The 161,941-nt window shown below is 68.4% G+C and carries 163 protein-coding genes, 1 tRNA gene and 3 pseudogenes; 64 read left to right on the top strand and 103 right to left on the bottom strand.

The window, feature by feature from the left end; translation table 11 throughout:
* The 10 genes from ACIBVN_RS34145 to ACIBVN_RS34100 form a co-directional block, all read right to left on the bottom strand.
* Positions 1-324 (bottom strand): NADH-quinone oxidoreductase subunit H (locus tag ACIBVN_RS34145; protein WP_397143520.1); only part of this gene is annotated, 324 nt, incomplete at its 3' end.
* The gene (locus ACIBVN_RS34140; protein ID WP_397143518.1) at positions 321-2,696 is read right to left on the bottom strand and encodes an NADH-quinone oxidoreductase subunit G; all 2,376 of its coding nucleotides are present in this window, start codon (positions 2,694-2,696) and stop codon (positions 321-323) included. The genes ACIBVN_RS34145 and ACIBVN_RS34140, both read right to left, overlap by 4 nt.
* Positions 2,693-3,982 carry an NADH-quinone oxidoreductase subunit NuoF gene (nuoF, locus tag ACIBVN_RS34135; protein ID WP_397143516.1) on the bottom strand — a complete coding sequence of 430 codons (1,290 nt, stop codon included), beginning with the start codon at positions 3,980-3,982 and terminating at the stop codon, positions 2,693-2,695. The genes ACIBVN_RS34140 and nuoF overlap by 4 nt, the downstream gene beginning before the upstream one ends.
* Positions 3,979-4,635, bottom strand: a complete 657-nt coding sequence (nuoE, locus tag ACIBVN_RS34130; RefSeq protein ID WP_397143514.1) for an NADH-quinone oxidoreductase subunit NuoE — start codon at positions 4,633-4,635, stop codon at positions 3,979-3,981. The genes nuoF and nuoE overlap by 4 nt, the downstream gene beginning before the upstream one ends.
* Positions 4,632-5,957, bottom strand: coding sequence for an NADH-quinone oxidoreductase subunit D (locus ACIBVN_RS34125; protein ID WP_397143512.1), 1,326 nt, complete (start codon positions 5,955-5,957; stop codon positions 4,632-4,634). The genes nuoE and ACIBVN_RS34125 overlap by 4 nt, the downstream gene beginning before the upstream one ends.
* Positions 5,954-6,658, bottom strand: coding sequence for an NADH-quinone oxidoreductase subunit C (locus tag ACIBVN_RS34120; RefSeq protein ID WP_397143510.1), 705 nt, complete (start codon positions 6,656-6,658; stop codon positions 5,954-5,956). Before ACIBVN_RS34120 ends, ACIBVN_RS34125 begins: the two co-directional genes overlap by 4 nt.
* Positions 6,655-7,206, bottom strand: coding sequence for an NADH-quinone oxidoreductase subunit B family protein (locus ACIBVN_RS34115; protein ID WP_349452562.1), 552 nt, complete (start codon positions 7,204-7,206; stop codon positions 6,655-6,657). The genes ACIBVN_RS34120 and ACIBVN_RS34115 overlap by 4 nt, the downstream gene beginning before the upstream one ends.
* A 2-nt stretch (positions 7,207-7,208) precedes the next feature.
* Complete coding sequence (locus ACIBVN_RS34110; RefSeq protein WP_397143508.1) at positions 7,209-7,604, bottom strand: NADH-quinone oxidoreductase subunit A; 396 nt, start codon at positions 7,602-7,604, stop codon at positions 7,209-7,211.
* 64 nt (positions 7,605-7,668) lie between these two features.
* Entirely contained in the window at positions 7,669-8,922 is a 1,254-nt protein-coding gene (locus tag ACIBVN_RS34105; protein WP_397143506.1) for a geranylgeranyl reductase family protein, read from the bottom strand.
* Between the two features lie 162 nt (positions 8,923-9,084).
* The gene (locus ACIBVN_RS34100) at positions 9,085-9,801 is read right to left on the bottom strand and encodes a demethylmenaquinone methyltransferase (RefSeq protein WP_397143504.1); all 717 of its coding nucleotides are present in this window, start codon (positions 9,799-9,801) and stop codon (positions 9,085-9,087) included.
* Positions 9,802-9,899: 98 nt separating this feature from the next.
* On the opposite strand from ACIBVN_RS34100, the gene ACIBVN_RS34095 reads away from it, so the two are divergent.
* Positions 9,900-11,105 carry a hypothetical protein gene (locus ACIBVN_RS34095; protein ID WP_397143502.1) on the top strand — a complete coding sequence of 402 codons (1,206 nt, stop codon included), beginning with the start codon at positions 9,900-9,902 and terminating at the stop codon, positions 11,103-11,105.
* Here ACIBVN_RS34095 and ACIBVN_RS34090 read toward each other — a convergent pair.
* Positions 11,102-11,320: a DUF4229 domain-containing protein gene (locus tag ACIBVN_RS34090; RefSeq protein WP_349452567.1), complete on the bottom strand. Its 219-nt coding sequence runs from the start codon at positions 11,318-11,320 to the stop codon at positions 11,102-11,104. The genes ACIBVN_RS34095 and ACIBVN_RS34090 overlap by 4 nt on opposite strands.
* 257 nt (positions 11,321-11,577) lie before the next feature.
* Here ACIBVN_RS34090 and ACIBVN_RS34085 point away from each other — a divergent pair, with 257 nt between their 5' ends.
* Positions 11,578-11,799, top strand: coding sequence for a BldC family transcriptional regulator (locus ACIBVN_RS34085; protein ID WP_026214226.1), 222 nt, complete (start codon positions 11,578-11,580; stop codon positions 11,797-11,799).
* A gap of 144 nt (positions 11,800-11,943) precedes the next feature.
* Here ACIBVN_RS34085 and ACIBVN_RS34080 read toward each other — a convergent pair whose 3' ends face one another.
* On the bottom strand, positions 11,944-12,186 hold the full coding sequence (locus ACIBVN_RS34080; RefSeq protein WP_397143500.1) for a hypothetical protein: 243 nt from the start codon (positions 12,184-12,186) through the stop codon (positions 11,944-11,946).
* A gap of 10 nt (positions 12,187-12,196) precedes the next feature.
* Positions 12,197-13,195: a hypothetical protein gene (locus ACIBVN_RS34075; protein ID WP_397143498.1), complete on the bottom strand. Its 999-nt coding sequence runs from the start codon at positions 13,193-13,195 to the stop codon at positions 12,197-12,199.
* 135 nt (positions 13,196-13,330) lie between these two features.
* Between ACIBVN_RS34075 and ACIBVN_RS34070 the strand changes: the two genes are divergently transcribed.
* Positions 13,331-13,621, top strand: a complete 291-nt coding sequence (locus ACIBVN_RS34070) for a PLD nuclease N-terminal domain-containing protein (protein WP_349452570.1) — start codon at positions 13,331-13,333, stop codon at positions 13,619-13,621.
* Positions 13,622-13,626: 5 nt separating this feature from the next.
* Here the strand turns inward: ACIBVN_RS34070 and ccsB are convergent, their stop codons facing one another.
* From ccsB to ACIBVN_RS34040, 6 genes are all read right to left on the bottom strand, one after another.
* Positions 13,627-14,625, bottom strand: a complete 999-nt coding sequence (gene ccsB, locus ACIBVN_RS34065; protein ID WP_397143496.1) for a c-type cytochrome biogenesis protein CcsB — start codon at positions 14,623-14,625, stop codon at positions 13,627-13,629.
* Entirely contained in the window at positions 14,615-16,174 is a 1,560-nt protein-coding gene (locus tag ACIBVN_RS34060) for a cytochrome c biogenesis protein ResB (RefSeq protein WP_397143494.1), read from the bottom strand. The genes ccsB and ACIBVN_RS34060 overlap by 11 nt, the downstream gene beginning before the upstream one ends.
* The gene (locus tag ACIBVN_RS34055; protein ID WP_397143492.1) at positions 16,174-16,896 is read right to left on the bottom strand and encodes a cytochrome c biogenesis CcdA family protein; all 723 of its coding nucleotides are present in this window, start codon (positions 16,894-16,896) and stop codon (positions 16,174-16,176) included. Before ACIBVN_RS34055 ends, ACIBVN_RS34060 begins: the two co-directional genes overlap by 1 nt.
* Positions 16,889-17,455, bottom strand: coding sequence for a TlpA family protein disulfide reductase (locus ACIBVN_RS34050; RefSeq protein ID WP_397143490.1), 567 nt, complete (start codon positions 17,453-17,455; stop codon positions 16,889-16,891). The genes ACIBVN_RS34055 and ACIBVN_RS34050 overlap by 8 nt, the downstream gene beginning before the upstream one ends.
* Positions 17,456-17,526: 71 nt before the next feature.
* Positions 17,527-18,165: a histidine phosphatase family protein gene (locus ACIBVN_RS34045; protein WP_397143488.1), complete on the bottom strand. Its 639-nt coding sequence runs from the start codon at positions 18,163-18,165 to the stop codon at positions 17,527-17,529.
* Between the two features lie 56 nt (positions 18,166-18,221).
* Complete coding sequence (locus ACIBVN_RS34040; RefSeq protein WP_397143486.1) at positions 18,222-19,142, bottom strand: LysR family transcriptional regulator; 921 nt, start codon at positions 19,140-19,142, stop codon at positions 18,222-18,224.
* A gap of 184 nt (positions 19,143-19,326) precedes the next feature.
* On the opposite strand from ACIBVN_RS34040, the gene ACIBVN_RS34035 reads away from it, so the two are divergent.
* Positions 19,327-20,187, top strand: a complete 861-nt coding sequence (locus tag ACIBVN_RS34035) for an EamA family transporter (protein ID WP_397143484.1) — start codon at positions 19,327-19,329, stop codon at positions 20,185-20,187.
* A 12-nt stretch (positions 20,188-20,199) separates the two neighbouring features.
* On the opposite strand, the gene hemL is transcribed toward ACIBVN_RS34035, so the two are convergent.
* Positions 20,200-21,489, bottom strand: a complete 1,290-nt coding sequence (gene hemL / locus ACIBVN_RS34030; protein ID WP_397143482.1) for a glutamate-1-semialdehyde 2,1-aminomutase — start codon at positions 21,487-21,489, stop codon at positions 20,200-20,202.
* 529 nt (positions 21,490-22,018) lie between these two features.
* On the opposite strand from hemL, the gene ACIBVN_RS34025 reads away from it, so the two are divergent.
* From ACIBVN_RS34025 to ACIBVN_RS34015, 3 genes are read left to right on the top strand one after another with little or no spacing between them, the layout of a single operon-like run.
* Complete coding sequence (locus ACIBVN_RS34025; protein WP_397143480.1) at positions 22,019-22,354, top strand: YbaB/EbfC family nucleoid-associated protein; 336 nt, start codon at positions 22,019-22,021, stop codon at positions 22,352-22,354.
* Positions 22,351-23,976, top strand: a complete 1,626-nt coding sequence (locus ACIBVN_RS34020; protein ID WP_397143478.1) for a WXG100 family type VII secretion target — start codon at positions 22,351-22,353, stop codon at positions 23,974-23,976. The genes ACIBVN_RS34025 and ACIBVN_RS34020 overlap by 4 nt, the downstream gene beginning before the upstream one ends.
* Positions 23,977-24,015: 39 nt before the next feature.
* Positions 24,016-24,240, top strand: coding sequence for a hypothetical protein (locus tag ACIBVN_RS34015; protein WP_397143476.1), 225 nt, complete (start codon positions 24,016-24,018; stop codon positions 24,238-24,240).
* Between the two features lie 77 nt (positions 24,241-24,317).
* Here the strand turns inward: ACIBVN_RS34015 and ACIBVN_RS34010 are convergent, their stop codons facing one another.
* From ACIBVN_RS34010 to ACIBVN_RS33975, 8 genes and pseudogenes are all read right to left on the bottom strand, one after another.
* Positions 24,318-24,776, bottom strand: coding sequence for a transposase (locus ACIBVN_RS34010; protein WP_397143474.1), 459 nt, complete (start codon positions 24,774-24,776; stop codon positions 24,318-24,320).
* A 59-nt stretch (positions 24,777-24,835) separates the two neighbouring features.
* Positions 24,836-25,126 (bottom strand): annotated as a pseudogene (locus ACIBVN_RS34005) (transposase); the annotation flags it as partial.
* Between the two features lie 457 nt (positions 25,127-25,583).
* The gene (locus ACIBVN_RS34000) at positions 25,584-26,213 is read right to left on the bottom strand and encodes a bifunctional DNA primase/polymerase (protein ID WP_397143472.1); all 630 of its coding nucleotides are present in this window, start codon (positions 26,211-26,213) and stop codon (positions 25,584-25,586) included.
* A 133-nt stretch (positions 26,214-26,346) separates the two neighbouring features.
* Entirely contained in the window at positions 26,347-27,330 is a 984-nt protein-coding gene (gene hemB / locus ACIBVN_RS33995; protein ID WP_397143470.1) for a porphobilinogen synthase, read from the bottom strand.
* Positions 27,327-28,871, bottom strand: coding sequence for a uroporphyrinogen-III synthase (locus ACIBVN_RS33990; RefSeq protein ID WP_397143468.1), 1,545 nt, complete (start codon positions 28,869-28,871; stop codon positions 27,327-27,329). Before ACIBVN_RS33990 ends, hemB begins: the two co-directional genes overlap by 4 nt.
* Positions 28,868-29,782: a hydroxymethylbilane synthase gene (gene hemC, locus ACIBVN_RS33985; RefSeq protein ID WP_397143466.1), complete on the bottom strand. Its 915-nt coding sequence runs from the start codon at positions 29,780-29,782 to the stop codon at positions 28,868-28,870. The genes ACIBVN_RS33990 and hemC overlap by 4 nt, the downstream gene beginning before the upstream one ends.
* The gene (locus tag ACIBVN_RS33980) at positions 29,779-31,035 is read right to left on the bottom strand and encodes a glutamyl-tRNA reductase (RefSeq protein ID WP_397143464.1); all 1,257 of its coding nucleotides are present in this window, start codon (positions 31,033-31,035) and stop codon (positions 29,779-29,781) included. The genes hemC and ACIBVN_RS33980 overlap by 4 nt, the downstream gene beginning before the upstream one ends.
* On the bottom strand, positions 31,032-31,709 hold the full coding sequence (locus tag ACIBVN_RS33975) for a redox-sensing transcriptional repressor Rex (protein ID WP_357597216.1): 678 nt from the start codon (positions 31,707-31,709) through the stop codon (positions 31,032-31,034). The genes ACIBVN_RS33980 and ACIBVN_RS33975 overlap by 4 nt, the downstream gene beginning before the upstream one ends.
* Positions 31,710-31,846: 137 nt before the next feature.
* Here ACIBVN_RS33975 and ACIBVN_RS33970 point away from each other — a divergent pair, with 137 nt between their 5' ends.
* Positions 31,847-32,083: a glutaredoxin family protein gene (locus ACIBVN_RS33970; RefSeq protein ID WP_349452587.1), complete on the top strand. Its 237-nt coding sequence runs from the start codon at positions 31,847-31,849 to the stop codon at positions 32,081-32,083.
* On the opposite strand, the gene ACIBVN_RS33965 is transcribed toward ACIBVN_RS33970, so the two are convergent.
* Positions 32,073-33,551, bottom strand: a complete 1,479-nt coding sequence (locus ACIBVN_RS33965) for an antibiotic biosynthesis monooxygenase (protein WP_397143462.1) — start codon at positions 33,549-33,551, stop codon at positions 32,073-32,075. The two genes, ACIBVN_RS33970 and ACIBVN_RS33965, sit on opposite strands and share 11 nt — an antisense overlap.
* Positions 33,552-33,729: 178 nt before the next feature.
* Between ACIBVN_RS33965 and ACIBVN_RS33960 the strand changes: the two genes are divergently transcribed.
* The 3 genes from ACIBVN_RS33960 to ACIBVN_RS33950 are packed head-to-tail and all read left to right on the top strand — an operon-like array spanning position 33,730 to position 35,942.
* A complete protein-coding gene (locus tag ACIBVN_RS33960) occupies positions 33,730-34,368 on the top strand; it encodes a sigma-70 family RNA polymerase sigma factor (RefSeq protein WP_397143460.1) in 639 nt (212 codons plus the stop codon).
* 59 nt (positions 34,369-34,427) lie between these two features.
* Positions 34,428-35,051, top strand: coding sequence for a DUF5667 domain-containing protein (locus ACIBVN_RS33955; protein ID WP_397143458.1), 624 nt, complete (start codon positions 34,428-34,430; stop codon positions 35,049-35,051).
* A gap of 18 nt (positions 35,052-35,069) precedes the next feature.
* On the top strand, positions 35,070-35,942 hold the full coding sequence (locus ACIBVN_RS33950; RefSeq protein WP_397143456.1) for an HAD family hydrolase: 873 nt from the start codon (positions 35,070-35,072) through the stop codon (positions 35,940-35,942).
* 10 nt (positions 35,943-35,952) lie between these two features.
* Here the strand turns inward: ACIBVN_RS33950 and ACIBVN_RS33945 are convergent, their stop codons facing one another.
* The 9 genes from ACIBVN_RS33945 to ACIBVN_RS33905 all read right to left on the bottom strand — a co-directional run bounded on the left by ACIBVN_RS33945 (position 35,953) and on the right by ACIBVN_RS33905 (position 43,124).
* A complete protein-coding gene (locus ACIBVN_RS33945) occupies positions 35,953-36,951 on the bottom strand; it encodes an LCP family protein (protein ID WP_397143454.1) in 999 nt (332 codons plus the stop codon).
* 2 nt (positions 36,952-36,953) lie between these two features.
* Positions 36,954-37,532 (bottom strand): RNA polymerase sigma factor, encoded by a 579-nt coding sequence (locus tag ACIBVN_RS33940; RefSeq protein ID WP_397143452.1) that lies wholly within the window; start codon positions 37,530-37,532, stop codon positions 36,954-36,956.
* Between the two features lie 72 nt (positions 37,533-37,604).
* A complete protein-coding gene (locus tag ACIBVN_RS33935; protein WP_397143450.1) occupies positions 37,605-38,399 on the bottom strand; it encodes an SDR family NAD(P)-dependent oxidoreductase in 795 nt (264 codons plus the stop codon).
* 65 nt (positions 38,400-38,464) lie between these two features.
* A complete protein-coding gene (locus ACIBVN_RS33930; RefSeq protein ID WP_397143448.1) occupies positions 38,465-39,361 on the bottom strand; it encodes a lysophospholipid acyltransferase family protein in 897 nt (298 codons plus the stop codon).
* On the bottom strand, positions 39,358-40,353 hold the full coding sequence (locus ACIBVN_RS33925) for an NAD-dependent epimerase/dehydratase family protein (RefSeq protein WP_397143446.1): 996 nt from the start codon (positions 40,351-40,353) through the stop codon (positions 39,358-39,360). Before ACIBVN_RS33925 ends, ACIBVN_RS33930 begins: the two co-directional genes overlap by 4 nt.
* Positions 40,354-40,375: 22 nt before the next feature.
* A complete protein-coding gene (locus tag ACIBVN_RS33920) occupies positions 40,376-40,474 on the bottom strand; it encodes a 30S ribosomal protein bS22 (protein ID WP_018654693.1) in 99 nt (32 codons plus the stop codon).
* Between the two features lie 174 nt (positions 40,475-40,648).
* A complete protein-coding gene (locus ACIBVN_RS33915) occupies positions 40,649-40,852 on the bottom strand; it encodes a helix-turn-helix domain-containing protein (protein WP_043629748.1) in 204 nt (67 codons plus the stop codon).
* Between the two features lie 312 nt (positions 40,853-41,164).
* Entirely contained in the window at positions 41,165-41,947 is a 783-nt protein-coding gene (locus ACIBVN_RS33910) for a phosphatase (protein WP_397143444.1), read from the bottom strand.
* A 13-nt stretch (positions 41,948-41,960) separates the two neighbouring features.
* Positions 41,961-43,124 (bottom strand): acetoin utilization protein AcuC, encoded by a 1,164-nt coding sequence (locus ACIBVN_RS33905; RefSeq protein WP_397143442.1) that lies wholly within the window; start codon positions 43,122-43,124, stop codon positions 41,961-41,963.
* Between the two features lie 104 nt (positions 43,125-43,228).
* Between ACIBVN_RS33905 and ACIBVN_RS33900 the strand changes: the two genes are divergently transcribed.
* From ACIBVN_RS33900 to ACIBVN_RS33885, 4 genes are all read left to right on the top strand, one after another.
* Positions 43,229-44,350, top strand: coding sequence for a sensor histidine kinase (locus ACIBVN_RS33900; protein WP_397143440.1), 1,122 nt, complete (start codon positions 43,229-43,231; stop codon positions 44,348-44,350).
* Positions 44,347-45,000 (top strand): response regulator, encoded by a 654-nt coding sequence (locus tag ACIBVN_RS33895; RefSeq protein WP_397143438.1) that lies wholly within the window; start codon positions 44,347-44,349, stop codon positions 44,998-45,000. The genes ACIBVN_RS33900 and ACIBVN_RS33895 overlap by 4 nt, the downstream gene beginning before the upstream one ends.
* A gap of 80 nt (positions 45,001-45,080) precedes the next feature.
* The gene (locus tag ACIBVN_RS33890; protein WP_397143436.1) at positions 45,081-45,971 is read left to right on the top strand and encodes an ABC transporter ATP-binding protein; all 891 of its coding nucleotides are present in this window, start codon (positions 45,081-45,083) and stop codon (positions 45,969-45,971) included.
* Entirely contained in the window at positions 45,968-46,708 is a 741-nt protein-coding gene (locus ACIBVN_RS33885) for an ABC transporter permease (protein ID WP_397143434.1), read from the top strand. Before ACIBVN_RS33890 ends, ACIBVN_RS33885 begins: the two co-directional genes overlap by 4 nt.
* A 2-nt stretch (positions 46,709-46,710) precedes the next feature.
* Here ACIBVN_RS33885 and ACIBVN_RS33880 read toward each other — a convergent pair whose 3' ends face one another.
* Genes ACIBVN_RS33880 through ACIBVN_RS33860 form a run of 5 tightly spaced genes read right to left on the bottom strand, consistent with a single transcriptional unit; the run spans position 46,711 to position 51,644 of the window.
* The gene (locus ACIBVN_RS33880; RefSeq protein ID WP_397143432.1) at positions 46,711-47,895 is read right to left on the bottom strand and encodes an ABC transporter permease; all 1,185 of its coding nucleotides are present in this window, start codon (positions 47,893-47,895) and stop codon (positions 46,711-46,713) included.
* On the bottom strand, positions 47,892-48,575 hold the full coding sequence (locus tag ACIBVN_RS33875; RefSeq protein WP_397143430.1) for an ABC transporter ATP-binding protein: 684 nt from the start codon (positions 48,573-48,575) through the stop codon (positions 47,892-47,894). Before ACIBVN_RS33875 ends, ACIBVN_RS33880 begins: the two co-directional genes overlap by 4 nt.
* The gene (locus ACIBVN_RS33870) at positions 48,572-49,924 is read right to left on the bottom strand and encodes an efflux RND transporter periplasmic adaptor subunit (RefSeq protein ID WP_397143428.1); all 1,353 of its coding nucleotides are present in this window, start codon (positions 49,922-49,924) and stop codon (positions 48,572-48,574) included. Before ACIBVN_RS33870 ends, ACIBVN_RS33875 begins: the two co-directional genes overlap by 4 nt.
* A gap of 34 nt (positions 49,925-49,958) precedes the next feature.
* On the bottom strand, positions 49,959-50,753 hold the full coding sequence (proC, locus tag ACIBVN_RS33865) for a pyrroline-5-carboxylate reductase (RefSeq protein WP_397143426.1): 795 nt from the start codon (positions 50,751-50,753) through the stop codon (positions 49,959-49,961).
* Positions 50,754-50,762: 9 nt separating this feature from the next.
* Positions 50,763-51,644: a proline dehydrogenase family protein gene (locus tag ACIBVN_RS33860; RefSeq protein WP_397143424.1), complete on the bottom strand. Its 882-nt coding sequence runs from the start codon at positions 51,642-51,644 to the stop codon at positions 50,763-50,765.
* Between the two features lie 68 nt (positions 51,645-51,712).
* Here ACIBVN_RS33860 and ACIBVN_RS33855 point away from each other — a divergent pair, with 68 nt between their 5' ends.
* The 8 genes and pseudogenes from ACIBVN_RS33855 (at position 51,713) to ACIBVN_RS33820 (ending at position 63,712) form a co-directional block, all read left to right on the top strand.
* Positions 51,713-52,156, top strand: a complete 444-nt coding sequence (locus ACIBVN_RS33855; RefSeq protein ID WP_397143422.1) for a hypothetical protein — start codon at positions 51,713-51,715, stop codon at positions 52,154-52,156.
* A 136-nt stretch (positions 52,157-52,292) separates the two neighbouring features.
* Positions 52,293-56,081 (top strand): LamG-like jellyroll fold domain-containing protein, encoded by a 3,789-nt coding sequence (locus tag ACIBVN_RS33850; protein ID WP_397143420.1) that lies wholly within the window; start codon positions 52,293-52,295, stop codon positions 56,079-56,081.
* A gap of 207 nt (positions 56,082-56,288) precedes the next feature.
* Positions 56,289-58,157, top strand: coding sequence for a molecular chaperone DnaK (gene dnaK, locus ACIBVN_RS33845; protein ID WP_397143418.1), 1,869 nt, complete (start codon positions 56,289-56,291; stop codon positions 58,155-58,157).
* Complete coding sequence (gene grpE, locus ACIBVN_RS33840; RefSeq protein WP_397143416.1) at positions 58,157-58,756, top strand: nucleotide exchange factor GrpE; 600 nt, start codon at positions 58,157-58,159, stop codon at positions 58,754-58,756. Before dnaK ends, grpE begins: the two co-directional genes overlap by 1 nt.
* Positions 58,757-58,777: 21 nt before the next feature.
* Complete coding sequence (gene dnaJ, locus ACIBVN_RS33835) at positions 58,778-59,950, top strand: molecular chaperone DnaJ (protein ID WP_397143414.1); 1,173 nt, start codon at positions 58,778-58,780, stop codon at positions 59,948-59,950.
* 3 nt (positions 59,951-59,953) lie between these two features.
* Positions 59,954-60,277, top strand: a pseudogene (locus tag ACIBVN_RS33830) (heat shock protein transcriptional repressor HspR); the annotation flags it as partial.
* A gap of 32 nt (positions 60,278-60,309) precedes the next feature.
* The gene (gene clpB, locus ACIBVN_RS33825) at positions 60,310-62,880 is read left to right on the top strand and encodes an ATP-dependent chaperone ClpB (RefSeq protein WP_397143412.1); all 2,571 of its coding nucleotides are present in this window, start codon (positions 60,310-60,312) and stop codon (positions 62,878-62,880) included.
* 181 nt (positions 62,881-63,061) lie between these two features.
* Positions 63,062-63,712: a hypothetical protein gene (locus tag ACIBVN_RS33820; RefSeq protein WP_397143410.1), complete on the top strand. Its 651-nt coding sequence runs from the start codon at positions 63,062-63,064 to the stop codon at positions 63,710-63,712.
* A 421-nt stretch (positions 63,713-64,133) separates the two neighbouring features.
* On the opposite strand, the gene ACIBVN_RS33815 is transcribed toward ACIBVN_RS33820, so the two are convergent.
* Positions 64,134-64,664: a hypothetical protein gene (locus tag ACIBVN_RS33815; RefSeq protein WP_397143408.1), complete on the bottom strand. Its 531-nt coding sequence runs from the start codon at positions 64,662-64,664 to the stop codon at positions 64,134-64,136.
* Positions 64,665-64,836: 172 nt separating this feature from the next.
* Here ACIBVN_RS33815 and ACIBVN_RS33810 point away from each other — a divergent pair, with 172 nt between their 5' ends.
* Complete coding sequence (locus ACIBVN_RS33810) at positions 64,837-65,154, top strand: hypothetical protein (protein ID WP_397143406.1); 318 nt, start codon at positions 64,837-64,839, stop codon at positions 65,152-65,154.
* On the opposite strand, the gene ACIBVN_RS33805 is transcribed toward ACIBVN_RS33810, so the two are convergent.
* The 4 genes from ACIBVN_RS33805 to ACIBVN_RS33790 all read right to left on the bottom strand — a co-directional run bounded on the left by ACIBVN_RS33805 (position 65,151) and on the right by ACIBVN_RS33790 (position 68,705).
* Positions 65,151-65,807 (bottom strand): TetR family transcriptional regulator, encoded by a 657-nt coding sequence (locus ACIBVN_RS33805; protein ID WP_397143404.1) that lies wholly within the window; start codon positions 65,805-65,807, stop codon positions 65,151-65,153. The two genes, ACIBVN_RS33810 and ACIBVN_RS33805, sit on opposite strands and share 4 nt — an antisense overlap.
* 29 nt (positions 65,808-65,836) lie before the next feature.
* On the bottom strand, positions 65,837-66,682 hold the full coding sequence (locus ACIBVN_RS33800) for an SDR family NAD(P)-dependent oxidoreductase (protein ID WP_397143402.1): 846 nt from the start codon (positions 66,680-66,682) through the stop codon (positions 65,837-65,839).
* 55 nt (positions 66,683-66,737) lie between these two features.
* Entirely contained in the window at positions 66,738-67,811 is a 1,074-nt protein-coding gene (locus tag ACIBVN_RS33795; protein ID WP_397143400.1) for a CapA family protein, read from the bottom strand.
* Positions 67,812-67,886: 75 nt separating this feature from the next.
* Entirely contained in the window at positions 67,887-68,705 is an 819-nt protein-coding gene (locus tag ACIBVN_RS33790) for a helix-turn-helix transcriptional regulator (protein WP_397143399.1), read from the bottom strand.
* A gap of 104 nt (positions 68,706-68,809) precedes the next feature.
* Here ACIBVN_RS33790 and ACIBVN_RS33785 point away from each other — a divergent pair, with 104 nt between their 5' ends.
* The gene (locus ACIBVN_RS33785; RefSeq protein WP_397143397.1) at positions 68,810-70,225 is read left to right on the top strand and encodes an MFS transporter; all 1,416 of its coding nucleotides are present in this window, start codon (positions 68,810-68,812) and stop codon (positions 70,223-70,225) included.
* 223 nt (positions 70,226-70,448) lie between these two features.
* Here the strand turns inward: ACIBVN_RS33785 and ACIBVN_RS33780 are convergent, their stop codons facing one another.
* Both ACIBVN_RS33780 and ACIBVN_RS33775 read right to left on the bottom strand, forming a co-directional pair.
* Positions 70,449-70,673 carry a DUF397 domain-containing protein gene (locus ACIBVN_RS33780; RefSeq protein ID WP_397143395.1) on the bottom strand — a complete coding sequence of 75 codons (225 nt, stop codon included), beginning with the start codon at positions 70,671-70,673 and terminating at the stop codon, positions 70,449-70,451.
* 52 nt (positions 70,674-70,725) lie between these two features.
* Entirely contained in the window at positions 70,726-71,589 is an 864-nt protein-coding gene (locus tag ACIBVN_RS33775) for a helix-turn-helix domain-containing protein (protein WP_397143393.1), read from the bottom strand.
* Between the two features lie 461 nt (positions 71,590-72,050).
* Here ACIBVN_RS33775 and ACIBVN_RS33770 point away from each other — a divergent pair, with 461 nt between their 5' ends.
* From ACIBVN_RS33770 to ACIBVN_RS33745, 6 genes are all read left to right on the top strand, one after another.
* The gene (locus ACIBVN_RS33770; protein WP_397143391.1) at positions 72,051-72,455 is read left to right on the top strand and encodes a hypothetical protein; all 405 of its coding nucleotides are present in this window, start codon (positions 72,051-72,053) and stop codon (positions 72,453-72,455) included.
* 1 nt (position 72,456) lies between these two features.
* Positions 72,457-73,104, top strand: coding sequence for a hypothetical protein (locus ACIBVN_RS33765; RefSeq protein ID WP_397143389.1), 648 nt, complete (start codon positions 72,457-72,459; stop codon positions 73,102-73,104).
* A 124-nt stretch (positions 73,105-73,228) separates the two neighbouring features.
* Positions 73,229-75,409 carry a molybdopterin-dependent oxidoreductase gene (locus ACIBVN_RS33760; protein ID WP_397143388.1) on the top strand — a complete coding sequence of 727 codons (2,181 nt, stop codon included), beginning with the start codon at positions 73,229-73,231 and terminating at the stop codon, positions 75,407-75,409.
* Between the two features lies 1 nt (position 75,410).
* Entirely contained in the window at positions 75,411-76,022 is a 612-nt protein-coding gene (locus tag ACIBVN_RS33755; RefSeq protein ID WP_397143386.1) for an HD family hydrolase, read from the top strand.
* Between the two features lie 42 nt (positions 76,023-76,064).
* Positions 76,065-76,964 carry a Rieske 2Fe-2S domain-containing protein gene (locus ACIBVN_RS33750; protein WP_397143384.1) on the top strand — a complete coding sequence of 300 codons (900 nt, stop codon included), beginning with the start codon at positions 76,065-76,067 and terminating at the stop codon, positions 76,962-76,964.
* 28 nt (positions 76,965-76,992) lie between these two features.
* Positions 76,993-77,817 (top strand): NAD(P)H-binding protein, encoded by an 825-nt coding sequence (locus ACIBVN_RS33745; RefSeq protein ID WP_397143382.1) that lies wholly within the window; start codon positions 76,993-76,995, stop codon positions 77,815-77,817.
* Here ACIBVN_RS33745 and ACIBVN_RS33740 read toward each other — a convergent pair.
* The 4 genes from ACIBVN_RS33740 to ACIBVN_RS33725 all read right to left on the bottom strand — a co-directional run bounded on the left by ACIBVN_RS33740 (position 77,810) and on the right by ACIBVN_RS33725 (position 80,622).
* Complete coding sequence (locus tag ACIBVN_RS33740; RefSeq protein WP_397143380.1) at positions 77,810-78,031, bottom strand: hypothetical protein; 222 nt, start codon at positions 78,029-78,031, stop codon at positions 77,810-77,812. The genes ACIBVN_RS33745 and ACIBVN_RS33740 overlap by 8 nt on opposite strands.
* Before the next feature lie 30 nt (positions 78,032-78,061).
* The gene (locus ACIBVN_RS33735; protein WP_397143378.1) at positions 78,062-78,817 is read right to left on the bottom strand and encodes a sulfite exporter TauE/SafE family protein; all 756 of its coding nucleotides are present in this window, start codon (positions 78,815-78,817) and stop codon (positions 78,062-78,064) included.
* A gap of 9 nt (positions 78,818-78,826) precedes the next feature.
* On the bottom strand, positions 78,827-79,747 hold the full coding sequence (locus ACIBVN_RS33730; protein ID WP_397143376.1) for an SPFH domain-containing protein: 921 nt from the start codon (positions 79,745-79,747) through the stop codon (positions 78,827-78,829).
* 86 nt (positions 79,748-79,833) lie between these two features.
* Positions 79,834-80,622, bottom strand: coding sequence for an ABC transporter ATP-binding protein (locus ACIBVN_RS33725; protein WP_349452629.1), 789 nt, complete (start codon positions 80,620-80,622; stop codon positions 79,834-79,836).
* Positions 80,623-80,690: 68 nt separating this feature from the next.
* Here ACIBVN_RS33725 and ACIBVN_RS33720 point away from each other — a divergent pair, with 68 nt between their 5' ends.
* Positions 80,691-81,407 (top strand): hypothetical protein, encoded by a 717-nt coding sequence (locus tag ACIBVN_RS33720; RefSeq protein WP_397143374.1) that lies wholly within the window; start codon positions 80,691-80,693, stop codon positions 81,405-81,407.
* Here the strand turns inward: ACIBVN_RS33720 and ACIBVN_RS33715 are convergent.
* Positions 81,397-83,967, bottom strand: a complete 2,571-nt coding sequence (locus tag ACIBVN_RS33715) for a protein kinase (RefSeq protein ID WP_397143372.1) — start codon at positions 83,965-83,967, stop codon at positions 81,397-81,399. The two genes, ACIBVN_RS33720 and ACIBVN_RS33715, sit on opposite strands and share 11 nt — an antisense overlap.
* A gap of 168 nt (positions 83,968-84,135) precedes the next feature.
* Here ACIBVN_RS33715 and ACIBVN_RS33710 point away from each other — a divergent pair, with 168 nt between their 5' ends.
* Positions 84,136-84,786 (top strand): hypothetical protein, encoded by a 651-nt coding sequence (locus ACIBVN_RS33710; protein WP_397143370.1) that lies wholly within the window; start codon positions 84,136-84,138, stop codon positions 84,784-84,786.
* A gap of 6 nt (positions 84,787-84,792) precedes the next feature.
* On the opposite strand, the gene ACIBVN_RS33705 is transcribed toward ACIBVN_RS33710, so the two are convergent.
* Together ACIBVN_RS33705 and ACIBVN_RS33700 are read right to left on the bottom strand one after the other, a co-directional pair.
* A complete protein-coding gene (locus ACIBVN_RS33705; RefSeq protein WP_397143368.1) occupies positions 84,793-85,407 on the bottom strand; it encodes a response regulator in 615 nt (204 codons plus the stop codon).
* A complete protein-coding gene (locus ACIBVN_RS33700) occupies positions 85,404-86,519 on the bottom strand; it encodes a GAF domain-containing protein (RefSeq protein WP_397143366.1) in 1,116 nt (371 codons plus the stop codon). Before ACIBVN_RS33700 ends, ACIBVN_RS33705 begins: the two co-directional genes overlap by 4 nt.
* Before the next feature lie 94 nt (positions 86,520-86,613).
* Here ACIBVN_RS33700 and ACIBVN_RS33695 point away from each other — a divergent pair, with 94 nt between their 5' ends.
* From ACIBVN_RS33695 to serB, 4 genes are all read left to right on the top strand, one after another.
* On the top strand, positions 86,614-87,270 hold the full coding sequence (locus tag ACIBVN_RS33695; RefSeq protein WP_397143364.1) for an SDR family oxidoreductase: 657 nt from the start codon (positions 86,614-86,616) through the stop codon (positions 87,268-87,270).
* A complete protein-coding gene (locus tag ACIBVN_RS33690; RefSeq protein ID WP_397143362.1) occupies positions 87,267-88,277 on the top strand; it encodes an S-adenosylmethionine:tRNA ribosyltransferase-isomerase in 1,011 nt (336 codons plus the stop codon). Before ACIBVN_RS33695 ends, ACIBVN_RS33690 begins: the two co-directional genes overlap by 4 nt.
* A 100-nt stretch (positions 88,278-88,377) precedes the next feature.
* Positions 88,378-88,908 carry a hypothetical protein gene (locus ACIBVN_RS33685; RefSeq protein ID WP_397143360.1) on the top strand — a complete coding sequence of 177 codons (531 nt, stop codon included), beginning with the start codon at positions 88,378-88,380 and terminating at the stop codon, positions 88,906-88,908.
* 171 nt (positions 88,909-89,079) lie between these two features.
* A complete protein-coding gene (serB, locus tag ACIBVN_RS33680; protein WP_397143358.1) occupies positions 89,080-90,297 on the top strand; it encodes a phosphoserine phosphatase SerB in 1,218 nt (405 codons plus the stop codon).
* Between the two features lie 7 nt (positions 90,298-90,304).
* On the opposite strand, the gene ACIBVN_RS33675 is transcribed toward serB, so the two are convergent.
* Complete coding sequence (locus tag ACIBVN_RS33675; protein ID WP_397143356.1) at positions 90,305-90,772, bottom strand: SixA phosphatase family protein; 468 nt, start codon at positions 90,770-90,772, stop codon at positions 90,305-90,307.
* A 369-nt stretch (positions 90,773-91,141) separates the two neighbouring features.
* Entirely contained in the window at positions 91,142-93,457 is a 2,316-nt protein-coding gene (locus ACIBVN_RS33670) for a sodium-translocating pyrophosphatase (RefSeq protein ID WP_397143352.1), read from the bottom strand.
* A gap of 958 nt (positions 93,458-94,415) precedes the next feature.
* On the opposite strand from ACIBVN_RS33670, the gene ACIBVN_RS33665 reads away from it, so the two are divergent.
* Positions 94,416-96,131 carry a LysM peptidoglycan-binding domain-containing protein gene (locus ACIBVN_RS33665; protein WP_397143350.1) on the top strand — a complete coding sequence of 572 codons (1,716 nt, stop codon included), beginning with the start codon at positions 94,416-94,418 and terminating at the stop codon, positions 96,129-96,131.
* A 174-nt stretch (positions 96,132-96,305) separates the two neighbouring features.
* On the opposite strand, the gene ACIBVN_RS33660 is transcribed toward ACIBVN_RS33665, so the two are convergent.
* The 3 genes from ACIBVN_RS33660 to ACIBVN_RS33650 all read right to left on the bottom strand — a co-directional run bounded on the left by ACIBVN_RS33660 (position 96,306) and on the right by ACIBVN_RS33650 (position 98,222).
* Positions 96,306-97,052 carry a YbaB/EbfC family nucleoid-associated protein gene (locus ACIBVN_RS33660; protein ID WP_397143348.1) on the bottom strand — a complete coding sequence of 249 codons (747 nt, stop codon included), beginning with the start codon at positions 97,050-97,052 and terminating at the stop codon, positions 96,306-96,308.
* Between the two features lie 395 nt (positions 97,053-97,447).
* Positions 97,448-97,870, bottom strand: a complete 423-nt coding sequence (locus ACIBVN_RS33655; protein ID WP_397143346.1) for an ATP-binding protein — start codon at positions 97,868-97,870, stop codon at positions 97,448-97,450.
* Between the two features lies 1 nt (position 97,871).
* Complete coding sequence (locus ACIBVN_RS33650) at positions 97,872-98,222, bottom strand: STAS domain-containing protein (RefSeq protein ID WP_043629845.1); 351 nt, start codon at positions 98,220-98,222, stop codon at positions 97,872-97,874.
* A 409-nt stretch (positions 98,223-98,631) separates the two neighbouring features.
* Here ACIBVN_RS33650 and ACIBVN_RS33645 point away from each other — a divergent pair, with 409 nt between their 5' ends.
* Complete coding sequence (locus ACIBVN_RS33645; RefSeq protein WP_397143528.1) at positions 98,632-101,244, top strand: DEAD/DEAH box helicase; 2,613 nt, start codon at positions 98,632-98,634, stop codon at positions 101,242-101,244.
* Between the two features lie 255 nt (positions 101,245-101,499).
* Here the strand turns inward: ACIBVN_RS33645 and ACIBVN_RS33640 are convergent, their stop codons facing one another.
* Positions 101,500-103,164, bottom strand: coding sequence for a hypothetical protein (locus tag ACIBVN_RS33640; RefSeq protein WP_397143345.1), 1,665 nt, complete (start codon positions 103,162-103,164; stop codon positions 101,500-101,502).
* 519 nt (positions 103,165-103,683) lie between these two features.
* On the opposite strand from ACIBVN_RS33640, the gene ACIBVN_RS33635 reads away from it, so the two are divergent.
* A complete protein-coding gene (locus tag ACIBVN_RS33635; protein WP_397143343.1) occupies positions 103,684-103,983 on the top strand; it encodes a class I SAM-dependent methyltransferase in 300 nt (99 codons plus the stop codon).
* A gap of 304 nt (positions 103,984-104,287) precedes the next feature.
* Here ACIBVN_RS33635 and ACIBVN_RS33630 read toward each other — a convergent pair whose 3' ends face one another.
* From ACIBVN_RS33630 to ACIBVN_RS33620, 3 genes are read right to left on the bottom strand one after another with little or no spacing between them, the layout of a single operon-like run.
* Positions 104,288-104,710, bottom strand: coding sequence for an Rv3654c family TadE-like protein (locus ACIBVN_RS33630; protein WP_397143526.1), 423 nt, complete (start codon positions 104,708-104,710; stop codon positions 104,288-104,290).
* 39 nt (positions 104,711-104,749) lie between these two features.
* Positions 104,750-105,115 (bottom strand): TadE family type IV pilus minor pilin, encoded by a 366-nt coding sequence (locus ACIBVN_RS33625; RefSeq protein ID WP_397143341.1) that lies wholly within the window; start codon positions 105,113-105,115, stop codon positions 104,750-104,752.
* Between the two features lie 23 nt (positions 105,116-105,138).
* Entirely contained in the window at positions 105,139-105,579 is a 441-nt protein-coding gene (locus ACIBVN_RS33620; protein ID WP_397143340.1) for a DUF4244 domain-containing protein, read from the bottom strand.
* Between the two features lie 662 nt (positions 105,580-106,241).
* On the opposite strand from ACIBVN_RS33620, the gene ACIBVN_RS33615 reads away from it, so the two are divergent.
* From ACIBVN_RS33615 to ACIBVN_RS33605, 3 genes are all read left to right on the top strand, one after another.
* The gene (locus ACIBVN_RS33615) at positions 106,242-106,649 is read left to right on the top strand and encodes a hypothetical protein (protein ID WP_397143338.1); all 408 of its coding nucleotides are present in this window, start codon (positions 106,242-106,244) and stop codon (positions 106,647-106,649) included.
* A 145-nt stretch (positions 106,650-106,794) separates the two neighbouring features.
* Positions 106,795-107,859, top strand: a complete 1,065-nt coding sequence (locus tag ACIBVN_RS33610) for an LLM class flavin-dependent oxidoreductase (RefSeq protein ID WP_397143336.1) — start codon at positions 106,795-106,797, stop codon at positions 107,857-107,859.
* A gap of 139 nt (positions 107,860-107,998) precedes the next feature.
* The gene (locus tag ACIBVN_RS33605) at positions 107,999-108,244 is read left to right on the top strand and encodes a hypothetical protein (protein ID WP_397143335.1); all 246 of its coding nucleotides are present in this window, start codon (positions 107,999-108,001) and stop codon (positions 108,242-108,244) included.
* 422 nt (positions 108,245-108,666) lie between these two features.
* Here the strand turns inward: ACIBVN_RS33605 and ACIBVN_RS33600 are convergent, their stop codons facing one another.
* The 6 genes from ACIBVN_RS33600 to ACIBVN_RS33575 all read right to left on the bottom strand — a co-directional run bounded on the left by ACIBVN_RS33600 (position 108,667) and on the right by ACIBVN_RS33575 (position 115,231).
* Positions 108,667-109,131, bottom strand: coding sequence for a macro domain-containing protein (locus ACIBVN_RS33600; protein ID WP_397143333.1), 465 nt, complete (start codon positions 109,129-109,131; stop codon positions 108,667-108,669).
* A 169-nt stretch (positions 109,132-109,300) separates the two neighbouring features.
* Positions 109,301-110,086, bottom strand: a complete 786-nt coding sequence (locus ACIBVN_RS33595) for a type II secretion system F family protein (RefSeq protein ID WP_397143331.1) — start codon at positions 110,084-110,086, stop codon at positions 109,301-109,303.
* Positions 110,087-110,129: 43 nt separating this feature from the next.
* A complete protein-coding gene (locus ACIBVN_RS33590; protein ID WP_397143330.1) occupies positions 110,130-110,837 on the bottom strand; it encodes a type II secretion system F family protein in 708 nt (235 codons plus the stop codon).
* Positions 110,838-111,207: 370 nt separating this feature from the next.
* Positions 111,208-112,386 carry a TadA family conjugal transfer-associated ATPase gene (locus ACIBVN_RS33585; RefSeq protein WP_397143328.1) on the bottom strand — a complete coding sequence of 393 codons (1,179 nt, stop codon included), beginning with the start codon at positions 112,384-112,386 and terminating at the stop codon, positions 111,208-111,210.
* Positions 112,383-113,423 (bottom strand): septum site-determining protein Ssd, encoded by a 1,041-nt coding sequence (gene ssd / locus ACIBVN_RS33580; protein ID WP_397143326.1) that lies wholly within the window; start codon positions 113,421-113,423, stop codon positions 112,383-112,385. Before ssd ends, ACIBVN_RS33585 begins: the two co-directional genes overlap by 4 nt.
* Positions 113,424-114,448: 1,025 nt before the next feature.
* Complete coding sequence (locus ACIBVN_RS33575) at positions 114,449-115,231, bottom strand: oxidoreductase (RefSeq protein WP_397143324.1); 783 nt, start codon at positions 115,229-115,231, stop codon at positions 114,449-114,451.
* 270 nt (positions 115,232-115,501) lie between these two features.
* Between ACIBVN_RS33575 and acs the strand changes: the two genes are divergently transcribed.
* From acs to ACIBVN_RS33550, 5 genes are all read left to right on the top strand, one after another.
* Positions 115,502-117,475 carry an acetate--CoA ligase gene (gene acs / locus ACIBVN_RS33570; protein ID WP_397143323.1) on the top strand — a complete coding sequence of 658 codons (1,974 nt, stop codon included), beginning with the start codon at positions 115,502-115,504 and terminating at the stop codon, positions 117,473-117,475.
* 121 nt (positions 117,476-117,596) lie between these two features.
* On the top strand, positions 117,597-118,748 hold the full coding sequence (nhaA, locus tag ACIBVN_RS33565; protein ID WP_397143321.1) for a Na+/H+ antiporter NhaA: 1,152 nt from the start codon (positions 117,597-117,599) through the stop codon (positions 118,746-118,748).
* A gap of 31 nt (positions 118,749-118,779) precedes the next feature.
* Complete coding sequence (locus ACIBVN_RS33560; protein WP_397143319.1) at positions 118,780-119,220, top strand: phage holin family protein; 441 nt, start codon at positions 118,780-118,782, stop codon at positions 119,218-119,220.
* Positions 119,210-120,130 (top strand): alpha/beta fold hydrolase, encoded by a 921-nt coding sequence (locus ACIBVN_RS33555; protein WP_397143317.1) that lies wholly within the window; start codon positions 119,210-119,212, stop codon positions 120,128-120,130. The genes ACIBVN_RS33560 and ACIBVN_RS33555 overlap by 11 nt, the downstream gene beginning before the upstream one ends.
* Complete coding sequence (locus ACIBVN_RS33550; protein ID WP_397143315.1) at positions 120,127-120,570, top strand: DUF309 domain-containing protein; 444 nt, start codon at positions 120,127-120,129, stop codon at positions 120,568-120,570. Before ACIBVN_RS33555 ends, ACIBVN_RS33550 begins: the two co-directional genes overlap by 4 nt.
* A 42-nt stretch (positions 120,571-120,612) precedes the next feature.
* Here ACIBVN_RS33550 and ACIBVN_RS33545 read toward each other — a convergent pair whose 3' ends face one another.
* Positions 120,613-121,803 (bottom strand): MarP family serine protease, encoded by a 1,191-nt coding sequence (locus ACIBVN_RS33545; RefSeq protein WP_397143313.1) that lies wholly within the window; start codon positions 121,801-121,803, stop codon positions 120,613-120,615.
* 81 nt (positions 121,804-121,884) lie between these two features.
* Here ACIBVN_RS33545 and ACIBVN_RS33540 point away from each other — a divergent pair, with 81 nt between their 5' ends.
* The gene (locus ACIBVN_RS33540; protein ID WP_397143311.1) at positions 121,885-122,397 is read left to right on the top strand and encodes a HEAT repeat domain-containing protein; all 513 of its coding nucleotides are present in this window, start codon (positions 121,885-121,887) and stop codon (positions 122,395-122,397) included.
* Positions 122,398-122,440: 43 nt separating this feature from the next.
* On the opposite strand, the gene ACIBVN_RS33535 is transcribed toward ACIBVN_RS33540, so the two are convergent.
* Together ACIBVN_RS33535 and nth are read right to left on the bottom strand one after the other, a co-directional pair.
* Positions 122,441-123,088 carry a CoA pyrophosphatase gene (locus ACIBVN_RS33535; protein WP_349452658.1) on the bottom strand — a complete coding sequence of 216 codons (648 nt, stop codon included), beginning with the start codon at positions 123,086-123,088 and terminating at the stop codon, positions 122,441-122,443.
* A gap of 52 nt (positions 123,089-123,140) precedes the next feature.
* A complete protein-coding gene (gene nth, locus ACIBVN_RS33530; protein ID WP_397143309.1) occupies positions 123,141-123,863 on the bottom strand; it encodes an endonuclease III in 723 nt (240 codons plus the stop codon).
* Between the two features lie 85 nt (positions 123,864-123,948).
* Here nth and ACIBVN_RS33525 point away from each other — a divergent pair, with 85 nt between their 5' ends.
* Together ACIBVN_RS33525 and ACIBVN_RS33520 are read left to right on the top strand one after the other, a co-directional pair.
* Entirely contained in the window at positions 123,949-124,389 is a 441-nt protein-coding gene (locus ACIBVN_RS33525) for a hypothetical protein (protein ID WP_397143307.1), read from the top strand.
* A gap of 171 nt (positions 124,390-124,560) precedes the next feature.
* Positions 124,561-125,241 carry a Crp/Fnr family transcriptional regulator gene (locus ACIBVN_RS33520; RefSeq protein ID WP_397143305.1) on the top strand — a complete coding sequence of 227 codons (681 nt, stop codon included), beginning with the start codon at positions 124,561-124,563 and terminating at the stop codon, positions 125,239-125,241.
* A 7-nt stretch (positions 125,242-125,248) separates the two neighbouring features.
* On the opposite strand, the gene ACIBVN_RS33515 is transcribed toward ACIBVN_RS33520, so the two are convergent.
* The 4 genes from ACIBVN_RS33515 to ACIBVN_RS33500 are packed head-to-tail and all read right to left on the bottom strand — an operon-like array spanning position 125,249 to position 127,577.
* A complete protein-coding gene (locus ACIBVN_RS33515) occupies positions 125,249-126,037 on the bottom strand; it encodes an MBL fold metallo-hydrolase (protein WP_397143303.1) in 789 nt (262 codons plus the stop codon).
* Positions 126,034-126,960 carry an NUDIX hydrolase gene (locus tag ACIBVN_RS33510; RefSeq protein WP_397143301.1) on the bottom strand — a complete coding sequence of 309 codons (927 nt, stop codon included), beginning with the start codon at positions 126,958-126,960 and terminating at the stop codon, positions 126,034-126,036. Before ACIBVN_RS33510 ends, ACIBVN_RS33515 begins: the two co-directional genes overlap by 4 nt.
* A 6-nt stretch (positions 126,961-126,966) precedes the next feature.
* Complete coding sequence (locus tag ACIBVN_RS33505) at positions 126,967-127,425, bottom strand: RidA family protein (RefSeq protein WP_397143299.1); 459 nt, start codon at positions 127,423-127,425, stop codon at positions 126,967-126,969.
* The gene (locus ACIBVN_RS33500; protein ID WP_211370275.1) at positions 127,422-127,577 is read right to left on the bottom strand and encodes a hypothetical protein; all 156 of its coding nucleotides are present in this window, start codon (positions 127,575-127,577) and stop codon (positions 127,422-127,424) included. The genes ACIBVN_RS33505 and ACIBVN_RS33500 overlap by 4 nt, the downstream gene beginning before the upstream one ends.
* A gap of 77 nt (positions 127,578-127,654) precedes the next feature.
* Here ACIBVN_RS33500 and ACIBVN_RS33495 point away from each other — a divergent pair, with 77 nt between their 5' ends.
* Together ACIBVN_RS33495 and ACIBVN_RS33490 are read left to right on the top strand one after the other, a co-directional pair.
* Positions 127,655-128,656 (top strand): ArsA-related P-loop ATPase, encoded by a 1,002-nt coding sequence (locus tag ACIBVN_RS33495; protein ID WP_397143297.1) that lies wholly within the window; start codon positions 127,655-127,657, stop codon positions 128,654-128,656.
* A gap of 81 nt (positions 128,657-128,737) precedes the next feature.
* The gene (locus tag ACIBVN_RS33490; protein ID WP_349452665.1) at positions 128,738-129,865 is read left to right on the top strand and encodes an ArsA family ATPase; all 1,128 of its coding nucleotides are present in this window, start codon (positions 128,738-128,740) and stop codon (positions 129,863-129,865) included.
* A gap of 51 nt (positions 129,866-129,916) precedes the next feature.
* Here ACIBVN_RS33490 and ACIBVN_RS33485 read toward each other — a convergent pair whose 3' ends face one another.
* A complete protein-coding gene (locus ACIBVN_RS33485) occupies positions 129,917-130,213 on the bottom strand; it encodes a WhiB family transcriptional regulator (protein ID WP_090771382.1) in 297 nt (98 codons plus the stop codon).
* A gap of 243 nt (positions 130,214-130,456) precedes the next feature.
* Here ACIBVN_RS33485 and ACIBVN_RS33480 point away from each other — a divergent pair, with 243 nt between their 5' ends.
* Entirely contained in the window at positions 130,457-132,715 is a 2,259-nt protein-coding gene (locus ACIBVN_RS33480) for a transglycosylase domain-containing protein (RefSeq protein WP_397143294.1), read from the top strand.
* A gap of 242 nt (positions 132,716-132,957) precedes the next feature.
* Here the strand turns inward: ACIBVN_RS33480 and ACIBVN_RS33475 are convergent, their stop codons facing one another.
* A complete protein-coding gene (locus ACIBVN_RS33475) occupies positions 132,958-133,416 on the bottom strand; it encodes a GatB/YqeY domain-containing protein (RefSeq protein ID WP_397143292.1) in 459 nt (152 codons plus the stop codon).
* A gap of 99 nt (positions 133,417-133,515) precedes the next feature.
* Between ACIBVN_RS33475 and ACIBVN_RS33470 the strand changes: the two genes are divergently transcribed.
* Together ACIBVN_RS33470 and ACIBVN_RS33465 are read left to right on the top strand one after the other, a co-directional pair.
* Positions 133,516-134,379 (top strand): metallophosphoesterase, encoded by an 864-nt coding sequence (locus ACIBVN_RS33470; RefSeq protein WP_397143524.1) that lies wholly within the window; start codon positions 133,516-133,518, stop codon positions 134,377-134,379.
* 64 nt (positions 134,380-134,443) lie between these two features.
* A tRNA-Pro gene (locus ACIBVN_RS33465) sits at positions 134,444-134,517 on the top strand.
* Between the two features lie 102 nt (positions 134,518-134,619).
* Here the strand turns inward: ACIBVN_RS33465 and xerC are convergent.
* The 10 genes from xerC to ACIBVN_RS33415 all read right to left on the bottom strand — a co-directional run bounded on the left by xerC (position 134,620) and on the right by ACIBVN_RS33415 (position 140,398).
* The gene (xerC, locus tag ACIBVN_RS33460; protein WP_397143290.1) at positions 134,620-135,801 is read right to left on the bottom strand and encodes a tyrosine recombinase XerC; all 1,182 of its coding nucleotides are present in this window, start codon (positions 135,799-135,801) and stop codon (positions 134,620-134,622) included.
* A gap of 4 nt (positions 135,802-135,805) precedes the next feature.
* The gene (locus ACIBVN_RS33455) at positions 135,806-135,958 is read right to left on the bottom strand and encodes a CopG family ribbon-helix-helix protein (protein WP_185068721.1); all 153 of its coding nucleotides are present in this window, start codon (positions 135,956-135,958) and stop codon (positions 135,806-135,808) included.
* Positions 135,959-136,058: 100 nt separating this feature from the next.
* Complete coding sequence (locus ACIBVN_RS33450; protein WP_397143288.1) at positions 136,059-136,235, bottom strand: helix-turn-helix domain-containing protein; 177 nt, start codon at positions 136,233-136,235, stop codon at positions 136,059-136,061.
* 106 nt (positions 136,236-136,341) lie between these two features.
* On the bottom strand, positions 136,342-138,204 hold the full coding sequence (locus ACIBVN_RS33445; protein ID WP_397143286.1) for a cell division protein FtsK: 1,863 nt from the start codon (positions 138,202-138,204) through the stop codon (positions 136,342-136,344).
* Entirely contained in the window at positions 138,201-138,551 is a 351-nt protein-coding gene (locus ACIBVN_RS33440; RefSeq protein ID WP_397143284.1) for a hypothetical protein, read from the bottom strand. The genes ACIBVN_RS33445 and ACIBVN_RS33440 overlap by 4 nt, the downstream gene beginning before the upstream one ends.
* 31 nt (positions 138,552-138,582) lie before the next feature.
* Complete coding sequence (locus ACIBVN_RS33435; protein ID WP_397143282.1) at positions 138,583-138,771, bottom strand: hypothetical protein; 189 nt, start codon at positions 138,769-138,771, stop codon at positions 138,583-138,585.
* Positions 138,772-138,956: 185 nt separating this feature from the next.
* Positions 138,957-139,148 carry a hypothetical protein gene (locus ACIBVN_RS33430; protein ID WP_397143280.1) on the bottom strand — a complete coding sequence of 64 codons (192 nt, stop codon included), beginning with the start codon at positions 139,146-139,148 and terminating at the stop codon, positions 138,957-138,959.
* Between the two features lie 3 nt (positions 139,149-139,151).
* On the bottom strand, positions 139,152-139,511 hold the full coding sequence (locus ACIBVN_RS33425; protein ID WP_397143278.1) for a hypothetical protein: 360 nt from the start codon (positions 139,509-139,511) through the stop codon (positions 139,152-139,154).
* A 303-nt stretch (positions 139,512-139,814) separates the two neighbouring features.
* Positions 139,815-140,096: a hypothetical protein gene (locus ACIBVN_RS33420; RefSeq protein WP_397143276.1), complete on the bottom strand. Its 282-nt coding sequence runs from the start codon at positions 140,094-140,096 to the stop codon at positions 139,815-139,817.
* Positions 140,093-140,398: a hypothetical protein gene (locus ACIBVN_RS33415; RefSeq protein WP_397143274.1), complete on the bottom strand. Its 306-nt coding sequence runs from the start codon at positions 140,396-140,398 to the stop codon at positions 140,093-140,095. The genes ACIBVN_RS33420 and ACIBVN_RS33415 overlap by 4 nt, the downstream gene beginning before the upstream one ends.
* A gap of 230 nt (positions 140,399-140,628) precedes the next feature.
* On the opposite strand from ACIBVN_RS33415, the gene ACIBVN_RS33410 reads away from it, so the two are divergent.
* Positions 140,629-142,056 (top strand): helix-turn-helix domain-containing protein, encoded by a 1,428-nt coding sequence (locus tag ACIBVN_RS33410; protein ID WP_397143272.1) that lies wholly within the window; start codon positions 140,629-140,631, stop codon positions 142,054-142,056.
* Here the strand turns inward: ACIBVN_RS33410 and cutA are convergent.
* The 6 genes from cutA to ACIBVN_RS33380 form a co-directional block, all read right to left on the bottom strand.
* Positions 142,022-142,354 carry a divalent-cation tolerance protein CutA gene (gene cutA, locus ACIBVN_RS33405; protein ID WP_397143270.1) on the bottom strand — a complete coding sequence of 111 codons (333 nt, stop codon included), beginning with the start codon at positions 142,352-142,354 and terminating at the stop codon, positions 142,022-142,024. The genes ACIBVN_RS33410 and cutA overlap by 35 nt on opposite strands.
* 158 nt (positions 142,355-142,512) lie before the next feature.
* The gene (locus tag ACIBVN_RS33400) at positions 142,513-145,998 is read right to left on the bottom strand and encodes an NB-ARC domain-containing protein (RefSeq protein WP_397143268.1); all 3,486 of its coding nucleotides are present in this window, start codon (positions 145,996-145,998) and stop codon (positions 142,513-142,515) included.
* A gap of 490 nt (positions 145,999-146,488) precedes the next feature.
* Positions 146,489-146,824 carry a hypothetical protein gene (locus tag ACIBVN_RS33395; RefSeq protein ID WP_397143266.1) on the bottom strand — a complete coding sequence of 112 codons (336 nt, stop codon included), beginning with the start codon at positions 146,822-146,824 and terminating at the stop codon, positions 146,489-146,491.
* Between the two features lie 279 nt (positions 146,825-147,103).
* Complete coding sequence (locus ACIBVN_RS33390; RefSeq protein ID WP_397143264.1) at positions 147,104-147,724, bottom strand: site-specific integrase; 621 nt, start codon at positions 147,722-147,724, stop codon at positions 147,104-147,106.
* A gap of 865 nt (positions 147,725-148,589) precedes the next feature.
* Positions 148,590-148,772 (bottom strand): hypothetical protein, encoded by a 183-nt coding sequence (locus ACIBVN_RS33385; RefSeq protein ID WP_397143523.1) that lies wholly within the window; start codon positions 148,770-148,772, stop codon positions 148,590-148,592.
* On the bottom strand, positions 148,745-149,179 hold the full coding sequence (locus ACIBVN_RS33380) for a tyrosine-type recombinase/integrase (protein WP_397143262.1): 435 nt from the start codon (positions 149,177-149,179) through the stop codon (positions 148,745-148,747). Before ACIBVN_RS33380 ends, ACIBVN_RS33385 begins: the two co-directional genes overlap by 28 nt.
* Positions 149,180-149,426: 247 nt before the next feature.
* Here ACIBVN_RS33380 and ACIBVN_RS33375 point away from each other — a divergent pair, with 247 nt between their 5' ends.
* Positions 149,427-149,870 (top strand): hypothetical protein, encoded by a 444-nt coding sequence (locus ACIBVN_RS33375; RefSeq protein WP_397143260.1) that lies wholly within the window; start codon positions 149,427-149,429, stop codon positions 149,868-149,870.
* 29 nt (positions 149,871-149,899) lie between these two features.
* Here ACIBVN_RS33375 and ACIBVN_RS33370 read toward each other — a convergent pair whose 3' ends face one another.
* A complete protein-coding gene (locus ACIBVN_RS33370) occupies positions 149,900-150,205 on the bottom strand; it encodes a tetratricopeptide repeat protein (RefSeq protein ID WP_397143258.1) in 306 nt (101 codons plus the stop codon).
* 113 nt (positions 150,206-150,318) lie between these two features.
* Positions 150,319-153,549, bottom strand: coding sequence for an AfsR/SARP family transcriptional regulator (locus ACIBVN_RS33365; RefSeq protein WP_397143256.1), 3,231 nt, complete (start codon positions 153,547-153,549; stop codon positions 150,319-150,321).
* 655 nt (positions 153,550-154,204) lie between these two features.
* Here ACIBVN_RS33365 and ACIBVN_RS33360 point away from each other — a divergent pair.
* The 5 genes and pseudogenes from ACIBVN_RS33360 to ACIBVN_RS33340 all read left to right on the top strand — a co-directional run bounded on the left by ACIBVN_RS33360 (position 154,205) and on the right by ACIBVN_RS33340 (position 157,334).
* Positions 154,205-154,576 (top strand): hypothetical protein, encoded by a 372-nt coding sequence (locus ACIBVN_RS33360; RefSeq protein ID WP_397143254.1) that lies wholly within the window; start codon positions 154,205-154,207, stop codon positions 154,574-154,576.
* A 329-nt stretch (positions 154,577-154,905) separates the two neighbouring features.
* Positions 154,906-155,283 carry a hypothetical protein gene (locus tag ACIBVN_RS33355; protein WP_397143252.1) on the top strand — a complete coding sequence of 126 codons (378 nt, stop codon included), beginning with the start codon at positions 154,906-154,908 and terminating at the stop codon, positions 155,281-155,283.
* Between the two features lie 114 nt (positions 155,284-155,397).
* Complete coding sequence (locus tag ACIBVN_RS33350; protein ID WP_397143250.1) at positions 155,398-155,838, top strand: hypothetical protein; 441 nt, start codon at positions 155,398-155,400, stop codon at positions 155,836-155,838.
* Between the two features lie 108 nt (positions 155,839-155,946).
* A pseudogene (locus ACIBVN_RS33345) lies at positions 155,947-156,156 on the top strand (IS5/IS1182 family transposase); the annotation flags it as partial.
* A 26-nt stretch (positions 156,157-156,182) separates the two neighbouring features.
* A complete protein-coding gene (locus ACIBVN_RS33340; RefSeq protein ID WP_397143248.1) occupies positions 156,183-157,334 on the top strand; it encodes an alginate lyase family protein in 1,152 nt (383 codons plus the stop codon).
* Between the two features lie 745 nt (positions 157,335-158,079).
* On the opposite strand, the gene ACIBVN_RS33335 is transcribed toward ACIBVN_RS33340, so the two are convergent.
* The gene (locus ACIBVN_RS33335; protein ID WP_397143522.1) at positions 158,080-158,976 is read right to left on the bottom strand and encodes a LysR family transcriptional regulator; all 897 of its coding nucleotides are present in this window, start codon (positions 158,974-158,976) and stop codon (positions 158,080-158,082) included.
* A gap of 52 nt (positions 158,977-159,028) precedes the next feature.
* On the opposite strand from ACIBVN_RS33335, the gene ACIBVN_RS33330 reads away from it, so the two are divergent.
* Positions 159,029-159,856 carry a flavodoxin family protein gene (locus ACIBVN_RS33330; RefSeq protein WP_397143246.1) on the top strand — a complete coding sequence of 276 codons (828 nt, stop codon included), beginning with the start codon at positions 159,029-159,031 and terminating at the stop codon, positions 159,854-159,856.
* Positions 159,857-160,400: 544 nt separating this feature from the next.
* Here the strand turns inward: ACIBVN_RS33330 and ACIBVN_RS33325 are convergent.
* The 3 genes from ACIBVN_RS33325 to ACIBVN_RS33315 are packed head-to-tail and all read right to left on the bottom strand — an operon-like array spanning position 160,401 to position 161,640.
* On the bottom strand, positions 160,401-160,772 hold the full coding sequence (locus tag ACIBVN_RS33325) for a cupin domain-containing protein (protein ID WP_397143244.1): 372 nt from the start codon (positions 160,770-160,772) through the stop codon (positions 160,401-160,403).
* A gap of 48 nt (positions 160,773-160,820) precedes the next feature.
* Entirely contained in the window at positions 160,821-161,348 is a 528-nt protein-coding gene (locus tag ACIBVN_RS33320; protein ID WP_397143243.1) for a YbaK/prolyl-tRNA synthetase associated domain-containing protein, read from the bottom strand.
* Positions 161,338-161,640 (bottom strand): helix-turn-helix transcriptional regulator, encoded by a 303-nt coding sequence (locus tag ACIBVN_RS33315; RefSeq protein WP_091088834.1) that lies wholly within the window; start codon positions 161,638-161,640, stop codon positions 161,338-161,340. Before ACIBVN_RS33315 ends, ACIBVN_RS33320 begins: the two co-directional genes overlap by 11 nt.
* Between the last annotated feature and the right edge of the window lie 301 nt (positions 161,641-161,941).

The following is a 161,941-nucleotide window of genomic DNA, read 5'->3' as shown; positions in this document are numbered from 1 at the left end:
GATCGAGAAGGCCAGGAACGCCGGCACCACCATGATGACCGGGGCCAGCAGGTAGAGCACCTTGTCCACGGTCCGCGGGAAGAGGTCCTCCTTCAGACCCATCTTCAGGCCGTCGGCCACCGACTGCAGCAGGCCGAACTTACCGGCCCGGTTGGGGCCGTACCGGTTCTGCATCCTGGAGATGAGTTTCCGCTCGAACCAGACGCCGAACAGGATGCCCAGCATCAGGAAGGCGAAGAGCAGCACGGCCTTGATGATCGTGATCCACAGCGGGTCCTTGCCGAAGTCGGCGAGGGTGGGATCGGCCGCGAGAACGTGGGTCATGAGGCGCTCCCGATGGTGACGATGTCGCCGGCCACCGCGTGCAGGTCACGGGTGACCGAGCAGCCGCCGGAGTTCGCAGGCACCCAGACGACCCGGTCCGGCAGGTCGGCGACGCGCACGGGCAGGGTGACGCTGTCGCCCACGACGAGCTTGTCGCCGTCCGCGACGCCGAGCTCGGCCGCCGTGCTCTCGGAGACCAGTGCCTCGGCGGCGCGGGCGGTGCCCGCGAGGTACGGCTCGCCGTCCTGCAGCCTGCCCTCGTCGAGCAGCAGGTGCCAGGTCGCCAGCAGCGCCTCGCCGGCCGACGGGGCGGCCTGGGCGCGGGTGGCGGTGTGCGGCGCGGTGACGCGGCTGCCGCGCCACGCGCCCAGGCTGGACAGCTCGCGCCTGGCGGCCTTGGCGTCCGGCAGGCCCAGGTGGACGTCCATCCGGTCGGCCAGGTTGCCGATCACGGCCAGGTCGCTCTGCAGGCCCGGCACCTTGAGCGGCGCCTCGAACGAGCGGCCCCTGCCCTCCCAGTTGACGAACGTGCCGCTCTTCTCCTGAACGGCGGCGACGGGCAGGACCACGTCGGCGCGGTCGGTGACGGCGCTGGCACGGATCTCCAGGCTGACGATGAACGGCGTGTGCTCGAGGGCCTCGAGCGCCGCCGCCGGGTGGGCCAGGTCGTACGGGTCGACACCGGCCACGACCAGGGCGTCCAGCTCGCCGGCGCGGGCGGCCGCCAGGATGCCGGAGGTGTCGCGGCCCGGCGTGGCGGGCAGCGAGGCCACGTCCCACGCCCTGGCGACCTCGGCCCTGGCGGTCTCGTCGTCGACCGGGCGGCCGATCGGCAGCAGGTTGGGCAGCGCGCCGGCCTCGATGGCGCCGCGCTCGCCCGCCCTGCGCGGGATCCAGGCAAGCCTGGCGTCGGAGGCGTTGGCGAGCCGTACGAGGGCGGACAGGGCGCCCGGCACGGTTGCGAGGCGCTCTCCCGCGAGCACGATCGTGCCCTCGGTCAGCGTGCCGACCAGGTCTCCGATGGCGTCCGCCTCGCCGCCCGGCGCGGTGCGGATGAGCGTGCCGCCCATCTTCTCCAGCCCGGGCGAGGCGAACGGGGCGATCGAGGTGACCTTGAGCCCCTTCTTCTTCCACGCCTTGCGCAGGCGCAGGAAGACGATCGGCGACTCCTCCTCGGGCTCGAACCCGACGAGCAGCACGTGGGGCGCCTGCTCGAGGTCGGTGTAGTTGATCTCGATGCCCTTGCCGGCCACCGCGTGGGCCAGGAACTGCGCCTCCTCCGTGGAGTGCGGCCTGGCGCGGAAGTCGATGTCGTTGCTGTGCAGGGCAATCCGGGCGAACTTCGCGTACGCGTACGCGTCCTCGACCGTGACCCGGCCGCCGACCAGCACGCCGGCCTTGCCGCGCGCCTTGGCCAGGCCCTCGGCCGCCACCGTCAGCGCCTCCGGCCACGAGGCCGGCACCAGCACGCCCTCCTCGTTGCGGACCAGCGGCGTCTTGAGCCGGTCGGGCTGCTGGGCGTAGGTGAAGGCCCAGCGGCCCTTGTCGCAGTTCCACTCCTCGTTCACCTGCGGGTCGTTGCCCGCCAGGCGGCGGGTGACCCGGCCGCGCCGGTGGTCGGTGCGCTGGGCGCAGCCGGCGGCGCAGTGCTCGCACGCGCTCGGCGTGGAGACGAGGTCGAACGGGCGGGCCCTGAACCGGTAGGCGGCGCCGGTCAGCGCGCCGACCGGGCAGATCTGCACCGTGTTGCCGGAGAAGTAGGAGTTGAACGGCTTGCCGTCGGCGACCCGCACCTGCTCCTTGGCCCCGCGCTCGAAGAACTCGATGAGCGGGTCACCGGCGATCTGGTCGGAGAAGCGGATGCACCGGGCGCACTGGACGCAGCGCTCGCGGTCGAGCAGCACCTGCGTGGACAGCGGCAGCGGCTTGGGGAAGGTCCGCTTCTGCTCCTGGAACCTGGACTCGCCCTGGCCGTTGGACATGGCCTGGTTCTGCAGGGGGCACTCGCCGCCCTTGTCGCAGACCGGGCAGTCGAGCGGGTGGTTCATCAGCAGCAGCTCCATGGCCCCGCGCTGCGCCTTCTCGGCGACCGGCGAGGTGAGCTGCGTCTGCACGACCATGCCCTCGGCCACCTCGATCGCGCACGACGGCTGCGGCTTGGGGAAGCCGCGGCCGTTGCCCGCGTCGGGGATGTCGACGAGGCACTGGCGGCAGTTGGCCGCCGGGTCGAGCAGCGGGTGGTCACAGAACCTGGGGATCTGGATGCCCAGCAGCTCGGCGGCCCTGATGATCAACGTGCCCTTGGGGACACTGACCTGGAACCCGTCGATGGTCAGGGTCACCAGGTTCGTCTCGGTCTCTACGACTGTCACTGCTCACCCCAGAGAGTGGACTTCTTCGGGTCGAACGGGCAGCCGCCGATCTCGAAGTGCTTGAGGTACTCGTCGCGGAAGTACTTCACGGAGGAGTGGATCGGGCTGGTCGCGCCGTCGCCCAGGGCGCAGAACGAACGCCCGAGGATGTTGTCCGCGATGTCGGTGATCGTGGTCAGGTCCTCCTCGGTGCCCTGGCCCTTCTCCAGGCGCTTGAGCACCTGCTTGAGCCAGTACGTGCCCTCGCGGCAGGGCGTGCACTTGCCGCAGGACTCGTGGGCGTAGAACTCGGTCCAGCGCAGCACCGTGCGGACCACGCAGGTGGTCTCGTCGAAGATCTGCAGGGCGCGGGTGCCGAGCATGGAGCCCTTGGCGCCGACCGCCTCGAAGTCGAGCGGCACGTCGAGGTGCTCATCAGTGAAGATCGGCGTGGAGGAGCCGCCCGGGGTCCAGAACTTGATCTGGTGGCCGGCCCTGATGCCGCCCGCCATGTCGAGGAGCTCGCGCAGCGTGATGCCGAGCGGCGCCTCGTACTGGCCGGGCCTGGTGACGTGGCCGCTCAGCGAGAAGATGCCGAAGCCCTTGGACTTCTCGGTGCCCATCCCGGCGAACCAGTCAGCGCCGTTGCCGATGATCGAGGGAACACTGGCGATCGACTCGACGTTGTTCACGACAGTAGGCGAGGCGTACAGGCCCGCCACGGCGGGGAACGGGGGCTTGAGTCGCGGTTGACCTCTGAAGCCCTCGAGCGAGTCGAGCAGCGCCGTCTCCTCGCCGCAGATGTAGGCGCCCGCGCCGCTGTGCACGACCAGCTCGAGGTCGAAGCCGGAGCCGAAGATGTCGGTGCCGAGGTAGCCCTTCTCGTACGCCTCCCGCACGGCCGCGTGCAGCCGCCGGATGACGTGGAGCACCTCGCCGCGCACGTAGATGAAGGCGTGGTTGGCCCGGATCGCGTACGAGGTGATGATGATGCCCTCGACCAGCGCGTGCGGGTTGGCCATCATCAGCGGGATGTCCTTGCAGGTGCCCGGCTCCGACTCGTCGGCGTTGACGACGAGATAGTGCGGCTTGCCGTCGCCCTGCGGGATGAAGCCCCACTTCATGCCGGTCGGGAAGCCCGCGCCGCCGCGGCCGCGCAGGCCGGAGTCCTTGACGGCCTGGATGACGGCGTCGGGGTCCATGCCCAGCGCCTTCTTCGCCGCCTCGTACTCGCCGTAGACGTCGACGGTGAAGGAGTTGGGCTGGTCCCAGTTCGCTGTCAGGACCGGAGTCAAAGTCGTGCTCATGCCTCGGGGGCCTTCCATCCGTTGGCCTTGGCGACCTTCAGGCCCTCGAGCGAGGCGCCGGCGGCCGACGGGCCGTCGCCCGCCAGTTCGTCGGGCAGGCCGGCGAGCACGCGCGAGGCCTCCTTGAAGGTGCACAGCTTCTTCGGGCCGCGGGTCGGCCGCACGTCCTTGCCGTCACGCAGGTCGTCGACGAGCTGCTTGGCCGTCTCGGGGGTCTGGTTGTCGAAGAACTCCCAGTTGACCATCATGACCGGGGCGAAGTCGCAGGCCGCGTTGCACTCGAGGCGCTCCAGCGAGACCTTGCCGTCCGAGGTCGTCTCCTCGTGACCGACGCCGACGTGCTCGGACAGCTCGTCCCAGATCTGGTCGCCGCCCATGACCGCGCACAGCGCGTTGATGCACACGCCGACGTGATAGTCGCCGGCGGGCTTGCGCTTGTACATGGTGTAGAAGGTCGCGACGCCCGTGACCTCGGCCTTGCTGATGCCGAGCATCTCGGCACAGAACTCCTGCCCGTCGTCGGAGACGTAGCCGTCCTCCGACTGCACGAGGTGGAGCAGCGGCAGCAGGGCGGACCGCGTCTTCGGGTAACGCCCGATGATCTCCTTGGCGTCCCGCTCCAGACGCTCACGGACATCCGGTGAGTAAGTCACCGGTCCACACCTCCCATGACGGGGTCGATAGAAGCCACCGCGGCGATCACGTCGGCGACCTGGCCGCCCTCCGCCATGGCGGGGAAGCCCTGCAGGTTGCAGAAGGACGGCTCGCGGAAGTGCACGCGGTAGGGGCGGGTGCCGCCGTCGCTGACCACGTGGGCGCCGAGCTCGCCCTTGGGCGACTCGATGCTGGCGTACGCCTGCCCGGCCGGCACCCGGAAGCCCTCGGTCACCAGCTTGAAGTGGTGGATGAGCGCCTCCATCGAGGTGCCCATGATGTGGGCGATGTGGTCGGGCGAGTTGCCGAACCCGTCGGGGCCGAGCGCGAGCTGCGCGGGCCAGCCGATCTTCTTGTCCTCGATCATCACCGGGTCGCCCTTGAGCGGACCCGCGATGCGGTCCAGGGCCTGCTCGACGATCTTGAGGGACTCTTCCATCTCCTTCATGCGCACGAGGTAGCGCGAGTAGACGTCGCAGCCGCGCTCGGTGGCGACGTCGAACTCGTACGTCTCGTAGCCGCAGTACGGCTGCGACTTGCGCAGGTCCCAGGGCAGACCGGCGGCGCGCAGGATCGGCCCGGTGATGCCCAGGGCCATGCAGCCGGTCAGGTCGAGGTAGCCCACGTCCCTGGTGCGGCGCACGTAGACGGGGTTCTCGTCGAGGAGCTTGCGGACGTCCTTGATCCGCTTGGGCATCTCCTTGAGGAACTCACCGATCTTGTCGACCGCGCCCGCGGGCAGGTCGACGCTCACGCCGCCCGGCCTGATGTAGGCGTGGTTCATGCGCAGACCGGTGATGTACTCGAAGAGGTCCATGATCAGCTCGCGGTCGCGGTAGCCGAACAGGAACGGCGTGGTCGCGCCCAGCTCCATGCCGAACGTGCCCATCGCGACCAGGTGCGAGGAGATGCGGTTGAGCTCCATCATCATCACGCGGATGGCCTGTGCCCGGTCCGGGATGCGGTCCTCGATGCCGAGCAGCTTCTCCACGCCCAGGCAGTACGCCGTCTCGTTGAAGATCGGCGAGAGGTAGTCCATGCGGGTCACGAACGTGGTGCCCTGCGTCCACGTCCGGAACTCCATGTTCTTCTCGATGCCGGTGTGCAGGTAGCCGATGACGCTGCGCGCCTCGGTCACCGTCTCACCGTCGAGCGTCAGGACCAGGCGGAGCACGCCGTGCGTGGACGGGTGCTGCGGGCCCATGTTGACGACCAGGCGCTCTTCTTCGGTGTCGCGCGCCCCGGTGACGACCTGGTCCCAGTCGCCGCCGTTGACCGAGTAGACCTTGCCCTCGGTCGCCTCGTCGTAAGCAGTGCTCACGAGTAGCTCCTCCTCTGGTCGGGCGCGGGGATGGTGGCGCCCCGGTACTCGACCGGGATGCCGCCGAGCGGGTAGTCCTTCCGCTGGGGGTGGCCGTCCCAGTCGTCCGGCATCATGATCCGGGTGAGCGCGGGATGACCGTCGAAGATGATCCCGAAGAAGTCGTACGCCTCGCGCTCATGCCAGTCGTGACCAGGGTAAACGCCGACAGTCGATGGAATGTGCGGGTCGGAGTCGGGCGCGCTGGCCTCGACGCGCACGCGCCGGTTGTGGGTGACCGAGCACAGGTGGATGACCGCGTGCAGCTCCTCGCCCGCCAGGTGCGGGTAGTGCACGCCGGACACGCCGAGCGAGAGCTCGAAACGCAGCGCGGGGTCGTCGCGCAGCTTCTGGCAGACCTCGACCAGCCGCTCGCGCTTGACGTGCAGGGTCAGCTCGCCGCGGTCGACCACCACGCGCTCGATGGCGTCGTCGAGCCCGAGGGCGTCGACGATCTCGTCGAAGTAGCCGCCGTACGGGCGGGGCGTGGACAGCTGCGGCGCCCGGCGCACGACGAGGCCGCCGTAGCCGGAGGTGTCACCGGAGTCCTGGGCGCCGAACATGCCGTGCCTGGCGATCGGCGCTTCCGGCACTGCGGGAACCGGGACCTCGGGGGTCTCGCCGCTGTCCGGGCTGCCGGGGAGGTTGTCGGGCGAAGTCACTTCGCGGCCCCCTGGTCGATCAGCGGCAGCGGGCGCAGCGCCTGGAGCTCGAGCTCCTCGATCTGCTTGGCCCGGTGCGCGCCGAACTTCATGTTCTGGATCTTGTCGTGCAGCTTCACGATCGCGTCGATCAGCATCTCGGGCCGCGGCGGGCAGCCGGGCAGGTAGATGTCGACGGGCACGACATGGTCGACGCCCTGGACGATCGCGTAGTTGTTGAACATGCCGCCGCTGGAGGCGCACACGCCCATGGAGATGACCCACTTCGGCTCGGCCATCTGGTCGTAGATCTGCCGCAGCACGGGGGCCATCTTCTGCGAGACGCGCCCGGCGACGATCATCAGGTCGGCCTGCCGGGGAGACGCCGAAGCGCGCTCCATGCCGAAGCGCGCGAGGTCGTAGTGGGGGCCACCGGTGGCCATCAGCTCGATGGCGCAACAGGCGAGACCGAACGTGGCCGGCCACACGGAGTTTTTGCGCGCCCATCCGGCGGCCGCCTCGACCGTGCTGAGGATGAACCCGCTGGGGAGTTTCTCTTCAAGTCCCATTTTCAGTCCCAGTCCAGACCCTTGCGGCGCCACACGTACGCGTAGGCCACGAGCACGGTGACGATGAACAGCAGCATCTCCACGAGCGCGAACAGCCCCAGGCCTGAGGAGAGCACCTGGCCCGCGTCGTTCGTCTGCGGCGCGAACGAGACCGCCCACGGGTAAAGGAAGATGATCTCGATGTCGAACACGATGAAGAGCATCGCGGTGATCATGTATTTGAGCGGGAACCGTCCACCACCGACAGGCTGGGGCGTCGGCTCGATACCGCATTCATAGGCGTCGAGCTTGGCGCGGTTCCAGCGCTTGGGACCGGTGAAGGGAGCGATGGCGACCGAGAAGATCGCGAAGCCCCCCGCGAGAACGGCGAGCACCAGGATGGGCATGTAAAGGTCCATCGCTACGCCTCCTCTGGAGTCGCCGCGCGCGCGGGCGCGCAGCCGGATCTGTTAGTTCTGAGATTCATGCTGGTGGGGCGACCTTTGAGAGTGCGTTAATGATCATGTCGGACGCATCGCCTCGCCGGTCGGTGAGATTACCAAGGAGTTTGATGGCGAAGCGCATCAGCCTCGGGTGAGGGAGCCCGTGCCTGGTGCCAAAGCTCATCACACCCGGCTTCCCAATTGCCTCGACGAACAACCTGCCGAGCGTGAAATATCCGCCGTACGCGTCCTTCAGCACCTGAGGATAGGTCCGCAGGGTGCGTTCGCGCTGCGCGGGGGTGGTGCCCTTGAGCGCCTTCACGATGATCTCGGCGGCGATCTCGCCGGTCTCCATGGCGTAGGCGATGCCCTCGCCGTTGAACGGGTTGATCGACCCGCCCGAGTCGCCCACGAGCATCAGGCCACGCGAGTAGTGCGGCTGCCGGTTGAAGGCCATCGGGAGCGCGGCGCCGCGGATGGGGGCCGTCATGTTCTCCTCGGTGAACTCCCACTCGGCGGGCATGGCCTTGCACCAGCGCCGCAGCAGGTCACGGTAGTCGATGTTCTTGAACTCGGCGCTCGTGTTGAGCAGCCCGAGCCCCACGTTGGCGGTGCCGTCGCCGACGCCGAAGATCCAGCCGTAGCCGGGCAGCAGCTTGTCCTCCGCCCGCAGCTCCAGCCAGATCTCGAGGTAGTCGTCGTCGTGGCGCGGGCTCTCGAAGTACGTCCGCACGGCCACGCCCATCGGCCGGTCTTCCCGCTTGTGCAGCCCCATGCCCACGGCAAGACGGGTGCTGTTGCCGTCGGCGGCCACCACCAGGCGGCTGCGGTATTCGCCCCCGTCCTTGGTCGTCACGCCGACGATGTGGCCGCTGCGGTCGTCGAGGATGGGCCCCGTCACGGTGACGCCCTCCACCATCCGCACGCCGTTCTTGACCGCGTTGGCGGCGAGGATCTCGTCGAAGTCCTGGCGGGTGCGTACGAGCCCGAAGTCGGGGAAGCGCTCGAGCTGGGGCCAGTCGAGGTCGAACCGCAGGCCACCGCCGACGACGCGCAGGCCCTTGTTCCTGACCCAGCCGGGGGCGTCGATGTCGACGCCCATGTTGAGCAGTTGCTTGACCGCGCGCGGGGTGAGGCCGTCGCCGCAGACCTTCTCACGGGGGAACCTGGTCTTCTCCAGGAGCAGCACGTCTAGCCCGGATCGAGCGAGGTAAAAGGCGGTCGCGGAACCTGCGGGACCGGCGCCGACGACGATGACGTCGGCGTCTACCTGCGTGGCTGATGGCACCGTCACTGGACTGTCCTGTCCTTCGAAGGCCTCGGGGGTGTGCCGCCTTCGTTCCTTTGTGAACCCCTTCACAAACTTGTCGGCCTGCAGTCTACTGCTTTTCCAGTACATAGTGGCAGTCGGGGGGCCGTTCCGTGATCCAAGAGGAACGGCGTGTCGCGTGTGGTCTCACTGCGGCTTGAACCCTCTGTGCATGGCCACGATCCCCATCGTGAGATTGCGCCACGCCACCCGCTCCCAGCCGGCCTCCTGAATCGTCCGGGCCAGCGTCGGCTGGTCGGGCCAATCCCTGATCGACTCCGCCAGATATTCATAGGAATCGTCATTGGACCCGAACACCTTGGCCACTTTCGGCAGCAGCCTCATCAGATATTCGCGATAGACCAGATCGAACGGCGCGAAGGTGACATGCGAGAACTCCAGCACCACCAGCCGCCCGCCGGGCCTCGTCACGCGCAGCATCTCGCGCAGCGCCAGCGCGGTGTCGTGCACGTTGCGCAGCGCCACCGAGATCGTCACCGCGTCGAAGGAGTCGTCGGCGAACGGCAGCCGCATCGCGTCGCCCGCGATGAACGGCACCCCGTCGCCCGACAGCGCGTTGCCGCCGTGGCGCCGGACGCCGGTGCGGAGCATCCCCAGCGAGAAGTCGGACGCGATGGCCCGCGCGCCCAGCGTGGTGAACGCGTCGGTGGACGTGCCGGTGCCGGCTCCCAGGTCGAGCACGAGCTCGCCAGGACCCGCGTCGATGGCCGCGGCCACCGCCTTGCGCCAGAGCCTGACCTGTCCGAGGGAGATCACGTCATTGACCAGGTCGTAGCGCCGGGCGGTGCGATCGAACATCGCGGCGACCTCGTCCGGCTGTTTGTCCAATTGAGCGCGCGTCATATGCAAAGCCTATTGGGAGGCCACATCCGCCAGCAGGTGGAGGCCGCAGACACAAAAAGTAGTCACCTGACTACCGAATGTCTGCTAACAATTGGCGAATGCTTGCCCGTGTCGCCCTTGCCGCGATTCTCGCCTCGGCCCCCACGCCGCATGTCCGCGTGGTCTCCGCCGACCCGGTCGACAGCACCCCGCACGTGCTCGACGGCATCGTCAACGCCATCACGGTGGTGGGCGGGACCGTCGTGGTCGGCGGTTCGTTCAGCGAGGTGAGCGACGCCGCCCGCACCACGACGTACCCGCGCGCCAACCTGTTCGCCTACGACCTGACCACAGGCCGCATCCTCCAGGACTTCGCGCCGATCGTCCCTGGCCCGGTGTACGGCCTGGCCGCCGGCGACAGCGGCACCGTCTACGTCGGCGGCGAGTTCACCGGCGTCAACAACACGCGGTCCAGGTCGCTGGCCAGGCTCAAGCTCTCCGACGGCTCGCTCGTGGCCGGGTTCGCGCCCCGCATCGGCGGCGGCATGGTGAGCGCGCTGGTCAGGCAGGGCTCGAAGCTTTACGTCGGCGGCGACTTCATCAGCCCGCGCACCGCGCTGGCCAGGCTCGACGCGACCACGGGCGCCGCCGACCCGGCGTTCGCCATCACGCCGGGCGGGCCGCTCACGGACAACGTCAAGGTCCACGCGATCGCCGCCACCCGTCATCGGCTCGCCGTGGACGGCTCGTTCACCACGCTCGGCGGCCACTCCAGGCCGCAGCTCGGGCTGATCGACATCAGCGGACCCACCGCCAGGGTCGCCCCCTGGCGGACCGAGGCGTACGCGGGCCGGTGCGCGGAGGCATTCCCGTCGTACGTGCGCGGCCTGGATTTCTCGCCCGACGGGCGTTATTTCGCGGTCGTCACCACAGGGGGCCCCAAGGGCGGGATGTGCGACACGACCGCGAGATTCGAGACGTACGCTAAGGGCACCCGGGTCAAGCCCACCTGGGTCAACAGCACGGGAGGCGACTCGCTCTACTCGGTTTGCGTGACGGGCGCGGCGGTCTACGTCGGCGGGCATCAGCGCTGGCTGGACAATCCGCGGGGCCGCGACTCGGCAGGCCCGGGGGCGGTGTCACGGCCCGGCATTGGGGCCATTCATCCGACCACGGGTAAGGCCCTGAGTTGGAATCCGACGCGGGAGCGCGGCATCGGCGTGAAGGCGTTTTACGCGCATCCCAGCGGACTACTTGTCGGTAGCGACACAACCCGACTCGGACGGGAGTACCATGCCCGGATTGGCATGTTCCCTCAGCCCTAGTCGTCCTCAGGCTTCGGCCGGTCGATCTTGTTGCTGATACGTTCGCTCATGGCGTCGCGCTGCTTGCTGAGCAGGACGTAGCTGGCTATGCCGCTGATCAAGAAAGACACGACGATCAGCACCAGCGGGTTTTGCAGGCCGAGCAGCAAGAGCACCACGAGGGTCACCGCAAACAGGCCGATCCGCGACAAGGTGTAAACGAGAACGGGACGCACAGGTTCGAGGTTACTCGGCCCTGTGGACCGGTCGCTCTTCGCATCGGACGCGAGCGCTGCTACTGTTCCCAGTCAGGGAGTTTCGTAAAGAAACACCCACGAGAGCCCCAAAGAGGCTCTATCATATAACAATCGGGCAGTCAGCTGATAACAACCCGTGATCTTTGTCGAAAACCACGGATAAATCAGGCTTCGCTCGACACACTGGTTACCTGTCCGCCCGCTGGCAGGAAGCGGGATGCGAGGGGGAGAGATTGGTGGAGAGTAGCAGCGAGCGTCTGCTGACCCCAGGAGAGGTTGCCGCCCTCTTCCGGGTAGACCCAAAGACGGTTACGCGCTGGGCTGCGGCAGGCCGCATCAGCAGTATCCGCACCCCCGGAGGGCACCGGCGCTTCCGCGAGTCGGAAGTCCACGCCCTTCTCCGAGGCGAGGACGTTTTGACGGCCGACAGGCCGGCAGGTGAGTCCCCGCGCGTCTGACCGTGCAGACGGTGATCCTGCGATGGCAGGATCACCGCCGGCGCAACGCACTGTTCGCGTGCTTCCCGGCCACATTTCCGTACGGCAAGCATGGGGCGGCGCCAACCGCCGATCGCGGCTGGCGCCCGTCCGGCCGCTACCTGTTCAGGCTTCCTCCTGCGCCGCCTTGAACGCCAGGAACTCCCGCTCGAGGTCGTCGTTCTCCGCTTCCCAGCGCTTGCGGCGCTCGGCCGCCTCCTCCTCCGTCAGCGCCTCGGGCAGCCACTGTTCGTAGTCGGCGTCACCAGGCCGCACCTCCACGTACGCGTTGCCGATCAGACGCCCGTCTTCGCTGGTCAGGCTCTGCGGCACGCGCAGGGTCCCGTCCGCGAGCCGGATGACGTACATGTCCGATCACCTAGATTCCGTAGCGCCGGTTGAAGAAGAGCATGATGTCGAGCGCCATCCGCGTGTCTCCCCCGAGCATGTCCACGAGGGCCGGACGCTGGCGGGAGGCGATGGCGGCGAAGGCGTCGGCGAAGAACTCCTTGCGGCCCAGCCCCCCTCCCTGGCGGTGGAAGGTGGAGGACAGCAGCGGCAGGGCCGTGTTGTAGAGGCGGACGAACTCCGGCGAATCGGAGACCCAGTCGCCGTAAGGCGAGTCGACGTCGTCGATGGCGTGGCCGACCTCGTGCATCATCACGTCCGGGGTGGGCGAGGGACGGTCGCCCACGACGATCTTGCGGTCGCCGTACGCGCCCGCGCAGATGTCCCACGTCGCGCGGCCCGACGGGAGCGGGGCGCCGCGTAAGTAACCCATGTCGTCGAGGTCGGGGACGCCGCCGCGGCCGACGTAGATGCCCTCCAGACCGGCCGCGAGCTTCTCCTTGAGCCGGTCGGGCAGCCTCGCGAGGCTCTCCACGGCGCGCACGACGTCGGCCGAGGGCGGGCCCAGCCTCGCGTCCCACTGGCGGTGCAGGATGCTCTCCAGCTTGCCGCAGTGGCGCAGGCCGTCGCCCATGGACGGCACGCCGGGCCGGTTGGGCTGGGCCCTTGGCTGTTCGTCGAGCTCGAAGTCGTACCAGGTGTAGCGGGGGCGTTCGACCACGGCGGCGGGCAGCCTCTCGCGGCGTTCGCGCACCGCGAACCCGTCCCAGGGGCGCCCTGCCTCTTCGCCCGGCCACGTCATCCGCTCAGGACGCCCGCTGGGGACGTCTGTGGTAGCCCGGCGGTCCTTGCGTGCCTTGGCGTCCCGTCGGGCCTCCTTGTGCTTCTCGGAGACGCTGGACCAGAACGAGCGGTCGGCGTCGGGGGGCGCCTCGCCGCGGCGCGAGAACAGATATGACCCGCGCCGCCACCAACGACCGCGCCGGTGTCTCCCCTTGTCGCCAGACACCTTGGAGTTAGAAAAGGCCATCGCACCTCTCAACGCCTGTGGAGTCCGGCGAGAGCGCCGCATCGGCTTCCACGGTACGACGCGGATCTTCCCCTAGTCACCCGAAATGGGACAACGGGAAGCACGATCACGTCGCGGATGGCTTACAGTTCGGGCATGGCAGGTGTACTGATCGGCCTGGCGCTGCTGGCCTTCTGGCTCTTCTCGCTGTTCGACGTGGTCACCACACCGGAGGACGAGGTTCGGAACGTACCAAAAGCCCTGTGGATCCTGATTGTCGTCCTGATCCCCCTGCTCGGCGGTCTCGTCTGGATGGCGCGCGGGCGACCGCGTGCTCCGCGCGCCGCCTGGCCCGTGCCCCCGGGTCCGGGCGCGCCGAAGGGGCCGGACGACGACCCCGACTTCCTGCGCGACCTCGACCGCCGCATGCGCGGCGACGACGCCTGAGCCGATCAGACGTCGGCGTAGCTGTGCAGCCCGCTGATGAAGATGTTGACGCCGACCAGGTTGAACAGCAGGCAGGCGAACGCCACGAGCTGCACGATCGTCGCGGCCCTGCCCCGCCATCCGGCCGTCACCTTGGCGTGCAGGTAGGCGGCGTAGGCCACCCAGGTGATGAACGACCAGACCTCCTTGGGGTCCCAGCCCCAGTAGCGGCCCCACGCCCGGTCCGCCCAGAGCGCCCCCGCGATCACCGCGAACGTCCACACCGGGAACGCGAACACGATCGCCCGGTGCGCCACCCGCTCCAGGTCGGCGCGGGACGGCAGGCGCGACACCCCGTCGCCGCGCACCAGGTAGAGGATGCCGGACACGCCCGCCATCGTGAACAGGCCGCTGGCGACGATCGCGGCGGTGACGTGGATGGCGATCCAGTACGAGTCCAGCGCGGGCACCACCGGCCCCGCGGCCGTGAAGAAGAACTTGACCGCCAGCCCGAGGCCGAGCGCGGCCGCGACCATCACGAAGGCGCCGAGGAACCGCACGTTGTAGCGGAGCTGGCTGCCGAGGAACGCGGTCACGGCGGCGAAGCAGATCGCCACCACGAACTCGTACATGTTGCCCCACGGCCACCGGTCCACCGCCAGGCCGCGGGTGACGATGGCGGTGAGGTTGGCGGCCCAGCCCACCCAGGCGAGCACCAGAGCCGCCTTGCCGACCCAGACCGCCCCGAGGCCCTTGGCAGCGGGCTCCCCGGCTTCCACGGCGCCTTCGCCGGGAGGCGTCCCGACCGCGCCGCCTTCGCCGGGAAACTTCCCGGCCACGTCGCCGGCGGCCGCTCCGACCGCCACAGGCTGCTTGGCCTCCGACCGCCCGGCGACGGCCGCCGTGCCGGGGACGCCCTTTCCGAAGGCGAGCTCGATCGCGAAGGCGACCATGGCGAAGACGTAAAGGAGGACGGCGGCGACGACGAAAAGGTCGCTCAGCCCGGCGAGTTGCTCAGCGGACATCCTTTTCTCCTGCTGATAGAACCTTGACGATGTCGGCGAACTCCTCGGCGAAGCCCGCCGCGGAGCCCTCTGTGCGGGTCAGGCCGCCCACCTCGACCACGCCCTTGTCGACCCGTACGAACACCCGGCGCCGGCGGATCTGCAACGACAGCGCGATACCCACGACCGCCGCGGCGGCGGCGATCAGCGCGGGCACGCGGCCGGGGTCGTAGGCGGTCTGGAGCGTGATCCACTCCTTGACCCCGGTGAACTCCAGCTTGCCCGCGCCCTTCGGCAGGTCGATCGACTGGCCGACCGCGAGCGGCTTGGGCACGTTCGTGCCCATGACGAGCGGGGTGAGCTTCTTCAGTACCTCGGGCGGCGCCAGCTCGTAGACCGACTGCGGCCGGCCGGAGCGCAGACCGAGGTCGCCGGTGAAGGCACCGATGAGCTGCACCTCGGGGTTGAGCGAGCCGGGGAAGGCGGAGGCGTACGTGCCGTCGGTCAGCGGCACGCTGGTGGGCAGGAACTGCAGCAGGAACCCGAGCTGCGACGGCTGCGCGTCGGGCACCTTGACCACGCATCCCGAGGTCATCGTGGCCTTGGACTCGATCAGGCACGGCACCGGGCCCTCGAAGGCCACCTGCCCCTTGCCGTCGGTGACCTTGAAGACGGGGGCGTAGCCGTTGCCGATCAGGTAGGTCTGCGTGCCGTCGCTCTCCAACGGGTCGTTGACCTTGAGGTCGTAGTCGCGGGTGGGCGAGCCGGGCGAGTCGTTGACCTTCAGGTGGGCGGTGTAGTCGAGCGCCTGGCCCTTCTTGTCGCCCGTGACCTGGTAAGCGACCTTGAAGTCGGCGAGCTGGAAGGAGAACGGCTCCAGCGACTCGGCCGAGACCTGGCTGCCGGGGATGAACCGGTCGTAGGCGGCCACCGTGTTGGCGAACCCGTCGCCCTCCACGACCAGGACGTTGCCGCGGTAGCCGAACAGGGAGCCGAAGCCCACCGAGAGCAGGATGCCCAGCAGGGCGACGTGGAAGAGCAGGTTGCCGGTCTCACGCAGGTAGCCCTTCTCCGCGGAGACCCAGCCGTCGCCGGTCACGACGCGGAAGCGCAGCTTGCGCAGCCGCCGCGCGGCCTCGCCGACGTCCAGGTCGCCCTCGAAGGAGGCGGATTGGGGCAGGCGCGTCAGGCGCTTGGGCGCGTCCGGCGGCTTGCGGCGCAGCTCGCGTGCGTACGTCGCGACGCGCGGGATGATGCAGCCGACCAGCGAGGTGAACAGCAGCAGGTAGATCGCCGCGAACCAGACGGAGGTGAACACCTCGAAGAGCTGGAACCTGTCGTACCACTCGGCCAGCGTGGGGCTCTGCTCGTAGAGCCGCGCCACCTTGTCGGGGTCGACACCGCGCTGAGGGACGAGCGAGCCTGGCACCGAGGCGAGCGCCAGCAGGAAGAGCAGGATCAGCGCCGTCTTCATCGAGGTGAGCGTGCGCCAGCCCCACCGCAGCCAGCCGACCAGCCCGAGCTTGACGTGCTTGGGCTCCTGCTCCTTCGCCAGCTCCTGAACACTCATCAGATCACCGGCTCGAAGGCGCCGATCAGACCCTGCATGGCAGCGATCATCTGTCCCCACAGCCCGGTCACGAGCAGCACTCCGACGGCCACCATCAGGCCGCCGCCGATCCTGGTGATCAGGCGCGAGTGCTTACGGATGGCCCGGAACGTGCGCAGGGCCTTGCTGTACGCGAGCGCCGCGCCCACGAACGGCAGTCCGAGGCCCAGGGCGTACGCGACGGCCAGGAGGGCGCCACGCGCGGCGCTGCCCTCGTTGAGCCCGAGCGCCAGCACGACGGCGAGCGTGGGCCCGATGCACGGCGTCCACCCCAGCCCGAACACCACCCCGAGCAGCGGCGCGCCCGCCAGTCCCGCGGCCGGCAACTTGTGGATGCGCACGTCACGCATCAGCCCGGGGATGGCGCCCAGGAACGCCAGCCCGAGCAGGATGGTCAGCACGCCGAGCACCCGCGTGATGATCTCGGCGTGGCCCAGCATGACCGAGCCGAGCCCGCCGAACAGCGCCCCGCTGAGCACGAACACCAGCCCGAACCCGCTCACGAACAGCGCCGTGCCCAGCACCAGCCGCCCCCGCCTGGGGTCGGCGCTCATGCCGGTCACGTAGGACAGGTAGCCGGGCACCAGCGGCAGCACGCACGGCGACAGGAACGACACGACCCCGGCCAGCACCGCGATCGGCACGGCGAGCAGCAGCGAGCCCGAGGCCACGACGTCACTCATCGCGCACCTTGGTCACGGTGTTCATCAGGTCGGTGTACTTGACCGCGCCGAGCGCCCTGGCGGCGACCCTGCCCTGCTTGTCGATGATCAGCGTGGACGGGATGGCCGCGGGCGGCACCGTGCCCTGGAAGGCCAGCGCCACCTTGCCCGGCTGGTCGAAGATGTGCGGGTAGCCGGTCTTCTCGTTGCGCTCGAACGCCAGCGCGTCGGCCTGGCGGTCCTTGAAGTCGACGCCGATGAACTCCACGCCGCTGGCCTTGGTCTGGGCCGCGACCTCCTTGAGCACCGGCGCCTCGGCGCGGCACGGGCCGCACCACGACGCCCAGAAGTTGAGCACCACGACCTTGCCCTTGTGCGCGGCGAGCGAGGCGGTGGTCCCGTCGAGGGTCGGCCCCTGGATCGCGGGCGCCGGCTTGCGCTCGCTCGCGCCGAACACCTGCATCTTCCCGTCGCCCGCGACGAAGCGGGTGTCGCCCGCCTGCGGCTGGCCGCCCTGGTTGCCGGCGCAGCCCGCGACCAGCAGGCCCAGGAGAACGAGGAGGATGGACTTGGCGCGCACGGAGGAAGATCTCCTTGTACTACAACCGGTAGAGCTTGCAACTCTACCGGTGAGGCCGCGCGCTCCGGACATCAGGCCCCGGGAATGGACGGACCCGCCTCAACCGATCCCGCGGGCTCGCTGTAGCCGACGCTGACCAGGCGGTCGCCGTTGAAGGTGAACGAGGTGAGGCTGGCCAGCGCGCACTGCCTGCGCCGCGGGTCGTGCCAGAGCCTGCGGCCCTCGGCGGCCATCCTGATCGACCAGATCGGGAGCTGATGGCTGACTAGCACCGTCTCGTGCCCGCGTGCCGCGGCCCTGGCGTCGTCGATCATCGACTTCATGCGCCGGACGATGGCCGGGTACGGCTCGCCCCAGGACGGGCGCAGCGGATTCCAGAAATAGCGGTAGTTACGCGGGTTTCGCAGGATTGTCAGGCCCTGGCCCACCGCGCGGCCTTCGAACAGGTTGCCCGCCTCGATCAGCCGCTCGTCCTGCACGATGCCGAGGCCGAGCTTGTCGGCGAGGGGCGCCGCGGTCTCCAGCGCGCGCTCCAGCGGCGAGCTGTAGAGCGCGACGATGTCACGGCCGCCCACGGTCTTGGCGACCGTCTCGGCCATGAGCTGACCCGTCTCGGACAGGTGGTAGCCGGGCAGCCGGCCGTACAGCACGCCGGCGGGATTGTGCACCTCACCGTGGCGCAGCAGGTGGACGACGGTGGTTTCAGCCATGGTGTGGCACAGCTTATCCGCTCCGCTTCACCACCTGGCTGGGACCCGGCGGGGCCTCAGTTGACGGCCCAGGCGTTCTCCTGCGTCCTGCTCGCTTCCGCCAGCGCCTCCACCGTGGCCCTGATCGCCGGGCGGCGGGCCGCGTCCGCTCGCCACACCGCGTAGATGCGCCGCGTCTGGCGTGGCCTGATCGGGACGAGCCGCACGCCGCCCGGCACGCAGTCCCGTCCGAGCCGCGGCACGATCGCGCAGCCCAGCCCGCCTCCCACCAGCGCGAGCTGGGTCGGGTACTCGTCGGCCATGCAGGCGATCACGGGCTCCACCGAGGCGTTGCGCAGCGTGAAGACAAGCCAGTCGTGGCAGACGGTGCCGGGACTCCCGCTGATCCACCGCTCGCCGCGCAACTGCGCCAGCTCCAGCTCCTTGCTGTCCGCCAGCGGGTGGTCGGCGGGCAACGCCACGTCGGCCACGTCGTCGAGCAGCGTCGCCCTGGACAGGCCGTCGGGCAGGGCCATGGGCCGGTTGAGCCAGTCCTGGATCACGCCGAGGTCCAGCTCGCCCCTGGCCACCTCGCGTACCACCCGCTCAGGCTCGCGCTCGTTGAGCGTGATCCACAGGTCGGGATGGCGGTCCCGGAGCGCGACGAGCGCGCCGGGCATGAGGCCGCGCACGGCGGTGGGGAAGGCGGCGATGTTCAGGCGGCCGACGACCTCGCCGCGCAGCGCCTCGAAGTCCGCCTCTGCGGTCTCGACCAGGGCGAGGATGCGCTCGGCGTGTTCGGCCAGCAGCCCGGCCGCGTCCGTCAGGCGCACGCCGCGCCCGTTGCGCTCCATGAGCCTGGCCCCGGTCTCCCGCTCCAGCTTGGCGATCTGCTGGGACACCGCCGACGGGGTGACCATGAGCGCGTCGGCCGCCGCCCCGACCGACCCGTAGACGTGAACTGCGTGAAGGGCCTTGAGCCGGTTCAAGTCCAACATGTAAGCCAGCCTAAACGGTTTAGCGTAGAAAGTCTCGCTTGTCCTTCAATCTGTAGCGATTGAAAATAGATGCATGAGAATCCTTAAGTCGAAGAAGCAGCAGTCCGGTTCGGTCTCGTACCTGAAGGTGCTCGCCGAGCAGGCTCGCGAGCAGCGCATCCGCTACCAGAAGCCCGCTCGCTGAGTGCGGCCCCGCCACCTCGCCCTCGCCGTCGGCCTCGCGGCCGTCTGGGGCTTCAACTTCGTGGTCATGCAGGTAGGGCTGCGGCACTTCCCGCCCCTCCTGTACGCGGGCATCAGGTTCACGATGGCCGCGTTCCCCGCCCTGCTGTTCGTGGGGCGTCCAGGAGTCCCGTGGCGCTGGGTCGCCGGGGTGGCGGCCACCATCGGGGTCGGCCAGTTCGGTTTCCTGCTCGTGGGCATGCGAGCGGGCATGCCGGCCGGGCTGACCTCTCTCGTCCTGCAGATGCAGGCGCTGTTCACCGTGTTGTTCGCGGTGACGCTGCTCAAGGAGCGGCTCACCGCCCGCCGCGTGCTCGGACTGGCCGTCGCCTTCGGCGGCCTGGCCCTGGTCGCGCTCGACTTCGGGGTGTCGGGCCCGCTCGGCGCCTTCGCCCTCTGCCTGGCCGCAGCGGCCGCCTGGGGCCTCGGCAACGTGGTCCAGCGCAGGGCCGCGCCGCCCGACTCCCTGCGTTTCATGGTCTGGGTCAGCGCCTTCTCCGCGCCCCCGCTGCTGCTCCTGTCGCTCTGGCTGGAGGGCGTGCCTGCCCTGAGCCCGTCAGTGGAGGGCTGGCTGTCACTGGTCTACGTGGCGTTCATCTCCACGCTGGGCGGCTTCGGCGTCTGGGGCTGGCTCCTGCGCCGGTACGACGCTTCGACGGTGGCGCCGTACACGCTGCTGGTGCCGGTGTTCGGCATGTCGTCGGCCGCGCTGATGACCGGCGAGCCGATCTCCTGGCTGAAGCTGGTGGCGGCGGCCCTGATCGTCTCGGGCGTCCTGTACGCGGGCACCAAGCCCCGCCGCGCGCTGGCTACCGCACTCTAGGACCAGGACGGCCTAGAGAACGGCCGCGGCCGCCTTCGCGGCAGCCCGAAGAGCGTCGGCGACGCGGTCGAGCGCCTCGTCGTCGTGGGCGGCCGACAGGAACCAGGCCTCGTACGCCGAGGGCGGCAGGTAGACGCCCTGGTCGAGCATGGCGTGGAAGAAGGCGGTGAACGCGGCCGTGTCCTGCGTCTTGGCCTCGGCGAAGTTCGTCACCTCTGCGTCCGTGAAGAAGATCGAGAACAGGCTGCCCGCCCGCTGCAGCCGGTGCGGCACTCCCGCCGCGGAGAGCGCCTCGGAGGCGGCGTCGCCGACGGCGAGCGCGGCGGCGTCCACCCGCGCGTACGCCTCGGCGTCCAGGGCACGCAGCGTGGCCAGCCCCGCCGCGCAGGCCAGCGGGTTACCGGACAGCGTCCCCGCCTGGTAGACCGGCCCCTCGGGCGCGAGCTGGGCCATGACGTCGGCCCGCCCGCCGAAGGCCGCGGCAGGCAGACCGCCGCCCATGACCTTCCCGAACGTCATCAGGTCGGCGTCCACCGGGTCCAGGCCGTACCAGCCCGCGGACGAGACGCGGAAGCCCGTCAGCACCTCGTCGAGGATGAGCAGCGCGCCGTTGGCCGTGCACAGCTCACGCAGCCGCGTGTTGAAGCCGTCCTTCGGCGGGACGATCCCCATGTTCGCGGGGCAGGCCTCGGTGATCACGCACGCGACCTCGACCTCCGCGAAGACCGCCTCGACGGCCTCGATGGAGTTGTACGGCAGCACGATCGTGTCCGCCGCCGACGCCCCCGTCACGCCCGGCGTGTCGGGCAGCCCGAACGTCGCCACCCCTGACCCCGCCGCGGCCAGCAGCGCGTCGACGTGCCCGTGGTAGCACCCCGCGAACTTGACCACCTTGGACCGCCCGGTGAACCCCCTGGCCAGGCGCACAGCGCTCATCGTCGCCTCGGTGCCCGAGCTGACCAGGCGCACCTTCTCGACCGGGGCGACCCTGGCCACGATCTCCTCTGCCAGCTCCACCTCGCCCGGCGTGGCGGTGCCGTAGGAGAACCCGTTGGCGACCGCCCCTGACACGGCCTCGACGACCGCGGGATGGCGGTGCCCGAGGATCATGGGCCCCCAGGAGCACACCAGGTCGACGTAGCGGTTGCCGTCCGCGTCGGTGATGTAGGGCCCCTGGCCGGAGACCATGAAACGCGGCGTCCCGCCGACCGCGCCGAACGCGCGCACCGGAGAGTTGACGCCCCCGGGCACGATCCGGCGGGCGCGGGCGAACAGGTCCTCGGAGTTCTGCGTACGGCTCACCCGACCCAGGTTAGTCCCGCCCTCACCCGCCCCTGCCACACGGGCACATCAACGCCGCCGAGGCGCATCCCCCACCGGGCACGGGGTGCAAGCGGCCCCCTCCACAGGCGTCCCTGCCCGCACTCCGCGTCGCGCTCGCGAGCACACGCCCTTCCAGCCGCCACCGCCACCCAGCCGCCGTCACCGCCGTAATGGGAACGCCGTCAGAGGCTCCATCACGAGAGGCGCGCCTAACCTATGGGGGTTCAGCCTGACACCAAGCGTCCTGCCGGTGCGCAAGGTCGTGCCGGCGGGGGCTCCGTCGCCGGTCCGGGAGGTCTGGCTGCCGTTTATCCCCGCAAGGCCATCACCCATTCGTGACGCAGCCCGGTCTGCGTGGCCGTCCAAGGTCCGTCTGCGGCACCGCGTCGCCGTAGCAGCCGCATGTCGCCGCTTCTTGATCACTGAGCTTTAGGTGGGTTTACGAGCAAGTCGGAGGGCTATTGTTGAGCCGTATACCTTGATCACTACTTTGCTGGACGGAGAGTGCGTGGAAGACCAGGCGTGGGACGCGGGAATCGACATCGATGCCGAGCTGGCCAAGGTCAACCGGGAGTTAGACGACGTTCAGGCCAAGCTGGCGGAGGTCGACGGCCGGGGCGAGGGCGCCAAGGGTCTGGTGACTGTGCGCGTGGGGGCCGATGGCCGGCTGCTCGATCTGCGTCTCGACCCGCGGGCGCTGCGGCTCGGCTCCCACGCGCTGGCAGCGGCGATCATGGAGGCAGCGAACTCCGCCGCCGATCAGACGGCTGGCCGGATGCGTGAGATCATGGCGCCGTTCGCGGATGCGCCGTTCGCGGACGTCAACCGGCGCCCCACCCGATGAGCCAGTGGCCGGGTGAGGCCGCGACCGGATTCGAGGTGCGGGCGGAGAGGGTCGCTCATGCCTCTCAAGGGGTGGGCTCGCTGACTGACCGGGTGGACGGGATCCGGAAACTCGCCGACCAGGCCAATGCCGAGCTGTTCCGCTTTCACCCGTGGGGCATGCTCGGCGAGATCGAGTTGCGCGGTGACTGCACGGCCCTGATGACAGAGTTCTCGGGGTTGTTGGACACCATGAGAAAGTCTCTCGATGACGTGGGCGAACGCCTGCGCAACACTTCGATCAACTATGCCGAGGACGATGAGGCCCTGCTGAGAGTCCTGGCCGCGGCCGCAGCCAGGAAGGAGATCGAGCCGGAGGCCATCCGCGAGCTCAACCCCGCCTCCCGCTTCTACCGGGACCACCGCCTGCTCAACGGCATCATCGAGGCCCTGCCCTATCCCTTGGGACAGCTCGGCATGACTGCCCTGCACGGCGTGCGTACCTACGGCGATGCCATCAGCGACGACCGGTTCAACCTCGGCTCCGACATCGCCCTGTTGACGCAGAGCGCCATCAGCACCTACTTCGGCCTGCGAACCGGGCCGTCGACGATCAGAGCCGATCCGCTCGGGTACCTCCTGAACAATGGCGCCAAGTTCCTGATCAACGCCATGTACTGGGTGAAGTGGGCAGTGGACTGGGTCACTGGAGACCCGATCGCCACCGGGCAGGCCGCATACAACTTCGACAGCATGGCCACGAGCCTTCGCGACCTTGCCCGAGGCTTCGAACAGGCGCTCGACGCCGCCTTCAAGGAAGGCGAGTGGCAAGGCGCCGCAAGCGAGGCGGCGCGGGCGCGACTCACGGCGTTCCACGAGGGGATCGCGGAGACCGGCGATCTGGCCAACAAGATCGCCGCGAAGCTCCAGCTAGCATCCGCGATCATCGGCACCGTCGAAGGCATCATCCGGGAGACGATCAACGGCCTCATCACCTGGGCGGTCAGGAACTGGTTTTACGCCTCGATGCTGGCAGGTCCGACCGGCGGCCAATCCATGGTGGTCGCCGCCAGGGAGATCAGCGCGGCCTCGGCCCACTCCGCCTCCCGAGTGGGAGCGATGATCGACAACGCGACGGCGCTCTTCAGGCGACTGGCCGTGCTGATGAGGCGGGCCATCGCCGCGCTCGTCGACAGCAAGCGGCGGGCGTTCACCAGGCTGCAGGGCTCGTCCTGGGGCCAGAAGAACATTCAGTACCCCTACGGCGCAAGGTACTCCCTGGGAATTGTCCGGCAGGACGCCGGGGTGGCGGACGGGGTGCAGCTCACCTGGCGTCACTACGCCGCCAGCTTCCGAAGGCAGGCAAGGGAGCTCGCGTTGACCAACACGCTCTTTTCGTTCGGCTTCGTGGGCTACCGGGCCGACAAGCGCGGCGAGCTGTATCCGGACGGGAAACTGAGGATCGGTATTCAGATGTACTCATATACGAACCGCGACGGCCAGACCAACGCGAAAAAGAACTACCTGTCTCCCCTCGCCTCCACCGCGGTCTACGCGCTACCGTTCGTGCGCTCCTGGCAGTACGACCACCGAGCCGGCGAGGTTCCCCCGACCGGGGACATCGCCGCCAAACTGAAGATGTGAAACTCCACCCCTTGGGGGTGATGCCGGAAGAGATCGCGTGTGGTGGCGAACCAGGCGGCCACTACGGTCCAGGTGGCTCCCAGGACGGTGTGGGAGGGCACCACCGCCGAGCGGGCGGCTACGGCCAGCAGGGTGATGGCGGCAGCCAGACAGGCGGCGGCGATCACGAGGGGCCAGGCGAACGGGCCGTTGCCCAGGCGCCGTGCCGGGCCGGCCGAGTTTCTCGCGGAGGTGGGCCTGGTCGGCTGCTGCTGGGTGGCGTAGAGGGTTTGACCCGTTCGTAGGCGATGTCACAAGAGACCCAGACACGAAGGCGCGTCTAAGAGCCTGCTGACAAAGGCTTAAGGGCCTCGACACGTCACGAGACCCCCGCCGATACTTTCTGACGCGAACTGGCAGGGGAACGGGCGAGGTCGCGAGCGAGATGAGAGCGGTGAAGGCGGCGGGTGCGCGCCAAGCGGGACAGATCGGCCCGGTTGTCGTGCATGAGCTGCAGGTGAAAGTAGTTCACGTGCTCCAGTAGCGCGAACACCCACAGCGCGAAACCCGGCCATACCTCCGTGCCAGAACCGCCGCGGACCAGGCCCGCGCTGATTACGACACCACCACCCGCCAGCGCCGTCACGGTCTTGGACCGACGCGGCGGTGACGATCACGCACAGCAGCAGCCCGAGCGTGTCGACCGCGATATACCGCTTCTGCCCCTTGATCTTCTTACCCCCGTCAAAACCGCAGACCGCGGCCCCGACGCTCTCGGCCGCCTTGACCGTCTGGGAGTCGATGCGCCCGGCTGTCGGCAACTCGCTGCGCCGGCCATGATGCGCAGGCGGCCGCGCAGCCGCCCGGCGAGCCGTTCGGGCAGACCATGCCGGGACCAGCGCAGAAAGAAGGCATACACCGCCTCATGCGGCGGTAAGTCCACCGGCAGGGCACGCCACTCGACCCCGTACCTGGTCACATAGTTGATCGCGTCCAGCACCGCGCGCAGGTCGTGCACCATCGGCCTGCCCGTGAGCACGACCAACTCGGCCATCACCGCCCGTGCCTCGCCTTCCAGCACCGCCCACTCGGCATCGCTCAGATCCGACGGATACGACGGCTTGCGACCATGACATCGGCACCCCGGTGAGGCGCAATCACTGGCGCTCACGGACGCGGGCGTGTAAACAGACAACCACGGGCTCCTGGCCGCCGAGATGCGTAGACAACACCTCAGCTACGAGGAGCCCGCTCCTGTCCGCAGGCGTATCGCTCAACGAGGGCCTCGACCCGGGCATCCCTAGTCCCGACCTCGACCAAATCCTTTGTCAGCAGGCTCTAACGCCCCCGCCCGCCCCGAACCCCAAAGCGCCGCAACGGCGAGACGCAGTACCGGAGCCCGGCGCTCATCAACGGCGCCCAGCCGGGCGCTGGCGCCGGTATAGGAACGATGGCGCCGGGCGGCAGGAGCCGGGGCAAGGCCACGCGGTCGGCGATGTCAGCGCACCGGACCCCGCAAGGGCAGGCGGTGTCAGCGCACCGGAGCCACAAAGGCAGGACGAGACCCGCGAGGGCGGGACGAGCGGCGGCGTCAGCGCCGGAGCCGCGAAAGGCGGGCCGAAGGGCCGTCAGTCGGCCAGCCACTCCAGGATGCGGAGCGGGTCGGGCAGCGGCCGGCCGTTCGGGGGGCGGAGCCAGGAGACGGGCTGGCCGGTGGGCAAGGTCGACGGCGGCGCGAGCACGTAGCTGTCGCGGCAGTGCCACCGCAGCCCCGGCGTGTCCTCGATCGTTCCCGGGTCGCAGTCGAGGTGACACGACCACCACTCGTCCTCGTCCTCGGGATTGCCGCGGGTGGCCACGTAAAACAAGACCCGGTCGCCGTTGGCGGCGACCGGGCCGGGGCCCGCTCCGGCGTTGTCGATCCTGGTGAGAGCCGACAGGCCGAGGGCGAGCGGTACGTCGAAGACGTCGAACACGCGTCCGGTGGGCAGAATCACATTGGCCTCGGGCTCGGCCCGCCACCAGCGCGCCAGCTGCGCGCTGTCCGTCGTGGCCTGCATGTGCCAGGCAGGCGACAGCGGATGGGCGCCCGGGTCGGGACAGCCGAGGCGGTCACAGGAACAGGCGCGCGCGCCGTGGCGCAGCGGGTAGGCGCCCGGCACGACGGGCCAGCCCATGGCGGCGTATTCGAGCACGGCGCCGATGCGTGTCGGCCGCGACCGTTTTCTGGTACGCCGAGCCAGTGGTACCCCCACCATGGTGTCTCCCGTCGAGTCCAGCGCCTGAGGAGATCCCGGCTCCGGGGCAGGAGTACGCACCACGCGGGACACACCAGCACTTGTTATCGCACTCTAACGCACACGCCTCACGAGTCGACGGGAAACCCCAAGGTTAGAGACCTCGTGCCACTTCCGTTGCCCAGTACGTGAGGATCAGATCGGCCCCGGCGCGCTTGATCGCGACCAGCGACTCCATGATCGTCCGATCCCGGTCGACCCAGCCGTTGGCCGCGGCCGCCTCGACCATGGCGTACTCGCCGCTCACCTGGTAGGCCGCCACCGGCACGTCCACTTCGTCGCGGACGCGGGTGATGACGTCGAGGTAGGCCAGCGCCGGCTTGACCATGACGGCGTCGGCGCCCTCGGCGAGGTCGAGCCGGACCTCGCGCAGCGCCTCGTTCAGCGGCCCCGCGGGGTCCTGCTGGTGGCTGCTGCGGTCGCCGAACTGCGGCGCGCACTCGGCGGCGTCGCGGAAGGGCCCGAAGAAGGCGGACGCGTATTTCACCGAATAGGCCAAGATCGGGACGTTGCCGTAGCCGGCCCCGTCCAGAGCCGACCGGATCGCCCCGACCTGGCCGTCCATCATCCCGCTCGGCGCCACCATGTGCGCCCCGGCGGCGGCCTGGGCCACCGCGATCGAGGCGTAGCGCTCCAGCGTGGCGTCGTTGTCGACGTCGCCGGACGGGGTGAGGATCCCGCAGTGCCCGTGGTCGGTGAACTCGTCGAGGCACGTGTCGGCCATGACCACGATCGCGTCGCCGACCTCGGCGTTCACGTCGCGCAGCGACACCTGCAGGATCCCGTCGGGATCGTCGGCGGCCGAGCCGCGCGCGTCCTTCACCGCGGGGATGCCGAACAGGATGAGCCCGCCCACGCCCGCCTCCGCCGCCTCACGCGCGGCCTTGCGCAGCGAGTCGCGGGTGTGCTGGACGACGCCCGGCATCGAGGCCACGGGCTGCGGCTCGGTGAGGCCTTCCTTGACGAACAGGGGCAGGATCAGATCGGCGGCGTGCAGCCTGGTGCCCGCCACCATCCGCCGCAGGGCGGGGCTGCGCCGCAGCCGCCGCGGCCGCGCGATGGGGTATTCAGCGCTCATTTGCCTCTCCTCCTGGCGCCCCGGCGGTTCTGCGAGGGCTTGCGCGGAGTGTCGCCCGCCGCCAGTGCCGCCTGGCGCTGCTTGGCTCCGTACTCGGCCACCGCCGCCGCCAGGGCGGACGCGGACGGCTTGTCGGCCATGACGTCCACGCGGAGCCCGAACTCCTCGGCCGTCTTCGCGGTCTGCGGCCCGATGACCGCGATCACTGTCACGTTGTGCGGTTTGCCGGCGATGCCCACCAGGTTGCGCACGGTGGACGAGGACGTGAAGAGCACGGCGTCGAAGCCGCCGCCCTTGATCGCCTCGCGGATGGGCGCGGGCGGCGGCGCGGCCCGCACGGTGCGGTACGCGGTGACGTCGTCGCACTCCCAGCCCAGCTCGGTGAGCCCGGCCACCAGCGTGTCCGTGGAGATGTCGGCCCGTGGCAGCAGCACGCGGTTGATCGGGTCGAGCATCGAGTCATAGGGCGGCCACTCGGCCACCAGCCCTTCGGAGGACTGCTCCCCCGACGGCAGCAGGTCGGGCTTGACCCCGAATTCGACCAGGGCGCGCGCGGTCGCGTCGCCCACGGCCGCCACCTTGAGCCCGGCGAAGGCCCGCGCGTCGAGCCCGTACTCCTCGAACTTCTCGCGCACCGCCTTGACCGCGTTGGCGCTGGTGAAGGCCACCCACTCGTAGCGGCCGGTGACGAGCCCCTTGATGGCGCGGTCCATCTGCTGCGGCGTGCGGGGCGGCTCGACCGAGATGGTCGGCACCTCCTCGGGCACCGCGCCGTACGCGATGAGCTGCTCGGACAGGCTGCGGGACTGCTCCTTGGTACGGGGCACCAGCACCCGCCACCCGAACAGCGGCTTGGTCTCGAACCACGACAACTTGTCACGCAGCCCCACGGCCTCGCCGACCACGATGAGCGCCGGCTCGGTGAACCCGGCGTGCTTGAGGTCGGCCTGGAGCCGGCTGAGCGAGGACACCACGGTGTACTGCTCGGTGGTGGTGCCGCCGCTGCTGACCGCGACGGGCGTGCTGTCGGGCTTGCCGCCCGCGATGAGCGCCTTGCCGATGGCCACGGCGTCGGAGATGCCGTTGTAGATCACCAGCGTGCCGCGGCAGGCGGCGTGGGCGGGCCAGTCCTGCTCCTGCGCGGCGTCCACGACGCGGAACTCGGGCACGGCGGTCGCCGCGGGGATGCCCGCGTACGTGAGCACGGCGGTCGCGGGCGGCACGCCGGGCACGATCTCGAAGTCCACCTCCGCCGCGGCGCAGGCCGCGACCTCCTCGGTGATCGAGGAGAACAGCATCGGGTCGCCCTCGCACAGGCGGACCACGAGCTGCCCGTGCTTGGCGCGCTTGACCAGGTCGTCCTCGACGACCTCGACGCCTTCGCGGCAGTGGCGCAGCAGCGGGCGGTGCGTTTCGTCGCCGAGCACCACGGCGTCGGCCTTGGAGAGCAGCTCGGCGGCACGGAGCGTGAGCAGGTTGGGATCGCCGGGTCCCGCGCCCACGAATGCGACGAAACCGGAGGTCGGACTATCGGAGCTCAACGGGAATGCTCCCCCATCAATCTGTCGGCTCCTTCGGCGATCATCTCGGCCGCCAGGCGGCGGCCTAGGTTTACAGCCTCCGAAGGAGAACCGGCGGCGGACTTGCGGACCGCCTCGCGGCCGTCGATGGAGACGACCACGGCGGTCAGGTTCAGAGTGTGCCCGTCATCGGCCGCGAAAGCACCCACCGGAGCTGCGCAACCAGCCTCGAGAGCCGACAGCACGGCTCGCTCGGCGGTCACCGCGGAGCGCGTGCGCGGGTCGTCAAGCACACTCAGGAACTCGATGAGGTCGGTCCTGTCGGACCTGCACTCCACGGCCAGCGCGCCCTGACCGGGAGCGGGCAGCAGCTCCTCCACCTCGAAGATCTGCGCGATGTCGGCCTCGCGACCGATCCTGGTCAGGCCGGCCGAGGCCAGCACGACCGCGTCGAGCTCACCTGAGGTTACCTTGCCGATACGGGTGTCGGCGTTGCCGCGGATCGGGACGTACTCCAGGTCGGGGCGGAGCGCGCTCAGCATGGCGATCCTGCGCGGCGAGCCGGTGCCCACCCTCGCCCCCGGCGCCAGGTCGGCGAACTTGTGCGGGCCGACCAGCGCGTCACGGTGGTCGTGGCGGGTGGGGATGGCGGCCAGCGTGAAGCGTGGGTCCTGCGTGGTCGGCAGGTCCTTCAGCGAGTGGACGGCGAAGTCGATCTCGTTCTCGATGAGCTTGTCGCGCAGCGCGGTGACGAACACGCCCGTCCCGCCGAGCTGCGCGAGGTGGGCCTTGGTGACGTCGCCGAACGTTGTCACGCCGACCAGTTCGACCGCGCGCCCGGTGCGCTGGATGTAGGCGTCGGCCACCATCTGCGACTGCGTGGTCGCCAGCAGACTGCGGCGGGTCCCCAGCCGCAGAGCCCCCGACGTCACAGCTCCACCTCCCTCACGGCCTCGGGCATCTTGGGATCGAGATTGAACAGCTCACGCAGCGCTTCCGCATAATGATCGCCTCCTGGGCAGGTGGCGAGCTGCTTGACACGCACAGTGGGCTCGTGAAGCAGTTTGTCGACGACTCGCTGCACAGTCATGGCGACCTCGTCCCGCGCCCGCTCGTCCAGGTCAGGCACGCGCATGAGGAGTCGCCCGAGCTCCGACTCGACCACGTTCGCCGCCTTGCTGCGCAGCGCCACCACGGTCGGGGTGACCTTGGCGGCCCGCTCGGCGTCGAGGTAGGCCCGCAGCTCGTCGGCGACGAGCCCGCGCACGGAGGCCACGGAGTCGCCCTCGCGGGCGCCGATGCCCGACTCCTTGATCGTTTCCAGGTCCACCAGCGTGACGCCGGGCACGGCGCGCACGGCCGGGTCGATGTCGTGGGGCAGCGCCAGGTCCAGGAGGAAGGTGGGCCCGTTCAGCATGCCGGGGGTGATGATGTGGCGGCCCGCGCCGGTGCAGGTGATGACGATGTCGGCGCCGGGGAGCTCGTCGGCCACGGCGGAGAAGGCCACGGCCCTGCCGCCGACCGACTCGGCGAGCCGGGCGCCGCGCTCGAACGTACGGTTGGCGACCACGATGTCGGTGACGCCGGCGCGCGCCAGCGTGGCGGCGGCCAGCGAGCTCATGGAGCCCGCGCCGACCACCAGCGCCCGCCGGCCGGCCAGGTCGCCCGCCAGGGCCAGCCCGGCGGAGACGAGGGAGGCGCCGGCCTGGTCGATGCCGGTCTCGTGGTGCGCCCGCTTGCCGACCCGCAGCGCCTGCTGGACCAGCTCGTTGAGGGTGGCGCCGACGGTGCCGTGGCGCTGCGCCAGCTTGAGCGCCTGGCGGACCTGGCCGAGGATCTGGCCCTCGCCCACGACCATGGAGTCGAGCCCGCACACCACCGAGAACAGGTGCTCGACGGCCTGCTCCTCGTAGTGCACGTAGAGGTGCGGCGTCAGCTCCTCGACCGGCACGCCCGAGTGGACGCCCAGCAGGCCTGTCACAGCGGTGACGGCGGCGTGGAAGCGGTCGACCGTGACGTAGACCTCGACCCTGTTGCAGGTCGAGACCACCATGGCCTCCGCGACGCAGGAATCCTGCTGCACGTCGTGCAGCAGCTTGGCGAGCGCGTCGCCCGACACCGAGACGCGCTCCAGCAGGGCCACCGGAGCTGTCCGGTGGCTGAGTCCGATAGCCAGAACACTCATTGACTGTCCATCGCCATGAGTGGCCCCCCAGCCTTGCGTTGCTCGTGGAACGCGAGAATCTGCAGTTCGATAGATAGGTCGACCTTACGGACATCGACGCTTTCCGGCACAGAAAGCACTACCGGGGCGAAGTTTAGGATGCTGGTCACGCCCACGGAAATCACGCGATCGCACACTTCCTGCGCCGCTGCCGCCGGTGTCGCCAGAACCACGATCGAGACTCCACGCCGCTTGATGACGGCTTCCAGTTCGTCGATGTGTTCAACATTCAACCCCGCGATGGTGTCGCCCACGACTTCGGGGTCGGCGTCCACGAGCGCCGCGACCCGGAAGCCTCGGGAGACGAAACCGCCGTAGTTGGCCAGCGCGCGGCCGAGGTTACCGACTCCGACGATCGCGACCGCCCAGTCTTGCGTCAGGCCGAGCTCACGGGAGATCTGGTAGACGAGGTACTCGACGTCATACCCTACGCCCCGGGTGCCGTATGAGCCCAGGTGTGACAGGTCTTTGCGCAATTTAGCGGAATTGACCCCCGCCGCCACGGCGAGGTCCTCGGAGCTGACGGTCGCGATGCCCCGCTCGGCCATCCCGTGCAGCGCCCGGAGGTACAACGGAAGCCTGGCGACCGTCGCCTCGGGGATGCCGCGGTCACGGGATTGGGACGGGCTCTTCACGTGCCGGAGCTCCAGGGGACGGGCGGCGTGGGGGCCGCGTGAACGGAATCGAACCGTCTTTCAGGTTAATCCCTTTGTGAACCGATGCACAAAGTCGTAGGGGTGCTATGGGCGTATGCAGGGGTACCTTGTGCGGTATGCATCGCATCACCTTGCTCGGCAAGCCCGGCTGTCACCTCTGTGAGGACGCGCGTGAGGTCATCGCCAGGGTGGCGGGCGAGCTCGGCGTGCCCTGGGAGGAGGTCAGCATCGAGTCCTCCGAGGAGCTCCAGGAGAAGTACTGGGAGATGATCCCGGTCACGCTGATCGACGGCGTGCAGCACGACTTCTGGCGGGTGGACGAGGCCCGGCTGAGGAAGGCCCTCAGTACATAGCCGTCGGCAGCGGCACCACCTTCGCGGCGTTGACGTTGAGCTCGATGACGTTGGTGGCCAGCACCATCGACTGCCGCTCGTTGATGAATCTCTCGACGTGCGGCTGGCGCTGGTGATCGCGGTAGGCGACCTCGTCGCGGTAGAGCTCGTAGACGATGCGCTGCAGTGGCGCCGACTTCACCGCGTGGCAGGCGTACACCAGGGTGTCGGGCTCGCCGCGGCGCACGGCCTCGACGGTCGCCTCGGCCAGCCGGTCGAACGCCTCCCCGGCGCCGTCCATGAGCGTGAAGACGGTGAGCAGGCCGTAGATGTTCGGTGACGGCTTGCCGGAGCCCGGCTGCTGCTGCTGCTGCGCGGGCGAGAACATCTCGGCGCCCGGATAGACCGCCCCCGTCGCCGGCATGGCGTAGTCGGGGCGCTGGGCCTGCGCCGGTCCTGCGGGCGACCCGCCGTTCATGATGTAGCCGGTCGCGGGTCCTGAGTCGGGCGGCGGCGCCATGCGCGCGGCGTAGTCGACCTCCTGGTCGCCCGCGCGGTATTCGGCCACCAGATCGCCGAGCCCCGACGACCTGCGCGGCGGCGAGGGCGGCAGGCCGGGACCGCCGGGACCGCCAGGACCGCCGGGCACGGGCTCCGGCATGCCCCTGGGGACCGGCTGAGGCTGCGCGGGTCCTTGCTCGCGGGGCATGGGCCGCTCCTCGCGATGCTGCGCACGCTCGTCGCGGCGCTGAGAGCGCTCGTCCCGGCGCGGGGAGCCCTGGTCGCGGTCAGGGCCGAAGTCGTCCTCGTCGTCGTCCTCGTACGGCGCCAGGGGCCGCAGCACGGTGTACCAGACGGCCGCCCCGGCGACGACGAGCAGCGCGGTGGTGAACAGCGGGGCCACCGTGAACCTCATCGCGCCCACGAGCGCCAGCCCCGAGGGGACGATGACCGCGGCCGCGTGCAGGTTGTCGGTGTCGTACTCGTCGCCCTGGCGCCACTTGAGCCCGGCGACCACGAGCATGGCCAGCATGACCAGCACGGCGACGGAGTGCACGCCGATCAGCAGGTAGCTCGGGAAGATCCCCCAGAAGTTGGACCCCGCGGGCAGCGTCTTGCCCGCCACCTCGGCCTTGAGCGGGTCGAAGATCATGATCGTGCCGGCGACGACGGTCAGCGCGATGCCGAACAACCACGACAGGAACCTCGGCGGCACCTGCTCCACCAGCAGCTGGATCAGGCCGACCGCCAGCCAGAGCGGCACCAGCAGCGATCCCGTCACCTGGTAGAGGCGGAACGTCACCTCGCCGAACCCGAAGATGTATCCGATGCCGATCACACCCAGTGAAAGGCACAGCGACGCGACTGAAACGGTCCAGGCGATCAACCACCCCTCGGACTCGTCGCGAAGCCGTTGGATCAGGGCGCCGGCGGCGACCGCGGCCATGAGCGCACCGGCGAAAGCTATGACAGCAACGAGGATCTCCATGGTGACTCCAATGCTGCCGGACTATGCCTCCAAGCCGGTAGCCGAAGAGGGAAGGGGTCGGATGACACCGTATCCGGCGATTACGCCTAGTCATGCCAGCAAGCTGTGGATTGTGGAATTTCCGGTTGATTTCTAGAGTGTTCGAGCACGCCGCACCCCTTACCCCTAGGGATACCGGATGCCTGACTCGTCGCCGTTCGCCGGGCTGCTTGCGCCAGCGATCGCTGCGCCTGCCCGGACGGGCGAGCCCGCCGTGCGCGAAGAAGTGCCAGACGACATCCGTACGCTGGTGCTGGAAGCCAAGAGCGGATGCACGGATTCTTTTGGCACGCTCTACGACCGCTACGTGGACCTCGTCTACCGCTACATCTATTTCCGGGTGGGATCGCACCAATTAGCCGAGGACCTCACCAGCGAGACCTTCCTGCGGGCGTTGCGCAGGATCGGCGACTTCACGTGGCAGGGGCGCGACTTCGGCGCGTGGCTCGTGACCATCGCGAGAAACCTGGTCACCGACCACTTCAAGTCGGGTCGCTACCGGCTGGAGATCCCGACGGGCGAGATCATCGACGTCCCGCTCGACGGCTCGCACATTCCCGAGAACGCCGTGGTCAACGCCATCATCAACGACCGCGTGCTGCGTGCCGTCCGAGATCTCAATCCCGAACAGCAGGAATGCGTGGTGCTGCGCTTCCTGCACGGTCTCTCGCTCGCGGAAACCGCGCTGATCATGGGGAAGAAGAGTGGAGCGATCAAAGCGCTGCAGTTCCGTGCCGTTCGGGCGCTGGCCAGGGCACTCAAGCACGACCTGGCGTAACCTCCCCCATCCGCACCTCGTTAAGCAGATGTCACTACCGGATCCGTCAGGGAGCTGTCATGGGTAGGGCGCGCATTCGGCGGGAGCGCGTGCTCGAGCACCTCACGGAGCTGCGCAGCCTGCCTCTCGGGGGCGCCCCCGAGCCCGCCTTCCGCGAGCGCCTGCGGGCGCAGCTCGTCTCGGGCGTGCTCCCCGCCGAGGAGCCGAAGACCGCCGAGCGCACGCGTCGCCGCCGCCCGCTGCTGTCGCAGCTGGCCGCGGTAGGGCTGGCGGCGGCCATGATGGTCTCCGCGTTCGCCACGTACGAGTCGGTGCCGGGAGACTCCCTCTACCCGCTCAAGCGCGCCGCGGAGAGCACGCTCGTACGTCTCAGCAGCGACGACGCCGAACGTGGCGAGCGCGAGCTCGACCTGGCCAAGACCCGGGCCAGGGAGGTCGCCAGCCTGCTCGGCTCGTCCGAGGACGGCCCGCTCGTCAGCAAGACGCTGAAGGACATGGAGGCGTCCACGCGCTCGGGCATCAGCCGCCTCGAACGGGCGGAGCCGCGCTCGTCGAAGATCAAGACTTTCGCGCAGGACCAGAAGAAGGTGGTCGGGCCCATGGTCAAGGAGCTCGACGACTCTCAGCTGGCCCAAGCGGAGGGATACCTTGACTACATCGAGGGTCTGGCCGCCCCTGAGTAGGTAAGTAAGCTGAGGCCCATGTGGCGGCTATTTCGACGACACCAGGTGGAGCCAGAGGCCGCCGGCGAGGCCGCGGCGCGGGCGGCGGTCACGGTCGCCCCTGTCGAGCCGGACCTCCAGGCGGCGGCCTTCTTCGACGTCGACAACACGATGATGCGCGGGGCCTCGATCTACCACTTCGCCAGGGGGCTGGCCACGCGTGGCATGTTCACGACGTCCGACCTGCTGAAGTTCGCCGTCGGGCAGGCGGTGTTCAGGCTGCGGGGCAACGAGAATCCTGAGCACATCGCGGTGGCCAGGGAGATGGCGCTGGCGTTCGTCGCGGGGGCCAAGGTCGACGACGTCGTACGCCTCGGCGAGGAGATCTACGACGAGGTCATGGCCGACCGCATCTGGGGCGGCACCAGAGCGCTCGCCCAGAGCCACCTGGACGCGGGCCAGCGCGTCTGGCTCGTGACCGCCACGCCCGTGGAGCTGGCCCGGGTCATCGCGCAGCGGCTCGGCCTGACGGGCGCGCTCGGGACGGTCGCGGAGACCCACGACGGGATCTACACGGGCCGGCTCGTGGGCGACCTGCTGCACGGGCCGGCCAAGGCCGAGGCGGTGCGCGCGCTGGCCCGCCGGGAGGGACTCGACCTGACCCGCTGCGCGGCCTACAGCGACTCGGCCAACGACCTGCCCATGCTCTCGCTGGTGGGGGAGGCGGTGGCCATCAACCCGGACAGCGAGCTGCGCGAGCACGCGAGGAAGCACGACTGGCCGATCAAGGACTTCCGCACCGGCCGCAAGGCCACCCTCACGGCCCTGCCCATCGCCGCCGGCGTGGGCGCGGTCGCGGGGGGCGTCGCGGCCGGCATCGCCCTGCGCCGCCACTATCGCGGCCAGGTGTGACCCCAGGTCGTCAGCGGAGGCGTTCGAACAGCTGGTCGGCCTGCGGTTGCTGCCACTGCAGCCGGATCTTGTCCTCCGGGTGCGGCAGGGTCGGCACCGTCAGCAAGGACAGCTTGGTCCGGGACAGCTCGGTGGCCAGCTCGTTCATGGACTCCAGGCTCAAGTCGGTCTTGACGGACTTGCGTACTGCACCCAGGAAGGACTTGAGCCGGTCGGGCGACGACAACCCCGACCGGGCCTTCTTCAGCATCGACAGCACGACGGCCTGCTGCCGCTTCATCCGCTCGATGTCCGACCCGTCGCCGTAACGCCGCAGCCGCACGTACCCGAGCGCGTTCTCCCCGTTGAGCAGGTGCTTGCCTGCGGACAGCTTGAGCTTCGACGCCTTGTCGTCCACCGCCGTGGGCAGCGTGACCTCCACGCCCCCGAGCGCGTCGACCATGCCCTTGAAGCCGGCGAAGTCCACCTCCACCGAGTGCTGGATCCGCAGCCCGGTCAGGGACTCCAGGGTCCGCTTGACGCAGTCGGCCCCGCCGGTGCTGTACGCCGAGTTGATCATGTCGGTCCTGGCCGGCGACGAGCCACAGCGCGGGATCGCGACCATGGAGTCGCGCGGAACGCTGACCACCGTCGCCCGGCTGCGATCGGCGGGAATGTGGACGATCATGATGGTGTCGGAGCGCCTGGCCACCACGGTGCCCGTACTGCGCCCTGCCGGCCCGGTCCCCTCCCGGAGGTCCGAGCCGAGCACCAGCACGTTCCGCGCGCCGCTCATGTCCACGGTCTGGGACCCGGCGGGCGGCGCGGCCGTGTGGCGGTCGGCGATCAGGACGGTGGGCACGGCGACCGCGGCGGCCGTGGCGACGGCCACGAGGCCGGCCGTCCACCAGCCCGTCCACCGGCGCCGCGGACGGGCACGCAGCAGGCGCTCGCGCTGGCGGACGAGCGTCGCGGGAGGCTCGTTCCCCAGCTCCCCTCCGAGGTCCCGGAGCAGCTTCAGGTCGTCCATCGTCACTCCTCCTCCATGGGGTTGGTGTCGCCGAGCGCGGCCCGTACCTTCCGCCTGCCCCTGTTGAGGCGGGAGCGCACGGTTCCGACGGGGATGCCGAGCGCCCGCCCGACCTCCTCATACGTGAGATCGCCCCAGGCGATCAGCAGCAGCACGTCGCGGTCCTTGGCGGGCAGCGCCGCGAGGGCGCCGGCCAGCTCCGCCCGCACCGCCTGGGCGGTGACTCCGGCGGCCACCCGGTCGGCGGGCGACTCGACGTCGGAGTCGACAGGGGCACGCAGGAGGGCACGGTAGCGGGCGGCCTCCTTGCGGTGGTGCCGGGAGATGAGCTTGGTGAGAATGCCGAAGAGCCACGGCCGGGCGTCCGGGTACGCCAGGTCGTAGCTCGTCCTGCGCGAGAACGCGATCAGGAACGTCTCTCCGACGAGGTCCTCGGCGGGCTCGGGGCCGAGCCGTTTGGAGACGTATCTGTAGAGCATGGCGGAGTAGCGGTCGAAGAGCTCCGCGAACGCCTCGGGTTCGGTCCACGAGGCGCTCACGAGCTCCGCGTCCGCACCCCTGGTGGCGGGTTGCGTGATCATCTCCGCCCTTCTGTGGGGGATCGGTCACGGATGTCTTGCCGTAACCCGCCGCCAGGGTTCACGCGGGAGGCGTCAGAGCTCCTTGAGCTGGCCTCCGTCGATCACGAACTCGGCGCCGGTCGTGCTGCCCGAGCGGGGCGACACGAGCAGGGCGACCGCGTCGGCGATCTCCTGCGGGTGGATGAGCCGCCCGGTGGCGAGCTTCATCATGGCAGGGGCGACCTCGGAGATCACGCTCTCCTTGTCGGCGCCCACCATGCCCGCCATGACCTCGGCCGCGCCGCCCTCCTTGGTCCACCAGTCGGTGAGCACCGCGCTGGGCGTCACCGTGTTGACCCTGACGCCCTGGGAGCCGTACTCCTCGGAGACGGCCTTGCCGACATGGCTCAGGGCCGCCTTCGCGGCCCCGTAGTCGACGTTCATGGCGCCGGGCTGCCTGCCCATGGTGGAGGAGACGTTGACGATCGAGCCGCCGCCCCGCTCGAGCATGAGGGGCACGGCGGCGCGGATCATGCGTACCGCGGAGAAGAGGTTGAACTCGAACATCGCGCGCCAGTCGTCGTCGCCGGGGGTCATGAAACCCACCCGCGGCAGCGTCACCCCGGGCGGCGGACCGCCGGCGTTGTTGACCAGGATGTCCACCCCGCCGAACTCCTCCACGGCCCGGGCCACGACCCGCGCGGGCGCCTCGGGGTCCATCAGGTCGGCGGCGGCGTGCACGACCTTGTCGGGCCATTCGTCCGTACGGGTCCGCGAGACGGCCACGACGTGCGCACCCTCCTCGGCCAGGGTGCGCGCGACGGCCAGTCCGATGCCCTTGGACGCGCCGGTGACGACGGCGACGCGGCCGGAGAGCTGAAGATCCATGGGGATTCCTTTCGGTGTTGGGGCAAGCGAATCGCCCGTTGAACACCGAAGGCCCCGCGCCGGTTTCACAGGAGGGGCGGGAAGGCGTGCCCTCTGCGCAGCCGCAGCTCGTTCAGCATCTGCTGGATGACCTCGCGTACGTGGTCGGTGAGGTTGAACACCAGCATGGGGTCGTCGGCCGCCGACGGTTCGTACTCGTCGGTGCGGATCGGCTCGCCGAACTCGATCATCCACTTGGACGGCAGCGGCACCAGCCCGAGCGGCCCCAGCAGCGGGAAGAACGGCGTGATCGGCAGGTAGGGCAGCCCGAGCAGCCTGGCCAGGGACCTCAGATCGCCGATCTTGGGATAGATCTCCTCTGCCCCCACGATCGCGATGGGCACGATCGGCACCCCGGCGCGGATCGCCGAGGCCACGAAGCCGCCGCGGCCGAACCGCTGCAGCTTGTAGCGGTCGGAGAACGGCTTGCCCACGCCCTTGAACCCCTCGGGGAACACCCCGACCAGCTCGCCCTTGCGCAGCAGCCGGTCGGCGTCCTCGCGGCAGGCCAGCGTGTGGCCGGTCTTCCTGGCCAGGTGGCTGAGCACCGGGAGCTGGTAGACCAGGTCGGCGCCGAGCAGCCGCAGCGGCCTGCCGGCCTCGTCGTGCATGGCCACCTGCAGCATCAGCGCGTCGAGCGGCAGCGTGCCCGAGTGGTTGGCGACGACCAGCGCCCCGCCCTCGTCGGAGATGTTCTTCAGCCCGACCGTCTCGACCCTGAACCAGTCGTTGTAGAGCGGCCTGATCAGCTCGAGGATCACCTTGTCGGTCAGCTCGGCGTCATAGCCGAACTCGTCGACCTCGTAGTCGCCCTCGACGCGCCGGCGAAGGAAGGCCAGCATCCTGGCCACCCGGTCGGGCTCCTCGTAGGACGGCGCCGCGCTGATCGGGATCACGCGGGCGTCCTCATGCGCAACGCTCAATTCCGCACACCTCCGAACGAGTGGAGGCCGCGCGATCGCAGGAAGTCGTCGAACGCCGCCCCTGTCGTGAACTTGGGCTTCCAGCCGAGCGCAGCCTCCAGCGCGGAGGTGTCGACCGCGCGGCCATGGCACAGCAGCCTGACCTGCTCGGGCGAGTATTCGACCAGCCCGATCCTGCGTGCGGTGTTGCCCAGCACTTTGAAGGCGGGTGAGAACAGCGGCAGCGAAAGCCGCCCCGCCCGCCTGGCGCACTGCGACAGCAGCAGCACGCCTGCCCCGGCCACGTTGAACGTGCCGGGGTGGTCTTCGGTCGCCATCCGGCGCAGCACCTCGACCGCGTCGTCCTCATGGACGAACTGCAGCCGGGGGTCGAAGCCGAACACGGTCGGCAGCACCGGTTGGGTGAAGTAACGCGTCAGCGGTGAGTCGACGCCGGGCCCCATGAAGTTGACGAAACGCAGCATCGACACCGTCACGTCGGGGCGGCGCCGCGCGAAGCCCCGCACGTAGCCCTCGACCTCGGCCGCGTCCTTGGCGTAGCCGTGGGTCGGGCCGTCCTGCGGCTCCAGGTCCTCGGTGAACACCGCGGGATCCCGGGGCGACGAGCCGTAGACGGCGGTGGTGGAGCGCACCACCACGCGCCGCACGGTCGCCGACCGCTGGCAGGCACCAAGCAACTGCATGGTGCCGATGACGTTGTGCTCTTTCATCGCTGCCCTGCCACTGCTCCGCGAAGGAGCACTGACCAGGCTCATGTGCACAACGGTGTCGATGTCCGCAGCCGCGATCACCTGAGCGATGTCAGGGCTGCGCAGATCCACCCGGACGAACTCAGTCCGGCCGAGAGAGATGCCGCCGTCCCGCGTCAGCGAGGGGGGCGGCACGGTGTCAACTCCAATGACGCGGCTGATGTCCGGGTCGGAAGACAGAACGCTCGCCACCCGGGCGCCTATGTGGCGCGAGACCCCGGTGACAAGCACGGTGTGGGTCATCAGCGCCTCGCAGCTGCGTACGTTACTTCTTGTTACGCCGCTGGATGCGCGTCTTCTTCAGCAGCTTGCGGTGCTTCTTCTTAGCCATCCGCTTGCGGCGCTTCTTGATCACAGAGCCCACGGGACCCCCAGGTGCTGGTAGCAGGTCTTGACGGAGTGCGAGCGCACACCGGCTCACAGACTACCGGCGATGGACGGTAGATCGCCCCACCGGGGGGTGAGAGCCCGGTCGCGTCGTTTCGACGGCCGGGCCCCCCTCGACAGCATTCACGACATGACTGGTCACGTCGCTACTTCAACCTGCCTCGATGTAGGCCTCCCGTAGATAGTCGTGTACCGCCTGCTCAGGCACCCTGAACGAGCGGCCGACACGGATGGCCGGCAACTCGCCGGAGTGGACGAGCCGGTACACCGTCATCTTGGACACCCTCATGACCGTCGCCACTTCCGCCACGGTCAGGAACTTCACCTCGCTGAGAGGTCTTTCGCCTGCAGCCATCGGACGCCTCTTCCGCACGTGTTTCCGGGTTATCCCCACTGGTGCCATTGCTCACGCACGTGTACTGCCGTCAGCGTAAGTCGGGACTCCGGGTGCGCAAACCCCCTAGTTTCTCAGTTGCCGGAGCCACCTGTCAGCCGAACCAGCGAAATCGCTGGCCAGCAGCCGGGCCGAGCACCTCACTTGGACGTTGGAACTGTCCAAGTTGCCACACATAAGAGTCGCCGGAGCGCCATCAAAAGTTGGCAAAGGGACAGCGAGCCCCTTGGAATGCAGGCGCGAAAAGACGGTATCGGGAGGGCCGAATTCGACTCAAAGGGCTCGTGAGACCTGAGTGACGAGCCGCTCCGTCAGCGGAGCGTAAAAGCGCGGTAGCACATTGTCATCAAGCGGCACGACCACGTCAATCTTGCCCTCGGCCTCGCCGAGGAACAGACCGGGGTCGTTGCAGTCGGCGAACGCCACGGTGTGCGCACCCGCCTCTCCCGCCGCTCCCGCCCAGCCGTGGTCGGCGATCACGAGGTCGGGAAGCTCTCCGCCGAGCTGCTCGATCATGTGGCGCATGGGGGCCGCGTCGTGGGTGTGCACGAATGCGCCCCGGTCGTCGAGCATTGCGACGTCCTGCAGATAACGGATCTTGCGCCGGCGTCCGAAATTCGATCCGGAATAGGTCCATCCCTCGCCCGGCGTGAGCAGTTCGGCACCCCGCTCGGCGCACAGGCGCGCCAGCGGCAGGTGCACGGCGAGCAGCCCCGTCGGGTGGCCGGTGGCGAACAGGACGCGCGGGTTCTCCCGCGACAGCACGGCGGCGATCGACTCGGCCATGTCGTCGAGCGCGTCGATCGTCAGATCGGGGTCGATGGTGTCCTGGCCCCAGCGGTGGTCGGGATCGGGGACCACGCCCGCCGACTTGACCATCAGCGCCAGGATGTCGCGGTACGACCACGGCTGGTCGAAGGTCAGGCCCAGCCTGTAGTACGGGTCGCCGTTGGCGAGCGAGCTGTAGTGGTCGAGATTGTTCTCTCGGGGAGTCGCGACGTCGCCGGCTATTCGGGTGTGGACAAGATGCTCTCGGAGTTCGTCGCGGCTCAGCACAGCTTCTTCCTCGTTAGGGCATTGGATCGAGGCCGTGCAGGGGGAAGACCGCATGTCGGGTCGCCATGATCGCACGGTCAATGGGGTCCGCTGGGTCATAACCACCGGATAGGTCGCGAAATTCCGGATTGCGACCATCTGTCATCGTCAGCGGCGGCGTCTCGCCCGTACGTTCCCTGACGAACTGCCGCCAGCTCTGGCTCGTGGGGGTGTCGGGATCGACCGGATGGCCCGCCAGCTCGGCGATGAGATGGGTCCATGCCCGCGGCACCACCTGCACCAGCTCGTAGCCCCCGCCGCCGGTGGCGATCCACCGGCCGCCGGCCGTCTCGTGGGCCAGGCGGTGCAGGGCGGCGTACGCGGCCCGCTGGCCGTCGACGCTGAGCATCAGGTTGGCCAGCGGGTCGAGCGCGTGGCTGTCACAACCGTGCTGGGTGACCAGGATCTCCGGCCTGAACTCGTGCAGCAGCGGCGGCACGACCGCGTGGAAGGCCCGCAGCCACCCGGCGTCGCCGGTCCCCGCCGGGAGCGCGACGTTGACGGCCGTGCCCGCCGCGCCGGTCTCCTCGGGGAACCCGGTGCCGGGGAACAGCGTGCGCGGGCTCTCGTGCAGGCTGATCGTCAGGACCCTGGGGTCGTCGAAGAAGGCCGCCTGCACGCCGTCGCCGTGGTGGACGTCCACGTCCACGTACGCGATGCGGCCCGCCCCCTGCCTCAGCAGCCAGGCGATGGCCAGCGCGGGATCGTTGTAGACGCAGAACCCGCTGGCCGTGGCGGACATCGCGTGGTGCAGGCCGCCTGCGACGTTGACCGCGTGCTCGGCCGTGCCCTCCCAGACCGAGCGGGCGGCGGCCAGCGACGCGCCGGCGATCAGCGCGGAGGCCTCGTGCACGCCCTTGAACGCGGGGTTGTCCGGCGTGCCCAGCCCGCAGGCGAGGTCGGGCGCCCCGGAGACGGAGACGAGTTTGACGGCCTCGATGTAGCCCGCGTCGTGGACCATGGACAGCTCGGCGTCGGTCGCGGGCACGCAGCCGGCCATCTCGACCTTGTCGAGCACGCCGAGCGCGCGGGCGAGCGCCATCGTCAGCTCCACCCGCACGGGGGCGAGCGGATGGCTCGGACCGAAGTTGTAGGAGGTGAGAGCGTCGTCCCAGATCACCCGTGCCGACCGACTCATCCCCAACCCCTCCACGTGCCCTCGCCTTGGCGCCGACGTTACCGCAGCGCACACGCGTCGTTGTAGGCGGTGATCCGCAAATTTCGTGGCTTAGTGTCTTGAGCGTGCGGCGAACCTTCCTCAAGATCGTGCGCTTCTTCAGACGTCCCAGGGTCTTCGACACGACGCTCGTGGTCGTGTTCTCCTTCCCCGCGCTGGTAGCGCTGCCCTTCATGATCGCCCGGGGCGAGGCGGCCATGGTCCTGGGGCCGGTGCACTACCTGGCGGGCATGGCGGCCCTGCTCATGCGCCGCCGCCGGCCGATCACGACTGCCGCTCTGGTGGCCGCGATCGAGGCCGTCGGCCTCGCGACGGGCATCGCGCAGTCCGTCAACGCGGCCGTGGCCATCGCTCTCTACAGCGTGGGCCGCTACACCGCGGGCCGTGCGACCGCGATCACGACGGCCGGGGTGTTCGCCGCGTACGCGACGACGCTGGAGGTGGTCAGGCCGTTCACGGGTGGCTGGGTGATGGCCCTGTTCGCTGTCGGCACGCCTGTTGGGGTCGGACTGATCGTCCGGCTCAGGGCCGAGCTGGCCGAGCGCGGCAGGCGCGAGGTCGCCGACGCCGCCGTGCGCGCCGAGCGGCGGCGCATCGCCAGGGAGCTGCACGACGTGGTCGCCCACCACATCACCGTCATCAACGCCCTGGTCGGCGGCGCGCGGGCCACTCTGCCGCCCGGGCAGGAGGTCACCAGGGACGCGCTGGAGAGCGCCGAGCAGACCGCCCGCCAGGCCATGTCCGAGATGCGCCGCCTGCTCGACGTGCTCAGGGCCGACGGCAGCGAGGGACCCGACGCCGCGACGGGGGTGGGCGCGGACCGGCTACCCTCGCTGATCAAGGAGGCGAAGTCGGCGGGGCTGCCGGCCAGCCTGACCGTGACGGGAGAGCCCGTCGAGCTGCCCGCAGCCGTGGACCACGCCGTCTACCGGATCGTGCAGGAGGCGCTCACGAACACCCGCAAGCACACGGTCAGTGCCAGGGCGAGCGTGCGGCTGACGTACGAGCCCTCGGCCGTGGAGGTCGAGGTGGTGGACGACGGGCTGGCGGCAGAGGGCGGCGCGCCGGGGTTCGGGCTGGGCGGCATGGCCGAGCGGGTGGCGTTATGCGGCGGCCAGCTCTCGACCGGCCCACGCCCTGAAGGCGGTTTCCGCGTGCACGCCCGCATCCCCTTGGAGGCGACGTGATCAAGGTGTTACTGGCGGACGATCATGAGCTGGTCCGCAAGGGATTCAAGCTGATGCTCGATGCGCAGCCGGACCTCCGGGTGGTCGGCGAGGCCGGGGACGGCGTGGAGGCGGTGGAGCTGAGCAGGCGGCTGCGGCCCGACGTGGTGCTGATGGACCTGCACATGCCGGGCCTCGACGGGGTGCGGGCGACCGAGCTGATCACCGCGGAGCTGCCGGAGGTGCGGGTGCTCGCGCTGAGCACATTCGACCTGGACGAGAACGTGGTCGCGGCGCTCAGGGCGGGCGCCGGCGGGTTCCTGCCCAAGGACGTCTCCCCGGAGGAGCTGATCGAGGGCGTGCGCGTGGTGCACCGGGGCGAGTCCGCCGTCGCGCCGCGCCTGCTGAGCCGGCTGATCGGCACATTTGTACGGGCCACCCGCACGAGCCCCGTGCCGACCAAGCTGGGCGGGCTGACCGAGCGCGAACGGGAGATCCTCGTGCTCATCGCCCGCGGCCGGTCGAACACCGAGATCGCCGCGGAGCTGTCCGTCTCCCCCTCGACCGTCAAGAATCACGTGACCAGCCTGTTCGCCAAGATCGGCGCCAGGGACCGGGCGCAGGCGGTGATCGTGGCCTACGAGGCGGGGCTGATCCGCCCAGGAGAGTAGGACCAGGCTCCTAGATCACCTCCCGGGAAACGGTCCCCGGGCAGGAAGAAACCGGGCGCGGCCGGCGGCACGCTGAGCTCATGACCGCGATTCGCGCAACGAACCTGAGCAAACGCTACGGCGCCACCGCCGCCGTGTCAGACCTGTCGTTCGACGTCGAGCCCGGTCAGGTGACCGGCTTCCTTGGCCCGAACGGAGCCGGCAAATCCACGACCATGCGCATGATCCTCGGCCTCGACCGGCCGTCCGGCGGCTCCGTTCTGGTGGACGGGCGGCCGTACGCGGAGTTGCGGCATCCCCTGCGCAAGGTCGGCGCGCTGCTGGACGCCAAAGCCGTGCACGGCGGGCGCAGCGCGTACAACCACCTGCTGGCCATCGCGCAGAGCAACGGCATCCCCGCGAGCCGCGTGGGTGAGGTGCTGGAGACCGTGGGCCTGCGCGAGGTGCGCAAGCGGCGGGTCGGCGGCTTCTCGCTGGGCATGTCGCAGCGGCTGGGCATCGCCGCCGCGCTGCTGGGGGACCCCGAGATCCTGATCTTCGACGAGCCCGTCAACGGGCTCGACCCCGACGGCATCCTGTGGATCCGCACGCTCATGCGCAAGCTGGCCGCGGAGGGCCGGACGGTGTTCGTCTCAAGCCACCTGATGAGCGAGATGGCGCAGACCGCCGACCACCTGATCGTGATCGGCAAGGGGCGGCTCATCGCCGACACGAGCGTGCAGGAGTTCATCGGGCGCAGCTCGCAGGGGTACGTACGGGTGCGCTCGCCCCGGCTGGCCGAGGTGGCGGAGCTGGTCAAGGTGGGCGAGCTGTACCCCGACCACCTGCGCGTCACCGCGATGAGCACGCTCGAGATCGGCACGCTCACCGCTCGCGCCGGGATCCCGCTGGAGGAGCTGACGTTCGTGCAGCCGTCGCTCGAAGCGGCCTACATGGAGCTGACCAAGGACAGCCTGGAGTTCTCGTCATGATCGACATCCTGAGGTCCGAATGGACCAAGATCCGCTCTGTCCGCTCCACCATGTGGACGCTGGGCGTCACCGCGCTGCTGATGCTGGGCATCGCCACGCTCATCAGCGCCTCCGCCAAGGGCTCGGCCGACGGGCCGGTCCAGGCCGAGTCCGCGATCGCGATGGGCCTGATCGGCACCATGTTCGCCTCGTTGTCCATGGCCACGCTGGGCGTCCTGGTGATCTCCAGCGAGTACCGCACCGGCGGCATCCGCACATCACTGATGGCCGTGCCCAAGCGCATGAGCCTGCTGACCGCCAAGATCACAGTGTTCACGGCGGTGTCCCTGGTCGTCTGCACGGTCGCGTCCGCCGCCTCGCTCCTCGTCAGCCTGGTGATCACGCAGCCGCCGTCGCTCGAGACGGGCGCGGTGGTGCAGGCGGTGGCCGGGGGCGGCCTGTACCTGACCGCGTGCGGCCTGTTCGGGCTCGGGCTCGGCACGCTCATCCGGCACACGCCGGGCGCGATCGTCTCAGCCATCGCGCTGATGCTGGTGCTGCCCCAGCTGACCACCGCGCTGCCCGGTCAGTGGGGCAAGACCCTGTCCGACTACTTCACCACCAACGCGGGCTCGCTGATCGTGATGGACAGAGGGGAGAACTCGCTCGATCCGTGGAGCGGGTTCGGCGTCTATCTCGTCTGGGTCGCCCTCGCCATGATCGCGGGCGCCGTGCTCATGCAGAAGCGGGACGCCTGAGGTCACTCGGCGCGGAGGGCGATGACGGGGTCCAGTCTGCCCGCCCTCCGCGCCGGGGCCACACCGAAGAACATCCCGACCGCCGCCGACACCCCGAACGCCAGCGCGATCGACCACCACGTGATCGACGCGGGCACCTCCGTGAACGCCTCGACGGCCACCGCACCGCCCACCCCGAGCGCGATCCCGACGAGCCCGCCGGTCGTGGTCAGCAGCACCGCCTCGATGAGGAACTGGGCCAGGATGTCGCGCTGCCTGGCCCCCAGCGCCTTGCGCAGCCCGATCTCCCGGGTGCGCTCGCGCACGCTGACCAGCATGATGTTCGACACGCCGACGCCGCCGACCAGCAGCGAGATGCCCGCGATGGCGGCCAGCACGCCGGTGAGCATGCCGAGCACGCTGCCGATCGTGCCGAGCAGCGCGGTCTGCGTGACCGCCGAGAACTGCTCGCCCGGATAGCGCGCCCGCAGCGCCGCCGTCACCCTCTCCGAGAGCGGGTCGATCTCGTCGGGCCCGGACGCGCCGACCGCGAGCCCGTTGATCCGCTCGATCCCGAGCAGCCGCTGAGCCGTCGTCACCGGGATGTGGATCTCCTGGTCGCGCGAGAGCCCGAACGTCTGCCCGACCTCGGCGTACACGCCCACCACCCGGAACCTGGCCCCGGCCACCGTCACCTGCCGCCCGATCGGGTCCAGGTCGCCGAAGAGCCGGTCGGCCACCTGCGATCCCAGCACCGCCACCCTGCGCCGGGTGTCCACGTCGGTCTCGCTCAGCGGGCGCCCCTTGCCCAGGGGGCGGTCGAAGATGTTGACGAGGTTCTGGTCGGTGCCGATCACCGTGACGAACGCCTCGACCCTGCCGACGCGTACGGTCTCGCCCGACTGCAGCGAGACGGTCACCTTCGACGGGTCGCCCACCACCCGCCGCACATAGGCGACGTCGGCCAGGCCGAGCTTGCTCTGCGTCGGGGCGGCGCCCAGGCTGATGCGGCCAGGGACGACGAGGATGATGTTCGTGCCGAGGCCGGAGATCTGCTTCTCGATCTCGTCCTTCGCACCCGTGCCGATGGCCACCAGGATCACCACGGCCAGCACGCCGATGATCACGCCCAGCATGGTCAGCGCGCTCCGCAGCCGGTTGACCCGGAGCGCTTCCAGCGCCATCACAAAGGACTCGCTGGATCTCACGCTGTGTCCTTCTCGATCAGCCCGTCCCGTACGTGGATCTGGCGCCGCGCATGAGCGGCGATCTCGGGCTCGTGCGTCACGAGCACCACGGCAACGCCGCCCTCGCCGTTGAGCCGGTCGAGTATGGCCATGACCTCGGTCCCGTTGGCGGTGTCGAGGTTGCCCGTGGGCTCGTCGGCCAGCAGCACCTTGGGCTCGCCGACCAGCGCCCTGGCGATGGCCACGCGCTGCTGCTCCCCGCCGGACATCTGGGACGGCCGGTGCTCCAGCCGGTGCCCGAGCCCGACCGCCTCCAGCGCCGCGCGGGCCCTGGATCGCCGCTCGGCCCGGCCGGCGCCCCGGTAGACCAGCGGCAGCGCCACGTTGTCCAGCGCCGAGGTCCTGGCCAGCAGGTGGAACGACTGGAAGACGAAGCCGATCGTCTTGTTGCGCAGCTCGGCCAGGTCGGTGTCGGACAGTCCGGATATCTCCACACCGTTGACCCTGAGCACGCCCGAGCTGGGACGGTCGAGGCAGCCGAGCAGGTGCATGAGCGTCGACTTGCCCGACCCCGACGGGCCGACGATGGCGGCGAACTCGCCCTGGTCGATCCGGAGCGACACGCCACGCAGCGCCTCCACGGCGACGCCGTCGAGCTGGTAGCGCCGGGTGAGGTCCACGGCCTCGATCGCGGGCGTCATGGGAGCTGCTGCCCTTGCCGTACGGAGTCCGCGCCCTTGACCACGATCCGGTCGCCCACGGACAGCCCGCTCAGCACCTCCACCACGGCGTCCCCCTGGGCTCCGAGCTTGACCACGCGCCGCTCGGCCACGCCGTTCCTGATCGCCCAGACCACGCTCTCGCGCCCGCTGGAGACGATGGCCGAGGCGGGCGCCGAGACGGCGGACGGCGACTCGCGCACGGTCAGCCGCGTGACGGCGCTCATGCCCGGCTTGGGCGTGGGCGCCTTGGAGCCGTCGTCGAAGGCGCCGGGGCCGAGCGTGAGCCGCACCGGGTAGCTGACCCCGCCGGTGGTGCCTTCCATGGGCGTGACGCCGATGCCGGTCACCACGGCCGTGTACGTGGCGCCGGGCACCGCGTCCAGCTCCACGGCGGCCCGCACGCCCTTCTTGACCAGCAGCACGTCCGTCTCGTCGACGTCGGCGGCCAGGGTGAGCCTGGAGACGTCGGTGACGGTGACGATCGAGTCGCCCGCCGAGACGGGGACGCCCACCGCGACCGGGCTGCCGGACGTCGAGCCCGTCGAGGGCACGGACGGCAGCTGCTGCCCGCCGCCGGGGAGCTGGCTGAGCAGCCCCTCCACGCCGCTCGGCATCCCGCCCCCGCCCGAGGCGCGGCCGAGCGTGACGACGCCGCCGAACGGCGCCCTGATCGTGAGTGACTTGACCGTGCTCTCCGCCGCCTTGAGCGCCGCCTTGGCCTGTGACTTCGACACCGCCTGCAGCGAGGCCATGGAGCCGGCCAGGCCGCTGGTCACGCCGGACAACATCCCGCTGATCGAGCGGTTGAGCTGGGCGGTGATCGAGGTCAGGGCCCTGGTCTGCGCCCTGTGCTGGGCCTGCGCCAGGTCGATGGCGTTCAGGAGCTGCTTGCGCGTCCCGGCGTCCTCGACCTTCCTGGCCTCCTTGCGGGCCTTGGCGAAGTGGGCGGCCACCTTGCGGTCGAACGCCCTGGTGTCGAGCGACGGCAGCCGCACGCTGGGGGTGGCGAAGCTCGCGGGCGTGGCCGCCTTGGCGGCCTGGCGGGCCTGCTGGAGCCGGCTCCGGGCCTCAGGCGAACTGATCTTGGCGAGGATCTCGCCCTTGCGCACGTGGTCGCCCTCGCGGACGTACAGCTTGGCGATCGTGCCCTGGGCGGGCGAGCGCAGGGTCGCGGAGGCACGCGCGCCGATCGTGGCGGGGGCCTCGACGACCTCGGTGACCGGGCCCCGCCCGACCTCGCCGACCTGGACGCTCGGCGGCGGGTCGGAGGTGCAGCCGGTCAGTGCGGAAAGGACGAGCAGCGGCGCGATGCCGCGACGTAACGTCACCCGACCCATCGTAGGAGCGGGGCGGGCCGGTCTCTCAGCCGGAGGCGAGCTGGCGCCCCCGGTCGCGGGCGGCCTCGATGGCGGCCAGGAACGCGGCACGCACGCTGTGCCGCTCCAGCTCGGCGATGGCGGCGATCGTCGTGCCGCCCGGCGAGGTGACGGCCTCGCGCAGGATCACCGGGTGCTCGCCGGAGTCGCGCAGCATCACGGCGGCTCCGACGATGGACTGGATGACCATGTCGAGCGCGGCGGCGCGCGGCATGCCGAGCAGGATGCCCGCGTCGACCATGGCCTCGACCAGGTAGAAGAAGTAGGCAGGGCCGCTGCCGGAGAGCGCGGTGGCGGCGTCCTGCTGGGACTCGGGGATGCGCAGCACCTTGCCGACCGGGCTGAGCAGGCCCTCGGCGAGCTCGAGGTGCTCCTCGCCCGCGTGCGCGCCCGCCGAGATCACGCTCATCGCCTCGTCGAACCTGATCGGCGTGTTGGACATCACCCGCACCACGGGCACGTCCACGCCGAGCCGCTGCTCCACGAACGCCGTCGTGATGCCGGCCGCGGCCGTGATCACCAGGCGGTCGGCGGGCACGTAGGGGGCGATCTCGGCCAGCAGCGTGGCCATGTCCTGCGGCTTGACGGCCAGGATGAGCGTGTCGGCGGCCTTGGCGGCCTCGGAGTTGGAGACGGTGCGCACGCCGTACGTCTCGCGCAGCGCCTGCGCCCGCTCGGGCCTGCGGGTGGTCACCATAATGTCGCCGGGCTTGAGCCCGGCGCGCAGCAGCCCGGACAGCAGGGCCTCGCCCATCTTTCCCGTGCCGAGAATCGCAATCACGCCAGCAGCCTATCGTCGCGACACCAGTGACCTGAGGAAGAAGGCGAGGTTACGGGGGCGCTCGGCCAGGCGGCGCATGAGGTACGCGTACCAGTCGGAGCCGTAGGGGACGTAGACGCGCATCCTCGCGCCCTGGCCCGCCAGGCGGAGCTGCTCGTCGGGGCGCACGCCGTACAGCATCTGGTGCTCGTATCCGGTCGCGTCGCGGCCCTCGAGCACGGCTAGCGTAGAGGCGATGCGCACCATCCTGGGGTCGTGGGTGGCGACCATGGGGTACGCGGTGCCCGCCATCAGGACCCTCAGGCACCGTACGAACGAGCGGTCGATGTCGGCCGGCCTGGTGTAGGCCCCAGGAGCGGTGTACGCGCCCTTGCACAGGCGCACACGGGCCCCGCCGAGGCGCTCACAGCGCTCCAGCGCGTCCGGCAGGTACGCCTGCACCACCACGCCCACGTCGGGATGCTCCCTGCGCAGGGCGGCGTGCACAGAGTGCAGCCCGGGGATCGTGTCGTGCTCCTCGGCGTCGAGCGTCACCGTGACGTCCCTGGCCGCGGCGGCCCGGCAGATCGCGGCGGCGTGGTCGAGCGCGAGCCCCTCCGACAGCCGCAGCCCGAGCGCGGTGAGCTTGACCGACACGTCGGCGCCCGCGGGCAGCAGCCCGAGCAGCCGCAGGTATTCGCTGACCGCCGCCTCGGCCTGCGCCTGCTCCGTCACCTCCTCGCCGAGATGGTCGACGGTGACGAGCAGCCCCTTGCGGGTCAGCTCCCCGATCACGGCGGCGACGTCGTCCGCGACATAGCGCCTGACCACGTCGGCGGTCAGCCGCGAGGTGGAGATGACGCGCTCGGCGCGTTCGCTCTTGGAGATCCCGAGCAGAGCCTGACGGAGCACGCGAACCACACTAACTTCCGACAGATGAACCGGGGACCCGCTCTATCCGTCGAATAGGTATGCGTGCAATGACAGCGACTGCCCTGGCTGGATGTCTCGTGCTCGCGACGAGCTGTGGTGCGGCACCGACCGCCGAGCGGGCCGGCTCCCCGGTCCCGCAACAGCCACCCGTCGTGGCGAACCCGGTCACCACCACTCCCACGAAGGGTCCCGAGCCGACCAAGCCGACCGGCAACGCCATCAACGTCCACAAGGTCCGCTGGACCAAGGCCAAGCCGGTGTCCAAGGGCAGGAAGATCCAGCTCACGTGGTGGTCGGGCGTCGCCCCGTGCACGGTCCTCGACCGGGTGAAGGTGAGGGAGACGGCCAAGCGCGTCACGATCACCCTGTACGAGGGCACCGCGCCCAAGGCCAGGAACGTGTCGTGCATCATGATCGCGATCGAGAAGACCACGACGGTCAAGCTCAAGAGCCCGATCGGCAAGCGGAAGATCGTGGACGGCGCAAAATAGCGTGTCCAACAACGGACATCCCCGGTGACAACTGATCGGTTTGGCGCGATACATCGATCAAGCACCGAGGGCGCGGGGGCGTCGAGGGTGACGCTGCGCATCACTGGGGGTTCCGTTGAGACGGCTGAGCCGTGCCTTGTCCTCGATCCTGCTCATCTGCGCCGGCCTGGTGGCCCTGGCCGGCCCGAGCGCCCAGGCCCTGCCTGCGGCGTTCCAGAAGCAGACCGTGTTCAGCGGGCTGAACCATCCGTCGAACATCGAGTTCGCCTCGGACGGGCGCGTGTTCGTGGCGGAGAAGAGCGGGCTGATCAAGGTCTTCGACTCGCTCACGGACACGACGCCGGCGACGTACGCGGACTTACGCACGCGGGTGCACAACTTCTGGGACCGCGGCCTGCTCGGGCTGGCCCTGCACCCGAACTTCCCCGCCGACCCGCGCGTTTACGTCCTGTACGCCCACGACGCCGTGCCCGGCGGGACGGCGCCGCGCTGGGGCACGGCGGGAGGCACCGACGACCCCTGCCCCACGCCGCCCGGCGCGACGGGCGACGGCTGCCTCATCACCGGGCGCCTGTCGGTGATCTCCTCGACCGGCGCCGAGACCCCGCTGATCACCGACTGGTGCCAGCAGCACCCCAGCCACTCCGTCGGCGACCTGCAGTTCGGCCCCGACGGCATGCTGTACGCCAGCGCCGGCGACGGCGCCAGCTTCAACTTCGCCGACTACGGCCAGGACAACCTGACCAGCTCCGACGTGACCCCCGACAACCCGTGCGGCGACCCGCCATCACAAGTCGGCACCGCGCTGACGCCGCCCGGCGCGGAAGGCGGCGCGCTGCGCTCGCAGGACGTGCGGACCAGCGCCGACCCGGCCGGTCTCGACGGAACCTTGATCCGGATAAATCCGGACACGGGGGCGGCCGCCGCCGGCAACCCGAACGCCGGCAGCTCCGACCCCAACGCCGCCAGGATCGTCGCGAACGGCCTGCGCAACCCGTTCCGCATCACCAACAGGCCTGGCACGCAGGAGATCTGGCTCGGCGAGGTCGGCTGGAACGCGTTCGAGGAGATCAACAGGGTCGCCACCCCGACCTCGGGCGTGTCGAACTTCGGCTGGCCCTGCTACGAGGGCGCCGCCAGGCAGGGCGGCTACGACAACCTCAACCTCACCCTGTGCGAGAACCTCTACGCGCAGGGCGCCTCGGCGCACGCCCAGCCGTACTACGCCTGGAACCACAACTCCCGCCCCGCCCCGAACGACCCGTGCCCGTCGGGCGGCTCGTCGTCCAGCGGTGTGGCGTTCTACAACGGCGGCGCGTACCCGGACGCGTACGACGGCGCGCTGTTCTTCTCCGACTACAGCCGCCAGTGCGTATGGGTGATGACCAAGGGCGCGAACGGCCTGCCCGACCCGGCGACCATCCAGAACTTCGACTCCGGCATGCCCGCGGTGGAGCTGGAGATCGGCCCGGGCGGCGACCTGTTCGCGGTGGACTACGAGCACGGCACGGTCGTCCGCTACATCTACGACAACACCCCGCCCACGGCCGTGATCAACGCGAGCGCCACGTCCGGCAACGCGCCGCTGGCCGTGACGTTCTCCGGCACCTCGTCCACGGACGCCGACGGCGACCCCCTCACGTACGCCTGGGACCTGGACGGCGACGGCGAGCTGGACGACTCCACCTCGGCCACCCCGTCGTCCACCTACACGCAGCCGGGCTCCTACGTCGTGCGGCTGCGGGTCGGCGACGGACGGGGCGGCCAGGGCGACGCCTCGGTCACGGTCAACGTGAACAACACCCCGCCCACCGCCACGATCAACTCCCCCACCGCCGCGACGACCTGGGCCGTGGGCCAGACGATCAACTTCTCCGGCACGGGCACGGACGCCCAGGACGGCACGGTCCCGGGCACGCGCATGAAGTGGACCCTGGTCCTGCAGCACTGCCCGAGCACGTGCCACGAGCACGAGATCATCACGTTCACGGGCGCGAGCGGCTCCTTCCAGGCGCCTGACCACGATTACCCGTCACATCTGGAGCTCCGCCTGACGGTGACGGACACCCAGGGCCTGACGGACACCAAGAGCGTGGTGCTGCAGCCGCGCACGGTGAACCTGACGTTCCAGTCCTCGCCGCCGGGCCTGCAGGTGGGGTTCAACAGCGAGCAGACGACCACGCCGTTCACGCGTACGGTCATCGTCGGGTCGGGGAACTCGATCTCGGCCCCGTCACCGCAGACGTCGTCGGGCCAGAGCTACTCGTTCGGCTCCTGGTCGGACGGGGGTGCGGCCAGTCACAACGTCGTGGCGCCCGCGACGGCGACCACGTACACGGCGACCTTCACGCAGACACCGCCCGATACGGGCCTGGTGGCGGCGTACGGGATGAACGAGGGCACTGGCACCACGGTCGGCGACGCTTCGGGCAAGTCGAACACCGGCACCCTGTCCGGCCCGACCTGGAGCAACTCCGGCAAGTACGGCAAGGCGCTGTCGTTCAACGGCACCAGCGCCTACGTCAACGTTCCTGACTCCAGCACCCTCCGCCTGACCACCGGCATGACCCTGGAGGCGTGGCTCAACCCGGCGACCGGGACCGGCTACCGCACCGCGCTGATCAAGCAGCACGCCAGCGGCGTCGCCTACGCCCTGTGGGCCAACGCGGACAACAACCGTCCGTACACCGAGATCGTCACCGGCACCGACCAGGGCCTCCTGGGCACCGCGAGCCTGCCGGTCAACACCTGGACCCACCTGACGGCCACCTACGACGGCACCACCCTGCGCCTCTACACCAACGGCACGCAGGTCGCCTCCAAAGCCGTCACCGGCGGCATCCGCGGCGACGCCCAACCCCTGCGCATCGGCGGCAGCAGCCTGTGGGGCGAGTACTTCAACGGCCTCATCGACGACGTCCGCGTCTACAACCGCGCACTCACCGCCGCCGAGATCCAGAACGACATGAACACCCCGGTCGGCTCGGCCGGCTCGCCCGACACGCAGCCGCCGACGGCGCCGGGCTCGCTCACCGCGACCGGCGGCCAGGGCAGCGCCCAGCTCTCCTGGACGGCCTCGACCGACAACGTGGGCGTCGTCGGCTACAACGTCCACCGCTCCACCACGGCGGGCTTCACCCCGTCGGGAGCCAACCAGGTCGGCTCGACGACCGGCACCTCGTTCACGGACTCGGGCGTGCCCGCGGGCACGTACCACTACAAGGTGATCGCCTTCGACGCGGCCAACCTGTCGAGCCCGGCCTCGAACGAGGCCACGGCCGCCGTCACCGCGCCGCCGCCGAACACGGGTCTCGTGGCGGCGTACGGGATGAACGAGGGCACCGGCGCCACGGTCGCCGACTCCTCCGGCAAGTCGAACACCGGCACCCTGTCCAATGCGACCTGGAGCAACTCCGGCAAGTACGGCAAGGCGCTCTCCTTCAACGGCACCAGCGCCTACGTCAACATCCCCGACTCCACAACACTGCGCCTGACCACCGGCATGACCCTCGAAGCCTGGCTCAACCCCGCCACCGGCACGGGCTACCGCACCGCCCTGATCAAGCAGCACGCCAGCGGCATCGCCTACGCCCTGTGGGCCAACGCCGACGACAACCGCCCGTACACCGAGATCGTCACCGGCACCGACCAGGGCCTCCTGGGCACCGCGAGTCTCCCGTTGAACACGTGGACCCACCTGACGGCCACCTACGACGGCACCACCCTGCGCCTCTACACCAACGGCACGCAGGTCGCCTCCAAAGCCGTCACCGGCGGCATCCGCGGCGACGCCCAACCCCTGCGCATCGGCGGCAGCAGCCTGTGGGGCGAGTACTTCAACGGACTCATCGACGACGTCCGCGTCTACAACCGCGCACTCACCGCCGCCGAGATCCAGAACGACATGAACGCGCCCGTCAGCTGACGGCAGCCCTCACGTGGACCCCGGCGCGTGCCCACCGCGCCAGGGTCCGCTCCTGCGCCAGGAACCTTCCTGGAGGTCGCCTCCGTTAGAGGGAATGCCTGCGCGCTCACGAGGGTTGAGTCGGGTAGGCTCAAGTCGTTTGACAAAGCCGACCGGCATTCGTAGCTTGAGTCCAGCAGACTCAACTTTGACTACAAGGACGTACTCATGGCACGTGCGGTAGGTATCGACCTGGGGACGACCAACTCCGTCGTCTCGATCCTCGAGGGCGGTGAGCCCACCGTCATCGCCAACGCGCAGGGCTCGCGGACCACGCCGTCCGTGGTCGCCTTCGCGAAGAACGGCGAGGTCCTCGTCGGTGAGGTCGCCAAGCGGCAGGCCGTCACCAATGTGGACCGCACGATCCGCTCAGTCAAGCGGGAGATGGGCACCAACTGGTCCCAGGAGATCGACGGGAAGAAGTTCTCGCCCCAGCAGATCAGCGCCTTCGTCCTGCAGAAGCTCAAGCAGGACGCGGAGGCCTACCTCGGCGAGAAGATCACCGACGCGGTGGTCACGGTCCCGGCCTACTTCAACGACGCCCAGCGCCAGGCCACCAAGGAGGCCGGCACGGTGGCGGGCCTCAACGTGCTCCGCATCATCAACGAGCCGACCGCGGCGGCCCTCGCCTACGGGCTCGACAAGGAGCAGGACCAGACCATCCTGGTCTTCGACCTCGGTGGCGGCACCTTCGACGTGTCGCTGCTCGACGTCGGCCAGGAGGACGGCCACGGCTTCGTCGAGGTCAAGGCCACCTCCGGTGACAACCACCTCGGTGGTGACGACTGGGACCAGCGCATCGTCGACGAGCTCGTCAAGCGCTTCCAGAACGCGCACGGCGTCGACCTGTCCAAGGACAAGATGGCGCTCCAGCGCCTGCGCGAGGCGGCCGAGAAGGCCAAGATCGAGCTATCCAGCCAGTCCGAGACCAACATCAACCTGCCCTACATCACGGCCTCGTCCGAGGGCCCGCTGCACCTCGACGAGAAGCTGACCCGCTCCGAGTTCCAGCGGCTGACGGCCGACCTGCTCGAGCGGACCAAGGGCCCGTTCCACCAGGTCATCAAGGACGCCGGCATCAAGGTCTCCGACATCGCCCACGTGGTGCTCGTCGGCGGCTCGACCCGCATGCCCGCCGTCACCGAGCTCGTCCGCGAGCTGACCGGCGGCAAGGAGCCCAACAAGGGCGTCAACCCGGACGAGGTCGTCGCCATCGGCGCCGCCCTGCAGGCCGGTGTGCTCAAGGGTGAGGTCAAGGACGTCCTGCTGCTCGACGTGACCCCGCTGTCGCTGGGCATCGAGACCAAGGGCGGCATCTTCACCAAGATCATCGAGCGCAACACGACGATCCCGACCAAGCGCTCCGAGGTCTTCACCACGGCCGAGGACAACCAGCCGTCGGTGCAGATCCAGGTCTTCCAGGGCGAGCGCGAGATCGCCTCGTACAACAAGAAGCTGGCGACCTTCGAGCTGACCGGCATCGCGCCGGCTCCGCGCGGCATCCCGCAGATCGAGGTCACCTTCGACATCGACGCCAACGGCATCGTCAACGTCTCCGCCAAGGACCTGGGCACGGGCAAGGAGCAGACGATGACGATCACCGGCGGCTCCGCGCTGCCGAAGGACGACATCGAGCGCATGATGCGCGAGGCCGAGTCGTACGCCGAGGAGGACAAGAAGCGCCGTGAGGAGGCCGAGGTCCGCAACAACGCGGACGGTCTGGCCTACCAGACGGAGAAGTTCCTCCGCGAGAACGACGACAAGGTCCCCGGCGACATCAAGACCGAGGTCAACGACGCCCTGTCCGAGCTGAAGAAGGCTCTGGAGGGCACCGACACCGACGTCATCCGCACCTCGGCGGAGAAGCTCGCCACCGTCAGCCAGAAGATGGGTTCGGCGATCTACGCCGCGAGCCAGGGCCAGCAGGCCGGTGGTCAGGACGCTCCGCAGGACGCCGCCGCCGGTGACGGCCAGAAGGCCGACGAAGACGTGGTCGAGGCCGAGATCGTCGACGACGAGCCGAAGAAGGACAAGTGATGCCGCCGCGTGAAAACGGGCAAGAGCAGCCGGTGATCCGCGACAACCGCAAGATCGACCCGGAGACGGGGCAGGTCAGGGACGCCGCCGTCGCCGACCAGGTGGCCGAGCAGCCGCCTGCGGCGGCAGCCGGCGCCGACGGCGAGCTGGCGGCCCAGCTCGCCGAGCGGACCGCGGACCTGCAGCGGCTCCAGGCCGAATACGTGAACTATCGCAAGCGGGTCGAGCGCGACCGCGTCGCGGTTCGCGAGCAGGCCGTCGCCGGGACACTGACAGAGCTGCTGCCCGTGCTCGACGACATCGGCAGGGCCCGCGACCACGGCGAGCTGACCGGAGGCTTCGCGAAGGTGGCGGAGTCGCTGGAGTCGGCCCTCACCAAGCTGGGCCTCAGCTCCTTCGGACAGAAGGGCGAGCCGTTCGACCCGACCGTCCACGAGGCGCTGATGCACAGCTACTCGCCGGACGTGACCGAGCCGACCGCGATCGAGGTGCTGCAGCCTGGATACCGGTTGGGTGACAGGGTGCTGCGTCCGGCGCGGGTGGCCGTCGCGGAGCCCGGGGACGCCACTCCCGCGTCCAATGACGACGACGAAAACTGACACGAGGACGAAGGGCCGTAGATGAGCACCAAGGACTACCTGGAGAAGGACTACTACGCCGTCCTTGGTGTGCCCAAGACCGCCACCCCCGAAGAGATCAAGAAGGCATATCGGAAGCTGGCCAGGCAGTACCACCCCGACAGCAACCAGGGCGACCCGTCCAAGGAGGCCAAGTTCAAGGAGGTCTCCGAGGCGTACGACGTCCTGTCCGACACCAAGCGCCGCAAGGAGTACGACGAGGCGCGCACGCTGTTCGGGTCCGGGGTGGGTGGCCAGCGCCCCGGTGGTGGCGGTTTCTCGTTCGACTTCGGTGACCTGTTCGGCGGCACCGGGCAGAGCACTGGCGGCGGTGCGGGGGAACGGCTCGGCGACCTGTTCGGCGGGCTGTTCAACCGGGGCGGCGGCACCACCCGCACCACCACGTCCAGGCCGAGGCGCGGCCAGGACATCGAGTCCGAGGTCACGCTGACGTTCACCGAAGCGGCCGAGGGCACCACGGTGTCGCTCAGGCTGACCAGCTCTGCCGCCTGCGCCGCGTGCACCGGCACCGGCGCCAGGGCGGGCACGACCCCCAGGGTCTGCCCCACCTGCGACGGCACCGGCGCGGCCAGCCGAAACCTGGGCAATTTCGCCTTCTCCGAGCCCTGCCGCGACTGCAAGGGCCGCGGGCTGATCGTGGACGACCCCTGCCCCGTGTGCGAGGGCAGCGGCCGGGCCAAGAGCACCCGCACCATCCAGGCCCGCATCCCCGCCGGCGTGGCCGACGGCCAGCGGGTCAAGCTCAAGGCCAAGGGGGCGCCAGGCGAGAACGGCGGCCCCGCGGGAGACCTCTACATCCTGACGCACGTCAAGCCGCACGCCGTCTTCGGCAGGTCGGGCGACAACCTGACGATCACCGTTCCTGTGACGTTCACGGAGGCCGCGCTCGGCGCTGAGATCAAGGTGCCGATCCTCAAGGGCATGCCGGTCACGCTGCGCATCCCCGCGGGCACGCCCAACGGGCGCACGTTCCGCGTGCGCGGCAGGGGCGCCACCCGCAAAGACGGCACCAAGGGCGACCTGCTCGCCACCGTCGAGGTCGTGGTGCCGAAGACGCTCGACGACAAGTCACGCGAGCTCCTCAGCGAGTTCAACACGGCGACCGCGGGCGAGGACCCGCGCGCTGAGCTCATACAGCGAGCCAGAAGCGAGTAGCCGATGGACGCCAACTACTTCGACCTGTCAGACGACACACCTGTCTATGTGATCTCGGTGGCCGCCCAGCTGTCGGGGCTGCACCCGCAGACCCTGCGCCAGTACGACCGGCTCGGCCTGGTCAGTCCTGGCCGGACGGCCGGGCGCGGCCGCCTCTACTCCACGAGAGACATCATCCAGCTCCGCGAGGTGCAGCGGCTCTCCCAGGAGGAGGGCATCAACCTCGCGGGCATCAAGCGGATCCTCGAGCTCGAGAACGAAGCTCTGCGGCTGCGTGAGGAGGTTCACCGCCTGCGCGCCGAGATGCGCATGGTCAGAGCGCTGATCCGCTACGAGCTGCCACCGGGGGCCTAGAAAGAATGGACTACAAGCTCACCCAGAAGAGCCAGGAAGCGCTCTCGGGTGCCATGCGGCGTGCCGCCGCGGAGGGCAACCCGGAGATCTCTCCGGCTCACCTGCTGACCACGTTGCTCTCCCAGACGGGCGGCACCGCCGTGCCCCTGCTCGAGGCCGTCGGCGCCGACTGGCGCACGCTGCGGGCCCGGGCGGAGGAGCTGCTCGCGGCGCTGCCCAAGGCGCAGGGCGCGACGGTGGGAGCGCCGTCGAGCTCCCGCCAGCTCCTCACGGTGATGAACACCGCCGCCCAGCACGCCAACCGGCTCGAAGACCTCTACGTCTCGACCGAGCACCTGCTGGTCGGCCTGGCCGCCGACGGCGGCCAGGCGGCCGAGCTGCTCAAGTCGCAGGGCGCGACGCCGCAGGCGCTGCTCGACGCGTTCGAGAAGGTACGCGGCCACGCCCGCGTCACCAGCGAGACCCCTGAAGACACCTACCAGGCGCTGCAGAAGTACGGCGTCGACCTGACCGAGCGGGCCCGTGCCGGCCAGCTCGACCCGGTCATCGGCCGCGACTCCGAGATCCGCCGCGTCGTCCAGGTGCTCAGCCGGCGCACCAAGAACAACCCCGTGCTCATCGGCGAGCCCGGCGTCGGCAAGACCGCGGTGGTCGAGGGCCTGGCCCAGCGCATCGTGGCCGGCGACGTGCCGGAGTCGCTGCGCAACAAGCGGCTGATCTCGCTCGATCTGGGCGCGATGGTGGCCGGCGCGAAATACCGCGGCGAGTTCGAGGAGCGGCTCAAGGCCGTGCTCTCCGAGATCAAGGAGAGCAACGGGCAGATCGTGACGTTCATCGACGAGCTGCACACCGTCGTCGGCGCGGGCGCCGCCGAGGGCGCGATGGACGCGGGCAACATGCTCAAGCCGATGCTGGCCCGCGGCGAGCTGCGCATGATCGGCGCGACCACGCTCGACGAATACCGCGAGCGCATCGAGAAGGACCCCGCGCTCGAGCGGCGCTTCCAGCAGGTCTACGTGGGCGAGCCCACGGTCGAGGACACCATCGCGATCCTGCGCGGGCTGAAGAGCCGCTACGAGGCCCACCACCAGGTGCAGATCGCCGACAGCGCGCTGGTGGCCGCCGCCGCGCTGTCCGACCGCTACATCACCAGCCGCTTCCTCCCCGACAAGGCCATCGACCTGGTCGACGAGGCCGCCTCGCGGCTGCGCATGGAGATCGACTCCCGTCCCGTGGAGATCGACCAGCTCCAGCGCGGCGTCGACCGGCTCAAGATGGAGGAGCTGGCTCTGTCCAAGGAGACCGACGAGGCCTCCGTCCAGCGGCTCGAACGCCTCCGCCAGGAGCTGGCCGACCGCCAGGAGGAGCTCAACGCCCTCGTCGGCCGCTGGGAGCACGAGAAGGCCGGGCTCAACAAGGTCGGCGAGCTGAAGAAGCAGCTCGACGAGGCGCGCGGCGCCGCCGAACGGGCGCAGCGCGACGGCGACTTCGAGAGCGCGTCCAGGCTCATGTACGCCGAGGTGCCCAGGCTGGAGCAGGCGCTGAAGGCCGCCTCCGACGCCGCGCCCCCGGACAACGCCATGGTCAAGGAGGAGGTGGGCGCCGACGACATCGCCGAGGTGATCTCGTCGTGGACCGGCATCCCCGCCGGGCGCCTCCTGGAGGCCGAGACGGCCAAGCTGCTGCGCATGGAGCAGGAGCTGGGCAGGCGGCTGATCGGGCAGCAGCAGGCCGTACAGGCCGTTTCCGACGCCGTACGCCGGAGCCGGGCCGGCATCGCCGACATTGACCGGCCGACGGGCTCGTTCCTCTTCCTCGGGCCCACGGGCGTGGGCAAGACCGAGCTGGCCAAGGCGCTGGCGGAGTTCCTGTTCGACGACGAACGGGCGATGGCCCGGATCGACATGAGCGAATACTCCGAGAAGCACAGCGTGGCCAGGCTCGTCGGCGCGCCTCCCGGCTACGTCGGCTACGAGGAGGGCGGCCAGCTCACCGAGGCCGTCAGGCGGCGCCCGTACACCGTCGTGCTGCTGGACGAGGTGGAGAAGGCCCACCCCGAGGTCTTCGACATCCTCCTCCAGGTGCTCGACGACGGGCGGCTGACCGACGGGCAGGGGCGCACGGTCGACTTCCGCAACACGATCCTGATCCTCACCTCCAACATCGGGTCGCAGTTCCTCATCGACCCCAAGCTGGAGAACGGCGCCAAGCGCGAGGCCGTCATGACGGCGGTGCGGAGCTCGTTCAAGCCGGAGTTCCTCAACCGGCTCGACGAGGTGATCCTCTTCGACGCGCTGGGCACGGAGGAGCTGGCGCAGATCGTCGACCTGCAGGTCGAGCGGCTGGCGCGGCGCCTGGCCGACCGCCGGCTGACGCTGGAGGTCACGGCCGCGGCCCGCGAGTGGCTGGCGTTGACGGGCTACGACCCGCTGTACGGCGCCCGCCCGTTGCGCCGCCTGGTCCAGTCGGCCATCGGCGACAAGCTGGCCAAGGCGGTGCTGTCGGGGGAGGTCGTGGACGGCGACAAGGTCAAGGTCGAGCTCGGGGACGACGAGCTGCTCATCCAGCGCGCCTGACCACGCATCGGGAGCCCGGGGACCCACGCGGTCTCCGGGCTCCGGCGTGTCATGGCTCGGTCATCCCTGCTGGTCTTCAGTAAGGTCCGGCCCACTCTTCGGACAAGCCGCACTCTCGCGGCCGGATGTGTGACTACGTTCAGCGTTCGTCAGATCACCGAACTCGATCAGGGGACCTGAAGTGTCATCTCAGAAGATCCGGAGCATCATCGCGGTGGCGACGCTGGCCGCGGGCGTCACCTGGCTCGCCGCGGCCCCCTCGGCGGCGGACTCCTGCACGGGCCTTTCCACCTCGTCCTGCGGTAAGAGCGCCGCGAATGACGGCGGGCTCGGCAGCGGCCGGATGGTCACCGACGAGAGCGACAAGCTGGCCATGGCGGTCGGCGCGATGGCCGCGCAGCTCGGCCTGACCGGGCTCGCGACCGCGCGCGAGGCGCTGGGCGCGGCCGACATGGGCGGGGTGGCGGCGACCTGGGGCATGCCCTCCCCGGCGCTGCTCCCCAAGATCCCCGGAACGGTCGACATGCAGGATCTGTCGACCATGGCCCGGGTCCCCGCGCTGCCCGCCCTCCCCCAGGTGCCGCCGAGGCCGCTGGAGGCCAAGCTGCCCGAGATCTCGCTCGGGGACTCCCCCTACCGCAACCGAGTCGCGGGCTCCGGCATTCAGCCGCAGACGAATCTGGGGCAGCCGGTGGAGGAGGTCAGGGCCGAGGTGGTCGACGTCCTGCTGCCCAAGACGGTGAAGAGCCTCAACGACGCCTCGGTGCTGGCGGGCGGCGAGACCACGGTGGCGGGTTTCTCCGGGCTGGTGCCGGAGCTGGGGCTGCGCTGAGCCACCTTGCCCGGGCGCGGACCGTGCCTGCCGCGCCCGGCATTCCCTAACCGAAGAGGCCGCGGCCACCCGCGGCCGCGGCCTCTTCGCCCTGACGCCTCTCGTCGCCGTCCCCGCCGCGACCGCGACTTGCACGTCGCACCACCGCCGCGCACCGTCGCACCACCGCCGCGCACCATCGCACCACCGCCGCCGCACGCCGCCGGTCACCGCCCGGGTGGCCGAGCCGCTACGAGAGCGGGCCACCATGAGAGCAGTGCGCCTTGGGGCGGTGCGCCCGGGAGACGTGTCCGTCCCGAGACCGCCCGCCACGACACCGGCCGCCATGAGACTGACTCCCTCTCAGGTCAGAGGGCCCGTCTCGTTGGCAGCCGCGCCGGGCCAGGGAGCCGGGCGGGTCAGGAACCGGGACCCGGGCGGGTCAGTGGACGAGCTCGTCCAACTCGTCCTCAGGGAGCCCGAGGTCGACCCGGATGCGGTAGCGGGTGCGTAGGACCGCCACCTGCTCAGGATCGTTCTCGTCGCATCCCAGGACCGCCTGGGTGGCCCAGTCGAGCCCTCCCTGGAGGTCCCCGTAGGCGACCAGCGTCTCGGCGATCGTGTGAGCGGTCGCCGTGGAGACGCCGCCCTCCGCGCGTATCGTCTCGATGACCTCCCTCGCCTCATCGGCCCTGTCCAGCTCGAAGAGCGTGTCCGCGATGCCGGCACGCGGGTCGAAGCCCGCCTCGCCGCCGTCCTCGACCGCGAGCTGGAAACACTCCATAGCGCGCGCCGGCTGGCCGGCCGCTCGCCACTCCTCGGCGGCGAGGACCAGGATGGACGCCCGGGAGACGTCGCCGGACGAGTATCCGAGCGCGACGTCGTATAGCCGACTGGCCAGGGAACTGTGGTCGTCGGCCAGTAGGGCCTGCTCAAGCAGACGATCAAGGTGCTCTCGGGTCACATGCGCCACACCGCGAGACTACCGAGCCGCCCGGCCCTTTGCCCGGTCAATGCGCATCGCCGGTCAGTCACAAATTCGGTAACCCCACGTCCATTACTGCTCACGATGAGCGTGTCTATGCAGGTTGCAGGGCATATACGACTCGCTTTGCTGCTACGCGAGCAAGGGGGCTGTGATGGGCATGTCCAAGCAGATGACCTTCACACTGGCCTGTGTCGTCGTGTTGTCGGCCCTTGTTCCCGGCGTGGCGGGCTATTTGTCGGCCCGCCTGGAGGCCATCGAAGCAGCCGAGCGCAACCTGCAAGCCCTGGAGGCCCGGCTGCACATCCGTGAGGCAAGAGATACGCACCCCGTCTCGTTCCCCGGGCCATGCCTGCGTACGCCGGCCACCCCGCGGTTCCAGCAAGTGCCCGCGTCCGCACTCGGCGAGTACCGGAGGCACCTGCCGGAGTGGCTGGCCGGGCTGCTCGGGGAAGTCGGGGACGTCGAGCGGGATTAGCGCAGCGACCAGGATTTCAGCTGCCGGGACAGGAAGCCTCGGATCAGCTTTTTCGCCGCTTCGATGATCTCCGGTGAGCCGTCGGGATCGCGGCGGAAGGCCAGCTTGAGCACGGCGTCGCCCGCCTCGACCGCCACCAGCACGGCCAGGTCCAGCTCCGGGCTGTCGGCCAGCCCGAACTCCTTGAGCAGCAGCCCGCGCAGCCGACCCGCGATCACCGTGTTGTTGTCGGAGTCGGAGTCGAGCAGGTTGAGGTCCACGACGTCGCCGAAGCGCAGGCTCCTGAAGCCTGGAACGGTCCTGTGCATGTCGACGTACTCGTCGATGATCGCGTCGATGGCCTCCCACCAGCCGCGATATTCCTCCGCCAGGAACCGGCGGTCCACCCGGCGGACGAACTCCTCGACGTTGCGCCGGGTGAGCTCCTGGGTGATGGCCCTCTTGTCAGGGAAGAACTGGTAGATCGACCCGATCGCCACGCCGGCCCGCTCGGCTATGCGGGTGGTGGACAGCGCGTCGTATCCGATCTCGTCGAGCAGCTGCGCGCACGCGTCGAGCATCCGCTCCACGCGCCGGGCGCTGCGGCGCTGCGCCGGCTGCCGCCTGAGTGCTTTGGGCTGGGCGCAATCATCATCTATTTGCGGCGAGGACACGGTTTCATCTTCTCCCGTGTGGACGATCCTTACCTCCCGATTCCTCGATTTCTCATGATCCCGCTCCATCGCGCGAGCCCGCGCATCGCCGCCGGCGAAATCCGGGATAGGGCATATCCGATTTTCCCTTCCAGGTTGACCGGAACAACCGCTTGATTTCTGTGTACGGCCCGCAGAATGTGGGCGGCCACCCGCTCGGCCGGATACCCGCGCCGCGCCAGCCCCCGCACGGCCGCCTCGCGCACGTCAGGACCCACGTACGTGGCGTTGCTCGCGATCGGCGTGGAGACGAACCCCGGGCAGATGACGCTGACCCCGATCCCGTGCCCGGCCAGCTCGGCTCTGAGGCAGTCGCTGAGCATCTTCACGGCCGCTTTGGAGACCGAGTACGCCGGCAACAGCCGCGACGGCGCGAACGCGGCCAGAGAGGCGACGTTGACGATGTGCCCACCCTTGCCGCGCTCGACCATGGCGGCGCCGAACAGCCGGCACCCGTGGATGACACCCCACAGATTGACGTCGACGGTCCTGCGCCAGTCGTCCACCGTATGATCAAGAAATGGCCCGGCGACGGCGATCCCCGCATTGTTCACCACAATGTCCGGCACGCCATATTCGGAGATGATATTTCGCGAAAAATCTTCCATTTGATCGCTATTGGAGACGTCGACCTGCGCCGCGTGCCCCGTACCCCCGAGGTCCTTGGCAACGGCGCCGGCAGCCCGCGCCGCGGCGTCGGCGTCGATGTCCGCGCACACCACCTCGGCTCCGTGGGCCGCGAACGCCCGCGCGGTCGCCAGCCCGATCCCGGACCCCGCCCCCGTGACGACCACCAGCCGCCCCTCGAAGGCCGCACCTGACTCAACCCGCCGCATCGCGACCCCCTATTGGACGCCCAGTCCAGCAGCACTGTCCAGCAGCATAGATCGATCAGGGGCGCGCGGCCAGCCTGGCGCAGGTGCGCAGCGCCTTCCAGTCCGTTATGGCCTGCGTCCGCGCGGGTCCCGTCATCGGGACGGGAATGCCGCCCTGGATGGTGGCCGGGGTCCAGCTGTCCTTCAGCACCTTCCGCCCGTTGATGGTCAGCGTCAGCACGCCGGTCCTGCCGGTGGTGCCGGGGGTGGAGTTGTAGAAGACGAAGTTGCCCATGCCGTAGTTGACGTACGCTTTGCCGAGATATCCGGACCCGAGCAGGATGTGCGCGTGTCCGCCGACCACCACGTCGGCGCCCGCCTGGACCAGCTTGGGGGCCAGCGAGAGCTGTGCCGGGTTCGGGCACTTCTGCATCTCGGTGCCCCAGTGCAGGTGGACGATCACGGTGTCCGAGTTCTTGCGTGCCTGCCGTACCGCCCGCAGCAGGCCGGCCTCGTCCTTGGCCGAGGCGAGCCCGCCCTTGTCCGCGGTGGCCGTCCACGCCTGGATGAACTCGTCGTCGAGCACCTGAGTGGCCCCGATGATCGCCACCCGGTTCCCGTTCACGATCTTGCGGTACGGCTTGTACGCCTGCGCCGCGTCCTTCCCGATCCCCACCACCGGGAACCTGCTGCGCCTGATGGCCGCCAGCGAGTCAGCCAGCCCGGTCTCCATGTAGTCCATGCCGTGGTTGTTGGCCATGGACGCGACATCGACCCCGGCGGCTTTCAACGCGCCGAACGCGGTCGGCGGCGCCCTGAACGTGAACTGCTTCCCCGGCGCGGGCGTCCCCCCTGTGGTGATCGCCGTCTCGAGGTTCACCATCGCTAAGTCGGCCTTGCGCAGCACGCCGGCGATCGGCCCGAGCGCCGTGGCCGGATTGGACAGCCGCGCCCGCAACCCTCCCTCGAAGTGCACGTCCCCGCCGAAGGCGATCGTGTACGGTCGCCGCTCCCGCGTCGGCTTGGCCGACGGCGACGCCGCCGCCTGTTGATCCACCTGTTTGCTCTGCGGCTCCTTCTCGGGTGCCGAGGAGCAGGCCGCCAGCGACACGGCGACAGCGAACAACGGGAGGGCACGGGGGAATCTCATCTGCCGCCACTTCCGCTCGAATCCTGTCATTCAGGGATCGAGCATGCCATGAAGGGCGGATTACCGCGCAGGCGGTTACTTATCCATCAATCTACGCATTGCATCACGAGTCCGGTCGTCCATCGGCGTGTAGACGATCAGCCGGACCTCGGGGACGGCCGTCAGGCTGGTCGTGCTGAAGCGCAGCTCCCCCACCTCCACGTGCTTGAACGCCTTCTCCCTCGGCCCGGGCTCGGCCACGTCCTGCCTGGCCCACAGCCGCGCGAACTCCGCGCTCTCCGCGCTGAGCCGGCGTACGAAGTCCTGCCAGCACGGGTCGTCCGCGTGGCGGCTGTACGCGCCCCTGAAGACGGCCACAGCCCGGGCCAGCTCCGGGTCGCGGTTGAGCAGCAAGGTCGTGGGATCGGGATTGAGGCACGTGTACCAGAGCGAGTTGCGCTCGCCCTCCGGCGCGTCGACCAGCTCAGGGAAGAGGGCGGCGTAGGCGGCGTTCCATGCCAGGGCGTCGCACCGGCTGTTGGCCACGACGGCAGGCATGTCGCCGAGCCGGTCGAGGATCTGCCGCATCTCGGGCGTCACGTGCCCCGCGTCGCCGCCGGCCGTCTCCGCGTGCCCCGCCAGCCGGTAGAGATGCTGCCGCTCGGCGCTGTCGAGCCGCAGCGTGCGGGCGACGGCGTCCAGCACCTGGGTGCTGGCGTTGATCGGGCGGCCCTGCTCCAGCCACGTGTACCAGGTCACGCCCACGCCCGCGAGCTGGGCGACCTCCTCGCGCCGAAGACCGGGGGTCCGCCTGCGCGGACCGGGCGCGAGGTCGACCATCTCCGGGGTGATCCGCTCGCGACGAGTACGCAGGAACGCCGACAGATCGGTGCGCCTTGCTTCTGTCACGCTCATACCTCCACACTATGGAGCGAGCGGCAGATCTTATCCAGTTACCGCCAGTACCAGTATAAATGGGCTCTCGTTACTGGTACTGAATTCCCGGCAGACTGCTCCACATGACGCAAACTGCCGCTATCACCCCTTCTGCGGCCACAAAGCCGCCAGAAAGGGCCGGAGCCAGCGGCCTGCTCCTTGCGATCATCCTCGTGGGGCAGTTCCTGGCCATCCTGAACGTCAACATCGTCAACGTGGCCACCCCGACCATCGAGGCCGACCTGCACTCTTCGGGCGCCGGGCTGCAGATGATCGTGGCCGGATACACCATTGTCTATGCCGTCCTGCTCATCACCGGAGCCCGGATCGGCGACCTGTTCGGCTACCGCAACGCTTTCCTGGGCGGGCTCGCGTTCTTCACCGTCACCACGCTCGGCGCGGGTCTGGCTCCCTCGACGGGCTGGCTGGTGGCCGCCCGCCTGCTGCAGGGCGCCGGGGCGGCGATGATGATGCCGCAGGTCCTGACGTTGATCCAGCGTAACTACCAGGGCGCGGCCAGAGGCCGGGCGATCGGCCTGTGGTCGCTGGTGATCAGTGGTGGCATCGTGATCGGCCAAGCGCTCGGCGGGATCCTGCTGGGCATGGGCGCGGGCTGGCGGATCGTGTTCCTGGTGCTGGTCCCGATCGGCGCGCTGCTGCTGGGTGCCGGTCTGAAGGTGCTGCCGGCCGACGAGGGCGGCGGCAGGACGGGCCTCGACCCGTGGGGCCTGGTGACGCTGTCTGCCGCCGTGCTCCTGCTCGTGGTGCCGATGGTGCTGGGCCGCGAGCTCGGGTGGCCGCTGTGGGGCTGGATCTCGATGGCGCTGAGCGTGGTGACGTTCGCGGCGTTCGTCCGCATCGAGCGGTGGGTGACCGCACGTGGCGGGCGTCCGCTGGTGGACGCCCGGGTGCTGCGCGCGCCCGGCATGCGGCCGGGGCTGGCGATCCTGCTGTTCGGCCCGGCGACCTGGGGCGCGTTCCTGTTCACCTCTGCTCTGCACCTGCAGGGCGAGCTGCACCTGACGCCGCTGGCCTCCGGCATGATGCTGGTGCCGTGCGCGCTGGCCTTCGGCCTCGTCGGGCTGGGCTGGCCGAAGCTGCCGGTGCGCCTGCAGCGCCCGCTGGTGCCCTTCGGCTACGTGGTGGCCGCGCCCGCCTACCTGGGCCTCGGGCTCGCCGCCGGGGGCGGTCTCCCGTACGCGATCATGAGCGCCCTCGTCGGCGCCGGGCTCGGCGTGCAGGTCGCGGTGACCAACATGGCGACCGAGCAGGTGGACGGCGCGTACGCGGCGGACGCGAGTGGCGCGCTGCTCACCGTGATGCAGCTCGGGCAGGTCATCGGCGTCTCCACGGTGGGAACGCTGTTCATCACGCTGAGCCAGGGCCACGGCACGGTCTCCGCCTCCCTGATGGCCTCCATCGCCATGGCCGGCCTGGCCGTGATCGCGGGGCTGAGCTCGATCTTCCTCGTCCGGCGCCGCGTACCGGCACGTGCCTGAACGGCGCGTCCCCATTCACGGGGAGCACGGAATAATCCGTGGGCCGTCGATTTCTATTTCCACGTCATACGACGCGCCTGGCACCGTGTTCAAAAACCGCGCGATCTGGAGCAGGCAGCAATTTTACGAGTCACGGTCGGGGAGAATCCATTTTTCATACCGGTGCGACCTCTTCGGTAACGGCCCTGGTCGACTTGCTGGCACAAGACACCAGGGCCGTTCGTCACGCGGTGACCGCTAGTGTGTCCGCATCAAATTCACCCTCGCGGACCCCGGCGGTGAAGGCGGCCCACTCTGCCGGGGTGAAGACCAGGACGGGTCCGTCCTGGTCCTTGCTGTCCCTCAGCGCGACGTTGCCGTCGGCCAAGGGGGCAACCTCAACGCACGTCGATGCGCCGTTGCAGAAAGTGCTCTTCCGCCAGGCTGCCGTCGTAGTGTGGTCGTACATTTTCTCCCCAAATGCGCAAAGGGGCTCCATTGCCCCTTTTGAGGTTTCGTCGCTAACGTCGCCATAGCATGGCTTTCCGTTGGATGAGGACTCGCGATTCGTCCTCATCCAAGGCTTCCGATCGGATGTTATCGAAAGCCGTCTCGTATCCAGCCACTCGTTCGAGGTCTTCGACGAAGTTAGCAGTATACAACTGTTCCAGGTACACAACATCATCAAATGCGGCAAACTTAAGATGGATAAACGCACCGGTGTTTACCGGATGAAGTGCGTCCAGTGTGAGGACTTGGACACTGACGTGCGGCAGAAGTGAGATCTCCAGGAGATGCTCCATCTGCTCGCGCATCACCGCCGGTTCGCCGAACCTTCGCATCAGCGCCGACTCGTCGAGCACCACGCTCATGGCGCACGCGTCGGTCCTGTGGAGCACGCGCTGCTGCCTGTCGAGCCGAGCCTCGACCCGGCTCCTGACACCGCTGTGCGTGATGCGCGAGATGCCGCGAGTCGCCAGGATCACCTCTCTGGCGTAGTCCTCGGTCTGCAGCAGGCCGGGCACGACCTGGGGTTCCCAGTTGCGCTGATGCGTGGCCTCTGCCTCCAGCCCGAGGAATCTTGTGTACTCCTCAGGCAGGGCGTCTTCGTAATCTTCCCACCACCCCCGCTGCTCCGCGTCCCGCAACAGGCCGAAGAGCTCGTCAAGTTTTGGTCCATCGAGGCGGTAGAGCTCCGCCATGGCCTTGATGTCGTCGGCGCTCGGCATGGTCTTGGCCGCCTCGATCCGGCTGACCTTGCTCGGGGACCAGCCGAGCTCCTTGGCCGCCCTGGCCCCGGTGAGCGCCCTTCGCTCCCGGAGAAGGCGCAGCTCCTGGCCTAGCCGGAGCCTGCGTACTGTCGGACTGCCCTGCTGCGATGGCACCGTCCACTCTCCTTGTCGGGATGAAGATGTGGCGGGAAGGGGGCGTTTAGGGCCCGGCTTTCTGGGGTCGTTCGCGCCCAATCTTACACTGCAAGTTGCACGTGGCGTGTCGCACAGCCTTGCCCAGAAGGCTTTCACGGGTAGAGCCTAGGGGCAAGATGAACTCCAGGCAGGGGTGGGTGAAGGCGGAACTTCTCCCGTCGCCAGCCGACACGACAGTTCCGGTGCAAGTTGCACGGCAAGCGTGAAGAAAATTAAATCTTCCCTTGCTGAATGTATTGCAGCATCGCTCACCTCGGGGGACGATCGGTTCCAGGAGGGTTCTCGGGTGCGAGGAGGCCGCGGATGACGACACGGCCGTACGCATCGGGCCTTCCGTCGATGATTGCGCGGTCCCGCGCGGGCCGCCTCGCCGGCAACGTCGCCGTCCCGGAAACGAAACTCTGCGCCAGGGAGGCCACTTGCCGGAAGGATTTCAGAATCGCCTGAAGAACTCAGCGACAGTCCGCTCATTCGAGCACGAAAAAACCGGGCCGCGGCTGATCACCAGCACACCGCATTTGGGCTGCCACCCTGCGGTGATGCCGGTCATCAGCCGTCGGACCGGCGAAGAAGCCACCTCTGAAAATGCCGCGAAAGGGGTCTTCTACATGTACTCACAAGGTACCAAGGGACTCGCCCGAATCAAGTCCCGGATCCGGGAACTCATCGCGTGGACCGATCGCGAAATCTGCATGGAGCCGGATGAGTTCGCGCACCACATCGGCTGGACCGTGACCAGGACGGGGTTCGGCTCCCGGCGCTACCGCGACCCACGCTTCGACCAGCTCAGCGTGCCACACCGCGTGACAGAGGAGGTGTCCTGACGTGCCGAGGAACCCGCGCAACCGGATCTACCCCGCCGGCGAGGACCTTCCCGGCGCCGGGCGCGGCGGGCCGCTGGTCCGGCTCTGGCGCCTCCGTACCGAGCTGATGCTGCTCTCCGCGCTGGCGCTACTGACGCTGACTCTGTACGGCGCCACGCAGGAGGGCCGGTGGTGGCCGTTCGTCCTGCTGTCGAGCGCCGTCTCGGTGCCGGCTGCCACCAGGACGGGGCGCAACTGGGTGGCCGCCCACTTCTGGTGCGTGGTCTCCAGGCACCGCCTGCACCGGGTGTGCCTGGAGACCACGATGCACACGAGGGCGGGGCGGATCCCGCTGGTGCTCTGGATCACGCCGACGACCACGGGCGAGAAGGCACTGATCCTGACCAGAGCCGGCATCTGCGCCGAGGAGTTCGAGGCGTACAGCGAGGAGATCGCGGCGGCCTGCTGGGCCAGGAGCGCGAACGTCTACCGGCACCGCCGCCGGGCCCAGTTCGTGATCGTGGAGATCGTCAGGCGCGACGAGGTCCCAGGAGCGGTCTCTCCCGGCCTGGACCGGCTGTACGGCAGACGAGCCTGGGTCTCGGTAAGACCCGATCTCGAGGAGCCGCCTGATCTGCGGGGAAAGGTCGCGCTGCCGCAGGCGGGCTAGGGACCTGGGGGAATCCGGGACATTCCCCTGGGCGGGAAGCCCCGGGGACCGCGGGGGCTCCGGGGCTTCCCCATGTGCCCGGTACGGGCCAAGATGAGTTCATCTGGCGAACTCAGGAGTCGTGATGACGTCGACCGTCCACCGGACTTGTCCCCTCTGCGAGGCAGTCTGCGGCCTCACGCTCACCCTCGACGAGGGCGGGCACGTGACCAGCGTCCGCGGTGACAAGGACGATCCGTTCAGCAAGGGGTTCATCTGCCCGAAGGGCGCCAGCCTCGGCCGGCTCGACGAGGACCCCGACCGGCTGCGCAAGCCGCTGATCAGGGAGGGCGACCTGTGGCGCGAGGTCGGCTGGGAGGAGGCGTTCGCCGCCGTGAAGGCGGGCCTCGACCGGGTCGCCGACCGCCGTTCTGTCGCGGTCTACCTCGGCAACCCGAACGCGCACACCATGGCGGGCGCCCTGTACAGCGCGCCGCTGATCAAGTCGCTCGGCACCCGCAACGTCTACACCGCCAGCACCGCCGACCAGATGCCCAAGCACGTCGCGAGCGGGCTCATGTTCGGGCATCCGCTGACCATCGCGGTCCCCGACCTGGACAGGACCGACTACCTGCTGATGCTGGGGGCCAACCCGCTGGAGTCCAACGGCTCCGTGTGCACGGCGCCCGACTTCCCCGGACGGCTGAAGGCCCTGCGCCGTCGCGGCGGCCGGCTCGTGGTGGTCGACCCGCGCCGCACCCGGACCGCCTCGCTGGCCGACGAGCACGTCTTCGTCCGCCCGGGCACGGACGCCTACCTGCTGTTCGGCATCGTGAATGTGCTGTTCGCCGAGGACCTCGTGACGCTCAGGCACCAGGTCAACGGGCTGGACGAGGTCCGCGAGGCGGCCAAGCACTTCCCGCCGGAGTCGGTCTCCCGGCGCACCGGGGTGCCCGCCGGGGTGATCGTGCGGCTGGCCAGGGAGCTGGCGGGAGCGCGTACGGCGGCCGTCTACGCCAGGATCGGCACCTGCACGGCCGAGTTCGGCACGCTGGCCCAGTGGCTCGTGGACGTACTGAACGTGCTCACCGGCAACCTCGACCGGCCGGGCGGGGCCATGTTCCCCAAGCCCGCGACGGAGCCGGGGGGCCGGCGGCGGCCGTACACAGTCGGAAGGTGGAAGAGCCGCGTCAGGGGGCTGCCCGAGGCCAACGGCGAGCTGCCCGTGGCCACACTGGCCGACGAGATCGAGACGCCTGGCGAGGGGCAGGTCAGGGCGCTGATCACGGTGGCGGGCAACCCCGTGCTGTCGGCGCCCCACGGGGACAGGCTCGACGCGGCCTTCGCCCGGCTCGACTTCATGGTGAGCGTGGACCCGTACCTCAACGAGACCACCAGGCACGCGAACGTCATCCTGCCGCCGCCGCGCATGCTGCAGTCGGGCCACTACGACTTCGCGCTGCTCGGGCTCGCGGTACGCAACTACGCGCGCTACTCACCGCCGCTGCTGCCGCTGGACGGGCAGCCGTCCGAGGCCGAGATCCTGGCCAGGCTGGCCATGATCGCCTCGGGGCTGGAAGGGGACCTGGACGAGTTCGTCATCGGTGAGACGCTGCGCAAGGCCACCGAGACGCCCGGCTCGGGCGTCGAGGGGCGGGACGTGGCCGAGCTGCGCGCCGCGCTGGACGGCGAGACGGGCAGCGAGCACCGGCTCGACCTCATGCTGAGGCTCGGCCCCTACGGCGAGTGGGCCGGCAAGGGCGACCTGTCGCTGCGCAAGCTGCTCGACAACCCGCACGGCCTGGACCTGGGCCCGCTGGAGCCCCGGCTCGGCGAGGTGCTGAAGACCCACTCGGGGCTGATCGAGCTGGCGCCGCCGCAGCTCATCGAGGACGTCGAACGGCTGCGCGGCAAGCTGGCGGAGGAGCCGCCGGAGATCGTCCTGATCGGCCGGCGCCACCTGCGCTCCAACAACAGCTGGCTGCACAACGTCGGCCCGCTGGTCGGCGGCAGCAACACCTGCACGCTGCAGATCAACCCGGCGGACGTGGCCAGGCTCGGGCTGGACGGCGAGGCGGTGGTCCGCTCCGCTACAGGGGAGATCACGGTGCCGCTGGAGCCGACCGACACGATCATGCCGGGCGTGGTCAGCCTGCCGCACGGATGGGGGCACGCGGGCAGCGCGCAGAGCGTGGCCGCCGAGCACGCCGGAGTCAGCGTCAACACACTCACGGACGAATCCGCCATCGACGTTCCAAGTGGTAACGCGGTGTTCAACGGAGTTCCGGTCACGATTTCACCAACTGGGGTGATCATCGCACATTAAGGTGTCGCGCGTGACTATCGCGCCAGAAGAGGACCGCCTGAACGCCCAGATCGCCTTCGCCATCGAGATCGACAAGTTGAAGCGGATCATCCGCCGGAACCACCTGATAGACGGCTCGCGGCGGGAGAACACCGCTGAGCACTCCTGGTATGTGGGCACGCTGGCGATGGTCCTCGGTGAGCATGCCCCGCCGGGGACCGATCTCCAGCGGGTTGTCGCCATGTTGCTGGTGCACGACCTGGTCGAGATCGACGCCGGTGACACGTTCATCTACGACCCGGTGGAGGTGGCCGCGCAGGCGGAGGCCGAGCGCGCCGCCGCCGACCGCATTTTCGGCCTGCTGCCCCCCGACCAGGGCATGTGGGTGCGGGAGCTCTGGGACGAGTTCGAGGCCAGGAAGACACCGGAGGCCAAATTCGCCAAGGCACTCGACCGCTTCGCCCCGATCCTGGCCAACCACCACACCGAGGGCGGCACGTGGCCGCTGTTCAAGGTCAAGGCCGCCCAGGTCAGGGAGAAGGTGCGGATCATCGAGGAGGGCTCGCCGTCGCTCGGCGCGTACGCCCTGGAGCTGGTCGAACTCTCCGTGGCCAGGGGCCACCTGTCCGAGTGATCCCCACATGGGCGGGGTAGGGGACTTGTCGTGAAAGAGGAAGTGCGAGCGAAACGTCGGCAGCTGCGGGGTCTTGCCGGACCGGTCGCCCTCGCCGATCAGCTCGAGAAGACCAAGACCTTCGACACGCCAGTTAGAGTCCTGGCCAAGGCCGTGCGCCAGCGCATCCGCCCGGGGCTGCTACGCGACCTGCTGCACGGCGTCCCCATGGGCAGCCCGCTGCACCCGCCGCTGGCCAATATCAGCCTGGGCTGCTGGCTCTCGGCGGCCGTGCTCGACGTGGCCGAGGGCGACACCAAGGCCACGCGAGTGCTGCTGGCCACGGGTATCGCCAACGCGCTGCCGACGGCGGCGGCAGGGCTGACCGACTGGTCCTCTCTCCACCGCGAGCAGCAGCGGGTGGGTTTTGTCCACATGCTGTCCAACCTGACCGCGCTCGGCCTGTTCTCCGCCTCCTTGCTGGCCCGGGTACGGGGGCGCGAGCGGGCGGGCCGCGCCCTGACCCTGGCCGGGCTCGGGATGGCCGGGCTCGGCGGCTATCTCGGCGGCCACATGGCCTACCGGCAGGCGGCCGGGGCCAATCACGCCCCGCAGATCTCCCACCTGGTGCCGCTGGGCTGGCACGACCTGTGCCTGCTCAAGGACCTGCCGGACGGGCGCCCCGTGGCGCGGCGGCTCGGCTACATCCAGCTCTTCGTACTGCGCCAGGGTGAGGCCGTGACCGTGCTCGCCGACCGCTGCCCCCACCTGGCCGGTCCGCTGCACCAGGGCAGGCTGGTCATCGAGAACGGGGAGGCGTGCGTGGTCTGCCCGTGGCACGGCAGCACGTTCAGGCTGGACGACGGCTCTGTGCGGCACGGTCCCGCGACCGCGCCCGCGCCCATGTTCGAGACGCGGATCCGGCGTGACGGCACGATCCAGGTACGGCCCGGCTTGACCTGAAGTTCGCTTGAGGTTTTACCGTCGGCCCATGAGCACAATTCTTGTGACCGGCGCGACCGGCAACGTCGGCAGGCATGTGGTTTCCCAGCTCGCGCAGGCGGGGCTGGAGGTGCGGGCGCTCGTCAGGGACCCGGAGCGCGCGCGGTTGCCGGAACGGGCCGAGGTGGTACGCGGCGACCTGACCGCGCCAGAGACGCTGGAACCCGCGCTGAAAGACGTGGAAAGCGTGTTCCTGCTCTGGCCGTCCTTCACGGCAGACCATGCGGCGGAGGTGGTCGCGGCCGTCGCCGGGCACGCGCGGCGCGTGGTGTATCTGTCGGCGAACGTGCCGGACGAGCCGGTGATGCACTACCACGAGATCGAGCGGCTGATCCGGCATTCGGGGCTGGGCTGGACGTTCCTGCGACCCGGCGGCTTCGCGACCAACACGCTGGGCTGGGCGGACCAGATCAGACAGGGCGTGGTGCGCTGGCCGTACGGGCAGGCCGCGAGGTCCTTGATCCACGAGAGGGACATCGCGGCGGTGGCCGTGCACGTGCTCACCTCGGCGGGCCACAACGGCGCCACGTACGTGCTCAGCGGCCCCGAGCAGCTGACCCAGGCCGAGCAGGTACGCGTGATCGGCGAGGCGGTCGGGCGCGAGGTGCGCTGGGAGGAGCTGCCGGTGGACGTGGCCCGCGAGCAGCTCCTTGCGGCCTGGGGCGACGCGGGCTTCGTGGACGGCGCGCTGAAGGCGTGGGCGGGCCTCGTGACGGCTCCTGAGCAGGTCACCGACACCGTGGAGCGGCTGCTCGGCAGGCCCGCGCTGACCTTCGGGGAGTGGGCGCGGGACCACGCCGCCGACTTCAGTTGACCTCGCCCGCGGGGTGCTCCACGAGGGCGAGGATGCGGCTGGACATGAACCTGGCCGTGCGCACCGGCGTCCCGCCGCGGGTGACCTCGCTCACCTCGACGAGCCCCCGCCGGGTGGTCACCTCGACCCGCCGGCCGGCGCGGGTGGCCCTGATCTCGTAAGTACGCGGTGTTCCACCGGCATCGATGACGATCTCCACCCGATCACCCTTCATGTACAGATTCATACCCATATGAATCGGGAATTATCCGTACACCAGTGCGAAAATTGCCGCGACACCCACACAGACGATGACCCCTCGCAGCAGGGGCGCCGGGATGCGCCGGCCCAGCCTGGCGCCCAGGAACCCGCCCGCCACCGCCCCCAGCGCGACCCCGGCCACGGCCGGCCAATCCACGTGCGCGACCAGCACGAACAGCACCGCGGCCACGGCGTTCACGATCAGCGCGAGCACGTTCTTGGCGGCGTTCACCCGCTGGAGGTGGTCGTCGAGGAAGCTGCCGAGCAGCCCGATCAGCAGCACGCCCTGGGCCGCCCCGAAGTATCCGCCGTAGACGCCCGCGGCCAGCACCCCGAGCCACAGCGCCACACCCCCGTGGGGGTGCGCGTGCTCGCGCCGCCCGGCCAGCCACCGGTTCAGCATGGGCTGCACCAGGACCAGCACGCAGGCCAGCGCGATCAGCGCGACGACGACCACGCGGAACACGGCGGGATCCAGGAACAGCAGCAGGATCCCGCCGATCAGCGCCCCGAGTCCCGAGGCCAGGCCCAGCCGCAGCAGGCGCTCGCGCTGCCCCTCGAGCTCGGGACGGTAGCCGTGCGCGGCCGTGAACGAGCCCGGCACGAGGCCGATGGTGTTGGAGACGTTGGCGGTGACGGGATCGACGCCCACGGCGATCAGCGTGGGGAAGGTGATCAGCGAGCCGGACCCGACGACGGCGTTGATCGCACCCGCCGCCACACCGGCCGCCCAGACCGCGGCCAGCTCCCACCCCGTCACGAACCCTCCTTACGTGTCCGGGCTCTTGGGGGGTGTGAAGAGGCCGCCGAGGTTCTCCAGGACCTTGCCCATCTCCGACGGGACGATCCAGATCTTATTGGCGTCGCCCTTGGCGATCTCGGGCAGGGTCTGCAGGTACTGGTAGGCGAGCAGCTGCTGGTCCGGCCTTCCCTCGTGGATGGCCCTGAAGACCATGCCGATCGCGTCCGCCTGGCCCTTGGCACGCATGGCCTGGGCCTCGGCCTCCGCCTGGGCGCGCAGCACGGCCGCCTCCGCCTCGCCGCGGGCCCGCAGCACCGAGGCCTGCTTCTCGCCCTCCGCCTGCAGGATCGCCGCCTGGCGCTGCCCCTCGGCGGTCAGCACGGCGGCGCGCTTGTCGCGGTCGGCGCGCATCTGCTTCTCCATCGAGTCCTGGATGGAGGCGGGCGGGTCGATGGCCTTGAGCTCGACCCGGTTGACGCGGATGCCCCACTTGCCGGTCGCCTCGTCGAGCACGCCGCGCAGCGCGGTGTTGATGTCCTCGCGCGAGGTCAGCGTGCGCTCCAGGTCCATGCCGCCGACCACGTTGCGCAGCGTCGTGACCGTGAGCTGCTCGACGCCGACCAGGAAGTTCGCGATCTCGTACGTGGCCGCCTTCGGATTGGTCACCTGGAAGTAGATGACGGTGTCGATGGACACGACGAGGTTGTCGGAGGTGATGACCGGCTGCGGCGGGAACGACACCACCTGCTCCCGCAGGTCGATCATGTCCTTGATGCGGTCGATGAACGGCACCACGAGGTTGAGCCCCGGGCTCAGCGTCCTGTGGTAGCGGCCGAGCCGCTCGATGATGGCGGCCGTGGCCTGCGGGATGATGCGCACAGTGCGGGCCACCCCGAAGCCCACCGCCGCGACCACGACTAGGGCGACGATGAGCTGCTCGACGGACATGGCGACGCTCCGAAGTCGAGGGAACCGACTCCGTAGATCCTATTTCGTTTCAGCCCAGGGCGGCTTTTATATGCATAAATGGTGATCTAGTAGGCGCGGGCGTACCAGCGGCCCTCGGCGCTGCGCTCCAGCGAGAGCGGCACCCCGAACGTCTGCGAGAGGTTGTCGGGCGTCATCACGTGCTCCAGCGGACCCTGAGCCACCACCGAGCCGTGCCGCAGCAGCAGCCCGTGCGTGAACCCGCTCGGCACCTCCTCGACGTGGTGCGTCACCAGCACGAGCGTCGGCGAGCGGTAGTCGCCCGCCAGCACCGACAGCCGGCGCACCAGGTCTTCGCGACCGCCCAGGTCGAGCCCGGCTGCGGGCTCGTCGAGCAGGAGCATCTCGGGGTCGGGCATGAGCGCGCGGGCGATCTGCACCCGCTTGCGCTCCCCCTCCGACAGCGTCCCGAACCGCCGCCTGATCAGGTGGGCCGCGCCCATCATGTCGATCAGCTCGACGGCCCTGGTCACGTCGTTGGAGTCGTACTCCTCCGTCCAGCGGCCCATGATGCCGTACGAGGCCGTCAGCACCAGGTCGATGACCTTCTCCTCGGGCGGGATGCGCTCGGCCAGCGCGGCGCTCGCCAGCCCGATCCGCGGCCGCAGGTCGAACACGTCCGCCTGCCCGAGCCGCTCCCCGAGAACCTCGACCAATCCTTCGCTCGGATACAACAACGTGCCCGCGACCTGCAGCAACGTGGTCTTGCCCGCACCGTTGGGCCCGACGACGACCCATCGTTCGTCCGCGTTGACCGTCCAGTCGATGCCGCGCAGCAGGGCGGCTCCGTCGCGCCTGACGGCGACGTCCTGTAGCCGCAGCACCTGACCACCCATCCCCGATACCTCCTTAGGAGTCACGCTCGGGACAAACCTATTGCAGGGCGAGCGCTTATCGTGGATCGGTGCGCCCTGAATCGCCTGTCTGTCCCTCCCTGGTCGCCTGGGGCAACGCGTGGCTCGCCGGTCACGTCGGCCTCGACGAGGCGGCTGACCACGTGGAAGCCACCGGCGGACCCGCCGTCGCCGGGGACGTCCCGTTGCGTAAATACCTCGCAAACCTGCGTGCCGACGGGCTGCAGGAGCTCCGGCTCGCCCTGCCCGCCCCCGGCGATCCGCTGGGGCTGTCGGGGCCCGCGCCGTTCAACTCGGCCGCGGTGGACGCCGGTGAGGCCGCCATCGCGGTGCTCGAGGACCGCAACCTCGGCCTGGTGCCCACGCCGGATCTTCGCGGGTCCTCCTATGTCGGGGTACGCCTGGAAGTGCATGACTCCGGGCCCGTACGCCATGATCTGCCAACGCTCTCGGAGGCCGAACGGGAGCTGTCGGAGGCCATGCGCTCGGCCACCGAGGCGCTGTCCTCCGTCGAAGGCCCCATGCAGGCCCGCCCCTCGGACGTGGAGCGCCGGGGCGGGGAGCTGGCGCCCGGCTATCCCGCGCGGGCGCACCGCGTCTCCGCCCTCGCCACCCGCCTGGCCGGGGTGTTGCGGCTGGCCGACGAGCGCGGTCTCACGTCGGGGCAGGTCGCCGCCCGCGCCGCCGCCCTGCGCGAGCTGGACCGCGCGGTACGCCGTGCGCTCGTGGCCGCCCATCACGCGATCTTCGAGCCGCTCAGGAACTGATCTTCCACAGCCTGACCACCTTGTCCTTGCCCGCGGACACGATGGCCGCGCCCTCGTCGAAGGGGACGACGGCCACGGCGTACACACCCTTCTTGTGCGCCTTGACCGGCTTGCCGAGTGTCTTGCGGGTCTCGGGGTTCCAGAGCCTGATCGTGCCGTCGGTGCCGCCGGACAGCAGCACCGTCCGGCCGTCGAGGGCGCCGAAGGAGAGCGAGTAAACGATCTTCTTGTGCCCGGACAGGGTGGCGATGGTCTTGCGGCTCTTCGGATCCCAGATCCGGATTTTTCCGTCTTTACCGCCCGATGCTATGACCGTCTTCCCGTCCACGTTGCCGACGGCGACCGAGTAGACGCCCCTGGAATGACCCTTGTACGTCTTCCCGTACGCCTTGCGCTTGGACATGTCCCACATCCGGACCGTCTCGTCCTCGCTGGCCGAGATGGCGACGGCCCGGTCGCCGATGTGGGTGGCGCTGAGCCAGTTGACCGGCTTGCGGTGGGCCCTGATGATCTTTCCTGTGGCCTTGCGCTTCTTCAGGTCCCAGAACCTCAGGTAGCCGTTGGCGTCGCCGGTGACCGCGACGTACTTGCCCTTCACCTTGGTCACCGCGACCGCGTACACGGCTTCGCCGTGCCAGCCGAGGACCTTGCCCTTGTGGGTCTTGAGGTTCCACAGGCGCACGCTGCCGTCGTAGCCGCCGGAGACGGCCATGGGGGTCTTGCCCACCCTCACGCAGGCGACCGCGTACACCTCCTCGCTGTGGCCCTTCATCGTGGCCAGCGACTTGTGCCTGGCCAGGTCCCACAGGCGCACCCGGCCGTCCTGACCCCCGGTGACCAGCCACTTCTTGCCGCCCGCCGACAGGGCGGAGAGCGTCTGCACACCCTTGGTGTGACCTTTGAACGCCTTCCCGTCCTGCTTGCCGAGCACGGGGACGACCGCCTGCGTGGGGGCGACGGTCGGGGTGGGGGTCGGTGTGGTGACGGGGGCCGCCGTCTCGCTCGGCGCCGGGGTCTGGCTCTGGGTCTGAGCCTGGGTCTGGGCCGGTACGGGGTTCGCGCTGACGGAGGTGGTCGGCTGCGGCCGGTCCTCATCGGTTCGCTGGCCGGTCCCGAACATCGTCGGCCCGAAGAACAGCACCCCTCCGGCCAGGGCGAGCGCCACGACGAGCGCGCCGGACACCATGGCCGCCCGCCTGCGCCTGGCCTTGGCCTCACCCGGCTTCTCCTCGACCGGCGCATGCTTGAAGAACGCGTCGTTGTCCACCGGCGCCCCGGGCGCTTTCGACCGGGGAGCCGCCGAAGGCGGCACGGCTGGCGGAGGCGCCGCGTTCATCGGATAGGGCGGCGGCGCCTGCCGCTGTCCCGGCACGGCACCATGACCGGGCGCGGGGCCGTGTTGCGGCGGCACGTACGGCGTGGGAGGCGGCCCGCCCGCAGGCGTCTGTGGGGGCGGGTAACCCCTCCCCGACGGATGCGCCCACCCGGACGGCCCGCCAGGGTCGGCGGCGGGCGGCCGACCGTCGGGACTCGCCCAGCCGTTCCCCGCGGGAGACGCGGGTGGCGCGACCGCACCCGGACCGGCGGCGGGCGGGCCGTAGGCGGGACCCGCGACCGGAGGCGTCGCGTTCGGGCCGGAGTGGGGCGTGCCCCAGTTCACCGCAAGTGGTGGCGGCTCCGGAGGAGTGCGTCCGGCGGCGAGCTGGGACCCCGTGTTGAGCGCGACCTCGCCGTCGGACCCCGGCGACTCCCCCTGGTTCGCCAGCAGCGCGAACAGGGCCTCGGCCGCCGTGGGCCGCTCGTCGGCCCGCTTGCGAAGGCACGCCTGCACGATCGGCCGCAGATCGTCGGGCAGCGCGGAGAGGTCGGGCTCGTCGTGAATCACCCGGTAGACGACCGCGGGCAGGCTGTCCTCGCCGAACGCGGGCCGCCCCGTGGCCGCGAACACCATGGTCAGTGCCCAGCTGAACAGGTCGCTGGCCGGCCCCACCCGCTCGCCCGAGACCTGCTCGGGCGACATGTACGCGGGTGTCCCCACGATGCCGCTGCTGAGCGTCATGGACGAGTCAAGCGCCCGTGCGATGCCGAAGTCGATCACCCGTGGTCCGTCGGTCCCGAGCAGCACGTTGCTGGGCTTGAAGTCCCTGTGCACGACCCCGGCGCGGTGGATGGCGGCCAGGGCGGTGACCGTGCCGACGGCCAGGCGGTAGAGCGCGCCGCCCGCACGCGGCCCCGCCCGCTGCACCACCGCCTGCAGCGAGACCCCGTCCACCAGCTCGCTGACGATGTACGGCTGCTCGCCGTCCATGTGAGCCCCGAGGACCTGGGCGGTGCAGAACTGGGCGACCCGGCGCGCGGCGGCCACCTCGCGCATGAACCGCTCGGAGTCCAGACCTGGCTTGTCCAGCCGGGTGTTGAGCAACTTGATCGCCACCCGCCGCCCGTCAGGCGACTCGGCTGCGAAAACGATCCCCTGCGCCCCCTTGCCCAGCCGGCCGATCAGCCGGTAGTCGCCCAGTGTCCGCGGATCGGTCGGCTGTAAGGGGTGCGTTTCCGGCACCTGGCCCTCCCCGTCGTGCTAGACCCCCGATCAAGCGTGATAGGCCCGGGCGAACACCCGCAAGCCATCCCAGGTCACGAAAGATCAACGCTCTTTGCGAAAAATTTGCCCTTCGCAATAATCGTGGAGATGATCGGGGATTTCCAGCACCGTACGGGGAGCCGTCCCATGCGCAGAAGCGTCAGCTTGTTCTTAGCCGGTGGTCTGGCCGCCGCGCCACTGGCCGTGCCCGCCCAGGCGAGCGCCGCCACCACCACCGCGCCCACCGCCGCGGCGGTCACGCAGTCGAAGCCGTTCTCGAAATTCAAGATCTCCGTCAAGCACACCACTCGCACCAAGCGCGGCGGCAAGATCACATATTACGTCCGGGCGAAGAACCTGGGCCCCCACTACGCCGACTATTACTGGATGGGCGGCAAGCTGCCCAAGGGCGTCAAGCCCACCCTGCGCTGGGGCGGCCCGAAGGGCACCAAGTGCACCTGGGAGGGCCAGTGGTTCTGGTGCTGGGGACCGTTGCAGCTTGAGAAGGGCGAGACCGACTGGCTCAACTTCCAGCTGACGCTGAAGCAGGGCACCAGGGGCACGGTCGCGGCCAAGGTCGGCGTGATGTCGTTCGACGTCGACCAGGGCATGGAGAACATCGACGAGGAAGAGCTCGAGCGCCTCGGCATCAAGGGCTACCTCTGGCTCAAGACGGTCAAGACCCAGGTCGTCACCCCGCCACGGCGCCCGGGCCGGACGTGGACGCCGCCTCCCCCGGTCAAGACGTACAACCCGCCCGCCAGCCACGAGGAAACGAACAAGAAGAAGGACACCTGAGGCCAGTCACGCCAGGCCGTGCCGCACCGCATAGAGCGCGGCCTGGGTGCGGTCCTGTACGCCCAGCTTCATCAGCACGTTGGAGACGTGGGTCTTGACCGTCTTCTCGGCGACGGCGAGGCTCCTGGCGATCTCCCGGTTGGACCGGCCGGCCGCGATGAGCGTGAGCACCTCACGCTCGCGCTCGGTCAGCGGCGCGGGCCCCGGCTGGTCGTTCTGCGGCGACAACATCGCCTCGGCCGCCTCGGGCGCCAGGAGCACCTGCCCTCCGTGCACGGCCCGCACGGCCTGGACCAGCGCCGGCGGATCGACGTCCTTGTAGAGGAATCCCGAAGCCCCCGCCCGCATCGCCGGGCCCACGTCGGAGCGGTCGCTCACCGACGTCAGCACGACCACCTTGGTCACCGACCCGGCCAGGCGCTCGAGCGCGCCGAGCCCGTCGAGCACCGGCATCTTCAGATCCAGCAGCAGCACGTCGGGCGCCAGCTCCGCGACCAGCTCGACGGCCTGCGCCCCGTCGCCCGCCTCGCCGACGACCGTGATGTCGTCGTGCAGGTCGAGGAACGTACGCAGGCCCTGCCGTACCACTGGGTGATCGTCGGCGATCAGCACCCGGATCAAACGCCCACCTCCATGCGTACCGTGGTCCCGCTGCCCTGGGCCGACTCGACGGTCATGACCCCGCCGACGGACTCCGCCCTGTCGCGCATCGACACCAGCCCCAGGCCGCGTGACTCCGCCTGCTCGAAACCCCTGCCGTCGTCGCGTACGGTCAACGCCAGCTTGCCGTTCTCGTATGCCAGGCGCACGGACACGCTCCCGGCCTCCGAGTGCCTCAGCGCGTTGTGCAGCGCCTCCTGGGCCACCCTCAGCACCGCCACCTCGACCACGGAGGCGACCTCCGGCAGCTCCGCGCACTCGAACGTGACCAGGGACGGGTGGAGCCGGTCGAGCATGCGCACGTGCTTGCGCAGCGTCTCGGCGAGGCCGTGCCGGTCGAGCTCGGCCGGTCGCAGCTCGACGATCACCGCCCGCAGCTCGGACAGGGCCTCCCCGGCCAGGCGCTGGACCCGTTCGAGCTCCTGAGCGGCCTTCTCGGGCGCCCGGTCGAGCATCGCGGAGGCGGCCTGCGCGGTGAGCCTGAGCGAGAACAGCTTCTGCGTCACCGCGTCGTGCAGCTCCCGTGCCACCCGGTTGCGCTCCTCCAGCATGGCCAGCTCGCGACCGCGCTCGTAGAGCCTGGCGTTGGTGAGCGCGATGGCGGCGTGCGCGGCGAACAGCGTGAGCAGGTCCTGGTCCGCCTCGGTGAAGCCGCCGAGCGTGCGTTTGTTGGCCAGGAAGATGATGCCGAGCACCTGCTCGCCGTCGCGAATCGGCACCCCGAGGAAGTCCTTCATGACCGGGTGGGCCTTCGGCCACCACTCGAACCTCGGGTCCTTGCGCAGGTCGGGCAGCCTGACGGGAGTGCCGTCGCGGAGCATCGCGCCGAGCATGCCATGCTGTCTGGGCAGCGGCCCGATCGCGTCCCACTGCTTGTCGGTGATGCCCTCCGCGACGAACTCGGCGAACGACCCGTCCTCGTCGGGCACGCCGAGCGCGGCGTAGCGGGCGTCGAGGAGGCGCTGCGCCGATCGTACGATGACCTGCAGCACCTCGCGGACCGACAGGTGGCGGGTGACGGCGAGCACCGCCGAGCTCACCGCCTGCAGTATCTCGTCTCGGTCGGGGGACACGGCTCCCAGCTTATGGTCCTAGGACGATGTGCCCATGCGGCGGCGGGCCCTCAGCCCGATGTACGCCGCCCGCCGCGTTTCTAGCGTCGGGAGCATGACGAACACCGCACTCATCACCGGCGCTTCCCGCGGCCTCGGCCTCGCCCTGGCAAGGTCGTTGGCAGGCGCGGGCTGGAACCTCGTACTCACCGCCCGCGGCGCGGACGACCTCGAACGGGCCGCGGCCGAGCTGGGCGCGACCGCGATCCCCGGCGACGTGACCGAGCCCGAGCACGTTCAGCGGCTGGCCCGGGCGGTGCCTGAGCTGGACCTGCTGGTGAACAACGCCAGCGACCTCGGGGTCACGCCGCTGCCGCCGCTGGCGGGCTACCCGCTGGAGGCGTTCAGGGTGCTGCTGGAGACCAATGTGACCGCCCCGCTCGCCCTCGTCCAGGCCACACTGCCCGCCCTGCGCACGGCGCGCGGAGCCGTCGTCAACATCACCTCGGACGCCGCCACGGGCGCGTACGAGGGCTGGGGCGGCTACGGCGCCACCAAGGCCGCCCTGGAGCAGCTCTCCAACGTGCTGTCGGCCGAGGAGCCCGAGGTGCGGGTCTGGTGGGTCGATCCGGGTGAGATGAACACCCGCATGCTCGCCGACGCCGTGGGCGCCGAGGAGGCGGCGGCCGCCACGGACCCCGCCAAGGTGGCCGCGGCGCTGCACGACCTCGTCAAGGCCCGTCCGGCCAGCGGAAAAGTGAGCCTGCAATGAGTCTCGCGCTCGACTTCGCGCTGCCGCCCGGGCTGTCGGCGGGCGAGCCTCCCGAGGCGAGGGGGATGTCCAGGGACGCGGTACGCCTCATGGTCTCGCGCGGCGACCTCGAGCCCTCGCACCACCGCTTCAGCGACCTGCCGGGGCTGCTCGAACCCGGGGACCTGATCGTGGTGAACAACTCGGCGACCCTGCCCGCGGCCGTCCGGCTGGACCGACTGTCGGTGCACTTCTCCACCGCCAGGGAGGACGGCACCTGGCTGGTCGAGCTGCGTCGCCGTACCGCCACGGCCTCCGAGCCCTACGGCGGGGGCGAGCCGGGCGAGTGGCTGCCGCTGCCGGGGCGGGCCACGTTGCGGCTGATCGAGCGGGAGACGCCGCGGCTGTGGCGGGCCTCGCTCGACCGGGACGTGGAGGCGTACCTGCGGGTGCACGGGGTGCCGATCCGCTACTCGTATGTGAGCAGGGACTGGCCGATCGAGTCGTACCAGACCGTGTTCGCGACCGTGCCGGGGAGCGCGGAGATGCCGAGCGCCGCGCGGCCGTTCACCACGGAGCTGGTGACGGCGCTCGTGTCGCGCGGGGTCGGGATCGCGCCGATCACGCTGCACACGGGGGTGGCCTCGCCGGAGAAGGACGAGCCGCCCTACGCCGAGCGGTACGAGGTGCCGGCGACCACGGCGCGGCTGGTCAACCTGGCGCTCGAGAGCGGCAACCGGGTGGTGGCCGCGGGGACGACCGCCGTACGGGCACTGGAGACGGCCGCGGGCGAGGACGGGCGGGTGGCTCCAGCGGCGGGCTGGACCCGGCACGTCGTCACCCCTGAGAACGGCGTACGGGTTGTCACGGGACTGATCACCGGGCTGCACGAGCCGCGATCCAGCCATCTGCTGATGCTGACCGCTATAGCGGGCGAGAAGGCGCTGGGGCGGGCATACGAGGAGGCGCTACGGAACGGATATCTGTGGCACGAGTTCGGTGACACCCACCTGATTCTGAAGAAATAGTCTTTACATAGATTTTGCCGTCGTGATAGGAACAGCGGGCATTTAACGGGGGCTTTGTGCGTGTGCGTCCCCGTGCCCACTTCCTCACCGGAGACGTTTAATGCGTAATCTGACCAAGGCCGCGTCGCTGGCATTGCTGGCGGGCGCCCTGCTCGCCCCGGCTGTTCCCGCTTCCGCCACGACTGTCGCCGACGCACCGTTCTCGGTCTTCGACGTCAAAGTGAAGGCGTCGAAGACGGTCAAGCCCGGCGGCACGATCAAGTACTCCATCGTGGCCACCAACAAGGGGCCCTACGAGGCTGACGCCTGGTTCGTCGGCGGCGCGTTCCCCAAGGGCGTCGACCTCAAGCGGATCATGTACTCCACGAGTGTCAAGGACACCGAGTGCGGCCTCGAAGGCCGTGCGTTCTACTGCCTCCTGCCGGTGGTCCTGGAGAAGGGTGACTCCATCACCATGACCTTCGAGGCCAAGGTGAAGAAGAACGCCACGGGCACGCAGCAGGCCACGCTCGGCGTGGTCTCCTACGACCTCCAGACCGGCATGGACAACATGAGCAAGGAAGAGCTGGAGCGGCTCGGCGTCCCCGAGCACGGCTACGGCAAGACGGTCAAGACCAAGGTCGTCCGCTAGCTCTGGAACGTTTCGGGCCGCGTCCGCAGGGACGCGGCCCACTGCGTTCACCAGACGTTCACCTGGGGCGTTGCGGCTCCGGCCGTTTACGGAATGTTCACCGCCACACCTGCGCCCGAATGCCCGACCTGCTTCGCGAGCATCGGGCCGGGCGCAGTACCGTGGCTCGATGTGGACCAGCGCACCCTCCTCATCACCCTGACCGGTCCCGACCGGCCAGGCGTTACTTCGCGACTTTTCTCCGTTTTGTCCGCCTTTCCTGTGACAGTGGCGGACATCGAGCAGGTCGTCATCCGTGGTCGGCTCACGCTCGGCGTGCTCGTCGCGTACGCGGGCGGCCCCTCGACCGGCACCGGCACCACCCTCGGTGCCATGTGGACCGCCGTCGAGCGCGTGGCCGAGGACCTCGGCATGGAGGTGGAGCTCTCCACCGGCTCCCAGGCCAAGGAGCAGCGCCGCCGCGGCCGCCTGTCGGTCAGCGTGCTGGGCGCCACGCTCCAGCCCGCGGCCATCGCGGGCATCGCCGGGCGCATCGCCGCCGCCGGCGCGAACATCGACCGCATCGAACGCCTCGCCCAGTGGCCAGTCACCTGCATCGAGCTGTCGGTCTCCGGCGCCGACCCCGACTCCCTGCGGATCGAGCTGGCCGCGGAGGCGGCGGTCCAAGAGGTGGACGTGGCCGTCCAGCGCACCGGACTGTCGCGGCGGGCCAAGCGGCTGATCGTCATGGACGTCGACTCGACGCTCATCCAGGGCGAGGTCATCGAGCTGCTCGCGGCCCACGCCGGATGCCTGGACGAGGTGGCCAGGGTCACGGAGCAGGCCATGCGCGGCGAGCTGGACTTCGCCGAGTCGCTGCGGCGCCGGGTGGCGCTGCTCGAGGGGCTGCCCGCCGAGGTGTTCGAGGACGTACGCAAGGAGGTCGTGCTCACGCCCGGCGCCCGCACGCTGGTGCGCACGCTGAAGCGGCTCGACTACCGCTTCGCCATCGTCAGCGGGGGGTTCACGCAGATCACCGACGGGCTGGTGGAGGAGCTCGGGATCGACTACTCGGCGGCGAACGTCCTCGAGGTCATCGACGGGCGGCTGACCGGCAAGGTCGTGGGCGAGATCGTGGACCGGCCCGGGAAGGCGCGGGCGCTGGAGAGGTTCGCGCGCGAGGCCGGCCTGCCGATCTCGCAGACCGTGGCCATCGGTGACGGGGCCAACGACCTGGACATGATCGCAGCAGCCGGGCTGGGCGTGGCCTTCAACGCCAAGCCCGTGGTGCGGCAGGCGGCCGACACGGCGGTCAACACGCCCTACCTGGACTCGATCCTCTACCTGCTGGGGATCTCGCGGGACGAGGTCGAGGCGGCCGACGCGGAGGACGGCGCGCTGACGATGTGACCCCTGGTCAGCTCTCCTTGGGGTCCCAGTGCGTGACCAGGCGCCCCTCGCCCGGCCAGAGGTCCTCCCAGGCGGACTCCACCTCGATCACCGCGAACGCCCCCGGGCGGAAGACGTAGTCGCCCCCGGCCAGCCCCAGTGCCAGCTCGTGCACGCCCGGATTGTGCCCGCACAGCACCACGGTGCTCAGCTCGGGATCCGTCCGGCGGACCACCTCGAGCAGCTCCTCCGGGTACGCCTCGTAGATGTCCCGCTCGTAGCTGATCTCCACCTCGGGGAAGGCGATCTCGGCGGTGCGCTTGGTCCTGAGCGCCGGCGAGCAGAGCACGATGTCCGGGTCGAGCCCGGCCGTCCTGATCTCGTCGCCTGCCCGCTTTGCGTCTCGCTCGCCCCGCCCGGTCAGCGGCCGTTCGCGATCGGCCAGCCCGGGGATGTGGTCGGCTTTCGCGTGCCGCAGCACAATCAAGGTCCGCACCAGATCACCCTGTCTTCGAGGCCCAGAGGGCCAGCACGACGATCGCGGCCAGGATGGCGAGCATCGCCAGCAGAATGAAACCCAGGGTCTTTCCGCCGCTGGGCTGCTTGTCACCTGTCACGCGCCCAGTTTCCCACCGAGGGGCCTCGCCTTCACGCCCGCCTTCGACCTCGGCGTCCCCGTACGTGTCGCGCCGCACACCACCGCACCACGTCCACCGCCACCACCGACGCAAATCACCCCGCCACTCACCGCCCGGAGCGCCATCGACAGCGGGAAGCCGGGCCAAAGGAGCGGGGGCCTGGAGCCGGGAAAGCGAGACGCCCGCCCCTACGCAGTGGGGCGGGCGTCTGGAGGGTGTTTGCCGGGCTATGAGGCGACCGGAGCGTGCTCCCGGTTGTCGTTGTTGGCGGGTTCGGTCGTCACGGACCGCCGCTTCGACACCACGATGGCACCCACCACCACGGCCACCGCAACCACCGTGACGGTGATGCGGATGGCCGGGTTGCCCGCGTACAGCACGACAGCCGGGGCGACCAGCAGCGCCACCAGGTTCATCACCTTGATCAGCGGGTTGATGGCAGGACCGGCCGTGTCCTTGAACGGGTCGCCGACCGTGTCGCCGATGACCGTGGCGGCGTGGGCCTCCGAGCCCTTGCCGCCGTGGTGACCGTCCTCCACCAGCTTCTTGGCGTTGTCCCAGGCGCCACCGGAGTTCGCCAGGAAGACGGCCATCAGCGTGCCGCACGCGATGGCGCCGGCGAGATAGGCGCCCAGCGGCGCGTACCCGAGTGCGAACCCGACCGCGATCGGCGTCATGACCGCCAGCAGACCCGGCGTGGCCAGCTCGCGGAGCGAGTCGCGGGTGCAGATGTCCACGACGCGGCCGTACTCCGGCGTCTCCGAGCCGTCCATTATGCCCGGCTTGTTGCGGAACTGGTCGCGTACCTCGAAGACCACGCGCATCGCGGCCCGTCCGACCGCCATGATCGCGAGCCCCGCGAAGAGGAACACGACCGCGGCCCCGACGACCAGGCCCACCAGGACGTTCGGCTGGTCGACGCCGAGGGTGAAGGTGGAGAAGCCGCCGAGCGCGGACTTGATGTCCGCGGTCGCCCTGGCCAGCTCGCCCTCCACCGCGGTGCGGAAGGCGCCGAACAGCGCGGTCGCCGCCAGCACGGCCGTGGCGATGGCGATGCCCTTGGTGATGGCCTTGGTGGTGTTGCCGACGGCGTCCAGGCTGGTGAGCACGCGGGCGCCCTCGCCCTCGACGTCGCCCGACATCTCGGCGATGCCCTGGGCGTTGTCGGAGACCGGGCCGAACGTGTCCATGGACACGATGACGCCGACCGTGGTCAGCAGGCCGGTGCCGGCCAGGGCCACCGCGAACAGCGCGATCGTCACGTTCCCGAACCCGAGCAGGAACGCGCCGTAGACCGCGCCGCCGATGACCAGGGCGGAGTAGACGGCCGACTCCAGGCCGACGCTGATGCCGGCCAGGATGACGGTGGCCGGGCCGGTGGCCGAGCTCTCGCCGATCTCGCGTACGGGGCGGCGGTTGGTCTCGGTGAAGTAGCCGGTCAGCAGCTGGATGGCGCTGGCCAGCACCAGGCCGATGAGCACCGCGCCGATGGCGATGAGCCGCGGGTCGGCGTCGGACTGCACGGTGGCGCCGGTCAGGCCGCCGAAGCTGCTGGGCAGGTACAGGTACGCGGCACCTGCCACGAGCACCGCGGAGATCGCGGCCGAGATGAAGAAGCTGCGGTTGATCGCCGCCATGCCGCTGCGGTCGTTGTCACGCATCCGGGTGACGAAGATGCCGATGATCGCCGTGATCACGCCGATCATCGGGACGATCAGGGGGAAGACCAGCCCCTGCTCGCCGAAGGCCACTTTGCCCAGGATGAGGCTGGCGACCAGCATGACCGCGTACGACTCGAACAGGTCGGCCGCCATGCCGGCGCAGTCACCGACGTTGTCGCCCACGTTGTCGGCGATGGTCGCGGCGTTACGCGGGTCGTCCTCCGGGATGCCCTGCTCGACCTTGCCGACCAGGTCGGCGCCGACGTCGGCGGCCTTGGTGAAGATGCCGCCGCCTACTCGCATGAACATCGCCAGCAGCGCCGCCCCGAACCCGAAGCCCTCGAGCACGCCCGGCGCGTTGCCCTGGTAGATGAAGACGACCACGGCCGCGCCGAACAGGCCGAGGCCCACGGTGAACATCCCGGCCACGCCGCCGGTACGGAACGCGATGCGCATCGCGCGCTTCTCGCCCGACTCGTTGGCCGCGGCGGCGACACGGACATTTCCGCGCACGGCCAGCCACATGCCCATGAACCCGGTCAGCGCGGAGAACACCGCCCCGACCACGAAGAAGATCGAACGCCCTATTCGGACATCCGTTTCCGCAGGTAGGAGGAGCAACAGGAAGGGAATCACGACGACGAAGATCGCCAACGTGCGGAACTGACGTGCGAGGTAGGCGGCGGCGCCTTCTTGTACGGCGCGCGCGATGTTCTGCATGCGCTCCGTGCCCTGGCCGGCGGACAGCACTTCACGCACCAGGCCGCCGGCGACGGCTAGTGCGATCAGTGCGACCGCGGCGACCACGATCACGATGGTGAGATTGTTTCCACTCAGGGCCAGATTGGACGCTGGCTCCAGTGCCAGCATGTGCCTGCTCATCGTTCTCCTCGGCAAGACCGGTCGTCCTGCCCGGGCGGTGCTGCAGTTTTCCTCGGCGGGTGTTGCGGCACCATCCGGGTTGTGGGTGCCGCTTCCGGTTGAATCCGCGTTCCGCCGGATCACCTTGGCCGGTGCCGGGAGTCTACGCAGGCACTCAACGGATATGAAGGCTCTCGAGGCGGCTAATTGTGTGCGCGTCTAGTAATCCCCTGACAGCGAGCCGGTTTGCGGCCTGGCAGGTGAAATTTCCCCCGGTTTACGGTCACGAAAACCTCTTAATACAGCCTGACCATAACTTGGCGGCCCAGGACGACACGCCAGCCGACAACCAGGTGGCCACTGACTGACGTCAGCGGAGTCGCAGACCCGACTGGCCGACCCCCGGACAGACCGCCGGTCGCCCCTCCTACCGCCCCGCACGATCCGCTGACCCGTCATGACGTGGCGACACGTCTCCAGGCGGCAGGACGCCCGGCAAGTGAACGGATGCCCGAGGACCGCCTCTGGTCAGCCACAGCAGAAGACGCTACGTGCCGACAAACGTATGTTGACCATATCTTTACTGATCAATTAATGTCTAGCAGGTTAAGGGCCAAGCAAGCCGCTCCGCTCAGCGGAGCCGTCCGCGGACGCCGCCTGTAGGTGCCTCCGCGGGCCCCAGGCTTGTTTCGCCTCACTGATCGAGAGGCGGAGGCTCGTGTGTCGCTCACGCATCGAACGACCGATCTCATAAGGATTCGGCTCGTCGAGCGAGGCGTGCCCGGCACGAGGCCAGAACGGGCATCTCGGCACACGGCCACGCGTCTAGCAATTGGGGAAGTGCATGGCCAGTAGTGGTTTCACCTACGCCGGCCCCGAAGGTCTTGGGCATCTCAAGAAAGCAGGTCTGAGATCTCAAGACGCAGCCGACGACCTCTTGAAGATCCGCAAGACGTTCGTGGACCAGGCGGAGGGCAGCGTGGACGCCTATGCCCTGGTCGCAGACGGCGCAGCGGAACTCGCCAGCAGTTACAACGAGTTCTTCCACGACCTGTCCGACTCCATGTACAGGCGTGCCAGCGCCCTGAAGAACAGTGGGAGCAACCTCAGGTACGCCTCGGAGAACTACGGCTGGGCCGACCAGCTCAAACCGCCCGCCGACCCGCCTTCTCGTCCGAACTACGGCGAACTGCCGGATCCGTGGACCGGATCCGTGATGTTCAACGCGACTCTGGACCTGCTGGGCCTCTCCGACGACTACGAGCGCCGGCTCACCGAGATGCAGCAGGCTTGCCTGTATACGGCGAAGCGGCTCCGCCAGCTGCAGCCCGAGGTCGACGCGGTCGAAGGTGAGGTCAGGAAGGCGCGATGGGGCGGAGAAGCAGCCCAGACCTACCATGCGGCCTGGACGAGGTACATCAATCCGGCTGGGGGGGCGAACGAGGCCCAGCCCTTGGAAATGTGGGCCAGGCGGTCGGACCAGGCCGCCGAGATTCTCGGCAACGCGGTTGAGGAGACCCAGAAGTACAAGGGCATCGTCAAGGCGACCCTTGAGGTGCTCGCAGTAATCGGCGCCATCCTGGTGGGCGCGGTGATTCTGAACCCGGCGGTACGGCTCTACCTCCGGAACCTGTTCACCCAGCTCCGCACCCACGCCGTGAGGATGATCAAACTCCTGGCCACCAGGCTCAAGGTGCTCGCCCGAGCGTTCGCGAAGTCCGTGGGGGGACGCAAGCCCGTGGTGGGCGAGTTCAACTTCAACGGCTTCGGCGTCGTCGGCGCGAACTACGTCAACTCCGCACTGGCGAACTGGGGCCGGGGCGTGGACGATCCCGCGGCGATCTCCCCGAGTATGGCGGGCACCCTGTTGTTCCTGTTCGGCCTCGGTGGCTCTTTCGGGCTTCTGAAGCGGATCGGCGCGGTCACCAGGTTGGCCCAGACTCATCCTCTGGCGTTCAACATGGCGGTGGAGCTGGGCATCAACGCCGGGGCCGCCACTGCCCTGAGCATGATGTTCGAGAAGAAGGGCTTCAACGCCGCGCTCCAGGACGGCCTCATCGTCGGAGGTACCAGCGCGATTTTCGGCGCCGGATACTACGGACTTCTCCGTAACGGGACCGGCCTGAAGCACCTTGCCTGGCGCAAGGCGGACAAGTGGGGAGTGAAGAAACTCGGGCCCGCCGACCCGAGTCGCCCGATGTCGGCGACGAACGTCCGCTACGCCACCCCCAATGGGACCCGCCTCGCTCAGATGAAGGCCGACGGTTCGGATATCTATGTCCCGAAGAACAGCATCACCTACCGGGCAAGGCAGATCGGTCCGGTTAATGCCTTCCTGAACATGGACCCCTTCTGGAAGGGCCGTATCCTTGGTCTCCTCCCAGGGACGATCAACTACACCTTGGTCCCGCGAGGACAGAGCGAGGCCCCCGAACTCACGGTCCCCAACTACCGGAACTGGGACAACAATCCCCAGCCTCAGCCGTCGCAGCCCAACGCCACGCCGCCGGTAGGCGCTGCCACGCACACGGTGCGGTCCGGCGAAACGCTGTGGGACATAGCCCAGCGGGAGTACGGCGACGGAACTTACGCATCACTCCTCATGCAGGCCAACTGGCAGCTCGACGGAATCAACCAGGGCAATTTGTCACCCGGCGCACAGCTGATCATCCCGGAGCTCAGAAAAGACGCGTGAAACCTCGCGAGGGAACGCAGAACGGCGCCTCACCACCGTACGCGTGAGGCGCCGTTCGCGTACCTGGCACCCAGCGCGGTGAAGCCGCGCACGATGCGGGCCGAACGCATCGCCGGCGCCGCTCCGCCGGAGATCCGACTCATGGGACGTTCTCGGAGACCCGGCGCAGGCGGGTCACCGGCGTGTTTGCCGGGTGCCGTCCTGAAACAGAAACTCGGTGTCGGCCGCCGGATCGAGATCCGGGAAGGCGTTCAACGCCTTCTCTTCGACCTTCGACACGGCGTCACGCCGGGCGTCGCCGACGGCCGCCACTACCTCATCCGCCAGCACGTGACTGTCCAGCCGCATGGCACGGGGCTCGATGGTTATCTCGGAGACCTTTCCTTGCGCGTCGGCAACAGCCGTTACGTGCCCTGACGCACTCGCGCCGGTGCCGACCATCCCTTCCAGCTCGCCGTACTCCGTCTCGATGAAGTCGTGCATTCCCCGCTCTTCGCGATCCGCACCGGCGACAGCGCCGTACATTTCCTCGACACGGCGGAGAATCGCGCTCACCGCCTGTCCGGACCTGTCGTACGCCAGGCTCTCGCCGAGCGGTCTCGGCGTGACCTGGGGCAAGGAAACACCGTCCAGGATCTCCAGCGCCTGTTGCCATGAGTCCCGCTGTGCCGCTTGGACCACCAGGGTCACATCCTTGGCAAGGCGATCTGCGTCGCGTCGCATCACGCGCGGATCGAGGGTGAGCGAAACAATCGCACCGCCGGCGTCGGCCTTCGCTACCAGCAGCCCGTCGTCACTCCGGCCGACGCCGACGACCGCGCTGATCCGGGCCTGCGCTGCCAAGGGCTCCCGCATCATCTGCGCGGTCCTGCTCTGGATCGCGGCCAATATTTCGCGATCGTCATCCGCCCCAGAGGACATCGGTATTCGGCACCCCAGCGCTCATGCGTCACGTTCGCCGTCAGTTTAGGGCATCCTTTACGCCCTGTCCCGATATCTGGAAGTTGGATGCTTACCCGATCTCGACCCCGAACTTCCGGACACGCTACGCGCCTGCCATGACGAGGAGCTGGCTTGAAGGGTCGCCGCCAGTGGCTCCACCAGGCAAGCCACGACCCCTCACAACACCAGCCCCCACCGACCACCACCCGGGCGGCCCCTTCGCGCCGTTACGGCGGCCCGCCACGCGCGGGTCAGCGGGCGTCTTGCTGGGGCCCGGGCGGCGCCGGCTTGGCTCCGCCGTACCGGTTGGAAGGGCTTTGCAGGGCTGAGCGCCGCAAAAGAGGCGCCCAGCCCCGGCAAGCGAGGCGACCGGCTCAGCCCACGTGGCCGGCGGCGGGCCAGCTCATGCGGATGTTCGTGCCCTTCGGGCTCGGGAAGACCTCGACGTCGTCGGCCAGACCTTCGATGACCGCGATGCCGAAGCCCGACATGAACGAGTCAGAGAGCATGCCCAGATCGAGGGGCTGCTCTTGCTTGATCTCATCGCTGGGGGCCTGATCGCTGACCGTGACTTCGAAACGCCCGGAGTCGTCACGCAGCTCGATGCGGATGGGCTCGCCCGGACAGTGGACGCGGTGCGCCTCGACTGCCCGGGAACATGCCTCACCCACGGCGAGCCTGACCTCGTCCAGCAGTGACTCCGCCACGCCGGTGCGGCGAGCTATCGCCGTCGCCACCAGCCGCGCGGTCCGCACATGCGCGGGGAGAGCGCTGAACGTCAGCTCGACGGTAGCCATGCTACTTGTCTTTGCCGTGAGCTTCCTTGGCCTCGTCGACCGAAGCGTAGATCCCGAAGACCTTGGTCAGTCCGGTGATCCGGAAGATCTTGAGGATGCGCTCCTGCGTGCACACCAGCTCGAGCGAGCCGTCGTGTGCACGAACCCGCTTGAGCCCCCCGACCAGGACACCGAGGCCCGTGGAGTCGAGGAAGTCCACCTTCTCCATGTTGACGAGAAGGTGGAAGTTGCCCTTGTTGACCAGGTCAATGAGGAGCTCACGCAATCTCGGCGCCGTGTAGACATCGATCTCACCCTCGACCTCCACGATGGTGAGTCGGTCTTCGGTGCGGTGATCCAACTTCAGATCCACAGATCCTCCAGCGCCTCGCCTGCGAAACTACTCTCTTGGGCCTGGCAATCTGGAGCGTGGCCCCAGATCGTCCGACCCTGACGCGCGGCATTCAACCATGCGTCTGGCTTGTGTCTATACGAAATCACGATTCCCGGCGACTTTGCCCACAGATGCAAGACTGGAAACAGTGACTTCCTCCGCATCCTCCCCACAACAGGCAGGTCCACTCCTCCGCCACCTGCTTGGTGTTCCCGCACGTCATGAGCGCGTCACCCATGTGGAGCATGTTCCAGCACGTCAGGCCGGTCAAGCCGAATGGCCCAAATGGACGCCAGAAGTGCTTGTTACGCGCTTGGCGAACCGCGGGGTGACAGGACTCTGGCCCCACCAGTACGAGGCCGCCGACCTGGCATTTCGTGGCCGAAACGTGATCATCTCCACAGGCACGGCCTCCGGCAAGTCCCTTGCGTACCTGACCCCCGCGGTCGCCACCTGCCTCGACGGCGGCACGATCCTGTACCTCACGCCGACCAAGGCCCTGGCCGCCGATCAGCTGCGCAGCCTGCGCGAACTGCGCATCACCCAGCTGCGCGCCGCCTGTTTCGACGGCGACACGCCGTTCGAGGAACGTACGTGGGTGCGCCAGCACGCCAACTACGTCCTGACGAACCCGGACATGCTGCACCGGAGCGTCCTGCCTCGTCACGCCCAATGGTCGTCGTTCTTCCGCCGGTTGCGCCTGGTCGTGGTGGACGAGTGCCACGGCTACCGCGGCGTCTTCGGCTCCCACGTCGCCCAGATCCTGCGCCGCCTGCGCCGCGTCTGCGCCCGGTACGGCTCGCGCCCCACGTTCCTGCTCGCGTCGGCGACGGCCAGCGAGCCGGGAGCGTTCGCGATGAGGCTGACGGGGCTTGAGATGGACGAGGTGACCGTGGACGCCTCGCCCAAGGGTGCGACCACCATCGCGCTGTGGGAGCCGCCTCTGACGGAGCTACGGGGCGAGGGAGGGGCACCTGTGCGGCGTACGGCCACGGCGGAGGCGGCGGATCTGCTGGCGGACCTCGTCCTCGCGGACGTCCGCACGCTCGCCTTCGTCCGCTCCCGCCGCGGCGCCGAGACGGTCGCCCTGACGGCCCGCGCCAAGCTCGCCGACGTGGCCTTCTCCCTCTCGGCCCGTTTCCCGGGTACGCCGGCCACACCGACTCCTGCCACAGCCGACATGCCCCAGACGGCACCGACTCCGACGAACGCACCCGACGCCATCCGGACGGCGGACGCTCCCGGCGACGTATCCGGTGCCACCCAGACAGTGGGCACCTCAATGCACGCGCCTGGCGCAGCCCAGACGACCAGCACAGGGGCAGCCGCACCCGACGCGACCCAAACCACCAGCACAAGAGCAGCCGCACTCGACGCGACCCAAACCACCAGCGCAAAGGCCGCCGCAGCCGACGCAACCCGAAACACCAGCGCAAAGGCCGCCGCAGCCCAAACCAGCAGCACAAGGGCAGCCGCAGCCGACGCGACCCAAACGACGAGCGCTTCCGCCGACCAACCCGGCACGCCACAACAGGACGCCGCCCGCCAGGACGAACGCGCCACCCGCCATGGCGGACGCGCCACCGGCCAGGCCGACGAAGCGAGTGGGCCGGTCGCGGAGAGCTCTCTCACCTGGGCAATCCCGGACTCCCCCACCCATCCGGACTGGGCCGACCTCCCCAACAAGATCGCCGCCTACCGGGCCGGCTACCTCGCGGAAGACCGCAGGCTCCTGGAGAAGGCTCTCCGCGCGGGCACGCTCATGGGCCTGGCCTCCACGAACGCCCTCGAGCTGGGCGTGGACGTCTCAGGCCTGGACGCCGTGCTGATCGCAGGCTGGCCGGGCACCCGCGCCTCGCTCTGGCAGCAGGCGGGCCGGGCGGGTCGCGACGGCCAGGACGCGCTCGCCGTGCTGATCGCCAGGGACGACCCCTTGGACACCTACCTCGTGCACCACCCCCAGGCCCTGTTCGGCCAGCCCGTGGAGGCGATCGTCCTCGATCCCGACAACCCGTACGTGCTCGGCCCCCACCTCTGCGCCGCGGCCGCCGAGATCCCGCTGACCGACGACGACCTGCCCATCTTCGGCGACACCACCTCAACCGTCCTCGACGACCTGGTCGCCCAGGGGTTGCTCAGGAGGCGTCCCGCCGGCTGGTTCTGGACCAGGCGGGAGCGCGCCACCGACCTCGCCGACATCCGGGGCGGCGGAGGCGCCCCCATCCAGGTCGTGGAGTCGTCGACCGGCCGCCTCCTGGGCAGCGTGGACGAGCCGTCCGCCCACACCACGGTGCACACAGGCGCGGTCTACCTCCATCAGGGCGAGACGTTCCTGGTGGAGCTCCTTGATCTGGAGGCCGGAGTGGCTCTGGTCTCGAGCGCCAACCCGGACTTCACGACGTTCGCTCGCGACATAACCGACATTTCCATCCTCGCCACCCAACGCTCCCACCCCCTGGGCACCGGCACCCTGCACTTCGGCGAGGTGGAGGTGACCCGGCAAGTGGTCTCGTACCTCAAGAGACGCCTCCAATCAGGCGAAATGCTCGGCGACGAGCCCCTCGAACTGCCGCCACGCACCCTCCGTACCCGCGCCGTCTGGTGGACGCTCCCCGCCTCAGCCGTGGCCCCCCTCGCAGAGGCGGGCATCGATCTCGGTGGAGCCGCCCACGCCGCCGAGCACGCCTCCATCGGCCTGCTCCCCCTCTTCGCCACCTGCGACCGCTGGGACATCGGCGGCGTCTCCACCGAGCTCCACGCCGACACGGGCCTGCTCACGGTCTTCGTGTACGACGGCCACGAGGGCGGCGCGGGGTTCGCCGAACGCGGCTACGCCCGCGCGACGGACTGGCTGACCGCCACGCGCGAAGCCATAACGTCCTGCGAATGCGAACGCGGCTGCCCTTCCTGCATCCAGTCCCCGAAATGCGGCAACGGCAACAATCCTCTGGACAAACGAGGGGCTGTCCGCCTCCTCAACACGCTGCTGAACCCTCAATGAGCCACTGTCGTGCTGCGTGTGCGCCGGCCACGGTCACGCCCACCATCCGCTGAATTCATTTCATCAAGGCGCACAGCCCCGCCGCCCCGAAGCCTCAGATCCCTGCCTCACCTGCAGCGGCGCGCGGTCATCCGAGACGACACCACCCGTCTCACCCTCAGGCTCCGGATGACCGGCAACCACGCTCTACGCCCAGGCCAGAGCCTTCGATAAAGATCCCAGGGCATAGCTGGACAACGATTCATCAGATGAAATCTAGCTCTCGCCACCCGTGTGCCGGCGGCCGGCGTAAGCGCGTTCCTCGGCCGCTTCCTTGTTGTCATCGTCGGCGGACCAGAAATCGGCGGACCCCGGCTGTGGACGCTCCCAGAACCCGCTGTCCTCCATGGACCTGGGCGACGGCGGCAGGTAGTCGTCCCAGCGATCCTCGATCCGTACGGCGGGCCGGTCGGGGGAGGCATCCGACTCGGGAACGTCGGTGACCGCGGAACTGGGCAAGGCGATACGAACCGGAGCCTTACGGTTCTCCGCGACGCCTCGCACCTCCTCCGCCTCAGCGTGGAGCGGAAGCACGGCGGGCACTTCCTTGCGCTTCTGATCCAGAGCCGGCGACGGCGTCCGGTCAGCATCCGCCGCGTCAGGACGCTCCGCCGACAACGGCTGCCGGACCTGTGCCGACCGATCGGGAATGCGAGTCTTGGCGACCGCCAGGATCACCGCGGGCCGTCTCCGGGGCGCCGCTGCGGCGGCGGTGACGCTGTCGCTCCCCTGCTTGACCTGCACCCCACCGGGCGACGGCACGCTCGCGGCGGCAGCGGTCGCACCGGGCGTGGAGCCGCCTGCCCCGACCGCGGCAAGCGCGCGCCGCCGCGCCCAGGCTCCCGCGTGGGCGCCGACCAGCAACAGGAGAGTGCCCGCCGCGACGTAGACGCCGTACTGGCCGAGGTTCCCGATCGGCGACTCGCCCGACTGTGCCTTCGCGTCAACGGGCTGCGCGGGAGCGAACTGCGTGCCGTTCTTCGTATCGGCTGGTGTGAGACCTCCCGTCGCGTCTGCGGTCGGGATCGGGAGGTTGCCGTCGGGGTCGGTGTCGGGTATGGCCGGCAGCTTGGTGGCCGGTCTCTTATGAGTCGTGGGCCTGCTCGTCGGCAGGGTCTGCCTGTTGGCTGGGAGGGTGGGCAGCGGATCGACGTTCTTGGTGGTCTTGGGCGTCCGGGCATCGGCGGTCGTCCTGGGTTTCCGCGCCGCCGGGAAGGCGACGTACGCGGCGGCCGAATTACCCGATCCGATCGAGCCGCCGTCGCCGTCACCCCTGAACGCCTTGACCGCGAACCCCACCTTCTGCCCCTTGGCCTTGGCCGGCACAGACAGTGCCGCCTGGCACGAGGATCCGGAGCACGCGCTGTCGACAGGCAGCCTCCCCACGATGCCGGACTGGCTGTTGGAGACCTCATAAGACTGCAGGTCGGGCTCCGAGCCCTTGGTCCAGGTCACGAGGACCTTGGCGGTGCCCTGCTTGGTGGCCTTCACGTTGCCCGGCACCTCGGGCGGCCGCTGCAGCTTGAACGTGCTGGTCGCGTACGTGGTGCTGGTGATCTCTCCCTTGAGAGTCACGGTGAAGGTGCCGTTGGGGGCGCTGCCGGCGTCGAACGTGCCGGAGATCGTCTGGTTCGCTCCGCCCCCGGCGACCTTCTGACTGGGCATGGAGGGGCCTTGGACGTACAGGCCCACGTTCAGCTGCATCACGCCCGTATGCGCGGAAACGGTCACAGGCGAGTTCGAAACCACCTGACCATCGGAGGGCGAGGTGATCTGCCCGTCGGCACGCAACGTCACCGCGGCAGCCTGAGCAGATCCGCCGAGTGCGACGGACCCCGCCACGATGACTCCTGCGGCCACCACTCTGCCGACAACCGTCACGACGCTTCCTCCATCGAGAGCCTCGCGCCGCCTGACCGCCTTGGGGCGTTCACGCGACGACCGGAAGTGCAGTCCGCCCGGCCGATACGGTCACCGACCGCCCCCGGATCCGCACCCTAGCGACTTCGTCCCGGCTCTCCCAGACGTCCTGTCACATACGGCATGGACCGAGGGTAAGCGGAACCTTACGGGACATATACAACTCTTGGACACCACGTCTAAGTAGTCGTGACTAGATTGCGACCTAACCTCGTAAGCCTCAACCACCACCTCGCTTTTTGCGCACCATTCGACGCATATGTCGGATTAGCCGCCGGCCGGCGCATTGTGGGAGCGAACACCTTGGTGGTGCATTTTGTCCATCTACACTCCTGCCCGTGACTGGAAGTGGACGTGGTGGCTCCTTCTATGACATGCCTCAGGTCTTCGAGCGGTATCTCGAGCATCGGCACAGCGGCGTCTCCAGCCCCAACCACGTGATGGAGGAACCGGCAGTTGGGTAGGGTCGCGGGGCTTCGGGTGCTGGATCTCGGGTGCGGCGACGCGGCCATCGGACAGGTCCTGTTGAACGCCAGTTGCCGGAGTTACCTGGGGTTGGACGGCTCGGCGGCGATGGTCGAGGCCGGCAATGCGGCCTTGCGCGGAACATCCGGCCGCGTGGAACTGGCCGACATCATCGAGGACTTCTCCGCACCACCGTCATCTTTCGATCTGATCGTTTCACGGCTGGCCTTTCACCGAGCATCTACAGCGTGGAGGCCCGTCCTTCATGGCGGGGAGGAAACGCGGAACGTCATCCAGCATTCTGCTTACACCTGACGACGTCGTTTGTAAGGTGATCGGCGTGAGGACGGCGTACAAGTGTCGGGCCTACCCGACACCGCAGCAGGCGAGGGAGTGCGCGCCCATCGAGGACCGTTTCAACGGCGATCTCGCTGAGCTGGCACGTCGGCGTCGTGTTCCATTCTTCCTGCTGCTTGCCGGTACGCGTACCGGATGAATGCACTTCCTGCTGCTTACTGGTGCGCGCGTACTCGATGAGTGCTCTTCGGCCTTGGGACCGCGACGCCGTGCCCGGTGACTCCTCGTGGCTTTCAGCGCCGCGCCCCGCGGCTTGTTTCGATCATGGTGTTGTCACTGCTGGGCCGGCGCGGGCTCTGCCTGTCAGCGTGCGCTTGCCTAATAACGGCAGCGAGATCGGCAATGCGGTCCAGACATCGGCGACCTCGTTGGTGATTTGGCATCGGGTGAGCTCGACGCCGTTCTGCGTGGCGAGGGCGGCGGCTCTGGCGCATGCGTCCTCTGGGTTGATCATCGCTAGCTTTGCCGCTGCCAGGGCGCTGAGGTCAGCGGCGCTGTTCACCCGGTGGAATGCCACGCGTACCGAGCCCAGCGTGGCGAACGCGGTCGCCACGGTCATCAGGAGGCCCATGAGGGCTACGCCCCAGATCGTGGCTGAGCCTCTTTCCTTGGGATTGATCGGTGCCTCCCCTCTCCTGGGGTCTCGTTTCTTCCTGGCCCGCGCCCATCCGCCAGCGCGCTGCACCACCTCCCCGCTCTGAGCGGGTTCGGGGGCTCGGTAGCTCTAAGGGGGAGATCCGGGCTCGGTGTCGGCTGTGGCTGTGGCGAATATGCGGACCGCCGGCAGGGACTGGGCCCAGGGCGGTCGTACTTCTACCGTGATCTCGACTCTTGTGGTCTCCGTCTCTCGGGTTACGGTCACCTGTGCGTCCGCGCGGCTGGCTGCACGGGCTCGGGCGCTGACCTGCTCCAGTGGCTCGCCTCTGGCCGCGGCACGCGCCGCCGCGCGGGCCGCGTCCACGCATTCGAACTGGGTGCCGACGGCTTGGATGGCCCACAATGCGGCTGCCAGGACGACCATGAGCGCGGGCAGCATCGCGGCGGTCTCGGCCGTGACCGACCCCCGCGATGCCGACCGCTTCTCACCCATGGAGGTCCGCGGGTGGCGGAGGGTCATCCGGTGGCGGTGTTGAGTGCTCGATCGATGAGTGATGACAACATTTCCTGGACCTCTGGGCTGCTCACGACCTTGAACAGGAGCGCGGCGAAGGCACAGGCCGCGATGGTGCCCACCGCGTATTCAGCCGTCGACATGCCTCGCTGCCGGTTGATGGCCGCATAGTGGAGCCATTTGTTGCTGCGCGCGTGGCTGGGGCCGGACGGAGCGATCGTGGGCGATGCATCTCCTGCGCTGGATGGCGCGGGGATCTCCTTTGGCGACTTGGCGGTTGGGTTTGCGGATTCTGCCGTGTTGGGCGGTGCTGCCGGGTTGTTTCGGGGCTCGTGGCTGCGACTCTGAGGGATCTTGCTGGTTGTCTCTCTGCCTGGCGTGGTGTGGGGGCTCTGTTTCGAGGCGGCTTTGATGTCGTCTGGCGTGGTGGCGGGACTGTGCATCGTGCCTCCAGGTGGTGCTCGGAGCCGGGGCCTTGTCCGGCGGGATCCCTAGGTTGGCCGAAGCGGGGTGGTGGCCGCCGGACCGAGCGGCGTTCTGTGGACAACGTCGGGTTTTCCACAATCAGGGGAGTTGACCTGGGGTTTTACGGCTGCACTGTCCTGGTTGGCCCGCGAGTGGGTGTAGGCCGGATGGAGTGTCCCAGCCGCCGCGCGGCCTCCGTCGGATCCACACCCGCCGCTATCAGGATGCCGGCCCCGGTCTAAACCCCTCACGAGACGCGACAGGAGGAAGCCGCCAGGCGAGGCGCGACGTGGAGCACGATCGTATTCGGCGGAGCGATCAACGAGTACCGCCCAGCCGGTGGAGTCCCAGCTCAGGCCATACGCATGCCCTGAATCCGTACAGCCTTCAGAAGCGGCTTTTTCGTTGTGCGCGTGACTGGCGCTGGGGTTGGTTGCGTTTCATCGTCGGCTGGCCGGACTGCTGGCGGGAGGGTTCTCGTCGGCGGACTGGACTCTGGCCATAGCGCCCTTGTGGCCAGCGGCGGCAGCGCGACGGAACCACCACTTGGCCTCCTTCTGGGCGCTCATGCCTCCGGCTTCTGGGCGCTCATGCCTCCGGATTTATCGATCATGACAGCGAGATCGAAAGCGGCGTCTGCGTGGCCGGCACGAGCGGCGCGGCGGGTCCATTCCTCGGCTCCGCCGATGCGTTCCGTGAGCCTGAACAGAAGGCTGAGTGCGTACATCGCACCTGCATGCCCGCCCTCAGCGGCACGGAGATAATGGCGCTCGGCTTCATCGACCCTTCCGGTGCCCTCGGCGATGACACCGAGCCTGACCAGGGCATCGACCTGACCTGCGTTGGCCGCGCGGGCATAGCACCTTTTGGCTTCTTTCGTTCTCCGACACCGCTCAAGCAGGATTCCCAGAAGATAGCGAGCATGCTCGTCAAAGCCGATGGCACGGCGAAGCCATTCTTCCGCTTCCTCGTAATCTCTTTTGTGCAGTCTCCCTGTCGGTTGCAGTTGAATCTGTCGGTGTTCGCGTGTTGTCGGTGTTCAGGGTGAATTGTCGGATTCCGCCTTCGATGTCGTCGAACGACACCCGCAACTGCTCGGCGCCGACTGTGCAATCGACCTCGACGTGCTCGGTCCACCGTCTGATGTCAGGCTGAGTACGTTCGATTAGATCCTTTGTGCCTTGGAGGTTTTGATGCGTGCAGGCGTCGTGGTCACCGCACACCCCGATGTGGAGGATCTCGCCGTACAGGCCGAGGAGTTGGGCCTGCACAGTTTCTGGGTCAATGACACCCCGATGGTCCACGGCGACCCCTTCGTCGCCCTGGGGCTGTGTGCGAAGGCCACCAGCCGCATCAGGCTGGGCATCGGCGTGACCTCACCGGCGCTACGCTCGGCCCCGGCCGCCGCGAGCGGGTTCGCCAGCCTCAACGCCCTGGCGCCGGGCCGGATCATCTGCGGGGTCGGCACCGGGAACACCGCCCGGCGCACGCTGGGCATGCGGCCGACCACGGCGGCAACGATGGAGAGCTTCACCGCCGCGCTGCAGGACCTGTGCGCCGGACGGAGCATCGAGTACCGCGAAGGTGACCGGGTCCGCGACGTCCGGTTCCTGCACACCGGGGCGCACGCGAACACGGCCGACCCGATCGAGTTCGTCCTGGCCGCGCTAGGACCGAAGGCCGCCGCTGTCGCCGGCCGCCGCGGCACCGGCCTGATCTCCTTCGGCCTGCTTGACCCCACCGCCTGGCACGCGTTGCACGACGCCCGCCGCCACGCCGCCCACGGCACGCCCCGCGACCCCGACTCCCGCACGGACTCCTACGTGGTCACCGCGCTGCACATACTCGACGAGGACGAGGACCCCCACGGCGACGCGGCCAGGGACGCGACCGGCCACCTCGTCCTGTCGCTGCTGGCCTTCGCCGCCGACACCGCCGCCGACGCACGCGCCTTCGCCGAGCAACTCGGCCCCGAGGAACGCGAGGCGGTGCGGCAACTCCTCGACCGGCGCGGCACCACCGCCACCGCACCCGACCGGCACACCAAGCTCTACCCCAACTACCTCGGACGCATCGCGCCGGAGGATCGGGACCTGATCCTGCCCTCGCTGATGAACACCCTGGCCCTGGTCGGCACCCGCGACGACCTCCGCGCCCGCATCGCCACCCTGGAACGGGCCGGCATCGACGAACTGCTCATCCAGCCGGTGATCGACCCACCCGCCGAGATGGCCCGGCTCGCGAAACTCCTCACCTGAGCGGACCCGCCGGCCGCGCGCACGCGGTTCACCGACAACAAGACCTGAATAACTTGAGCAGAAACCGTTCGAATCAATATGACGGGCCGCAGGCCAGCATGTGTTCCCTCCCGCCAACCTCATCCGGAAGGGACAGTCCGTGTCGGTTGCAGTTGAAGCTCCCGAGGCGATCAGCATCGCGGTCCTCCTCGGCTCGCCGGCCTGGCGCCGCCTGGCCGCCGGAGACGACGAGCAGCTCAGCCGGTTCACCGCGGCGATCGGCCGGCGGCTTGGCGACCCCTTCTACCAGCCGCGCGGTGAACGCGACCCGATCGCCCGCTGGATTGAGCAGGACTGCTCGAGGCCGCCCATCCCGCCCCCGACCACGGGGGCATCCTCGCCGTAGGGTCACCCGGGCCAGGAGGATCAATTCTCACCGACAGGAAACCCTGGGCAACTCCACTCGAAACTGCTCAGGCCAGGGCGTCTTGCCGCAGTTCACCTCATATCCCTCCCGACAGCTTCAACTGGAAGGGACAGCACCCGTCGGGAGGGGTCCCGGTCATGCCGTGCCTACCGCCCTGCCATGCTGGGGTAACGGCTTACTGCATGGCACGATCGCACCTTGCCACGCGTGCGCGCTCACCCGAGGCGTCGAGTCCCGCTGTCTGGTCCCGCGTGTCAGGTCTCAGGCCTGCGCGACAGATCCGGCTCTAGAGGTGAATGACACTCCAGCTGGATGATCTCCGGTATGTCATGTGGATGGCAGTGCCACGGGCTGGGGTGACCAGGGACGTTGAGGGTCTGGTCGCAGTAGCGGCAAACGGGTCAGGGCAGGTCGTAGACCGTGATCGCGATACCGCGCTCGGTCAGCTGCTTGAGGATAAGCGGTTCGATCCGCTCCCAAGAGCCGCCCGCGAGACCAGCGCCGAGCCGAGGCATGTGGACACTCGCGTGAAGGCTCAGAGCTTCGTCGCCCAGAGCGGACAGGCAACGGTCCAGGGCGTCGTAGCGGATGGGCGGGCCGTCCTTGGTGGGCCGGATGCCATGCTGGCCGATCAGGTTCGCGACCCATAGCTCGGGCTCGACCTGCACCAGCCGGATTGCACCCAGCTGGAAGTCGTTACCAGTGCGGTGCCAGGCTCGGTAGTCGGCTTCCGGCTGTGGCCAGCGCCGGGACAGGGCGAGAACGAAGCCCTTGCCCCAGCCGCCGATGTCGTTGCACACGTGGCAGATGACCTTGGGTCCCTGGCCGTGGGGTCGGGTCGCATCGCCGGTCACATAAGAGATCACGGCGTGGAAGGTACGCCAGCGCCCCGACATTCGTGTCTCGCGTGATCATCAGTAGAAAACGTTCTACGGATCATAAGATCGACTTCCATCGAAGCGCTTGTCCCGTCTCGGGACACCTGTCCAGTCCCGCGCTGTGTGATGGGTTTCCTACTGCATCAAGCTTGTGGATCTACGGGATGACGATTGTGGCGGCCAGGCCGGCTATTACCGGAATGATGCCCAGCAGGACGAATGCCGGCAGGAAGCACAGGCCCAACGGGGCCACCGCTTTCACGCCGACGCTTCTGGCCGTGGCTACGGAGGCGGCTCTGGCGGCTTCGCGGGCGTCGTCGGCGAGGCGGGTCAGGACGTCCGCCACCGGGGCGCCACTTTGAGCAGCCCGCCTCATGGCTCGTGCGAGCTGGGCCGTGGCCGGGTCCTTGGCGAGGGTGCCCCAAGTGGGTTCGGGGTCGGCGCCGAGACGTAGCTGGGTGCTGACCCACTTCAGCCGCCGGCCGAGTGGGCCGCCGATCGCGTCGGCGGCTATGTCGGTGGCGGCGCTCACCGGGCGGCCGGCCAGGAGGCATGCGGTCATCAGATCGGCGGCGAACGGCAGGTCGGCCGCGATTCGCCGGCGCTCGTGGTGAGGCCGCTGGGGTTGCTTCTTGTGGAGGAATATCGCGACCGCTGGAGTGGTCAGGATGCCCGCGAGGGTTCCGATGATGCCGCCGATCAGAAGGGCGAGTATCAGCCCTGTGCTGCCGGCGATGATGATCGTCTTGCGGGTGATGCGAGGTGGAGGGAGATCCAGCCAGGTCGGGTGATGTGGCTCCTCGTTCCCGATGTGCGCCCGTTGGTTTTCTGGGCGAAGTCTGGTTGGCGGGCGTAGTCGGGACAGGCGTTCTGTCGGGGTTCGTGGTGAGTACCACAGCCAGGTGGCCGTGCCGGCGAGCAACGCGGACAACAGCTGGAGCATCGGCCAGGTCCAATCAAGATCGGTATGTGACTCGGCTGTGGGTTCAGGCTTGTGCTTGAGCTGCCATGCGGTTGGTCCACCACAGGCCGCAGGCGTCCAGGGCGATGCCTGCTGTCAGGCACATGAGGCCGGGCAGGCTGCCGAACAGGAAGTCCAGGGGGTGCATGTTCAGGGCCGCGGCCATCACAAGGCCGAGGGCGGGGAGGACGGCGAGGAGTCTGGCCGTGGTGCGGGGGCCTGCCAGCTGGGCGGCGACGTCCTGGCGATGGGCTTGGGCTGTGCGTAACGTGGTGCCGACCCGCTCGACCAGCGCGGCCAGGCCCGCGCCCACCGTGACGCCTACCTCCCAGCAGGCTGCCAGTTGGCGTAGGCCCTCGCCTCCTTGGGGTGGAGCTGACGAGATCAGGGCAGCGGAGACGTCGCCGCCGTCCCTTGCCGCCGCGATGACGGGGCGCAGGGCTTCCGGGGTCGGGAGGTCCACTGCGGCTATTGCCCTCATCAATGCCTCTCCGGGGGTACGGCCGGCCGAGAGCTCCGCCGACAATGCCTGGCATAGCTCTATTGACGCCCGGCGCCAGGACTCTGCGCGGCGCGCCGGGGTCGGACGGGCGAACAGCCTGCTCAGGGACCTCCATTGGGGCTTCTGCCCGCCCTCGGTCAGTTTGGCCAGGCGGGTTGTGGGGGTGTCAGGGGCCGTCCACAACCACACGGCGCAGGCTGTGGACAGCGCGGCTACAAGGGCGCCAGTCATCGCGGAACCTCCGACATGCACAACGTGGCTTCCAGGGCGCCGGTCATCGCCCCGCCTTCGGACGCGGATGAGGCACTGCAGCCGGCCGACCGGGTGTTCCTGATCGGCGTGGCGGTGGGGCCCGATGGGAGGTGCTTCAAGCGCGCTCTGGTCTCGCCGAGGTGCCTAGGCATCGGCGCCCAAAGGACGGCGCCACGGTGGGTGTCCGGTCCAGGCCGCGCACGGAGGGCGGTGTCCGGTCCAGGCCGCGCACGGAGGGCGGTGCCTGGTCCACCCGGCGCACGGAGGGCGGTGTCCGGTCCAGTCGGCGCCCCAAGGACGGTGGTCGGTCCAGTGGGGCCGCCGTGCTCCGGGTCGGCTGCGTGAGGCTTCATGGGTGTGCTCTTTGCGACAGGGCCTCGTAGGCCGGGCCGGGGCGGGAGTTTCCCTGTGTGTCGAAGGTCAGGGCGGGGATGGACTCGACGAAGCCGGTCGACGTTCTGGAGAGCAGGCAGATCTCGGCTATGCGCCTTCGGCCGTCCGGGCGTCCGCGGGTCAGGTGGATGACCGCGTCGAGAGCCGCGGCCAGTTGGCTGTGCACGGCTTCCCTGGTCAGGCCCGCCGCGCAGCCCAGCGCCTCCAGGCGAGGTGGTACGTCGGCAGCGGTGTTCGCGTGAAGTGTGCCGCAGCCGCCCTCGTGGCCCGTGTTGAGCGCGGCCAGCAGGTCGACCACCTCGCTGCCTCTCACCTCTCCCACCACCAGGCGGTCCGGGCGCATGCGCAGCGCTTGGCGTACCAGGTCGCGGAGGCCCACGCCGCCCGCGCCCTCCAGGTTGGCCGGGCGGGTTTCCAGGCGGACCACGTGGGGGTGGAGGGGGCGCAGCTCGGCGGAGTCCTCGACCAGGAGGAGGCGCTCTGCCGGGTCGGCCAGCGACAGCAACGCCGACAGGAGCGTGGTCTTGCCCGTGCCGGTGCCGCCCGTCACCAGGAACGCCAGCCTGGCCGTGACCATGGCGGTCAGCACCTCAATCGCGGACGGGGTGACCGTCCCTGCCGACACCAGGTCCTCCAGGGTGAACGTGCGGCGCGGCGGCAGGCGCAGCGACACGCAGGTGCCGCCCGAGGCCACCGGCGGGAGCACGGCGTGCAGGCGGACGCCTCCCGCGAGCCTGGCGTCGACGTACGGGGAGGCGTCGTCCAGTCTCCTGCCGGCGGCGGCCGCGAGGCGCTGGGCCAGCCTGCGCACGGCTCCGTCGTCCGTGAAGGTGACCTGGGTGCGGCGTAGGCCGCCGCCGTCGTCTATCCACACCTCGCGTGGGCCGTTGACCAGGACGTCTGTCACGTCCGGCCGGGCCAGGAGCGGCTCCAGCGGGCCCGCACCCATCAGGTCGGCGCAGAGGGCTCTGGCCACCGCGAGGATCTCCGCGTCGCCGTACACGGATTTCTCGGCTCTCAAGGCCACTGCCACCTGGGCGGCGCTGGGCTCCACGCCTGCCCGGGCCAGGCGTACACGAACCGCTTCCACCAACTCCGGCGAAACGGCTCCTTGGGATGAGGGCAGGGTGGTCATGCCGGGAGAAGGTCTCGTAGGAGGCCGGCGCAGAAGGCGCCCAGCACGGTGCGGGGGCCCAGCCTGGGCAGCTCGCCACGGTTGAGAGTGGCGGTGAGCCTTGGCTGGTCCGGCAGGATGCCGGTGGACGGGATGCCCAGCGAGCCCGCGGCGGTGTCGTCGTCCAGGACTCCTGGCCTGAGCACCGCACGGATGTCAGAGGTGTGTTTGCGTGTTTCGCCCAGCACCTGGACGGTCGACAGGATGCCGCGTACGTCCGCCGTGGCCACGACCAACGTGGTTTTCGCCCTGGTGAGAGCCTCGATCGCGGCGGCGTCCAGATGGCGTGGGAGGTCGACCACGATCAGGTCGAAGCCTCGCTGGCCTGCCTCCAGGACTGAACGCATGGCCTGGGGCGGGATCGCCGCAACGTCGCCCCTGTGGAACGAGAGGACCGCCAGGTCACCGAACGACGGCAGGGCCGCCTGCAGTGCGCTTGAGTTGATCCGGCCCTCGCGGGCCACCAGATCTCCCCAGCGCGCGCCCGATGCCTCCTCCTGGCCCAGCAGCGCGTCGATGCCGCCGCCCAGCGGGTCGGCGTCCACCAGCAGGGTGCGGAGGTGGTCGCCCGAGGCGCGCAGGGCCAGGCAGGCCGACAGGACGCTCGCGCCCGCCCCGCCACGGCCGCCGATCACGCAGATCACGGCCCCGGAACGGGGGTCGGGCTCCATGGCGTCCGCGAACCGCTGCACCAGATGGCGCTCGTCGTCGGGGAGCGCCACGACGGCCTGGGCTCCGACCGCCACGCATTTTCGCCAGGTGTCGGGGTCTTCGGCGGCTCGGGTGACGAGGAGGACCTGGTCTCGGGTGGGCGGCGAGGTCGCGGCCACGGCGTCTGCTTGGTCGGCGCCCACCGCGACCAGCGGGGCCAGGTTCCAGAACGGGCGGGCGTGGGCCGGGACGTGCGCCACGTCGAGCTGGGCGCCTGCTGCGGCCGCTATGCGGACGAGGTCGTCGAGCAGGGCGTGGTCTTCGGTGATGACGAGCGGACGGTGCATTGCCGGCTCCCTGGTGGGGTGGGGTTGGGAGGCCAACGTTGCTGGAGGTGGTGGAGGCGGGGAGAGGGTGAACGCCGTTCTGGGGATTGTGGGTGGATGGTGGGGTGCCGCTGTGGATAACCACCGGTCCGAGGGATCAAGGAACGCCATGGCTTTGAGGCCACGGATGAGCTACTGGCCGGGCGCCGCTGTGATGGGTGCCGCAGTGACCGGACGCCGCTGCGAAGGTCCTGCTGGAGTGGCCGGGAGCGATGGCGCAGCGCCGCTGTGGTCATGCCGCAGTAGCCGGGAGCGATGGCGCAGCGCCGCTGCGTTCGTGCTGGAGTGGCCGGGTGCCGCTACGGCGAAGGGTGCGGCCGGCTCGAGGGCGGCTTGAAGGAAAGGCCGGAAGTGGCGGAAAAGGGGCGACCCCCGCCGGGGGGGAGAGCGGGGGTCGCCGATCGGTCCGGCTCCGGGGGGGTAGAGCCGGTCCCGTTTCAGAAGAAAGCTTTCATCACTTCACCAGAGCCTGGCAAGGGACTGGCAAAGCTACCCCGTGCACGTCGCTCCAGTTTCGGGCGATACCAACGTATGCTGCCCGATCGACTCGAGTTTCGTCGAGGAGCAATCTCGCATTTTCGCCAAGTTTTTTGTCCATGCCATAACGATCACATAAAGAAGATCACTCTCCGTGATCGTCACAGGTTGATAACCGGCTGGCCAGAGGCGCCGGAGGAGGCATATGCCGGGCCTGGCCTCATAGGCGGGTAAAGGTCTTGCTCCGAGGGGTTCCCATCAGGCCGGATCCGGCATAGAAAGGAGTCACGGACCCCTTGTCCGGGTGCATCAGCCGGGCACCCACGCGCGACCAGCCGCGGGAGGCGCGTCGTGACGGGCTTGACCCGCTCCGACGAATAGAGGTGCACGCTTGGTAACCCGGCGTGATGCACCGGCAGACGGCGTCTCTTGACTGAGACGCCGTCAGCTATGTCAGCACCCCGCCCCGCCGAGCGCTCAACCCGCCGAGCACCCCGAACGCCGAGCGCTCAGCCCCTCTGCATGGCCTCGCAGATGGCGGTCGTCTCACGCACTCCGAGGGTTACCGCGGAGGCACACTGTTGTACCCACTGCGCGACGCCCTCCGGCGTCCCGCTCAGGTACGCCCGCAACCCATCGGCATAGCCCCCCTCCAGGTGCCCCACCTCCACGGCCACCAGCGACTTCGGGTCCAGCCCGTACTCGACCAGGGTCAGCCGCTCGGCCGAACGCGCCACGATCCCGTCGGCCGTGCCGAAGGGCCGCAGCACGGCCAGCTCGGCGTGCACCACGGCGGCCAGCACGATCGCGGGCGCCTTGGTGGCCCCCTCCAGCAGGCCGGACAGCCCGTCCATGCGTGCCGCCGCCTCAGAGGCCCCTGGCGCGGGGCCCAGGCCGAGCGGGTCCGGCGCGTCGAAGGACGCCGAGCGCGGACGGCCCAGGGAAGAGTCCGGCGCGAGACCGGCGGCCGCCACCGCGTGCAGGCGGGCGAGCACCTGCCTGGGCGCCGTACGCCAGGTCGAGCCCATCCGGCCCATCTCCGCCGACGCGCGCAGCGCCCCCTGGACCAGCGGGTCGCGGACCTCGTCCCGGCGCAGAGCGTCGAGGGACACGTCCACGCCCTCCAGGCAGGCCGACGCACGGGCGCCGCGCAGGGACGACTCCGTGGACACCGCCGGGCTGGCCCGGCGCAGGACGCGGTGGCGATACAGCCTGTCGACGGCCAGCCGCGCCGAGTCCACGGCCTCGGCCACGCCGGGCAACTCCGCGATGACAGCCAATGGGTCACTCACGGGAACCGACCCTACCCGCGGGTACGGCCCGACCGTACCAGCGTCCCCGACAGCCGCGCCGCGGCCGGGAAAGCTCGCCGGTCGAATATCCGCAAGCCTTTATGGGTCCCCTCCCGATTTCGGGATGACAACATTTCAATAGCGTTTGTTAGGCGACCTGATAAGCAGGGGCCCTTCGGTACGGACCTGTCTAGACCTCTTGTGTGTGGAGCCTGTGAGCTGGTGAAGTGGGACACGACGTATCCAATCTGGCCATAGAAGGAGCACGAGGTGGCCCCGGAGACCCCTGGCAACGAGACCCAGGCGCTGTCCAACCTGCTGCAGGAGAACCGCCGGTTCGCACCGCCGGCTGACCTGGCGGCGGCCGCGAACGTGACCGCCGCCGCATATGACGAGGCCGCCGCCGACCGTCTCGCCTTCTGGGAGCGCGCAGCCGAGCGGCTGACCTGGGCCAAACGGTGGGAGAAGACGCTCGAGTGGAATCCCCCGTTCGCCAAGTGGTTCATCGGCGGCGAGCTCAACGTGGCCTACAACTGCGTCGACCGCCACGTCGATGAGGGCCGCGGCGACAAGGTCGCCTACTACTGGGAGGGCGAGCCCGAGGGTGACACCCGTACCCTCACCTACAACGACCTCAAGCGCGAGGTCAGCAAGACCGCCAACGCCCTCCAGGAGCTCGGCGTCGCCAAGGGCGACCGCGTGGCCATCTACATGCCGATGATCCCCGAGCTGCCGATCGCGATGCTGGCCTGCGCCCGCATCGGGGCGATCCACTCGGTGGTGTTCGGCGGGTTCTCGGCCTCGGCGCTGAAGAGCCGGATCGACGACGCCGACGCCAAGCTCGTCATCACCGCCGACGGCGGCTACCGCCGGGGCAACCCGTCGGCGCTCAAGCCCACGGTGGACGAGGCCGTCGCCGAGTGCCCCCAGGTCGAGCACGTCCTCGTCGTACGCCGCACCGGCCAGGACGTCGCCACCGGCGACAAGGACGTGTGGTGGCACGACGTGGTCGACCGGCAGAGCGACCAGCACACCGCCGAGCCCCACGACGCCGAGGACCCGCTGTACATCCTCTACACCAGCGGCACCACCGGAAAGCCCAAGGGCATCCTGCACACCACCGGCGGCTATCTGACGCAGACCGCCTGGACGCACAACGCGGTCTTCGACCTCAAGCCCGAGACCGATATCTACTGGTGCACGGCCGACATCGGCTGGGTGACGGGCCACTCCTACATCGTGTACGGCCCTCTGGCCAACGGCGCCACCAGCGTCATCTACGAGGGCACCCCCGACACCCCGCACCGCGGCAGGTTCTGGGAGATCGTGCAGAAGTACAAGATCACGATCCTCTACACGGCGCCCACGGCGATCAGGACGTTCATGAAGTGGGGCGACGACATCCCCGCCAAGTTCGACATGTCCAGCCTGCGCATCCTGGGCTCCGTCGGCGAGCCGATCAACCCCGAGGCGTACGTCTGGTACCGCGAGCACATCGGCCACGACCGCTGCCCGGTGGTCGACACGTGGTGGCAGACGGAGACGGGCGCCATCATGATCAGCCCTCTCCCCGGCGTCACCGCGGGCAAGCCGGGCGCCGCGATGCGCCCGCTCCCCGGCATCACCGCGGACGTGGTCGACGACCAGGGCAACAGCGTGCCCAACGGAGGCGGCGGCTTCCTCGTGGTCCGCGAGCCGTGGCCGTCGATGCTGCGCACGATCTGGGGCGACGACCAGCGCTACATCGACACGTACTGGAGCAGGTTCGAGGGGATGTACTTCCCCGGCGACGGCGCGAAGCGGGACGAGGACGGCGACCTGTGGCTGCTCGGCCGCGTGGACGACGTCATGCTCGTCTCCGGCCACAACATCTCGACCACGGAGGTGGAGAGCGCCCTGGTCAGCCACCCGAAGGTGGCCGAGGCGGCCGTGGTCGGCGCGACCGACCCGGTGACGGGCCAGGCGATCGTGTCGTTCGTGATCCTGCGCGGCACGGCGGAGGAGAGCGACGACATCGCCGCCGAGCTGCGCAACCACGTGGCCAAGACCCTGGGCCCGATCGCCAAGCCGCGCCAGATCCTGGTCGTGCCCGAGCTGCCCAAGACCCGCTCCGGCAAGATCATGCGCCGCCTCCTGCGCGACGTGGCGGAGAACCGCAGCATCGGCGACGTCACCACCCTGGCCGACAGCACGGTGATGAACCTGATCTCGGAGAAGCTCCCGTCGGCGAAGTCCGAGGACTGATCCCCGCATGAAGGGCGTATGTCCCTATATAGGGATATGCGCCCTTTATGGGTACGCTGACACCTAGGTGTGCCGGGAAGTCTGGTCGGCGTGACGACGACGTTCCGACCGAGGGATTCCCATGCGTACCGCAAAGAGCCGCCCTGCCCGCGCCATCGCCGAGGCCCTCCGCACCGAGACCATCGGCGGGATCATCATGCTCACCGCCACGGTCGCCGCTCTGGCCTGGGCGAACATGTCCCCCGACAGCTACGACGCGCTCCGCGAGACCCGGCTCGGCCCCATGCAGCTGTACAAGTGGGCACAGGACGGCCTGCTGACGATCTTCTTCTTCGTGGCGGGCCTGGAGGTCAAGGCGGAACTGGTCCACGGCGAGCTGGCGAACGTCCGCAAGGCCGCACTCCCGATCATCGCGTCCCTGTCCGGAATGGTGGTGCCAGCCATCGTCTACCTGGTGGTCAGCTGGGGCGAGCACGACGCCGCCCGCGGCTGGGCGATCCCGATGGCCACCGACATCGCCTTCGCCCTCGCCGTGCTCGCCGTGACGGCCAGCGCGATGCCGGCGGCGCTCCGCGCGTTCCTGCTGACCTGCGCGGTCGTGGACGACCTCGGCGCGATCACGGTCATCGCCGTCTTCTACACGAGCCACGTGGACGTCCTCATGCTGCTCCTGGGCGCCGCCCTGCTGGCCGCGTACGCCCTGCTGCCGCACCAGAAGCTCACCCTCGTGCCGCTGGGCGTGGCCGCCTGGTACGCCGTCGAGGCGAGCGGGGTGCACGCCACCGTGGCGGGCGTGGCACTGGGCCTGCTGACCCGTACGACCGCGAACGCCGAGGCGGCCGACCACTACTTCCGGCCGATTTCGGCTGGTCTGGCGGTGCCCGTGTTCGCGTTCCTGTCGGCGGGGGTGAAGCTGGACGGATCCAGCCTGGGCGCTATCTTGTCCGATCGGGTAGTTCTGGGAGTGATAGCGGGACTCGTGCTCGGTAAGTTCGTCGGCGTGTTCGGCGGCGCCTGGCTGTCGGTGCGGCTCGGCCTGGCAAAACTGTCGGAAGAGCTCCATTGGCGGGACATGGCGGCGGTGTCGTTGCTGGCCGGGATCGGGTTCACGGTTTCACTGCTGATCGGCGACCTGGCGTACGGTGACGACCGGCAGCGAGCCGAAGCCGTCACCACCGGGATCCTCGCGGCCAGCGTCATCGCGTCGATCCTGGCGGCGGTGCTGCTTCACGTGAGGGTGCGCAAGCATCGCATTGCGCTGGATGATGTTTGACACGGCCACCAGGCCTCGATAGGAGACGTTCATGCCGCAGACTCCCGAGGAAGAATCCCTGGGCTCGCTGGTCGCCCAGGCGAGCAGTCACATCTCGTCCCTGGTCCGCTCCGAGATCGAGCTCGCCAAGGCCGAGTTCAGGTTCGACGCCAAGCGGGTCGGGACGGCAGTCGGGGCCTTCGCCGCCGCCGCCTTCATGGCGCACCTGTGCCTGATCCTCGCCTCTTTCGCGGGCGCCTACGCGCTGGCCCTCGTGATGCCCATCTGGCTGGCCTTCCTCATCGTGACGGTGATCTACTTGCTGCTGGCGGGTGCGGGGGTGTTCTACGGGATCAGACGGCTCAAGGGATTGGCCGGGATGAAGCGCACCGCGAGATCGATCAAGGGGCTCAAGGAGATCGCCACGCCCGAGGACGAGACGCTTCCCGCGGTCCGCCCCAGTCGCGAGCCGGTGACACGCGATGGCACCTGACGAGTCGGTCGTCCAGATCGAGGGGCCCTGGACACACCGCGCGGTCCACGCCGGCGGCACCCGCTTCCACGTCGTCGAGGCCGGCGAGGGACCGCTGGTGCTGCTGCTGCACGGGTTCCCGCAGTTCTGGTGGACCTGGCGCAACCAGCTCGTCTCGCTGCCGAAGGCCGGATACCGGGCAGTCGCGGCCGATCTGCGCGGCTACGGCGGCAGCGACAAGCCGCCGCGCGGCTACGACCTGCCCACGCTGGCGGCCGACGCGACCGGGCTGATCAGGGCTCTGGGCGAGACCGGGGCGATCGTGGTCGGGCACGACTGGGGCGGGCTGCTGGCCTGGACGATGGCCGTGCTCGAGCCCAAGTGCGTGCGCCGGCTGGTCGCCGTGTCCGCCGCGCATCCGCTGCGGCTGCGCAGCGCGCTGTTCTTCGATCCGTTCGGCCAGCTCAAGGCCAGCGGGCAGACGTTCGGCCACCAGCTGCCGCTGCTGCCGGAACACCGGCTCAGGCGCCGCGACGCGGCTCTGGTGGGCCGGCTGCTCGACCGGTGGTCACGCCCGGGGTGGCCCGATCCCGAGACCGCGCGGGTCTATCGAGAGGCGTTCCGCATCCCCGCCGTGGCACACTCGGCTCTCGAGTACCACCGCTGGTTCGGCCGCTCCCAGCTGCGCCCCGACGGCCGCCGCTACGCCAGGGCCATGCGCACCGAGATCCAGGCCCCCACGCTGCACCTGCACGGGGCGCTCGACCCGCGCCTCCTGCCGCGTACGGCGCAGGGTTCGGGCCGCTACGTGGCGGCTCCATACCGGTGGCGGCTGTTCGAAGGAGCCGGCCACTTCCCTCACGAGGAGATCCCCGACGTGTTCGACACCGAGCTGCTCGGCTGGCTGGCCGATCCGGAGCCCGACCGATGAGAGACCGCGATCCCGAGGGCAGGCCGCGCAGCGCCAGGCCGCGCGACGCGTACGGCAGGCCGCTCCCCTACGGCGAACCCGGCGTGCCCAGGGTCCCCGACGACTACGCGCCCACCGCGGAGCAGGCCCTGGCCGAGGGCCGCCGCTTCCTGCGCGAGGGGCTGCCGTTCAACGCGCACGAGGTGTTCGAGGGCCGCTGGAAATGCGCGCCCGAGGAGGAGCGCGAGCTCTGGCAGGGCCTCGCGCAGATCTGCGTCGGCCTGACGCACCTCCAGCGCGGCAACGGGCGCGGGGCGGTGACCCTCTTCAGCCGGGGCTCCGCCAAGGCCCAGGGGTACGGCGGTGCGTACGACGCGGTCGGCAAGGCGGCCTCGGGCCTGAGCCAGGACAGCGACCCCGGCGAGGCCATCGCCCTGATCCTCGCCAAGCTCCCGGACTAGCGCGGCCCGTAGCTCCTGCGGGTCACCCCAAAGGCAAGGGGGTCAGTCGCACTGCTGGGTGCTGGCCTGCGTGGTGTCGTTCCTGCCCTGGGCCGCGTCGGGGGCGACCTCCTCGGCGGTCAGGACGTAGCCGGTGTCGGCTTCGTTGGTCGCCGCGGCGAAGATCACGCCGTAGACGCGCCCGTCCACCGTGAGCAGCGGCCCACCCGAGTTGCCCGGCAGCACCCTGCCGCGGATCGCGTAGACCTTGCGCCTGACCGTGGTGTCGCGGTAGATGTCGGGCCCCTCGGCGTCGAGCTGGCGGCCGATCCTGGCCGGCTCGGCGGTGAAGCCCTTGCTCTTGGGGAACCCGGCGATGATCGCGTTGTCGCCCCGTCCGCCGTCGCCGTCGAAGGCGAGCTGCGGCAGGTCGAGGCCGGGCACGTACAGGATGGCGATGTCGCGCCGCGGGTTGTAGCGCACGACGGTGGCGGCGTGCGGCTTGTTGGCGGAGTCGACGACCTGCAGGTCACGGGTGACGCCCGCCACCACGTGGGCGTTGGTCATGATCCGGTCGGGCGCGTAGACGAAGCCGGTGCCCTCGATGTGCTTGTTGCAGCTCTCGGCGTTGCCCTGGACCTTGACGATGCCCAGCCGGGCCCGCTTCAGCTTGTTGCCCTGCAGCACGCTCTGATCGGGCGGCGGCACGTCGATGAGCTGGTCCGCGCCGATCGCGTCGAAGACGGGCGGGAACTCCGAGCGGTCGATGAACTTCTTGAACGGCTGCTGCCAGTCGCGCGCGGCCTGCGGGATCGCCTCGTCGACCGTGGTCAGCAGCGCGGAGTTCTTCACCTGGTCGACGAGCGGGGTGAACGCCGTCGAGACGATCAGCGAGCCGATCAGCCAGGCGATGACCAGCACGGACAGCGCGCTGGTGAACGTGCCCCCGACCGCGTCGGCCACCCTGGCGGGCTCCCAGGTCACATGGCTGCGCACGACGGCGCCGAGGGTCGAGGAGGCGAACTGGCCGATGGTGGCGGAGAGGAAGACGATCACGATCGCCAGCAGCGCCTGCGGCGTGTCGCCGCTGACCACGGCCTTGGAGATCGGCGGCGCGATGAAGACGCCGAGCACGGCCCCGCCCACGAACCCCACGAAGCTCATGACCCCGATGATGAAGCCCTGCCGGTAACCCGAGATACCGAAGGCGATCACGAGGCCGATCAAGATGAGGTCAAGCAGATCACCGCGCACGTTTCAAAGGTAACCAGGGATTCGGTCAAGTGTGCACGTCTTCCTCCAGGACGGCGCTACCGCATGTCTACCTTGGGCGGTATGCCGCCGGCCGAGGGAACAGTGCGCGATCTCATCGAGGCAGCTCTGCGCGACACAGACCCCGACGGCCCGCTGCGCTGGCATGTGATCTCCGTGCTGCGCCAGCGCGGCGACCTGGAGTCGTTCATCGAGGCGCGCCGGCTGTGCGCCGCGGAGACGGTGACCGAGCGCCTGCTCGGCGTGGACATCATGGGGATGCTGGAGCCGTTCGTGGACCGTACGCTGCCGGTGCTGCGCTATCTGGCCGCCAGCGAGAACGACGCCATGGTCCTCTACTCGGTGCTGATCGCGTTCGGCCACCTGGCCGACCCGCGGTCGCTGCCGTCTGTGATCGAGCTGGCCGGCCACGACGACGCGAGGGTGCGGTACGGCGCCGCGTACGCGCTGCAGCACGTGCTCGGCGACCCGCCTGACCGGGCGGGACTGGAGACGCTGCGCGCGCTGGCGGCCGACAGCGACAAGGACGTGGCAGGCTGGGCCTCGCTCGGCGTGGCGCTGAGATCGGCCCGTTAGCCGCGCCGAGACCGGCCCGTTGACCCGCGCCGAGATCGGCCCGTCAACCCCTCGAGGCCAGGTCGATCACGTGCTGTGGGAGGTCCTCGACCTGGGTGGGGTCCCACGGAAGTTCGAGCCCGCCCTCGCGCAGCACGGTGTCCAGGACCATGGCCGTGAACCCCCACACGAGCATCCCCCGCACCCGGAACGCCGGCCCCGCGAACCCGCTGGGATGCCGCAGCGTGACCCGGTTGCCGGGATCGACCAGCTCGGCGATCGGCACCCGCTCCACGGACTCGACCTCGTGGGGTGAGGCCGCGTGCACGGCGGACGGCTCGCGCCACCAGGCGATCACGGGCGTGACCCGGTTGTCGCTGCGGTCGAGGTACAGCTCGGGCATCGTGCACAGCACGTGGACGCCGGAGGGATCGACGCCGGTCTCCTCCTCGGCCTCGCGCAGCGCCGCCGCGACCGGCCCTCCGTCGTCGGGGTCCACGCCGCCGCCGGGGAACGCGGGCTGCCCGGCGTGGTTGCGCCCGCGCGTGCTGCGCTGGATGAGCAGGACGTCAGGACCCAGCGGCCCCTCGCCGAACAGCATCAGCACCGCCGCGGCCCGTCCGGCCCCGTCCGGGGGGCGCAGGTATCTGGGCACTCTGATCCGCTCAGCCTGCGCCGCCAGTCTGTCGAGCCAGTCGGGCACTTCGGTCACGCATCCTCCAACACGGCGGGGTTCCGATGACTTCCCTTGATCGGAAGCTTGGTCAGGAGAAGGGGCCGGACCTGACGAGCTTCGTGGCCTCGGCCGTCGCCGTGGGGCCGGTGCCGTACGACGGGCAGAGCGCGGCCAGCGGGCACACGCCGCACGCGGGCCGGCGGGCGTGGCACATGCGGCGGCCGTGCCAGATCACCCGGTGCGAGAAGATCGTCCACTCGCGCTTGGGCAGCAGCTCGCCCACGGCGTGCTCGATCTTGACGGGATCGGTCTCCTCGGTCCAGCCGAAGCGGCGCACCAGCCGCTGGAAGTGGGTGTCGACGGTGAGCCCCGGCACGCCGAACGCGTTGCCCAGCACCACGTTGGCGGTCTTGCGGCCCACGCCCGGCAGGGTGACCAGGTCCTTCAGCTTGCCGGGCACCTCTCCGCCGTACCGCTCGCACACCGCCCTGGCCATGCCGATGATGCTGTTGGTCTTCGCGCGGAAGAAGCCGGTCGAGCGGATGATCTCCTCCATCTCGGCCGGGTCCGCGGCAGCATAGTCGGCCACCGTCGGATATTTCGCGAAGAGGATGGGGGTGACCATGTTGACCCGCTTGTCCGTGCACTGTGCGGACAGGATGGTCGCGACCAGAAGTTCTAACGGGTTGCCGAAGTCCAGCTCGCAATGGGCCTCTGGGTAGGTCTCCGCGAGGATGCGGTTCATCTTGCGCGCCCGCCGTACCAGTGCGAGCTGGGTCTCCGGCTTGCGCCCCGCCGCGTTCGTGGCCATGCCGCAAGACTAGAAGCTCCCGCGAACTGTTGAACCCAGGACGGCCCTGCCGGCGTACAACCTGGCGACATGGGAGGCGGTGGCCATGAGCGGTCAGGGTGCGGTGCTGTCGGACTTCGTGCGTACGTCGGGGCCGCTCAACGGGCAGGCGCTGCATCACCTGGCCCTGACCTGCGCCTCCGCCGTCGCCAGGCTGCACGCCCGGGGCAACGTGGGGCTCGGGCTCAGCCATGAGAGCGTCGCGCTCGGCAGCCACGGCCAGGTGCTGATCGGCTGGCAGCCCGGCGTCACGCCCGGCTCCGCGGCCGACGACATGCGGGACTGGGCCGACCTGGTGGTCTTCGCCGGCACCGGACGCACGGACGGCGACACCTCCGTCCTGACTCCCGCCCTGCGCCTCGCGGTACGGCAGTGCCGCCAGCCCGACCCCACGGCCAGGCCCCGGGCGGCAGACGTGCTGCGCGTGCTGCTCGGACGATCGGTCGCCGCGGCGGTGGCCTCGGTGGACGACCTCCTGGCCTCCTGACACCTCCGGAGAGCGGCGCTTCCGGAGGGCCGATACCCCTTGAAATCAGGGCATCAGGTAACTTTCCCCTGGATACGACTCGTCCTAAAAGCGCAGAACACTCCAGCATTCCCATAACCTGTGTGTGCCACGCAGAGTGGGGTGAGTCACAATGGCAGCAGAGGAGGCAGAGTGAACACCGAAGATGTGCTGGGCAAGGCCCCCCTGTTCGCCGCGCTGGACCGCGAGAGCGCCGCGGCGCTGCGTACGAGCATCACGGAGGTCCAGCTCTCCAAGGGACAGACGCTTTTCCACGAGAACGAGACCGGCGACCGGCTCTACGTCGTGCTTGAAGGCAAGATCAAACTGTCCCGCACCTCGCCTGACGGACGGGAAAACCTGCTGAGCGTGCTCGGGCCGAGCGAGATGTTCGGCGAGCTGTCGCTGTTCGACCCGCGCCCGCGCACGGCCTCCGCGACGGCGCTGACCGACGTGCGCCTGGCCGGGCTCGGCCACGACGACCTGCGCCCCTGGCTCACCGGCCGTCCCGAGGTGGCACTCCACCTGCTGCGCGCGCTCGCCCAGCGGCTGCGCCGCACCAACGACGTCCTGGCCGACCTGGTCTTCACCGACGTGCCTGGGCGCGTGGCCAAGCAGCTGCTCGACCTGGCCGAGCGGTTCGGCATCAGGACCGATGAGGGCCTGCGGGTGCACCACGACCTGACGCAGGAGGAGCTGGCGCAGCTCGTCGGCGCCTCGCGCGAGACGGTCAACAAGGCGCTGGCCGACTTCGCCCAGCGCGGCTGGCTGCGGATCGAGGCCAAGGCCGTGGTCATCCTGGACATGGACCGGCTCTACAACCGGTCGAGGTAGCCGACGGCTACCGGGCGTCCAGATACTCCAGCTGAGCGACCACCGACATCTCGGCGGCGGCCCAGAGTGAGCGGTCGACGTCCGCGTACACGACCTTGACGATCTGGCGCGGCGTGCGCGCGCCCTGCTCACGCGCCGCCCTGATCTGGTCGAGCCGCTCCCGCCTGTGGGCGATGTAGCCGTCGAGGGCGCCGATCGGGTCGGGCAGCACCGGTCCGTGGCCGGGCAGCAGCGCCCGCGCCTCCAGGCTCTCCGCGGCGGCCCTCAGCCGGTCGAGGCTGCGGAGGTAGTCGGCCAGGCCACCGTCGCGGGCGATGATCGTGGTGCCTCTGCCGAGCACGGTGTCGCCGGTCAGCATCGCGCGGTCCTGCGGCAGCCAGAAGCAGAGCGAGTCGAACGAGTGGCCCGGCGTGCCGTACACGTGGATCTCCAGGCCGTCCACCGTGACCACGTCGCCGTCGGCGAGCCCCTCGTCACCGAGCCGGTGCCGGGGATCGAGCGCGCGTACGGGGGCGCCCACCATCTCGGCGAACCTCCTGGCGCCGCCGCTGTGGTCGAAGTGCCCGTGAGTCAGCAGGATCTCGGTGACGCGGCGCTCCCCCAGATGGTCGCGTACGCGGCGCAGGTGCGACTCGTCGTCCGGACCGGGATCGACGACGACCACCTCGTGCTCGCCGATGACCCAGGTGTTGGTGCCGTCGAGCGTCATGGCGGAGGGGTTGGGGGCGAGCAGGTTCTCGGCGTGTCGCGTACGGGAGCCGTCGGGCGTGCCGATCGGGATGTGCAGTCCGCTCACCTGGTCACCAGCCGCATCTCGCCCTCGATCTCCACGGCCCTCGGCATGATCGGCACGATCTCCCGGCGCTCGGCCAGGATCCCCGCCACGCTGTCGTGAGCCGACAGCTCGGTCAGCGTCTGGTACGTGGGCGGCATCAGGAAGATCTCGCCCTTGTGCGCCAGCTCGATCGCCTCCGCCGGGCGCTGCCAGACCACGTGGTCGGCCTCGCCGCCGACGTCGCGGGTGCGCTGGCCCTCCGGCAGCACGGCGGCGAAGAACCGCGTGTCGAAGCGCCTGTGCTCGATCTCCGGCGTGATCCAGTGGGCCCACGGCTTGAGCAGGTCGGACCGGAGCACCAGGCCGCGCCGGGCGAGGAAGTCGGCGAAGCCCAGGCTCCTGTCGATCAGGGCCAGCCGGTCCGACTCCCAGTCGTCCCCAGTCGTGTCGGCGACCACGGAGTCGGGCCCGGGACCGGCCAGCAGCACGCCCGACTCCTCGAACGTCTCGCGCACGGCCGCGCACACCAGCCCCCGCGCGACCTCCTCGCCGGCGTTGAAGACCGCGCCCCACTCCGCCGGTGACGGGCCGGCCCAGGCCACGGCCTGGTCGGTGTCGCGGGCGTCCACCGAGCCGCCGGGAAAGACGTACGCGCCCGCCGCGAAGGCCATCGTGGACTTCCGCCGCAGCAGGTAGACCTCCGGGGCTGCGTTCATGGCCTCCACTCCGTGGAGGCGGGCTCGGTCGCTGGGGAGCCGTCGCCTTCCCTCGTCACTCCGGTCGCTACGCTCCCTGCGTTCCTCAGTCCAGGCGACGGCGCTCCCTCGCAAAATCACCACCGTGGCGGCGTCCCGCGTGGGGACCGGCTCCGCCCGCCCCGCGAGGATCTCCCGCGCCCGCGTGGCGAGCTCGGCTGGAAGCGGCAATCCGGTCACATCCGTCATAGTGCCTCAGGCTACTTCGGCGATCAGCTCCACTTCCACGGGCGCGTCCAGCGGGAGGGAGGCCACGCCGACCGCGCTGCGGGCGTGCCTGCCCGGCTCACCCAGCACCTCGGCGAGCAGCTCACTGGCGCCGTTGCCGACCTTTGGCTGCTCGGTGAAGGCCGGATCGCTGGCCACGAACACCGTGACCTTGACGATGCGTACGACCTTCTGCAGGTCACCGACCTCGGCCCGCACCGCGGCCAGCGCGTTGAGCGCGCAGATGCGGGCCTGCTCCGCGCCCTCCTCGGTGGTCAGGTCGGCCCCGACCTTGCCGGTCTTCTGCAGCTTGCCGTCCACGAACGGCACCTGGCCCGAGGTGTAGACGAGGTTGCCCGTGCGCATGGCGGGCACATAGGCCCCCGCAGGCGCCGGCACCTCGGGCAGCGTCAGGCCGAGATCCGCGATCTTCTGCTCCGGAGTCACTGCTTCTCCCGCTTGAAGTAGGCCACCAGCTGCTCGGGCGAGGCGCCCTGCACGATCTGGACCAGCTCCCAGCCGTCGGAGCCGAAGTTGTCGAGGATCATCTTGGTGTTGTGAATCAGCACCGGGGCGGTGAGGTACTCCCATTTCTTCATGAGGGCCAGATTAGTGTGAGCAATCTCAAAGGGTGGTCGTCGGCTTTCCGCAAGTGACCCTTCGGTAGCCTCGAGTCGTGGAGTCTCCGGACACGGATTGGGCAGGCGTGCGGCTGCACGTGGTCACCGGCAAGGGCGGCACCGGCAAGACGACCGTGGCCGCCGCTCTCGCGCTCGCCCTGGCCGCCGGCGGGCGGAAGGTGCTGCTCGTCGAGGTCGAGGGCAGGCAGGGCATCGCGCAGATCTTCGACCTGCCACCGTTGCCCTACGAGGAACGCAAGATCGCGGTCGCGCCCTCGGGCGGCGACGTGTACGCGCTGGCCGTCGATCCCGAAGAGGCCATGCTCGACTACATGGAGATGTTCTACGGGATGCGCAGGGCCGGCCGGGCGCTGACCAAGATGGGCATCGTCGACTTCGCCACCACCGTGGCCCCCGGCTTTCGCGACGTGCTCGTCACGGGCAAGACGACCGAGGCGGTGCGCAGGCGGGGCAAGAACGGCCGCAGGGTCTACGACGCGGTCGTGCTCGACGCGCCGCCGACAGGACGCATCACGCGCTTCCTGAACGTCACCCAGGAGGTGGCCGGCCTGGCCAAGGTCGGGCCGATCAAGAACCACTCCGATCTGGTCAGCGGAGTCGTGAAATCTCCTGAAACGGCCGTGCACTTCGTGACACTGCTGGAGGAGATGCCCGTCCAGGAGACGCTCGACGGCATCGCCGAATTGCGATCAGCCGGGCTCCCCACCGGTGGAATTTTCATCAACATGGTCCGCGAATCGCTGCTCCCGCAGGCCGCTCTTGACACGGCTGTCAAGGGCCGGTTCGACACCGGGGAGCTCGTGCTCGGGCTCAAGGCAGCCGGGGTGGCCGACGGGGCGGAGGCCTCGTCGTTCGCCGAGGCGCTCGCGGAAGAGATCATCGAGCATGCCCGCCGCACCGAGCTGGAGCGCGCGGAGCGCGACTCGCTGGCGGAGGCGGGGCTGACGAGCTACGAGCTGCCGCTGCTGGCCGACGGCGTGGACCTGGCGGGCCTGTACGAGCTGGCAGAGAGCATCCGCACCCAAGGGGCAGCATGAAGCGGCCTCGGGCAGCGCTCGACACCCAAGGAGCAGCATGAAGCGGCCTCGGCCCGCGGCGCCCGACATCCAAGGAGCAGCGTGAAGAAGCCCGCAGCGCTCGACATCGACGCGATACTCGACGACCGGGGCACCAGGATCATCGTCTGTTGCGGCGCCGGCGGCGTGGGCAAGACCACGACCGCGGCGGCGCTCGGGCTGCGGGCGGCCGAGCGCGGCAGGTGCGCGGTCGTGCTCACCGTGGACCCCGCGCGGCGCCTGGCCCAGTCGATGGGGCTGACCGAGCTGGACAACACCCCGCGCCTGGTCACCTCGCCCGAGGGCGGCGGCCAGCTCTTCGCCATGATGCTCGACATGAAGCGCACGTTCGACGAGATCATCGAGGCGCACGCCGACCCCGAGCGGGCCCGCCAGATCCTGTCGAACCCCTTCTACCAGTCGCTTTCGTCCAGTTTCTCCGGCACGCAGGAGTACATGGCCATGGAGAAGCTGGGCCAGCTCCGCCGCTCGGACGAGTGGGACCTGATCATCGTGGACACGCCGCCGTCGCGGTCGGCCCTCGACTTCCTCGACGCCCCCGAGCGGCTCGGGCGCTTCCTCGACGGGCGGTTCATCCGGCTGCTCACCGCGCCCGCCAAGGCCGGAGGGCGCAGCGCGTTCCGGCTGCTCAACGCCGGATTCGGGCTGATGGCAGGCGTGATGACCAAGCTGCTCGGCGCACAGGTGATCAAGGACCTGCAGACGTTCGTGTCCGCCCTGGACGCCGTCTTCGGCGGGTTCAGGCAGCGCGCCGAGATGACGTACAAGCTGCTGCAGGCCCCCGGCACGGCCTTCCTCGTGGTGGCCGCGCCCGAGCGGGACGCCATGCGGGAGGCGTCCTACTTCGTCGAGCGGCTCGCCGAGGAGCGCATGCCGCTGGCCGGCCTGGTGGTCAACCGCGTGCACATGTCGCCCGCCTCGGTCCTCTCAGCCGCCCGTAGCGCCGCGGCAGCGGAGGACCTGGAGTCGCGGGGCGAGCACGAGCTGACCGCCGCCGTGCTGCGGCTGCACGCCGGGCGAATGCAGCTCGCGGCCCGCGAAGGCCGTGAGCAGGAGCATTTCATCTCGGCCCACCCCACGGTTCCCGTGGTGCAGGTTCGCGCCATGTCCGAGGACGTCCACGATCTCATGGGTCTGCGGCAGATCGGGGACCTGCTGGCGAGCGCATAAAAAGTACGGCCGGCGGACGGCGCCGGCCGTACTCGGCTCGCCGGGCTTGGCTCAGCCCGCGATCAGCTCGTTGGTTCGTTCGTACTCTTCCTTGGCCGACTCGAGCAGGTCGCGCCACGAGTCCACGTCGGGCCGCCGTCGAAGCAGCGCACGCCGTTCGCGTTCGGTCATACCGCCCCACACCCCGAACTCGATGCGATTGTCCAGCGCATCGGCGAGGCATTCAGTACGGACCGGGCAGCCACGGCAGATGAGCTTGGCCCTGTTCTGCGCGGCGCCCTGCACGAACAGGGCATCCGGATCCGCACCCTTACAGGCGGCACGGGAGGTCCAATCCGTGATCCACATTGTTCGACCCCACTCCCCTTAGGTGGTCAGTCGTCATTTGGGGCCGACGGGCGCGGGCGCCGAGCCTCCGTATTCAGTTGCCGCAGAGGAGAACGTACGCAACTACCCGTTCGGGCCGACAGACCCCAGAGGACCAATTTCTCGCGGCGGTCTTGACCGGGAATGACTAGTCACCCCCGTCAGTCAAGGCGAAATGGTGTCGTGCTACCGGAAAGGTCAGTGTTTCGACGTACCCTTGTTAGCGTGCAAGCGCAGCGCAAAGATCGTTCCAATCCTGTCCTCGGCATCCTGCGTCTGATCATCGCAGGCATCGTCGCCGGGGTGCTGGCCGCGGCCGTGGCTCTCCCTGCGGTCGGCGGGGCAGGGATCTCCACGAAGAGCGCTGTGGAAAGCCTCAACCTCAAACCCGAGAACCTCGACGAACCCCCTCTGCCCGAGCGCACCATCCTGAAGGACGCGAACGGCAAGCAGTTCGCGCAGTTCTACTACGAGAACCGCCAGATCGTGCCCCTCGACAAGGTCGCCCCGATCATGCAGACGGCCCTGATCGCGATCGAGGACTTCCGTTTCTACCAGCACGGGCCGATCGATGTTGAGGGAACGGCGAGAGCACTACTCAAGAATTTCTCGAGCGGCGGCGTGATGCAGGGCGGCTCGTCCATCACGCAGCAGTACGTCAAGCAGGTGCTGGTCAACAAGGCCGAGACGCCCGCGGAGCAGCAGGCGGCCATCGCCCCGACGATCTCTCGCAAGCTCGCCGAGCTGCGCTACGCGATGGCGATCGAGAAGAAGTACACCAAAAACCAGATTCTCGAGAAATATCTGAACATCGCCTACTTCGGCGCCGGCGCCCACGGCATCCAGGCCGCCGCCAGGCGCTTCTTCGACAAGCCCGCCTCCGAGCTCAACCTCGTCCAGGCGGCCACGCTGGCCGGCGCCGTACAGAACCCCGCCAGGACCGACCCGAGCGTCGGCCCCGAGTCGCGGGAGCGGCTGCTGCAGCGCCGCAACATCGTGCTCGACCGGATGGCCCAGATCGGCAAGATCTCGTGGCAGGAGGCCAACGAGGCCAAGGCGAAGAAACTGGGCTGGAAGAACGTCAAGGCGCCCGGCGGCTGCGAGGCCAGCAAATTCCCGTACTTCTGCCTCTACGTCCAGTACGAGATCCTCAACAACGAGGACTTCGGGAAGAGCATGGACGAGCGCAGGAAGCTGCTCCAGCGCGGCGGCCTGGAGATCAAGACCACGATCGACCCGAAGATGCAGGCCGCCGCCGACAAGGCGATCAAGAAGTACGTCTCCAAGAAGGACAAGCCCGTGGCCTCGCAGGCCATGGTCGTTCCCGGCACCGGCGAGATCAAGGCGATGGCCGCCTCGCGGAAGTTCGGCGGGAGCAAGAAGAAGAACGAGATGAGCTACAACATCGTGGCCGACGGGGCGCACGGCGGCGGGCGCGGGTTCCAGCAGGGCTCGACGGCCAAGGTCTACACGCTGGCCACGGCGTTGGAAGAGGGCATGAAGTACGGCGACGGCTTCCCCTCCCCCGCGGGCTTCCAGGCCGGCAGCTACAGCACGTTCAAGAACTGCAAGGGCGACAACGTCGGCGACCCGTCCCACACCGTGCGCAACTCCAGTGAGGGCGGCGGCGGCTTCAAGACGCTCGAGACCGGCACCTGGGGCTCGGTGAACACGTTCTTCCTCAAGCTGGAGCAGCGGGTCGGGCTCTGCAGCGTGGTCAAGATGGCCAAGAAGCTCGGGGTCAAGCGGGCCGACGGGGACAAGCTGTCCGAGGTGGAGACGTTCACGCTGGGGGTCAACGAGGTCGACCCCGTGACGATCGCCAGCTCGTACGCGGTGTTCGCCTCGCGCGGGCAATACTGCAAGCCGCTGGCGATCACGGAGATCAAGGACAGGGACGGCAAGGCCAAGCAGTACAAGCCGAAGTGCTCGCAGGTGCTGGAGGAGGAGGTCGCCGACGCGGTCAGCGGCATCCTGTCCGGGGTGTTCACCAAGGGCACGATGCGCGAGGTGGGCGGCATCGGGCGGGACGCGGCCGGCAAGACGGGGACGACCGACAACTACATGTCGGCCTGGTTCGCCGGCTACACCCCCAATCTGGCCTCGGCCGTCAGCCTGGGCGACCCGCGCGGCACCTCGTCCCACAAGCTGATCGGGATCACGATCGGGGGACGGTACTACTCGTACGTGTACGGGGCCTCCATTTCCGGGCGGATCTGGAAGGACTCGATGATGTCCGCGCTGAAGGGGATCGAGCCGACGGAGTTCACGCCGGTGGACCGGTCGCGCTTCGGCGGATGCACGGAGCACTGCGCGCCCAAGCCCAAGAAGAAGAAGGGCGAGGACGAGGAGGGGCCGCCTGGGGACGGTGGCGACCTGTTCAACATCTTCAACCCGCCGGACGGCGGGGACGGGGGCCAGCCGGGCAACGGCAACGGGCGCGGCCGCGGCTTCACCGGCCCCGTCGCCACGAACGGCCGCTGACCCCGCCGCCGGGCGGCCTTCGGCTCGCCCTCAGGCGGCGGGACGGCGCCCGGCGGCCCATGACCGCACCCGTGGCGGGCACGGCGGCTCCCGGCCCGCTGAGCCGCCTCCAGACCCCCACCTCCAGACAGCCGCCTCCAAACAGCCGGAGACTGACAGCGGGGTCCTTACAGCTGGGTCGTGACAGCTGGGTCGTGACAGCTCGGGTCGTGACAGCCGGAGACTGACAGCGGAGACCGCGACTACTTGCCCGCCAGCCGGGCACGGACGGCGGCGGCGACGCGTCCGCCCTCGGCCCGCCCGGCCACCTTCGGGTTGACGACCTTCATGACCTGCCCCATGGCCTGCGGCCCGGCAGCGCCGGTCTCCGCGACGGCGGCGTCGACGATGGCCGCCAGCTCCTCGTCGGAGAGCTGCGCCGGCAGGTACTCCTCCAGCACCGCCTGCTCGTCCAGCTCGGCCTGCGCCTGCTCGGCCCGCCCCGCGTTTCCGAACGCCTCGGCCGCCTCCCGGCGCTTCTTGGCCTCCTTGGTCAGCACCTTGATGATCTCGTCGTCGGTCAGCTCCCTGGCCTCCTTGCCGGCGACCTCCTCGACGTTCACCGCGGCCAGTGCCATCCGGATCGTCCGGAGACGTACCTCGTCCCGGCTCTTCAACGAGGCCGTCAGGTCGGCCTTCAGCTTGTCCTTCAATGCGCTCATGCGGTCCATCTTGCCGCCTGCGCGGACCGGCGCGGACTTCTCGCGCCGGATGTCGGGCATCATGAGTACGTGAGAAGAGCCGTCGCAGTGCCACTGTCCATGCTTGGTCTCGGCCTCGCCGGGCTGGGTTACGCCTCCGTGGTGGAGCGCAACTGGTTCCGCCTGCGCCGCTTCGACGTGCCGGTGCTGGAGCGCGGCCAGCGTCCCGTACGCATTCTCCACCTTTCCGACCTGCATCTGACGCCCCGCCGTACGATGCTCATCAACTGGGTCCGCTCCCTGGGCCCGCTGAAGCCGGACCTGGTGGTCAACACCGGCGACTCGATCGCCCACCCGGACGCCGTCCCCTCACTCCTGCACGCCCTGGAGCCCCTGCTGTCCCGCCCGGGCCTCTTCGTCTACGGCTCCAACGACCTGTACGCCCCGAAGCCCAAAAACCCGGCCCGCTACCTGTGGCGCACGTCCAAGAACGAGCGCCGCCAGCACGTCCCCACCCTGCCCTGGGAGGAGCTGGGAGCGGGCATGGCGGCCGAGGGCTGGCTCGACATGAACAACACCACGGCCCGCATCAAGGTGGGCGACCTCGACGTGGCCGTGGCGGGCATCCACGACTCCCACATCTCCCGCGACCGCTACGACCTCGTGGCGGGCCCGGCCCCGGTGGACGCCGACCTCCGCCTGGGCGTCATGCACTCGCCCGAGCCACGCAACATGACCCGCTTCGCCGAGGACGGCTACCAGCTCCTGCTCGCCGGCCACACGCACGGCGGCCAGCTCTGCATCCCGTTCTACGGCGCCCTGGTCACCAACTGCGGCCTCGACCGGGCCCGGGTCAAGGGCCTGAGCCGCCACGACAGCGCCTGGCTCCACGTCTCCGCGGGCCTCGGCACCTCCCCGTACGCCCCGGCCCGTTTCGCCTGCTTCCCGGAGGCATCGCTGCTTACGCTCGTTCCCCGCCGTTGACACGGTCACAAGTACCTTGGGAGTCCGCTAGACTTTTCCAAGCACGCGCAAGACCGGCGTGCACCGGGGTGTAGCGCAGCTTGGCAGCGCGCTTCGTTCGGGACGAAGAGGTCGTGGGTTCAAATCCCGCCACCCCGACACAGTTTGACCAGGTGAAGGGCTTGATCCGCTAAGCGGATCGGGCCCTTTTCCGTTTCTGGAAGTCGATAGGAGCCAATCGGGGAGCCAACTCACTCGGACTCAACCCGTCGGCTTGTCGCCGAAGATTGTGTTCATGGTGTGGGCGCCCTTGGTGATCACCGGCTTGAGCTGGTGCCGGTAGACCGCCTCTGTGACGCTGGTGCCGGCGTGCCCGACGAGATCGGCGATGGTCTCGATGGGTACGCCCTGGTCACTCATGATCGAGACGAACGAGTGACGCAGTTCGCGGGGCGTCCAGTCGGTTCCGATGCCCGCGTTCTTCGTGATCTGCCGGAACGCCCGTCGGACGTTCGCCGCGTCCAGTGGAGTGCCGACGTTCGTGCAGAACACCAGGTTGTGATCTTGCCATGCCTCTCCCGCCTTGAGCTTGTGGGCGGCCTGGCGGGTGTGGTGTTGCCGGAGTGCCTCAGCGGCGAGCTTGGGTAGCTCCAGTGTCCGGCGCGACTTGCGGGTCTTGGTGTCACCTCCTACTCGGTCGGCTCGCCACACGTAGATGGCGAACCTGGTGTGCTTGAACCCTGCCTCGGTCACCGGTTGCCACGCCTTGAGGCTGGGGATCCAGGCGACGACGTGATCCCAGCGCAGTGCACGGGCTTCCTCGGTACGGACGCCCGTGGTGAGGCTGAGCACTACGTAGGCGTGCAGTTCGGACGACTCTGCGGCCTTGAGCATCGCGTCCGCTTGGTGCTTCGTGAGCGCCTTGCTGGGCCGGCCGTCCTTGCCTGCTGGTGTGGTGACCAACTCGGCGACGTTCCTCAGCACCAGGTCTCGTGCCTGAGCTTGCCGGGTAGCCCGCTTCAGCACGCTGTGGACATCTCGTAGCGTCCGGGTGGCCAGGTCGGTCGAGAGTTCGTCGAGCCACTCATCGACGTGATCCGCCCGTAGCTGCTGGAGCTTGAGTTTCCCCAGCCTGGGGATAACGTGCGTCTCGGCGAGGATGCGTTGCTTGGTGACGGTGCTCTCGGATCGCCCCTTGAGGCCCTTGCTGAGCCAGTCGTTGACGGCGTCGCGCACAGTGTAGGTCTCCGATGCGGTGACGCCTGACTCCAGGGCTTTGACGGCCTTGATCAGCTTGTCTTTGACCAGGGTCTTGGTCTTGGCCTTGCGCTTGAGGCGCTGGCGCTTGCCATCGGGGCCGAACCCGAGGGAGATGGCTCCGGTGTAGCCGTCTCCCTCGGGATAGATGGTCGCTTCGTACTGGCCGATCAGGATCTTGGCCAAGGGATCACCCCTTCTCGTGACGGTTGAGGTACTCCTCGATCGCCTTCCTGATCACCCACGACACATCTCGCTCCTGCGACTCGGCGTACCTGCGGAGACGGTCCTTCAGTGCCGTGTCCACCCGTACGGGAGGCAGGGTCGTTCGGTCGCTCGTCATAGACGGCTTCCTTTCGTGTCATGCAGTTATCAAGAGGCGCTTGCCGGTTGTGTGGCGGTGCCGCACAACCGGCGGTGTACACCACGTGTAGCACGGCGTTCTACGCCTCGTCCATCGGTTCTAGCGAGGAAATGAAGTCGGCAAGGTGCTGGTCGGTGATCCGGCGAAGCTTGCCGATCTTGATGCTCTTGAGCTGCCGGGTGCGGAGTAGGTAGTAGACCTTGTCGCGCCCGATGCTCAGCATCTCCGCTACCTGTTCGACGGTGTATGCCTGCATGCGCATCCCCCCTCTCTCGTTCCTCGGGCGTGGTCGCGCGCATGATGGCTGGTTACTAACTGTGATCGTCCGCCCGTTCGTCCGTCCGCGCGTTTCTCGCGCTTATCTACGCGCAGACGCGCGGACGGACGCGGACGATTACGGATTGTGCGTATCGGTGTGGGCGCGCCAGCGTCCCCGCGTGACCTGTTCGACATGGTGGGTACCGGCCCAGGTCTTGGAGGCGTTGATAGACCCAGGTGCGGCGCATGTCGGTGGCGCGCATTAGATCGCCGATGGTGGCGCCCTCCTCAGGGGCTTGTTTCAGGGCCAGCGCCAGCGCCTCCTCAGCTTCCCGTGCAGCGTCTTCGCGGGAGTGTCGTGGCGACGGTCTGACGGCGCCCTGTGGCAGCGTGGCGGGCATCTCAGCCGCGCGTTGGAGGGCTTGAGCCGATACCTCGTCGAGGGGCGGGCGGTGTTCGGCGTGCCGTTCCGCGGTGGCCTGTACACCCTCGTCGTCGAGGAGGTACGTGCGGGCACGGCGAGGGATGTCGTGTTCCGGGGAGCTGATCAGGAACTTGCCGGGCGCGTCGAGCTTGTGGGGATGCCAGCCGGCCTTGACCATGCCCTGTCCCAGGATGAGATCCCCGTCGCGGGGCTCTCGCACACGGAAGCACAGCCGGACATCCATCTGGGAGCGGACCGCGCTCTTGCCCATGGCGTCCTTGGAGGGGCGTTGGGTGGCGGCGATCAGGTTGACGGCTGGGGCGCGCCCGCGTCGGGCGATCGAGTCGGCGTAGTCGATGCCGCGTGGTGCCTCGCTGGCCAACTCGGCGTACTCGTCGATGACGATGATCAGCGCGGGCCGCTCTGGTGACGGCTCCCAGACGCGTTCGCCCCGTTTGGTGAGGTCATCGGCCCGTCCGTCGAGGATGACCACGGCATCGGCCAGCAGGGTCTCTGCCTCTTGTGGGGTGGTGGCCAGGCGATCGATGCACGATGCCCAGGGCATCAGCTCCATGCCGCGTTTGAGGTCGACCGCCCACAAGATGACGTCCTGGCAGGCGGTCAGGTCCCCGAGCAGGACGTTCACGCCGCCCGACTTGCCCGCCCCCGACATGCCCGCGAACAGCCCATGCCGCCGCAGCAGGGGAACGCGGACGGGTGTGCCGTCTTCGAACAGCCCCAGCTTGGCGGGCTGGGTGATCGAGGTGATGGATGGACCTGGCCAGGTGATGGCGTCGGCGTGCGGGTCGGTTTCGATGACCCGTACATCGGCACGGTTGGCCTGCTTGGTGGCCACCGGTTGGACGCGGATGCCGCCGCGTGTGGTGCCGAGCGCCGATTCCAGGCGGGGGACGGCGCTGATGGCGTCTTCGACGGTCTGGCCGAGTCCCAGCCCGAGGCGGAAGCGGTAGCCCCACAGGTCCACGATCGCGGACTGAACACGGGATCCAGTCAGACCGACCGCCTTGGCGATGTCGGGCCAGGCGGCCAGCGTGCGCTCGACGCGGACCCGGGCTCGCCGGCGCCGGTGCGCCCACCACGGGACAACCAGCAGCACGCCGCCAATCAGCAGGATCGCCGGTAGTGGCGGTGTGAAGGGGCCGACGCGGGCGGCGGCGGTCAACCACCCGCCCGCGAACGCCGTGGTGATCGCTGCATAGACGCGTTCGATCGGGCGCGTGAGGTTGACCCACCGCCCCCACACGAGCAGCACCAGTGCCACGGTGGCGGTCAGCAGGGGAACGATGGGCCACCAGGTCGGGTACCAGGTGTGCAGGGTCGCCCCCGCCGCCACGGTGACCAACGCGGCGGTGAGGGGGGCGAGTTCGGATCGGTAGCGCCAGACAGCGCGGGCGATGCTGGCGATGACCAGGGGCGCGAATTCAAGATCATCAGTGATCAGGCCGATGGGTTCGACGCCGTAGCGGCGCATGCGGCGGGCGTTGCGCCGCATCTGGTAGCGCGAGGCACGATGACGGTTCATCGGCCACCACCCGCCGCACGTCGAATGTCGGTGCGGTGCTGGAAGTGCAGCTCGTCGCGCACGTAGAACAGGGGGTCGTACTCGCCCTCGTCGTGGGCTGCGAGGGTGGCGCGGATGGCTGCGATCAGGTTGGCACGCTGGTAGCGGGCGGTGGACAGCTCAGCGCGGAGACGGTCGATTTCGGTGACCAGGGCCGGGGTGTCGGCCAGGGCGTCGAAGATGCGGCGCCACAGGTGGTCGAGGGCGGGGGCGGACTTGGCGAATGCCGTCAGCAGTTCGGCGGCGGTGGTGTTGCGGGTGGCAGCTCCTTGGAGATCAGCGTGCGGGTACGGGTGGCGTTGGGTCATTAAGCATCACCTTCTTCGGTTGGCGGACAGTTCAGCGGCCGGTGAGCCAGCTCAGGGCGGCTTGGATAGCGGCGCGGATGTCGGGTGCGAGCGTGGTGGCGGCCAGCAGGAAGCCGAACAGCAGGCAGATCAGCGCGTGCCACCAGCGCAGGCCCAGATACCGCCAGGCGATGAACACGACCGCACCGACCACGAGCACCAGCGGGATTGTCACCGTCATAGGGGCTTCACCTCCTCTCACGGGATCTCGCGGGGGACTGGGGATGGGGCTAGATGCCGTCGTGCCGGGACTTGCGGCGGCACCAGCGCCAGCGGGCGCGGCACTTGTGGCAGCGCAGGGTTCCGGGCGTGGCGGCTCCGCACAGGCATCGGCCAGGCTGGAGTGGGATGGCTCGCATCAGGGGTTCACCTCCTCCCGGGGCAGGCGGCCTGCGGGCAGTGGTGGGCGTGGGTGCCCAGGAGGCGGCGGCTCAGGGTTCCGGTGGGGGCGTGGCGGCGGTCCTCGGCACGGATCACGATGACTAGCACCGCGAACAGCGTCAGCGTGCCGATCGACAGGGCCAGGCCCAGGAACACGACGAACAGTCCGAGGTCCATCGCTCACGCCCCCTCGGTCTCGTCGAGGGTGATCGCGTCGCGGTAGGAGTCCAGGGCGTGGCGGCGGGCCATGGCCGTCTGCGTGACGTGGAGGGCTTCGTAACAGACCGCGCCGAACGTCGCACAGGCGACGTGATGTCCGCGCTGGATCGTGGGCGTGAGGCCCAACAGCGCGGCTACCCGCCCGACTTCGGCGATCGCCTCCGCCTCCGTGGTGGCGTCGGTGTCGTAGAGCGTGTGGACCGACACCCGCACCGTTCCGTACCTGGGAACGGGCACCTGCGAGTGGCTGTCCAGGAAAGCGGCGAGCGTGTGTAGTCCCGCGATCAGGTCGCGGCGCCGATGGCGCTGAGCTGGGCTCATCTAGATCACTTCCCTTCCGTTTCCGGTGACCTACGAGGCGAAGGTAGGTTTCGGGGAAGGGGTGAACCCATCGCGCGGTGTGATCGTGCAGTGAGATCAAAAACGTCCGGCGATGAGATGGATCAGATCCTGCGGTGAGATAAACCCCAGCTCACGACGCCAGACGCAAAGGGACCCCCGACAGAGCCCTTGGGAACTGGCACTCTTTCGAGCGCAGAGGACTCTGCCGGGGGCGTTGACGCGACGATGCAGGACGCGGTGGCACAGGTGTGAGCGAGCCACGATCAACCGCACCGTCGCGCGTCAGGGCGGCGACAGCGCGGGACTCCCGGCAAGCGCCGACTGTGCGTCTTCAGCTTCGGCCCAGGTCCATCGCACCCGCGCTCGGGTACGAGAATCCAAGTACAGGTGATACAGCGACGTGGCGGTGTAACCCTGACGGCAGTCATCGATATTCAGATCGAAAAGGTCGAAAAATTCGGCCTTCGAAAGCGGGCTGGACCATGCGTGGCTCTTGCCCAGCTGGGACGCTTCATCGGCCACTGGATGGGTTTGGCTCCACTTGCTCTGTCCCATCTCGATCACGACCCGTCCACCACGGCGCGAAGATCCTTGTACCGGGCGGCGATACGTCGCGCAGCCCTCTTCGGGTCGGTCGTGGAATGCCAGGCGTAGATGGCGCGGGCGCGGCGGCCATTCCAGCCGGCCAGCCACCAGAAGAGATCACCGTTGGTCCAAACGAGCAGGCTACGCCATACCGACACCACAGCCAGCCCGTAGCCGTCGTGCACATCGGTCATGATCCCGTGCACGGCCAACTCCCGCTGTAGCTGATCGGCCACGGCGACGCTGGGGTTGAGGCGATACGCCTCCTGCTCCCCGGTCATGCTCTGGCCCTCCCGCAACTCCGCTTTCCGAGCAAAGAACAGGCGGAAGCCAGACAAATGCGGATCTTCGGCTCTACCTCAGATCAGCCCTGACCTGCGCCACGAACTGATGTGAGGTTTCCAAGTAGACCGGTTCCGCAGAATCTCACCGTGATATCTCACGGTGTGATGGACTTGAAGAGCTCCACTTCTCTCGAAAGGCTGCGCTACCAGGGGAACGGAACGCCGCCATGACTATGGACCAAGAGCGGGCACGGCAAGTTCTTGAGACTGTTTTCGCACGTCAAGACGTGGAAGACGCGTGCAAGCGCCGTGATCTGGGCGGGTTAATCCGCATCCTTACCAAGTACGGCATCACCCAAGGCCAGATCGCGCATCTCACCGGGAGGCCCCAGGGCCGCATCAGCGAGTACAAGAGCGGCAAGCGCATCCCGACCGCAAAGCATACATTTGAGGCGTTCGCTGATGGTTTGGGCATGCCTGCCCACTTGCGTCGCCATTTGGGACTGTCGTCCTCCGGCGGCAGAGGCGGTGCACAGGTCGTCAGTGAGGGGGTCCAGATCCCCACAGACACTTTCGACTTGCAGCTCTTCGCTGAAGCGATCGGGAAAAGAGGCGAGCCGTTGAAGCGCCGCGAATTGCTAGCCATGGTCGCACAGCTCGGTGCCCAGTCCGCTCTGGCTCAAAGTGAGGCATGGGAGAAGGTCGCATTCGCTCTGTCCAGGCCGAGCGCACTTGACGAAGCGGTAGTGCGGGAGATGGAGGCCAGATCCGCCGGCTTCCATCGCCTCGAAGAAATGCTGCCCGCACATACAATTTTCAAGGGGCTCGCAGCCCATCTGAACGAGATCGGCACCATCCTGAACGGTACCGCGACCGACCCCAAAGACGAGCTTCGCCAACGCCTCATCGTTGTTGCGGGAGAAAGCAGCGTACTGGCCGGCTGGATCGCAACAGACCTAGGAAACGTATCTGCTGCCCGGAACTTCTACGACACTGCAGAGAAAGCCTCCAAGGAAGCTAACGACCCGGCTATCATCGCGTGCGCGTTCGGATACAGGAGCTACATACCAAGCGGCAAAGGAAACCATGGGCGGGCACGAGCCCTTCTGGCCACCGCGCTACAGCATCTGCCCAGGGAGACATCACCCGGAACCACATCGTGGCTAGCCGCAAGACACGCGGAAGAGAGCGCCGCACTAGGAGAAAAGGAAGCAGCCCTTCAATCGTGGGCTGACGCCAACGAGGCGTTCAATATCGCGGACCCAGAAGAGGACCGCGTATGGACGAGATTCCTAGACCGGGATCGCTTCGACTCCTTCCAGATCTCCACCTACGCCCAAATCGGCCGACTGGATGAAGCCGAGCAGGTAGCCCGTGCAGTCATAGCACGCTTGCCCGAGGTGGAACGAAAGCGCGCAGGTATCATCCTTGGCGACATCGCAACAGCTCACATCGTGCATGGCTCAGTGAAGGAAGCTGCCAAAGCAGCCAGGGAGGGTCTCGCGATCATCCGCGAAACGGAGTCCGGCATCTGGCTACCGCGATTTATTGTCCTAGCGGAGTCGCTCAGGCGCTGGCAAACTCAACCGCCAGTCCGTGCGTTCCTAGAAGAGCTGGCCGTCACGAAGCGTCAGTTCTCTGCGTCTCCGCGCTAATCCATGAGAGGTAGCCATCGCTACCTTTCAAAATTTCGGTTGCGATGATCTCTGGCGTCTCATAACTATGATTGGCTCTGATATGGCGCTCAAGATCCGCAAATAGTGCATGCCTGGTCTTAATAACCAGTTGCCATTCCTGAGTGTCACACAAAGAACCCTGCCACCAGTATACGGACCGAATCGGCCCGACGATTTGCACGCCAGCGGCCAATCGTTCCGAGGTGATACTCAGCGCCAGAGCAGCGCCCTCATCGGCGCTCGGAACAGTGGTAAGCACCTGCATATAGCCCTTCACGATCTCAGTTCTCCTTGAGCAAAACTAGTAATAGCATCCTACGACGAGCTACGTACACCCGCATTGCCCGACAGTGAAGTGTCGGACTCGCGCCCTAATGTGCACTGCGTAAAGCAATGGTGGATAGGTCGCTCCGTTCTTTCGGCAGATAAGAGCGCTCAGGAGGAGAAGGCGTTTAGCATCGATCGGATATCTGCCGCGAGAACGCGAGCAAAACTCTGCCATTGCTCCGTCCAATGAGCGTGGATCGCTTCTCGAGTGAAGGATTCATGCTCTGTATGGAACCTGTAGCCAATGAAGTACTTATCGCGCGAGAACAACGGAGAGGCACTGCATATATCGCCATAAGACAGCCCGGGCAGGATAACAGGCGCTCTAAGCAGAGTATCGCTTAGGCTATCTCCAATTCTTGCTCTAAGCAGCATAGGCGCTGGATCAACGACACGCGCCAACTCGCTAACCCAAAGTACCGAATGGGTAATCAGTGGGGTTTGGTGAGGATGATTGGATGAGTGAGCGCAGTTGTCAGGAACCCCCAAGCTGCTCATATCTGCGGAAAGGAAGTGTACGCAGACAGGTATGACGTGAACTGTGTAGCCGAGACTACGGTAAGCCTCCGCTAGGCATGCATACGCCATAACCTCAGAGAAGCCGGACTGACCGCTCAGGTGGTACTGAAGGATCAACGCTCCCACCGCTATCTCGCGAATCTCTGGCTTGATGCGCTCGCGGGAAGCGAATATCTCTACCCACTCAAGATCTGGCATCGGCGTGGTCTGGTGGAACTCGACGGGAAGTTCAAAGCGAGGCGATAGCATCGATGTGGGAGGAGGCTCCTGTAGCATGGCAGACAAGTCCAGACTCTCACGTTGAGCCGTTTCCAGAATGCTGAGCAACTGGCGAGCAGCTTCGCTGAGAATGGAAGACGCAGATCCATATATGTTTATAGACCTCCGAAGCGTGCTTATAGCATTGTCAAGGTTCTCGGCCTGCCCCCAGATCTGATAGCGAGCCAGCTCAACGTTGGCCATACGAAGCTCTAAAGCCCCGAGGCTCTCGCGTGGCGGATCCACACTACCTATAAGAATTGTTCTTGCTGAGTCAAGGATGTGCGTTGCAGCTTCGAGCGGCCAGTCATAGGCTCCGGACTGGGACTGCCATCTGCGCACGCATTGAATAGCCAGCCCATGAGCTATCTCGATCAAATCGTCGGCATGCTGTCTCTGAATGAGAAGAGGACTGGTTGACCATGATGACTGGATGCCGAGCTGTATCTGGATGCCATCCTCCAAGCGGCCCATCCAGATTTCAACGATAGCCCGCATACAGGCTACATGCCTTTGTAGATCTACATCTGCCACCAGTTCTCGCCTAACGGACTCCTCCAGACCAGTCAAACAGAGATCGGCGGACGGCCAGTCTCTTCGCCAGATCAGGATCTGTACTTTGTCTGCCATCGCATGAAGTCGAGCGCTTTCTGAGGCGTCTTCCCTCTCAAGGATTCGATCTAGCTGCCTCATCGCGGTCACGCATGCAGCAATCGAGTCAAGAGCATATGAAGCATTCATCTCGATCACATAAGCACGAATGAGAGAGTCCGCTTCCATAGCGTTCAGGTTTTCGACGCCTTCAAGGCAAGCTATTGCTTGTCGTGCATATGATTGGGCTTCCTCATGGCGACGCAGGTTGTACAAGATCTGAGCCAGTGTCCCCGCTGTCGATGCTCGACGGTATGGCAGTTGAGGGGATGAGAACTTGTCTAGGACTTTAAGTCCATCGCGAAGCATTCGTTCAGCTAGCTCAAAGTCTCCATACAGTGCGGCGACGACATTCGCTGCATTCGAGAGCAGGGCGCTCGTATTTATCGAGGGCTTGCCAAAGCCAATAACATTGCCCGCCACAGATAGGGCATGCCCGAGCATCAAGCTTGCAAAGCTCCATTCGCGGCGCTCTAGGGCATTCGCCAATTCCTCAACCAGAACGTGCTCAAATGCCCCCAAAAGCACTTCAATCGACTCTTCGGTACTGACGCTACGCACTACATCCTGCACAACTCTGTGCATTCGCAGGAAACCGTCATCTAGATCGATCAAAGAGTATTTTCGTGCCTCTCGTATGCCCTCGAAGAGAGGCGAATCTGAAGATAGGCCTAGAGTGGCGAGCGAGAGGGGAATCTGGCGGGGGCCAAGTAGCGAACATCTTACTAGGATCTGAGATGCAACATGCACAGGGTCACTCTGCATCGCCTTTTGGTTCTCGAATTGTTGGATGAAGGCGTCAAGAGACATCACGACTGTCGCCGCTATTGTCTTATTGCGTTCATAGCTCAGGGGTACGGTTTCTTCGTCGTTCAAAATCCGCAAACGATATAGGTGTAGCGCCGAGAGGTAGTCCTGGATGGAGCAGCCCGTAGCACGGATATAGGAGTAAGCTTGCGCGAGCGCAAGAGGTATGCCGTCAAGCGCTTCAATAAGTCCTTCAAGCTCCACTGTCTCTCGGCCCGGGAATGACGTCTCAAACCATGTCAGAGCATCGCCGACGCTCATGGATCCGAGGCTTAGCCCATCGACTCTGCCAAGCATGGCAGAGTTTCTGGAGGTGACTATGATGTGGCCAGGTGCTTGAGGCAATAGGCTACGGATGTCTTCTATGTCATCAATGTTGTCGTAGACTACAAGTACGCGTCCGCTGTATCGGCGAATTTCCTGGCTTAGCCAATGTAGAAGCGCACGCTCATCCAAGTCACCTTGCAAGCCGTTTTCCTCGGCCAGTTCTCGATATGCCGCCAAGATTCGAGGGCGAGAATCAGCTCCTACCCACCAGATCAGGTCATAGTTCGACTGGAAACGCGTCACGTACTGCTGGGCCAGAGTAGACTTACCAATACCTCCTAATCCGCAAATCGCATAGAGCAGTCGGGAGGCGGCGTTTGGATCTCCGAAAGTACCTCTAATCTGGCCAAGCTCCTCTTGTCTGCCAAAAGCCTTGGTTTCTGGGACCAGACCTCTTATCGAAGTAGTAGTTCTGACCCTTGCGTGACGCTCGTTGCTTACTCTCTCGTGTAGCGAGGATGCGAAAAGTTCCTCGAGTTGTGCTACGTCGATCAAACGGGATTCAGTATCGTCCTCGCTTGTCTTCTCGAAGAGCTTGACGAAAAGACTGTTCGTCATGTTGTCAATTGTGTGCACGTCGAGCGGGCGATCAGTGAGCCGTAGCATCTCGACCTTAATTTGGTCCAGCATTTGCTGCCATGGCCCTAGTCTTGTTGACACTTCTAGCCGTGCAATTATTGGGTAGTCCTCTTCTTTGAGACCAAGGGACGCTGAAGCAATTGATTGCGCTTCAGTCCACCAGGACGCACTGTCCGAGGACGTTCTCGCAAGCTTTATTAGCTGGCGCAGTGTCTGCCCTGAATTGCTTAGAGGCGCATCGGAGAGAAATTTTAGCGCAGCGTTTCCTGACGGATCCGCGTCGGCCCATGTTCGCGCAAGTTTCAGGATTTCGGTGGCGCTCCATTGGCCGGGCTCCATGCGCGTTTTGGCTTGCGCGAAAAGTACGGGTGTTCCGTCTTCTAGAAGAATCTCGAAATCGACCGACTCGTCCCTGCCTTCAACTCGAAATTTCGATGCGTCGGGGTAATCCATAGGGATTCGCACCAAGTGCAGCATGGCGCATACGGTTTGAAAAGCCATCCCTCGCGCAGTATCAGTGCCTCCCACGCGGCCTCCAAGCGAAGATGCGGTACCTGTACAGGATGGCTTGATGCTGGCCGGCTTGGTAGTGCCTCTGCCCGAGAGGGTCACGTTTCGCGTGTGGGTGTAGGCCTCCGGTGCCGAGCGGTCGCAGCACACCTGCACTTAGGTGGCGCTTGGTTTCCAAGGGCGTGTTCACAGGGGGATAAGGCAGTTCCTCAGCTACACAGGTTGAATGCGTAGAGTATTCATGTTGTGGCGGATAGCGCTCGGTGCGGTACGACCGGGGATGCGGAACGGGCGAGGGTGCAACTCAGGGTCTCGTGTCCGTTTGCGGCCCCCTCACCCAACTCTTCCGGGAGTGCACACGAGTGTGCAGTCCTGACTCGGGGCAAAAGGAAAGCCACCGCCCGACGGTTGGGCGGTGGCTTGTTGGCGGAGGTCAGCTGTGCTCTACCTCGTTCCGTACACGCTGCCCCACTTGCATGCTAACGACGCGAATCTCGGTTGCGTCGCGGAAGCAAGCGGGGTAGAGCAGATTCTCCGGAGCGTCGCCGTTAGGCACGCTGAGGTCGGGTTCGGCCAGAGCCGGCACTTCGATGACGATCCGCCGCTCGTCGAAACCACATTGCTCAAGGACGGTGCCTGGTAGCCACGGCCGCGAGTTGCGGTCTTCTCGCTGGTCATCGCGCACGGGATACCTGACGAGGACAGGCGTGTCCTCGGGGAAACGCCCGTCGTTGCGGCCAGGGCGATCCCCGCTGATCTCGTAGGTCATGGTGGCTCCTCTCCCACCACCGAAGAGGAGCCGCGGGGAGCCAATTTTGGGAGCCAACGCCTTGTGGCTTCCTCGGACTACCCGCGACCTCCTCGGAGTGTTTGGCAAGGTGAGAAGCCCCCCGATCGACTCAGATCGACACTTCCAGACTCCCCGGTCTTCCTTCGGGACGAAGAGGTCGTGGGTTCAAATCCCGCCACCCCGACCCAGTTCAAAGGCCACTTCCGAGAGATCGGGAGTGGCCTTTTGATCTTTGTGCAGCAGGAAAGTGCAGCAGTCTCACTGCCCTAGACTCTCGCCGAGCCGCTTCAGGGCTTGCCTGGTCTGCTCGGACGGAATGTGCGTGTAGATCTCCATCGTGACCTTGATATCGCTGTGGCGAAGGATCTGCATGGCCACCCGCGGGTGCACGTCCAGGGCCGCCAGCAGCGAGGCGCAGGTATGCCGCGTGTCGTGAATAGTGATCTTGCGGACGTTGGCGCGCTCGCACCGCGTGTCGAACCGCCGATTGAAGTTTCGCGGCTCGAAGGGAGCACCATGTGCACTCGTGAAGACGAACCCGGTTTCGACCCACGCTTCGCCGGCATCGCGTCGGGCGTCTTCCTGGCTCTTTTGGCGTAGCCGTAGGGCAGCCGTGCAAATCTCCGGCAGCGGCAAGACCGCCTCAGAGGCTTCCGTCTTGGTCTGGTGATGATGGAGCTGCCTCTTGACCCGCTGGAGTTGTAGCGAGACCTTCAGCTCGGCAGCGTCGAGGTTAATGCGATCCCAGGTCAGGCCCAGCAGTTCGCCCTTGCGCAGTCCAAGCACGAGGATAAGCACGTAGGCGGCGTAGAGCGGGTCATTGTCCTTGCGCGCAGACTCAAGGACGGTAGGCGAACGGTTCGAGTCCCCCCCGAACACACCCCCTTCTGTGCCAGACGGACGCTCGGGATTCGACTACATTCACGACAATGGTCATGTTTACCTGCGCCACGTGCGGTACGGCTGTGACGTTGGACCTGGAAGAGACCGACTACCCCACTGGCCTCCAGCCCGATCGTGAGTTCAGCCTGACTGATGAGAAGCCTCAGCTGATCCCGCAGGGCAGGTTCGCGGTCAATCCGCGGCCAGTCGGGTGGAAGCCGTACATCGCCATCGCGGGGTACGGCCGAGAGTTCGTGTCCAATGGGCCAGGCAGATCGATCGTGGTGAATGTGGCGGACATCATCGCGTTAACCTGCCCTCCGAATCCCCCCGGGGGCGGATGCTGCGGCTGGGGACCGAACGATGGGCCCAACCTGGCGTGTGAGGCATGCGGCAGGGAGATCGCCACCGAGGTGAACGACTGCGGCATGAGATGGTGGTGGGTCACGCTCTTCCTCGACGACGTGCTCGGAGCTCCCCCCGCACCCCCTGCGATAAACCCGCCCGCCGTTCAGCGGAGGCATGACAAGAGGCGACGGCGGCGGTGACCCAGGACAAATCGCTCCGGAACCGGTCGTGTTCGTCTACCAGCGCGGTGCAGCAACAGAGTGCAGCAACTTTCATCGACCACCAGCGACCGTCCGGGATCTTCGTAGGCCGCTTGACCACGCTGCCGACCTCTACCGACCTTCACGCCACGAGTTCGGGACGAAGCGGTCGTGGGTTCAAATCCCGCCACCCCAGCACACCGCCACCCCGACACTGTTTGACCAGGTAGAGGGCTTGATCCGCTTAGTGGGTCGGGCCCTTTTCCGTTTCTGGAAGTCGATAGGAGCCAATCGGGGAGCCATCTCACTCGGACTCAACCCGTCGGCTTGTCGCCGAAGACGGTGTTCATGGTGTGAGCGCCCTTGGTGATCACTGGCTTGAGCTGGTGCCGGTAGACCGCTTCCGTGACGCTGGTGCCCGCGTGCCCGACGAGATCGGCGATGGTCTCGATGGGTACGCCCTGGTCACTCATGATGGAGACGAACGAGTGACGCAGTTCGCGGGGTGTCCAGTCGGTTCCGACCCCGCGTTCTTGGTGATGTGCCGGAACGCCCGTCGCACGTTTGCCGCATCGAGCGGGGTACCGACGCTCGTGCAGAACACCAGGTTGTGATCTTGCCATGCCTCGCCTGCCTTGAGCTTGTGGACGGCCTGGCGGGCGTGGTGTTGCCGGAGCGCCTCAGCGGCGAGCTTGGGTAGCTCCAGTGTGCGACGTGACTTGCGGGTCTTGGTGTCACCTCCTACTCGGTCGGCTCGCCACACGTAGATGGCGAATCTTTTCTGCTTGAACCCGGCCTCGGTCACCGGGTGCCACGCCTTGAGGCTGGGATTCCAAGCGACGACGTGATCCCAACGCAGTGCGCGGGCTTCCTCGGTACGGACGCCCGTGGTGAGGCTGAGCACCACGTAAGCGTGGAGACCCTTGCTAGCTGGAGCTTCGTCTCATTCTGGGGACAATACGCCGTACGAGATCACATCGCGACATGCCCTGCCTCCACGTGACGCCTCAAGCTAACTCGATCTTGGGACGGCCGTGCGTGTTCCGAAGATGTTCTGTGCATATACCGCCCTACGGCATTGTGGCGGACGGTCACTCGGTTGACCGTGCTGGGCTCCACAGGATGCGACGACACCGGAGACGGGAAGGTTCATGCGCAAAGGACAACGGCTCGCGTGGTTCATGGCGTCGGCGATGCTCGCTTTGGGGATAGTGGTCGGAGGCAGCGGGATGTCGACCGCCAGCGCCGACGTCATCAGGCCCTACCTCTACTGGTCGGAGGACAGGGGTCACTGTGGTGGTGAGTGGACGAACTACCTCGGGACGCGGACCTACGACCCGAACACGCACAGCGTCAGGCGGCTGAAGAGGACTGAGTCGGGGTCGACCGGCAGGACGCAGATCTACAACCAGAACGGTGTACGTCAGGCCAAGGTGTACGACAAATGCATCAGCGGACGCATCGTCCGCCAGTTTATTCCGACGGTTTATAGGCACCGGTCCATCAAGGTGAGCTACGTCTGTTACGCCGGTCGCTGCCGAATCACCAGCACCCTCTACGGCAGCTGGCTGAGCGGGACAGCCGACCCGCGGTAGCGAATCATCCGCCCTCTCGCCGCCGCGGGTCAGCGGACGGTGCGGGAGCGGCTGGCGTTGGCGCGGTCCACCAGGTCGTTGCGCTTTTCCTGGGTGGCGGCGAGCCAGGCCAGGGTGCGGTAGCAGCTTTCCAGCCCGAATCGCACGTCGCGCTCGGTCACGGTCCCTTGCACCGCGCCGCCCCCGCCGGCATGGGCGCAATCGGTGCCGTTGAGGAGAGCTCCGTCGCGCTCTCCTCTGCGGCCGGATTTACTGCTCGGCCCACGGCATCCTGATCGGCGGGCCAGTCCCAATGGCAGGAGTTCAGCGTTCATGATCTTGTCTTTGCTGGTCATGTGGCTCGTGGTTGGGCCGGACCGGCGGGTGCGGGAGGATGCTGTGGGCCACGCGGTAGGTGGTCCTGGAGTTTCACGCGGGGATGGCACCGCCGACCGTCAGTTGGCGGTCGTTAACGGCGACGTGTCGCCGAACAGCCAGGCTGCCCTTCACGCGCGAGCCGGTCGTCCAGCGTTCTCGCGCCGTTCTCGTGAGAGATCCCGCGGAACAGTTCGCGGGCTTCATTCCAAATGGTTGTGGCCGTCTGATGGTCGCCGGCGGCGTCGTGGGCGTCGCCGAGGGCGCGGAGCGTCCGCGCCAGGTAGGGGATCGAGCCGCGGGTCCGCCACACCCGGACCGAGCGTTCGAGGGTGGCGATGGCGGCGGGCAGGTCTCCTTCGGCCAGGTCCAACTGCCCGAGAACGCTGAGCGCGTCGGCGAGATAATGGCCGAAGTTGCCGTCCTCGCTGTAAGCCAGCGTCAGTTCGGCGGTCGCCCTTGCCCGCTTGTCCCCGACCGTGGCGAACAGCTTCGAGAGGTAGAGCAGCGAGAACGTCTCCAGATAGCGGTAGTTCAACCGCCGTGCCATTTCCAGGGACCTCTCCAGCAGTTCCTGGCCGCCCGCGATGTCACCACAGAACGATTTCGCCGCGCCGAGGAACTGGGTGATCGTCGTGGTGTAGTGAGGGTTGCCGAGCGCCTCGGCGACCTTCGTCGCCTCCTCCAGGACCGAGAGCGCCCCTTGAGGGTCGTCCTCGCCGTAGATGATCGCCATCACGTGATAGGCCCGCGCCTGGCCGCCAAGGTAGTCCGCGTCAGCGGCCGTCCGCAGAGCGCGCTCCGCCAGGGCGAGCGCTTGTGCACCACCGTTCCCGTCGGCCGTCATGCTCCAGGCCAGGGTCGCCAAGGCGTCGGCCATTCCGACCGGATCGTTCAGCATGGTGAACAGACCGAGGAGCTGCGAAGCGCCGGCCCGCATCCGTGTCATCGCCGGTCCGGGGCCCGGCGGTGAGTTCCAGGTGGTGACCTCCAGGAGGCCGCGCATCAGCACGGCCTCGCCGCGCTTGTCGCCGGTCTCACGGCAGAGCGCGAGCGCCTGCTCGTGCATGCGCTGCCAGCCGTCATACACGCCGCGCACGTTGAGGTACGTCTCGGTGGACCCCGCGAGGTCCCATGCGAGTTGGGTCAGGCGCGCCTCGCACGCTTGGGCGACCCCCGCCATCAACGCGGCGTGCTCCGCGCCGAACCAGGCCATCGGGTCGGCCAGCAGCGGGCCGGAGACCGCCGCGGGCAGCCGCCATCGCGGCGCACGGCTGTGCATGCGTGCGTAGCAGGGGCCCGGTACGTGCTCCACCGCGACCTCCGCCAGCGCCAGCCACGCACCCAGGGCCCGCTGGAACGCGGCCTGGCGCTCGGGTTCCGAATCCTCGCGCTGCGCCCGCTCACGCGCGTACAACCGGATCAGGTCGTGGAACCGATACCTGAGCCTGCCCGTCTCGTCCGTCCCGGCGAGGTTCAGCAGATGAGCGTCGACCAGGGTTTCGATCTCGTGTTCCGCCTGCCGTACCGGCACGTCCAGGAGGGCCGCCACCGCCCAGGAGGCGAAATCGGGCGCGTCGAGCAGTCCGGCCAGCCGGAAGGCCCGCTGCGCGCCCGCGGGAAGCGTCCGGTAGCTCATCTCGAATCCCGCGCGGATGTCGAGGTCGCCCGCCACAAGTTCGTCCAGCCGGTGCCGTTCCTCCCCGAGGACGCCGGCGAGGTGGGACAGACTCCACTGCCTTCTGCCGAGGAGCCTGGCCGCCGCGATGCGGACCGCCAGCGGGACCCGGCCGCACAACCGGGTGATCTCCAGAGCGGCGTCCGGGTCGTCCTGGACGCGTTCGTCGCCGATGACCCTTCTCAGCAGGTCCATGGCCTGGGCCGACGGCAGGACGTCGAGTTCCAGCAGGCTCGTGCCCTCGAGACCGATCAGCCGGACACGTCCGGTGAGGAGCACGGCCGTGCCGGGAGCTCCGGGCAGGAGCGGCCGCACCTGCTCCTCCCCGGCGACATTGTCGAGCAGGATGAGAATTCTGCGTCCTGCCAGGCAGCTTCGGTAGAAGGCCACGCGTTCTTCGAGGGATTCGGGTATGCCGGTGGTGCTGATGCCCAGTGCGAATAGGAACCGGCTGAGCACGTCCTCTGGGCGGGCAGGGTCGGCGGAGGCGCCGCGCAGGTCCGCGTAGAGCTGGCCGTCGGGAAAATGACCCGCGATCAGGTGCGCGACGTGCACGGCGAGCGTGGTTTTGCCCAGGCCTCCCATACCCGCGATGCTGGCCATGGCGACGGTGCCCGGCCGCGGTTTGGTGAGGGCCTCGGTGAGGTCCGCCACCTCGTCGTCTCTGCCTGTGAACTCCGCGATGTCCGGCGGGAGCTCGGCGGGGGTGGGGGCCGCTTGAGGTTCAGGCATCGGGGTCGTGGCATGGACGGGACTGTCGGCGGACAGGGCACGCATGTGGGCGTGCTGCACGTTCTCGCTCGGCTCGATGCCCAGATCATCCGACAGATGCGCGGCAAGGTCACGGTGGGCCCGTGTGGCCTCCGCGGGGGAGCCCGTGATCGTCGCCATGACGCGAGGAACGAGGTCGAGTGAGGAGTCCTGAGCGAGGATTCTCTGATGTATGTCGTGCAACTCTTCGGCCGGGTCCAGACCGGTCTCCTCCACCAGGATCTTGCGGGCACGCGTGTATTCGGCGAGCGCGTCCGCCCGCCGGCCACAGCGGTACAGCGCCAGCATCAACTGCGCGCGCAGCCGCTCCCGCAGTGGGTACTGCCTGGTGAGCGCGGTCAGCTCGCCTAACAGCCCGGCGTGGCGTCCCAGCCTCAGGTCCACGGCGATCCGCGACTGGAGGACCGACAGGCGGACCTCGTCCAGCCGCGCGGCCTCCGCGGCCAGCATCGGGACATCGGTCATGCCGGCGAACGCGGGCCCGCGCCAGAGACTCAGCGCCTCGTGCAGGCAGCGGGTCGCCTCCTCCGGCTCGCCGGCGGCCTCCACCGCCTGCCCTGAGCCGGCCAAGTTCTCGAACCTCGCCGCATCCAGCTCGTCCCGGGCCACCCGTACCAGATAGCCGGGGCCCTGCCGCACGACGCGAGCCGGGTCGCCCAGGTGCCGCCGGAGCCGGTGAACGTAGGTCTGCACATTCTTGGTGGCGCTCTTCGGAGGGGTGTTCCCCCACAGTGCCACGGCCAGTTGATCTTCCGAAACCGGGTTACTCGCTTGGCACAGCAGAACCGCTAACAGCACCCGCGCCTTGGGCGTGCCGAGATCGAGCTGTTCGCCCTCTCGCCACACGGCCAGTGGACCTAGTATCCCAAACTTCATCGTGCCCCCTCGACTGGGACGCACTGTAAACCTGGACGGCCTGTTTTGTCGGTCCACCGGGTCAAGAAACGATTGCGAACTCTTCCCGCCCGGCCCTCGATCCGCCGACGGCATCGGCATCGAACGCGCCTGGCCTGACCGAACCTTCGCGTCTCGATGACCGGACTGCTCGGCGGCTCTACCTTCACATCGGGGCAGATGACCTACGACCTGCGGCGGCTGCGTCTCAACGGGCTCATCCGCCGGCTACACCAAGGTCGACAGCCGGCTGCTCGTCCCACTCACCGCTGCCAACCAGCCCCAGGCACCGCCCGAACTCCGAGCCGCCCTAAAGGCCATCACCCGCCACGTCGATGACTACGCCGCGCACGCCCGGCTTCCCCGGGAGTCCTGAAACTTGACACCAACGTCCAGAAGCTCATGACCAAAGATCGTTAGGTCCCTCGAAAGACCGGAAAGGGTCGGTGACCACGGGATATTCCCGGCGTATTCCAAGCTGCCACCGGCGTACGCAAGGATCCAGCCAGGAGTTGTGAGCAACGGCCGCACGAACGCCTGTTGTCGCGACGGCCGACATTACCACTCAGAACTCACAAATCGGCTTAGATTGATCCGCCAGCAAAAAATGATCTGGTTCGGAAGGGACAGAAAGCCCATGAACAAGCTGGCCAAATTCGCCGCGGTAGGCCTTGGCGCCGTGACTGCGAGCGTTGTTCTCGCACAACCGGCCTTCGCTGTGAATTTCATCCGAGACATCGGCGACGGGACCGTCCGCTACACCGACGACACCAATCAGATGTGCCTCCAGGCTGACAACACCTTTGGGACGGCCTGGGTGGAAGTGGCCGTGTCCCGCCAGAGCGGGAGCGGATCACCCATCGTCATCAGAGACGACAACGTCGGTCATCCGGGCGCCACCTGCAGGGTCCTGAACGTTCTCGAGAACGCCACCTACCAGGCCGAATACCGGAGCTACTGGGAAGGGCGGAGCACCCTAATACGTGGGGTATTCCACTTCACTACCTGACCGTCCCGGCAAGGCACGTCGGCCGACGGTAGATCACCGCGCCGCAACCAGCGACACACGTGTAGCACCTGCTTGACGGCGTGATGGTGCCGAGAACTGTGCCGCTGGCGCTGAGGGGGCTAAGTGCCTCTCCGTCTTAATCCACCAAGATGACGAGATTTCGCATGTCCACCCCCGATCGCAAAGGGTTTTCCATGAACAAATGCATGAGGGTCACCCTCGTGGCAATGGTCGCCACAGGATCCTTGCTCGTCGCAGCGGCATGAGAACTGGTTTCTCAGGGGTCGTGCGGGTGTGGCGCGGACCTGGGCGAGGCCAGGGATCTGGGTGTGGTGGATCGCTACCAGCAGCACGAGATCCCGCTGATCGCGGTGACGGTCACCCAGTACGACCAGCACGCGGTGCTGTGCCGGTGTAGGGCCACGCATGTCGCCGAGCGGCCTGAGGGCGCGCCCGCCGGGCGGAGCGCCACTGGGGTCGGGGACGGGCCGAACCAGCAGGCCTGGGCGGTGTATTTGATGGTGGCGCACTTCATCCCGGCCCGCCGGGCGGCCGACATTTTGGAGTCGATGACCGGCAGCAAGCCGTCGCTGGGGTTCGTGCACCGGATGCTGCGAACTGCCCGCCACAGGCTGACACCGCATCCTCGCGCACCCGCACCCGGCTACACACAGCGACCAGAAGCTTTCTCAACGATCACCTGCTGAACGTTTGCAACTTGAGGCGGTGCACTACTGACAAATTTCCCTGCACGAATGACAAAGTCCGACGCCCACGACGACCCTAAGGTCTATGGGCGAGGCCAGAGAAAGAGGAGTCACATGTTCCGCACCACCGGCGCGTTGGTCGTTGCGGCGCTTGGCGCGTCGATCCTCATCACCCCATCGTCCGCATCCGCAGCAAGCGATTGGAAGTGCTACGGCACCCAGGTCAAGCGCTGCGCCACCGTCGTGTGGGACCAGACCGCCGACACCTTCCGAGCGCGGGCGAAAATCACTGACGTCGCCGGTGGCGGCAGCTACCAGGTCAAGGTCACCAACGTGAAGCTTCTGCGCACCAACAAGGGTGACTATGTGACAGTGCGCTCCGCGAAGGACTACGACGGGTGGCATGACACCGAGGACTCGGCCGCCACCGTCACCGTCGACCCCTGCTTTCCAGGGCAGAGTTACACAGTGGTGGCGACGTTCAGTTGGAAGGGTGCGTCCTCCGGCGAGAAGACCTGGCGTCCTAACTGGGCGATAGGCAATGTCTGCGACTGACCCGCCGACGCGTCCGTCCCCACCTCCACTCAACCCGGGACACACCAGAGCCTCCATCAGACCCGGAGCGGTTCACAGCACGTGATCAACTCCATGCTCCAAGCCATCGTCTTGGCCGACCACGCGCCCGACCTGTCCACCGCACTGGAACGCGCGGTCGCCGCCGGATACACCCACCTCAACCTGGACGGCACGGTCATCCGCACCGACCGCGTCGCCACCCCCGACCCCAACGGCGCGGACTTGCGGTGGTCCGGCAAACACAAGCACCACGGAGGAAACGTGCAGGTCATCGCCGCCCCGGACGGCTGGCCGCTGTGACGTCCGCGCCTGGAAGGAAACCCGTGCGTCTCGCTCGCCCTCTCGCCGCCACCATGCTCGTGGCCGCCGCCTTATCCGCCCCGCAGCCCGCGCAGGCGGCCGCGTTCAAACATCCCGGCGTCCTGGTCAGCCGCGCTCAGCTCGACTTCGTCAGAGCCAACCTCGGCAACGAACCGTGGAAGTCTGCCTGGGAAGCCCTGCAACGCAGTTCCTATGCCTCGCTGTCCTACACGGCCAAGCCCCGCGCCGTCGTGGAGTGCGGTATGTATGGGAACCCCGACCACGGCTGCTCGGACGAGCGTGAGGACGCCAATGCGGCCTACACGCACGCCCTGCGGTGGTACCTCACCAAGGACTCCCGCTACGCCAAGAAGGCGATCCAGATCATGGACGCCTGGTCGGCCGTGATCACCGAACACACCGGGAGCAACGCGCCGCTGCAGACTGGCTTTGCGGGTGCCAACTTCTCCCGCGCCGCCGAACTCATCAAGCACACCTACACCGGCTGGACCCAGGCGGGCCGGTTCGCCGACAAGCTGCGCACCGTGTACCTCCCGACCGTGATCGCCGGAAAGCCCAACAACCAAGGCAACTGGGAACTGATCATGACCGATGCCGCCATCGGCATCGCCGTGCACCTCGACGACCGCGCCTCCTTCGACCGAGCGGTCACGACCTGGCGCGGCAGGCTGCCCGCCTACATCTACCTCAAGACGGACGGCTCATATCCCAAGGCGCCGCCGAACAGCAAGCACGACACCAAAGCCGAGATCATCGACTACTGGCACGGGCAGACCACGTTCGTGAACGGCCTGGCCCAGGAAACCTGCCGTGACTTCGGGCACACCGGCTGGGGCATCGCGGCCATCTCCCACGTCGCAGAGACGGCCCGCCACCAGGGCGTGGACCTGTACGCCGAGGCCAAGCACCGGCTGCGATTCGCGATGGAGTTCCATGCTCGCCTGCAACTGGGCGCGACGGTGCCATCGTGGCTGTGCGGCGGAAAGGTCACCCCCGGCCTCGGGCCGAACCTCGAAGTCGGCTACAACGCGCTGCACCAGCGTTTCGGATTCGACATGCCCCATGCCGAGAAGTGGGTGAAGCAGAAGCGCCCGGTCGGTGCCTCGCGCTTCCTGGCCTGGGAGACCCTCACCCACGCGAAGAACCCACGCTGAGCCGCGCTGAGTGGATCGGCCACGCCGGACGTCAACTCCGACGGCGTGGCCGACATCTTCTCGGCCGCCACCGGAATGCTGACTGTCTGGCACAGCGAAGGCGGCAACGAGGTCGGCCCGGCCACTGCGATCAGCTCCGGTTGGACGGTCTTGGCTGTTCTACGCAGGCATAGGGCGTACCGATGTCCGGCGAATGTCTACAACGAGGTCCCCGTCTGGTTGAGCTCGGCCAGGCGTCCCACGCCGCGAGCGTGAGCGCGTCAGCCGGCTCGGGGTGTGCTCGGTTGCGCCCTTGACTGCGGAGCTCACCGAAACCGCAGAACTGGGCGCTGGTCGCCTAAAACCCAGCCTCAGACCGAGCGTCTGTCAACGGCCAAGTGCGTGTGGGTCTGGCCCACTTTTCGTGATCAGTAGCCGTGCAGGACACGGATGCGGAGCAGGTCGGGGTTGGCTCGCCCGTACATGATCCGTTTGATCATCTTAGAAGTTACGTGGAATCTGGCCGTGGGGGTGATCATGTCTCCTCGGTCCTGACCACGGAACAGGGGAGATGGCTTGAGCGGCACGGTGGTGCTGGAGGAGAAGTGGCCAGTGCTGGGCCGGCATGCGCGGGCGGCCGAGTGGCTGCGGATCTGGCGGGATCTGGGAAGGGTGTAGCTCTTCCTCAGTGACTGGCTGAGCTGGTTGTTTGCGTCTGCGGCTGTTCGCGGGTGGGCTTTCTACCGTGGGGCGGTCTCCCGTGAGCTCAGTGATCGGTGGCGGTCGCCGCCGCCGAGGCGTGCAGCAGCAGGTCGCGCATCGCCATGGCGGCGTCCGACGGCTCGGTGGGAGTAAGCACCAGCTGGTCGGCGGTGGTCGAAGGACCGGTGAGGGGGATGACGCGAAGGCCGGGTGGGTGGTGGTCGAGTGCGGATTCGACGGTGATGCCGATGCCCGTTCCCGCGGCGACATGAGCGGCGATGGTGTGCACGCTGTCGGCGGTTCTGATGATGCGCAGGTCGGCTCCGCCGATGTGGAAGGCGGACAGGAGGCGGTCGCAGAGACCGCTGTTGATCTGGTGGGGCCAGGTGAGCAGGCCGGTGGTGGACAGTTCGGACGCGCTCAGCTCGGCGTGCCCGGCGAGGGGGTGGGTCGCGGGTACCAGCGCCATGAACCTCTCGGTGGACAGCACCCTCGCGCGTACGCCGGTGACCTCGCCGGTCGCCCAGGCGATGCCGAGCCCGATCGTCTGCGCCCGCAGGGCGGTGAGCTGGGCTGTGGTCGGCATGGCTTCCGGCACGATCGTCACGTCAGGGAAGCGGTCGCGCAGCTGCCGCAGGCAGCGCAACAGCAGCTGGTGGTCGGTGTATTCGGCGTGGGCGACGACGAGGGTGGTGCGGGCTTTGTCGCCGGCGGCCAGGGCGCGTCCGCGCTGCTGGAAGCGGCGCAGCTGGGCCAGGGTGGCGTAGGCGTCGGGCAGCAGCGCTTGACCGAGGTCGGTCATTGACACCCGGCGGCTGGTGCGGTGGAACAGCCGCCCGCCCAGGGCGTGCTCCAGCCGCCGGACGGCGTCGCTGACGGTGGGCTGGCCCCGGTGCAGGCGCGCGGCGGCGCGGCCGAAGTGGAGCTCTTCGGCGACCGCGACGAATGCTTCCAGTTCCATCTTGTCCACGGGGGCCAGGCTACCGCGATCAATCGGTGTGACCGATCGCTGCGTGCCGGAGTTCGGCGTTGATGCTGTGCCGTCCGCAGGGTGTGATGGGTGGGCAAGCAGGGATTTCCCCACGACCGGAAGTAGTGAAGCGCACATGACAGTCAATGACGTTGTCCGTGAGCACGATGCGCCGATGGCCACGGTGACGGTGGTCTACCACTCGGTGCACGGGCACACCCGGGTCCTGGCCGAGCATCTCGCCGACGGGGCGCGCCTGGTGCCGGGAGCTCAGGTGCATCTGGTGGAGATCCGGGCCGAGGACGTCACCGCGGGCCGTTGGCACGATGCGCAGGTGCTGGCGCTGCTCGGCCGCTCCGATGCGATCGTCCTGGGCTGCCCGACGCTGATGGGCAGCGTGTCGGCGGTGTTCAAGGCGTTCATGGAGGCGGCGTTCACGCCGTTCACGACGCAGGCGTGGAAGGACAAGCTGGCCGGAGGGTTCACCATGTCCGCCTCGCAGAGCGGCGACAAGCTGGCGGTCTTGGAGCAGCTGGCGGTCTTCGCCGCGCAGCTGGGTATGCAGTGGGTCGGCGTGGCCGATATGCCGGGCAACAACTGGAGTGGTGGCACTCGCGATGATGTGAACCGGCTGGGCTCGTGGCTGGGCCTGATGAGCCAGAGCCACGCCGATCTGGGGTCGGAGCAGGCCGGATCACGCGGTGACCTGATCACCGCGCAACGGTACGGCGAGCGGATCGCCCGGCTGACTCAGCGGTGGGTCAACGCCGTGCCGTATGAGACCTCCCGGATGACCGAACACGAAGCCCGCGCCCTGTCGGCTTCCCTCAGAGAGACGGGTGATGCACCGGCAGCGCTGACCGGCGCCTGACGTCGCCCGATTCCCTTCGGTAGAGTCCTCAGTGACCAGGTTGATCAAGCTGTGAGGGTGTATCCGGCCTGTTCTCTAAGGTGAGAGGCACCCCGATCGACTCGAATCGACATCCCCAGACTCCCCGGTGTTCCTTCGGGACGAAGACGTCGTGGGTTCAAATCCCGCCACCCCGACAGAGTTACAGCAGGTGAAGGGCCTGGTTCTCGAGATCGAGAGCCGGGCCCTTGATCGTTTTACCGTCTGTCTGAACGCCTCCAGGCGGCGCTGACGGGTTCAAATGAGTTTCCGCGGGCACCTTGATCCGCCCGCCGGCAGGGGGAAGCAACCGGAAGCCCGTTCGGACGGAGACGTCCGCGATGCGGGGGCACGCCACCGTGGAGAGCGTCACCCGGCACCCCGAGCAGGTTAGAGGCGCTGCCGGTCGAGGAGCGCATGTTCGAGTGGTCGCCGAAGCCGGCTACCAGGCCGACATCGCGACCCTGTGCCGACAGCACGCGGAATTGCTGAAGCGTGCATGATGGGTCCTCCTGGCGGCGGCGGGTCAGTCGCCGGTAGCGATGACACCGGCCTTTTCGATCATCAGGACGGCGCTGCGGACGGGGACGACAGGCCGGTGCAGCATTCCTGCCGGGACGGTGAATGCCTGCCGCGGACCAAGTTCGACGGTGTCGGCGTGCTCCAGTTCGATGCGGAACAGTCCGTCCAGGACGAAGAAGAACTCGTCCTGGTCATCGTGCTTGTGCCAGTGAAATTCACCCTGCATGACCCCCAGCCGCACCCATACGTCCCCCACCTGGATGAGGGTCTGGTTGTACCAGGGATCGTCGACCTGGTCGATCAACGCCTGGACGTCCATGGTCTCCAGGGCGGTGAACAGCGGCTGGTAGTGGATGGCATAGTCGGCCTGCGGCATGGCTTCCTCCTTGCGGACGGCGAACGAAGCTCCAGGGCGACGCTGGAGTCAGGGGGTGATGATGGGGGCGACGCGAGGGGCGGCCAGGCGTAGGTAGTCGTCGGTGGCCAGCGCGATCGAGCGGTCCAGCCGAGCGGCGTTGAAGAACAGTTCTGGCACTCGCAGCAGTGCCGGATCGGCGATCACTTCCAGCTTGGGGTGGTAGCTGAAGGGCAGCACGGTGCCGCTGACGCTGCCGGCTAGTTCCTCGGCCTTGCCGCGGTCGGCGAAAGCGGCATAGGTGCCCTCCAACAGGGCTTTCACCGCCTGCAGATCCAGGCGGGCATCACCGGGCACCACGGCCAGCACGTACCGGGACCGCTTCTTGCCGATCTTGACCATCACGATCAGGCACTTGGCAGCCTGCGTAACGTCGTGTCCACGCAGAGCACTGACCTCCTCAGTGCGGCCCTCGGGCGGGTGTTCGATCAGACGGTAGTGCGCTCCGGCTGCTTCCAGATCGGCGATCAACCGCTCATAGAGGCCCACGTCCAGACTCTCGGGCGCGGCGACACCGCCGCCCAACTCACCACTCACCGCTCAGCAACTCCTTCGCCTCGGAAATACGGTCCTCATCGCGTTGGTAGAACACCCACTGCTTGATCTTCTTGCCGCGCAACAGCCCAGCCTGCGCGAGCACCTTCAGATGCTCGCCGCAGGTCGGCTGGCTCACGCCCAGCTTCTGGGCGATGAACAAAGAGCAGACTCCGTCGCGCACCAGATCGCCGTCTCGCTGCGGCGGAAAATGGCGTTCAGGGTCGCGCAGCCACTCCAAGATCAGCAAACGCTTGTCGTTGGCCAGCGCCTTCACTAGATCCACGTCCAGCACAAAGGAATTATGGCAATTAGCTAATTACCTGTCTACTGTCATGGTCATGCCCGGACTCCTCGCACATGTGTCCCGTAGTTGGGACCTTTGGCCCTGCCGAGGCCGACGCGGGCCGGCGAATCATCGGAAGAGGAGGTGAGTGACGATGAAACAGAGCCATGAGCTGCGATGGGGCGGGCTGGCCGGCGTCGGCGCCATACTGTTCACCATCATCGGGCGCCTGGTGATGGGGAGCGCGCCGCAGATCACGGACTCCGCGATGACGATCTCGGGATACCTGGCGGAGCGCCGGGCCCAGGTC

Source organism: Nonomuraea sp. NPDC049400 (assembly GCF_044466425.1).
GTDB lineage: Bacteria > Actinomycetota > Actinomycetes > Streptosporangiales > Streptosporangiaceae > Nonomuraea.
The sequence above is the reverse complement of the archived record's forward strand: the minus strand, read 5'-3'. Positions and strand labels throughout refer to the sequence as shown.

Excerpts from the sequence above, each read along its gene's own strand:
- nuoF (WP_397143516.1), bottom strand. The coding sequence starts at position 3,982 with ATGAGCACGACTTTGACTCCGGTCCTGACAGCGAACTGGGACCAGCCC.
- ACIBVN_RS34115 (WP_349452562.1), bottom strand. The coding sequence starts at position 7,206 with ATGGGACTTGAAGAGAAACTCCCCAGCGGGTTCATCCTCAGCACGGTC.
- ACIBVN_RS34110 (WP_397143508.1), bottom strand. The coding sequence starts at position 7,604 with ATGGACCTTTACATGCCCATCCTGGTGCTCGCCGTTCTCGCGGGGGGC.
- ACIBVN_RS34100 (WP_397143504.1), bottom strand. The coding sequence starts at position 9,801 with ATGACGCGCGCTCAATTGGACAAACAGCCGGACGAGGTCGCCGCGATG.
- ACIBVN_RS34095 (WP_397143502.1), top strand. The coding sequence starts at position 9,900 with ATGCTTGCCCGTGTCGCCCTTGCCGCGATTCTCGCCTCGGCCCCCACG.
- ACIBVN_RS34080 (WP_397143500.1), bottom strand. The coding sequence starts at position 12,186 with ATGTACGTCATCCGGCTCGCGGACGGGACCCTGCGCGTGCCGCAGAGC.
- ACIBVN_RS34075 (WP_397143498.1), bottom strand. The coding sequence starts at position 13,195 with ATGGCCTTTTCTAACTCCAAGGTGTCTGGCGACAAGGGGAGACACCGG.
- ACIBVN_RS34070 (WP_349452570.1), top strand. The coding sequence starts at position 13,331 with ATGGCAGGTGTACTGATCGGCCTGGCGCTGCTGGCCTTCTGGCTCTTC.
- ccsB (WP_397143496.1), bottom strand. The coding sequence starts at position 14,625 with ATGTCCGCTGAGCAACTCGCCGGGCTGAGCGACCTTTTCGTCGTCGCC.
- ACIBVN_RS34060 (WP_397143494.1), bottom strand. The coding sequence starts at position 16,174 with ATGAGTGTTCAGGAGCTGGCGAAGGAGCAGGAGCCCAAGCACGTCAAG.
- ACIBVN_RS34055 (WP_397143492.1), bottom strand. The coding sequence starts at position 16,896 with ATGAGTGACGTCGTGGCCTCGGGCTCGCTGCTGCTCGCCGTGCCGATC.
- ACIBVN_RS34045 (WP_397143488.1), bottom strand. The coding sequence starts at position 18,165 with ATGGCTGAAACCACCGTCGTCCACCTGCTGCGCCACGGTGAGGTGCAC.
- ACIBVN_RS34040 (WP_397143486.1), bottom strand. The coding sequence starts at position 19,142 with ATGTTGGACTTGAACCGGCTCAAGGCCCTTCACGCAGTTCACGTCTAC.
- ACIBVN_RS34020 (WP_397143478.1), top strand. The coding sequence starts at position 22,351 with ATGAGCCAGTGGCCGGGTGAGGCCGCGACCGGATTCGAGGTGCGGGCG.
- ACIBVN_RS34000 (WP_397143472.1), bottom strand. The coding sequence starts at position 26,213 with ATGGTGGGGGTACCACTGGCTCGGCGTACCAGAAAACGGTCGCGGCCG.
- hemB (WP_397143470.1), bottom strand. The coding sequence starts at position 27,330 with ATGAGCGCTGAATACCCCATCGCGCGGCCGCGGCGGCTGCGGCGCAGC.
- ACIBVN_RS33980 (WP_397143464.1), bottom strand. The coding sequence starts at position 31,035 with ATGAGTGTTCTGGCTATCGGACTCAGCCACCGGACAGCTCCGGTGGCC.
- ACIBVN_RS33970 (WP_349452587.1), top strand. The coding sequence starts at position 31,847 with ATGCATCGCATCACCTTGCTCGGCAAGCCCGGCTGTCACCTCTGTGAG.
- ACIBVN_RS33965 (WP_397143462.1), bottom strand. The coding sequence starts at position 33,551 with ATGGAGATCCTCGTTGCTGTCATAGCTTTCGCCGGTGCGCTCATGGCC.
- ACIBVN_RS33960 (WP_397143460.1), top strand. The coding sequence starts at position 33,730 with ATGCCTGACTCGTCGCCGTTCGCCGGGCTGCTTGCGCCAGCGATCGCT.
- ACIBVN_RS33955 (WP_397143458.1), top strand. The coding sequence starts at position 34,428 with ATGGGTAGGGCGCGCATTCGGCGGGAGCGCGTGCTCGAGCACCTCACG.
- ACIBVN_RS33950 (WP_397143456.1), top strand. The coding sequence starts at position 35,070 with ATGTGGCGGCTATTTCGACGACACCAGGTGGAGCCAGAGGCCGCCGGC.
- ACIBVN_RS33945 (WP_397143454.1), bottom strand. The coding sequence starts at position 36,951 with ATGGACGACCTGAAGCTGCTCCGGGACCTCGGAGGGGAGCTGGGGAAC.
- ACIBVN_RS33940 (WP_397143452.1), bottom strand. The coding sequence starts at position 37,532 with ATGATCACGCAACCCGCCACCAGGGGTGCGGACGCGGAGCTCGTGAGC.
- ACIBVN_RS33935 (WP_397143450.1), bottom strand. The coding sequence starts at position 38,399 with ATGGATCTTCAGCTCTCCGGCCGCGTCGCCGTCGTCACCGGCGCGTCC.
- ACIBVN_RS33925 (WP_397143446.1), bottom strand. The coding sequence starts at position 40,353 with ATGACCCACACCGTGCTTGTCACCGGGGTCTCGCGCCACATAGGCGCC.
- ACIBVN_RS33915 (WP_043629748.1), bottom strand. The coding sequence starts at position 40,852 with ATGGCTGCAGGCGAAAGACCTCTCAGCGAGGTGAAGTTCCTGACCGTG.
- ACIBVN_RS33905 (WP_397143442.1), bottom strand. The coding sequence starts at position 43,124 with ATGAGTCGGTCGGCACGGGTGATCTGGGACGACGCTCTCACCTCCTAC.
- ACIBVN_RS33890 (WP_397143436.1), top strand. The coding sequence starts at position 45,081 with ATGACCGCGATTCGCGCAACGAACCTGAGCAAACGCTACGGCGCCACC.
- ACIBVN_RS33885 (WP_397143434.1), top strand. The coding sequence starts at position 45,968 with ATGATCGACATCCTGAGGTCCGAATGGACCAAGATCCGCTCTGTCCGC.
- ACIBVN_RS33875 (WP_397143430.1), bottom strand. The coding sequence starts at position 48,575 with ATGACGCCCGCGATCGAGGCCGTGGACCTCACCCGGCGCTACCAGCTC.
- ACIBVN_RS33855 (WP_397143422.1), top strand. The coding sequence starts at position 51,713 with ATGACAGCGACTGCCCTGGCTGGATGTCTCGTGCTCGCGACGAGCTGT.
- dnaK (WP_397143418.1), top strand. The coding sequence starts at position 56,289 with ATGGCACGTGCGGTAGGTATCGACCTGGGGACGACCAACTCCGTCGTC.
- grpE (WP_397143416.1), top strand. The coding sequence starts at position 58,157 with ATGCCGCCGCGTGAAAACGGGCAAGAGCAGCCGGTGATCCGCGACAAC.
- dnaJ (WP_397143414.1), top strand. The coding sequence starts at position 58,778 with ATGAGCACCAAGGACTACCTGGAGAAGGACTACTACGCCGTCCTTGGT.
- clpB (WP_397143412.1), top strand. The coding sequence starts at position 60,310 with ATGGACTACAAGCTCACCCAGAAGAGCCAGGAAGCGCTCTCGGGTGCC.
- ACIBVN_RS33810 (WP_397143406.1), top strand. The coding sequence starts at position 64,837 with ATGTCCAAGCAGATGACCTTCACACTGGCCTGTGTCGTCGTGTTGTCG.
- ACIBVN_RS33800 (WP_397143402.1), bottom strand. The coding sequence starts at position 66,682 with ATGCGGCGGGTTGAGTCAGGTGCGGCCTTCGAGGGGCGGCTGGTGGTC.
- ACIBVN_RS33795 (WP_397143400.1), bottom strand. The coding sequence starts at position 67,811 with ATGAGATTCCCCCGTGCCCTCCCGTTGTTCGCTGTCGCCGTGTCGCTG.
- ACIBVN_RS33790 (WP_397143399.1), bottom strand. The coding sequence starts at position 68,705 with ATGAGCGTGACAGAAGCAAGGCGCACCGATCTGTCGGCGTTCCTGCGT.
- ACIBVN_RS33785 (WP_397143397.1), top strand. The coding sequence starts at position 68,810 with ATGACGCAAACTGCCGCTATCACCCCTTCTGCGGCCACAAAGCCGCCA.
- ACIBVN_RS33780 (WP_397143395.1), bottom strand. The coding sequence starts at position 70,673 with ATGTACGACCACACTACGACGGCAGCCTGGCGGAAGAGCACTTTCTGC.
- ACIBVN_RS33760 (WP_397143388.1), top strand. The coding sequence starts at position 73,229 with ATGACGTCGACCGTCCACCGGACTTGTCCCCTCTGCGAGGCAGTCTGC.
- ACIBVN_RS33745 (WP_397143382.1), top strand. The coding sequence starts at position 76,993 with ATGAGCACAATTCTTGTGACCGGCGCGACCGGCAACGTCGGCAGGCAT.
- ACIBVN_RS33740 (WP_397143380.1), bottom strand. The coding sequence starts at position 78,031 with ATGAAGGGTGATCGGGTGGAGATCGTCATCGATGCCGGTGGAACACCG.
- ACIBVN_RS33730 (WP_397143376.1), bottom strand. The coding sequence starts at position 79,747 with ATGTCCGTCGAGCAGCTCATCGTCGCCCTAGTCGTGGTCGCGGCGGTG.
- ACIBVN_RS33725 (WP_349452629.1), bottom strand. The coding sequence starts at position 80,622 with ATGGGTGGTCAGGTGCTGCGGCTACAGGACGTCGCCGTCAGGCGCGAC.
- ACIBVN_RS33710 (WP_397143370.1), top strand. The coding sequence starts at position 84,136 with ATGCGCAGAAGCGTCAGCTTGTTCTTAGCCGGTGGTCTGGCCGCCGCG.
- ACIBVN_RS33695 (WP_397143364.1), top strand. The coding sequence starts at position 86,614 with ATGACGAACACCGCACTCATCACCGGCGCTTCCCGCGGCCTCGGCCTC.
- ACIBVN_RS33690 (WP_397143362.1), top strand. The coding sequence starts at position 87,267 with ATGAGTCTCGCGCTCGACTTCGCGCTGCCGCCCGGGCTGTCGGCGGGC.
- ACIBVN_RS33685 (WP_397143360.1), top strand. The coding sequence starts at position 88,378 with ATGCGTAATCTGACCAAGGCCGCGTCGCTGGCATTGCTGGCGGGCGCC.
- ACIBVN_RS33670 (WP_397143352.1), bottom strand. The coding sequence starts at position 93,457 with ATGAGCAGGCACATGCTGGCACTGGAGCCAGCGTCCAATCTGGCCCTG.
- ACIBVN_RS33660 (WP_397143348.1), bottom strand. The coding sequence starts at position 97,052 with ATGTCCTCTGGGGCGGATGACGATCGCGAAATATTGGCCGCGATCCAG.
- ACIBVN_RS33655 (WP_397143346.1), bottom strand. The coding sequence starts at position 97,870 with ATGGCTACCGTCGAGCTGACGTTCAGCGCTCTCCCCGCGCATGTGCGG.
- ACIBVN_RS33625 (WP_397143341.1), bottom strand. The coding sequence starts at position 105,115 with ATGGGTGAGAAGCGGTCGGCATCGCGGGGGTCGGTCACGGCCGAGACC.
- ACIBVN_RS33620 (WP_397143340.1), bottom strand. The coding sequence starts at position 105,579 with ATGCACAGTCCCGCCACCACGCCAGACGACATCAAAGCCGCCTCGAAA.
- ACIBVN_RS33610 (WP_397143336.1), top strand. The coding sequence starts at position 106,795 with ATGCGTGCAGGCGTCGTGGTCACCGCACACCCCGATGTGGAGGATCTC.
- ACIBVN_RS33595 (WP_397143331.1), bottom strand. The coding sequence starts at position 110,086 with ATGCTCCAGCTGTTGTCCGCGTTGCTCGCCGGCACGGCCACCTGGCTG.
- ACIBVN_RS33590 (WP_397143330.1), bottom strand. The coding sequence starts at position 110,837 with ATGACTGGCGCCCTTGTAGCCGCGCTGTCCACAGCCTGCGCCGTGTGG.
- ACIBVN_RS33585 (WP_397143328.1), bottom strand. The coding sequence starts at position 112,386 with ATGACCACCCTGCCCTCATCCCAAGGAGCCGTTTCGCCGGAGTTGGTG.
- ssd (WP_397143326.1), bottom strand. The coding sequence starts at position 113,423 with ATGCACCGTCCGCTCGTCATCACCGAAGACCACGCCCTGCTCGACGAC.
- nhaA (WP_397143321.1), top strand. The coding sequence starts at position 117,597 with ATGCGTACCGCAAAGAGCCGCCCTGCCCGCGCCATCGCCGAGGCCCTC.
- ACIBVN_RS33560 (WP_397143319.1), top strand. The coding sequence starts at position 118,780 with ATGCCGCAGACTCCCGAGGAAGAATCCCTGGGCTCGCTGGTCGCCCAG.
- ACIBVN_RS33555 (WP_397143317.1), top strand. The coding sequence starts at position 119,210 with ATGGCACCTGACGAGTCGGTCGTCCAGATCGAGGGGCCCTGGACACAC.
- ACIBVN_RS33550 (WP_397143315.1), top strand. The coding sequence starts at position 120,127 with ATGAGAGACCGCGATCCCGAGGGCAGGCCGCGCAGCGCCAGGCCGCGC.
- ACIBVN_RS33540 (WP_397143311.1), top strand. The coding sequence starts at position 121,885 with ATGCCGCCGGCCGAGGGAACAGTGCGCGATCTCATCGAGGCAGCTCTG.
- nth (WP_397143309.1), bottom strand. The coding sequence starts at position 123,863 with ATGGCCACGAACGCGGCGGGGCGCAAGCCGGAGACCCAGCTCGCACTG.
- ACIBVN_RS33525 (WP_397143307.1), top strand. The coding sequence starts at position 123,949 with ATGAGCGGTCAGGGTGCGGTGCTGTCGGACTTCGTGCGTACGTCGGGG.
- ACIBVN_RS33510 (WP_397143301.1), bottom strand. The coding sequence starts at position 126,960 with ATGACGGATGTGACCGGATTGCCGCTTCCAGCCGAGCTCGCCACGCGG.
- ACIBVN_RS33500 (WP_211370275.1), bottom strand. The coding sequence starts at position 127,577 with ATGAAGAAATGGGAGTACCTCACCGCCCCGGTGCTGATTCACAACACC.
- ACIBVN_RS33485 (WP_090771382.1), bottom strand. The coding sequence starts at position 130,213 with ATGTGGATCACGGATTGGACCTCCCGTGCCGCCTGTAAGGGTGCGGAT.
- ACIBVN_RS33475 (WP_397143292.1), bottom strand. The coding sequence starts at position 133,416 with ATGAGCGCATTGAAGGACAAGCTGAAGGCCGACCTGACGGCCTCGTTG.
- ACIBVN_RS33470 (WP_397143524.1), top strand. The coding sequence starts at position 133,516 with ATGCTTGGTCTCGGCCTCGCCGGGCTGGGTTACGCCTCCGTGGTGGAG.
- ACIBVN_RS33455 (WP_185068721.1), bottom strand. The coding sequence starts at position 135,958 with ATGACGAGCGACCGAACGACCCTGCCTCCCGTACGGGTGGACACGGCA.
- ACIBVN_RS33450 (WP_397143288.1), bottom strand. The coding sequence starts at position 136,235 with ATGCAGGCATACACCGTCGAACAGGTAGCGGAGATGCTGAGCATCGGG.
- ACIBVN_RS33445 (WP_397143286.1), bottom strand. The coding sequence starts at position 138,204 with ATGAACCGTCATCGTGCCTCGCGCTACCAGATGCGGCGCAACGCCCGC.
- ACIBVN_RS33440 (WP_397143284.1), bottom strand. The coding sequence starts at position 138,551 with ATGACCCAACGCCACCCGTACCCGCACGCTGATCTCCAAGGAGCTGCC.
- ACIBVN_RS33435 (WP_397143282.1), bottom strand. The coding sequence starts at position 138,771 with ATGACGGTGACAATCCCGCTGGTGCTCGTGGTCGGTGCGGTCGTGTTC.
- ACIBVN_RS33430 (WP_397143280.1), bottom strand. The coding sequence starts at position 139,148 with ATGGACCTCGGACTGTTCGTCGTGTTCCTGGGCCTGGCCCTGTCGATC.
- ACIBVN_RS33425 (WP_397143278.1), bottom strand. The coding sequence starts at position 139,511 with ATGAGCCCAGCTCAGCGCCATCGGCGCCGCGACCTGATCGCGGGACTA.
- ACIBVN_RS33415 (WP_397143274.1), bottom strand. The coding sequence starts at position 140,398 with ATGACCGGGGAGCAGGAGGCGTATCGCCTCAACCCCAGCGTCGCCGTG.
- ACIBVN_RS33410 (WP_397143272.1), top strand. The coding sequence starts at position 140,629 with ATGACTATGGACCAAGAGCGGGCACGGCAAGTTCTTGAGACTGTTTTC.
- ACIBVN_RS33400 (WP_397143268.1), bottom strand. The coding sequence starts at position 145,998 with ATGGATTACCCCGACGCATCGAAATTTCGAGTTGAAGGCAGGGACGAG.
- ACIBVN_RS33395 (WP_397143266.1), bottom strand. The coding sequence starts at position 146,824 with ATGACCTACGAGATCAGCGGGGATCGCCCTGGCCGCAACGACGGGCGT.
- ACIBVN_RS33375 (WP_397143260.1), top strand. The coding sequence starts at position 149,427 with ATGCGCAAAGGACAACGGCTCGCGTGGTTCATGGCGTCGGCGATGCTC.
- ACIBVN_RS33370 (WP_397143258.1), bottom strand. The coding sequence starts at position 150,205 with ATGACCAGCAAAGACAAGATCATGAACGCTGAACTCCTGCCATTGGGA.
- ACIBVN_RS33365 (WP_397143256.1), bottom strand. The coding sequence starts at position 153,549 with ATGAAGTTTGGGATACTAGGTCCACTGGCCGTGTGGCGAGAGGGCGAA.
- ACIBVN_RS33360 (WP_397143254.1), top strand. The coding sequence starts at position 154,205 with ATGAACAAGCTGGCCAAATTCGCCGCGGTAGGCCTTGGCGCCGTGACT.
- ACIBVN_RS33350 (WP_397143250.1), top strand. The coding sequence starts at position 155,398 with ATGTTCCGCACCACCGGCGCGTTGGTCGTTGCGGCGCTTGGCGCGTCG.
- ACIBVN_RS33335 (WP_397143522.1), bottom strand. The coding sequence starts at position 158,976 with ATGGAACTGGAAGCATTCGTCGCGGTCGCCGAAGAGCTCCACTTCGGC.
- ACIBVN_RS33325 (WP_397143244.1), bottom strand. The coding sequence starts at position 160,772 with ATGCCGCAGGCCGACTATGCCATCCACTACCAGCCGCTGTTCACCGCC.